The organism is Vibrio sp. 1159, assembly GCF_033340395.1.
Taxonomy (GTDB): Bacteria; Pseudomonadota; Gammaproteobacteria; order Enterobacterales; family Vibrionaceae; genus Vibrio; species Vibrio alginolyticus.
In genome coordinates, this window is the sequence record NZ_JAWOWL010000006.1 from 1 (window position 1) to 183,358 (window position 183,358).

Annotated in this window: 148 protein-coding genes, 1 tRNA gene and 3 pseudogenes; 79 read left to right on the forward strand and 73 right to left on the reverse strand. The window is 44.8% G+C overall.

Translation table 11 applies throughout. From position 1 onward, the window contains the following. Positions 1–114: 114 nt before the first annotated feature. Positions 115–2,046 (reverse strand): DEAD/DEAH box helicase, encoded by a 1,932-nt coding sequence (locus tag R7127_RS06830; protein WP_104976537.1) that lies wholly within the window; start codon positions 2,044–2,046, stop codon positions 115–117. 413 nt (positions 2,047–2,459) lie between these two features. Here R7127_RS06830 and rnb point away from each other — a divergent pair, with 413 nt between their 5' ends. Further along, positions 2,460–4,463: an exoribonuclease II gene (rnb, locus tag R7127_RS06835; RefSeq protein ID WP_017635749.1), complete on the forward strand. Its 2,004-nt coding sequence runs from the start codon at positions 2,460–2,462 to the stop codon at positions 4,461–4,463. Between the two features lie 71 nt (positions 4,464–4,534). Beyond that, positions 4,535–5,344 carry a helix-turn-helix transcriptional regulator gene (locus R7127_RS06840; protein WP_262584447.1) on the forward strand — a complete coding sequence of 270 codons (810 nt, stop codon included), beginning with the start codon at positions 4,535–4,537 and terminating at the stop codon, positions 5,342–5,344. A 33-nt stretch (positions 5,345–5,377) separates the two neighbouring features. Here R7127_RS06840 and R7127_RS06845 read toward each other — a convergent pair whose 3' ends face one another. Then, a complete protein-coding gene (locus tag R7127_RS06845) occupies positions 5,378–5,731 on the reverse strand; it encodes a DUF3024 domain-containing protein (protein WP_017635751.1) in 354 nt (117 codons plus the stop codon). 266 nt (positions 5,732–5,997) lie between these two features. Between R7127_RS06845 and R7127_RS06850 the strand changes: the two genes are divergently transcribed. Further along, a complete protein-coding gene (locus tag R7127_RS06850; RefSeq protein ID WP_017635752.1) occupies positions 5,998–6,822 on the forward strand; it encodes a phosphate ABC transporter substrate-binding protein in 825 nt (274 codons plus the stop codon). Between the two features lie 63 nt (positions 6,823–6,885). Here the strand turns inward: R7127_RS06850 and R7127_RS06855 are convergent, their stop codons facing one another. Beyond that, a complete protein-coding gene (locus tag R7127_RS06855; RefSeq protein ID WP_005375670.1) occupies positions 6,886–7,566 on the reverse strand; it encodes a MaoC family dehydratase in 681 nt (226 codons plus the stop codon). Positions 7,567–7,895: 329 nt separating this feature from the next. Here R7127_RS06855 and R7127_RS06860 point away from each other — a divergent pair. Continuing rightward, a tRNA-Ser gene (locus R7127_RS06860) sits at positions 7,896–7,986 on the forward strand. A 160-nt stretch (positions 7,987–8,146) separates the two neighbouring features. Here R7127_RS06860 and R7127_RS06865 read toward each other — a convergent pair. Then, positions 8,147–9,697, reverse strand: coding sequence for a PAS domain-containing methyl-accepting chemotaxis protein (locus R7127_RS06865; protein ID WP_033907145.1), 1,551 nt, complete (start codon positions 9,695–9,697; stop codon positions 8,147–8,149). A 285-nt stretch (positions 9,698–9,982) separates the two neighbouring features. Between R7127_RS06865 and modF the strand changes: the two genes are divergently transcribed. Further along, on the forward strand, positions 9,983–11,437 hold the full coding sequence (gene modF / locus R7127_RS06870) for a molybdate ABC transporter ATP-binding protein ModF (RefSeq protein ID WP_318141916.1): 1,455 nt from the start codon (positions 9,983–9,985) through the stop codon (positions 11,435–11,437). Here the strand turns inward: modF and R7127_RS06875 are convergent. Beyond that, positions 11,425–12,898: pseudogene (locus tag R7127_RS06875) on the reverse strand (EAL domain-containing protein). The gene modF and the pseudogene R7127_RS06875 overlap by 13 nt on opposite strands. Positions 12,899–13,246: 348 nt before the next feature. On the opposite strand from R7127_RS06875, the gene R7127_RS06880 reads away from it, so the two are divergent. The 3 genes from R7127_RS06880 (at position 13,247) to R7127_RS06890 (ending at position 18,160) form a co-directional block, all read left to right on the forward strand. Then, positions 13,247–13,981 carry an IclR family transcriptional regulator gene (locus R7127_RS06880; protein ID WP_005386192.1) on the forward strand — a complete coding sequence of 245 codons (735 nt, stop codon included), beginning with the start codon at positions 13,247–13,249 and terminating at the stop codon, positions 13,979–13,981. 6 nt (positions 13,982–13,987) lie between these two features. Next, entirely contained in the window at positions 13,988–14,827 is an 840-nt protein-coding gene (locus R7127_RS06885) for an arginase (RefSeq protein ID WP_005375657.1), read from the forward strand. Between the two features lie 306 nt (positions 14,828–15,133). After that, positions 15,134–18,160, forward strand: coding sequence for a DUF6701 domain-containing protein (locus tag R7127_RS06890; RefSeq protein ID WP_172563870.1), 3,027 nt, complete (start codon positions 15,134–15,136; stop codon positions 18,158–18,160). Positions 18,161–18,224: 64 nt separating this feature from the next. Here R7127_RS06890 and R7127_RS06895 read toward each other — a convergent pair whose 3' ends face one another. From R7127_RS06895 to pcp, 4 genes are all read right to left on the reverse strand, one after another. Then, positions 18,225–19,517: a DEAD/DEAH box helicase gene (locus R7127_RS06895; RefSeq protein ID WP_025768979.1), complete on the reverse strand. Its 1,293-nt coding sequence runs from the start codon at positions 19,515–19,517 to the stop codon at positions 18,225–18,227. Between the two features lie 170 nt (positions 19,518–19,687). Continuing rightward, positions 19,688–20,674 carry a CobW family GTP-binding protein gene (locus tag R7127_RS06900; RefSeq protein ID WP_262584446.1) on the reverse strand — a complete coding sequence of 329 codons (987 nt, stop codon included), beginning with the start codon at positions 20,672–20,674 and terminating at the stop codon, positions 19,688–19,690. A 63-nt stretch (positions 20,675–20,737) separates the two neighbouring features. Continuing rightward, positions 20,738–21,001, reverse strand: coding sequence for a hypothetical protein (locus R7127_RS06905; protein ID WP_005375648.1), 264 nt, complete (start codon positions 20,999–21,001; stop codon positions 20,738–20,740). Between the two features lie 198 nt (positions 21,002–21,199). Beyond that, positions 21,200–21,838 carry a pyroglutamyl-peptidase I gene (gene pcp, locus R7127_RS06910; protein ID WP_238852879.1) on the reverse strand — a complete coding sequence of 213 codons (639 nt, stop codon included), beginning with the start codon at positions 21,836–21,838 and terminating at the stop codon, positions 21,200–21,202. Between the two features lie 289 nt (positions 21,839–22,127). On the opposite strand from pcp, the gene R7127_RS06915 reads away from it, so the two are divergent. From R7127_RS06915 to trpB, 4 genes and pseudogenes are all read left to right on the forward strand, one after another. Continuing rightward, positions 22,128–22,376, forward strand: coding sequence for a hypothetical protein (locus R7127_RS06915; protein WP_005375646.1), 249 nt, complete (start codon positions 22,128–22,130; stop codon positions 22,374–22,376). Between the two features lie 306 nt (positions 22,377–22,682). Continuing rightward, positions 22,683–22,895, forward strand: a complete 213-nt coding sequence (locus tag R7127_RS06920) for a cold-shock protein (RefSeq protein WP_005375644.1) — start codon at positions 22,683–22,685, stop codon at positions 22,893–22,895. Positions 22,896–23,254: 359 nt separating this feature from the next. Continuing rightward, positions 23,255–23,561: pseudogene (locus R7127_RS06925) on the forward strand (S1 RNA-binding domain-containing protein); the annotation flags it as partial. A gap of 400 nt (positions 23,562–23,961) precedes the next feature. Further along, on the forward strand, positions 23,962–25,185 hold the full coding sequence (trpB, locus tag R7127_RS06930) for a tryptophan synthase subunit beta (RefSeq protein ID WP_238852878.1): 1,224 nt from the start codon (positions 23,962–23,964) through the stop codon (positions 25,183–25,185). A gap of 131 nt (positions 25,186–25,316) precedes the next feature. Here the strand turns inward: trpB and R7127_RS06935 are convergent, their stop codons facing one another. Next, the gene (locus R7127_RS06935; protein WP_005375642.1) at positions 25,317–26,774 is read right to left on the reverse strand and encodes a DUF3360 domain-containing protein; all 1,458 of its coding nucleotides are present in this window, start codon (positions 26,772–26,774) and stop codon (positions 25,317–25,319) included. 418 nt (positions 26,775–27,192) lie between these two features. Here R7127_RS06935 and R7127_RS06940 point away from each other — a divergent pair, with 418 nt between their 5' ends. Continuing rightward, positions 27,193–27,609 (forward strand): VF530 family DNA-binding protein, encoded by a 417-nt coding sequence (locus R7127_RS06940; protein WP_005375544.1) that lies wholly within the window; start codon positions 27,193–27,195, stop codon positions 27,607–27,609. 151 nt (positions 27,610–27,760) lie between these two features. Here R7127_RS06940 and R7127_RS06945 read toward each other — a convergent pair whose 3' ends face one another. Further along, the gene (locus R7127_RS06945) at positions 27,761–29,011 is read right to left on the reverse strand and encodes a DEAD/DEAH box helicase (RefSeq protein ID WP_005375545.1); all 1,251 of its coding nucleotides are present in this window, start codon (positions 29,009–29,011) and stop codon (positions 27,761–27,763) included. Positions 29,012–29,587: 576 nt separating this feature from the next. On the opposite strand from R7127_RS06945, the gene R7127_RS06950 reads away from it, so the two are divergent. After that, on the forward strand, positions 29,588–30,793 hold the full coding sequence (locus R7127_RS06950; RefSeq protein ID WP_053307823.1) for an MFS transporter: 1,206 nt from the start codon (positions 29,588–29,590) through the stop codon (positions 30,791–30,793). Continuing rightward, positions 30,768–31,724 carry an HTH-type transcriptional regulator YidZ gene (yidZ, locus tag R7127_RS06955; RefSeq protein ID WP_033907131.1) on the forward strand — a complete coding sequence of 319 codons (957 nt, stop codon included), beginning with the start codon at positions 30,768–30,770 and terminating at the stop codon, positions 31,722–31,724. Before R7127_RS06950 ends, yidZ begins: the two co-directional genes overlap by 26 nt. A 251-nt stretch (positions 31,725–31,975) precedes the next feature. Here yidZ and R7127_RS06960 read toward each other — a convergent pair whose 3' ends face one another. Both R7127_RS06960 and R7127_RS06965 read right to left on the reverse strand, forming a co-directional pair. Next, positions 31,976–32,221, reverse strand: a complete 246-nt coding sequence (locus R7127_RS06960; RefSeq protein ID WP_017821096.1) for a hypothetical protein — start codon at positions 32,219–32,221, stop codon at positions 31,976–31,978. A gap of 40 nt (positions 32,222–32,261) precedes the next feature. After that, positions 32,262–32,477, reverse strand: coding sequence for a DUF3820 family protein (locus R7127_RS06965; RefSeq protein ID WP_005375557.1), 216 nt, complete (start codon positions 32,475–32,477; stop codon positions 32,262–32,264). Between the two features lie 143 nt (positions 32,478–32,620). Here R7127_RS06965 and R7127_RS06970 point away from each other — a divergent pair, with 143 nt between their 5' ends. Continuing rightward, positions 32,621–32,929, forward strand: coding sequence for a cysteine-rich CWC family protein (locus R7127_RS06970; RefSeq protein WP_171342533.1), 309 nt, complete (start codon positions 32,621–32,623; stop codon positions 32,927–32,929). 38 nt (positions 32,930–32,967) lie between these two features. Here the strand turns inward: R7127_RS06970 and R7127_RS06975 are convergent, their stop codons facing one another. Continuing rightward, positions 32,968–33,312, reverse strand: coding sequence for a HopJ type III effector protein (locus tag R7127_RS06975; RefSeq protein ID WP_213872391.1), 345 nt, complete (start codon positions 33,310–33,312; stop codon positions 32,968–32,970). A gap of 199 nt (positions 33,313–33,511) precedes the next feature. Here R7127_RS06975 and R7127_RS06980 point away from each other — a divergent pair, with 199 nt between their 5' ends. Next, positions 33,512–35,281, forward strand: a complete 1,770-nt coding sequence (locus R7127_RS06980; RefSeq protein WP_213872390.1) for a choice-of-anchor I family protein — start codon at positions 33,512–33,514, stop codon at positions 35,279–35,281. 71 nt (positions 35,282–35,352) lie between these two features. Here R7127_RS06980 and R7127_RS06985 read toward each other — a convergent pair whose 3' ends face one another. After that, positions 35,353–35,691, reverse strand: a complete 339-nt coding sequence (locus R7127_RS06985) for a 4a-hydroxytetrahydrobiopterin dehydratase (RefSeq protein WP_005375563.1) — start codon at positions 35,689–35,691, stop codon at positions 35,353–35,355. Then, positions 35,681–36,475, reverse strand: coding sequence for a phenylalanine 4-monooxygenase (gene phhA / locus R7127_RS06990; protein ID WP_053350625.1), 795 nt, complete (start codon positions 36,473–36,475; stop codon positions 35,681–35,683). The genes R7127_RS06985 and phhA overlap by 11 nt, the downstream gene beginning before the upstream one ends. Before the next feature lie 222 nt (positions 36,476–36,697). Here phhA and R7127_RS06995 point away from each other — a divergent pair, with 222 nt between their 5' ends. Further along, positions 36,698–38,665 carry an acetoacetate--CoA ligase gene (locus tag R7127_RS06995; RefSeq protein ID WP_213872389.1) on the forward strand — a complete coding sequence of 656 codons (1,968 nt, stop codon included), beginning with the start codon at positions 36,698–36,700 and terminating at the stop codon, positions 38,663–38,665. A gap of 155 nt (positions 38,666–38,820) precedes the next feature. Here the strand turns inward: R7127_RS06995 and R7127_RS07000 are convergent, their stop codons facing one another. Next, positions 38,821–39,396: a class I SAM-dependent DNA methyltransferase gene (locus R7127_RS07000; protein ID WP_054728907.1), complete on the reverse strand. Its 576-nt coding sequence runs from the start codon at positions 39,394–39,396 to the stop codon at positions 38,821–38,823. Between the two features lie 171 nt (positions 39,397–39,567). On the opposite strand from R7127_RS07000, the gene R7127_RS07005 reads away from it, so the two are divergent. Together R7127_RS07005 and R7127_RS07010 are read left to right on the forward strand one after the other, a co-directional pair. Then, the gene (locus R7127_RS07005) at positions 39,568–40,446 is read left to right on the forward strand and encodes a LysR family transcriptional regulator (RefSeq protein WP_115386719.1); all 879 of its coding nucleotides are present in this window, start codon (positions 39,568–39,570) and stop codon (positions 40,444–40,446) included. A gap of 176 nt (positions 40,447–40,622) precedes the next feature. Further along, complete coding sequence (locus tag R7127_RS07010; RefSeq protein ID WP_115386720.1) at positions 40,623–41,516, forward strand: cation diffusion facilitator family transporter; 894 nt, start codon at positions 40,623–40,625, stop codon at positions 41,514–41,516. A 151-nt stretch (positions 41,517–41,667) separates the two neighbouring features. Here the strand turns inward: R7127_RS07010 and yddG are convergent, their stop codons facing one another. Then, the gene (gene yddG, locus R7127_RS07015; RefSeq protein ID WP_042521459.1) at positions 41,668–42,570 is read right to left on the reverse strand and encodes an aromatic amino acid DMT transporter YddG; all 903 of its coding nucleotides are present in this window, start codon (positions 42,568–42,570) and stop codon (positions 41,668–41,670) included. Between the two features lie 120 nt (positions 42,571–42,690). Between yddG and R7127_RS07020 the strand changes: the two genes are divergently transcribed. From R7127_RS07020 to R7127_RS07040, 5 genes are all read left to right on the forward strand, one after another. Beyond that, on the forward strand, positions 42,691–42,840 hold the full coding sequence (locus tag R7127_RS07020; RefSeq protein ID WP_017634379.1) for a hypothetical protein: 150 nt from the start codon (positions 42,691–42,693) through the stop codon (positions 42,838–42,840). Between the two features lie 12 nt (positions 42,841–42,852). Beyond that, positions 42,853–43,503, forward strand: coding sequence for an isoprenoid biosynthesis glyoxalase ElbB (gene elbB, locus R7127_RS07025; RefSeq protein WP_172563876.1), 651 nt, complete (start codon positions 42,853–42,855; stop codon positions 43,501–43,503). A gap of 332 nt (positions 43,504–43,835) precedes the next feature. Further along, positions 43,836–44,984, forward strand: coding sequence for an L-threonine dehydrogenase (gene yiaY / locus R7127_RS07030; protein WP_042521463.1), 1,149 nt, complete (start codon positions 43,836–43,838; stop codon positions 44,982–44,984). A gap of 149 nt (positions 44,985–45,133) precedes the next feature. Then, the gene (locus R7127_RS07035; protein WP_172563877.1) at positions 45,134–46,210 is read left to right on the forward strand and encodes a PQQ-dependent sugar dehydrogenase; all 1,077 of its coding nucleotides are present in this window, start codon (positions 45,134–45,136) and stop codon (positions 46,208–46,210) included. A gap of 142 nt (positions 46,211–46,352) precedes the next feature. Further along, entirely contained in the window at positions 46,353–46,967 is a 615-nt protein-coding gene (locus R7127_RS07040; RefSeq protein ID WP_021707668.1) for an HAD family hydrolase, read from the forward strand. A 108-nt stretch (positions 46,968–47,075) separates the two neighbouring features. Here the strand turns inward: R7127_RS07040 and R7127_RS07045 are convergent, their stop codons facing one another. The 4 genes from R7127_RS07045 to R7127_RS07060 form a co-directional block, all read right to left on the reverse strand. After that, positions 47,076–47,555, reverse strand: a complete 480-nt coding sequence (locus R7127_RS07045) for a Dps family protein (RefSeq protein WP_033906834.1) — start codon at positions 47,553–47,555, stop codon at positions 47,076–47,078. A gap of 300 nt (positions 47,556–47,855) precedes the next feature. Next, positions 47,856–49,856, reverse strand: coding sequence for a methyl-accepting chemotaxis protein (locus R7127_RS07050; protein ID WP_203345654.1), 2,001 nt, complete (start codon positions 49,854–49,856; stop codon positions 47,856–47,858). 121 nt (positions 49,857–49,977) lie between these two features. Continuing rightward, complete coding sequence (locus R7127_RS07055; RefSeq protein WP_262584444.1) at positions 49,978–50,331, reverse strand: hypothetical protein; 354 nt, start codon at positions 50,329–50,331, stop codon at positions 49,978–49,980. Between the two features lie 431 nt (positions 50,332–50,762). Further along, entirely contained in the window at positions 50,763–67,712 is a 16,950-nt protein-coding gene (locus R7127_RS07060; RefSeq protein ID WP_318142771.1) for a tandem-95 repeat protein, read from the reverse strand. Between the two features lie 182 nt (positions 67,713–67,894). On the opposite strand from R7127_RS07060, the gene R7127_RS07065 reads away from it, so the two are divergent. From R7127_RS07065 to R7127_RS07095, 7 genes are all read left to right on the forward strand, one after another. After that, positions 67,895–68,263, forward strand: a complete 369-nt coding sequence (locus R7127_RS07065) for a hypothetical protein (RefSeq protein ID WP_031777210.1) — start codon at positions 67,895–67,897, stop codon at positions 68,261–68,263. Positions 68,264–68,272: 9 nt separating this feature from the next. Beyond that, positions 68,273–69,622, forward strand: coding sequence for an HlyD family type I secretion periplasmic adaptor subunit (locus tag R7127_RS07070; RefSeq protein WP_033906830.1), 1,350 nt, complete (start codon positions 68,273–68,275; stop codon positions 69,620–69,622). Positions 69,623–69,625: 3 nt separating this feature from the next. After that, the gene (locus R7127_RS07075; protein ID WP_033906828.1) at positions 69,626–71,857 is read left to right on the forward strand and encodes a response regulator; all 2,232 of its coding nucleotides are present in this window, start codon (positions 69,626–69,628) and stop codon (positions 71,855–71,857) included. Beyond that, the gene (locus R7127_RS07080) at positions 71,832–73,256 is read left to right on the forward strand and encodes a TolC family protein (protein WP_033906827.1); all 1,425 of its coding nucleotides are present in this window, start codon (positions 71,832–71,834) and stop codon (positions 73,254–73,256) included. The genes R7127_RS07075 and R7127_RS07080 overlap by 26 nt, the downstream gene beginning before the upstream one ends. Further along, the gene (locus tag R7127_RS07085; protein ID WP_033906826.1) at positions 73,246–74,832 is read left to right on the forward strand and encodes an ATP-binding cassette domain-containing protein; all 1,587 of its coding nucleotides are present in this window, start codon (positions 73,246–73,248) and stop codon (positions 74,830–74,832) included. Before R7127_RS07080 ends, R7127_RS07085 begins: the two co-directional genes overlap by 11 nt. Further along, entirely contained in the window at positions 74,829–76,967 is a 2,139-nt protein-coding gene (locus R7127_RS07090) for an ATP-binding cassette domain-containing protein (protein ID WP_064376788.1), read from the forward strand. The genes R7127_RS07085 and R7127_RS07090 overlap by 4 nt, the downstream gene beginning before the upstream one ends. A gap of 105 nt (positions 76,968–77,072) precedes the next feature. Continuing rightward, entirely contained in the window at positions 77,073–77,447 is a 375-nt protein-coding gene (locus tag R7127_RS07095) for a hypothetical protein (RefSeq protein WP_005375619.1), read from the forward strand. 26 nt (positions 77,448–77,473) lie between these two features. On the opposite strand, the gene R7127_RS07100 is transcribed toward R7127_RS07095, so the two are convergent. From R7127_RS07100 to R7127_RS07110, 3 genes are all read right to left on the reverse strand, one after another. Beyond that, positions 77,474–78,364, reverse strand: coding sequence for an RNA polymerase sigma factor RpoD/SigA (locus tag R7127_RS07100; protein WP_017635872.1), 891 nt, complete (start codon positions 78,362–78,364; stop codon positions 77,474–77,476). A 333-nt stretch (positions 78,365–78,697) separates the two neighbouring features. Then, positions 78,698–80,140: a diguanylate cyclase domain-containing protein gene (locus R7127_RS07105; RefSeq protein WP_017635871.1), complete on the reverse strand. Its 1,443-nt coding sequence runs from the start codon at positions 80,138–80,140 to the stop codon at positions 78,698–78,700. Between the two features lie 249 nt (positions 80,141–80,389). Beyond that, on the reverse strand, positions 80,390–80,677 hold the full coding sequence (locus R7127_RS07110; RefSeq protein ID WP_017821594.1) for an alternative ribosome-rescue factor A: 288 nt from the start codon (positions 80,675–80,677) through the stop codon (positions 80,390–80,392). A gap of 365 nt (positions 80,678–81,042) precedes the next feature. Between R7127_RS07110 and R7127_RS07115 the strand changes: the two genes are divergently transcribed. The 4 genes from R7127_RS07115 (at position 81,043) to R7127_RS07130 (ending at position 82,887) form a co-directional block, all read left to right on the forward strand. Continuing rightward, positions 81,043–81,252: a cold-shock protein gene (locus R7127_RS07115; protein ID WP_005375625.1), complete on the forward strand. Its 210-nt coding sequence runs from the start codon at positions 81,043–81,045 to the stop codon at positions 81,250–81,252. An 89-nt stretch (positions 81,253–81,341) separates the two neighbouring features. Continuing rightward, positions 81,342–81,887, forward strand: coding sequence for a YaeQ family protein (locus R7127_RS07120; RefSeq protein ID WP_064376786.1), 546 nt, complete (start codon positions 81,342–81,344; stop codon positions 81,885–81,887). Next, on the forward strand, positions 81,874–82,416 hold the full coding sequence (locus tag R7127_RS07125) for a hypothetical protein (protein WP_064376785.1): 543 nt from the start codon (positions 81,874–81,876) through the stop codon (positions 82,414–82,416). The genes R7127_RS07120 and R7127_RS07125 overlap by 14 nt, the downstream gene beginning before the upstream one ends. A gap of 111 nt (positions 82,417–82,527) precedes the next feature. Then, on the forward strand, positions 82,528–82,887 hold the full coding sequence (locus R7127_RS07130; RefSeq protein WP_005375631.1) for a glutaredoxin family protein: 360 nt from the start codon (positions 82,528–82,530) through the stop codon (positions 82,885–82,887). A 191-nt stretch (positions 82,888–83,078) separates the two neighbouring features. On the opposite strand, the gene R7127_RS07135 is transcribed toward R7127_RS07130, so the two are convergent. Continuing rightward, on the reverse strand, positions 83,079–83,705 hold the full coding sequence (locus tag R7127_RS07135) for an OmpA family protein (protein ID WP_031780954.1): 627 nt from the start codon (positions 83,703–83,705) through the stop codon (positions 83,079–83,081). Positions 83,706–83,987: 282 nt separating this feature from the next. On the opposite strand from R7127_RS07135, the gene R7127_RS07140 reads away from it, so the two are divergent. Both R7127_RS07140 and R7127_RS07145 read left to right on the forward strand, forming a co-directional pair. Continuing rightward, entirely contained in the window at positions 83,988–84,620 is a 633-nt protein-coding gene (locus tag R7127_RS07140; protein ID WP_005375635.1) for a thiol:disulfide interchange protein DsbA/DsbL, read from the forward strand. Positions 84,621–84,633: 13 nt separating this feature from the next. After that, the gene (locus R7127_RS07145) at positions 84,634–85,107 is read left to right on the forward strand and encodes an FKBP-type peptidyl-prolyl cis-trans isomerase (RefSeq protein ID WP_005375638.1); all 474 of its coding nucleotides are present in this window, start codon (positions 84,634–84,636) and stop codon (positions 85,105–85,107) included. Positions 85,108–85,189: 82 nt separating this feature from the next. Here R7127_RS07145 and cyoE read toward each other — a convergent pair whose 3' ends face one another. From cyoE to R7127_RS07165, 4 genes are read right to left on the reverse strand one after another with little or no spacing between them, the layout of a single operon-like run. After that, a complete protein-coding gene (gene cyoE / locus R7127_RS07150; protein ID WP_172563879.1) occupies positions 85,190–86,089 on the reverse strand; it encodes a heme o synthase in 900 nt (299 codons plus the stop codon). Beyond that, positions 86,082–87,101 carry a COX15/CtaA family protein gene (locus R7127_RS07155; RefSeq protein WP_158173149.1) on the reverse strand — a complete coding sequence of 340 codons (1,020 nt, stop codon included), beginning with the start codon at positions 87,099–87,101 and terminating at the stop codon, positions 86,082–86,084. Before R7127_RS07155 ends, cyoE begins: the two co-directional genes overlap by 8 nt. Before the next feature lie 11 nt (positions 87,102–87,112). Then, positions 87,113–87,649: a hypothetical protein gene (locus tag R7127_RS07160; RefSeq protein ID WP_017635864.1), complete on the reverse strand. Its 537-nt coding sequence runs from the start codon at positions 87,647–87,649 to the stop codon at positions 87,113–87,115. Continuing rightward, positions 87,639–88,430, reverse strand: a complete 792-nt coding sequence (locus tag R7127_RS07165) for an SURF1 family protein (protein ID WP_172563880.1) — start codon at positions 88,428–88,430, stop codon at positions 87,639–87,641. The genes R7127_RS07160 and R7127_RS07165 overlap by 11 nt, the downstream gene beginning before the upstream one ends. Between R7127_RS07165 and R7127_RS07170 the strand changes: the two genes are divergently transcribed. Further along, positions 88,429–88,665 (forward strand): DUF2909 domain-containing protein, encoded by a 237-nt coding sequence (locus R7127_RS07170; RefSeq protein ID WP_005375504.1) that lies wholly within the window; start codon positions 88,429–88,431, stop codon positions 88,663–88,665. The genes R7127_RS07165 and R7127_RS07170 overlap by 2 nt on opposite strands. A gap of 24 nt (positions 88,666–88,689) precedes the next feature. Here the strand turns inward: R7127_RS07170 and R7127_RS07175 are convergent, their stop codons facing one another. Genes R7127_RS07175 through coxB form a run of 4 tightly spaced genes read right to left on the reverse strand, consistent with a single transcriptional unit; the run spans position 88,690 to position 92,977 of the window. Beyond that, positions 88,690–89,574, reverse strand: a complete 885-nt coding sequence (locus R7127_RS07175) for a cytochrome c oxidase subunit 3 (protein WP_005385214.1) — start codon at positions 89,572–89,574, stop codon at positions 88,690–88,692. Between the two features lie 51 nt (positions 89,575–89,625). Beyond that, positions 89,626–90,165: a cytochrome c oxidase assembly protein gene (locus R7127_RS07180; RefSeq protein ID WP_005385211.1), complete on the reverse strand. Its 540-nt coding sequence runs from the start codon at positions 90,163–90,165 to the stop codon at positions 89,626–89,628. 20 nt (positions 90,166–90,185) lie between these two features. After that, positions 90,186–91,817: a cytochrome c oxidase subunit I gene (ctaD, locus tag R7127_RS07185; RefSeq protein ID WP_318141918.1), complete on the reverse strand. Its 1,632-nt coding sequence runs from the start codon at positions 91,815–91,817 to the stop codon at positions 90,186–90,188. Next, complete coding sequence (gene coxB, locus R7127_RS07190) at positions 91,814–92,977, reverse strand: cytochrome c oxidase subunit II (RefSeq protein ID WP_172563882.1); 1,164 nt, start codon at positions 92,975–92,977, stop codon at positions 91,814–91,816. Before coxB ends, ctaD begins: the two co-directional genes overlap by 4 nt. Positions 92,978–93,307: 330 nt before the next feature. Between coxB and R7127_RS07195 the strand changes: the two genes are divergently transcribed. Continuing rightward, complete coding sequence (locus R7127_RS07195; protein ID WP_017821603.1) at positions 93,308–95,002, forward strand: phospho-sugar mutase; 1,695 nt, start codon at positions 93,308–93,310, stop codon at positions 95,000–95,002. A 98-nt stretch (positions 95,003–95,100) separates the two neighbouring features. Here R7127_RS07195 and R7127_RS07200 read toward each other — a convergent pair whose 3' ends face one another. Together R7127_RS07200 and R7127_RS07205 are read right to left on the reverse strand one after the other, a co-directional pair. After that, positions 95,101–95,523: a GNAT family N-acetyltransferase gene (locus tag R7127_RS07200; protein ID WP_005375519.1), complete on the reverse strand. Its 423-nt coding sequence runs from the start codon at positions 95,521–95,523 to the stop codon at positions 95,101–95,103. 79 nt (positions 95,524–95,602) lie between these two features. Next, positions 95,603–96,235 (reverse strand): LysE family translocator, encoded by a 633-nt coding sequence (locus R7127_RS07205; RefSeq protein ID WP_017635859.1) that lies wholly within the window; start codon positions 96,233–96,235, stop codon positions 95,603–95,605. Between the two features lie 229 nt (positions 96,236–96,464). On the opposite strand from R7127_RS07205, the gene R7127_RS07210 reads away from it, so the two are divergent. From R7127_RS07210 to R7127_RS07220, 3 genes are all read left to right on the forward strand, one after another. Beyond that, entirely contained in the window at positions 96,465–97,292 is an 828-nt protein-coding gene (locus R7127_RS07210; protein WP_062730936.1) for an AraC family transcriptional regulator, read from the forward strand. A gap of 79 nt (positions 97,293–97,371) precedes the next feature. Beyond that, positions 97,372–98,082 carry an AzlC family ABC transporter permease gene (locus R7127_RS07215; RefSeq protein ID WP_062730935.1) on the forward strand — a complete coding sequence of 237 codons (711 nt, stop codon included), beginning with the start codon at positions 97,372–97,374 and terminating at the stop codon, positions 98,080–98,082. Then, the gene (locus R7127_RS07220; RefSeq protein WP_062730934.1) at positions 98,082–98,393 is read left to right on the forward strand and encodes an AzlD domain-containing protein; all 312 of its coding nucleotides are present in this window, start codon (positions 98,082–98,084) and stop codon (positions 98,391–98,393) included. Before R7127_RS07215 ends, R7127_RS07220 begins: the two co-directional genes overlap by 1 nt. On the opposite strand, the gene R7127_RS07225 is transcribed toward R7127_RS07220, so the two are convergent. Together R7127_RS07225 and R7127_RS07230 are read right to left on the reverse strand one after the other, a co-directional pair. Next, positions 98,390–99,004, reverse strand: a complete 615-nt coding sequence (locus R7127_RS07225) for a fumarylacetoacetate hydrolase family protein (protein ID WP_017635857.1) — start codon at positions 99,002–99,004, stop codon at positions 98,390–98,392. The two genes, R7127_RS07220 and R7127_RS07225, sit on opposite strands and share 4 nt — an antisense overlap. Positions 99,005–99,225: 221 nt before the next feature. Continuing rightward, positions 99,226–100,284: a porin gene (locus tag R7127_RS07230; protein WP_062730933.1), complete on the reverse strand. Its 1,059-nt coding sequence runs from the start codon at positions 100,282–100,284 to the stop codon at positions 99,226–99,228. Positions 100,285–100,893: 609 nt separating this feature from the next. Between R7127_RS07230 and R7127_RS07235 the strand changes: the two genes are divergently transcribed. The 3 genes from R7127_RS07235 to R7127_RS07245 all read left to right on the forward strand — a co-directional run bounded on the left by R7127_RS07235 (position 100,894) and on the right by R7127_RS07245 (position 103,845). After that, a complete protein-coding gene (locus tag R7127_RS07235; protein ID WP_005375535.1) occupies positions 100,894–101,865 on the forward strand; it encodes a porin in 972 nt (323 codons plus the stop codon). Positions 101,866–102,329: 464 nt separating this feature from the next. Continuing rightward, positions 102,330–103,187: a DMT family transporter gene (locus R7127_RS07240; RefSeq protein WP_005375542.1), complete on the forward strand. Its 858-nt coding sequence runs from the start codon at positions 102,330–102,332 to the stop codon at positions 103,185–103,187. Between the two features lie 43 nt (positions 103,188–103,230). Further along, on the forward strand, positions 103,231–103,845 hold the full coding sequence (locus tag R7127_RS07245; RefSeq protein ID WP_005375543.1) for a glutaredoxin domain-containing protein: 615 nt from the start codon (positions 103,231–103,233) through the stop codon (positions 103,843–103,845). A 127-nt stretch (positions 103,846–103,972) separates the two neighbouring features. Here R7127_RS07245 and R7127_RS07250 read toward each other — a convergent pair whose 3' ends face one another. From R7127_RS07250 to R7127_RS07260, 3 genes are all read right to left on the reverse strand, one after another. Next, entirely contained in the window at positions 103,973–104,107 is a 135-nt protein-coding gene (locus tag R7127_RS07250) for a hypothetical protein (protein WP_017635854.1), read from the reverse strand. A 133-nt stretch (positions 104,108–104,240) separates the two neighbouring features. Continuing rightward, positions 104,241–104,588, reverse strand: a complete 348-nt coding sequence (locus R7127_RS07255; protein WP_005375501.1) for a hypothetical protein — start codon at positions 104,586–104,588, stop codon at positions 104,241–104,243. A 175-nt stretch (positions 104,589–104,763) separates the two neighbouring features. Further along, entirely contained in the window at positions 104,764–105,957 is a 1,194-nt protein-coding gene (locus R7127_RS07260; RefSeq protein WP_017821607.1) for a multidrug effflux MFS transporter, read from the reverse strand. Positions 105,958–106,062: 105 nt separating this feature from the next. Between R7127_RS07260 and R7127_RS07265 the strand changes: the two genes are divergently transcribed. Together R7127_RS07265 and R7127_RS07270 are read left to right on the forward strand one after the other, a co-directional pair. Further along, the gene (locus R7127_RS07265) at positions 106,063–106,950 is read left to right on the forward strand and encodes a LysR family transcriptional regulator (protein WP_053350492.1); all 888 of its coding nucleotides are present in this window, start codon (positions 106,063–106,065) and stop codon (positions 106,948–106,950) included. Positions 106,951–107,133: 183 nt separating this feature from the next. Then, complete coding sequence (locus R7127_RS07270; RefSeq protein WP_318148308.1) at positions 107,134–108,954, forward strand: putative bifunctional diguanylate cyclase/phosphodiesterase; 1,821 nt, start codon at positions 107,134–107,136, stop codon at positions 108,952–108,954. A gap of 106 nt (positions 108,955–109,060) precedes the next feature. Here the strand turns inward: R7127_RS07270 and R7127_RS07275 are convergent, their stop codons facing one another. Together R7127_RS07275 and R7127_RS07280 are read right to left on the reverse strand one after the other, a co-directional pair. Next, positions 109,061–110,344, reverse strand: coding sequence for a peptidoglycan DD-metalloendopeptidase family protein (locus tag R7127_RS07275; RefSeq protein ID WP_025768471.1), 1,284 nt, complete (start codon positions 110,342–110,344; stop codon positions 109,061–109,063). Between the two features lie 124 nt (positions 110,345–110,468). Beyond that, a complete protein-coding gene (locus R7127_RS07280; protein ID WP_017635850.1) occupies positions 110,469–111,098 on the reverse strand; it encodes a hypothetical protein in 630 nt (209 codons plus the stop codon). Positions 111,099–111,298: 200 nt separating this feature from the next. Between R7127_RS07280 and R7127_RS07285 the strand changes: the two genes are divergently transcribed. From R7127_RS07285 to R7127_RS07300, 4 genes are all read left to right on the forward strand, one after another. Further along, the gene (locus R7127_RS07285; RefSeq protein WP_017635849.1) at positions 111,299–111,700 is read left to right on the forward strand and encodes a GFA family protein; all 402 of its coding nucleotides are present in this window, start codon (positions 111,299–111,301) and stop codon (positions 111,698–111,700) included. Between the two features lie 153 nt (positions 111,701–111,853). After that, the gene (locus tag R7127_RS07290) at positions 111,854–112,525 is read left to right on the forward strand and encodes a YoaK family protein (RefSeq protein ID WP_005375484.1); all 672 of its coding nucleotides are present in this window, start codon (positions 111,854–111,856) and stop codon (positions 112,523–112,525) included. A gap of 455 nt (positions 112,526–112,980) precedes the next feature. After that, complete coding sequence (locus R7127_RS07295; RefSeq protein ID WP_017635848.1) at positions 112,981–114,345, forward strand: YjiH family protein; 1,365 nt, start codon at positions 112,981–112,983, stop codon at positions 114,343–114,345. 436 nt (positions 114,346–114,781) lie between these two features. Beyond that, positions 114,782–116,653: a methyl-accepting chemotaxis protein gene (locus tag R7127_RS07300; RefSeq protein WP_017821611.1), complete on the forward strand. Its 1,872-nt coding sequence runs from the start codon at positions 114,782–114,784 to the stop codon at positions 116,651–116,653. A 144-nt stretch (positions 116,654–116,797) separates the two neighbouring features. Here the strand turns inward: R7127_RS07300 and R7127_RS07305 are convergent, their stop codons facing one another. The 3 genes from R7127_RS07305 to R7127_RS07315 all read right to left on the reverse strand — a co-directional run bounded on the left by R7127_RS07305 (position 116,798) and on the right by R7127_RS07315 (position 119,564). Continuing rightward, a complete protein-coding gene (locus R7127_RS07305) occupies positions 116,798–117,139 on the reverse strand; it encodes a hypothetical protein (protein ID WP_080276968.1) in 342 nt (113 codons plus the stop codon). Between the two features lie 232 nt (positions 117,140–117,371). Continuing rightward, on the reverse strand, positions 117,372–118,529 hold the full coding sequence (locus R7127_RS07310) for an amino acid permease (RefSeq protein ID WP_005375474.1): 1,158 nt from the start codon (positions 118,527–118,529) through the stop codon (positions 117,372–117,374). A gap of 723 nt (positions 118,530–119,252) precedes the next feature. Continuing rightward, on the reverse strand, positions 119,253–119,564 hold the full coding sequence (locus tag R7127_RS07315; protein ID WP_005375472.1) for a hypothetical protein: 312 nt from the start codon (positions 119,562–119,564) through the stop codon (positions 119,253–119,255). Between the two features lie 141 nt (positions 119,565–119,705). On the opposite strand from R7127_RS07315, the gene R7127_RS07320 reads away from it, so the two are divergent. Then, the gene (locus R7127_RS07320) at positions 119,706–120,038 is read left to right on the forward strand and encodes a helix-turn-helix transcriptional regulator (protein ID WP_005375470.1); all 333 of its coding nucleotides are present in this window, start codon (positions 119,706–119,708) and stop codon (positions 120,036–120,038) included. Positions 120,039–120,148: 110 nt separating this feature from the next. On the opposite strand, the gene R7127_RS07325 is transcribed toward R7127_RS07320, so the two are convergent. The 3 genes from R7127_RS07325 to R7127_RS07335 all read right to left on the reverse strand — a co-directional run bounded on the left by R7127_RS07325 (position 120,149) and on the right by R7127_RS07335 (position 122,061). After that, on the reverse strand, positions 120,149–120,529 hold the full coding sequence (locus tag R7127_RS07325; RefSeq protein ID WP_005375467.1) for a hypothetical protein: 381 nt from the start codon (positions 120,527–120,529) through the stop codon (positions 120,149–120,151). A gap of 167 nt (positions 120,530–120,696) precedes the next feature. Then, a complete protein-coding gene (locus R7127_RS07330) occupies positions 120,697–121,083 on the reverse strand; it encodes a GlcG/HbpS family heme-binding protein (protein ID WP_005375465.1) in 387 nt (128 codons plus the stop codon). Between the two features lie 9 nt (positions 121,084–121,092). Next, complete coding sequence (locus R7127_RS07335) at positions 121,093–122,061, reverse strand: aldo/keto reductase (RefSeq protein ID WP_033906813.1); 969 nt, start codon at positions 122,059–122,061, stop codon at positions 121,093–121,095. A gap of 141 nt (positions 122,062–122,202) precedes the next feature. On the opposite strand from R7127_RS07335, the gene R7127_RS07340 reads away from it, so the two are divergent. Beyond that, positions 122,203–123,078 carry a LysR family transcriptional regulator gene (locus tag R7127_RS07340; protein ID WP_017635840.1) on the forward strand — a complete coding sequence of 292 codons (876 nt, stop codon included), beginning with the start codon at positions 122,203–122,205 and terminating at the stop codon, positions 123,076–123,078. A gap of 9 nt (positions 123,079–123,087) precedes the next feature. On the opposite strand, the gene R7127_RS07345 is transcribed toward R7127_RS07340, so the two are convergent. Then, on the reverse strand, positions 123,088–124,845 hold the full coding sequence (locus tag R7127_RS07345) for an SgrR family transcriptional regulator (protein WP_033906812.1): 1,758 nt from the start codon (positions 124,843–124,845) through the stop codon (positions 123,088–123,090). A 564-nt stretch (positions 124,846–125,409) separates the two neighbouring features. Here R7127_RS07345 and R7127_RS07350 point away from each other — a divergent pair. Beyond that, the gene (locus R7127_RS07350; RefSeq protein WP_005385152.1) at positions 125,410–125,949 is read left to right on the forward strand and encodes a redoxin domain-containing protein; all 540 of its coding nucleotides are present in this window, start codon (positions 125,410–125,412) and stop codon (positions 125,947–125,949) included. 512 nt (positions 125,950–126,461) lie between these two features. Then, complete coding sequence (locus R7127_RS07355) at positions 126,462–127,145, forward strand: hypothetical protein (RefSeq protein ID WP_017635227.1); 684 nt, start codon at positions 126,462–126,464, stop codon at positions 127,143–127,145. Between the two features lie 195 nt (positions 127,146–127,340). On the opposite strand, the gene R7127_RS07360 is transcribed toward R7127_RS07355, so the two are convergent. Together R7127_RS07360 and R7127_RS07365 are read right to left on the reverse strand one after the other, a co-directional pair. After that, complete coding sequence (locus R7127_RS07360) at positions 127,341–127,706, reverse strand: winged helix-turn-helix transcriptional regulator (RefSeq protein ID WP_172563884.1); 366 nt, start codon at positions 127,704–127,706, stop codon at positions 127,341–127,343. A gap of 167 nt (positions 127,707–127,873) precedes the next feature. After that, entirely contained in the window at positions 127,874–128,458 is a 585-nt protein-coding gene (locus R7127_RS07365; protein ID WP_017635228.1) for an NAD(P)H-dependent oxidoreductase, read from the reverse strand. 270 nt (positions 128,459–128,728) lie between these two features. On the opposite strand from R7127_RS07365, the gene R7127_RS07370 reads away from it, so the two are divergent. Continuing rightward, positions 128,729–129,070: an ArsR/SmtB family transcription factor gene (locus tag R7127_RS07370; protein ID WP_005375451.1), complete on the forward strand. Its 342-nt coding sequence runs from the start codon at positions 128,729–128,731 to the stop codon at positions 129,068–129,070. An 85-nt stretch (positions 129,071–129,155) separates the two neighbouring features. Then, on the forward strand, positions 129,156–130,211 hold the full coding sequence (arsB, locus tag R7127_RS07375) for an ACR3 family arsenite efflux transporter (RefSeq protein ID WP_053303785.1): 1,056 nt from the start codon (positions 129,156–129,158) through the stop codon (positions 130,209–130,211). A 36-nt stretch (positions 130,212–130,247) separates the two neighbouring features. On the opposite strand, the gene R7127_RS07380 is transcribed toward arsB, so the two are convergent. Both R7127_RS07380 and R7127_RS07385 read right to left on the reverse strand, forming a co-directional pair. Then, the gene (locus tag R7127_RS07380; protein ID WP_053303786.1) at positions 130,248–131,027 is read right to left on the reverse strand and encodes an AraC family transcriptional regulator; all 780 of its coding nucleotides are present in this window, start codon (positions 131,025–131,027) and stop codon (positions 130,248–130,250) included. A 19-nt stretch (positions 131,028–131,046) separates the two neighbouring features. After that, the gene (locus R7127_RS07385; RefSeq protein ID WP_053303787.1) at positions 131,047–131,580 is read right to left on the reverse strand and encodes a YbhB/YbcL family Raf kinase inhibitor-like protein; all 534 of its coding nucleotides are present in this window, start codon (positions 131,578–131,580) and stop codon (positions 131,047–131,049) included. A gap of 187 nt (positions 131,581–131,767) precedes the next feature. Between R7127_RS07385 and R7127_RS07390 the strand changes: the two genes are divergently transcribed. The 4 genes from R7127_RS07390 to R7127_RS07405 all read left to right on the forward strand — a co-directional run bounded on the left by R7127_RS07390 (position 131,768) and on the right by R7127_RS07405 (position 135,745). Continuing rightward, positions 131,768–132,559 carry a PhzF family phenazine biosynthesis protein gene (locus R7127_RS07390; RefSeq protein WP_172563885.1) on the forward strand — a complete coding sequence of 264 codons (792 nt, stop codon included), beginning with the start codon at positions 131,768–131,770 and terminating at the stop codon, positions 132,557–132,559. A gap of 207 nt (positions 132,560–132,766) precedes the next feature. After that, positions 132,767–133,717 (forward strand): HlyD family secretion protein, encoded by a 951-nt coding sequence (locus tag R7127_RS07395; protein ID WP_005385136.1) that lies wholly within the window; start codon positions 132,767–132,769, stop codon positions 133,715–133,717. A 4-nt stretch (positions 133,718–133,721) separates the two neighbouring features. Next, on the forward strand, positions 133,722–134,648 hold the full coding sequence (locus R7127_RS07400) for an ABC transporter ATP-binding protein (protein ID WP_172563886.1): 927 nt from the start codon (positions 133,722–133,724) through the stop codon (positions 134,646–134,648). Further along, a complete protein-coding gene (locus R7127_RS07405) occupies positions 134,648–135,745 on the forward strand; it encodes an ABC transporter permease (protein WP_009706212.1) in 1,098 nt (365 codons plus the stop codon). Before R7127_RS07400 ends, R7127_RS07405 begins: the two co-directional genes overlap by 1 nt. A 74-nt stretch (positions 135,746–135,819) precedes the next feature. Here R7127_RS07405 and R7127_RS07410 read toward each other — a convergent pair whose 3' ends face one another. The 3 genes from R7127_RS07410 to fdhF form a co-directional block, all read right to left on the reverse strand. Beyond that, positions 135,820–136,191 carry a hypothetical protein gene (locus R7127_RS07410; protein WP_027726579.1) on the reverse strand — a complete coding sequence of 124 codons (372 nt, stop codon included), beginning with the start codon at positions 136,189–136,191 and terminating at the stop codon, positions 135,820–135,822. A gap of 192 nt (positions 136,192–136,383) precedes the next feature. Further along, positions 136,384–137,310 (reverse strand): endonuclease/exonuclease/phosphatase family protein, encoded by a 927-nt coding sequence (locus R7127_RS07415; protein WP_172563887.1) that lies wholly within the window; start codon positions 137,308–137,310, stop codon positions 136,384–136,386. Between the two features lie 93 nt (positions 137,311–137,403). Further along, entirely contained in the window at positions 137,404–141,642 is a 4,239-nt protein-coding gene (gene fdhF, locus R7127_RS07420) for a formate dehydrogenase subunit alpha (RefSeq protein ID WP_042605700.1), read from the reverse strand. 315 nt (positions 141,643–141,957) lie between these two features. Between fdhF and R7127_RS07425 the strand changes: the two genes are divergently transcribed. The 7 genes from R7127_RS07425 to R7127_RS07455 all read left to right on the forward strand — a co-directional run bounded on the left by R7127_RS07425 (position 141,958) and on the right by R7127_RS07455 (position 151,970). Beyond that, positions 141,958–142,380 (forward strand): hypothetical protein, encoded by a 423-nt coding sequence (locus R7127_RS07425; RefSeq protein WP_038882094.1) that lies wholly within the window; start codon positions 141,958–141,960, stop codon positions 142,378–142,380. Positions 142,381–142,515: 135 nt separating this feature from the next. Then, positions 142,516–143,904, forward strand: a complete 1,389-nt coding sequence (locus R7127_RS07430; protein ID WP_172563889.1) for a TolC family protein — start codon at positions 142,516–142,518, stop codon at positions 143,902–143,904. 12 nt (positions 143,905–143,916) lie between these two features. Next, entirely contained in the window at positions 143,917–145,635 is a 1,719-nt protein-coding gene (locus tag R7127_RS07435; protein ID WP_206971219.1) for an efflux RND transporter periplasmic adaptor subunit, read from the forward strand. 2 nt (positions 145,636–145,637) lie between these two features. Beyond that, entirely contained in the window at positions 145,638–148,817 is a 3,180-nt protein-coding gene (locus tag R7127_RS07440; RefSeq protein WP_318142076.1) for an efflux RND transporter permease subunit, read from the forward strand. Positions 148,818–148,893: 76 nt separating this feature from the next. Next, positions 148,894–149,460, forward strand: coding sequence for a copper-resistant cuproprotein CopI (copI, locus tag R7127_RS07445; RefSeq protein ID WP_064376773.1), 567 nt, complete (start codon positions 148,894–148,896; stop codon positions 149,458–149,460). A 326-nt stretch (positions 149,461–149,786) separates the two neighbouring features. After that, on the forward strand, positions 149,787–150,638 hold the full coding sequence (locus tag R7127_RS07450) for a carbenicillin-hydrolyzing class A beta-lactamase CARB-42 (protein WP_005375420.1): 852 nt from the start codon (positions 149,787–149,789) through the stop codon (positions 150,636–150,638). Positions 150,639–150,920: 282 nt separating this feature from the next. Then, entirely contained in the window at positions 150,921–151,970 is a 1,050-nt protein-coding gene (locus R7127_RS07455; protein ID WP_064376772.1) for a sensor domain-containing diguanylate cyclase, read from the forward strand. A gap of 112 nt (positions 151,971–152,082) precedes the next feature. Here the strand turns inward: R7127_RS07455 and R7127_RS07460 are convergent, their stop codons facing one another. Next, on the reverse strand, positions 152,083–152,235 hold the full coding sequence (locus R7127_RS07460) for a hypothetical protein (protein WP_005375418.1): 153 nt from the start codon (positions 152,233–152,235) through the stop codon (positions 152,083–152,085). Between the two features lie 246 nt (positions 152,236–152,481). On the opposite strand from R7127_RS07460, the gene speG reads away from it, so the two are divergent. After that, a complete protein-coding gene (gene speG / locus R7127_RS07465; RefSeq protein ID WP_005375417.1) occupies positions 152,482–153,021 on the forward strand; it encodes a spermidine N1-acetyltransferase in 540 nt (179 codons plus the stop codon). Positions 153,022–153,068: 47 nt separating this feature from the next. Here the strand turns inward: speG and R7127_RS07470 are convergent, their stop codons facing one another. The 7 genes from R7127_RS07470 to R7127_RS07500 all read right to left on the reverse strand — a co-directional run bounded on the left by R7127_RS07470 (position 153,069) and on the right by R7127_RS07500 (position 164,887). Further along, the gene (locus tag R7127_RS07470; protein ID WP_017821522.1) at positions 153,069–153,866 is read right to left on the reverse strand and encodes a hypothetical protein; all 798 of its coding nucleotides are present in this window, start codon (positions 153,864–153,866) and stop codon (positions 153,069–153,071) included. Between the two features lie 176 nt (positions 153,867–154,042). After that, positions 154,043–155,128, reverse strand: coding sequence for an OmpP1/FadL family transporter (locus tag R7127_RS07475; protein WP_064376771.1), 1,086 nt, complete (start codon positions 155,126–155,128; stop codon positions 154,043–154,045). A 117-nt stretch (positions 155,129–155,245) separates the two neighbouring features. Beyond that, a complete protein-coding gene (vmeQ, locus tag R7127_RS07480) occupies positions 155,246–158,386 on the reverse strand; it encodes an efflux RND transporter permease subunit VmeQ (protein WP_005459706.1) in 3,141 nt (1,046 codons plus the stop codon). A gap of 10 nt (positions 158,387–158,396) precedes the next feature. Then, positions 158,397–159,539 (reverse strand): efflux RND transporter periplasmic adaptor subunit VmeP, encoded by a 1,143-nt coding sequence (vmeP, locus tag R7127_RS07485; protein WP_318148309.1) that lies wholly within the window; start codon positions 159,537–159,539, stop codon positions 158,397–158,399. Positions 159,540–159,629: 90 nt separating this feature from the next. Next, positions 159,630–160,421: a hypothetical protein gene (locus tag R7127_RS07490; protein WP_047101690.1), complete on the reverse strand. Its 792-nt coding sequence runs from the start codon at positions 160,419–160,421 to the stop codon at positions 159,630–159,632. A gap of 528 nt (positions 160,422–160,949) precedes the next feature. Next, positions 160,950–163,109: a prolyl oligopeptidase family serine peptidase gene (locus tag R7127_RS07495; protein ID WP_047101691.1), complete on the reverse strand. Its 2,160-nt coding sequence runs from the start codon at positions 163,107–163,109 to the stop codon at positions 160,950–160,952. Between the two features lie 206 nt (positions 163,110–163,315). Continuing rightward, on the reverse strand, positions 163,316–164,887 hold the full coding sequence (locus R7127_RS07500; RefSeq protein ID WP_172563896.1) for an ATP-binding cassette domain-containing protein: 1,572 nt from the start codon (positions 164,885–164,887) through the stop codon (positions 163,316–163,318). Positions 164,888–165,332: 445 nt separating this feature from the next. On the opposite strand from R7127_RS07500, the gene R7127_RS07505 reads away from it, so the two are divergent. The 3 genes from R7127_RS07505 to R7127_RS07515 all read left to right on the forward strand — a co-directional run bounded on the left by R7127_RS07505 (position 165,333) and on the right by R7127_RS07515 (position 168,503). Beyond that, positions 165,333–165,758 carry a universal stress protein gene (locus tag R7127_RS07505; protein ID WP_005375398.1) on the forward strand — a complete coding sequence of 142 codons (426 nt, stop codon included), beginning with the start codon at positions 165,333–165,335 and terminating at the stop codon, positions 165,756–165,758. A gap of 166 nt (positions 165,759–165,924) precedes the next feature. Further along, positions 165,925–166,542: an NAD(P)H-dependent oxidoreductase gene (locus R7127_RS07510; protein ID WP_005375391.1), complete on the forward strand. Its 618-nt coding sequence runs from the start codon at positions 165,925–165,927 to the stop codon at positions 166,540–166,542. Continuing rightward, positions 166,539–168,503 carry a monovalent cation:proton antiporter-2 (CPA2) family protein gene (locus R7127_RS07515; RefSeq protein WP_005385095.1) on the forward strand — a complete coding sequence of 655 codons (1,965 nt, stop codon included), beginning with the start codon at positions 166,539–166,541 and terminating at the stop codon, positions 168,501–168,503. Before R7127_RS07510 ends, R7127_RS07515 begins: the two co-directional genes overlap by 4 nt. 92 nt (positions 168,504–168,595) lie before the next feature. Here the strand turns inward: R7127_RS07515 and R7127_RS07520 are convergent, their stop codons facing one another. Beyond that, the gene (locus tag R7127_RS07520) at positions 168,596–168,889 is read right to left on the reverse strand and encodes a hypothetical protein (RefSeq protein WP_005375389.1); all 294 of its coding nucleotides are present in this window, start codon (positions 168,887–168,889) and stop codon (positions 168,596–168,598) included. Positions 168,890–169,134: 245 nt separating this feature from the next. Here R7127_RS07520 and R7127_RS07525 point away from each other — a divergent pair, with 245 nt between their 5' ends. Beyond that, positions 169,135–169,428, forward strand: coding sequence for an ArsR/SmtB family transcription factor (locus R7127_RS07525; protein WP_047101698.1), 294 nt, complete (start codon positions 169,135–169,137; stop codon positions 169,426–169,428). Between the two features lie 108 nt (positions 169,429–169,536). On the opposite strand, the gene R7127_RS07530 is transcribed toward R7127_RS07525, so the two are convergent. Further along, positions 169,537–170,886 (reverse strand): alpha-amylase family protein, encoded by a 1,350-nt coding sequence (locus R7127_RS07530; RefSeq protein WP_047101701.1) that lies wholly within the window; start codon positions 170,884–170,886, stop codon positions 169,537–169,539. Positions 170,887–171,406: 520 nt separating this feature from the next. On the opposite strand from R7127_RS07530, the gene R7127_RS07535 reads away from it, so the two are divergent. Then, complete coding sequence (locus tag R7127_RS07535) at positions 171,407–171,763, forward strand: MerR family transcriptional regulator (protein WP_047101703.1); 357 nt, start codon at positions 171,407–171,409, stop codon at positions 171,761–171,763. A gap of 58 nt (positions 171,764–171,821) precedes the next feature. After that, positions 171,822–172,202 carry a carboxymuconolactone decarboxylase family protein gene (locus R7127_RS07540; RefSeq protein ID WP_054728771.1) on the forward strand — a complete coding sequence of 127 codons (381 nt, stop codon included), beginning with the start codon at positions 171,822–171,824 and terminating at the stop codon, positions 172,200–172,202. 74 nt (positions 172,203–172,276) lie between these two features. Here R7127_RS07540 and R7127_RS07545 read toward each other — a convergent pair whose 3' ends face one another. Next, positions 172,277–172,507, reverse strand: coding sequence for a PAS factor family protein (locus tag R7127_RS07545; protein WP_005375384.1), 231 nt, complete (start codon positions 172,505–172,507; stop codon positions 172,277–172,279). A 282-nt stretch (positions 172,508–172,789) separates the two neighbouring features. Beyond that, positions 172,790–175,216 (reverse strand): M9 family metallopeptidase, encoded by a 2,427-nt coding sequence (locus tag R7127_RS07550; protein WP_318142078.1) that lies wholly within the window; start codon positions 175,214–175,216, stop codon positions 172,790–172,792. A gap of 447 nt (positions 175,217–175,663) precedes the next feature. Here R7127_RS07550 and R7127_RS07555 point away from each other — a divergent pair, with 447 nt between their 5' ends. Continuing rightward, positions 175,664–176,641 (forward strand): hypothetical protein, encoded by a 978-nt coding sequence (locus tag R7127_RS07555; protein WP_172563897.1) that lies wholly within the window; start codon positions 175,664–175,666, stop codon positions 176,639–176,641. 31 nt (positions 176,642–176,672) lie between these two features. On the opposite strand, the gene accD is transcribed toward R7127_RS07555, so the two are convergent. Then, positions 176,673–177,536, reverse strand: a complete 864-nt coding sequence (gene accD, locus R7127_RS07560; RefSeq protein ID WP_064354563.1) for an acetyl-CoA carboxylase, carboxyltransferase subunit beta — start codon at positions 177,534–177,536, stop codon at positions 176,673–176,675. Positions 177,537–177,677: 141 nt separating this feature from the next. Between accD and R7127_RS07565 the strand changes: the two genes are divergently transcribed. Further along, positions 177,678–178,577, forward strand: coding sequence for a LysR family transcriptional regulator (locus R7127_RS07565; protein ID WP_172563898.1), 900 nt, complete (start codon positions 177,678–177,680; stop codon positions 178,575–178,577). Positions 178,578–178,725: 148 nt separating this feature from the next. On the opposite strand, the gene R7127_RS07570 is transcribed toward R7127_RS07565, so the two are convergent. Continuing rightward, positions 178,726–180,285, reverse strand: coding sequence for a methyl-accepting chemotaxis protein (locus tag R7127_RS07570; protein WP_031778895.1), 1,560 nt, complete (start codon positions 180,283–180,285; stop codon positions 178,726–178,728). Between the two features lie 549 nt (positions 180,286–180,834). Beyond that, positions 180,835–181,911, reverse strand: a complete 1,077-nt coding sequence (locus R7127_RS07575) for a nickel/cobalt efflux protein RcnA (RefSeq protein WP_042521547.1) — start codon at positions 181,909–181,911, stop codon at positions 180,835–180,837. Positions 181,912–182,046: 135 nt separating this feature from the next. Here R7127_RS07575 and rcnR point away from each other — a divergent pair, with 135 nt between their 5' ends. Continuing rightward, a complete protein-coding gene (rcnR, locus tag R7127_RS07580; RefSeq protein WP_005375370.1) occupies positions 182,047–182,319 on the forward strand; it encodes a Ni(II)/Co(II)-binding transcriptional repressor RcnR in 273 nt (90 codons plus the stop codon). Between the two features lie 266 nt (positions 182,320–182,585). On the opposite strand, the pseudogene R7127_RS07585 reads toward rcnR, so the two are convergent. After that, positions 182,586–183,275: pseudogene (locus tag R7127_RS07585) on the reverse strand (GntP family permease); the annotation flags it as partial. Between the last annotated feature and the right edge of the window lie 83 nt (positions 183,276–183,358).

The window sequence follows — 183,358 nt, forward strand, 5'->3', positions numbered from 1 at the left end:
CTTTAAAATACAAAACGCCCGATGAAGTACATCGAGCGTTTTAGTTAAAAAGTGTCAACCCATATCAGGACGGGTCATTGTAGCAACTTAAACCGTCGCTTTAATCACTCGTGATTATGCGTCTGTACGACGGCCACGACCGTGACCACGTTCACCACGATGTGCACCACGGTGATCACCACCACGGTTGCGATCGAAACGACGTTCGCCACCTTCACGATTACCATCGCGGTTGCCGTCACGGTTACCACGGAAACCACCTTCGCGACGACCGCCTTCACGACGATCACCACCACGATTGCCGCCTTCGCGGTTGCCACGGTAACCACCGCCATCACGACGACCACCTTCGCGACGACCACCGTCACGGCGACCACCACGAGACTCGCGGAAATCATCGAAATCACATACTACAGCACCAACATCTTGTTGACGGATACGTAGTTTGCTTAGCTTGTTCGCCGCGTCTGAAGTCATTGCTTTAGGTAGCTGTACGAATGTGTGGCCTTGAGCTAGCTTGATCGCACCGATAGAACCTTTACCTAGACCTAGTTCGTTTGCTAGAGCGCCAACGATGTCTTTAACTTGAACGCCTTGCTCACGACCAACTTGAAGCTGGTAAGTATCCCAGTCTTGGTTGTTGAAGTTACGACCGCCATCGCGACCACCTTCACGACGCTCTTTACGACGTTGCTTGTCACGCTCAATTGCTTCAACCATTGGGTCTTCGCCAATGTAGAACAGAGGACGTTTGCCTTGCTGACGCTTAAGAAGCATAGCAGCAAGTGTTGCTGGGTCGATGTCTAGAGAAGTTTGTAGTTTCTCTACCAACTCAGCAAATTTGTCTAGTGCTTTGTGCTCTTTCTCTGCTTCAAGCTCAGCGCCTAGCTTAGCTAGACGAGCTTCAGCAACTTGGTCACGTAGAGGAAGTTGGATTTCTTCCATAGATGACTTAGTTACACGCTCGATAGTGCGAAGCATACGAATTTGGTTAGTGCGAACTAGAAGGATCGCTTTACCCTTACGTCCAGCACGGCCAGTACGACCGATACGGTGGATGTATGACTCAACATCAAATGGGATGTCGTAGTTGAATACGTGCGTAATACGTGGAACGTCAAGACCACGAGCTACAACATCAGTTGCAACTAGGATGTCAATAACACCTTGTTTGATGTGATCAACAGTACGCTCACGTAGAGACTGAGGAATGTCACCGTGCAGTGCAGCTGCTTTGAAGCCACGTGCAGATAGCCAGTCAGCCAGACGCTCAGTATCTTGACGAGTACGTACGAATACGATTGACGCGTCAGTTTCTTCAGTTTCAAGAAGACGAGACATTGCTTCATCTTTCTCTACACCTTTCACTACCCAGAACTGTTGTTGAACTTTGTCTACAGTGTGGTTTTTACCAGCAACGTCAACCGTTACAGGGTCACGAAGGAAACGTTCAACGATCTTCTTCAGCATTGGAGGCATAGTTGCAGAAAACAGAACGCGTTGTGCTGACTCTGGAGCGTGCTCCATGATCGCAGTTACGTCATCTACGAAACCCATGTTTAGCATTTCGTCTGCTTCATCAAGAACGAAAGTACTAACTTCGTCTAGGTGTAGACGTTCGCGATTGATAAGATCTTGAACACGGCCTGGAGTACCGACAACTACATGAGCGCCACTTTTAAGAGCACGCATTTGGTCGACAATAGATGCGCCACCGTAAATCTCTAGAACTTTCAAACCTTTGATGTTTTTACCAAGGTTTTTCATTTCCGCTGCAACCTGAATTGCCAGCTCACGAGTCGGAGCAAGTACAATCGCTTGCGGTTTGCGTTGGTTTAGATCGAGTTTGTTGAGAAGAGGCAGAGAGAACGCTGCTGTTTTACCTGTACCTGTTTGAGCTTTACCCAGCGCGTCAGCACCTTCCAATAGGTGTGGGATTGCCGCAGCCTGAATTGGAGTTGGTGACACGAAACCCATTCCGTCTAGAGCAGAAAGGATAGAATCATTCAGAGATAAATCACTGAATTGAATAACAGAATCTTGCATTGGGATCCTACTTAATTAAACAAAAAAACAGTCCCATATGCTCTTCCAATTCGATACTGATCCATCCAGATACTGATTCCATTCAGACGGGAACACAGCACAGTACACAACCGCGATAAGCCATTAGGGACGACTAAGGGAGGCGGATTATTCCTTAAAAGCATAAAAAAATCCAGAAAAAATTGAATTACATCACAATTTATTCTCAACAATGGTATTTTTAGCATATTTTTCCACCAACCCTACCATTCCCCGTAGATTCGCGTAACTCACAGATGAGAATTTCATCAATATTTAAGCCAATTTCTCGTGGTTAAATTGGCAAAATTCACGGCGAAATTACGCTCCACAGGTAGTAATAATAGCTCGCAATGATTATAGTGTGCCCAACTCCATAGGTAATTTAAGAAAAGATGTTTCAAGATAACCCACTACTCGCTCAGCTTAAGCAGCAAATCCAAGAAAACCTGCCTAAAAAAGAAGGCTCAATAAAAGCCACAGATAAAGGCTTTGGCTTTTTGGAAGTGGATAGTAAGACGAGCTTCTTCATCCCGCCTGCGTACATGAAAAAGTGCATGCACGGTGACAAAGTCATCGCCATTATCCGCACCGAAAATGAACGCGAAGTTGCAGAGCCACAAGAGCTGCTGGAACAAGCCGTGACTCGCTTTATTGGTCGAGTAAAAATGTTCAAAGGCAAGCTCAACGTAGCACCTGATCACCCACAGCTTAAAAAGCTATCTCTTAAAGCGAAACTAAAGAAAGGTCTAAAACCTGACGAGTTCGCCGAAGGTGATTGGGTTGTCGCACATCTTATTCGCCACCCTCTAAAAGGCGATAACTCTTTCTTCGTAGAAATTTCTGAAAAAATCACTGACGCGAATGATAAAATTGCGCCTTGGTGGGTAACGCTTGCTCAAAACGATCTACCAAACTCTGAGCCAGCAGGCATCGATAACTGGGAACTGAAAGACGACGCGGAGCTAGAACGCGTAGACATGACTCATGTTCCATTCGTCACTATCGACGGTGAATCGACTAAAGATATGGACGATGCGCTGTACGCGAAGAAAACCGTATCTGGCGATTTCGAACTCACCATCGCTATTGCGGACCCAACCGCTTACATCACACCTGAAGATGAAATGGATAAAGTAGCGCGTGAGCGTGGCTATACTATCTATCTTCCAGGACGCAACATCCCGATGCTACCTCGCGATTTAGCGGACAACCTATGTTCTCTGATTGAAGGTGAAACCCGCCCTGCTATTTGCTGTACCGTAACGGTAAGTAAAGATGGTGTGATTGGCGACGATATTAAATTCTTCGCGGCAAACATCAAATCACATGCACGCCTAGCATACGATCACGTGTCTGATTGGTTAGAAAACGGCAGCTCTGAAGCATGGACGCCATCTGAAGAGATCGCGACCATCGTTCGTGATCTTTATGAGTTCTCTCTTGCTCGCGCTGAATGGCGTGAGAAAAACGCAGTGGTCTTCCCTGATCGTCCTGACTACCGTTTTGAGCTCAGTGAAGATAACGATGTAATCGCTATCCACGCAGACATGCGCCGCAGTGCAAACCGTCTTGTTGAAGAATCCATGATTACCGCAAACATCTGTGCAGGTCGTACATTACGCGATAAATTTGAAACAGGTGTCTTCAATACGCATGCAGGTATCAAGAACGAGAAGATTGAAGAAGTGGTTCAACTTGTCAATCCAGAAGGCCAGTTGGAGTTCACAGCGGAGTCTATTGCTACGCTAGAAGGCTTTGCTGCGTTGCGCCGCTGGTTGGCAGCTCAAGAAACGTCTTATCTAGATAACCGCATTCGTAAGTTCCAAGCATACAGTGAGGTGGGTAATCAGCCTCTGCCTCATTACGCAATGGGTTTAGACATCTATGCAACTTGGACATCACCAATTCGTAAATACGGTGATATGATCAACCACCGTATGTTGAAGGCCGTCATCCTTGGTAAAGAACCCGTACAAAAACCAGATGACCAAGTAGGCGAAGAGCTAGCTCTACATCGTAAACATCATAAAATCGCTGAGCGAAATGTCTCAGATTGGCTATATGCACGCACGCTTGCTGATGAGCCGAGTAAGAAAACTTGTTTCACAGGTGAGATTTTCGATATTAATCGTGCAGGCGCACGTGTCCGACTTCTCGAAAATGGCGCAGCAGCCTTTATTCCTGGTGCACTAATTCTCGATAATAAAGAAAGAATTGAGTGCAATGGCGACAACGGTACCATCTCTATCGATAAAGAGGTCGTATACAAACTTGGGGATACATTGGAAATTGTCCTTACGGACGTAAACCAAGAAAACCGCAGTTTAGTTGCAAAGCCAACCCAGGTATTCGCTGAACAACCAGCAGCACAAACAGAACAGACTGTAAGTGAGTAATACCGAATGAAGTTAAAAGGCGCTCTATTGAGCGCCTTTTTTATTTGTTATGTAAAACGATAAGAAAGAGTATGCCGAACATTGAGATCATTCGCTTTAATCACTTCACTGCGCGCAAAAGTGAGCGTTACACTGCAACACATAATGGGTTATATATTGTTGAAGAAGGTGCCCTATTAGTTCATCAACCTAATGGCGAGCAATTTGAACTTAAAGCCGGAGATTTCACACTCTATAACTCCGCAGATCTGAGCAGTGCAGAAGCCGTCTCTAGTGACGGAGGCTTTAAAGCACTGGCTTTAGTCTTCAATCCAAATATATTCTGTGACTTTAAGAAAGCGCACCCGATGCTACGTTCCAAAACGGAAGAAAGGCGCTTCTATCCTTTTTCAACGCAACCCAGTGGCGAAGTAGCACAATTGAAGGACATGTTGGTTAAGTTAGCGAGTCGCAACGCTCCAGACTACACACAAAGCCATATCGCAATGGCATTGCTGTCGTTGATGGTTGAGGTAGAGCCAAACATCCTATCTATCATAGATGACGCAAGTAGCCTGAGCGACTCTCAAAAAGCCATTAAGTACATTGAGGGTAATATTGAAAAAGACATCACGCTAGAAGGCTTAGCGGCTCATATGAGCATGTCCATCGCAACCTTAAAACGTCGCCTCGCCGCAGATGATCTTTCGTTTTCTCAGATATTAAAGGTGAAACGGATAAACTTCGCAGCAACCCAACTGCGCAAGTCAGAAAAATCAATAACAGAAATAGCGTTTGAGTCTGGTTTTAAAAGTGCAGCGCATTTCAGTACAGCATTTAAATCCGTTTACAACATGACCCCCAAAGACTTTAGAAACCAAGTCGTTAAGCCTAAAGTATAAATCATGTCGGCATTCGCATCCGTTGGGCTCACCCTATTCCCAAAAACACGCTTGAGGATCACGCTCCAATTCGTTGAGTAAGTCCTCAAGCATTCGGCTAAATGGAAGTGGCTTATAAGGCACCCACCTTAACAGCTCGTTGTGATATGTGGGAACATAGAAATACCAAAGTTGGTTGTCCTCATCAAACATGATCTTCGCGACGGGAGAAGTATACTCGCTATGCTGGGAGTCGAGGAGAAAATGCGCCCGATGAAGCTCAACGCCATTTTCTACTAGCTCATAGAGGCACTTGCCCTGTTCGACAGGCAAGTTAGCATTACGCGCAGAGCAGAGCGATTGAACTGATTTGTATAAACGACTTGTCGCCATTTGGGACACTGACATCAACGTTCTCCCGATGGATGATAGTTAGAGCTGTCGATCCTAGTATATAACCTTTACATCATCACCGATGGTAGTTATCTACCTAACTCAAGTATAAGATAGCTATATTATCATTTGCCCAGATTATCATCTCAATCCACTTGGAAACGCTAGCTCCATCACCTCTTGACTAGAAACAATTCCCCTGTTTAGCGCTAACAGTTCACAAAAGTGTAACCTGAACGCAATATCATAAACTCTGCTTTATCCCGTATATGGAGTTTAATATGTTACGTTTTACTGTGGCGACGTTATTGGCCATAGCAGTCTCCCTCCCTACCATTGCAAAAGAAATCAACATCTCGGGTTCAACTTCGGTTGCTCGTGTGATGGATGTACTTGCTGAGGAATACAACAAAACACACCCAGACGATTACGTTGCTGTTCAGGGCATTGGTTCGAGTGCTGGTATCACCATGGTCAATAAAGGAGTAGCCGAAATAGGCATGAGCTCTCGCTATCTGACTGAAAGCGAAAAAGGTGAAGATCTCAATGTATACCCTATCGCTTATGATGGCCTCGCTGTTGTTGTAAACCGTACCAACTCTGTAGAAAACCTTTCTCAGCAACAGCTGTTTGATATTTACAAAGGTAAGATTAAGAATTGGAAAGAGGTCGGGGGCGCAGATCAGCCTATCGCGGTGGTTACTAGAGAAGCGTCTTCAGGTTCACGTTACAGCTTCGAAAGCTTGCTGGGACTGACCAAAATCGTTAATGATCGCCTTGTCTCGGATATCAGCCCAAACAACTTGGTTGTAAACAGCAACAGCATGGTAAAAACCATTGTTAACCATAACACTCGCGCCATTGGTTTTATCTCTGTAGGGTCAGTAGATCGCTCGATCAAGGCGATTCAGTTAGATGGTATTGACCCAACCTCGACAAACATTAGCAATCATAAGTACAAGTTGGCGCGACCATTCCTAGTGCTATACAAAGTAGATAAGATTAGCGATGCAGGTAAAGGTTTTATCGCTTTCCTTCGTTCAGAGCAGGGACAAAAAGCGATTGCAGATTACGGTTATACGCCAGTAAAAAACTTTAATCAGTAAAAATGAAAAAGAGAGCACCCTGATGCTCTCTTTTACTATGTCGTGTTCTATCCGGTTTCGGAATTAGAAATGCAGTTGAATTACAGAGACCACAACCGCACCAGGTCGACGAATACCTTCAATTTCCACTTTAATTTCGCGCTCAATCTCCAAACCTTTTTTGATTGGCGTTACTTTTGTTAACGTGCTGACTGCACGAACATTATTGCCTGCTTTGACAGGGTAAGGGAAACGGACTTGGTTTAAACCCAAGTTAACTACCATTTTAGCTGTTGGGAACATTGGCTTGTCTGGATCGACTGAATCCGTCAGTTTAGGCAGCAATGCTAATGTTAAAAAGCCATGAGCGATAGTTGTCTTAAATGGAGATTCAGTTGAAGCACGCTCTGGATCGGTATGAATCCATTGCATGTCTTCCGTTACCGCACCAAATTGGTTAATACGTTCTTGAGACACATGAACCCAATCACCAGTGTGAATAACTTCGCCAATTTTTTCACTTAACTCGTCATAAAGCTTTTGAGCCTCAGGTGCCATTACGATCGGTGCAGGTTGAGGTGCAACTTCTTCGTTGACGGCAGGCTGCTGGTGATCACGAACTTTTGAGAAAAGAAAGCTATTTTGAGCTTTCCCCAAAAAGTCACTCCAATAATCGCGTAACGTTGGAGACATCCAATTCATAAACTCGGATTGATGAGCAGAAATCGCATCAACTTTGTCTTTAAATAGATTTGTGACCTTCATAAACACCCTTAAGAATTCTAAGCACAACTGGCTATACCAGTTAATTTTGAATTAGTTCACAAAGTCTTGCAAATACTTTCGGGCGAACACATGTACCCTAAAAGCATGTTATGTCTTATATATCAGCAAGATAACAATAAAACACCATTTTATTGACGTGCGCCAATATAAAGTAAAAACTCTATAAATTGGTACTTTTTGTCCCTTTTTCACTCCGTTTTCAAACTGTCCAACATCACATCAGTGATCATAAAACAAGCAAACAGTACTTCTATTATAATTCAGCACTTTACAAGTCGGACTATGCTCCTTATTATACCGCCCACAACGGAGAGATGGCTGAGTGGTTGAAAGCACCGGTCTTGAAAACCGGCATACGTTAATAGCGTATCTAGGGTTCAAATCCCTATCTCTCCGCCACTTATTTAGAGAGCTCGCATTTATTGCGAGCTTTCGTCGTTTTAGCTCTTAAAAAACGAGATTTAGAAATCCTCGCTCGTAAACGAATCCGGCACTTCACTATATTCCAGTTAAAAGCCCGCTAATGTTTAGCGGGCTTTTAACTTCGATTTTCTAAAGTTTAAGCAAACTTCTTAATCATTTCAGACAGGTCATTGGTGCAATTTTGCACTTTGGTGTTCATATGATTCGTTTCAGTCATCAGTTCATACGATTCACTGTACTTTAAATTAAGCGACTGGATGTTTTCATTTATTTCATCCGTTACATAAACCTGCTCTTCTATCGCGACCGCAATTTGTTGGTTTCGTTCGACGACGTCCTGAACAAGGGATTCCAATTGTTGAATGCTATCCAAAGCAGTACCTAACAATGTTACCGTTCCGGTCGACATTTCATTACCTTTCTCTAACGCAGAAACCGCTGATTTGCTCCCATTTTGAATCCCTTCAATGGCCGATTTAATCTCTGTTGTCGATTCCTGAGTTCTTTTAGCTAAGGTTCTCACTTCATCTGCTACAACGGCAAACCCTCTGCCTTGTTCGCCTGCCCTCGCGGCTTCAATTGCAGCGTTCAACGCTAATAAATTAGTTTGTTCGGCAATACCATTGATGACTTCAACAACGGTTCCAATTTGCTCGGTTTGTTGGTTCAAACGTATGACCACTTTAGATATTTCGCCGAGCTCACCCACCAACTCTAAAACCGATTGGTTAACATTATCGATAACGCTACGGCTGTCTATCATCGTATTTTGCGCTTCTAACGTAGCCTCGGCGGTCGCTTGAGCATTATTTGATATCTCAGATGAAGAGGCTTGCATCTCGTTGACCGCTGTTGCGACCGAGTCAATCTCCACTTTCTGTGCGCTTAAGTTCTCCGTCACTTGCTGGCTATTTGTCGCAGCACTGTTAGCACTTGCGCGCGTTTCTTCGCAAGAGTCTTTTACAGACACGCCAACGCGCCCCAATAGCGCATTGGCAAATTGCTTACGCATCTTCATACCCAGCTCAATCTCAGCCAGATCGTTGATTCTTCCGCAATAAATATATTCCATGAGTGGATTGTTGAAGTCTTGCCTAGCCTGTTTAGCGAGCTTCTCAACTGGTCTGGTTAATACATAAATAGAGAAAACGGAAAGTAACGCAACAACGCCAAACGCTATCACTGGTGATTGATTCATTTGTAGAATGAGTAAGCCAAGAAGGTTTGAAATTAAAAGGAAGAAGGCCGATCTCATCCACAAACGTGTACGAGGAAGATACATTTTCCACGGCTTACGATTATTTCGAAGCTTCGAATACGCTTTTTCCGCTCGCTGGATGTGTATACGCTCAGGTTTAAATCTCACTGATTGGTATTCCACAACTTCACCATTAGATTTTATAGGAGAAGCAAACGCGTCAACCCAATAATAGCCGCCGTTTTTACGTCGATTTTTGACCATTCCCATCCAGTGTTTGCCAGTTTTCAGGTGAGTCCATAAATCTTTAAAAGCCTGTTTTGGCATATCAGGATGACGCACAACATTGTGGGGTTTACCGATAAGCTCCCCTTCATCAAACCCCGCTACTTCATTAAAGTTTTCACTGGCATATTTGATGTAACTGGAGGTATCGGTAATGGAAACTAGGCTGTAACTCGAAGGGTAATCGTATTCCGTTTCACTCATAAACATGTGTCCTTACATTGATTAATTAACAAACGGCAAATATGAATTTATCAGCATAACATTTACATGCATAATGATAGGTTGATTCAAAAATAAAACAAAATTATTGACAAGTTTACTTGTTACTTAATGACTCTAGTCGCATTTTTATCCTCTAATACAAGGCTTCGTTAATATGCACAAGACTGAGTACTGTTCAAAATTAATACACAAAAGCGCTTCCGTACTGAGTTCGTAAATTGTTATAAGTAATCCACTAAAACGAAAACAAGGAAGACAAACACAATGACTATTCACTTTCGTCAGCTTGCAGCTAAGAGAAATACGACACACTTGTTTATTGACGATTGGAAAATTAACACTCAGCAGTCTTGGGGGATATTCAGCGCGGATGGAGATATTGGCTCTCTGCTTGGAGACCTTATTTGTGATGAAATGTCACCAAATAGTGGGGAAATTGAGCTAAATGGGCTGTCCGTTGCGCAAGTGTCGTTATCAGAGCAACAGCGATTACTGGAAAGAGAATTAGAAAAGGATGATACGGATTTTCTTGATCGTATCGACCGAGGAAGCACTGTTTATTCATTAATCCTAGAGCAGAGCCAAGACACTAACTTAACTGAACAGCTAATTAATGATCTCGACCTAAGTCATCTTAAAGATAGTGGCTTCCGCGTTCTCTCTACCGGAGAAACCAGAAGAGTAATGCTCGCCCGAGCTTTAGCCACACAACCTGACTTAGTATTACTTGATAATCCATTTACTGGCTTAGATATTGAGCACCGAGCTGCTCTCGCTCGCTATTTACACTCGCTTTCTCAAAATGTGCAACTACTCATAACCTTCTCTCGCGAATCTGACATGCCTGAGTGGATCAATAGCATCGCGCTTTTCAGTGCAGGAAAACTTGATAGTACAATGGATAAGTCCAGTTGGGATAATCATCCAATCATTGGACAAATTAAATCTCAGTCAGAACAACAGAGTGAAGAAATGATGAGCTTGATACGTCAGCATCAGCACTCGACGCCATTCAACAACCCAATATTTGAACTAAAGAATGGGGCTGTTGAATACACCGATAAGAAGATTTTTACTGACTTGAACTGGCGCATAGACAAGGGCCAACATTGGCAGGTCAAAGGTCCAAATGGTTGTGGAAAGAGTACCTTACTTGGATTGATCTTTGGCGATCATCCGCAATGCTACAGCAATGACATTGATATTTTTGGTAAAAAGCGTGGTACTGGCGAGACAATCTGGGAAATTAAGCAGCATATCGGCATGGTGTCTTCAGCGCTACACCTCCAATATCGAGTCAATTGCAGCGCATTAGAAGTCATTTTGTCAGGATTTTACGATTCGATCGGGTTGTATAACCAGCCAACTCGCAAAGAGATAGATATTGCAAACGAGTGGCTCGATATCTTACATATGAGCCAGTACAAAAAAACCTCATTTAAGCAATTAGAGTACGGCCAGCAGCGACTATTACTGATTGCAAGAGCCATCGTGAAACAACCCACATTATTGATTTTGGACGAGCCGTATCAAGGGTTAGATTTTTTGGGTAGACGGTTAGTTAAGAACACACTTGAACTCATCGCTAGAGAGAATTTAAGCCAACTATTGTATGTGTCTCACTACCAAGAAGATCGCTTAGATAGCATCAAAAATGAGTTAGAGTTTGTGTTTGATGAAAATGCTCAGTGTTATAGAGCTAACGTCTACCAATCATAATGACTTCGCTGCGCAAGCTGCTCATAAGGTAATGGTTTGGAGTACAGGTATCCCTGATGATATCTCACTCCCATCTGCTTTAAGTGTTCAGCTTGCGCTATGGTTTCCACGCCTTCAGCGATCAATTGTACTTGTAATTCTTCCGCGAAGTGAACCATCGCTTTTAAGACAGAAGCACTAAGGCTAGGAATACCAATGGTTTCGACAAAGCACTTATCGATTTTTAAGTAATCTATGCGCATGTGCTGTAGAAATGCTAACGAGGTTTGGCCAGTTCCAAAATCATCGATCAGCACATCAATACCATGCACTCGCAGTGCTGCAATGCATTTTCTCGCCTCTGAATCAATGAGCTGACGCTCCGTTATCTCTACCCCTAATGAGACTTTGTTTCGGCTCAACTGTCTGTCGAGCAATTGAATTTTTCTGATCGCGTTTGGTCCGACTAAATAACCAGGCGGCACGTTAATACCAAGGTGGACAGGCTGATCAAAGCCTAATTTACTGAAGTCCTCTGCCGCTTTATCCAGAACGAAATCGGTAAGTAAAAAAAACCAATCCACTTTGCTCTGCCGCAGGGACAAACTCATCCGGAGAAATGAACCCCTTACTTTGATGCTCCCATCGCACTAGCGCTTCAAACCCGAATAACTGGCCGGTATCAACGTTAACTTGCGGTTGGTAATACAGGGTCAACTCTCCTCTTTTTATCGCTCTTTTAAGATCCAGTATCAAATTGCGATGAGGATCAATAAACTTATTCAACGCATACAAGCAAAGGTAGATCACGAAAATAATTGGAATTGAGTACAAAAAATAGGAAAGTGTTCTCTGTTTGACGAAAAGATCGCTGGCTTCGCTCAAAGCTTCATACTCAAACATTTGCGACGATTTGATACCGATAGGATTACTTCCCGCTCTTAATGCTCCTTCAGGTGAAACTTGCTCATGGATAAACAGCGCAGAGCGTTTTAGGCGTAAATCGTTGTTAAACCCTATTGTCGCATTAAAGTAGTCATGATCGATAATCGTTACGGCTTGATTACCCCGCTCTCCTTCCGTTACCACTAGCAAGAACTGATCGTACAAGCTATCAACACTACCAAGCGCTAGCGTTTGTCCCTTGGGAAAGGCGATGTGCTCAGCTAACGGTTTAGAGATACTTCCCAATTTCGAAGAACAAGTAATGACTCCCTCTTTCACAATGAGCATTTCTTCAATATCTCGTTCAAACATTAAGCTTTGCTGGAGCTCTTCACATCGTTCAGGGTGTAGCAGCGCCGTGCGGTTTTCTGTCTCTATTTGGAATAAAATTTCATCTGCAATTTGCACATTTTTTTCTAATAAATGATTGAGATTGTTTTGCACGCTTTCACGAGCTAAATACAAAACCTCTCCAATAACCAAGGGAATAGGCAGAAGGAAAATGATGGCTTTTTTAAAAATCGCCTTATTCAGCATATAAAAGTAACCTTTTATAAAACCGATTTACTGAGATGGTACCTCGATTCCGATACCCGCTAGCAACTCACGTTTTTTAACATTATTTGTTTGGATTAACTCAGTATGCGAAACGCTGAGTAATACCGCAAACTAAACAATGTCTTAATCACTCCTGTTCCAATTTAGTATCAAGCGCCTCAAACCTGAGACTTTAATTCGACACCATGTTATGTCTATCGGTACTTGCGAAAGTCTTTACCTGTCTGTTTCTCATCATGTAAGAATTACCCATTAAAATTATTTTTCTTTTCTCATTGATTAAGAATTATATTTGTCGTAACTCCGACAACACGTTACAACACTCTCATGACGACAAACAAAGCTAATGCTAACCAGGTAAACGAAAAATCACTGCAGTTGTTAATGCAAGTTGCAGTTAGTCCGTTCCCAGTTTCTGCGAAAACGCTAAGCGAGCAATTGAACGTTCCTTTAAGCAGCCTTTACCGACACTTAAAACTGCTTAAAGAGTGGAACTTGATCGAAGAAAGCGTTCACGACAAGACATTTGTCGTTGGTCCAGCGGCATTATTACTCATGCACAGCTATGAGACCGCGCAACATGGGCTCGACATGGTCGAAACCATACTGGCTAGGTTGGTACAACAAACCGGGGAAATGGCCGCTTATATGGTACCAGCTGGTTATCGTGCGCTTTGTGTCAGACAGAAAGAAAGTATGCAGGCGCTGCGTTGCAGCTTCGTCCAGGGTCAAAGTCAACCTCTGCTGCGCGGTGCCTCATCTAAAGTGATGCTCGCTTTTATGCCTCAAAGTCGATGCGAGAAAATCTTGAGATATTTTAATCAAGATCACCGACGCGACGAGTGGGAAAAAGAGCTCACAACCATCCGTAAACACGGATATGCCGTCAGTACTTCTGAGATTGACCCTGGTGTGTCAGGTATTAGCGCACCGGTAATGAAAGGAAGCAAACTGATTGGCGCAGTCTCGGTGATGGCTCCGGCCCACCGAGTCGAAAAGGATAAGCAGCGCATTATTTTACATGTACTGCAAGCGGCAAGGGCACTACCACCAGAAAGGTAATTCATCATGTTAAGCTTTTTCAAACGCTATAAACTCCATCACACAGTGAAACAGCCGCAACATTACCCTTTTTCTTTTATGACAGTGTGCGAGTATTTACCTCCTATGTCGAAGGGTGCGTTTGAATTAGCTGATCAAAGTTTGGAAAATGCTAGTGATTGGCTTTACCAACAACATGATCATGAAACCGCTGAGAACTATGGGCACTTCAACCACGACAAACTGGAGAATGGCGAGTTTCAGGAAGCGTTAAGCCTTTCGCTTTCTCGCCACTCAATTCCTGTTTTAGTAACTAACTGTACCGAGGCAATCTTGTCCATGTTACCTGTGGTCGTATCCTATCGAGACGAAGTGGGTGTCGTAAATATCGGGCATAACATGAACTTGAAACCGACACTTGAGCCACGCTTAGGCTCTGCATTCCATTTTGCTCTTTCTCGCTATCAAAACGTACGATTGTTTTTTGCTGGCGTCAGTGAGCAAGAGACGAAGCAGGAAACGTGGGAATACGCGGAAGATCAAGGTTGTGATTGGGTGACCGAGAAAGAGTTTTCTTTTCGTCATCGCAATAACGTTAAGCAACAGATCGGCAATTACCTAGACCACTGCGACCAAATAATCATTAGTATCGACCTTGGATCTCTAAAAACCAAAAACAGCCTTGATGGCGCGTCAGAAATTGATATCCAAATGGTTCTACGCACGATTAGGCAATGTCTGGTTGCAGGTAAAGTGAGAGCAATTCAGCTCGTTGGCGATCGAGATTGCCTGGTCTATTCGAGACAAACGAAAGCCATACTAGAAGAGTTATATCAGATGGCTCCACTCATCGTTCACGCTGCCTAGCGTTATAAACATTCAGAATCAGGATCGCTTCCTTCCTGATTCTGAATCAACATGCTTACTTATTATCCTTAACTAACAAATGGTTACACATATAAATCGACACACATCACACTTGCCTCTTGAACTAACCTGGCACTTACGTTGTAATAAGGCCGCTAAACTTTGGTATGACATACGAAATAAAAAATAACCAAAGTTCAATAACTAAGCGGCTTCAAAACAAAAAGTACCGCAGCTATTCCAATTTCAGTGAGCATTTGCTCACGCTCGCTTGATGCCATCTTGTTCCACTCATTAGGACATTTGATGATGCGTCTTTGCAGTATTTTCGCTGCGGTTCTTGTTTTACCGCTAGCCTCACACGCCAACACCTATGACGTAAAAGATCTATCTGAGTTAGGTCAACTTTGCTCACACAAGAGTTTTAGTATCGAAAGCGATGGCACGACTTATCGCTGTACAGGGAAACTAGTCCTACCCGCTGGTGATAAAATTGTCTCCTCATTACCGGAAAAAGAGATAACATTAAAAGCAGATTATGGCATTGTGTTAGAGGGGAATAATACAATTGGTGAACCCAATAAACGTATCTCTCTACACGCCCTCGCTACCGGATTAACGGTTAACAATGAGAAAGCATCAAACCTCGACGATTACCAAAACAAACACACTGTCATTTATGGTGATCTTCTATCGGCATACCCAACAAAGCTTCATAACATTCTCATAGACGGGAATATTAAGCTAACAGGTTCGACACTTAACATTGATGGAACGTACAACACCATTATTGGTGATATTTCGACACACAGCACGACCAATATACTTAATACAAACATCTGTGGTAAGGTCGAATCACAAGGCGAAACACTACACCTAAAAACAAACCATCCTTTACAAGACCATTTTGTCGTCGGTAATGTTTCTGCGCACAACTCTCTGATTATAAAAGATATGTCGATCTATGGTACAGCTGAATCTGTAGGATCGTCAGCTACATTAAGTGGCTCATTCTATAGTTCCATCGCAGCAATTAAATACTTCCAAACATTGAACTTCAACAACGCTCCAAATCAGCCTAGTCAAGTTTGTGGTGAAATCCAACAAACGCCAGGAAGTGCACAAACGAAAGCACAAGACAACAAATACACGCAATACTGTGGATTGGGCGAGGCTGATTGTCACTACTCTTCCCAAGTCTGTCCAATCACCCCTCAAGATGTTCCGAATTGCAGCATGCAGCCACCATCAGAGAACGACTTCGACCTAAGCGTCACACCATCGGACGACATGGCACTGATGTGCGGCGACGATCTTCCGCAATTTACAGCAATGACAACCAATAATGGAGAAGTTGTAAGCGCAGAAGTCAGTGCAGCCCTATCACACCCTGACTTGTTCACTTTAGAGGTGATCAAAGGTCAGCAGACATTAAAAGCAAACCAATTTATGTCTGACGACAATGGTGAGCTCGTTGTTCGAGTGGTCCCGAACGATATTGATACCATCGCGTTAGGTACTAACTACACGCTGACTTTCACTATGGCAGAAGACACCAGCAAGCATCAAACGGTTAGCTTTATGTTTACGCCATTTATGTTTGAGGCCTACTCAAAGACGAAAAGCGCCACTTTAAATGAAATACGCGTTATTGCAGGTAAACCAGAAAACGTGCATACGCGATTGCTGGCTTGTGCCTCCACAGGCGAACCTGTAGTGGCAAGCAACTACAATGGTACTCCTAAGGTTTTTCATCCATTGGTTCGGCCATTAGGAGGAAGTGAAGGAAGCTTTAGCTATTCAGCGGAATTTAAAGACGGCTTGTCTGAACATGGTCTTATCACGAACGAGTCCGGCATATTTGAAGTGACATTGTCCGATCATTTTGAATGTGAGGGATTTGAAGAATGTCCAGAAGAAGGCAAAGTGGAAGTGAAAGGGACATTTAATGTGCACTCGCGACCATGGACACTCGCTATTTGTGACAACCAACGTGCTTTGCCTTCTGGCACCTCTGAACAAGGAGAAGGGTTTCTTGCTGCCGGAGAACTTTTCTCTCTAACGGTGAAACCAATCATTTGGCAACCTGACGGCTCTGTAAGTGGGTCTGTTGAATCAGCACGATATTGTGATGCTTCTATCACCCGTAATTTTACGCTTGATGACGCTCCAGCAGCATCGGTTGTCTTGTCGAGTGAGCAACATACGCCATCAGAGACAGCGAACCAAACCTCAAAATTGCTAAAAAGTAGTGACTCACTGGCTCAGGCGCATAATTCAGCCAAGAATGATCAATTCGTCTTTAATGGATTATATTGGGAAGAAGTCGGGAGCTTGAGAGTAAAAGCAAACCTAGAAAGTAAATATCTAGGTATGACTGTGAACGAAGGCTATCGTTACGTTGGTCGTTTTTACCCAAAATATTTTCAAGTGCAAGACCAAGAATGGCACTACCCACATGGCCAAACTTTTGCTTACATGAATCAACCTTTTGAGAAAGTCACTTACGATGTTGTCGCACTCAATGCGAATAAGGAAAACGTGAAGAATTACGTCCACTTTTCGTCTAACCTTCAACAACATTTCGATTTAGGCGAGCTAAGCTCATACTCCGATCGGTTTTTGCCGCCTAAGCCTAAGAAGGTAGACTGGAAACTACTGGGTAGCGCGAGTGTTGGAACGTTTGTTATAGAGAAGCCCTCGACCAATGCGACTTGTAACAATAGCCCATGCTGGAGAAAGAACACGACAGATAAGCAATATCCTGATGGCCCATTTAATAAAGGGACTAACAGTGACAGCAGCAAAATAGGTATAGTCACGACTAAAGCCGTTGATGAGGTAAATTTCTTTGATAACAGCGAAATGCTCACTCAACAACCGGACATTCGATTCGGTCGTTTGAACTTTCAAGATGTAGGTGGCAACCAAGGCATGGTGTTCAAAGTGCCACTTGCTGTAGAAACTTGGCAAAACGGTCGATTTACGACTAACTTCGATGACAGTTCAACGACGGCGAATGGTGAATATTACTTCAGCACGCCAATTTGGTCGAATGCGCCTGCAAACAACGCCATGCTTTCTGGAGTTGGGACAATGCATGTTGGCAGGATGACCGATATCGTTGCAAGCCAAATTGACTCAGCACGCGAGCAAATACAATTCCACCTGGATTTAGACGGCTCAGGTAATCGCATCCCTTGGCTGAAATACGATTGGGATAACACGACAAGTGAAGAGGAAAATCCACCTGTTACAGTTACGTTTGGTATTCACCGAGGAAACGATCGCATTATTTATCGTGGTGAGCCAAATATGCTTGGCCTAAATTAACGCGAAACGACAAAACAAAAAAAGCCCCTCAATTGAGGGGCTCTTTTCACACAGACTGTGTAATTTACTTTGCGCCACGACGCGCTTTCAGGCGCTTCACCATAGCAAGACGACGCTCTGCCGACCCTTGGTCTGTTGCTGACTGGTTCGGATTATTACGACGACCTTGACGATTCTTAAACGCTGGTTTTGAGTGCAGCTTTTCAATGTAAGATTCACGCTGTTTTGGTTCATAGCCTGCAAGCTCAATACGGCGAATGCGTTGCTGGATTAGATTTTCAACCTGAACAACCGTGAGCTCTTCATCTCGATTTACAAATGAAACGGCATGACCTTGTTTACCTGCACGGCCTGTACGACCAATTCGGTGAACGTAATCTTCCGCTAGGAAAGGCATGTCATAGTTCACAACGTGAGGTAAATCTTCAATATCTAGACCTCGAGCAGCGACATCGGTAGCCACCATGACACGTGCTTTACCGGACTTGAACTCTTCTAACGCACGACGACGAGCACTTTGAGCACGGTCACCATGACAAACCACCGCTTTGATACCATCAAGTTTCAACTCTTTTACAACGTCGTTTGCGGTCTCTTTGTAGTTCACAAATACCAACACTTGTTTCCAGTTCTTACGACCAATCAGCTCCGAAAGCAGTTCCGTTTTTCGCTCTTGATCAACTGGATATAACACGTGAGCAACTGTCTGTGCTGTCGTATTCGCTCGCTCAACTTCAATACGCTTAGGCTTACGCAGGATATCTTTTGCTAACAGATTTAGTTGGCTCGAAGTCGTTGCAGAAAACATCATAATTTGCGGATCAGTATCCACATCTAGCATGATCTTACGTACTGCGTGAATAAAGCCCATGTCCAAGATACGGTCTGCTTCATCAAACACTAAAAACTCTAAGTGTGCGACCGAGACATTACCTTGTTCAATGTGCTCTTCCAATCGACCAGGTGTAGCCACTAGGATATCTACACCGTTTTCTAATGCCGTTACTTGAGAAGACATTTTACGGCCACCGAAAATCGCAGCCACCGACAGGTTCGTGTACTTCGTGTAAGCTTTGATGTTGTCAGCAATTTGTTCAGCAAGCTCACGAGTTGGAGCCAAGATAAGTGCGCGAGCAGTCTTACGAGAAGCGCTACGGTTACTGTCTAGCAACTGCTGAATCATAGGCAGAGAAAACGCAGCCGTTTTACCAGTACCTGTTTGTGCTGTAGCGAAAATATCATGGCCTTTGCGAGCCATTGGAATCGCCTTCTGTTGAATTGGCGTTAACTTTTCATAACCGCATTCTGCCAGTGCTTTAACCACTTCTGGCGCAAAACCTTGAGATGAAAATGACATTGAGCGTATTCCTTAAACAAACCACTAAAAATAGCTTTAAAAATTTAGCCGTGCACTATACCCGAATTTGAGTGATTTATCTCACTTTTCTCATTGAAATCCTACAAAAGAAAAAACGGTGAGCACAGATATATTAGTGGTTCACCGTTTTCGTTTAACCTTTGCGCGATTTAATGTTTGATGCCAGATAACTGAAGGAGAATTCGCTCAAGCTCATCCCATGGCAACAGCTGAGAATCTATCACTTCTAATCGTGATTCAAAGCCTTCTAAGCTGATTTCATTCACCGACACGACTCGGTTGGCAACATTAAACGCGTAACAACCTTGATCCGTATTGACCACTGCTTTAACACGCTCTGCGGTCAAGTCCGAAAGCATAGAGAAAAGCTTTTCAAAATCAAACTTATACTCTGCCCCAACCACCCACCCACAACTAAAATAACCCTGCCCTTTGTTCTCTTTGCGCACAAAGGCTTCACCAGGCGCCAATTGGAATTGAGGCTCTTGATGAGCGTGGTCATGATGATGTGACTCGATATGGGAAGAAGCGCTGCCGTAAACCCGCTCAATATCCAAGACTTCTATCGGCAACTCACCGTCATGAATAAGCTTACTGAATACTTTTGAAGGGGATTGGTCCGTCACCCAGTCATTAAACACATCAAGGTCGTGGCTGGAACATAGGTCAACCTTACTACCAATAACCACATCTGCACTGTCTAACTGGTCCACGAAGTTTTGGTTAGAAAGATACTTTTCATCACTTAAGTTACGCGGATCAACCAGAGCGATCGTCGCTTTTAGATCAACGTAAGGTTCATACTGTTCTGAGGTAAGCGTCGCGATAACCTGTTTTGGATGACCAAGGCCTGTCGGCTCAATCAATAAACGGTCCGGTTTTTGGCGCAGTAACGCGGTAATACCGACCGACATTGGCACGCCCGCCGTACAGCACATACAACCACCCGGCACTTCTTTAATCAGCGCGCCTTGGTCGGTCATCAATGCACCGTCGATGCCAATCTCACCAAATTCATTGACCAAAACCGCCCAGTTTTCTTTTTCCGGTTTGTTCTTCAGTAGATTTAAAATCGTGGTCGTTTTACCGACACCCAAAAATCCGGTCAGTATGTTGGTTGGTACTCGATTTGACATGCTTATCTCCGACACGTTAGTGCATTAATGCTCCAGCAAAGTATACGGAGAATGTGACTCGCTTCAACGCTTTTTATCGCACGCATCAAGCTCATTGCGTGATGCGTTGGAACACATTTTTCGAGCTTGTTTGGGTTGACTTATCAACTCTGAACGCTTCATATCAGACAGGTATCTACTGGTATAAATAACGCAAGTAAAAAACGCGATAATAGCGACTACGATGGGAAGAACTCCGAGCGTGTTTTCGAATTTAAGCGCAGCAATAGCCAACGCGAAAACAACGACAGAGATAAGTGCGATTGACTTACTTTTGTTGCTTTTCATAATAACTCGCCTTTCGTAAAGTTAGCCCCCTAACACCTCCTGTACTAGAAGAATGTCAGTTTGAACAACATCCAACCTGACTATTCAATGCTACTCCTTTCGCTACTTGTGAAATTTGACAAAGCTAACATTTACTACAACATCAAACGACGAGCTTATTATTATCTTTCATATACTTACTGGATTTTAAAACACTTACTAGCAAATCGACCCGCCGCTGACCAATATGTCGTTTTCATTGGCAATACAAACTTGCGCCACCAGCCTTAGCCCTTCGACTATCATCTCCAGAGACATAGAAGGCTGACTGCCATCTGCTGCTTGTACTGGCAATAATGGAATATGAACAAACCCGTGACGAATCGGATTGTCTTTCAAGTAATGTTGGATGCCATAAAAAAGGTGGTTACATACAAATGTTCCGGCACTGTTGGAAATCTGGCTAGGTATACCCTGCGTTTGCAATGTTTGCACAACACGCTTTATCGGTAGTGTCGAGAAGTAAGCATCAGGACCATCAGCCACCACGGGTTCATCAATCGGTTGATGACCAGCGTTATCTGGAATACGAAAATCATCGACATTGATTGCGACACGCTCTGGGGTTATCGCGCTACGCCCGGCCGCTTGCCCTACAGTAATCACACAGTCTGGCTGGTGCGCTTCTATTGCTTCAATAACGACTTTCACCGAGTCATATCGAACTACGGGGACTGGGCAAGTAACTATCACACCTCCTTTTATGGCCGCGGCCTCTAATTGCTTGACCGCTTCTAAGGCGGGGTTAATGGCGTCACCACCAAAAGGTTCAAAACCGGTAATCAGGACTTTCTTCATAACAGCCTTTAGGAAAAGAGTTTCACAAATTATTGCACTCCCCTTCACCCCATCCAATAGCAAAAGTATTGATGAGATAAACCAGACAACATTATGTGACTCATGTCTAACCAGAGAGTGTTTTCTGCCTCATTGAATCTAGGCAAGTTCCGGACTATCGAGACTAACTTATTGATGATTAGTGGCAGGGCAAGGTTCTCTCATTACATGACGCACGTAGAAGCTTGGTTTCCACGCTTAACTTAGGTAGAGTACGCGACCGCAATGCAATTCGAAGAGATTGAATACAATGAATATTGATAACCATGTAATCGAAACGATTGAAGAGTTAGAGGCATTTCTGCATTTAGTAGAAAGCGGCGCTCTTGGCCTTGAAGGTGTCACTGGCGTTGCGCTAGCCACCTCTAATACCGATGGTCGTCCATTTGTTGCCGTATTAGGAGAAAAGCACCAATTGCTCCTTGGCCGCTGGGTTTCGCAGCACGTATATGACAATGGTAAAGACATCGTTCGTAACGGCCCAACCAGAAAACACTAAGCGCTCGACGCCACCTATAACATCACGCCGTCTTATACACCAAGCGTATGCTTTGAAAGCAATGCGCTTGGTGTACTCAAAAAATAAAAAAGAAAAGGCTAGCCTTTATTAATTTTGTCGGTATATTGCACATCAGCTCTTACGGAAAGAGCTATTAATGTAATTAAAGATCAAAGTTTCTCTCAGTTCCACATCGAATTCCTCGTTTACGTTCCTGCGACAAAATAGTTATCTCTAAAATCATATAGTAGCACTTGATATTAGCTAAAAATTCAATATTTAAAACAATCAAATATAGAGGTATCTATGTCTAATAAATTAACTGGTTCAGTAAAATGGTTCAACGAAACTAAAGGTTTTGGTTTTATTTCTCAAGACAATGGCGGTGATGACGTATTCGTTCACTTCCGTTCTATTGTTTCTGAAGGCTTCAAAACTCTTACTGAAGGCCAAAAAGTATCGTTCGTTGTTGAACAAGGTAACAAAGGTTTACAAGCTGCTGAAGTAACTGCTCTGTAATTCTTTGTGTGGCATCAATGTTGTTGGTGCCACAATCCCCTTCCACTTATTACTGCCCTTACTATTCTCTATCTAAGTTTATATACCCAAATCACTTACCTCTCCCACACCATCATTAATCACTTTCAATAAAGTCACTTTGGTATACATCTTTAGGTAATCACACAACCTACCTTGCAATTCCAGTTTGGAATTAAATTAATCTCATTCATATCTGAATCACTTCGCCTCATGCTTTGCTCATAAAAATAAAGTTTATAAAATAAAAGCGATTGGCGAATATAAGAGAAAAAATGAAATTAAATATATCTGCTCAATCAATAAATTCTAATAACTACGAGCACATAATCCCTAGCTGAGAGGTTGAGTCAGCACTGAAATGTCATTACATGAAGCCATTTATCGGACAACACTTCATAGGGACAGCGTCTGGAGTCACATACTTCGCGGGATTTGTTGAGTTAGAGGAACCGAATCGAAGGTCTCATTCCTTTATCAAGTTTCCAAAATGGTGAGTTCGAATTTGATGTAGTCAAACAAAAAATTTCCAGCCAGAGCGCCACGTTTACTTTAGGGACCAAAGTGCACGTGTTGGTTAAAGACGCCGATTCGAGACAAAGAAAGATCATGTTCAACTTAAAAGACGCGGAACACGCGGTAGGTTAGCCTGTTTTAGGTTACTTTCTAATCCATTAATCAAAAATAAAAAATAAGCTTTTAATACCGCAATTAACTTGTGACATTTCGCTGACATCGACTCATTCTAAAACCCTAACATCTGACAAAGGAAACGAATCTAATTTTTGTTTCCAGACACCATCGCAGAGTGTATTTCCAGCACTCTGTTTGCCTCGAGAGGTTCTTATGACAGCCTAGGATCTCTCGAGGCTTTTTTGCACCTATTCAAACCACCTGATTCTACATCACAACTATTATCCCCTACACAAACTGTACTTTTTAACTAGTGCACTAGATCGCGAACTCTGATTTAAGCAACTGATCACACAACCACTTCTAAATTTTGGGTATAAAAGTATCAATACTTTCGTTAACTAGGATGTAAATAATGAAAAACTCGTTTGATCTCACTATGCCCAACGAAGAAGGATACTTTGGTGAATACGGTGGTAGCTTTGTTCCACCTGAGCTTGAACAAATCATGCATGACATCAACGCAGCTTATGAGGAATGCAGCAAAGATCCTGAATTTAAAGCGGAACTCGCTCGCCTATATAAGCACTTTGTTGGACGACCTAGCCCAACCTTCCATGCGGAAAACTTGTCTAAAAAATACGGAGCAGACATCTACCTAAAGCGCGAAGACTTAAACCATACAGGCGCACATAAAATTAACCACTGCTTAGGGGAAGCCATTCTCGCTAAAAAGATGGGTAAGAAGAAACTGATTGCTGAAACTGGCGCAGGGCAACACGGTGTTGCGCTTGCTACAGCCGCGGCATTGGTTGGCTTGAAATGCGATATTTACATGGGTGAAGTTGATATCGCCAAAGAGCATCCGAATGTCGTCCGCATGAGAATCCTTGGTGCTAATGTCATTCCTGCCACTCATGGGCGCAAGACTCTCAAAGAAGCGGTAGATTCTGCATTCGAAGCTTATCTGAAAGATCCTGATACACAACTTTATGCGATAGGCTCTGTCGTTGGCCCTCACCCATTCCCTAAAATGGTGAGAGATTTCCAATCAATTATCGGTAACGAAGCACGAGTTCAATTCAAAGAAATGACCGGCAAGTTACCCAATAATCTCGTCGCATGCGTTGGAGGTGGTTCTAACGCGATGGGGCTATTTACTGCTTTCTTAGAGGATGAACAAGTCGCCATTCACGGCGTTGAACCTGCGGGCCGCTCTTTGCAAAAGGTTGGCGAGCATGCTGCAACACTCACACTCGGTGAGCCAGGTATCATGCACGGATTTAAGTCTTACATGCTTAAAGATGCACAAGGTGAACCTCAGGAAGTGTACTCTGTAGCAAGTGGCTTGGATTACCCATCGGTTGGACCTCAGCATAGTTACTTAAAAGACATTGGCCGTGTCAATTACGGCTCAATCACCGATGACGAAGCGATTGATGCCTTCTTTGAGCTGTCTCGTGAAGAGGGAATAATCCCTGCTATTGAATCCTCACACGCTGTCGCTTACGCAATTAAACTCGCGCAGCAAGGAGAAACCGGCTCGATTTTGATCAACTTATCAGGCCGTGGTGACAAAGACATTGATTTTGTCGTTGAACACTACGGCGCAAAATACGGCATTGAATCACTCATATAGCCTAACTCCGTAGCCTAACCCTATATACAAAAAGCTACCTGGTACTAGGTAGCTTTTTGTTTTTGTCTACTATTTTAAGAAGCAAGTCCCTTTACTCACTGCTCTCACTATACCTTTAGAGCATAATTCGATTAACCGATAAGAGCTGGAATGCCTGGAAGCTGACCAACAATAGCAAGGGAGCCTGCACAAACGATAAACGCAGTGCCAGGAATCAGATATTTATCTTTGCGCGATAGTTCGTTAGCACGCTCATGGTCGCCGATAAGCCCGAGGTTATCCAACAGCATCGTGATTGCCCAACCGAAGACTGGATTAACGAATGCACAGGCAAAAATACAGATACCTGCACTGAGTGAATCTTTATGCTTATGGATCATCTGCATACCCGCTTCTAAAAGTGGTAAGAATACACCCACAATCAAAGCAACGCGCAGAACAGGTTCCCACATTGCTAGATCCATTGGGTAGCCAATTACCGCCGCCGCAATACACATGAAACCCGTCAACAGAGCGCCACCTGGAATAGGACGCTTGGCAATTGCGGCAGGAATCATGTACGTTCCCCAAGAAGAAGCTAGGTTTCCGCCCCCTAAGAGTGAACCAACCCCCTGACGAACAGATGCTCCGACCATCGTGTCGTCGACATCCATGAGTACACCTTTCGCTTCTTTTGGGTAGTTAAGTTCTTGAAACACACGATGGCCGAGATAATCAGGGGACCACATAGCGACTGCCAGTAGAGCAAATGGAGTCACGGCAATAAAGTGCTCTAGGGTTGGCCAGCCTAGCTGCCAGCCTGTATCTTCACCCCACCAGTAGAATGGACTGAAATTAGGCAGGCCCGGTTCTGTGGTAAAGGCAAACTCAGCGCCCATCAAATAAGCAACAATACCCGCGAGTGCAGAGCACAATGGGATAGCGAGCCAACGTTTATTGATCTTGGCTAAGTAAGCGTAAACCATAACGGTTAGGCCTATGACCACAAACGAAATGTAACCTTGGTCCGTACTTGCAGCCCACGCTTCCGTCTTATTAATTTGCCCGAGCAACCCAACGGCACCAAGGTAGATCAACAACCCTCCTCGAACCCCGATACCAGTCAGAGTCATGAGTTTAGAGCCACCTTTGGTTAAGGCGAGAATTAACCCAAAAACACATACCATCAAACCTAGCGCGAGAGGGTGCCCTCCTGCAGCTGCAATCATAGGAATCAGCGGTATCATTGGGCCATGGGTTCCCGCTAAGTTTGCATTCGGGTTTAGGATGGCAGAAAACAGGATGACGAACAGGGCTCCAGCGATAAGTAATTCGTAACGCACGTTTTCTGCAATGAATTCCGGAGATAAACCAAACTGAGCAGCAAAAGCGGAAACCATGGCAGTGACCATAACCACTTTACCAATGGTTGCTGCTAATGCCGGTACCCAGTCTTCGATTTCAATACTGTAATCACGTGAGGGCAAATGAATTCCCCAGCGACGGAAACTCATGACGGTTAAATCATGATTTAGAAAGTCTTCTCGGTTTTCAAATTCATGCGGTTTTTTGCGCACATCCCTGTAAAAAGTCTTACTTTTGTCAGACATTGAGTCATCCTTTTATGTTTCAACGTTGAACTACGTCAACTAGAGTTTCGCTTGGTAGACAGGCCTTCGACCAATACGAGACAACACCCACATCAAACTTCTAGGCCATACTAAGAAAGCGGCATGAACCAATTTTGATTTTGAGCTTATTAAGCATGTGTTGCTATGGGTAGGAATATTAGACATTAGTAAAAGAACAACAAAAATCTCACTTATTACACAATAATTTAACATCGAGCTGGGACGCTTGAACTTTTAAGAGTCATTTTTGAGCAGAGAGCCAAGTAGAGCGGCCAATTCCGATTTATACTTTCAAGGTAGAGAGCACTGTGCTCGCATCCATCGCAAAGTAACTATCGATATCTCTACATTGTATACTTTGTTAAACTCCGCCCTTTAATGAGTAAGGCCCTTAAAAATGATGACTGACGAAGAGAGAATCGAGCTGCAACAGAACAATCCACTGCACGGATTAAAGCTAGAGACTATGTTGCAAGAGTTAGTGGATTTTTACGGCTGGGACATTCTAGATACAGCAATGCGTTTTAATTGCTTTAACACTAAGCCTTCGATTGCAAGTAGCGTGAAGTATTTAAAGAAAACCGAATGGGCGAGAGAAAAATTAGAAAACTTTTACCTTTATCGCTTTAAGCGCATGCCACGCGCGAGCGAAGAAGAATACAACTTACCACCAAGAGCTCGTACCTTCCCTCATGGCCTTGAACCTAAAGAGCCAATGCCGCTAACCGTTGACTCTATTCTTAAGTCACAAGCCAAAGCAGCGTCTGCATTTAAAAAGCGTTCACCTCGCGGACGCCCTGCTCGTCGCCAATAACACTATCTTGAAAAGCAATAGAGCCCTACTGGTAGCTCCAGCAGGGCTCTATTGTTCTTTAAAGGAATGGCTAGAAGCGAAGACTCAAGCTAGTGAGCATTCCATTTCTCCAACAACTCCCGTAATTAAACTCACATGTAGTTTACGTTTTCTATTGATTACGCTTTTTCTTCTTTTTACCCGTACCTGCAGGCTTCGCTCGCGGCTTCATTGGTAAAAAGTAGGCTTCACTCTGATCGTCTTCCACTTCAAAACCGACTACCTGCTCGCGTTCAAGTTGAAACTTATTTTTCTTTTCTATCACTTTGAAATGGTGGTAGTCGTCGTAATCGATAAGAGATAACCCTAAACCTACTTCACCAGCACGACCACTACGACCGATTCGATGCATATAATCAGCAGGGCTACGCGGAAGATCGAAGTTAATCACCACTGGAAGTTTTTCTATATCAAGGCCGCGTGCTGCGATATCGGTGGCAATAAGAACTTGAATCTCGCCAGACTTAAAACCGTCAAGGACACGAGTACGAGCGCCCTGCCCTTTATCACCATGGAAAACTTCAGCGGTAATACCGCGTTTTGACAACTTTTGAGCTAAATGATTACAGGCATTCTTAGCATTCACAAAAATCAAAGTCTGTCGCCACTGATGCTGTTTGATTAAGTGCGCGAGTACCGCCGTCTTCTCACCTTTATTTACACTAAACACGCGCTGCACCAAAGTGCTGGCTTCTGCGCTCTGCAACTGAACTTCAACAGGGTCGCGGAGCAACTGCTGAGCCAGCGTCGTGACTTTATCAGGGAAAGTAGCAGAAAATAACAGCGTCTGTTTCTTCTCTGGTAGTAACGCAAGAATCTTATTCAGTTCTTCGGTAAATCCGAGGCTCAACATACGGTCGGCTTCGTCAAGAACAAGCGTTTTTACTTGGTCCAACTTAATCGCGTTACTGGATACCAGATCAAGTAATCGACCCGGCGTTGCAACAATGATGTCACAGCCACCACGAAGCGCCAGCATTTGTGGGTTCACCGATACACCACCAAATACGGCAACCGTTTTGATCTTATCTCTGAGATGGTATGAGTAAGATTTGACGTTATATGCCACCTGTGATGCCAACTCACGAGTTGGTACTAAAATCAGGTGGGAAACGAAGTTGCCACGGCGATTGTTTGATTCGTCTTGCTGAACAATTTTTTGCAAGATTGGCAGCGAAAAAGCAGCGGTTTTACCAGACCCCGTATTGGCACCACCAATAATATCTTTCCCTTCAAGGATATCAGGAATAGAACGGGATTGAATGGGCGTCGGTTGGCTGTATTCCAACGCTTCTAATCGCTCGACTAATGTTGGAATCAGGCCAAGATCGGCAAATGTCGCTTGCTGTGTTTTATCTGTCATTACAATGAGTGGCTCAGTGCTAGTAAAGGCCGTGTATCTTATGCTATTTCGCGTCTGGATGTTAGAGATAATGGCCCAAACAGAAGATTGGTGAAAGAAGCACTATAGGGTTCAGGAACTTCCTTTCACTAACATGAGTTAATGGTTTCGATAACCAATACTCTACGACCAAGATGGTAAAGCTCACGACAAGCAAAGTGAAAAGGAGTCAGGCATTCTGACTCCTGTAAAACAAAACACATTGTATTTTGGGGAAAGAGATTACAAAGGCAGGCCACACCCGAATCAAAGGCTTAACCACACTATTTAAGCTCTGCGGTTTTGAGAGCTTAATATAGCTTGAGAAAACTCCAGGTCACTAATGTCCATCGTTGTCTATTTAACTAATGTAGTGGACTCGGTTGTATAGATTACTTTCTCCCAATACCACGGTTCTTCTTAGGGCAAATTTGACTGCTATAGCCACAATCGTTACTGATGTCGTATATGGAAATACCTGTTGTCAGAAAGGTAACGCGCCAAGATGAGTAATGTTGCATATCATCCTCGTAAGCCCAATTCCTTCACGAGGTAGTAATGGAAAAAATTAATTTATCCCGATATCTGATATGTAGCTTCGCCTTTGTGTTGCTTTATCCTACGGCAATAGATCTCTACTTGGTTGCTTTACCACAAATCGCCCATGACCTGTCTGCCAGCGAATCACAACTTCATATTGCTTTTTCTATTTACCTCGCTGGTCTAGCATCGACTATGGTTTTTGTTGGGCGAACTGCTGATTGTTTAGGACGCAAACCTGTTGCCATTTGCGGTGCAGTGATTTTTACCCTTGCATCAATGTTCGCGGGCTCTGCTGAGACCAGTAATAGCTTCCTAATAATGCGCTTTTTCCAAGGCGTAGGTGCCGCATGTTGCTATGTAGTGGCCTTTGCCATTTTGCGTGACACTCTAGGGGACCCAGAGCGAGCTAAGGTTCTATCGATGCTTAATGGAATTATCTGCTCTATTCCAGTACTTGCCCCCGTGATCGGCAATCTGATTATGATCAAGTTTCCGTGGCCCGTGTTATTCACTGCCATGGCGATAATGGGTGTTGTGATAGGTTTAATTGCTTGCTTTGTCTTGAAAGAAACCTTGCCTAAAACCAAGCGCACAACTTTAAAGGTGAGTGAAGCTTCGAACGAATCACTATCTAACCGCTTTTTCATATCGCGCGTTATTTATACATCTTTAGGCGTCACAGCTATTCTCTCTTATGTAAATACGTCACCAATGATAATAATGGATTCAATTGGTTTTACTCGAGGCGAATATTCAACAACGATGGCACTACTCGCGATGGTAGGTATGACGACATCGTTTTCAGTTCCATTTGCTCTTTCTTGCTTCAAACAAACCACATTGATGTTCGCTGCACAAATGACCAATTTTCTGTCGGCTATCGTTATTCTCGCGGCTCACTTGAATAGCGATAGTCCGACACTTTATATGGTAGGATTCACTCTGCTCAGCATGAGTTTTCCAATGGGGTTTGGTGTGGCGATGAGCCAAGCGTTAAGCCAGTTCTCACGCAAAGCTGGACTTGCAAGCTCTATGCTTGGCATAGGTCAGGTTTCTTGGTCTGCACTTTACATTTGGTTGATGGCGACGCTAGGTGTGTCGGCCGTGATGATGTTAATGATAGCGTTGGTTGCTAGTGGCGTTATTGGACTCTCCGTAATATTATTATTTCCAAATCATAACGTTAGTGAGCCTCATGAAGAAATCTCTTGCCCGACTTGATCTTAATTTACTGCTCACTCTGCAACTGCTACTGCAAGAGCAGAGTGTTACTAAAACGGCGAAAAAACTTAATGTAACTCCCTCAACCGTGAGTAAGTCTCTAGGCAAACTACGCGCTTGGTTTGATGACCCGCTTTTTGTGAATACGCCGCAAGGCCTAAAACCAACAAATCTCGCGACAAACGTGCAAGTGCTTTTGTCAGACTGGATGCAGATCGGTAACCAGATTGTTTCACTCAGAGGTGATGATGTTCCAAGCGGAGTTAAATTTCATCTTGGAGTAGAGTCGCCATTGTCACTCATCATGGTCGACGAACTGACCAAACGAATCCATGACTTTTACCCAGACTCAACGGTAAAGTACCATAACTGGGATGAGGACTCATTAGATGCCATCACTAGCGGTGAAGTGGATATTGGTTTTACTGGCCGCGAAAGCCATCCTCGCTCCAAAGAGTCGTTAGAACTGCTACCGTATTTCATTAACTTCGAAGTGTTGTTCTCAGATTTACCTATGGTGTATGTCCGCAAAGATCATCCTGCGCTCAAGCAAGAGTGGAATTTGGATACTTTCTTAAGCTATGCCCATATCAATGTAGCATGGGAGAAAAATGACAGTTGGGTGTTGGATGAGATCTTGGCTGAGCAGGGACACACTCGAAACGTTAGCCTAACGATGGCGAGTTTCGAGCAAGCTTTATTTGTTGCAGAAAAGCCCGACCATCAAATGTTAACCACAGCACCAAAATATTGTCAGCGATACTGCGAACAGCTTCACCCCAACTTAATAGCGTTGCCTATCCCCGTTGCTGAAGATTATCAGCACAAGCTACTGATTCCATTTACTATGATTTGGCACAAGCGCAATAACCAGAACCCTAAAATCGTGTGGTTGAGGGAGACGATAAAGAGCCTGTATGGCACAAGTTGAACAGTTAATGTTTAAGTACATTTAAAGTAAAGGAATAGACATTCTCCCCCTTTATGTTGTCAATAAGCGTAGGAGTGTGATCTTGCCTTCTATTAGATTAAATACTTGAAAATCTTGAACTCTATTATCCACTTCGAAATTGATTTCAGCTCATTTGGGGACAAAAAAGAGTCAGCCTAACGGTCTGGCTCTTTTGAATGAAAAAATAGTCTGGTGGGAGAACTTGTAAGGCTGTGGCAGGTTACACTCACTTACTCCTTAGGCAGGTGACCAGTTTCCTTCGCAAGCTTTTGCATCGCCTCGGCAAACGTTGTTGTCCCGCCTTTAGCTTTAACCTGTATTACCTTATATCCCAACTTTTCCAACGCTTGGCGCTCTGCCAAAACAGCTTTGTCATCTTGCTGGCTACCTTGAGCTGGCTGATGAATGTAACATCCCTCTAATTTACCATCTTCGACCAATTGGTGGTGTTTCAGTGCATCGATATCAAAATTCATAATAAGTCTTTTCATCAAGAGTGGGCGTTTCTGTAGCTAATTACATGCGCTTCAAAGGCTTCACGACACTATCTAAGCCTTCAATTTTGAGCGCTAAACATAGCTTGAGCAAATCCCCTAGCTCGCCGCTTGGCCAGCCCTTTTTATCAAACCACAGTAAGTATTCTTCAGGCAGGTCGATTAACACTCGCCCTGCATATTTCCCAAATGGCATTTGCATTCTAGCGAGTTTAATGAGGTTTTCTTTTTCTAACATAAGTGACAGAGAGTTAAGGTAACTCGCCCAAGGGTAACACTGGTTCTCCCTCCTCACCAGCAAATCGCAGTCACGTTTATTTTGGCGGCCTTGACTCGCTTTGTGCTAGAGTACGCGGCATAAAAAATGAGAACGAGAAAGCAATGAAGTCACCTTGTCGAGCAGCATGTAAAAATAACGCCGGAATATGCTCTGGTTGTCACCGGACGATGGATGAAATCATCCAATGGAAAGACAAAACCGATCTCCAACGAGATGTGATTATCGAACAAATCGCAGGAGAAGATTCAACGCACAGTTGTCCTGAGTGCGGGACTCAAGCCCATTGTGATATCGCCGCAGGCAAAGAGACATGCTGGTGCTTTACTATTGAAACCCGTGATTTACCCAAGCCAAGCGCCAACCAACTGTGTTTGTGCCGAAAATGTCTAGAAAAAAAGCCAGTCGCGTAATACGACTGGCTTACTGATCATCGTTTTCTGACTGGTGTTTATTTAGCGGTTAAAGCGGACGCTTCAAACTTAATGCCTTCCCACCCTGTCACCATAAAATTACGAATATTCTGGTGATCGCTGTTCTCTGGATGCTGCAATACATCTTCACGATAAAAACGGCCAAAGCAGGCTAGCGTCGCTTCTTTGTCTAGGTTGTTTAGCAAACCGAAAGCGAAGATCTTACACGAACCGTTGTTCTCGCCTGCATTGTTTTGTGTCCCACCATTTACAAAAGCGGTTGGCTCAAACGTATAGTTATCTTCGATCACCGCCATCGTTGCTTCAAATTCGACCTGCTCTGGTGACGCTGCCAATAAATCTAAAAACGATTTTAATTCCATTATTCCTCTATCCCTACTTCATCATATTGATGACACATTAGTTTCATAAAAAGCCAATATAAGAGTCATCAATCATACATATATTCAGAGCCTTACCAAATCAAACGTCATTCAGCGCTCTATCATTCCAGTTGCGGAAATGGACAGCAGCATAAAACCCGTGCTGATTGACAACCTATCGGATTGATAAGGAGATATCATGATCACCCCTTTAAAGGCAATCGGTGTACTCGCATTGTCATCACTTGCCATCGCGTGTTCATCACAACCCGAAGATACCGTGGCTTCATTCGCTACACAATGCAAACCTACCACTGCCCCCGTTACTGGGGAAACGTCAATTCAAGGTTTAACGTTTATCGGAACATCCGTTGCTGATGCTCCATTCGACACATCGGCAGCTGAAATCGTCAGTTATGACGCTTGTACGGATAAGCTCTATGTGGTTAATGCTCAAGCAAAACGTGTCGATGTAATGTCTATGGATGACAACGGCGTACCAACGCAAAGCGCATTCATCGATCTCAACAGCGCTGGCGAAGCAGCGGGCATTGAAATTGGCGCAGCAAACAGTGTCGCTGTATTCAATGGTTTGGTAGCAGTTGCGATTGAAAACAGTAATAAACAAGCGAATGGTATTGTTGGCTTGTACCGCTCCGACGATTTGTCATTAGTCATGACGTTTCCAACAGGCGCATTGCCAGACATGGTTGGCTTCTCAAAAGATGGCCGATACATCGCAACCGCTAATGAAGGAGAACCAAACAGCGATTACAGCATTGACCCTGAAGGTAGTATCACTTTGATCGATCTGAGCCTTGGTGTTACTCAAGCAGAAGTGACACAAATTGGCTTTAACGAATTTGATGGTTCACGAAAAGCAGAGCTCCCAATGAATGTGCGTATTTCGGGGCCAAACGCCACCATCGCACAAGATCTAGAGCCGGAATACCTCACTTTTGCAGATAACGGTAAAATCTATGTCGCGCTACAAGAAAATAGCGCCATGGCAATCGTCAATCCAGAGAGCAAATCGGTAGAAAAAATTGTTGGCTTAGGTGAGAAGTCTTGGTCGGGCGCTAAACTCGATGCATCCAACAAAGACAAAATCATTGGGAACTTGAAAAGCTACCCACAACTGGTTGGCTTATTTATGCCTGACACTATCGACAGCTACTCAGTGAATGGGAGTACTTACATCGTATCTGCAAATGAAGGCGACGGGCGTGAGTACGGATTCACAACCACTCAAGAACTGTGCGACAAAGCTGGCTTTATGTGGGATGAAGACGATTACCTTGGTACAGATGAATACACATCTGAGCAAGGGAGCTGTTTAAGCCATATTGATGAAGTGCGCGGTAAGAAGCTGAAAGTAGCAGCAGAACACCCATTGGCAGAGGCACTAAAAGACAACAAACAACTCGCGCGTTTAAAAGTGATTAAGCCGGAACAAACGCTTTCTGCACAAGAGAATGTTCAATCATTTGGCGCGCGTTCATTCTCGATTTGGGATGAAAACGGCAAGTTGGTCTTCGATAGTGGTGACGATTTCGCGACTATCGCGCTGCTGAATGAAGGCAAGAACTTCAACAGCACCAACGATAACAATAATAGTGGCGATGACCGAAGTGATGATAAAGGTATTGAGCCAGAGGCGATTGAAGTAGCACAAATCAATGGTCGTCATTACGCGTTCATCGGCTTGGAGCGTCAAGGCGGCATCATGATTTATGACATCACAGACCCGAAACAAGCGCAGTTCCTGCATTACGTAAACCGTCGTGATTACAGCCAACCAGTTTGTACAGAAGTCGAAGATGGCGAATGCATGAACGACACATACAATCCAAAAGCAGGCGATTTAGGTCCAGAATCCATTAATTACTTTACCCGTAATGGTGGTCATTTTATCGCCGTTGGCAATGAGGTATCGGGCACGACATCCGTCTTCCGAATCAATCTATAAAGTAATGTAAAAGTCATTTAGAACCAAAACGCCCGACGTAAGCCGGGCGTTTTTTTGTATGAGGTAATGTCCTACTCTGCCGATGCTAGCGCGTCACACTTTGATGCGCAGATAAAATCGTTTTTATGCAGACCTTTGATAGAGTGACTCCACCACGTTACGGTAACCTTACCCCATTCCAACAAAATAGAAGGATGGTGGAACTCATCTTCTGCCAGTTCCGCGATTTTGTTACTGAAAGCCCATGCTTGTTTGAAGTTCTTAAATTTATACACCTTTTCTAGTTGAGGTATATCTTCTCTTTCAATGATCTGCCAATCAGACAATTGCAGAAGCAGAGACTGTTGCTCTTCTTTGCTTAGTGCAATGGCATCGATACTACAAGCTTCGCATTTTTGTTCATTCAACATGAGCAGGTTCCTTTGGTTCAAAAAGTGGAGGAAGCAGTCCAGCTTCAATCGCTAGATCGGCTTGTTTCAATAAATTTAACTGACTGATTTTAAAAAGTTGAGAAAAGTCGTCAATCACGTAGTACTTCGGTTGCATGATGTCGATACGATAAGGCGTTCTCAGCACTGTTTGTAATTCAAATGGGTCGCGAATTGCTACATCACTCTCTAATGCGTAGAGGGTTTCGCCAGGAGATGAAAGAATACCACCACCGTAAATTTTGGTTTTGTCCCCTTCTTTCACCAAGCCAAACTCTACGGTAAACCAGTAGAGGCGAGCGAGATAGGCTCTTTGTTTTGGGGTAGCGGCTTGCCCTAGTTGACCATAATGCTCGGTAAATGCAGCAAAGTCTGGGTTGGTTAACATCGCGCAATGACCAAATATTTCGTGGAAGAAATCTGGCTCCTGTAAGTAATCGAACTCATCTCTTGTACGCAAGAATGTGGCGACTGGAAAGCGCTTATTACCGAGTAGATTAAAAAATCGGTCGAAATCAATAAGTGCGGGAACGGGCTCCACTTGCCAACCTGTTGTCTCCATCAAGACACGATTAATTTCTGGTAACTGAGGAACGCGGTCTTGAGGTAAATCAAGCAGCGTCAAACCGTGTAAATAAGCCTCACAAGCTCTGTTTTGGATCACACCCATTTGTCGTGTTACCAAATCTCGCCAAATGGCGTCTTCTTCACGGCTCCATTCAACCCTGCCTTCCTGGTTTACGGGTTTAGAACGATACTGGGTCATGGCTCATCTCCATTAACAAATCCTTTACATTAAGCCTATCTGTAGTCTTAAGAGCTTCCAATCCCTGCGCGATTTTCTCAGCATCATGCCGATGTAACATATTGTTTACAACTCATCGTAACTGCATGATTTTTATGACACGATATAATATCTGGCTTGTTTGACTTTATCGTGTATTCCTCTCAAACTAAAACCTGTTATCACTTTGTTATAGAGGGACCTATGCGCGAGAGCAGCAAAGTATGGCAACCGAGCGAAAGTCGTATCGAAGAAGCCAACATTACACAGTTTATTGAACACATTAATCGACAAGGAAATACCCTTGAAAGCTTCGCTGATCTGCATCAATGGTCACTCGATCATGTAGAAAAATTTTGGCAGGAAGTTTGGCTATTCTGCGACGTCATTGGCACTCAGGGAGAGACCATAAAAGAGCGAGCAGAAAGTCGCTGGCAGCAACCTGTTGAAAATAGGGATATAAAATGGTTCCCAAACGCGCAAATTAACTACGCCGAAAATTTGTTAACCTACGCGTGTCACCAACCCGATGATCTCGCGATTTGGTTTGAAAATGAACGTGAAGAAAAACAGACCTACACCTGGAAACAATTGTGCGAAGAAGTTTCGAGTGTGCAGCAATGGTTGAAAGAATGTGGAATTAAGCAAGGTGATGTCGTCGCTGGGTATTTACCTCACCTACCTCAAACGGTGGTAGTCATGCTAGCAACCAGTAGTTTGGGGGCGATCTGGACTTCCACCTCACCTGATTTTGGCGTCGAAAGCGTTTTGGAACGCTTTGGTCAAGTGAAACCCAAAATCCTGTTTACTTGTGATGGCTATACATTCAATGGCAAAACTTTCGATATGTCTGAGAAAAACCAGCATATTGCGGATCATCTTGATGGTCTTAAACAAGTTTGCCAAATTAGCTACCTTAAACCACACATTTTTGAATGCGATGTCTGCACCCAAGATTGGCAAAACGTCCTGAATCAATACACACCCGAAGCGCTGACTTTTACTCGTGTGAATTTTAACGATCCGCTATTTGTGCTCTATTCTTCAGGCACAACAGGCAAACCGAAATGCATCGTCCATTCCGTCGGCGGAACGGTGCTTAATCACTTGAAAGAGCATCAACTGCATTGCGATATTCAACCGAACGACCGAGTGTTTTACTACACAACCTGCGGCTGGATGATGTGGAACTGGCACGTTTCTTCACTCGCGAGCGGTGCATGTTTGGTGATTTTTGATGGTAGCCCTGTTTACCCTACTCATAATGTGCTCTGGGACCTCGCAGAACAAGCCGAAGTGACGCTATTTGGAACCTCAGCAAAATACCTAGAGGCGCTGGAAAAAGCATCTTTTTCTCCGCAGAAAAGTGATGCATTTCCAAGTCTGAAAACCATTTGCTCAACGGGCTCTGTTCTGTATCCAGAACAGTTTGATTATGTCTATCAGCACATTAAAGAAGATGTACACCTCGCCTCGATTTCTGGCGGAACAGACATTTGTGGCTGCTTTGTATTAGGCAACCCTATTTCTCCCGTTTATCGGGGAGAGTGCCAATCAGCAGGGTTAGGGGTCGATGTCCGAGTCTTTAACCCACAAGGTAATAGCGTAATGGGAGAGCGCGGTGAGTTGGTTTGCGCCAATTCATTACCCAACTTCCCTGCTGGCTTTTGGAACGACACCGGTGAGAGATATCATCGCGCTTATTGGGATAAATTCGACAATATTTGGCACCACGGCGATGATGTTGAACAGACCAGCGTTGGGGGATACGTGTTTTATGGTCGAAGTGATACCACGTTGAATCCCGGTGGCGTAAGAATCGGCACGGCCGAAATCTATCAGCAAGTGAACTGTATAGACGGTATTCTAGATTCGATCGCAGTAGGAAAAGAAGTCGATCGCAACGAACAAATATGGCTGTTTGTCCAATTAGTCAAAGGGGTAGAGCTCAATGACGAGATGATCGCTTCCATCAAAGCACAGCTAAAGTCTGCATGTTCTCCAAGGCATGTACCTAGTGCGATTTACGCAATAAGCGATATACCTAAGACACGCTCAGGAAAGCTGGTCGAGTTAGCCGTTAAGCAAGTCGTTAACAACCGAAACGTCGAAAATTTAGGCGCAATAGCCAACCCTGAAGTGCTGGAGGAGATACGCAGGATAATCGTCTAAAAATTACCTCCGAAGACTTAGTTGTTCGAGTATATCCTTGCCTGCACCACGACGACTTGTTTAGAGCAAGTGAAGTTACACATACCCTCAGCAGATAAGAAAAAAGCGAGCTTGTTAGCTCGCTTTTGTCAATTTTTGTTCTTTATTCAGCGGTATTAGCGACGACCAAGCCCCATTAATACCGACATTGTTTTACCATCAGATGTAATGTCAAAAACGTGTCGCGATTCAACTTCAGTAAAACCCGCTTCTTTCAGTGCACGCTCAGACTTCGCAAGGGTAAAACCGTCTTGTTCACATTCTGCAATCCAATCAAAATGAACAAAATAGCCGCCGTGGTTAAGTAGAGAATGCGAGATCGTTAATGACGCGTCTAAGTCTTCCACGAACGCTAAAACTGATGATGCAACCACCAAGTCGAACTGTCCACGAAACGCAGGGTGCTGAGCGACCAAGCCGCGAGATAATGCATCTACCACAGGTTCTACATTGACGAGCTCTTTTTTATCGAGTTCCTCAATCATGGCTTCCGATGCGTCTAATGCTACGATGTCTTTAACCATCGGTGACAATCGTTGACTTAACTGCCCTGTTCCGCATCCAAAATCTAGTACTTTAATGCCATCAAGCTGAGTTAGCTGTTGTAACTGCTCAAACACCGACTGCGCAAATTGCTCTGTTGCTGGATTTGATTCCCAGTTTTTTGCTAAGCCGTCCCAATCTTGTGCCATCGTGGCCTCCATGTTCACTTTTTGTAACCCACATAGATTACCGCAAAACCGTTAAAAGACCATAGACTTATCTAGCGGATTCGCGTTTTTTTCGATAATCTTTCATGGCTTTGGGAGCGCATCTGCATAATACCCAAATTATTTGAATTCATTTATTGGTTGTGTCAAATCATGAACTTAACTCAAGTAGAAGCCTTCTGCACCATCGCTGAGTGTGGTTCTGTTTCTGAAGCGGCAAGGCAACTCGACTGCAATCGTACCAAACTCAGTATGTCGATTAAGGCATTAGAGAAAGATCTCGACGTTGAATTGTTTAACCGAACTGGCAACCAGCTCACCCTCTCTGAAGCTGGGAAAGCCATTTACAAAGATTGCGAACACCTACTTATCATCGCACAACGGGTCAGAAAGACCTGCGCTCAAATCTCGGAAGGGTTTAACGCGGAAGTTTGGGTAGCACGTGACGACTCCTTACCTGATGATCTCTGGCAAGAATTATCTCATACATTGAATAACCGCTTTCCTTCAACAACCTTCAACTTAATCTTGGCATCCAGTGGCGACTTAGCCAACTTGGTCAGTACCCACCAAGTAGATTTTGCTTTCGGCGTTGATTATGAGCGAGTAGACGATCCTCGTATCGTATATAACCCATTAGGCAAGATACGTATGATGTCAGTATGCAGTGTAGCACACCGCCTAAGTAAGATGCGCCGTGTCTCAGACGAAGATCTACGTAGTCAAATGCAAGCATTAATGGTGTACCTAAATGAGAAAGACAACCCTGAACTGCAACCTTTCTCGACTCGATATATTGGTTTTTCGAGTTTTGACTACATGCTGAACACCATCTTAGAAGAAGACGCTTGGGGCGTGCTTCCAGAACCATTAATCCGCCATTACCTTCGTCAGCAGAAGCTCGCCGTTATCAAACACACATACGGATTGACGCAAGAAGACTACTGTATGTTTTCACCTAACGGCCATGCTGAGCATCCTGCAATGACGTGGTTAGCAGATAAATTGAGCGAGTATTTATTTGACTTCTAAACATTTTATCAGTGAGCGTCAATTTTACTGACACCAAAAAGCCACAGTAAGTCGTTGTTTTATAAGAACATAAATAAAAGCGCAATTTTTTAGATTAGTTACTGGTCACTTTGTGGTTGCCTAAATTACCTTATGAGCGAAGAATAGCAAGGTATTAAAATTCAAAGGCATCTTTTATGTGTGACAGGACAAGCAAAAACGAAAACCGTATTCTAACCATTTCAGCCCTTTTGGCATCTGGGTTCGCTGCTGGTGGTATGGTACTTGGCTTGCTTGTAGGCTCAATTGTCATCGTTTTTGACGGTGTTTACTCTTTGGTCAGCTTACTGTTAACTTTATTGTCACTGGCCGCTTCTTACTATATTAACAAGCCTTCAAAATCTGTATTCCCATTTGGAAAAGCGGTCTTAGAACCAATCGTTATTGCGATAAAAGCAGCCGTCATTTTAGTGGTTGTAAGCTTCTCTCTCTACTCTGCGATATCAGCATTGATGTCTGGAGGTCGCGAGGTCGATGCTTCTATTGCGACCTTATTCGGCATCGTGAATGTTATTGGCTGTGGTTACGCTTGGTGGTTTATGGCGAAACGCAGCCGCCGCTTCTCATCAGGCTTGATTGAAGCGGAGAAAAAACAGTGGCAAATGGATACTCTGCTAAGTGTGGCGGTGACCGTAGGATTTATCTCGGCTTGGGCTGTTTCACTAACGCCATTCTCTGAGTATGCGGTATATGCCGACCCCATGATGATGGTTTTAATGGGCTTTTACTTCCTCAAAGTACCGTTCGATATGCTAGTAGGTGCCTTACGTGAACTACTAATGATGACACCAAGCAAAGAGCTGTGTCAGAGCGTTGGCAAAGATGTTCTTGAGATTGAAAAAGTGACTGAGCATCAATTGAAACTGGCTGGCGTAACGAAGGTGGGCCAAGAGCTACGAGTAAATGTGGACGTACATATTGATGACGACACATTGGAGCTTAATACACTAGAGCACACTCGTAAGCAGCTTATCAAGCGACTGTCAAAGCACAGATTCAAGCTTCAACTACACTTGAACGTCGCTTATTAGAGCGCCACCAAAGAGCCGTTAAAACTCCATAAAAAGCTCCCAATCTCGGGAGCTTTTTTAATTTTTTCGATTTAGTTGCTTCGTATTCGAATACAGCTCGCAAGGGAGATCTGTTCGTTGCTCACTTAAATTCTCTGATCTCGTTGGTAACTTACCCAGCCGCTTCGCGCTTCTCTTTGGTGACTAACCAACACATCAGCGAGCCCACCGTTACCATCACAACGCCCTGCCAAAAGCTATGGCTCAGAGTTACGCCAAGAATAATGGAAGAAAATAAAGCGGAAAAAATGGGCGTGAAGTAAGACAAGGTGGCGAGAAAAACCATATTGCCGCCAACGATCGCGATATTCCATAAACCATAACCACCAGCCATTAAAGCCGCAGAAGCCACTAAGTACCCCATCGCTTCCCAACTGAATGTCATTGGTGGCTCATCCGTAAACGCGTATTTGACCCAAAGCGAAACAGCTGTTGCAATGAAAAACAGGGTAATCGCATTATGTTTAGATTGCTGCCTTTGGGTTAAGTTGCAATAAAAGGCCCATATAACCGCCCCAGCGAAAGCCATAAAATACACCAGAGGGTTACTACTAACATTGGACATGATCTGAGTTATGGATAAGCCATTCTCACCGCTCACAGTCCAAGCAACCCCAACAAACGCCAGCGTAACTGCTGGATAAAGCAACCAGTTTGTTTTTTTATTGCTGCCAAGGACCGCAAATAAAACCGTCAGTGCGGGCCAAAGGTAGTTGACAATCGACACCTCAATTGCCTGCGCGCGCGAGTTGGAATATCCCAAAGATAGAGCGAGAAATATTTCATAGCAGACGAACATCGCACCACCAAGCACAAGATACTTGGGAGAAAAGTAAGACAACTTTGGAATACCGACCACGATAAGAAGGAAAACAGAGCTGAGAGAGTACAACATGGCTGCCCCACCTACAGGACCTAAACTCTCCGTAACCAACCTCGCGATGCCAAGCAGACAACTCCAAGAGAGAATTGCGATACAACCATAAAGTGTGAAACGAAATTGCACTGATTTCATGTGACCTACCACTCACGAATGCCAAAGGAAACGTCAGCTTAACTCAAAAATGATCAGGTTCAACGTACTGTTTTATAAAAATCAGTATAAAAATCATTCTATTAAGCCGTTGGAGTCGATATGAAACATTTTCTGCCCTCTAGTGTTATGCTTACACCCTTTGTTGTGCGCTACTATGATGAAGATGACAACGAGAGTGAAAACGTTAAAACACATTCGGAAACGCATGGTCTAGATAGCGAAGAGCAATCTAAGGAACGTTCAGAGTAAAGGAATCCAAACATGAAAAAAGTCGCAGTCATTTTAAGTGGTTCAGGCGTTTACGACGGTTCTGAGATCCACGAAGCAGTGTTGGCGCTCTACGCCATCGAGAAGGCAGGTGCAACTTGGCACTGCTTTGCACCTAACATTGACCAACTCCACGTCATCAATCACCTAACTGGTGACGAAATGGATGAAACACGTAACGTATTGATCGAATCAGCTCGTATTGCACGCGGAAATATTGACGATGTCGCCAAACTTAACGTCGATGAATACGATGCCCTACTGCTTCCAGGTGGGTTTGGTGCTGCGAAAAACTTAACCGACTTCGCCGTTTCAGGTGCAGAGTGCTCCATTAACACACACGTAGCTCAAGCTTGTCGCGCGTTTGCTAATTCGAAAAAACCAGCTGGCTATCTGTGTATTTCTCCTGTCATTATTCCGATGATTTATGAGCAAGGCGTGAAAGGAACGGTAGGCAACGATGAGGCAGTCTCAATAGCATTTAATCAAATGGGCGGTGAACACACCACGTGCCCTGTCGAAGACATCATTTTTGATGAAAAACACCTCGTACTTTCAACCCCTGCTTACATGTTGGCAGAGAATATCTCTCAAGCGGCTTCAGGTATCGAAAAGTTAGTATCAAAACTGATTAAAATAGCTTAATTATTAGTAGTTAGCTTATAAAACACTTCCCTATCCCCATTGATAATTAAGTTATTAATGGGGATTTTTATACTTTAGTCGAATTTAGAGATATATCCGCGTCAGAAGTCAATTTCTACCAATCGTTTGCGTCCATAGTTTCATATTTGTTCTACTTTATATCAGTGTTGCACTTATATGCAGTGCAACAAGATCGCTGTCACAGTTTTTCTCTTGCAAGTACCTCTAAGTAGGTAAACTTGCTTCAGATCAACTTCAATCTGGAAACGAATGTGCGACAGTAAATGGCAAATTAAGAAAGATTATTAAAAATAACGACGGAGCTATCCAATATGACAAGTGCATTTTTTATCCCTACGGTAAACCTAATGGGCGCTGGTTGTTTGAAAGACGCAGCAGACAGCATCCAATCTCAAGGCTTTAAAAAAGGTTTGATCGTTACGGATAAGATCCTTAACCAAATCGGTGTAGTCAAACAAGTTCAAGACCTTCTCACTGAGCGCGATGTAGCAACCGTTGTGTTTGATGGCACTCAGCCAAATCCAACTATCAGCAACGTTAACGACGGCTTAGCACTTCTTACTGATAACGAATGTGACTTCGTTGTCTCTCTAGGTGGTGGTTCACCACACGACTGTGCGAAAGGTATCGCGCTTGTTGCTTCTAACGGCGGCAAAATCGCAGATTACGAAGGCGTAGACCAATCTGCAAAACCAATGATGCCACTTATCGCGATCAACACGACGGCGGGTACTGCATCTGAAATGACGCGTTTCTGCATCATCACTGACGAAGAGCGTCACATTAAGATGGCTATCGTTGATAAGCACACAACACCGCTTATCTCGGTAAACGATCCAGAGCTAATGTTAGCTAAACCTGCTTCGCTAACTGCGGCAACAGGTATGGATGCCCTAACTCACGCGATTGAAGCTTACGTATCTATCGCGGCAACACCAATCACTGATGCGGTAGCAATCAAAGCGATTGAGCTTATCCAAGCGTACCTACGCACAGCAGTGAAAAACGGTGAAGATCTAGAAGCTCGTGAACAAATGGCATACGCACAGTTCATGGCAGGTATGGCGTTCAACAACGCGTCTCTAGGTTACGTACACGCAATGGCACACCAGCTAGGTGGTTTCTATGACCTTCCACACGGTGTTTGTAACGCGATTCTTCTACCTCACGTACAGCGTTACAACGCGCAAGTATGTCCTGAGCGTCTACGTGACGTAGCAAAAGCAATGGGCGTAAATGTAGAAGGCATGTCTGCTGAAGCAGGTGCAGCGGCAGCAATCGACGCTATCGTTACTCTAGCGAAAGATGTGGGTATCCCAGCAGGTATCAAAGAGCTTGGTGCGAAACTAGAAGACATCCCAACACTAGCAGACAACGCACTGAAAGACGCTTGTGGTTTCACTAACCCTAAACAAGCAACTCACGAAGAAATTTCTAAGATCTTCGAAGAAGCGATGTAATCTCGCTAACTAAACAATTCTCTAGCCTTAATTCAATCCCCGATCTCGTATCGGGGATTTTTTACATTCATATACAAGTGAATCTCTGCCAAACATAGTCTTTTAGTGTTAGCTTTTAAGTATTAACACGATTCATATTGGAAGGAACCATGAGAACGATTGCTGCTGCCCTACTCACTTGTTTATCCTTTTCTGCCAACGCTGCCGAATACCGCGCCAACGAAGTGGCGAATGGATTTCAGATCCCTTGGGGGATCGAGTTTTTAGATAACCAACGCGTTATTGTCAATGAAAAGAACGGTACGGTTTCGTTGCTGGATATCACCACAGGCAAACCTCAAAAGCTGTTTAACGTCCCCAATGTGAACACCAGTGGACAAGCCGGCTTATTGGATGTCGCGCGCGCACCGAATGCCGATACGCAAAACCCGCAACTCTTCTTTACCTACAGCAAGCGCACGAGTAAAGGCAATACGGTGGCGTTAGCGACGGCGCTATTGCAAAACAATCAACTTGTGGGTTGGAACGATCTCTTTGTTGCTGATGCCATCACCGACACAGGGCGTCACTACGGCAGTCGACTTTCATTTGTTGGCGACAAAGTTTATTTCTCAATCGGTGACCGTGGCGAACGTGATAATGGGCAAGACACTCAAACCCATGCTGGCAGTATTCTGCGCCTTAACCTTGATGGTTCGGTTCCGCAAGACAACCCATTCAAACCTTCCCAAGCTCGTCCTGAGATATGGAGTTACGGGCACCGTAACCCACAAGGTATGTTTTACGACGAAGCAACAAAACAGCTGTGGTCTATTGAACATGGACCACGGGGTGGCGATGAAATTAATCTAATCAAGAAAGGCGCGAACTACGGCTGGGCAAAAGTCTCTCATGGTAAAGAGTATTGGGGTCCGTTGGACGTCGGGGAAGCTAAGTCGTTACCGGGAATGGAAGATCCAAAACTGGTATACATCCCTTCTATCGCACCAAGTAACATGATTTTGTACCGTGGCGATAAGTACCCTGAATTGGACGGAAAAATCCTCGCCGGTGCATTGAAACTGGCGCACATCAACGTAGCTTCTATTGAGAATGGCAAGCTCACCGAATCAAAAAGATTGATGGAGAATCTTGGTGAGCGAGTAAGAGATATAACCATCAGCCCCGATGGTTATATCTACTTTTCTACCGACAGCGGCAAAATCTTTCGTCTTGAGGAAAGGTAATCAAACACTAAAATCGTTAAGACTATTTAATTTGTGACGTACTAGTGATTTATTTTCGTACAATCCAAGCAGAAGAATCTAAACTTAACAATAACCTTTTGTTTTTTAAAACGATAGTTCGGTTAAGTTGTACGAGGTCATTATGATTCCATTCCCTTTACAGCTCGATAAAATTAAAGCCGTGGTGTTTGATTTAGACAACACCTTGGTGAGTTCTGATATGAACTTCGGCGAATTGCGACAACAGCTTGGCTGTCCGCAGAGTGAAGATCTATTGGATTTTGTCGACGCACTTGAGCACCCTCATCATCGAGAGCACGCTCATAACGTGATATTTGATTACGAGATTTCTGATGCTGAGCAGTCTGCTCCAATGATTGGCTGCCATGAATTACTCGCCCACTTGCATCAAAATGAAATCAAAACCGCTATCGTGACGCGCAACTGCCAAATCGCCACGCAGCGCAAACTAGAGCACAACCAAATCTCAGTGGAACGAGTCATCACTCGTGAATGCTTCCCGCCCAAGCCAGACCCATTGTCTTTGCAGGTGTTGGCGAAAGAGTGGCGTTTGATGCCTAATGAAGTGCTTTATGTCGGCGATTACCTTTACGACTTGCAGGCAGCGTATAACGCGCAGATGCCCTCTTGCCTTGTTCATCACGGTAATCAAGAAACCTTCAATGATTCAGCCTCATTGGCGCTTAATGAACTCAGTGATTTATTGAGCCGTTTTGAATCCTTACCACGCAAATAAAGCACACATATAAAATACGCAAACAAAAAAAGGGGCACCAACGTGCCCCTTATGACTTATTCCCGATTGTTTCATGCGTTCCCAAGGATTGCTTGGGTGATGCGCTGCTTAGCCTTGTAGGTAAGCGTTAAGCATCCACATTAATTTTTCTTGCTCACGGATGTAGTCACCCATCAATGCCGCTGTACCTTCGTCATCTGCTTCACCCGCGTTTTGTAGAATCTCACGCTGTTTTAGAAGTAGAACGCTAAAGCCTTGAACCAGACCTTGTACACACTCCTCACCAGAAGTCGCGTTTTGATGTTCTTTAATTTCACTTGCTTCCAAGTAGTTGCTGAATGAGTGCGCTGGCGTATGACCCAAAGTTAGAATACGCTCTGCAAGCTCATCGATTTTTGTTTGTAGATCAGTGTAAATCTCTTCAAATTTTACGTGCAGTTCGAAGAATTGCGCACCTTTAATGTTCCAGTGGTAACCGCGAGAGTTCATGTACAACACTTGGTAATGCGCTAGCAGTTGATTTAACTGTTGAGCTAGTTGTGCTGATTGTTCGCTGTCTAGACCAATTAGGCTTACTTGTTTGTTCATAATCTTGCTCCTAGAAGGATGATACCAATCGTAGTAACGAACGATTCTCTTACCGGGATTGGTATAAAGTTTAAAAATTCTTTTGCAGTATTTGCTGCCGATGGAGTCATATTACGACTCCGGCTCGGTAAAGAAAATTTGGTTTTAGCTATGATTTAAATAGCTAAATCCAATGAGCAAGTAGACGAATATCGGCGTATCATCCAACAAAAAGCCCCAACCCTTTTTGTGTAAAAAGGATTGGGGCTTTTTTACTATTTGGTTAACGTTCAAAAGTAGATGAACAGACGTAAACCTTAACTACGCCGTTTTAAAAGTTGCCATCTGTTGATTCAGCTCGGTAACTTGCTCTTTTACTTGCAATGATGTCTCTGATGCGCGTTGGCTGTTATTCGAAACCTCATCCACTGATTGAGTAATACCGGACATCAATCCAGTGATCGAATTGGTCGCATGAGATTGCTGCTCTGCCGCTGCCGCAAGTTCTGCCATTTGTTCATTCAAAGAACCAATTTGCTCGGTCGTGACAAGCAAACGAGTTACCGCTTTTTCAATGTGCTCAGCGCCCTGCCCCGCAAGTGATTGGCTGTGTTCTATCTCCTCAACCACCGAATTGGTCGAGCGTTGAATCGCATTGATAATGCCGTTTATTTCTGTCGTCGATTGAGTAGTGCGCGTCGCTAACATGCGTACTTCGTCCGCCACAACCGCAAAGCCTCGTCCTTGGTCACCCGCACGCGCTGCTTCTATCGCGGCATTCAATGCCAGTAAGTTAGTTTGTTCTGCTAAGCCTTCAATCACTTCCGTCACTCGACCAATGGCTTCGCTCTCTTTGCTTAACTGCGTCACTTGCGTGCTCGCGGCTTCAATGCTGCCATGTAAGCTTTCCATGGTGACTTTGTTTTGCTCTAGTGCATCGCGACCTTGTTCAATCTCGCCTTTTGAATCAGAAAGCTTCTGCACCGATTGATTGGCTTGATCTAGGGTGTTACGCGCGGCTAAAGCGATTTCATCCAATTGGCTTCCCATTTCAACAATGCTGGTCTGTTGCTGTTCAACATTCGATGAAGTGACTTGCGCCGATTCCAATAAAGCCCCCATGCTGGTATCCACTTGGTGCGCTTTCTCACTCACCCCTGCCACGATGCTCGCTAACGATTGGTTCATGCGGTTAATCGAATCGGTAAGGTCTGCCAATTCATCTTTCCCAACAACGGTGAGCGGAGGCTGAGAAACGTCCCCTGAAGCGATCGTCTTTGCACGCTCCGATAAGTTTTTCACTCGGCGACCAATGGTGTTGCCCATGTATTTTGAAATCGCTACTGCGGCAAACAAAACTAATGCTGCTGCAATCAACATAGTGGTCAGTACGTTCTTGATCGACTGATTAATACCCTGTCCACTTTGATCAGCACGACTTTGCTGAGCCAATACAATCGTTTCTAAACTTTGGTCTAGTGCATCCGCTGCTGGCAACAGTTCATTCGCCATTAACAAGTTTGATTCGTTCCATTCTGGCGATTGACGCAATGCAATCACCTGCTCTGCTAAAGGAAAGTACAGTTGCTGCATTTCTTTAAACAGTGACCACAGTGATTGGTCGTTATCGGTAAGTCTGTCGAGTTTGCTGTCGATTTCCGCCACGGACTGATTGTGGTACTTAATCAAGTCGTGGTATTTGTCCAAATGCTCTTGCTGCCCGTACAACAGGAAATCTCGCAAAGCAGACAGTGCATTGGCAAGGGAGGTATAACTGTCGGCGTAGACTTTAAACAAACGCTTTCTGTCTCCACCAAATGGATTTCCCGACTCTTCATTGATTAAGCTTTGAAGCTGGTCAAGTGCCACTTCTGCAATGGGTGCCGCTTCGTTAATAAAGAGGTTGTGTGCGGGTAAGTTCTCATCACTGTGGCTAAGTTCAATCAGCTTGTTCAAAGAGACTTTTACCGCGTCCCACTGGCTTTGGATCGCTTGAAAATCCTGTTCAGAGATCAACACCTGCAACGTCGGAAGTGACTCGTCTGTAGATGCCATGATATTGCGTACGTCCTCACTCAGACGTGCACTCGCCTCTTCATCGCCACCTAGCAACATGTAGGCTCGAATCGAGGACAGCGACGCTTGAACGGACTGTTGGATACCGCGACTGGTGTCGACGGTCGGTAAATCGGATTTAAGTAACGAAGAGGCGTATTGCTCTACGGTAGTGACGTTGCGATACGTGAATACCGCTGATGCCATAAAAAGTACGGCTAGCAGCACAAAACTGAGCTGCAACTTCCCTGATATCGTAAGGTTCATCCATAAACTCCTGACAACGATGAGCCTTAAATATAACGATGTTTACAAAAATGTTAAATACGGGTATCAAAAGTTACTAAGAAAACCATGTAAACCACTATTTCAAGCCAAGAAATGGGACTTATTCGAAGTATGGTATGCGCTCACTACGTAAAATCAGATAATTAACGTAAGTGGTTTCTAAGCAGTCTTGCTCCCACAACGAGAGAATCCGCTTGGTGGCAAAGTAGTAATCTTTATTACGCAGTAGCACGCCCACCGTACGGCTGAGCTGCTCAAAGCGCTGTTGCTCATTAGCAGAGATGTAATTGTCTTCATTCTGAATGATGGGCGCCAATCCATCAGCAAACCAATTGTTCAGAATTTCACGCATCTCAAGCTCTGACTCCGGCACATCGATACTCGACAACTCTCGATGCTGTGGTGGTTGCACTATGTACTTCGATGCTTTTGGCGAACTGACATAACGGTACATGTCGCTCCTCCTTGTAAATGACTCTTATACCCAAGTGACTTCAAGATGCAGGATTCAGAGCGTTGTCATTGATTCGGGGTCAAGGAAAACAACGCAGCGTAATAGTCAGCTCTTTCCAAGTTGTTTGACACAGAAACCGAGTCAATGACACGCTCCCGAAGGGCGAGCTGTCTTGGTTTGTATACTTTGTTGTCGATTCTTGATTTAGACCCACTAGACCTTTAAATCGCCGCCGCGTCTACAAACCAAGCCATTCTCGCTGAACCTAACATCTCGAGGTTACTTGGGTATAAACTAGCTAAGAATACTTTTTTCAATTTCCAAGTTTTTTTCTAGAGCTCATAGAAAGAAGACCAACAAAAAAGCCATGCAAGTAGAACCTGCATGGCTTTGGTCCGGGCTGCAATGACACTGCCCTCGTCTAGGACTGGTTACATTGAGCTTTGATCGAAATCGTTGCCTTGGTCAGTACCCGTTTGAGTATCCGAGTCGAAGCTGCCAGAGTCATCCGTGAAGTCAACACCTTGATCTTGACTTCCCGCACTTGTCCAGTCGCTGCCGCCAGATTCCATACCCGCCATGTCTGGTTGCTGATCTTGAGCAGAACCTTGCATGGTGTATTGATCATCGACTTCAACTTCAACTGTGCCACTCGCACCTTCTACTGCGCTGCCCAATTCGTCGTAACCTTGGAATTGGATTTCGCTCGTACCTTCGTAACCTTCTGGTAAGTCAACCGATACTGGTTGGTTCAGGTTGCCACTTAATGTGAAGCTGCCATCGCCATTATCCAGTGCGTTGCTTACTGATGCACCATCAGGTAGACCGGACATTTCTGCATAATCCACCGATTCGTTACCACTGACCTCATCTGGAACCGAGATAGAAATGGTATCGCCTGGTGCTGCAGTCACATCAGCTGCGCTCTCCTCTTCACTGTCTGCACCGTTTGCTGCTTGCTCTTCAGGCTGTTGCGCTTCGCCAACTTGCTGCTCTGATGATGCTTGAGCAGTTTGAATTTGTGGCTCGTCACTTTGCGCTGAATCGTCCGCAACTTGGATGCTCAGATTCTGAGTCGATACTTCACCATTGTCGTTGACCTGAACATCCATAGCCAAATTGCCATCGAAGTCATCGTTCGGCCAGTATGTCCACTCTTCATCACCTGATTTCGCGAAGAAACCTGCATCGTTTGCATCGGCGACATCCAACACTTCTGCTGAAGGGCTAATGCCAAGCTCATCAATCAACTGTGCTTCCGTTAGTGTTAGTGAACCATCATCAGCCAGTGCGTAGCCTTCACTGGTTGTGGTTTCACCTTCACCTTGGATGTCGACATTAAAGAAGCTCTCAATGCGGTTTTCACCGTCAGTTGCAATAAAGCCAACTTGAACATCTCCGGTGTACCCTTCTGCTGGTGTGAATTGGTAGTTACCTTGGTTATCGGCCTCTATCACACCTTGACCTTCCATTAGGCTCACTGACTCAATGCTCAAGCTATCGCCTTCTGCATCGCTCAAGGTAGATAGCATGTCATCATTGGTGAACGACAAGGTGCCATCCGCAGCCATTTCTGTGGTAGAAATGCTGTCGATTTCTGGAGAAACATTATCTTGTGGTGCGTCTTCTTTCACGACCACACCCGTTTGCTCATCATGAAGCACACCGTCTTTATCAATCACGTAAGCGATATCCGCTTCACCCGTAAAGCCTGGTGCTGGATTGAATGTCCATGTGCCATCACCGTTATCGACAATTTCACCTTGGCTGCGATCAGCTAGGTGCACGAATTTCACTTCATCACCCGCGTCAGCGTCTACGTTCTCTGCCAATCCGATTAGGTCATCTGCGGTTAGGATAACAGGTTCACCCGCTAGGGTTTCGAAGTCACCTGAATCGATGCCATCTTCGAACTCTTCTGGCTCGTCACCATAATCCACCGTTGTTGCGGTCACGGTTACGAAGAACTCGCCATTAAAGTCAGCCGGAGGCGTCATTTGCAGGTCTGAAATATCCCACTCGTTCAAGTCGATGTATTGACCCGGTTCCGTAATGGTAATGGTATTCACACCATCCGTAACTTCGAAGCCAACAGGGAAACCAGTCATCACTAGGTTACTTAGCGTTTCTGAATCGTCGATTAGACCGACATTCAAGCCTAGGTGACCCGTTTCGTCCTCACCGAAGACTAACGGACCATCATGGTCGGTTGTAATGACCGCGCCATCCGCAACAGGGCGAACAAACACTGGTACATCAAGTACTGTTTCAAACTCACCGTCACTTACCACAACTTGCAAGTCAGAAACCCCTGCAAAATCGCCAGTCGGTGTGAACGTCCAAGTACCGTCACCGTTGTCTGTTACCTCACCACCATCTTCACCTTCTGCGGTGATAATGCGTGATACGACTAGGTTTTCAGTATCGATATCGCCGAACAAGTTCATCAGGTCGCCAGCGTCGAAGGTGAATGCGCCATCTTCGTCGGTTGCCATAAAGGCATTACCCACATTGAATGGAGCATCGTTGACAGGGATAACATCCACATTCAACGAGCCTTCAACCACTTCTTCACCATCCGTCGCGGTGTAGCCCAGTTCCACCAAACCATTGAAGTCTTGAGTGGTTACCAAGTGGTACATACCATCTGGCTGCTGAGTTAATGTCGCGTTTGCAGGAGCACGAACCGTGATGCTTTCTACGCTGATTTCGTCACCATCAAGATCCGTAACTTGATCAGCGATGTAAGCTGGGTCAATCACCATGACCACATCTTCTTCGCCTTGCATCTGGATGGTTGGCGCTTCTGGTGCATCGTTAACCGCTTCGATGTTTAGATTGCCTTCAACCGGCGTCACTAAATCACCATCGCTAACACCGAACGACATTGGCACATCACCATTGAAGTTCTCAGCTGGAGTGAATGACCAAGTGCCATCACCGTTGTCTAGCAAGTCACCGTATTGCTCATCAATCACTAGGTCGACAGCAGACAGTTCGTCGTAGGTGTTGTCGATATCTGTCGCGTTAGCAAGCAACATGTCCTGCGTGATAAGAATGGTGGTATCTTCGGTGCCAGCAATATTCACTGGCGTTGATTGCGGCGCATCGTTAATTGGGTTCACCGTTAGGTCGACGCCCACTTCCACGCTCGCACCATCGTTATCAATCAAGTCGAAGCTTAGGTCGATATCGCCATTGAAGTTCGCATCAGGCGTAATCGTAAAGCTACCATCTTGGTTCTCAACAACGGTTGCATTGGCAACCGCGGTTAAGTTCACTGCTTCTAGATTATCGCTGTCTACGTCACCCGCTTGAGCCAGTAACTGCTCTTGACTCAATGTGATTGAACCGTCTTCATCGACGCTGTAAGCCAAGTCGCCAGATACCGGAGCATCGTTGACTGGCAATACATCAATGTTCGCGTTGGTTGTCGCAGTTGCACCGTCTTCATCAGCGACGACTACGTCTAGGCTTACGCCACCGTTGAAGTTTTCATTTGGTGCGAAGCTATAAGTGCCATCGTCATTCGCCGTTAGAATGCCGTCGCTACCACTGTAAGAGACGCTTTCTAGGCTCACGTCGCCTTCCACATCGCTTGACTGCGCTAGCAGTTGCTCTTCCGTGAAGATAATGACTTCGTCTTCATTGACAGAGTAACTTGTCGCACCTGCGATTGGTGGATCGTTCACCTCAAGTACTGTGATACCCGCAGTGGTTGAGTCTGTCGCACCCTCTTCATCGACAACTACAACGTCTAGGCTAACCTCGCCATTGAAGTTCTCGTTTGGCGAGAAGGTGTACGTACCATCGCCATTGTCTTGGAACACACCATCGTTACCACTGTAAGTCACACTACTGATGTCTACGTCGCCTTCGATATCCGACGAATTAGCCAATAGTTGCTCGTCACTAATGGTGATCGAGTTGTCTTCATGTACTGTGTAAGACGTGCTGCCCGCAACCGGAGGATCGTTCTCTGGCGTCACACTCACATCAATGTTGGCAGAGGTCGTATCCGTACCGTCTGATACATCAAACGTGAAGTTCACGTCACCGTTGAAGTTCTCGTTCGGTGCAAAGCTGTAAGTGCCATCACCATTATCGGTTAGGACACCGTCTGCACCTGTGTAGGTCACGCCTTCAACTGTTAGGTTGTCACCTTCTACATCCGTCGCGCCTGTTAATAGGTCAGCATCGGTGAAGGTAAGAAGACCGTCCTCACCCACGGTGAACGCTTGATCTTGTGGCTCTGGCGCATCATTGACTGGTGTTACTGTTAAGTCGAGACCAGCCGCAACCACTTCTTCGCCATCCGTGACATCGTAACTAAACTCGATGTCACCGTAGAAGTTCTCGCTCGGAGTAATGGTGAAGCTGCCATCCTCGTTCATTTCAACCGTTGCATTTTCATCATTGGTGCTTAAGTTGATTGCGCTCAGATCGTCACCATCGATATCAACGGCATGCTCAAGTAACTGCTCTTGAGTCAGCGTGATGCTGTTGTCTTCGGCAGTGACTGCAGTGATATCACCCGTCACTTCTGGTGCATCATTGGTTGGCGAGATATGAATCGTCACATCTTGCGTCGCTGTCGCCGTTGTACCTGTATCCACATCTGTAGAGGTTGCGTTCACGGTTAGCGTCACATCGCCGTTGAAGTCCGCAGAAGGGATAAACTCTAGTCCTTCTAGCTCGCCTGGTTGTAGTGACCAAGTGCCGTCGCCATTATCAACACCTGCTGATAGCGAGCTGCCTTCTGGCACATCTTCAATCAAGATAGCGAGGTTTTCTGAACCATCGGTATCTGTTAACGCGGCATCGATATCAAGCGGCACTGGCGTATCTTCGGTACCAATGATTTGGTAATCCGCGTCCGCTACCGTGATTTCGATGTTGTCGATACCAAACGACTCATCCCAAACGTCTTGATTCAAGGTTGAACCGAAGCCAAGTTGCAATTCACCATCCTCGACAGGAACCGTCAGATTGATTTGGTGAGCTTGGTCGTTCCAACCACTGAAGCCTTCACGTTGAGAGGCTCCGTGGATCACTTCACCTACTTCGTTACCGTCAGAGTCGTAAAGCGTTGTCGTACCATCTTGAGTACGGAACGCGGAGTTCTCCAAGGTGGTTAGCTGTTCGCCGCCGACAAAGATTTGGAACGACTCGCCATCCCAAGAATCGATTTCGTAGAAGCTAAACGAGATATTCACTTCATTGACATCGCTTGGGATATCGTAGGTTTTGCTGACCGCTTCATCACCGCCAGTGCCACCAATACGACCCAGCATGTCGCCTGTTTCGAAACCTTGTGAACTTTCAGTATTCGCGTTCCAACCGTTCGAGCCAGACTCGAAGTTATCAGAGGCAATTACCAAGTCCGAAGCAATCGACAACTCTGGCATATCAACCACAGATTGAACATCAATGTTCGCTTCTGCAGGAACCGTTACGGTGCCATCGTTGACATCAAACGTCACGTTGACGTTGCCATCGAAGTTTTCATTCGGAGCGAAGGTGTACGTGCCGTCACCGTTATCAACCAAAGTACCGCTGTCAGAAGCAACGTTTTCAACCGTTAGGTTATCACCATCGATATCACCTGCATTTTGCAGCAGTTGCTCTTCGGTGAAGGTGAAGCTGGTGTCTTCTTGCGTAACAAACTGTGGCTGACCAACCGTTGGCAAGTCATTCACTGGGTTCACAGTCAGATCGGCAGTGGCTTGAATGGTCGCATCGCCGTCTGTAATGTCGAAGCTCAGATCAATGTCGCCATTGAAGTCCGCATCCGGTGTGATAGTGAAGCTGCCGTCATTATTCGCAACAACGGTCGCATTGCCGTCAACAGTGAGGTTGGATGCAGTTAGGTCATCGCCATCCACGTCGCCGGCTTGAGCAAGAAGCTGCTCTTGGCTTAGCGTGATAGAACCGTCTTCATCCACGCTGTATGCCAAATCACCTGATACTGGCGCATCATTGATTGGCAATACATCGATGCTTGCATTGGTTGACGCAGTTGCACCGTCTTCATCAACAACGACAACATTTAGGCTAACATCACCGTTGAAGTTTTCGTTTGGTGCGAAGCTGAATGTACCGTCGCCGTTGTCAGTAAAGATACCGTCGGAGCCGCTGTAGCTGACGCTATCAATCGCGACATCACCTTCAACGTCAGAAGCATTCGCCAATAGCTGCTCAGAGCTAATGGTGATGACTTCATCTTCGTTAACGGAGTAGCTGGTCGCGCCTGCGATTGGTGGGTCGTTCACCTCAAGAACAGTAATGTCAGCGGTGGTTGAGTCCGTCGCACCGTCTTCATCTACCACGACAACATCTAGGCTCACTTCACCATTGAAGTTCTCGTTTGGCGAGAAGGTGTACGTACCGTCACCATTGTCTTGGAACACACCATCTGTGCCGCTGTAGCTAACGCTATCAACTGCGACATCTCCTTCGACGTCTGATGAATTCGCCAGTAACTGCTCGTCACTAATGGTGATCGAGTTGTCTTCATGCACTGTGTAAGAGGTGCTGCCCGCAACCGGTGGATCGTTCTCAGGTGTGACTGTCACATCGATATTCGCGGTCACGGTATCCGTACCATCGGAAACATCGAAGGTAAAACTCACGTCGCCATTGAAGTTTTCGTTTGGAGCGAAGCTGTAAGTGCCGTCACCGTTGTCGGTTAGGACACCATCTGCGCCAGTGTAGCTCACACCTTCAACCGATAGGTCATCACCATCGATGTCCGTTGCACCATCCAACAGGTCTTGATCCGTGAAGGTCAACACGCCATCTTCACCAATGGTGAACGCTTGATCTTCTGGCTGCGGCAAATCATTAACTGGGTTAACAGTAAGGTCCGCCGTTGCAACAATAGTGTCGCTGCCATCATTGATGTCGAACGTGATATCAATGTCGCCATTGAAGTTCGCATCTGGCGTGATAGTGAAGCTACCATCGTCGTTTGCCGTAACCGTTGCATCACCGTCAACCACTAAGTTAGTCGCGGTTAGCGCGTCCCCTTCTACATCCGATGCTTGAGCAAGAAGCTGCTCTTGGCTAAGCGTAATTGAATTGTCTTCATCGACACTGTAAGCCAAGTTGCCCGATACTGGCGCATCGTTGATTGGCAATACATCGATGTTTGCATTAGTTGACGCAGTTGCACCGTCTTCATCAACAACCACAACATCTAGGCTAACATCGCCATCAAAGTTGGCGTTTGGTGCGAAGCTGAATGTGCCGTCACCGTTATCGGTAAAGATACCGTCGGAGCCGCTGTAGCTGACGCTATCAATCGCAACTTCACCTTCAACGTCAGAAGCATTTGCCAATAGCTGTTCAGAGCTAATGGTGATAACTTCGTCTTCGTTCACTGAGTAGCTGGTCGCGCCTGCAATTGGTGGATCGTTCACCTCAAGTACTGTAATACCTGCGGTAGTCGAATCCGTCGCACCATCTTCATCGACCACGACAACATCTAGGCTCACTTCGCCATTGAAGTTCTCGTTTGGCGAGAAGGTGTACGTACCGTCACCATTGTCTTGGAACACACCATCTGTGCCGCTGTAGCTAACGCTATCAACCGCGACATCTCCTTCGACGTCTGATGAATTCGCCAGTAACTGCTCGTCACTGATGGTGATCGAGTTGTCTTCATGCACTGTGTAAGACGTGCTGCCTGCCACCGGTGGATCGTTCTCTGGAGTGACTGTCACATCGATATTCGCGGTCACGGTATCCGTGCCGTCAGAAACATCGAAGGTAAAGTTCACGTCGCCATTGAAGTTCTCGTTTGGCGCGAAGCTGTAAGTGCCATCGCCATTGTCAGTTAGGACACCATCTGCGCCTGTGTAAGTGACGCCTTCAATCGAGAGGTCATCGCCATCGATGTCCGTTGCACCATCCAATAGGTCTTGATCAGTGAAGGTCAACACGCCATCTTCACCAATGGTGAACGCTTGATCTTCTGGCTGCGGCAAATCATTAACTGGGTTAACGGTTAGGTCCGCTGTTGCAACAATAGTATCGCTGCCGTCGTTGATATCGAACGTGATATCAATGTCGCCATTAAAGTTCGCATCTGGCGTGATAGTGAAGCTACCATCGTCGTTTGCCGTAACCGTTGCATCGCCATCAACCACTAGATTAGATGCGGTTAATGCGTCGCCTTCTACATCCGATGCTTGAGCAAGAAGCTGCTCTTGACTCAACGTGATTGAGTTGTCTTCGTCGACGCTGTAAGCCAAGTTGCCCGATACTGGTGCATCATTGATTGGTAAGACATCGACTGTGATGTAAGTATCGACCTCTGCACCGTCTTCATCACGAATGGTCACATCCAACTGCACTTGACCATTGAAGTTTTCATTCGGTGCAAAGCTACAAGTACCATCGCCGTTTACTGAGAAGATACCATCTGGACCGTCGTAGCTGATGCCTACTAGCTCAACATCCCCTTCAACATCCGAAGCATTCAGTAGCACTTGCGATTCACTAAAGGTTAGAACTTGGTCTTCATCGATAGTGTATGCAGTAGGACCTGCGATTGGTGGGTCATTTACCTCAATCACAGTAATGCCAGCAGTGGTAGAGTCCGTTGCACCTTCTTCATCGACAACGACAACATCTAGGCTCACCTCGCCACTGAAGTTCTCGTTTGGTGAGAAGGTGTAAGTACCATCACCGTTGATTTCCAGGACACCATCGTTACCGCTGTAGCTCACGCTATCAATCAACACATCGCCTTCAATATCCGATGAGTTCGCTAATAGCTGCTCGTCACTGATGGTAATCGAATTGTCTTCATGAACGGTGTAAGCCGTACTGCCTGCCACCGGTGGATCGTTCTCTGGCGTAACTGTTACATCGATATTTGCCGTCACGGTATCCGTGCCATCGGAAACATCGAAAGTGAAGTTCACGTCGCCATTGAAGTTCTCGTTTGGTGCGAAACTGTAGGTGCCATCACCATTGTCAGTAAGAACACCGTCTGCGCCTGTGTAAGTGACGCCCTCAACAGATAGGTCATCCCCTTCAATGTCGGTAGCGCCTGTTAGCAGATCCGCATCAGTAAAGGTCAGCACACCATCTTCACCAACAGTGAACGCTTGATCTTGTGGTTCAGGCGCATCATTAACTGGTGACACCAATAACTCAAGGTTGGTTGAGACAACATCATCGCCGTCAGACACATCGAACGTAAAGGTGATATAACCATTAAAGTCCGCATCTGGCGTTAAGGTGTAAGTACCGTCGCCATTGTCTGTAATGGTGATGTTTTCATCATCCGTTGCCAAGTTCAGTGCTGTCAGTTGGTCTCCATCCAAGTCACGCGCATTAGCGAGTAAATCTTCTTGCGTAATTAGGATCGAACCATCTTCTTCAACCATCGCTGAAACAGGCAATGCTTCAGGCGCATGTTCAATGTGGGCACCTGTTGCATTGACGTAGATGGTTTGAGAAACGGTTTCAGAATCATTATTTGATAGCTCTGTTGCCGTTGCCGTTACATTGATTTCTAGCTGTTGGTTAAAGTCTTCTGGCAATTGAATCTGTAGCTCTTGTTCAATTGCTGTGGTTGGAAGCGTTACAGAACCATCTGGACCGACTGTCACTTCACCGCTGTAGATCTGGCTGTTCACTTCACCGACATCAATGGTGAAGTTGAAGTCGGTGTAATCGGCATCGCCGCCACCGTAGAGATCTTCAAAGCCGTAAACCAGTTCACCGTCTTCGTTCACAGTAGTTCGGGTATGTTCAATACCATCTTGGTTCAGCTCTGAGCTTGAACCACCATGGAAGACAGCATCACCGAATTGGCTTTGAATCACGGTTTCAGAACCATCAGCGCCAACAAACACGAGTTGTGGGTCAACTGTATCCATGTTCGCAGGAGAGCCATCTGCTGCACGGAACTCGTACTGACCATCTTGCATGGACGCAAAGTCATTGAAGTTATGACCGTTAGGAATCAAGAATAGGTTGAAGCTTTCCCCTTCCGAGATTTGGAAGCTGAACTGATCTTGTCCCGGAACGAGGTCACCGCCGCCGCCAACTTGAGAGGCGTTTTCGTACACCACTTCAACGCCCGTGATGTTGCCATCTTCATCGACTTTGTAGTAACCCGCTGTATTTTGGTAACCCGCGGTTTCACCTTCAAACGTAACCGTGATTTCAGTATCGTTGAAACTGGTGATACCGTTGTCTTGATCGTTAAGTACCCCTTCGTTGTCGTAGCTGATCACCGAACCTTCAGGAACACCATCAACGGTCACAGTCAGCGTTTCTGACAAGTCTTGGTCAACCAATGCTGCGGCGATGTTCACTTCAACAATACCGCCTGGCTCAACCAAGATCGCTTGGTCATCCACGTTTCGACCATCGCCATCAGTGATGACTAGGTCTGGCGCATCTGCCACGGCTTCGATATGGACATTAATGTCTTGCTCAACTTCATCAGTACCGTCAGAAACCGTAAAGCTGAACTGCAAGTCACCACTGAAGTGCTCTTCTGGTACGAAGCTAAATGTACCGTCACCGTTGTCCGTTACAGTACCTTCATCACCCGAGTAGTTAATGCTGGTAACGGTGAGGTCATCACCATCAATATCAATCGCGCCACTTAGAAGATCTTCTTGCGTGAACAGGATGCTGCCATCCTCTTCAATGTGGTACATGCCAGGCGCAACAATTGGAATGTCATTGACTGGGTTCACCGTCAACGTCATTTCATTGGCAACACTCAATTCACCGTCGCTTACTTCATAAGTAAACTCTATGTCTCCATTGAAGTGCTGTGAAGGCGTAACGGTAAAGGTGCCGTCACCGTTATCCACGATAGAGGCATTCGGATCATTGGTTTCTAGTGCCGTTGCGTATAGGTCATCACCATCTTGATCGCTGGCGTTTTCAAGCAGCATTTCTTGTGTCACGAGGATAGAACCATCCTCGTCCACGTCTGCCACGATTGGTGCTGCTTCTGGTGCGTCGTTGACGAACTCAACTTTCAAGTCGATGTTTGCCGCCACCACATCGGTGCCATCGCTCACATCAAACGTGAGGTCAACATTACCAAAGAAGCCTTGCTCTGGCGTTAACGTGTAAGTGCCATCACCATTGTCTGTCACTTGAACCGTATCGCTTAAGCTCGTCACGTTCACAACAGATAAGTCATCGCCTTCGATGTCCGTCGCTTGAGCCAGCAGCTCTGCTTCAGTAATCGTGATGGCTTCGCCGTCTTCTGTGGTGAAGGACAAATCAGGTACATCTGGCAGGTCGTTCACTGGGTTAACGGTGAGGTTTAGATCCGCAGCGACGGTTTCAATCGCGTCAGTTACGTCATAAGTAAATTCGATTTCACCAAAGAAGTTTTCGCTCGGTGTAATCGTGAAGCTACCATCAGCGTTCTCAACGATGGTTGCATTAGGATCGTTGGTCGACAGGTTCACCGCTTCAAGGTTGTCACCATCCACGTCCGTCGCGTTCGCCAACAAGTCTTCTTGAGTGATGGTAATTGAGCCATCTTCATCGACGACCGCATCAACAGGCCCGCTTACCTCTGGACCTTCGTTGACGATCTCAACATCGATCTTCGCAGTGCTTGGTGCGCTTGCTTGACCATCGCTGATGTCGAAGGTCAGGTTCACTTCACCGTAGAAGTTCGAAGTTGGCTCGAAGGTAAAGGTGTTGTCGCCGTTGTCTGTCAACGTACCTTGTGACTGGTCAACAAGCAGTAGATTCTCGATATGAAGAATGTCGCCATCCACATCGGTCGCACCTGATAACAGGTCTTTTGCTTCGATGATGATGGTGCCGTTTTCTAGCATTTGAGTATGCAGCGGTGCACCAGGAACTGGCACATCGTTGACCGGAATAACGGTCAGGTCTAGATGAGTATCGACTTCATCGGTGCCATCGAAGACTTTGTAATCGATATCGACTTCACCATTGAAGTTTTCATTCGGCATAAAGGTGTAAGTGCCGTCGCCATTATCGACAAGCTCACCGTTATCACCGCTGTAAGAGATATCAGAGATAGACAGCGCATCACCTTCCACATCACTTGCATTCGCAAGCAGATCGTCCGCGCTAAACGTAATGCCCACATCCTCATCAGTCGACAATACAATCGGACCAGAAACGATTGGCGCATCGTTTACTGCTTCGAAGTTGATGTTGATGATGTTGTCGTCAGTGAGTTCACCATCCGTAACTTGGTAGCCAAGCTCAATCTCACCGTAGAAGTTCTCATCTGGTGTGACTGTCCACGTACCATCGCCGTTGTCGGTTAACGTAGCGTGCTCCGCGTTATCCCCCACCAGCTCTAGGTTTTGAATATCAAGGACGTCACTATCGATATCACTCGCTTGTGCGAGAAGCTGCTCTTCTGTGATTACCACAGAGGCAAACTGCGTAGAACCTTCGGTATCGATGGTCACATTTGGCAGATCAGCCGTCAGTTCGATTTCACTGTCACCTTCACGGATATTCAGTTCTACCGTTTCAGTGATTTCCGTGCCATCCACACCAATAGATGTGAACACCGCTTCATCATGACAAGTTTGCGAAACCGTCATGTTTTGAACCACGTATGTACCGTTACCTTGAATCGTACCTAACTCAAAGTAAGACACCGGCTCGTTCACCGTTAGGGTGTAATCCGTCTCATAGCTACCACGATCTTCTTTGTGGTAAGTCATCGAGTCGATCAAGTCACCATCAGAGTTGAATGCGCGAATTTCGACTTCGGTAAAGTGGCGAGACTCTTCCATAAACCAGCCGCCTAGACCATCTAGGTGGAAGCTGATTTCGTTGATGTCTTGACCTTCAACAGTCACAGTCAGTTTTTCATCACCGCTCAAGCCTTGGCGGTCAGTATCACCAATACCGTGACCGATGTGTGTTTTACCATTCCACGCACCGAGTGGGTCATCATTACTTTGAACGGTAACTTTCAAATCACCATCAACAAACTCACGTGTGTAAGGGTCAACAGCAGTACCCCAATCATCAAGGCTGGCGTTGTCGTCAAAGGTACCAATTTGACTCGTATGCGTACCGTTTGCCAATGCATCATCATTTGGAATGAAGCGCACTTCCGTGTCTGCAGGAACCTCCTGCCCGACTTCTAGCTGTACCCATTCGTCATTTAGATTTGCTTCAATGATGCCGTTTTCAGGGGCTTGGTCGAGACGTAACGCAGGCTCTTCACGCAGAGAAACACCCACTGTTTGGTCTTCTTCTGCTTGAATAAAGATCTCGTCACCCGCTTCTGGCGCATCGTTGACAGGATTAACGGTCAGATCCAACGTGGTCAGAACATCATTTTCGCCATCGCTGATGTTGTAAGTGAAGTCCAACTCACCATTGAAGTTTTCCGTATGTGTAATGGTGAATGAACCATCGTCGTTGGCTACGATCGTCGCATCTGGGTCATTGGTTTGTAAGTTGCTAGCAACAAGGTCATCACCTTCAATGTCTGTCGCATTCGCAAGCAACTGTTCTTGCGTGATGGTGATGGCATTATCTTCATCCACCTCAGCTTGAATGCCTGACGTTTCTGGTGCGTCGTTCACCGCGATAACATCGATGCCTGCGGTTGTTGTATCCGTTGCACCATCTTGGTCGATGACCGTAACGTCGAGCGAAATGTTACCGTCAAAGTTCTCATTTGGCGTGAAGGTATATGTGCCGTCGCCATTGTCTTGGAATACGCCATCGGTGCCTGAATAAGTCACGCTATCGATAGACACTGCGCCTTCCACATCCGAAGAGTTAGCCAGAAGCTGCTCGTCGGAAATGGTAATCGCGTTGTCTTCATCAACCGTGTAAGACGTAGAACCCGCAACCGGAGGATCGTTCACTGGAGTGACGCTGACGTCCACATTTGCTGGTACGGTTTCAGTACCGTCAGAAACACCAAAACTAAAGCTGACGTCTCCGTTGAAGTTTTCATTTGGTGCAAAGGTGTAAGTACCATCACCGTGGTCAGTCAGCACACCATCGCTGCCTGTGTAGCTAATGCCATCAACCGTTAAGTTATCGCCATCGATATCGGTCGCGCCAGCAAGCAAGTCTGCATCGGTAAACTGAAGCGTGCCATCTTCTTCAACACTGAACTGCTGGTCTTGAGGAACAGGAAGATCGTTAACTGGATTAACCGTTAGATCCGCCGTTGCTTTGATAGTGTCTGTGCCATCTGTAATGTTGAATTGGATATCAATGTCACCATTAAAGTCCGCATCTGGCGTAATCGTGAAGCTGCCATCGTCGTTCGCTGTGACGGTTGCGTTTCCATCTACAGTCAAATCGCTAGCAGTCAGACCATCTCCCTCAATATCAGACGCTTGAGAAAGAAGCTGTTCTTGGCTGAGTGTAATCGCACCGTCTTCATCAACACTGTAAGCCAAATCACCCGATACTGGCGCATCATTGATTGGCAATACATTCACATTAATGACGGTATCAACTTCTGCTCCATCTTCATCTCGAATGGTCACATCAAGTTGAACTTGCCCGTTAAAGTTCTCGTTTGGCGCGAAGCTGCACGTGCCATCATCGTTAACGGTGAAAATGCCATCCGGACCATCGTAACTAATGCCAACAAGCTCTACATCGCCTTCCACATCAGAGGCATTCAGCAGCACTTGCGATTCACTGAAGGTCAGAACTGAATCTTCATCAATGGTGTAAGAAGTTGGTCCTGCGACTGGTGGATCGTTCACTTCCAGCACCGTAATGCCAGCAGTGGTGGCATCCGTTGCGCCTTCTTCATCAGCGACGACAACATCAAGCGTCACTTCACCATTAAAGTTTTCATTTGGAGAGAAGGTGTACGTGCCGTCACCATTGATTTGCAACACACCATCGCTACCAGAGTAGCTCACGCTATCAATCGAGACATCCCCTTCTAAATCCGAAGAATTTGCCAACAGCTGCGCGTCAGAAATGGTAATAGAGTTATCTTCGTGAACCGTGTAAGACGTTGAACCAGCCACCGGAGGATCATTCACCGGCGTAACGCTCACATCCACATTCGCTGAAACTGTATCTGTGCCATCAGATACGTCGAAGCTGAAGTTTACATCACCGTTGAAGTTCTCATTTGGCGCAAAGCTATACGTGCCATCGCCATTGTCAGTTAGAACGCCGTCGGTTCCTTCGTAGCTGATTCCCGTTACAGAAAGGTCATCGCCTTCAATGTCGGTCGCACCTGCAAGCAGATCCGCATCGGTAAATTGTAGCGTGCCGTCCTCTTCCACACTGAATTGTTGGTCTTGAGGAACAGGCAGATCGTTGATTGGATTAACGGTTAGGTCAGCGGTTGCTTGAACGGTATTCGTGCCATCTGAAATATCAAAGCTAATGTCGATATCACCGTTGAAATCTGCGTCCGGCGTGATGGTGAAGCTACCATCGTCATTTTGAGTCACCGTCGCGTTGCCATCTACCGAAAGGTTAGAAGCCGTCAGTGCATCGCCTTCCACGTCAGAAGCTTGCGACAACAACTGTTCTTGGCTCAAACGAATCGAGCCATCTTCATCCACTGAGTAAGCAAGATTGCCAGATACTGGCGCATCATCAACTGGCGTAACGTTAACATCAATGTTGGCAGAAACCGTATCTGTGCCATCGGACACATCAAAGCTAAAGTTCACATCGCCATTGAAGTTTTCATTTGGCGCAAAAGTGTAGGTCCCATTACCGTTGTCGGTCAGGATGCCGTCACCACCGTCGTAGCTTACGCCCTCAACCGTTAGGTTATCGCCTTCAATATCCGTTGCACCACTGAGCAGGTCTGCGTCCGTAAAGATCAGCGTGCCATCTTCTTCCACGCTGAACTGTTGGTCTTGAGGAACAGGCAGATCGTTGATTGGATTAACGGTTAGGTCAGCGGTTGCTTGAACGGTATTCGTGCCATCTGAGATATCAAAGCTGATGTCGATATCACCATTAAAATCTGCGTCCGGCGTGATGGTGAAGCTACCATCGTCATTTTGAGTTACCGTCGCGTTGCCATCTACCGAAAGATTAGATGCCGTCAGTGCATCGCCTTCCACATCGGAAGCTTGCGACAACAACTGCTCTTGGCTCAAACGAATCGAGCCATCTTCATCCACCGAGTATGCAAGATTGCCAGATACTGGTGCGTCGTCGACTGGCGTAACGCTTACATCAATGTTGGCAGAAACCGTATCCGTGCCGTCGGACACATCAAAGCTAAAGTTCACATCGCCATTGAAGTTTTCATTTGGCGCAAAAGTGTAAGTCCCATTACCGTTGTCGGTCAGGATGCCGTCGCCACCGTCGTAGCTTACGCCCTCAACTGTTAGGTTATCGCCTTCAATATCCGTTGCACCAGCAAGCAGGTCAGCATCGGTGAAGATCAGCGTGCCGTCTTCTTCCACCTCAAAGGTTTTATCTTCCGGCACTGGTGCGTCATTGATTGGACGAACAGTTAAATCAATCGAACTAGAAATGGTTTCTTGACCATCACTGATATCAAACGTTAAGTCGAGTTCACCATTAAAATCAGCTTCAGGTGTGACGGTATAAGTGCCATCACCATTATCCACAACGGATGCATTAGCACCCACTTGCACGTTAAATGCGGCAAGATCATCGCCATCAACATCACTCGCGTACCCGAGAAGTTGTTCTTGAGTGAAGGTAATAGTGCCATCTTCATCCATGATGTATGCCAGATCTTGCCCTACTTCTGGCGCGTCATTTTCACCTTCGACTTTAATTTGGAACGTCTCGCTCGTAGTTTCGGAGTCGAAATCGTCTTCTACTTGCGTCGTGGTTTCTTCGCTAGTGTCTTGTACATCCACCGCGAAGCTCTCTTCAGTGGTTTCTGAATCTAGCTCGTCACCACCTTGAGAACCTTCAGAGTCTGAAGAAGCACTTGGCGCAGATGAAGTTTGTACCGCTTGTCCTTGCGCTTCATTGCCTTCTGCGTCCAAACCACCTTCAGAGCCAGAGGCATCACCACCACCGACCGCTTGGGCACCCGCCCCAGAATCCGAACCACCGCTGCCCAGAGCCTCGTCACCTGATTCTCCGCTAGAAGCTACACTATCAACAATATTGGATTGTGCAGCGTCAGAGTCGCTGCTACTCTCAGTATCCTCTTCTTGAACTGCGCCACCCGAGCTCACTGCTTCTTCTTCCGTACCCGCGCCACTAGGATTTTCTTCCATCGCACGATTGGCTTCATCAACAGCATCTGCACTTTCAGCACCGGTCGCTACAGTCGAAGAGACGGTCGACTGCTGTTTTTCTTCTTTTGTCCCCGTATCCTTCGTTTCTGTTTGCTCTACCGCATCGTTAAGCTTTTCATTGTCTTTTTCTTGATTAGTGTCGCCTGCCATTACAGCCTCCGTTGCTTTTAGCTAACTGATCGTACTTAGAGGCAGTAAAGGACACCATTTTTAGAAACCAACTTTTTTATACAACTTTTTTCATACCTTTCGAGTTCTATAAAAACAAAAAAATTTGAAAACCCAGTATAAAGATCCTTACTTGTTGTCATTAAAGCAATTAGTGCGGTGGGATAATGATAAATATGACAAATCTGTTGCGCTCAGTCGACAACAGCCATAAAGGGCTGCAATTGCTATTAGGCGATTTTTACCAAGATTTCAGTGACGCAGGGATTGATATTGAGATGCTGCATAAACAAAACCGTTTTGAAGCACTCAGATGTTATTCAAAAAGACTAAAGACCATTCTCGTCTTGTTATGTGATGACGACTTACCACCAAAATTGGCAAAGCTTGAACACTTAAACAAACACCATTTCCCTGCTCCTAATGAATTGATTGAGGACGTTAAAACCGAGCTTAACAACGTAAACAAACAAATTAGCCAGCTGTTAAAAATCGAAAATTCAATCGATAGCCGCACAGGTAGTGAATCGTAGGGGTGGCTCATGAGTAATAAGCAAATAGAACATCACCTCAAAAAGGCGCTCGTTTCGAACAACGAAGCTTCGAAGGTAACAGCAGACGATACAATCGTGCTAGCCAGTGCAATGACCAGCGTACACAAAACCTTGCTGGTTATCTTTTTGCTTTCCATGGTGGCTATCGCCGTGGCATCTCAGGCTCGTATCGACATTGTGGTGTCGGTGCGCGGTGAGCTATTGCTCGAATCTGACATCGAAAAAGTGCAACACCTTGAAGGCGGTATTCTAGAAGAAATGCTAGTGCGCAAAGGCGAAGTGGTTTATGAAGGTCAGCCTATTGCACGCCTTCGCTCTCTGGATAGAAACACTCAACTTGATACGGTAAACACAGAGATCATTCAGCTTGAGCTAGACAAGATTCGTTACGAAAGCCTGCGCGATATGGTGGAACCCGATTTTTCTGCCTACATCGAAAAGTACCCAGAATTAGTGCAAGTCAACATGAATACCTGGCAGCAAGAGTTTTCTAAAAACCGTTCCAATGAAGAGTTGATCACTCACGATATCCAACATAAGAATTCGCTTATTGATTCAATGCTCAAGCGCCGTAAAAGCTCCGAGAACCAGCTCTCCTTGATACGCAAGCAGCTCAATATTAAGAACACCTTGTACAAAGAGGAAATGGCGTCTTACGTCGATGTTCTGAATATGCAGGTTCAAGAGTCAAACATGGTGCGTGAGATAGAAAACCTTGATGAGTCGGTCATGAATGAGCGCTTCCAACTCGACAAACTAGAGAAGCAGTACCGAGACTTGGTGGAGAATCGTAATGCCGAGTATCAAGCACAAATCATTCAAGCAAACAAGGACTTAAAGTTGAAACGTATATTACGTCCTCAACACTCAGATAAAGTGGATCGCCTCGTGGTTTACGCCCCTATTGACGGTGTAGTAGATAAAGTGCACTTCAACTTCCGCTCCGCTGTGATACCGCCAGGTGAAAGCATCGCGGACATTGCACCGATCAATAACGCCCTTCATGGAGAGGCGAAGATCCCGCGTAAAGACATGGGTTTTGTAGAAATCGGACAAGCGGTCAAAGTGAAGATGGATACCTACAACTTTGCCAAATACGGATTTTTGGAAGGTCGAATTGCATCGATCAGCCGTTCTTCTTATGAAGAAGAAGACGCTGAATTCTACCTCGCGGAAATCCAAATCAGTCAAAACTATCTAGAGCGCGGAGGCACACAATACAAGCTGTCCCCTTATATGGAGTTTACCGCAGACGTGAAAACAGGTTCACGCCGGGTTATCGAATACGCAGCGAAGCCGGTTATGTCGGCTATCGAAGACGCATTCGATGAGAGGTGATGGATGAGTAGCAAACCTTCTTACAATATTTCCGTTCCTGTTATGCGCCTAAGCATTGCTTTCAGCTTGATGCTGGCTGCCCTCGCCTTTTATTTGTATATCTCTTGGGACAAAGTGGATTCAGTCGAGAAAGTGCAAAACGCGCCTCTGTTGGTTCAAGCTCAACAGCTCAACCAAACTATCGAGTTTGATATTCAAACGCTTCAACGCTGTTTAAGCGCACGTTATTGCAGTGCAACAGAGCTTGATTTTGATGTTCTGAAAGACGAAATTGACCAATTTAAGTCGCTCGCGTCACTCAACAAAACCGAGTTTAGCTTGGTGGGCGCGACCGAATACACGCAGCTTGAACTGGCAATCAATCGGTTCTCAGACAGCCAAAAAACACGCGACGATGTGTTGGCACTGTACCTCTCGCTCACCAATAACTACCTACAAATGGACGACAACTACCGGACCATATTTAACAACCATGCGAGCGACCTAATGATGGAGAAAAACGAGTTCTTCATTTGGTTGTTTGTGGTCGTTGTCGTACTGGTTGGTATCGCAGTGCTATCGAACTTGGTGGCAATCCTTAAGCTGAAAAAATCCAGCTCGAATGAGCGTGACATTGACCAAGAATTCGATGAGCTTTATCAAGAGCTCAAACAACTGGATTTACAAAGGTTGGAAGAGTTGCTGAATGAAGTGAGCATCAATCCGAAGCAGCGTCAGATCTACTCTCACCTAAAACTGATTTTCAGCAAACTCGAAGAACAAAAACGCAATAACGATCTCTACAAGCAGCTCTATGCTCTGATTGGTTACGAGATTCGTGGCATCACCAACACCATTAACGGCGGCGTGCAATATCTCGTTCAAGAGACCGATGAGAGCGGCGTGTTGATGGCGCAAGATATAACCTCGGCTGCCAATACCCTGTCTGAATTGGCAGAGAACTACAACCGACTCATTTCACAAGGGACCGAGAGCAAATCTAAAGAGTTTTCACTGCTGAATGTGCTGTCTGAATTGATGATTCACATCAGTTCCAAAGTGCAGCGAAATGAAGGTGAGCTAGACTGCTTTATCTCAGATAACTTACCAAACCGTGTTGAAGGACAATCCACCAGCTTATTCTGGGTGTTGTTCCTACAGTTATCGAATGCCATCCAACTCAAAGCCGATAAGAAACTGTTTGTCACCATTGAGTCAGGCGCGGCGTCAGACATTGAAAACACCCGCTTGACCATCAATCTAAACTTCTTAACCACACTGGATGTGCCGTTTGCCAAGCTCAATACCCTACACTGGAGCGACCATAAGCAGCACACTGCAACCAAAGACGATTTGGCGAAAAGCGTACTGAAAGATTATGGCTATTACGAGAGCCATTGGTATCAATCGGGCAATCAGGAACGTTTTCAAATTCAGCTCGATTTGAAAGCCAAAAGCTTCCACACCGAGAAAACTCGCTTCGACAATAAGCGTTTGTTGCTGTGTGCCAACTCTCAGCTGCGCATTGATGTAATGAACAAAATGTTAGTCAACTTGGGCTTGGAGATCACGCCAATTCGAACGCCGAACGAACTCTTCTCTGCTGCAAAAACCTTTGGCGAATACGATGCCATCATGCTGACCGACACGTTCGAGCCAAACAAGCTGCCCTCACTGAGCAAAACGGTGAAATCGCAACTGCGCAATCACCCGAACACCAAGTTGTTGCTTTCAGTCACTAGCACTCAGCAAGCACAAGAGAGCCATACCTTTGTCGACAAGATTCTGAACTCCCCTGCGATTCCGTATGAGTTCATCCCTAACCTATTAGCAATCATGGAAGCGGAAGCCTCTGAAGAACAGATGGAGAACAGCTCATTCCTGATTGTGGAGGATGACCGTGTTCAACAGATTCTACTCAAACGTATTTTGAGCAAGCAAGAATACGAAGCCGACACCGTTGGCGATGGCGCAGACGCCGTTCAGCATTTCATGAATCAGCGCTCAGACATCATTTTTATGGACTGCATCATGCCGGGCATGGGCGGCATTGAAGCGACCAAACGCATTCGACAATACGAACAAGAGAGCGGACAGAACCCTTGCACCATTATAGGTGCGACAGCATTGACCAGCAGTAATGAACACCAAGCTTGTATCGAAGCTGGAATGGATTACGTGATCAGCAAACCTTATAAAAACGACGAAATCATCAAGGTGATCAACAAGTATGTGGCGGTACAGAAACTTAACTAGCTGTATATTGGCAGCGCTTACATTGAGCAACGCTCCTTCGGCAATGGCGACCACCTTGCTTGAGGCGGTCAAACTCGGCTTGGAAAACAATTTATCTCTGCGCGCTAGTGACAAAGGCGTGGAAGAAAACGAATACAACATCGACATTAGCCGTTCTAAGTTTCTACCCTCTTTAAACGGTGCTGCTGATACCACATGGAATGAAAACGAAACCATATTAACGGGAACACCGGATACACGTTCTAGCTACAACTCGAACAGCTACAGCGTGTCTTTATCCCAATCGGTGTTTAACCTTGGTGACATCTTTAAATACGGCACCGCGAAGCTTGATTTCAACATTGAAGAAATCAAACACGAGAACAAAATCCAGAGCACCATTTCTGAAATCGCGACGCAATATTTCGAATACCTCAAAAACAACGCGCAAATCAAAGCCACCCAAGTAGAACTTAAATCGTCTGAAACACGTGAGCGCCAAATGCGTCGCAACGTGGAACTTGGCAACACTGCGGCGAGCGAGTTGTATGAGGTAATTGCCCAGAAAGAAGGCATTGCCAATCGCTTAAGAACCTTAGAGAAAGACCGGCGCGTAATTTTGAACGGTTTAGAGATTCAAGTTCAATACCCAGTCACCCCATCACAAGACATCTACGAAAGTGTTCCCTTGGAGGAAATCAGCGAATCCGAACAACGTGAGATTCTTGAACAAGCTTTGAAGCTCAATAACGACTTATTGGTTGCGAAGAAAACCGTCGAGCGCAGCCGAAGAGGCTTGAAAGAAAGCGGTTCAAACTTTGTGCCGACCGTATCGCTCTCTGCCAGTTACCGTTACGACGATGCGAACAACTATGACCGAACCGACCCAACCGCAACAGGGGACAGTAACTCGACGAGCGTCGGGTTGAACTTGAATGTGCCAATTTTCTCCGGCGGTTCGGATTACTACGGTTATCAAAAATCGTCGACTGCCATCGAGCGAACCGAGCTGCTGTACCAAGATTCATTGTTCGCGACGCGCAATAGCGTTAACACCTCAGTACTCAACATTAACGACTTCTCCCGAGCTATTAGCAGTTACGAGAACATCATCCGTGCCAACTACGCTTCCTACAAAGGCATTCAACGCGCCTATCAGCTTGGTACGCGAACCATTACCGACTTACTGGCAGCGGAAAGTAAACTGTTTAGCGCGCTACGTGATTACGAGAGCGCGCGTTATGACTACATCATTGAATCGATCAATCTTGAGCAAATCAAAGGCATGCTGTCGGTGCAATCCATCGAAAGCATCATGCAGTTGATGGGCGATATCGAAGGCAGAAGCAATCAAGACTTAGTTCCAAAACACCTTCTCTCCAAACCATCGATTAAGAAAGGAGGTCGCAATGCAAACTGAGCACTTTTCCCAGAAGATTAACTTTGCTGACAAGTGTTATCTGACTTTCTCAACGGTCATCTCCACGCTGTTTGGTTTAGTGCTGCCCTTTTCGATACTGATTATTTTTGACCGAGTTTTACCTAACCAAGCCAAAGACACGCTGTTTCTTCTGTTTGCCATTATCTTAATAACCATCCTCCTCGACTATCACTTAAAAAATCAGGAAGAGAAGATTTCGTCGGTGATCATGAAGCAGTTCGAAACCAACTTAACCAACAAGGTGTTTCAATCCATCTGTTTGGCTGAGATTTCGAAGTTTCGTCGTCTAGAACCCGGTGAATATCTAGAGCGTATTGCCACCATTCCAGAGATTAAATCCTTCTTTGGCGGAGAATCTGTACGGGCATTGATCAACCTTGCCGTCAGTATACTGACCATTCTGATTATCGGTGTGATCAACATTTGGGCGGGAGTGACCATCTTGCTCGCCTCCATCATTTTGGCGGTGTTCGCACTCAGTCTTTCAAAGCAGAAAATCAACAGCTTAGAAAACAAATCCGACATCGAAGGCTTAACTACTTCTAAAATCATCGAGATCATCTCTAGCCCACTCGATATCAAAGCGCGCAATATGGAATATCGCGTTGAGAGCTTGATGACACAAATGGTGGAAGAACGTGAAGTCGAGAACATCAAATACGAGCAAATTGAATCAAACTTCAACCTTATCTTGTCGCTCATACAACAGCTCTCCATCGCTTGTGTGGTGGTGGTTTTGGCAACGGCAGTTATCAACATGCAATCGAGCCAAGGCATCATGGCTGCCATCATCATGCTTACCAACCGCTACTTCGCGCCATACCAGCAAGTAATGCGCACGGTGAGCCGCTGGGAGTTGAACAAGCTTCATATTCAACGTATCGCCGAGCTGCTTGAGCTTGCTGCATCTATAGAACAACAAAACGACACGACGGAAGTCGAGCGCATCTCGGTGAAGTATTCGGAAAAACAACGCATCGAGTTTGAACGCGGTCAGGCTTACTTGCTGACGGGGAAAAGCGGCGCGGGCAAAACCCACCTCGCCAATTGCATTACGCGGCAAAACACCGACAGCAAGCTCGATATCCAAATCAACGAGACACCGCTCGATGACGTCAACTACAACGTCTGGCGTAATAGCGTGCTCATGGTCGACAAAACCAGTTCGTTCGTCGAAGGCACCATCATCGACAACTTGACTTGTTTCCGCCCAAGCTTAAATAACACGGCATTTGCGCTTTGCGAAACCATGAACATCAAGGCACAAATCGATGCCCTTCCCGCTGGTTTTTACACCGAGCTTAAAGGACATTTACGCAACCCATTCTCGCGCCAAGTCGCTTATGCCTTGTTGTTAGTGCGTGCCTTACTCGCGAACAAACGTGTGTTGATCTTCGACGACATCGACTGTGTTTATGATGACGACTTTGCTCGATTGGTTTTGACCAGCACCGCCTATCGCGCCAACGACAAAATCCTCATCATCGTCAGCAACAAGATGGACAAACTCAATCATCGCCTCAAACGCGTCAAACTTACCGGAGGTGACCAATGAGTATTTTGGTTGATTTTAATAATGTCCCTCAACGCTTGTTGGACTTTGAGGCTCGCAGTTATGACGAGCGATACAATCAGTCACCTTTGATTCATGGCTTAGCTTACACACTCATTGCGCTTGAATGGGAAGGCACACCTTCTATCCTCAGCGACGCTTTTATCCCTAAGCCAAAAGACAGCGACAGTTTTATCGCCACGATTGAACGCCTTGGTTACCGTTGTGACGTCACCAAACTAAAAACGTTGGAGCACATCGAGGGGCATCCTCACCCTTGTTTTATCGAGATAGAAAACCTCACTGCGATTTTCTTGGGCACCAAAGACGGCAAGCTGATCCTGTTTGATTACACCAATAACAACACCATTGAATACCCGCTCTGCAAAAAGCCATGCTTGTTGGTCTCGATCAGCGAATACTCGCGCTTGTTCCGAGAGCCACCACCTGAATCTCAAGACCGCACCAACTGGATTAAATACGCGTTTTATCGCTACAACAATGAACTCAAAAGCCTGATTATTCTCAGCTTCGTGGTCAGCATTCTCGGCGCACTCCAGCCTTTTTTTATTATGAGTGTGTACAACTTCGCCTTAACCTCTAGCTCGCAAGCCACGCTCTATTGGCTCACGTTATTTGCTGTGATTGTTGGGTTCTCGGAATACTTTTTCAAGAAAATGCGGGTCAACATCATCGCCACATCAGGGAAGGATTTGGCGGTGCATATTTCTCAAAACGTAATATCCAAACTGTTGTGGCTTCCTTATTCGATGACATCTACCGCTGGTGTCTCTTCTCAGTTAGCACGTTTGAAAGACATCGACACTTTCCGCCGTTTGGTAACCGCAGAGTCAACATTAAGCTACTTCGACATGCCGTTTGTTATCGTATTCATTATTGCCATTGCTCTTATGTCTGGTACCGCAGCGCTAGTCGTTATGGCGGGGTTGATTCTAATGTTGGTGTTCTGTGTTTATTCTCGTTACATCTACTCGCAAGCCACGTCCAAGAGCTCTCGCGCCAACGCCATGGTTTCTTACCAATGGAATGAGATTCTTCGTGGTATAAAAACCATCCAAGGCTTGCCATTGTTGCGTGTTATCCAGTCCCGCTTTAGCGCATCACATTTACAAAGCACAAACGATGCAGAACATGTTTCAGTGACTAATAGCAGGGTTCAGGCAGCAGGCGGGAGTTTGATTCAGGTTATTGGTACCGCAAGTATCGTCGCGGCCGTTATCGGCGTGATGGACGGCACCTCCGATACAGGTGCAATGCTTGCTACCGTAATTTTAGTCTGGAAGGCGTTGGGGCCTATTATGGGCATCTACAACTCTATTTCTAAGTTCCAATCCATTAAGGCGTCTTCTGCGCAAATCAACAACCTTATGGCGATGAATGACGATAAGCTAACGTTAGAGAAAAGCCCCCCTATTCGCCTCTTTCAAGGTAGTATCGTCGGCTCTGGTGTGAGCCATCGTTATAGTGGTGCGGCAACAGGCTTAACTAATCTTGGTTTTAAAATTCCACCGGGCGCAAAAGTTGTGATTTGTGGACCAACAGGTTGCGGTAAAACGACGCTCATTTCTATTATCGCTGGGCTAGAGGAACGCTATCAAGGCTCAGTTTCGGTGGACGGTTATAACATCAAACAATTCAACAGTTACCGCTATCGAACCTCGATTAACTACATCCCGTTTAACCTGCATATTTTTGAAGGCTCCTTGGAGACTAACTTCATCTTGCATAATGGGTTAATCCCAACAGAAAAAATGCGTGAAATGGTGAGTTTCTTTGAGCTCGATACATGGTTGCCACAAGGCCTGGACACTCAATTGAGCGTTGATATCTGTAAAAGTTTACCAAATGGTATTCAACAAAGACTGCGGCTCGCATTAGGGCTAGGCAACTGCGAACAATCTTTGATTATCATTGACGAGCCATTTAATGGTGCAGAGCAAGAAAATTCCCACTACTTCAAGCGGTTATTTAGCGACAAACTACTCAATAAGACCGTTATTTTCTCAACGAATGATCCGGGCATGATCTCTACATCCAATATGAGCTTAGTCTTGGAGCCAGATGGCAACCTGAAGTATTTCGGGTTAACCGATAAGTACTTAAAAAGTCTAAGTTAAGTTCGGAATGTGGTGTGGTTCATCATTCATACTTGAGCACGGTCATTGACAAAAATGTAAACGATGAGACTATTTACTCTGTAAGCGCGTACACTAAGGAATCCGATGTATACATTTGTTGCAGACAAATTGGATGTGGTTTATTTATCAACGATACCAGAAAACTACCAGTTACAAGACTTCGACGTGCCTGAAGAAGAACTCGAAATTCGTGAAATTGTAGAGGTATGGTATGAGTGTGCGTTTCTTCCTGACTTTAACCTTCAACACATCGACATCGAAAACAAAACTGCTTTGGTCGAGACACAAGCGCAAGTCGTAAACAACTACACAAGTACGCTCGCTTTTTTACTCAAAAGTCGTACTTATCGCGCAGCACTTAACCGATTATTGAGTGTATGGAGATTGGAGGCAGCAGCTAAAGCACAGCTTGAGCTGCTGTTACTTACGGAAGAACAGAGTAGCAAGCCAGTAAATTAATCAGCTAGGATAAGGGGCTAAAAATCTCAAACCCAACCATCGAATCGGAGACGTTTCTGCACGCGTTCAACCGCCTCTATCTGCATCTGACGAACACGCTCGTTAGATACGTTTAATAACAGGCCTATTTCCGACAAGGTTTTCACTCTCTGGTCAAATAATCCGAATCGATGGATCAAGACTTTCTGCAACTTAGTTGGCAAAGTTTTAATAATATTTTCAATGGCTTGAGTAAAGCACTGGTTTTCACAGTCTTGTTGTGGATCTGGCGTGTACTCACTTTCACACAGTTCAAGAACAAATGGAACACGATGTAGGTCCGCAGTGGTCGATACATCAATAAAACCACTTAGAGCAACAAGTTCATCTATACGTTCTGCTTTCACCCCTGAGCAGCGTGAGAGTTCAGAAATAGACAACTCCTTGCTCTCACTTTTTGACGCATCTAGCTTTTTTAAAGCCAGGCTATTTATCTCTTTGCACACATGAGCAGGTAAACGTACCGTGCGGCCATTGTTCATTAATGCCGCTTCTATATTCTCGCGAATCCACCATACCGCATAAGTAGAAAAACGGTAGCCTGGCTCAGGATCGAACTTATCGACCGCTTTTATCAAACCAATGTTACCTTCTTCTATTAAATCGAGCAGAGTAAAGTTATTACCTGGCCGTTTGAGGTAACCTTTTGCGATTTTCACAACAAGTCGAAGATTAGACTCAATCAACATTTCGCGCGCTTCTTCATCACCAGCTCGATTAAGTTTGGCGTAATGCAACTCCTCTTCACGAGACAACAAATCAATCCCCACAATATCTTTGAGATAGTGAGCATAAGGGTCTTTCCCAACTGACAACGATTCTTTCATTGACAGTTCATCCGTGACAGCTCGGAACCTAGCAAAGCATTCGTTGTTCATTCCCCGTCCTTCTCAAGCCAACTTATTTCTTATCTTCTTTAATTGTTTTTGTACAACACTGTATGCATCATGCTTTATATGCATTACTTTACACTGAGTGTAGACAGGGGTTCTGATCTTTACCAAGAAATCACTTATCACTTTAAAACAATTACTGCTTCTATGATAAAAACGTGAGCAGGCGGGGGTTTATATATATGAAAGTGATAGTATTTGTACGCAAATTGGCCTCAAAGAAAACAACGCAACGTGGTCGTCAACGCTTACCACGTTACTCTGACTAAACCTTTGAGGCTTGAGGATGCTTTGAAGTATCAGTTGAATTAGCGAGACCTAATTCACTTGACGAAGCGCAGGTTGAAGCTGACAGTCTGTTATGACTTGGAAAACTGCACGATTCTTTCCTTCAGACTTACCTTGATACATCAACTCGTCAGCATCTTGCAAGCTCACGATGTGGGTAAACTCAGGATAGTAAGCACAGCCCAAACTGATACTCAAATGAATTGCTTGTCCGCCCAGTATAACAGGCTGATCGTAAACGGCTTTACAAAGCATATTCGCAAAATTGAGTGCTTCTCGCTCTGACAGAGACGACGTAACGAGTGCGAACTCTTCTCCTCCAATTCTCGCCAATGTCATTCGGTCATCAGTCATCGACTTAGCGGCTTCTGCGATGGCAACTATTGCTCGGTCTCCAGCAAGGTGGCCATATCGATCATTGATTGATTTAAAATCATCAATATCAAACACCATCACCGTTAAGTTTCGCTTCAAATGATTCAGTAGCGCCAATTGCTCAATCAGGTGTCTACGGTTGTATAGCTTTGTGAGAGAATCCGTCAACGTCATCTCTAGCAATTGCTGATTGGCAATCGTTAATTGCCTTGTCCGAAGAGCAACCATACGTTTGAGGGCAAAAATATGATAAAGCGTTGCAACCGCCATAATGAAAATAGCAATAGGGAAAAGATAAAGTGGATAAACCGTTTTCACCACACTCCAACGGGTGAGGATCCGCTCACGGTCCGTATCGATGACTTTTTCAAACGCTCTTGATACCTCTAAAATGGAAGTTGCACTGTGCATTCCTGCTGCAATCCGAAGATCTTTACTATATAAGCTAATTGTCGGGACAAACATACCCGCTCCCGGCGTGGTTGCCATATAAAAGTTAGCAACTTGCAGGTCTGCAACAAAGTACAGCACCTTTTTATCGACGGCGGCTTGTATCATCGAATCATTGTTAATGTATTCTGCGATAGGTGCATTCGGATAATTCGTCTGAACAAACTCAGACTCGTAACTTCCTTTAACAACGCCAATTGGCAGCGTCATTTCGCCAGTTAAAACACTCCTGATATCAACCGAAAGTACATCTTTATTTACGTACAATTTGGTTTGGATAGGCATTATGACGGCGCCAAAGTCCATATACTTCGCTCTTTCGGGCGAGTAGACAAGTCCTCCGTGAAAGTCAGCCTTACCCTCTTTTACGGCTTGCAAAGAAGCATCCCAATCCAAAAGGAGAAACTGAACGTCAATTTGGTTGTTCGCCGCGTACTCTTTCCAAAAGTCGATTAAAATACCTTTAGGTTCACCATCTGGGCTAAGGTAAGAGAACGGCTTCCACGCTTTGGAGTTAGCAACAATTAAAGAATGAGACTCTGATTTGTGCGCATGCGCCATCGGACAAATGGACAGCCACAGTAGTAATAAAGAAGCACACGCTTTTTTACATTTGCAACCATAAGTACCATAACTCGTCGATGACATACCTACTTCTCACCAGTCTTTTTAAACCATAATCTCGGCTGTTTGATTAGACTAAAGATATAGTAGAGTTGCATAAGACAGGAAGTGACGCTTATTGATATGAATCTAACTTAGTAAGTTTTAGTACTTAATTGGTACTTTCAACGCCTGGTTCGCTGAAGCAGTTGAAGCAGTTGAAGCAGTTGAAGCAGTTGAAGCAGTTGAAGCAGTTGAAGCAGTTGAAGCAGTACATGATAAATTAGGAATAACTTATCTGGTACTAAAAAATTGAATATCATCAGTTTTGCAAACACCTAGTACCAATAAAAAAGCCCTATTCAAAATCCACCTTGGGGAGAACTTTGAATAGGGCTCTTTGCCTCTATGCTTCATTTTACGGCTGAAGCTACCTTTACCTTTTTTCGCTTTAACGACTCGTGTTTGGAACAGCTGACTGGTAACAACCGCTTTTAACGCGTTGTCTTTGATTTCACCTCTGCCGAAGTCGGTCTCATGTTGTGAGCCACTCGGTTGAGGACTGATTTTACGCTTTGCCATAAATCCTCCTTAATGGTCGAACCAGATTGGACAATAATTATATAAATAAGTCAAATTTATAGATTTAGTTGAATTTTATGCTAAAAAACTTCACATCACCGTCATTTATTTGAAATTTAATCAAAAACATGCTGGTTAAATAGTGACTAAATACAAATATTTGTCCATAAAGCACTAATATATGTTGACTCTTCGTGGAATTAACCTAGACTCAAACACGGCTAGAAAGAAAGTTCTTTGTTTTCACATTTCGTTGGATTACTTGTAACCCGTCGTCCTGTGGTACGCAATAGCAATTTATTTTTCCACGCTATAAGCGCCGTTGAGGCGAAAGATTACATTATTTAGATATTTAGGAAATAGACATGTCTAACACAGCTACTGGCACAGTTAAGTGGTTCAACGAAACTAAAGGCTTCGGTTTCATTCAACAAGAAAACGGTCCTGACGTATTTGCTCACTTCTCTGCAATCACTGGTGACGGCTTCCGTACTCTAGTTGAAGGCCAGAAAGTAGAATTTGTTATCTCTCAAGGCCAAAAAGGCCCTCAAGCAGAGCAAATCAAAGTACTTTAATTCTTAAAGAATTTGATACGATAGCCAGCTTTTAAAGCTGGCTATTTTTTTGCCTAAAACTTATTTTGCCAACAAAACGATATAAATCTATGGCTCTTAAACCAACCATTTACAAATTTCGTATCGCCATTTCCGATATGAATAATGACTATTACGATTCTAAAAATCTAACTATCGCCCTTCACCCTTCTGAAAAGCCGCAACGAATGTTGGCTCGCATTCTAGCTTACTGTTTAAATGCTCAAAGCAATCTAGAGTTTACAAAAGGACTCTCTACGATTGAAGAGCCTGATTTATGGCATGTTGGCGATGATCAAAGCATTACTCACTGGATTGAAATTGGCGAACCAGAACCAGACAGAATTAAGAAAGCTTCTCGCCTCGCAAAGCATGTAAAAGTTTACACTTATAACACCAAAGCGGCTGTCTGGTGGGACAAAATGTCAGGAAAGTTCTCAATGCTTCCCGTCAACGTAGAGAGCTTTGACTATGACGCTATCGACTTGATTTGTCAGCATCTTGACCGAGGTACTAACCTTTCTGTTATGATTACTGGCAGCTCAATTTTTGTTGATATCAATGATCAACATATCGAAGTAACGGTGAAGGAACTAAAAAACCATGACGTCTCTTAGTGAACTGAGTCAAGAGATGGGATTTGAAGAAATCCCCTTTGTTAAAGAACATAAAGCAGCAAAGCGACGTTGGTTAAAAGAACAGTCACAACTATTTACAAAAGTTTGTGAGAACAAACCCTCAACAGCACCTACTCTTCACCTGCTTGGCCTTTTGACCAAATCACATATTGAAGCAAGTGCTAACTACGAGCAAAATGCTCACTCTACCCAGCGTATGCAGCAAGTTCTGACTGACTCCTTGGGTAATGAGCACGCGGATAAGTTTACAAACCAATCTGCTGAAGACCTAATCTTAGTCACCCACCTTTGGTTATACACGCAAGGCTATTTAAATATGGATTTCAGCTTGGCGCACGATCATGCCGAGCAGACTCAAAATACATTGCAGCACGAACTTGTCATGAAACGCATGGACGTTGATGCATTCAGAACCGAACTCATGCAAAGTTTTTATCAAGGTAAAGAAGCCCGTCCGGCTTCAGCAAGTGGCTTTTGGGGTTGGTTTAAACGTCTATTTTCCGCATAAAATACATGGTTTTATCCATTTCAAACAACTGATAGACTTCACGTTCAGTGCAACAAGCATCATGATTGCATTCTTAAAGGACAATTACCCAATGAACATCAAGGGATCATTATGAAGTTTATCCGTTGGATTTTAGGCAAGGTTATCTTATTGCTGAACGCGGTGTTCTCACCTCGCGGTATTAAGCGCACCGCAGAAGAACAGCAACGTATTGATGAAAAAGCGAAACAATACGCACTTTACCAATTTGAAGCCTGCCCTTTTTGCGTAAAGGTCCGCCGTGCAATGAAGCGTCAATCGGTGAACATTGAGCTACGTGATGCAAAAAATAACCCGACTCATCGAGCTGAACTAGAGCAAGGTGGTGGGCGAGTTAAAGTCCCTTGTCTTCGTATCGAAAAAGATGGCGAGACACAGTGGTTATACGAGTCATCTGACATCGTCGCTTACGTTGAAAAAGAATTTGCCTAAGTTCCCCCTATGAACATTGGCGGATGTAAAAGAGGCACCTAACGGTGCCTCTTTTCTATTTTTTCTAGCTAAATGTTGCCGTGCGAGCTTTCCTTATTCAGTCTTCTTACTCAACTCCGAACTTAAACTCCACTAAGCAAATAACGGGTATGCGAGAACAACACAACGAAGATTACCGCCCAACGTCTGCGTTATTCATCCACGATCAATGTTAGCTCTACGCGCCGATTGCAAGCTTTACCACTTGCTGTCGCATTGCTGCACTTCGGTACATACTCTCCGAAGCCTCTAGAAAACACTCGTTGACGTGGAATACTCGTCGCCAATAGTTGTTTTTCTACTTCACGAGCTCGCTTTTCAGATAGCGTGTCGTTGAAACTTTCAGCTCCCGTACTATCCGCATGACCATCAATCACGACATCAACATCAGTTCTTCCAGCCAGATAGTGACCAATGTTTCGAATCCAATCTTGAGATTGAGCAGATAACCGTGCAGAGCCCGTTTGAAAATGCACATGCTCTTTCAAACGTATCATCAGGTGACCACCACTGAGCGTCTCGTGAGGAATGTTATGCCTGCTCAGGAACATTTCCAGAGAGGTCACGTTTTGCGACTTTTTTACTGACGCCCTCGCCGTTTGATATGAACGAGGGGAAGAAGCCACATTGGATGCGCTCGGGTATCCCCATTCTGGGTGTCTCAGCTCAGTGTTTGATTTAGGAGCTGTATCTAAAATGTTCCCACCTGGGACCATATCTTGATCGAGGCTACTGCACCCGGCCAGAATGCCACAAACAATTAAAAACCAATGCTTCATACCATTACCAACGTAGAAAAACTCTTGTTCATTGTGTCGACAAAACACGCCGAATCTTTAGCGCTTTTGTCCACCGATTGGTTTGTCTATGCAGCGTTCATGCCACTGGAGTCAATGCAAAATCATCTCTCAAATAAAAAGCAACACTAAAATACCCTACCCTTACAGCCCATACGTCAGGCAAAGTCTGTTACCAATGGTCTCACTTTATTGTTATTTAATGGTTTTAGTCACTATCGTTAACCGATAAACTAACGCAAATTTCTCATTTAGAGCACTACTATGTTAAAAACCATATCGAAAGGCTTTGCTGTTGTTGTTGCCGTAATGGCTTTGTCGGCATGCGATAGCGGCAAGAGTCAGCCTCAGCAAGGCAAACAATACGAAGTTTTGCCAGTATCCCTTGAAGAATATGATTTAGCTCCCCTGACTGAAGCATTCTCTTTAACTTGTGGCCACTGCCGCTCAATGGAAGAGTTTGTCCCTCAAATTGAATCATTGACCGATCAAAGCGTTGAAAAAATGCATGTAACGTTCAATGAAAGTGCACAAGTGAGCGCCATCATCTTCTATACTGCCGTAATGCAGCTTGAATCAACACCAGATAAAGCGTTTATGGCAGATCTTTTTACTGCTGTGCAAATGGGTGCCGATGCAACGGCTGAGGAACGCCAAATCGCTGTTGAGAAAGCCTTTGAGTCTCGCAACCTTATCAGCCCTTACCATTTAGATGAAGCACAGCAAAAAACGCTGTTTGAGTACATCACTAAGGCAGAAGCGATCACGACTCGCGGCCAAATTAACTCCGTTCCAGCCTTTATCGTAAACGGAAAATATCAAGTGATTACTGGTGGTCATGACAGCGTTGAAGCCATGGCAGAAACCATCAACTTTTTGCTAAAACAACCTAAATAGACAAGGAGATTACGTGTCTAAATTTTTGTTTCCTCTTATTATTTTTATTTTGGCGGGCTTTTTCATTTACCGTACTTGGACAAACCATAAAGTAGCAGATGAAAACTTTGCCAAAGGCCAAGCATTCTTACTAGAAAATGCGAAAAAAGAAGGCGTCATCACAACAGAAAGTGGCCTTCAATACATGGTTCTTGAAAAAGGCGAAGGTGAGGTTCACCCAACGGCAACAAGTAAAGTAAAAGTACACTACCACGGCACCTTGATTGATGGCACGGTATTCGATAGCTCTGTTAATCGTGGTGAGCCTATTTCATTTGGTCTTAACCAAGTCATTAAAGGCTGGCAAGAAGGTCTACAATACATGGTAGAAGGTGAGAAAATCCGCCTTTTCGTACCAAGCACGCTTGGCTATGGTAAGAGTGGCTCTGGCCCAATTCCACCAGCAAGTGTTTTGATCTTTGATGTTGAACTGCTAGAAATTCAATAAATCTAGAAAGCTTTGTCTTAAAGCCAAAGTATCAAAACCAAAAACGCCGCGAACCACGCGGCGTTTTCTGTTTTAAGAGAGGTTAAAAACCAATATAGTGATCCGAAAGCAATGCAATGAACAACGCCAAAAGATGATAGATAGAGAATTTAAACGTCTCCATCGCGGTATTTGGCTCTGGTGCATATTTTAGCTTCCATGCATGGTACATAAAGCCAGCATTGAGTAGTAGGGAGGCAAAAAGATACACCACGCCGACCATGCCAACCAAAACCGGTAGAACACAAACCAAAGTCAATAGCACCGTATACAACAGAATAGAAGTTTTGGTGTACTCAATGCCGTGTGTCACTGGCAGCATGGGAATATCTACCTTGCGGTAATCCTCGACACGATGAATAGCGAGAGCCCAAAAATGTGGTGGCGTCCAGATAAAAATGATCATCACGAGCAGCCAAGCATTCGCATGTAATTGCCCTGTTACAGCAGTCCAACCGAGAAGAGGCGGCATCGCACCGGCAATCCCTGCAATGACGATATTTTGGGGCGTAGCACGTTTGAGGTACATTGTGTATACCATCGCATAGCCGAGCAAACTCATCAAAGTCAACCATGCCGTCAGCGGGTTGACCATCGCATAGAGAAGTACAAACCCTAAGACACCTAAAACTGTAGCGAAGGCTATCACCGATGATGGCTTTGTCTCACCCGATGGCAATGGTCGTTTGTGTGTGCGTGCCATTCTCGCATCAATTCGGCGGTCAATTAGATGATTAAACGCTGCCGCAGACCCTGCCATCAGACCAATCCCCGTTAGGCCAACTACCGCATGAAACCAGGGGAAATCATCAACTGGGGCTAAGCTCATCCCTACTACTGCCGTCACCAACATTAACGCCACCACTTTAGGTTTCGTTAACTTCAAATAAACGGAACTTAGTCGCTTTCGCCCATTTAACGACAGCGCGATTTCTTTACTCATAGCGAACTCCTTTCGCGGTGTAATTCCAAGCCGTTTTACCCTGCCACAAGTAAAACTGGCTAACACAAACGAGACTCAACATAACAGCGGCACCAAGGTTGTGTGCCACCGCGACATAAATAGGAAGTTGAAATACTACGTTGCTTACACCCAGCATAATTTGGCACACCAGCGTGAATAACAACCACCCTCCGATTCTCTGTGAATGATGAGAATCTTGCCTCATAAGCCCAATACTATAAGCCAATACCACGGTGGCGGTAACAATAGCGCCTATACGATGAGTGACGTGTATAGTCATTCTTGCCGGATACTCCAAGACACCAAATTCATAATTCTCGAATCCAGTTTGCCAGAAAGAAAACGCTTCTTTCCATGAGAGATGGCTCATCCAGTCTCCCTCACAAATCGGCAGTGTGGTACACATCAGCGCAGCATAATTTGACGAAGTCCATCCTCCAAGGAGCACTTGCACCAAAACGACCAGAAAAACCAACAATGAAAAGCCTCTCAGAGAGCGAGAAGATGGAGAGAAATAGAGATTGTTTTGCGCTTTTAATTGGCAGTAAAAAATCGCCTGTAACGCCAATAAAACAAAACCACCGAGCAAGTGAAGCATCACGATGACGGGCATTAATTTAAGAGTAACTGTCCACATTCCCAAAAGTGCCTGCCCAATCACCAATACGCTTAGCAACATCGGAATGGTTGAATTTACACGCTCAGACCTTACTGATATCGCTGCCATCGCAAAAATGACTAAACCTAACGTTCCTGCAAAATAGCGATGAATCATCTCAAGCCATGCTTTCTCATGCTCTACTGCCCGCTCGGGGAAGTTCAGGTTAGCACGTATGACGTCTTCTTCTTGATGCGGCACAGAAAAGTGCCCATAACAACCAGGCCAATCCGGGCAACCTAACCCTGCATCTGAAAGGCGAGTATATGCCCCTAACATGATCACCACGAGAGTTAGCAGCAAACTGAATCTAACCAACTGAATTAATTTCATATGCACTTCCTCTAACCGACTCGTGACAGTTTTAAGAGCTTGCGTAAGTCCGCCAACATACCTTTATTCAATAGGACTAAGTCCTCATTTGGTTTCGGCGAGTAAGACATCACCAGTTGCCCAAGAGGATCAACGATCAACATTTGCCCAGGTTTCACTTTTGCGGTAACCAATTCATTCATTTGCATCGCTAACATCGATACTTCCATGGGATCTGAATGCTCAGTCTGCCAAACGACTGGCACTACTCGCTCTTGATACTTACCTAAAGCAACATGACTTTGCTGAAGCAGGTAAAGCTGCTGTTTACACTGTTCAGTGCATTCGTTAGGCAATACATAAGCGAGTTGCCAACCATGGTCTTTGAGAGGTGACTCTTGACCAAGCTGCTCTAACGTCGTGTATGGTTCGACTAACTCGCCTCTATTGGTCACTCCGCTTTGATACCACCCTTGTGTGAGAATGACTTTTGCAATGACAGCGGGAAGCGCGAACGTACAAACCAGCGCAATCAACATTAGTCGCCCTTTGGTTACTTTAGATGTCATGCTTCACCTCCATGTGACGCAACTTTTTTTGCCAACGAACAAAAACAATTAAAGTCAGTATTAAGAAAACACCTGCCATCGAAAACCATTGAATCGAATAGCCAAAATGTTTGGCACTATTGAGTGGTAATGGATTCCAAGGAAAGTCATAGGGCCAACGAGTTAAATTGTCTGGCTGCAAGACTGCGGGCATAAGTTCAATATTCAGTAGCTGATTCAATTGCGCGATGTTTAGGTTTTGCACGCGAATAACATCGCCAACTTCCGGCATTAACTCTGAGCTCAGTGGATTAGTAGATTTTCGGTACAGGCGTCCTGTGATGAAAATCGAATTATCGAGTTTGGTGACCGTTGGTAACATTGAGCGATCTGCTCTTCCCTCGACAAAACCAAGCTCCAATAACGCATAGGTACTAGGCTCATCGCTCGTCAATACAATCTGAAATGCTAAATATCCCACACTGCCTTGATTCGTTTGGTTGTCTAACAAAATTACGGGAAACGCCTGAGGAACAACATTAACTTCCACTTTTTTCCCGAGGATACTTTCCTCTCGCCAGTCGTTGTCTTCAAGAACGACGCTTAGTGCTTGGTACGCACTATCCGCACGCGCGAGAATGGCTTGTTCCAATGCTTGTTTTTCTTGCCCTCTCTCAAACTGCCAAAAACCCAGTTTGACCAAAAGAGAAAACACAACCACAGTTAAACCAACTGCAACCCAAAACCGTTTCGATAGCCATAATTGTCTTGATAACAACAATGATGAAACCGGAGGTGCCATGTCCACCGTATTTCTATTCAAACTGACGCTTGTCCTTTTGCTGCTTTTCATTATCTTCAACCTCGCAAAAGCGCTTATCGAAATGGTTCGTGAAGACCCAGATAATCCTGAAAAAAGAGACAAACCCATGAGTCATTACTTAGGCCGTCGAGTCATGTTCTCCGCTTTGGTGGTCGTCCTTTTGCTTATTGCGCTCAGCTCGGGTTGGCTAGCACCAAACCCTCGCCCTTATTAGTCGAACCAAGAGTTCACACTGAGCCTAAAGTACGTAAACAAACACAAACAGACATAACCAAACCACATCCACGAAATGCCAATACCAGCTGCCCGCTTGAAAGGCAAAATGGTTCTTTGGCGAAAAGTGATCTTTAGCGATTCTAAACAGCAGCACGATTAAGAAGATAGTCCCAAGACAAACGTGTAAACCGTGGAATCCCGTCAACATGAAGAACGTGTTACCGTAAATACCGGACTGCAACGTGAGCCCTATGTCTTGATAAGCATGAACATACTCAACCGCTTGGTAATATAGGAAAAAGCCAGCAAGTACGATGGTTATCTCTAACCAAACAATCAGTGCCGTTCTTTTGTCTTGTTCAAGGCTTATATGCGCCATATGTAGCGTAATAGACGACAATAGCAGCAAGATAGTGTTGGTAAGGGGTATGCCCTGCCACGGCATAGCTTGTGTTGTTTCTCCTCCCGGCGTCAGTGTGAGTGGCCACATCGCTTCGAAGGTTGGCCACAGGACTTCGTTAGTCATGAAGTTATTATCTGCCCCACCTAACCAAGGCACAGAAATCATTCTGGCGTAGAACAAGGCACCAAAAAAGGCACCAAAAAACATCACTTCAGAAAAGATAAACCAGCTCATTCCTTGGCGAAAAGAACGAGTAATTTGCGAGCTGTATTTTCCACTCAGTGATTCAGTAATCACATTACTAAACCAACCAGCCAACATGTAAAGCAAGAACAAGAAGCCCACCGCTAGCACAATGCCACCAATGGTTCCCACTGCACCGTCACTTTGTGTCCCCTGGACGGTCATGCCTGCGCCAACAGCAACCAAAAACAGAGCAAATGCACCGATGATCGGCCAGCTACTTTGAGCGGGAACATAATATGTTCCTGGCTTGTTACTCATAATTTCTCTCCTTACTGACCAACCTTGGTCTGTATCTCTCTCCCTGAGTGGCTAAGAGCCTGTAGGAGGGGGAAGTTTATAGAGTGTGTAAGACAGCGTTAACGTGTGTATAGACTCCGGCAAGTCCGGTTCGATATAAAAAATCAACGGCATTTGAGCTTGCTGTTTACCATCCAGAGGCTGCTGGTTAAAGCAAAAACACTCAATCTTATTGAAGTAAGCAGCTCCAGTCCCGGGAGAAACAGAAGGAACGGCTTGCCCCACCAACTTCTGCCCGCTTTCATTAAATGCAAGGTATTCGGTTTGTACGACTTCACCTGGGTGAACATCCATCGAAATCACTTTGGGTCTAAACTCCCAAGGCATATCTGGGCTGACATGCGCCATAAACTCCACGCGAACAGTTCTGCTCATGTCCGGTTGCATACCTGTCGGTTGAATGGCGGCTACTTCACTTGTCTTTCCATTGATTCCCAGTGCGTCGCACATCACGTCATAAAGTGGGACCAGTGCATAGCCGAAGCCAAACATTAACAGGGTCGCCAAAAGCAACTTCACGGTGAGCTTCTTGTTTGATGGATTCGGTTTCATGTCACTCACCCCACTCTTTGCTAGTCAATCTTAGGCGGTGTAGTAAACGTATGATGCGGCGCAGGGCTTGGCACTGTCCACTCTAAGCCTTCCGCACGTTCCCACGGTTTTGCAGAAGCCTTCTCCCCGCCACGAATACACTTGATCACCAACCATAAGAAGATCAGTTGTGACAACCCAAATGCAAACCCACCAATTGATACTATTTGATTAACATCAGCAAACTGAATGGCGTAATCCGGTATGCGCCTTGGCATGCCTGCTAAGCCTAGGAAGTGCATTGGGAAAAACAGGACATTGACGGAAATAACTGAGCACCAGAAATGCCATAAACTCAGCTTGTGGTCGTACATATTGCCCGTCCACTTAGGTAGCCAGTAGTATGCCGCTGCCATGATCGAGAATACCGCACCAGATACCAACACATAATGAAAATGGGCAACCACGAAGTAAGTGTCATGATATTGGAAATCCGCCGGCACAATCGCCAACATCAGTCCCGAGAAGCCGCCAATAGTAAAAAGCACAATAAAGGCAATGGCAAACAACATTGGCGTTTCAAATGTCAGAGCTCCACGCCACATGGTGGCAACCCAGTTAAAGACTTTAACCCCCGTTGGTACCGCAATCAGCATAGTGCAATACATAAAGAAGAGCTCAGCAAAAACTGGCATCCCCGTGGTAAACATGTGGTGCGCCCACACAAGGAAAGATAACAATGCAATGCTGCACGTCGCGTAAACCATCGAATGATAACCAAACAGCTTCTTACCACTGAAAGCAGGCAGAATAGCGGAGATGATTCCAAACGACGGTAAAATCATGATGTACACTTCTGGGTGACCAAAGAACCAAAAGATGTGTTGGAACATTACCGGGTCACCACCACCAGCTGCGTCAAAGAAGCTAGTCCCGAAATATTTGTCAGTAAGAACCATGGTCACCGCACCCGCTAGTACCGGCATAACCGCGATCAACAAGAAAGCGGTGATTAGCCAAGTCCAAACAAACATTGGTAACTTGAACCAAGTCATTCCCGGAGCTCGCATATTTACGATCGTCACGATAACGTTGATCGCGCCCATAATGGAGCTGATACCCATGATATGCACAGAGAATACAAACAGCGCAGTGCTATCCGGGCCATAAGTCGTGGACAGCGGAGCATAAAACGTCCAACCAAAATCAGGACCGCCACCAGGTAAAAACAACGAGCTCAACAAAATAAGAAATGCAAAAGGTAAGATCCAAAAGCTCAAGTTGTTCATACGCGGCAGCGCCATATCTGGAGCGCCGATCATCATCGGGATCATCCAGTTAGCAAGACCCGTAAATGCTGGCATCACCGCACCAAATACCATTACTAAACCGTGTACCGTGGTCATTTGATTAATAAACTGCGGATCGACTAGCTGTAGCCCTGGCTGGAACAGTTCGGCACGAATGATCATAGCCATCGCACCACCTGTTAGAAACATCGCAAAGCTAAACCAAAGGTAGAGGGTGCCTATGTCTTTATGGCTTGTAGAATACAACCAACGAGTGATGCCCTGGGGTGCATGATGCTCGTGATCATCATCAATCGCAATCGTACTGTTCGCACTGGCTTCTGCTGGCGCAGACTTCACTGCCTTATCTATTGGCTTACTCATATTTCCTCCTTAGCACTGCCTTGTGCCTTAAAGGCATTCACATCGGATGCTTGCACTGTATCGCCAGTATCGTTGCCCCATGCATTTCGTTGATATGTGATAACCGCGCCAATTTCTTTGTCACTTAACTGATTAGAAAAAGCCTGCATTGCGGTGCCCGGGCGACCGTTGACAATAATATCTATGTGCTCTGTAACGTCTCCGGTTGCAATAGGACTGCCTTTAATCGCGGGAAATGCACCCGGAATCCCCTCACCATTTGCCTGATGACACACAGCGCAACGCGCCGTATATATCGATTCGCCTTGCAACATCAATTCGTCCATAGATAAGTCTTGAGAGAGCGCTTCTTGTGCCGCCGCTTTTTGAAGTGCGAGTTCTTCCTTCTTACTCGCTAGCCATTCATCGAACTTCTCTTCTTCCATCGCATGCACCACCACCGGCATAAATCCGTGTGCACGACCACATAGCTCCGCACATTGGCCGCGATATACGCCTGGCTCATCAATTCTTGTCCATGCTTCATTAATAAAACCTGGAATGGTGTCTTTCTTGACGGCAAAGTCCGGTACCCACCAAGAGTGAATAACATCATCAGAAGTCATCAAAAAACGCACTTTACGATTCACAGGCAACACCAAAGGGTTGTCTACTTCCAGTAAGTAATGCGCGCCTTTAGCTTCGATTCCATCAATTTGTTTTTGGCTGGTGGCAAGCAAACTAAAAAACTCAACATCTTCGCCAAAATAGCTGTAATGCCATTTCCATTGCGAGCCTGTGATCTTGACCGTGATATCTGATTGGGTTGTGTCTTCCATTGCGACTAGAGTTTTTGTTGCGGGAATCGCCATAGCGACAAGAATGATGATGGGTATGACCGTCCAAACAATTTCCACTTTTGTGCTTTCATGGAAATGTGCGGCAACTGCTCCTTTTGACTTGCGATGACGGAAGATGGAATAGAACATCACACCAAAAACAATCAAAGCAATTACACAGCAGATATAGAAAATCAGCATATGTAATTCATACACTTGCCCACTTATCTCTGTGACCCCTTTTGTCATGTTGTAGTCATTTTCCTTTGACCAACCAAAAGAGGAAAATGTGATTAAAATCACATTCAGTGATAAGGCTAGAGTAGTCGTTAATCTTTTCAAAAGATCTCTCCTCTGCTCAGCCGCTACGCCTACGCGAGCTTCCTTGCGTCCCGATGCAAATATCGAACAACTTTACGAAAAATCACAAAAACTACGATTTCGACACGGTTTGTTATATTTATGTTAAAAGGCTAGTTATAGTTCCAAGGTTCTTCAAGAAATTAAATATGATTAAATTTTGTTCGGATAAGAAAAATTAATTCGGTTTATCGATTGCCCTCTTTGAAATGTAATTGAGAACCATTTACATTGATTTAAAAGAAAACATTGAGATACTTACCAAACGAAGTGTCCAAGAAAGTAGGCTCCCCCTACTAAGGAATGACTGATATGACAGCACTAATTACGCAATGGCTAGAACGAGACCCTGATCCTAAGACTCGTGAAGAGCTACAACACCTAGTCGATACGAACAATGAACAAGAACTTACTGATCGCTTTGGCTCACGCCTTGCCTTTGGTACTGCAGGCTTACGTGGCAAAGTGGGCGCAGGTCCAAACCGAATGAACCGCTTGGTGATTCAAGAGACCGCCACTGGTTTAGGGCACTATTTGCTTGAGCAAGTCAAAGATGCCGCGAGTCGTGGTGTCGTTATTGGCTACGACGGTCGTCCCGATTCAAAACAATTCGCGCATGATACCGCATCCGTACTGACGGCCCTTGGTATCAAGGTTTACCTAACGTATGACGTTGCAGCAACCCCAATTGTTGCGTTTGGTGTCCGTACATTGAATGCTGCGGCCGCTGTTGTTGTTACTGCCAGCCACAATCCACCAGAATACAATGGCTTCAAAGTATATTGGGAAAATGGCGCACAGATTATTCCTCCACACGACTCTGGAATCGCAGCGAAAATTGATGACGCAACAACGAAGCCATTACCTTTAATGTCTCTCGATGATGCAAAACAGCACGGTTTGTTAGTTTGGTTGGAAGACGACTACTACCAAACTTACCGTAAGACAATGAATGAAAACGCGCTGCTTACTCCTGACAACAACACCGATATTTCTATCGCTTACACTGCGATGCATGGCGTTGGCGCGAATATGGCGGAAACGCTACTTGCCGACGCAGGCTTCCAAAAAGTGGCAAGTGTTAAGGAACAGCGCGAACCTGATGGAAGCTTCCCAACCGTCAACTTCCCAAACCCTGAAGAAGCCGGTGCAATGGACATGGTGATGGCATTAGGTAAGTCCGTAGATGCCGATATCGCTTGCGCGAACGATCCAGATGCAGACCGTTTTGCCGTGGCAGTTAAACGCCCAGATGGCGAGTATCAGATGTTAACCGGCGACCAAGTGGGTTCACTGTTTGGCGATTACTTGCTGGAACAGCAACCTAACGCTTTGGTTGGCAACACCATCGTATCCTCAAGAATGCTGAGCAGCATCGCTAAGGCACATGGCGCACAATACTATCAAACATTAACTGGCTTTAAATGGCTTACTAACGTTGCCATGGAACAAGAGACAGAAACCAACCCATTCTTGTTTGCTTATGAGGAAGCGCTCGGTTATACCGTGGGTAACAAGGTGTGGGATAAAGATGGTTTATCTGCAATCGTCGCGTTTTCACAGCTAACAGGCAAGCTTAAAGCGCAAGGCAAAACACTGTGGGATAAACTGGAAGAGCTGTACCGCGAGCACGGTTTCTACTTCAACGCACAACGCAGCATCGCTCTCGACCCGAACTCTCCACCAATCGGCGACAAACTCCGAGCCAATCCACCAACAGAGATTGCTGGTAAAAAAGTTGCAGTAACCGAAGATCTTAAAACATCGGTTCGCATGTTTGACGACGGCTCTGAAGAATCCATTGACTTACCAGCAAGTGACGTATTGATTTATCACCTAGAAGATCAATCACGCGTGATTGTTCGTCCTTCTGGTACTGAGCCAAAACTAAAATGTTACTACGAAGTCATCAACCTCTTCCCTGCGGATATGAGCTATGAACAAGCACAGCAAGCAGCAGAAGCGAAGATGAACGAACTTATCGACGCGCACCAGCAAAGTTTGTAAGTCAAAGAGAAACATAGATATTTGATACAACAAGAGGCGCAAATTCGCGCCTCTTTTTTGATTTTCACTAGAACAAGTCAAGCTAACCCGTGCTTTCCCTAGCCTACAATTTCCTTTTGTAGAAAGTACTTGTGGATGCCCTCTGCAGGATAGCCTGAGTACTGCCCCACTTTCTCAAAACCCAATTTGAGATAGAACTCAAGAGCTTGAAAGCTGTAGGTATCCAAATAAACATGGGTAACCCCATGAGGCTTTACTTTTTGTTCTAGCATCGACATTAATTGGCTACCGAGACCAGAGGTTCGACTTTCAGCGTCTACCCACAAAAACTCAACAAACACCGTATTTTTAAACATTTCGCCAGTCAAGCCACCCATGATCTTGCCATTCTCATCTTTTGCGAAACAGCCTACAGCATGCACTTCCCCTTCAGGTAAATGCAGTCGGTTATAAGATCGAATACCTTCACGAACAAAATCAAGGTCTGTTTGATCTGGATTTAAACAAAATTCAAGCTTCATATATCCTCTCCTTAGGAAACACCAATATCCTAAAACAAAAAGCCAGCAATTGCTGGCTTTCTGATGGAATATGATAACTTTACAAGGCGAAACTACTCAGCATCCACAACGCCAGAATAACAAACACTAACCCCATTAGTTTATGCTGATACGTGCGGAATTTTTCGTTCTCGAGCAGCCCTTTGCCCAATGTGCCTGCTAACCCAACAAGTAATAAATTGAATGACAAGCCAAGAACGTTCAACAATAACCCTAGCGCTAGCATCTGCTCACCGGAAGATGCCGTGATATTGCTTGAGACAAACTGCGGCAAAAACATCACAAAAAAGACCAAGGCTTTAGGGTTGAGCAAATTACTCATCAAAGCACGTTGATAATAAGTTGATGCTATTTTGTTTTGACCATCAAGCTCTGGAGCCGAAGATGCCTCAGCTCGTAAGCAGTCCCAACCCATTTTTAACAAGTAAGCGCCACCTAGTAGATGAAGGACTTTAAGGGCTATTGGGCTCATGGCAATCAGGGTAGATACGCCCATCGCAGCAAGCAAAGTAAGAATAACACCAGACGTCGCATTGCCTAAGCTAGCAAAAAGACCGACCTTCTTACCGTAACTCATACTAGAGCTCGCTATCAGCAACATATCGGGCCCTGGTAACAGTAACAAAGCCACTACTGCGGTGAGATAAACAGGAAGTACAGATAAATCAATCATGATGGAACCGCTTTTCTACAACAAGGCGGCGAATGTTATACCAACAAAATGACATCATCCAGCCCAAAATAGCCAAGATAATTCAAAAAATAAAAATCATAGTTTGCCCAGCTGAAAAATTGCAATCAATTCGCCTGTTTATCAAAATCGAATAGCAATTTTGTACAAAAATAAGCACGATGGATCCGTTACACTTCTAAAATGATTTTCTTGAGCAGACCGGATAAAGATGAAAGAAAAGAATAAGGAAATCGCTACCTTCAAGATAGCTCAAGAGCTCGGCGGTTTAGAACTTCTCGATGCAAAGTATGAGAAGCAGAATTTTTCACGCCATAGCCACGAAGGTTACACTATTGGTGTCATCGAAAAAGGGGCACAACAATTTTTTAGGACGGGCGGGAATCATATCGCGCCACAGGACAGCATCATCCTTGTTAATGCAGATGAAGTACACAACGGGCATTCAGCCTCGGAAGGCGGCTGGGAATACAAAGCAATGTACCCCGTACCTCAGCAGTTTCAAACTTTAGGACAAGAGCTTGGCTCACCAAATGTAGCTCTGCCCTATTTCCCTCAACCTGTGGTTTACGATCCTGAGCTGGCTAGTCAGTTACGACTGGTATTTGAAACACTAGAAAAATCAGACAACCGTTTATTGAGAGAAACTTTGGTTTACGGCACGTTGATCAAGCTAGCCAGTAAACACAGCACTCATCGGGCACCACTGAAAGAGTCAACCAGAGCTCAGCGACAAGTGCAGCTCGTCAGAGAATTTTTGGAAGACTTTCCACAAATGGACGTCTCACTAGAAGAACTCGCGAAACTGTCTGGATTAAGCCCTTTTCATCTGCTGAGAGAGTTTCAAAAGCAATTTGGCTTTCCGCCTCATGCCTATCAAATTCAGCAACGTTTACGTATGGCGAAGAAGCTACTAAAAATGGGACAAAAAATTTCAGACGTGGCACAAGAATGTGGCTTCCATGATCAGAGCCATCTGCATCGACACTTTAAAAAAGCCATGGGCGTCACTCCCGGCCAATACGTCCGTCACAGCTAAAGCAGCAATATTGTACAAGGCGTTATGCGACTACCGAGCTATCTTGGTAATCTGATTTAGGAATAAATAAGAAGAAACTATGGACCACACTTTGCCGTTACAAAAAGAATCAAAAGCCACGCTATTTTGGCAAGGTACACTTGCGATGATGCCTCTGAGTATCGCAGTGCTCCCTTGGGGCTTACTCGCAGGCTCATTCGCAATTGATACTGGGCTTCACCCTTTGGAAGGACAAGCACTATCCGCCATTTTGTTCGCAGGTTCTGCACAGCTCGTCGCGATGGGAATGATTAAAACGGGAGCAGGTCTAGTGACCATGTTACTGACAACGTTTTTTATCACCTCTCGACACTTCCTCTACAGTGTATCGATGCGCAGTAAAATTGCACCGCTCCCTCTACAATGGCGATTATCACTCGGCTTCTTACTTACTGACGAGCTGTTTGCGATTGTAGGCCACCATTCCGATAAACAATTTAATCGCTGGTATGCACTTGGGGCTGGACTGAGTTTTTACCTGTTTTGGAATGTCGCGACATTGACGGGCATTATTGCGGGAAGTCTAATCCCTGAACTGAACGAAATGGGTTTGGAATTTGCTGTAGCCGCTACTTTTATCGCGATAGTAGTACCCACCATTAAAAATGCAGCGGTGCTCGCGAGTGTTATTGTGGCTTTGGTGAGCTCAGTTGCCCTAACCTATTATCAAATTGAGGGAAGTTTGATGATTTCGAGCATTTTAGCCATGCTTACTGGTTACTTTGTGGAACAAGTAAAGGAGAAACGCTAATGATCATGTTGGCTATTTTGCTGATGACGGTACTTGTTTTCACCAGCCGCTACTTGTTTTTAGAACCCAAGCTACCATTGCGATTAGGGACGCGCACTCAAAAAGTACTCAATTACGCTAGCCCCGCAGTACTGACTGCGATCTGGGCACCGATCGTTTTCCTTCCCGATGGGGAGCTCAGCGTCAATGTGCAAAACCCATTTTTACTGGCTGCCGTACTGGCTGCTTTAATCGCGTATTTTACTAAAAATGTTCTTTTAACGACGGTTATCAGTATGGTGGTATTTCTCGTTCTACGAATTTGGCTTTAATCCGCCAACCACTCAATCTCCAACAAGGTGACATCGCCACACTTTAATCGACCAAGGAAGATGTCACCTTCATGTACCTCACCAACGCCCTTTGGTGTACCAGTCATCACTACATCGCCATCTTGAAGTGTTGTGTAACTGGTTAATTCATCCAGGATAGTTAGCGGCGGATAGAGCATTTGGTTAACGTGACCTTTTTGTACACGAACACAGTTGATTAAGAGCTCAAGGTTAAGATCATTGATATCAATGTTATCCAAAGAGACAAACCGACTAAACACAGCAGAGCCATCAAATGCCTTAGCTCGCTCCCACGGCAACCCCTGATTTTTAAGCGAGGATTGCAAACCACGCTTGGTCAGATCCAATCCCAAACCAACCGCTGAATAACGTCCATCCTTGATCAAAAAGCAGATTTCAGCCTCATAATGAAGGGGCTCTTGATGGAATGAACGCAGAGTTGTTGATACGGAAGTTGCGGGTTTATTAAATACCACCATTTGCTCAGGCATTGCATTATTAAGCTCATGAATATGTTCAACGTAATTTCGTCCAACACAAAGCACTTTACCCACTTCTACTTTCTTTTCTTCAACTTGAATAACACTCATCATTCTTCCCTGCAAAACAAAAATCCCATCATAATCTAACCTATTGACTTAACGACACTAAATAGCAACCTCTAGTGTAAAAAATAAGACATTCACCCCGTTTTGAGTTTTGTATCATCTAATTGAAACAGCAAAGTATTTGTAAAACAAATAGACAAAAAAGCCAGCACGAGGCTGGCTTTAGATCAATGGGCTTGAATAATAGTTCTCGCTAAACCCTATTATAGGTAGTAACGAGCACCTAACGCCCATTTGTCATCAGTTTCACGACCATTGTCGTCATTTAGGTCAAACTGGTAACCCGCGTAACCAACAAATTTAGGCGTGAAGTTGTATTCTGCTTGTAGTGCCATTTCTTCACGAGCAGTTTCTGTTTTAGAGTTCTTAAACTCTTTACCTTCCACCATCTCATAGTTAACACTCAAGTTTAGGCTGTTCGCCAGAGCGTATGCGATGATCGCCTCGTACGCATCACTTTCTTCTAAACGGTCACCTTTTACACTGAAGTTCATGTTTTCGTTTGAACCATAAACTGCAGCAAGGAATAGGCCTTGGCCGTACGCACCGTAAGATGCTGATACAACGTGTGATTCCGCCGTGTGCTTACCTGCATATGCAGGGTGCTGGAAATCGCCGCCATTGTAAGAGTAACCGATTTTAGCGCCCATGATTGAGTAAGAAAGCGCAGCTTGCACACGGTCATCGTATTTAGCACCGCCAGTTATAACTCCAGCATCGTTGCGCGTGTAATCATCGTTTGCACCCTGCCAACCAAGACCAAAGTTGATCACACCCGCTTCACCCAGCTCGATGGCATTACGGTAAGAAAGCATTTTATCCGCACGGCCAGTGCCAAGGTTTCCATGATCGTCATAGATGAAGTCGTTGGCAAACGCGATTGGCATATCTGCAATACCTGCGACATCGTAGTAAGGTGACCATTGCGTACCACCTACTGCACGACCATAAACCTCATGCGTTATACCTAAGTAACCTAGACGAGTTTTAAACGACTCTTCACCACCGTCTAAGTAGTTTAGCGCCCATTCACCACGTGCGTCTGCGGTGAAGCCATTACCCAAATCCTGTGTCGCAGAGATATTGATACGAGGAGAGTTAGTACCCACATCCGTGTCACCTTGCTCTGATCCATTTAAATTAACAGAAACGTGGCCGCCCATCGAAAATGTTGTGCCATCGTTATTATATAGTTCCACTGCAACTGCTTGAGTACCGAAGGTTGCTGCCGCGATTGCCGCTGCTAATAATTTTTTATTCATTTCTAAATCCATTACTTATTAGTTGGTTAGTCAGTTTTAGACCCGGCTTTGGTTCACTTTCGCAAAAACGAAATGATGAACAAAGAGAGGAATACAAAGGCTATCCGAGGCATCGTTTCCACCAGATTACTTTTACCTTTGTGTAACAACTGCCGACACTTTATTTGATTAGTTCCTGACAACCGAGTGAAAAGATCTCAGACAAAACCTAAAAAGCAATCGTTTACTTAGTCTTTAAGAAATCGAGAAATAAAAACCTTACAATAAGAAATGCTTTAGAGAGAGTTAGCTCACAAATAGCTGATGATTCGCTATTTTTAGGCCAAACTTCCCTGCCAAATTGAAATGTTTACTTACATTTAGGGTCAAGAAACAATTCAGGAACTTTTTGAAAAAAGCACAGTCTTCAACGGAGAGGAAAAAACCTCAAAAAAGATAAACCTTTCTTTTTATAAGTGGTATGAGAAGGGGCACTTATTCTCGCCAGCAATAAAAGTGCAATCAAATCATAACTTAACAGAAATCTATCTTTCATTTTCAGCCTTTACCTTAGCGTCATCAACACATCGGGCAAGAAAGCCCATCGATTACAACTAGGGTAATAAGAAAATGAAAAAGGCAGCACTAACTACTGCAATTCTTACAGCATTGGTATCAGCACCATCATTCGCAGCAACTGTATACAAAAACGACGGTACTGAATTAAAGGTTGGCGGCCGCGTTGAGTTTCGTGGTGACTTCATCGGTTCAGACGGTGCTGAAGTTGAAGGTTCTATGGAAGATAAAAGCCGTGCTCGTCTTAACCTAAAAGGTAAAACAGACATCGGCAACGGCCTTTCTGCTTTCGGTGTTTACGAAGCCGAACAAAAAACGGGCAAGAGTGAATTCAAAAACCGCTACATGTATGCAGGCGTCGACTCTGATATCGGTGCTTTCTCTGTAGGTCGTCAAGACATGGCTGCAGTTATCATCTCTGACATGACGGATATCACAGAATTCTCTGGTGTTCAGCAAGTTATTGATTCGTCGTCTGATAAGCAAGACAGCGTTTTCGCATACCGTGGTGCGTTTGATGCACTACAACTTCAAGCAACCTACCAAGCAAACTCTAGCGATAACGAAGATAAATACGGCATCTCTGGAATGTACTCACTACCAATGGGCCTCGACTTTGGTCTTGCATACTCTGGTGGCGATGTAGATAAAGATAACTCTGAAGATCAAATTCTAGGTGGTATCGCTTACTCGATGGATAACCTATACCTAGCAGGTACTTATTCTCAAGGTTCCCTGACTGACTCTGAAGACTTTACGGCTTACGAGCTAGTCGCAAGCTACAAAGTAGCAAGTAAAGTGACACTTGCAGCTCTATACACAGCTCAAGAGAATGATCCAGACAACGGTTCAAAGTACGACACCGTTGAAGGTATCGAGCTTGTTGGTTACTACAAACTAAACAGCAACTTCCGTACTTACCTCTCTTACTACATCAACCAACTTGATGAAGCAAAAGATGCAACAACAGGTCTAGTAACAGAAGGCGAAGATACACTGCGCCTAGGCGTACGTTACGATTTCTAATTCACTCTTGTCCTAAGAGCGAGTCCACTTGGCCAGCACCTTTGCTGGCCATTTTTTATTTAACCCAACACAACTCGATAAGTTTTCACACTATCCAAGCATCGCTCAGCAATGAAAAACGAGCGTAACGACGCCTACTTCTGCCCTCTTTTAATGCGATTGATCACTAAGTTAGTGCATTTCATCTAATCGACAACATAGAAAAACCAAAAAACCATTTAAAATCAAATGTATAAAAGTTGGCACGTGTTCTGCAATATTATTTATGCAAATGCATGGCAGCGTTTGTGCTTCTCGTTCTTTGTACCTGTTATAACAGGCACGTCCTTTGAATTGGTAATGTCGCCTCCCTCTGGGAGGCATTTTTTTATTGGCGCGAAAAACAATAGGACGTATGATCCCGCCACCTCTATCAAACTGGAATTTTTCAATTGAATCATCATCCTGTTCAAGGTGCGTCCTGGATGCTAACAGCTGGCTTGGCATTCGCCATAGTGAACAGCTTCGCCCAAATTGCTAGCATCAACTTTGGTGTCTCTTCCACCACATTTGCGTTATTCCAATATGCAATCGCCTTATTTGTTATTCTGCCCTACCTACGTACACTTGGGATTAGACGTTCTTTAAGAACCCAACACTTTGGCTGGCATGCATTCCGCATTTTTCTCTCTGTTATCGGGATTCAACTTTGGTTATGGGCTCTCGCTTACCCAGTTCCAATTTGGCAAGGCATTGCACTTCTCATGACCTCTCCGTTATTTGCCACAGTTGGTTCTGGCTTGTTACTCAAAGAGAAAGTAGGTACTGCACGCTGGCTCGCTACATTGACGGGGTTTGTTGGTGCCATGATCATTCTTGAGCCTTGGGCAGACTCATTTACATGGGCGACCCTGCTACCTGTTGGCGCCGCATTTTTCTGGGCAGCGTATTCATTAATGGTTAAAAAAATGTCGGTAAACGATCCGCCTTCAACCATGGTCGTCTATTTGTTACTGCTGATAACGCCATTTAATATCTTGTTAGCGATACCGACGTTTACTATGCCAGATACGTGGACGATATGGGGTGTGCTTTTAGCCGCAGGTGCACTTACAGCACTCGCTCAATGGGCTATCGTTAAAGCATATGCAGTAGCAGACGCCTCATTTGTGCAACCATTTGATCACGCCAAACTGCCTTTGAATGTTGTTGCTGGTTGGTTGGTGTTTGGTTGGGTGCCACCTGGTCGTTTATGGTTAGGTGCTGCGATTATTATTGCATCTATTGCGTTTATTACGCATTGGGAAGCGAAAAAGACAAAGTTAGTTGAAAGAAAAATCTAATTTAAAAGTTCTATATTTTCAGGAAAGGAAATGAGGAACCCATATGAGTCAACCAATCAAAATTACACTGTATCGCTGGGCTGGTAGTTGGGGCCCATTCAAAGTCAATATTCCTTGTGGTGAATGTACATTAACCAAGGATATTTTAAAGGATACTTTTGAAAACGAACTAGCCGATGTGCCCGTTGAACTTGAAGTAAAAGATTGGTTATCGCACTGGTGGGAACCATTAAAAGCGGGGGCTTGGCATGCACCCATTCTTCTTGTCGAAGGGAAAGTTATCAGCCAAGGAGAAGCATTGAATCGGGGTGTGCTTGTACAGTCTGTTATTGCTGAGTGGGTAAAACGCGATGAGCTAAAAGGCAACATTGTTTATGGTAAAGCAACTTGCCCTTACTGTGTCAAAACCAAACAATTACTTGACGAGGCTGGCGTTCAGTATGAGTACCATGATGTAGTTAAAGACAGCGCCGCCTTATACCGCATGATTCCTGAAGTAAAAGCCATCATTGGCGAAAAAACACCGGTAACAGTGCCGCAAATCTGGTTAGATGGAAAATATATTGGAGGCGCTGACGATTTAGAAAAGTGGTTATCAGCAAAGGGGCTAGATAAAGTGCCTAACAATGTTGTGGAGATACCAAGCCAATCCGCGTAATTCTAGATTTAAATGTCATCAGTCTTTGAGTAGCGTTTTGCCAATGTTGTGCAATATGTTGGCTACTTACTAACAACAAAACAGAGAAAAGCAAAAAGCCCTGATTTTTCAATCAGGGCTTTTTAAATTATTTCGCCAGTTTTTTAATAACACGAGCAAAAACAGAAGCTTTTTTCTTCTTCGCTTTACCGTAAAGCGCTTTGTGCATCGCGTCTTTTGCAATCATCTGGCCAATATAAGCACCACCAAGTTCGTTACCCATGACCTTCTCCTGAATGTATTGACTTAACTATGTTGTAATTTTACACCACAATTAGATAAAAACAAGACTCAAGTCACATTTATTTTGTAATTAACTTTCAGTTTGATTTTCGTGGATTTCTTGAAATGAGCGTCTATCGCTTAGGTTGCTGGTATGTTTTACCCGCTGCGACGTACGTATCTTTCTGTTTGATTTCAAAGAATGTTTCAAAGAACCACGCAGCAAATTTGATCAAGTGATCGCCTTCATTCATGACGTGCTCCACGTATTCTTGCTCTTCTCCGGACTCGTCTTCTTGAGTGGTAATATGGTAAATACGTTTCTCACCATCAACTTCTGCAAGGCCAAACTGACCCGTTAGGGATTGCGCCGCTTGTGCAACTTCTTCTTCCTCACACGCCTTCAAGATTTCAAGTGCCTTTGGCATGCTTTCTTGCTGAGTAATTTCTTTTACCAGTGTTTCAAATTCGTTTTGTTGCATTCTTTCACCTAACGATTAGAGATCGGATAGCCATTGGGCAGAAATGTATTCCAAGCTTGAGAGAGTATCAAGGTTCGCCCTCTTCCTTTCAAACCAAGTCATTCAGTATACACAACAGGCCAGACTTAATTTAGCTGCGCATTTTAGAAAGCCGACCTTCTGGTTGCAAGTATATTCAGATGGAAGTTTCTGCTTGAACCGTCCCTTCTGGCACTTTACGAAATTGGCTTAGTACAAGAACAAAGCAAGAAAGTAACGCAATAAACAAATAAAACACCCCAAGCTGCTGCTGATTCGTAACCCATGAGTCTACTAAGTACCCACCAAACAAACCTGCTAAACACATTTGAATAGAACCAGATAGCGCAGAAACCGCGCCTGCCTGTTGCTTATGTGGTGAAAGTAGCAAACTGATCGAGACCGGGAATGACATTCCTTGAGCAAAACTTAAACACGTGAATGCCGTCAGCAATGAAAATACACTGAAGGGGGTAACCAACAACATGAAGCCTGCAACAGCAACAATCGCGAAACTCATCAGCAAGATTTGCTGAGCTTTGTAACGAGCATTGATCAAGTTCAGCACTAAGCTACCCGTCAGCAAACCAACTGATGGTATGATCATCAAAGAGCCGTAATCTGCCGCCGTTAATCCTAACTCTTGTTGCATTAAAAATGGATACAAGGAGAGCGTAACCAGAGCCGATAAATAACTAAGCCAGTTGTAGCTCGCACTACCAATCACTTGTGTATTCGTTAACAGACGCAAATAGTTCGCGCTTACTTCGCCTACTTTAAATTTTCTCTTCGGATAAGGCAGCGTTTCTGGCAGCACCAATAAACCAAGTGTAAAAATTGCCATTAAATAAATCAGCACAAACACGAAGACAGCATGCCAACTCAGGTGAAAAGCGATCCAGCCACCAAACAGCGGAGCAATAATTGGCATCACAGATGCCGTGACTGAAATATAAGATAGCGCTTTGGTTAATTGCATACCGTCATAACTATCACGCAGTACTGACCGACCAAGTACCGAAGCGCTGCCCGCTCCTAGGCCTTGCAGTAACCGTCCCGCTTCAAGGGCAACAATGTTGTCCGAAAACGCGATGCAAATAACCGTACCAACTAGATATACACTTTGCCCCAGAATAAACACCGGCCGACGACCAATCGCATCAGACAATGGGCCGTAAAAAAGCTGAGAGATACCGAAGCCAACGAGAAATAGCGTGACGAGATTCTGAATCGAATGTTGCGGCAAATTCAAGTCATGACCAATCAATGGCAAAGAAGGAAGATAAATACTAACGCCAACTTGGCCTGTGGCAATGATCATCATCGCTAATAACAATGGTGTTTTACGCAAACGTTCCTCCTACTTTGTGACAGATTGATGGCAAACAGTGTATATTTGATACTCAAAGATGATAATCAGCTAAGTTGGAAAGTAATTAATTCCCAAGGAGATACAATGGACTGGATTCAAAGCGTGAAGAGTTATATTCGTGTGGTCGAAGAAGGTAGCTTTAATGCAGCAGCGCGGAAACTCAATACCACCAGCTCAGCTATCAGTAAGCGAGTTCAATGGCTAGAAGATAAAATTGGCGTTCAACTACTCAAACGTACGACCCGCTCAATTAGCCAAACTGAAGCTGGTGCTCTGTTTTATCAACGAGCAAAAAGTCAGCTTGATTCATGGCAATCGGTATTAGATGAGACTCGCTCAGTCAATCAATCACCAGCAGGGCTATTAAAAATTGGGGCAACGCTGGCCGTTGGTTCCAAGTTTCTAGTTCATTATCTTGATGATTTTCTTGAGAAATATCCAGACATCACACTTCAATTAACAACAACGCTACCAGGCCAATTGCCAGAGCTAAGCTTAGACCTGTTTATTAGCCGGGAATTAGAGCAACTTAATTCGCTAAGTTTCAAAGCCACTGCACTTTTCGAACATAAAGCACAGTTTTACGCCGCGCCTAGTTACCTAAAAAAATATGGCACACCACAATGCGTTGAGGATCTGACAGAGCATAATGTCCTGATTTGGGGTGAAAAACCCTCACGAGAAATCAAAACAAATCGAGGTAAGCGTATCAACTTGTCCGGTAACTTTGCCACGACCAACCCAGAAGCGCTGTTTCATGGTGCCAAAAGAGGCATGGGTATTTTGATGACGAACAACGTCATGATCAAAGATGATCTCAAATCCGGCGCGTTAGTCCCTATCCTGCCCGATATCACAGCGGATAAAGCCACTGTATATGCCTACTATCCAAAGCTGGATTATCAGCATACCCGGACTAAGCTGTTCCTCGATTATCTCAAATCACGATTAGAAGAGGAGAAGCGCGCCTAGCTTAGCGTTTTTATCGCTATACCTTTAAAAGGTTCAAGCATAAAAACATGAAAATAATGATTTGTTCGTTCACAAAATTTGAAAAATCTGCCTTAGTAACCGATAGTTTATTTGATGCATATCAAATAATAATTCGTCGTGTCTTACACGATATGTTAATAACAACGCTAGGTGAAATGCTCGATGGGTCAGGTACAAATCAGTTTCCACAAAATTGATGAGATATTGAAGCTAAACGGCACGGCTCAGCTAAACCGAGTCACGTTAGATATTCATCAACACTTGCAGAGCCATTGCACTTGCGTTGTAGAAGTTGCGCATCTTCAGCATTCGGCTCATACCATTTCCTTCGCCAGCAATGGAAAAATTACAGACAACCTAAGCTACCACCTTTCAGGCACCCCCTGTGAAAAAGTGGCGAAAGACATTGGCGAACATATTTTCTATCAAGACCAGGTATACAAGCGTTTTCCTGAAGATCAGATGTTTCAAGAAGATGGCATTCAAGCTTACATTGGCCTGCCATTGAAGACACAAAATGGCGAAGTTCTGGGAATTTTACTGTCTACCTTTACCCGAAGCATCCACGCGAAAGAAGCGCAAGATATCCTCGACTTCCACCGATTTTATGCCAATGTCATTATTCATAGCTTACGTGAAAAGTGGGTCAGTGAACGTTCAGATAAGCTTCTTAATCAGCTTAGCTATGAGGTATCGCATGATAACCTAACTGGACTGCTCAACCGTAGCTGTTTAGCAGATACCTTGGAGACATTAACGCAGCAGGCGACTCGCCCATTCAGTTTGGCGTATCTTGATATCGATAATTTCAAATCGATCAATGATATCAACGGAAACTATATCGGCGACCAAATCATTAAGTTCACAGCTAACGCCATTCAACAGAGCTTGTCGTCGCCAAACAATGCGTTCCGTGTTGCAGGAGATGAATTCGCCTTCATCACGTACGACGAAGATCCTGTCGCCGTGTGTCAGGAAGTACTCGACAAAATTGAAAGCGGCTACAGCGACAAATCTAACCGGATTTCTTTCACCGTTAGTATTGGTATTGCACGTGCCCCAGTACATATGTTGAACAGCGATGAGCTGATTTTGAATGCCAGTCTCGCTCTCAAAGATTGTAAAAAACACCGCGATACACGGATTCAGCATTACGACACACACCTTAGTGCGTTATACCACCGTAGGACGCAGCTTATTGAGGCAATGCGAATCCAGCTAAGTACTGATATACAAGACAGCGATGAGTTGTATGTAGTGGTTCAACCGATCGTCGATATCACGAGCGACCGCTGGAATTACTTTGAAATTTTGACTCGTTGGAATAGCAATATCTATGGAAATATCTCTCCAGCAGAGTTCATTGAAGCTGCCGAACAATCAGGCCTGATTATCGAGTTAGGTGAACGGATTATTGAACTCGCGTGTATCGCAAAGCAAGAACTCGAAGCGAACCTAGGCTATAAAGTCAAACTCTCCATCAATTGCTCAGCGTATGAGCTGGTTGATTCCAACCGTTATATTAATCACTTAACCAACATGGTTGAAAAGTATCAGCACGAAGCAAAAGACTTTGTTATAGAGCTCACCGAGACCGTCTTACTCTCACAAAGTGGCCGTGAACAGATGGTACTTAACTCGTTGCGATACTTGGGTTTTAAAGTCGCACTGGATGATTTTGGTACGGGATACTCAAGCTTGAACTATATACACAATTATCCGATTGATAGCATCAAAATCGATGCTACCTTTGTGCAGAACATGCTCTCAAATACAACCTCTGAACAAGTAGTGTTTTTGATAGCGCAATTGGCAGAGCTGCTTGATGTGGATTTGATGGCCGAAGGCGTAGAAGACGATAGAGCACTACAAAAGTTAATTGAAATGGGCTGCCACTACATCCAAGGTTATTTTTACTCTCGTCCACACAGTGTTGAAGAAATCGTACACCTGATAAATGAACATGAAGTGCGGAGTGCCTAACGTAATGAACAGACTGCTGTCATAGAATTCAAATCTAGTTAATGTACAAAGTAAAAGAGACCAAGCTATGCTTAGTCTCTTTTTGTTTTTTAAGCGAAGTACTTTATTACAGCACTGCTTTCTCTTTATCGCGTAATAGTCTATCCATTTCATCTCTGTTCGCGACAAAAGTAGCCATCTCTTTCTTAGGAACAGAACTCGCCATTGGGATATTTGCTCGCATAGCGTTAACTGGACGGCCGTATTCAATCAACTCATAGTGAAGGTGTGGCCCAGTCACTCGACCTGTTTTACCAGAAAGACCGATACGCTGGCCTCGAGAAACCTTTTGCCCTTTCTTCACCAAAATCTTACTTAGGTGTAAGTAACGGGTTTTGTATTTGCTGCCGTGCTCAACAACCACGTAGTTACCCGCATAGGGGTGTTTACGAGTCATGATCACTGTACCATCACCAGTAGAAACGACTGGTGTACCGGTTGGTACAGCAAAGTCAGTGCCGTTGTGCGGCGCAACACGCCCCGTTACTGGATGTAAACGATTAGGGTTGAAGCCAGAACTGATACGCCAACGACTACTTACAGGGTAACGCTGGAATGCGCGCTGTAAGCTTTCACCTTTGGCATTGTAGAATTGACCATCAGTATGAAGGTAAGCGGTGATCTCGCGGCCGCGATTATAAATCTTAATCGCCTCAATTTCGTTCTTACCTGTTGGTACACCATTGATGCTTTGTGAGCGGCGAACAACTTCAAATCGATCACCTGCACGAAGATCACGTCCAAAGTTAAGTTGTTCTTTGAGTAAGCTTACGACTTGACTCACTTCCGCCGACGTTAAACCTAAACGACTCGCAGAAGAAGAAAAACTGCCTTGAATAACGCCAACTAAAGGTTCTTGGCTCCACACGCCAGGAATGGAAATATCAGTAAAGTCATAGCTACCATCACTATTCAGCTTGTAGACCACTTTATCTGCAATAGAAAATTGCAGTTCCATTTTCGCTAACTCGCCTGTCGCATCATCACGCCAGAAACGGAGCGTATTGCCCGGCTTAAGTGTATCAAGTGCCAAGTAGTTCAAATCCGTTTCCATTACTTTCATTAACGAGCTGTAACCGAAACCGAGCTGACTAAAAATAGTGCTTAGGTTGTCACCTGCTTGGATTTGATATTCGAAGTTCGGGGGAGTGACAACTTCGGCAGTTGTCGCATCAAGAATTTTTTCAACGACCTGAGATTCAGGTAGGTTCAATGCGATGGTTTTGGTTAAAGATGACTCTTTGAGAGAGTGAGAAACACCAATCGCAACTAAAACTGGCAAGGAGTATAACAGCAGCGCTCTACGACTTGTCAGATTCGGCAACCGTCTTGTAATTTCATTTGTAGACACGGGAATTACTATCTCCTTTCAAACAAGGCTCATAGCTTATGCATTCCCGAATAAGAAATCACTAGGAAATTTCGAGATCTAGCGCAGAAAATACTGAATTTTTACAGAACTCAAAAAAAATTCATCACTGTTGCATATGTAAGTTATTCCCTACACGCTGTAATGTGGATGAATTGAATTGATTTGGCGTGTCTGCCATTGCTTGATCGTCACCGTGCGCTAAATATGAAAGAGTGATAGTTGTATCACTTTTCCATTCGAGCTGAGTAAATTTCACGCGGTCACCAACAAAAATACTGTCTAAAAGTACAACTCGGCTCGGCACGGGGTCAAACTTGAACAAGCCAACATAGTTAAACGAACCGCTACCTTGTGTCGTTACAATCATCGGTGCAACAACCCATGAAACACCTTCAATCTCACGCTGACTAATCGACGCAGTTGGAACAAGTACCTGACCTTTTGTCGCACCTGCATCATAGTCACCGATCAAATAGCCGTTTTCTTTATCCCACTCATCAAGAAAAGTGACCGCACCCTGCTCGGGTACTTGGATCGTCCAAGGGTTACGTGCAGTGATGCCAAGCGTCTCTTGCACAATAACGTTCGTTTCTACTTCTGTTTGAGGAAACTTAGCCATGATCTCGTCATCAGACAAACTAAAACGATAAACACCTGCGATCACAACCACAACCAATAAAACGATTGGAATAAGTAGAATAAGTGGTATCGGCAGGATTTTTTTGTGAGTCATGAAGAGTTCCTTGTTTCAAGGTATAAACGAAAAGCGAGTATACCATTGTATACCCAAATGATTTCACCTCTTCAAGTGTTTCAAAATTAAACTAAACTGATTGTATCCAAATAGTTTCAAGTCCAGAGCTCATAACGAGCTAGTGACACAAGCTCTGTGCTCTAGGTCTATTGGTGTATTGGGACAAATAGGTAATCACGATGACAAAAACCATTCATACATGCGAGTGCGCCTGCGGTTTAGTTGAGATCCGTTGTAAGGGAGAGCCCACCCACACGTCTGTCTGCCATTGCTTCGAATGCCAAAAACGAACTGGCAGTGTTTTTGGGGTACAAGCTCGCTTTGAAAAAGAGCACGTCACTTTAAACGGTGAAGTCACTAGCTATACCCGAATTGGCGATGATGGCAGTGAGGTTCAGTATGACTTTTGTCCATCCTGCGGCACGACAATGAGGTTGTTCGTTTCTGCATACCCGGAAATCATGATCATTCCCGTCGGTCTATTTACCGATAAAGAGTTCCACCAACCTACCGTTTCAGTCTATGAACAAATGAAACACGGGTGGGTGAGTTTCGAATGCACAACGGAACACATCTGCTAGCGAGCAATCCGCGTTCACGTATTTACTTTGGCTCGGACAAACGACCTATAAGTGAGATTTTTTTGAGAATGATCAATCGAGTTTTACTGTAAAGGGTTTCGTAACTCGGTGTGAGCGTTATAATCGGCTCCTAATATTTGGTTGGGGTTTATTGTGATTTCCAGACTTCCTCGTTGGGTGGAATATGGCGCGTTTCTACTAGCTCTTCTCGCGGGCTGCGTCAACGCCGTTGGTCTTCTCGGCTTTCAACACCAAGCGATAACTCATCTTTCGGGAACCGTAACTCAGCTAGGGAACAGCTTGCTAACAGGTGTGGATAGCTCCATTCACCTGCTCTTCATCGTATTTAGCTTTTTGATTGGCGCTGCCTTTAGCGGCTTTTTTATTGAAAGCAGTGCGTTAAAACTAGGGCGAAGATATGGTGTTGCACTGTGCATAGAAGGGAGCTTGCTCTTACTCAGCTTGGGCTTTTTGGTGCAAGGGGATTTGTACGGCCAATATCTAGCATCAGCAGCATGTGGATTACAAAACGCAATGATCACCACGTTTAGCGGCGCAGTAGTCAGAACCACACATATGACCGGAATCATCACCGATCTAGGGATTATGATTGGAGAGAGCTTGAGAGGTCGTCAATTTGACCGACGTAAAGCAAAATTATTCCTATTCATTTTCTTTGGCTTTTTGTTTGGCGGCGTCGCGGGAGCGGCTCTATTTACGGTATATGGTTTATATACGCTAGTTTTCCCAGCAATATTGGCTTTTTCTACAGCTCTGATTTACTGGAGTTACCTATACATACTTAGCCGTCAACAAAAAGCATAAAATTTCGATCCGATTGAAGTGACATGCTTCAATCGGATTTAGCTCAACAGGTTCACACTACCACGGTACAAGAAACGCTGAACGGTATTTTGACATCACTAAAAACCTTAAAATAGATAAGGCTAACTGAATTTCTGGCAAAGAAGTTAGTTAGATCAAAATCACATTTGTTTACCATTTTATTATTCCAGTCACAATGCGCCCCATAATTCACTGCGCAATTCGCCTCTCGTGCTACAATTTTCTAACACAAGCAACATATTCGCATACACTTAGACGTTATTTGACCAATTACCCGACAAATCGGCTGAATAACTAGATGTATTTAATGAATAGTATTGCAATGGATGCAGTTTGCGGGTACCCTCCGCAAAACTGTGATTAAATACGGATGTTTAGTGAATATTTATGTCATGGAAATGGCAAGTATTGACTAGTAGTAACACGAGACAACTATGCATAACACCACTAATGCTACTGAAGCTCCTAAGGGCAACTTTTGGATGTTTTTCATCCCTTCCCTAATTGGTCTTCTACTCTTTATGGCTCCGATCTCTTACGATGGTGGCCTAACCATTCCCGTTGCCGTGATGGCAAAAGTCATCCCAGCGGTGTTAGGCGATACCTTGATTGCTATCGTCACCAGTATCATCGCTTTCATGGCCGTTGCTTCTGTTCTTTGCAAAATTTTTAAGCCAGCTGCAATTTTACGTAATGGTTTTTTAAACGGTCTCTTCAACCCATCTCCACTTTGGCTCGTTGTTCGTTTAATCGGCGGCGCTGCCGTGTTAATGACGTTCTTCCAAGTGGGTCCAAAAGCAATTTGGGAAGAGAACACTGGCGGGCTTGTTCTTACTGGTCTTCTACCTACTCTGTTTGCCGTTTTCATTTTCGCGGGTTTACTGCTTCCGCTTCTTTTGAACTTCGGTCTTCTGGAGCTATTTGGTGCGTTACTCAGTAAAATAATGCGTCCGGTATTCAACCTACCTGGCCGCAGTGCAATTGACTGTATGGCATCTTGGTTAGGCGACGGAAGTGTTGGTATCTTGCTAACCAGCAAGCAATACGAAAATAAGTTTTATACTCAGCGTGAAGCGGCTGTTGTCGGGACCACTTTCTCAGCAGTATCGATCACGTTTAGCTTAGTTGTTATCGCTCAGGTAAAACTAGAGCACTTATTTTTGCCTTTCTACGGCGCTATCTGTCTAGCTGGTATCGTAGCTGCGATTATCATTCCTCGCCTGCCTCCGCTTAGTCTGAAGAAAGATCGCTACATTGACGGCAGCAACCCAGATAAAGACGCAGATGCAGTGCCAGAAGGCCACACCACATTCTCTTGGGGTATGGATCTAGCTCTTAAGCGTGCTGGTCAAGTCACATCAGTTCAGTCTGTATTTAAAGAAGGCGTACACAACGCAGTCGACATGGTATTTGGCGTACTACCTGTAGTTATGGGTCTTGGTACCGTTGCATTGGTGATTGCAGAATACACGCCTGTATTTGCAATTCTGGGTCAACCGTTTATCCCATACCTAGAGCTACTGCAAGTCCCTGAAGCTGTTGCAGCATCACAGACAATCGTTGTTGGCTTTGCAGATATGTTTATTCCAGCAATTTTAGCGGCCTCAATCGATAACGAAATGACACGTTTTGTTATTGCGGCAATGTCAGTAACTCAGCTTATCTACATGTCGGAAGTAGGTGCCCTACTGTTAGGCAGCAAAATTCCAGTAAACATTGTAGAGCTCTTCGTAATCTTCATTTTACGTACGTTAATCACGTTACCCGTGATTGCTGGCGTTGCTCATCTTATTTTCTAAAATCGAGACGTCAATTAACAAAGGCTCCGCATCGTCGGGGCCTTTTTTATACCTAAAACTCCGTCCACATTAGGCTTTTAGTAAAAAGCTCATAATTTACAAAGACAAAACTTAAACAAAACACCTGTCAGCACCAACAAAATTTTCATCACCTCACCTGTAAAACCAGTTGATACCACTGTTTGTTAAGCAATTCTTTTCATTATGACGATTTCATTAATCGAGCTCGCAAACATGATCACACTCACAAGTTTTAACGTAAACTATCGTTTTGTTTAAATTTAGTTAAAAAAGGCGACAAATGAGTTCATGTTTTTGACAAAGATGTCGATAAAAATATAACCAAACACAATAGGTTTCTCTTTATGCCCAATTCGCTCGGTTTAAAAGAGGCGAAAGCAAAGTGGAACCAACCGGGAGAATCAGAGGAAAGCTCATGAAATTCAGACATAAGGTTGTCACAGCCTCTTCATTTTTGCTGCTAATTACCGTGTCGTTATTGTCGACACAACAAGTTATGACCATCCGCTCCCAAACTCAGGAGCAAATCGACTCAAGTGTCAACGAGATATTGACCAGTGTTGGTAACACTGTGCAATCAGAAATGAATGCAAAGAAGGATCTCGCTCGCTCCATTACTGAAGTGATTGAGCTTGATCCCAGTTCACATAGCTATGTTCAAAACATACTTGAAAGACCGACGCCAAAAAGCAGCTTCCTTGCCATCGGTTTTGGTTATGAAAGTAATGGCTTTGTGATTGAAAATGACGACGGCTGGGATGCGGGTCCAGACTACGACCCACGTCAGCGTCCTTGGTTTATTGCAGCTAAGAGCAAAGGCGATTTGGTCGTAACCGATCCGTACGTCGATGCGTCTTCGAAAAACGTTATCATCTCTGTTGGTACGCCAGTAAAAGAAAATGGCCAGTTTTTAGCCGGTATGTTTTATGACCTCGAATTAACTACCCTTTCAGATCTGGTCAACCAAGTGAATCTGTTTGATGCTGGTTACTTATTTCTGGTCACCGCTGATGGCACAACCATTGCTCACCCTCAAAGTAAATACAACGGTGAGAAAGTCGGTAGCTACCTCCCACAAATCGAACTTACGCAATCAGCACAACATGTTGAGATTGATGGCAACCGCTACATGGTTAACCTGACTCACATTCCTGGCGAGAACTGGTACGTAGGTTCGGTGATCGATGAAGCTGTTGCCTATTCTGCCGTAGGAGAGCTCCGTAACAACGCTATTATTTATTCAATCATTGCCGTGATTGCATCTATTATCGCCCTAACTCTGTTGATTCGCACTCTCATGCGTCCTTTGGACACGCTAAACAATGCGATTAAAGATGTAGCATCAGGGAAAGGCGACCTCACACAACGCCTCGAAACAGATACTGACCAAGAGTTTTCTGAGCTTGCCACAAACTTCAATACGTTCATGGAGAACTTACAACAGCAAATCATTGAGTCGAAACGTATTTCTGATCAAATTTTAAACGGAACTCAAATCACCGCTGAGGGCGCAAAAGACTCGGCAGGCGCAATTCACACGCAGCTGCAAGAGCTAGAACAACTTGCTACCGCGATGCATGAGATGTCTGTCACCGCGACAGAGGTTGCTAATAATGCGCAAGGTGCGGCAAGTGCAGCCAAAGAAGCCGACCAAGCAACGGTTGAGGGGTCTTCTATCGTTGGTGAATCGACACAAACGATAAACATGCTTTCCGATAGCATTGACCTTGCAGTCGAAGAAGTACAAGTGTTGGAATCTGCTACCGCCAATATCGAAACGATTCTAAAAGTCATCAACGATATTGCGGACCAAACAAACTTACTCGCGTTGAATGCCGCAATCGAGGCTGCACGTGCGGGAGAATCTGGCCGAGGCTTCGCCGTTGTTGCAGATGAAGTACGTACACTGGCACAACGTACTCAAGAGTCGACAACAGAGATTCGTACTATGATTGAGCAACTACAATCTGGCGCTTCATCTGTGGCAAATGCCATGCATCAAAGCAAAGGTAGTGCTATAGAGGCCGTTGAAAAAGCGGGTTTAGCAAATAGTGCGTTACAACGCATTCGTGATGCGATTCAGCGTATTTCCGATATGAACTTGCAAATTGCCTCAGCAGCGGAAGAGCAAAGCCTCGTCGCTGAAGAGATCAACAACAATACGGTGAATATTAAAGACCTATCGACTCAAGTCGCCGAATCGGCAAATCGAACCAACGACGCGATGCAGGCGCAACAAGAAGATGTACATAAACAAGATCAAATCTTAAATAGATTTACTGTCTAACACTCATTTAAGCAAAAACAGCGAGCACCGGCTCGCTGTTTTTGTTTTTAACCCTCTACCCTAGTATTGGTCGATGTTACATGTGCCATGTTGTTGCTATTAAGCTCAACATTACAAGAACACCGACTATATGTCCTTTCAAGTTTAATTGAACTCGACATGGATATAGCGATCATTAGAACGACGATAATAGCGGTCGTCCACTTTTAGATAAGTGAAATCTCCAATCTTTATGTAGGTACTATTCCGAGGAATTCGGTCATGGTAATAGTAACTGCGCCTTGGTCGTCGGGTCTCCACATAAATAACGTCACGATGTTTGTGTTTATGCTTGTGCTTGCGCTTGTGTTTATGATGGTGGTGATGCGCATGATGGTGATCGTACCGATGTCCATGCTTATGCTTCGGGTCAGCCACCGCTTCTGTACTCAACACACCTAAAGACAACATAACGCCAACCATGGCAAAAGATAATTGCTTTGACACAACAGAGCCTCTTATTCATATCAACATCGATATAATAGAAGGGTGAATCACTGTACATGTCAGCCTTTCGCTAAGGAGTTTTACTAAAAAGTCAGCACTAACCGTGATTATCAGAGAAACGTCAAACATCACAAATGCTGATGACTTTGAGTGGCCTAGGTTCGGCTATGAATACAAAAAAGCCGCCCGTTTGAATACGAGCGGCTCAGTTTTTAAATAAGCTAGCGTGATTTTATACTGCTTGGGCAAACAGCAAGAAACAGCCGAATAGGAAGATCATGCTCATTCCCATTGCGCCGCCACCAGCTTCATAAATATTGTCATCTTCTACCGGCACTCGGCGCACTTTCATGGTCATTGATAATGGGACAAAGACCGCGAGAAACACAAGAATAATCCCCGCGTAGCTGAGAATAGCTAGGAAGTGTTCTGGCGCAAATACAGCACCTAATAGTGGTAGCACAAAAGTAGTAACAAAAATCACTGGCTTACTTGCTTTCAGTAGGTCTGCATTTTGATCGTATAGCGCCATTGCAACACCTAAGAACGACGTTAGCAGTGCCAAACCAGTAAACATGGATAGGATGAACTCTAAGCCCTCGTATTGCTGACCTAGTACCGAGATCAACTCTGTTACGTTGGAGTATTGAACAAGCTCATGAGGTGGTAGGTTGCCGACAACCGCTAACAACCATAACAGGTAACAAACAAGCGGAATAGTTGAACCCACGATAATCATATTACGCAGTTGTGTTTTACTCGCTTCTTTGTTGTAAGTTACAAGCGATGGGATCACGACCATAAAACCGAAACTGGTGAAAAGCACCGAACTGGTTTTGATAAGTGCCATTTTATCGTCGCTCACAACCTCATCAAGTCCTTCAAACGAGACGCTTGGTGCAAGCGCAAAAAGTGTCAGGATCAGCGCTACGATCATGCCTAGGAACAAACCGCGATTCAGCTTATCTACTACCCCTGTACCTGCCGAAACAATGATACCAACTAAAAGAGTAAAACCGACTTGGCTTGAGATCGTAGATGTTGGAAGCCCAATTGAGGCTGTTACTTTTTGTACGAGATCACCCGCACCAATGATGTAAGCCATTAATAGACAAACTAACAGGGCGTAAAGCAAGCTGTTGGTTACCAACTGGCCTCCTTTACCAAGCGTTTCGCGAGCAATTGCATTCATGCTCACACCACCACCTACTTTGCAACTGGCTTCAAGAAGGAGCAGCGCAGCATAAGTCGTTCCAGCCCAGATGAACAACATAAGAAGAGTGCCCCAAAGGAGGCCAAATTGAGCAAGCACCATTGGTATAGCAAGCATACCAGCGCCAAGAGCAGTACCTGCAACGATCAGGGAGCTACCGACAAGTTTTAGGTTCACGGTTAATACCTCTAAATTCAATCCGTTAATTTCTCGCCAGTTGTGCTTTATCTAAAGCACACAGCAAAACGCTCCGACTTAGTCAAAATTTGGTTACAAGAGCACTATGTTACAAGAGCCCTGTATGGCTAAGAAAACATGCAACAAAAGGTGGTTAATCATTTGCACATGAACACTTGAGAGTCATTTTTGGCGATGTCATCGTTGATGAAATGTGCGCAACTTTGGGTTCGAAGCAAAATTGTTCATCTTAATTCATCAACCCCATTCGTTATGAATGGATTTGGTTCGAAAAGATTGTAAGGCATAAGCAGGACGATTGAAAAGCAAAAGGTCAATCTTATAGCGATATATTTTAACAACTCTTATCTTTTACCTAAGATGTGTTGTTTTTTTCGTCACTAATTAGTCTTTTATCGCTTAAAGAGAAGGAAGAACGTGCTCAATGGCTCAATTTGGCTGGGTGTACAGATTAATTTACAGTTTAAGTGAAGGTGTTAGATTCCAAGGACGTAGCCTAGATCGGACAATATCGCTATTATTCGCTGCGTACCGACACTGTTCGGTTCACATACCTCTAAACACTGATTTACGGTTCGAAAATATAGGTAAATGAGTGTCCGAATGCTGGGTGTGGTTCCCCAGCATTTGCATCCTTTCTTTTAGATGTCATCAATTGATCGAAATTGCGTAAATCTTGTATCGCCCGACTTTACGACTGTGTTAATACGCTTTATCTAGCGCGCCAATGATATAAGTTAACACTGGAATACCCATATCGGCGACCTGCTTCTCAGTCTCACTCATGTTTTCATGCGCCATCCGCAGCTCTACTTCACTTATCGATTCTTTGTGAAGGTAAAGCTCTTTGTAGTTCATCAATCGCTGTTGTGACTGTTGAATCAGTGTCACAACATTCTCTTTAGTCTCACGATGTTGCTGATCAATTTCACTAAATAAATGATCTAAAATGCGTTGCATTTTGCGAATAGAAGCTTTCGTTTCTATTGATTTGTATGATTGATACTTTTCCATTGAGTTAATAACTGACTAAAATATTTACGTTTTTATAAGACAGTTATTTTTATACTGATTGCAAAGCAGGTAAATATGTGGTGGTTAAACTGGTCCACTTCTTGCTCCGTTTAGGTCAAAACTGTCCTTTCAGGAGAGCACATGCAGGTAGACCCTATAATTCAAGCACTGATCGCAAGACGAAAATCGAATGGCCTCTCCCGTGAGCAAATGGCAAACATCGCTGGAATGAGCGTAAAAACATATCAAAGAATCGAGCGCGGAGAGTCCGATCTTAAACTCTCACAATATCGTGCCATATTGCGTTCGCTTCATTTGACTGACCTAGATATTGCCTTAGATGTACGTGATGTTCAGCATGTCACAGCAAATGACTTAACGGCCGTGGCGCGATTGCTCTCACCGGAAGCTCAGTCCCTGCTCGTTCGCCTGTTATCGTTAATCCTTGAACAAAAGAACAAGAAAGGTGATTAACCACATTACTCATACCCAAACGTGAATGTCCTGTTGAGCGTTGAAACATGAATCGTTTAGACAAAAATAAAACTCGTCAAATGACGAGTTTTATTCTTTATATCAGTCCGTTACTCTAGGCTTTTTAATTCCGATGTATCAACGCCTTTTATTGCATCTTTCGCCACTTTATCAGGATCAAAGACATCACGTTCTTCATACGAATTATCAATCATGCCTTGTCCTATCGCGGTCGCCTGCTTTTGTAACTTGTTACCCTCTACCTCACCAGCATCCCAGCCTTGTCGATAATCTGAGTCGGTTTGATACCTTGTTTCGTCCTTAATATAGTGTTCAAAATCATTCCCTGCCTCTTGCATACCACTATGCCGACCGTCATGAAAGCCTTGGATATAAGCTTCATCATAACCGCTCTCTTTTAACGCGCTGTCACTCGTACCACAGCCTGAGAGGAGAACAAAAAATAGCGAAACGAATACCTTATGAAACATATTTAGGCCTCAAAGCTTTCAAATAAATTAATCATAGTTCGCGATTTCAACTTCTGCTTACTTCAGGCTATTAGATAGCACTGTGACTCGACGAAGCCTGTGAACTTGAGTCCCTACAGTGAGTACAAAGCGGGACAAAGCATCACACCTACTGATAAACATTATACTCAACGCGCGTTTAATACTTCCATCGCAAGTGCTTCATCATCTTGCTCAGCCAAACCACTGATACCAATTGCACCGACGACTTTCCCCTCTTGTTCTACAGGTACACCACCCATAAAGCCTGTGATCTTCGGGTCAGTCCAATAACTCAACTGCTTACCCGTCTCACGAGCCCAAGCACCCAGATTGCCGCTAGGCTGACGGTCTCTAGCCGAGGTGTAAGCTTTGTTATGTGCCAACAAACCTGCTTGCACACTCACATCATCCATTCGGGCAAAACCGAGCAATTCTCCATGTGTATCAACCACGGCAACCGCAATGTTCTGCTTGCGAGCAGTCGCAATTTCCAATGCCGTTTGAATCAGAGTTTGAACTTGTACGTATTTCATTTTTCTCTCCTACGGGATCTCATGACCAAGGGTTTTCTCGAACAAGCCATACCAATGGCTACGTGATAGCGTGACATTCTCTACTTGAGCACAAGCGCGAATACGCTGTGGGTTTGCAGTACCAATAACAGGCTGAATTTGGTTTGGGTGACGCGTTAGGAAGGCTAAAACAATCGCCTCAGACGACACGCCATATTCAGCTGCTAGCGCCATCACCATCTCCGCCGTCTGTCTGGTGTTGTGATCATCAGAATGTAAACCACGCTCTGAGAATCTTCCTTGCGCCATACTGCCCCACGCTTGCAGTTGGATATTATGCTTACGGGCATGTTCCAGTGTTCCCGCAACGTAGTCAGATTCCGACGAAGGAAGCCCCATGCCTTGCTTAATAAAGTCAGACTTAGCCAGACTCATTTCCAACTGGTTCGCCACAACAACTTCGCCCGTTGCTTGTTGAAGAAGGTCAATTTGAGCACTGTTCATGTTAGAAACACCGAAGTGGTTAACTTTGCCAGCTTGTTTCAGGGCTTTTAGCGTTGTGCCCAGTTCTTCAAATTCAACCAAAGGATCAGGACGATGCAGCATCAAAACATCAAGATTTTCCACGCCAAGGCGTTCAAGAATGCCCTCAACAGAAGCCGTCACCCATTTGGCAGAGAAGTCATACTGCTTAACACCTTGCTCATCTCCTAGACGGATGCCGCACTTTGATTGCAGATACATTCGTTCTCGTAAGGTTGAGTCATTGGCTAAGATGCGCCCAAACACTTCTTCAGCCTTACCGAATTTGTAGATATCCGCATGATCAAAGAGATTGATGCCAACCTCTAATGCTGCCTCTACAGCGGCATAAGCTTGGTTTTCATCTTGGGCGGTTAATGGGTTGCGATTCCACTCCCCTCCAAGTCCCATACAGCCGAAGACCAAGCGGCTAACGTTAGGTAAGGTTTTGGCGAGCGGTAGTGTTGGATTGTTCATCGTTATTCTCACTTTTCCGATTTCTGCATCTTCAATTTCTTAAATTAACTCGAACCATCTTACCGTTCGTAAAAATTAGTTTAATACCGTAAAATCGAATTCATTATCCTCGTTACCGAACAATTAAAGCGAGCAATAAAGATGGCAGATTATAAGAGAATCGAAAAACTGATGCTGTTTGCTGAAGTGGCTCAAACACTCAACTTTTCTAGAGCAGCAGAGCAACTTGGTATCTCTAAAAGTTACCTGTCGGAACAAATCAAGCGATTGGAATCGGAACTCGCAACGCCTTTGATTGTTCGAACCACACGCAGCGTGAGATTGACGGCAGAAGGTGAATCGATCTTTGCACAAGCGGAAGATCTCAAACGCCGCGTAATGGAAATGGAAAAGAGTTTAAGTCAGCGATCTGAACAAATAGACGGCCTGATTCGTCTTACCGCTCCCAAGATGTTTGCTGAAGCGGTGCTGCATGATTTGTGCGTAGCGTTTCGCGCTTTACATCCAAACGTAGAGTTCGAGATCCTTTCTAGCTATCAAGCGTTTAATCTGACAGAAACCAGCGTTGATTTTGCGTTTCGAGCGACAAGAACGCCGCCAGAGAATATGATTGCGCATCACCTTTTGGACTACCACCACTGGCTGGTTGCCTCTCCTCAGTATCTGCAAGAAGAAGGTACGCCGGAGACATTAGATGATTTACAAGAGCATCAATGCTTAACCACATTGCATCAAAAAGAGTGGCCGTTAAAAACGGGAACAGTTCAAACCCAAGGTTGGCTTTCAAGCAATGAAAACCGCTTACTCAAAGAATCAGCCCTGTCTGGCAATGGCATTGCTCGGTTAGCAAGTTACTTTGTCGAACAAGACGTTGAGCACGGCCGTCTAGTGCAGGTTTTATCGGAAGAAACCGACCACCAGCACAACGCGGTGTACTTGGTGTATCCGCAGCTCATCTATCAATCGGCGAAAACCAGAGCCTTCATTGAATTCGTGAAGCAGCACTTTGCTATATAACTAAGGCAGTTAATCCGCAGACCACACCGAGCGAATATCTGGCCAACCCCAGTTAGTAAGAGCGACGTCTTCTAAAACACCTTGGAAACGCAAAGTTTGTGTATGGTGGAACATGGGTGCAATCCAATACTCGCTGATCAACGTCGATGCAATTGGCTCCAATGCATTAAGGTAGTCCTCAAGTGGAACGAAAGATCTGACTCTCTGTAGTTGTTCATCTAACCATTGTGCGTTCTTTTCTCCCAAAGTGTGGAATAGCACAGCGTTGCTGAAGAAGTTCGTGAACGCAGAGGCATGACGATTATCATCTAGGTTTATGTTCGTTACGACCATTGTCTCATTTAGCTCACCGTTCTTAGCCTTCTCGTTCAGCTCACGGTAGGAATACATAACAATTTCTACTTTACTGCCAACACTCGCCAAACGATTAGAAATAGCCCGCGCACAGCGACGCAACGCGGTATAGTTATATCCTGCTATGGTAATGTGTTTAGGTAACTTAAGCGGCTCACTAAACGGACGGAGCACTGGCTTCCAACCTGGTAGCAGGTTATAAGCGGGTATACTCCCAAATACAATATTCTCGCGGCGCATCACTTCGGCCAAGTGCTCAGGTTGAATTAGCTCACTAATATAACGGCGCTGCGCTAAAGAGAGTTTGTGCTTAGCGTGCTGATTAAATAAGGCGAATAAGCAACCATCTTCTATTCGACTACGCTTGCTCGCCGATGAGTTTTCTCGGTTTTGCGTCGACATATAGTGTCCACACAAATCCTCCTCGGGCGAAGTATCCCTTTGCAACGTATTTGCTGCCAATGACGGGTTCTCCATTTGCTCGTCATTAACAATCCAGATAGTCACCAAATCCGTTAGAACTCTACATGCATAGTAACCATTAAATGCTTGCAGTTTTAAACGACTTTCATTGTGCTCGACAACAGAGAATGGGCCACTTCCGACCACCAGCTTGTTATTCGCTACGTTAACTTGGCTTACTGGTTGAATGCCGTATTTCACTCCAGAAATAAGTCCAGCAAAGCCCAAGTCAGCTCGATTAAGCTTAAAAACAACTTTCAATGGCGTTGGCGCAGTAATGTTAGCAACATGTGCCAACTCTTTTTCGTAGTACTGTAGTGAACTCAACTTTGCAAACAAGCTAACCACTGTTTCTGCATCAATGGAATTACCATTATGAAAAGTCAGACCTGGACGAAGGTAGAAAGTCCATTCGTAGGTGTCTTCGTCATAACGCCAGTGATGTGCGAGTTCTGGTTGCACTTTCCCATTGTTATCACTCGAAACTAAGCAACAATAGATTTGCCTTAATAAGAAACGTTCGCTGCTACGCTGAAGTTGATGTGGAACGACGCGCTCAAACATTCGCTTATAGGTTAATTGAATATTGAGCTGTCCTTCTTGCACAGAAGCACCAGACGTTGTTTTTAACAAACGGCCAAATGCCAGTTCGTCTTCATCTAATATCGCCAGCGCTTTTTCATACTTGCCTAACTTGATACGTTCAAGAGCCAAGCTCTCTTTTAAAACGTCTAACTCCATATTCAGAATGAGAGTCGATCGTTGGTTCCGCCCAGCTTTCGGATGCCAGCTCAACCACGCCTTCTGCTGCATTTGCGTTAGCAGGCTACGAGCATGCCGAGAAGAAGTGAACATGATGTCGGCAATGTCCTGTAACGTGGTTTTTGTTTCATCACCAACGCTAAACGAGAGTAATCGTTGGTAATAGCGAAACAAATTGAGATCAGACACTGAATCAACCTTAGATCTGTGAAGTTTGTGGATAGGAATAGTTTACTTAAGTTGGCGGTAATAAAATAAGAAAACTTCCTAATTATCTGTTCCCCTTTTCCACAATTAACCTCCAAATTCGGCTTTAAAGCCCCATATATTTACGTTATTAGGAAAAAAGCCAACAAAAGCACTCTCTTTTTTATATCCCCTTTTATACACATAATTTACTCGTCAGCTAAAGGAGGAAAAAATGAAGAAGCCAATGATGGCGTACTTTTTTCAGCAACGCCTAGCTCAATCGAGTAATAAAATAGAAGTGATGACTCTGGTTTATCTTAACGATATGTTCCAGTGGTCATAGCCTAACCTCAAGCAGAACTTAGCTCCTGATACTACACCCCCACTTCGTTGTATCTTAAGTTCTGCTTTTTCATCTTTTGCACTCTACTACCTTATTGCAGGTTACTAAAAGTTAACTAGTTGAAACACCGCAAAACAGAGTCTACATTGAAGTCTCATCCCCCAATCGCTTTGTTGAGAAAGGGGCATTCATGGATATACACCACCAATTCGGGAGTCAATATGGCAACTTCAGTGAAACTTAAAGCGGGCGACAGCTTCCCTCATCTTCAAGCCACTTTGCTAGATGGTTCAAGCGTAACGTTGGGTCAGCCGCAAGGTGATGCGACTTGGCAAGCAGTATTCGTTTATCGTGGTAAACACTGCCCTCTTTGTACTAAGTACCTCAACGAGCTTGAGAGTTACAAACAGGCTTTCGCTGATGCTGGCGTCGATATTCTTGCCGTTTCTGGCGATTCAAAAGCACAGCTAGAGGGGCATCTAGAGAAACTCGAAATCAGCTTCCCTATCGCTTACGGCCTGACCGAAGAACAAATGAAAACGCTAGGCTTGTATGTATCTATTCCTCGATCTGAACAGGAAACCGATCATAATTTCGCAGAACCAGGTCTGTTTGTGGTGAATGAACACGGCGACTTACACGTGGTGGATATTTCAAACAACCCGTTTGTTCGCCCTGAGCTTGGCGCGCTATCACGCGGATTGGCATGGATTCGCGATCCAAACAATAACTACCCTATCCGTGGCACATTGGATTACTAATATCTTCTACACCCAAGTAAACTTTCTATCCTTAAATAAGCTAGGATTCTTGCCTTAGTGAGAATAACTTGGAATGCATATCAGATCCGTGAGATCTGATATGTATAAACAAGTTGGAAATAAAGTCCTTGTTCATTATACAACGTCTTGATGAAAAACAAGATCAGTGAAGCCCAGACTCCCCTCAAACAACGTTAAGTATTTACTTCTAAGTCACTTTCACGATAAACACATGAAATTAAGACTAAAAACTTAGACTTAACGGATATATAAATCATAACGGTACCTACACAAGTAGTTGGCTAGCGATTATTATCCTATTGCAACTCACAATTGTGCAAATCTAATAATTCATACCATAAATGAAAACATAGATACCGTAAGAGACAAAATAAAAGCAAACGATTAAATTACCAATAAAACACCGTTCAATTAAAATAAAAAACATTTCACTTTATAAAAATGTAATTAATCGTTATTTGCAATCACACATCTTAATTGAGAAATACAGTATGAATAAAATCTCTTTGTTTTATATGGCCGTTTGTATCGGATTAGTTGGATGCGGTTCAGGAGGAAGCGACAACGATCCAGCAAAAGATATACATCCCACCATTTCAAATCCGGAACAAGTCAACGCAATGACGGTGGACAAAGGTCATTTCTATTGTTCTGTAAACCAACAAAAACTGGAACACGGAGGGACATCTGCAACTATGTCCTACCTGATTGAAAAGAAAAGAAATTCTACGGTTGTCGACGATTATGAATGTACCGAATACGGTTTAAAGAAAGGTGAGTCAATTATCGTCACTAAAAGTGCAATTGAAAACTTTTCATACTCAAAACATTATAAAAGCACGAAGAAGAATGACATTAATAGGTTTAAAATCATCTACCCTACAGGGCTTACGACTCCGATTAATAAAGATTATGAAAAAATTACGATCACGTATAATACGGAGAGACCTGACGTTAACATTAAGATAATTCAATATTTTGACGAAAAGTCTAAATTATATACCATCAAAAAATATAAAAGCCACGTTAACGACAACTCACCAATAGGTTTAGTTGAGAAAGAGGAATTCGATAAATATTCCGATTTTGAAAAGAAACTGGAATTAAATAGTGCTTTTTTAAATTCAACTGAAGTGAGTGATTTATTCTACAACTTATTAAGCATGATAAAATAATAACTAAAAATCAAAAACTTAAAAAGTACGATTATGCTCAAGTAGCTTCGATATGCCTGACTAGAAAGAGTACGTTGTTTTACGAAACAAATTACGATTTGAATAAAGCACATCTAAGTTACTTGGGTATAAACGGCGATGTATTGTTAATCAGCTTTCAAAAGAGAGTGACGTTTGCGATTAACTACTTTGGTCTTAACGAAACTCAATTTGATGCTTTTCAGACCAAATTCGCAAATCATCAAGAATCTTAAGTGCGGTACGGCCGAACTCTGTTAGTTCATAGCTGACTGCAATTGGGCGGTCGCTGATCACTTTACGCACCACCATACCTTCCGCTTCTAGCTCTTTAAGACGTTGGTCGATCATCTTTTTACTTGCACCGCCTAGCATGCGTGCTAAGTCATTGAAACGAACTGGGCCGTCTTTCAAATGATAAATCAGAGAACCTTTCCATTTACCACCAATTAAACGCATCCCTTTCTCGATAGCACATGGCTCCGCACATACGTTCGCCACTGACTTACGACCTTTGCTATCTACACTGATTCTGCTTTCCACAATACACCTCAAGATACGCACCTAATCTAGGTAACGAAAAGTAAGCTAGATACATTTAGTGCTTTAGAGTAATAAAAACGTCACCTCGCCGCAAACAAATAAAAATGGACCGCGTACAGCAGTCCATCTCAATTCATCATTCAGTTCGCACTATCTTTCTAAAAGGATTAGAAGTTTTCGTTAATGTGAGCTTCGAAACGAACAAAATCGTTTTCGATATCTGCGTTCTTCATCACATCATAACAAGCGAATGTAGGTAATGCTGACATACCAAAGAAGCGGAAGTTAGCGTGCATGTGGAACATCAAATCATCCACGCCTTTACCTTGGAATAGGTATTCGCTCTCATCATCAAACGATTCTTCTGGCGCGTTGAATGTCAGTGAAAGCATGTATTTGCTGTTGGTTTGAGTACCGCCTGTACCATAGTTTTTCTTTGGTTCTTCTGCGCTACGGCCATCAAATGCACACAGTGCGCCGCCCATACCCGCAGTAAACACGTCGTCCATGTATTTTTTGAATGACCAAGGCACAGACATCCAGTTGATTGGGCTTTGGATGATCACGCGATCAGCCCATTCAAAGTGTGCGAGTTGCTCATCTACGTTGATCTCATCTTGCATTGTCACAACGCGAACTTCATGGCCTTTTGCTTGCAGAAGCGTCTGTGCTTTGTCGACAAGAGAAGCATTTAGACGACCTTCTGAATATGGTGATGGTTCGTGTGCATTGATGATCAGTACGTTGCTCATGGGATTACCTTTAAATAAGTTCACAAGATGACGCAGTAACCATTGTGCGTCGGATGTGGTTTATTATGGTAACCTAGAAATATAGTGCAATTAGTTAACTTTTAGTAACCTACTTAGTTTTTAATTATATCACTGTTTTTAAAAGATATATTTTTTCAACTTTTTATCCATCGTTATTTCACGATTAATTTTTTCATCGTTTTGTTGCATCTTCCACAGAGCAGGCGTACACTTTATCGCAATTCGACGATTAACTATTAAGGCCAGCGAATGAGTGATAAGTGCAAGGACACGTGCGAAGTCGTTTTTCAGACAACGCAACAACAGCTCGAGAAAGAACAAACTCTAGCAGCGCAAGCAAAAGCTTTGTCGCATCCAGCACGTTTGCGCATTCTGCATATCCTGCACACGCTCGATACCATGGGCGGTTGTTTGAACAGTGATTTGGTTTCTGAACTGGGTCTTGCGCAATCTACTGTTTCCGAGCACTTGCGTATTCTAAAGCAAGCAGGCTTTATCAGCGCCGAGCCAAACCCACCTAAGGTGTGTTACCGCATTCAACGCGACGCGTTTGATCAGTTCAATCTAGGATTTTCCAAGTTATTTGATTAATGCCCTTTGCACGCTGTTCAGGCGTGCAGAGATAAACTATACCTTTAACTATCGCCTTTCGACGATAAACGAATAAGAGAACACTATGACTACTCAAGTTTTAAATAGTGCCAGCGACAAAATGAGCTTCTTGGACCGTTACCTAACGGTGTGGATTTTTGTGGCAATGGCAATCGGTGTAGGTATTGGCGCAGTATTCCCTCAAGTTGCTGAGTGGAACGAGTCAATGTCAGTTGGTAGCACAAACGTACCGCTAGCGATTGGTTTGATTTTGATGATGTACCCGCCACTCGCAAAGGTGAACTACAACTTGCTAGGCACAGTGACGAAAGATAAAAAAGCGATCACGCTGTCTTTGGTCATGAACTGGATTGTCGGCCCTATTTTGATGTTCATCCTTGCATTGACTTTCCTAGGTGATCATCCGGGTTACATGGTTGGTATCATTCTGATTGGTCTTGCTCGTTGTATTGCCATGGTATTGGTATGGAACGATATCGGTGGCGGTAACAAAGAATACGGTGCAGCCCTAGTTGCACTAAACAGCGCTTTCCAAATCGTGACTTACAGTGTGATGGCATGGTTATTCATCACTGTGTTGCCACCAGTCTTTGGTTACGAAGGTTTCGTGGTTGATATCTCGATGATGGACATCGCGGAAAGCGTTCTGATTTACCTTGGTATCCCATTCCTAGCGGGCTTTCTAAGCCGTAAATGGCTGGTCGCTGCGAAAGGTGAGCAATGGTACAACGACGTGTTCATCCCACGCATTTCACCAATTACCCTTATCGCCCTACTTGCGACCATCGTACTGATGTTCAGCTTAAAAGGTGAGATGATTCTTGAACTGCCAATGGATGTATTCCGTGTAGCAATTCCACTGGCTATTTACTTTGTGTTGATGTTCTTTGTCAGCTTCTTCGTTGGTAAGAAAATGGGCATTGACTACGACAAAAACGCGTCGATTGCTTTCACGGCAACAGGCAACAACTTTGAATTGGCTATTGCGGTTTCTATCGCGGTGTTTGGACTAAACTCAGACCAAGCTTTTGCTGGTGTCATTGGCCCGCTGATCGAAGTGCCTGTGTTGATTGCTTTGGTGAATGTAGCATTGCGAATGAAAGCCAAATATTATGGCTAACCTAAAAAGCACAAAAAATACAAAAGCGGTAAAACATTAACTCACTACCGTTTTAATATACTCGCTGGGCGTTAGGCCGAACTTACTTTTAAAGCGTTGGCTAAAACGCCCCTCTGACTGATAACCACACAACTGTGCGAGCATAGCAACGTTATACGAGCCATTTTGCATCAAGTAAAGTGCGTGATTTAAGCGCACTTCCGCCAATACTTCACGATACTGGGTACCTTCTTGTTTCAGTTTGCGTATCAATGTTGCTCGGCTCATAGCAAAGTGCCCCGCGACCATGTCTAATGGATGCTCCTCCCCTGGAGAGCGCGATAAGTAACGACTAAGTTTCTGACTAAAAGAGATATGTGAACTCGAGAATAACCGATGCAATAACCCTCTCTCAGCTAGCTGCTGATATAGGCCCATAATCCAATAGCGTTGTGTCGCTTCACTTAAGCTTTCCCGCTCAAACGAAAACAAAGCATTTAACGTCGCTTGCAATGCTTTATCTGTCTCAACAACGGGTACATAGTTTCCTAATGCGTTGCTCATGCTTAGCTCCAACATTTCATCGCTAGGCACACAGTAAAAACTGAACATTCGAGAAAGAAATCGCCCTTGTAGAGGAAGATTTTCAAAATTTAGGGATGCATTTGCTTCACAAAGCATGATATTTGGATGATGGATGTCGAGTACTTCATCTTTCCAGAAAAGATGTTTACTCCCCTTAACAATCTGAATAAGGCTTGGGGAGTGAATCCTGACATTACGAAGCTTCTGCTGCTGCTCCGCACGAAACAGCGTAACCTGATATTGGTGACCCATTCTCTCCCCTTATATTCAATTATCGCGTGTAAGTCGTGGTTAATGTCGCTTTACCCAAAGCAACACTATTCAAAGTAAACCCTACAATGGCTGGTGGCGTGTTTTCATCCAATTTCAGTTCTTCAGTTGGCAATGCCCACACCGTAAACTGGTAACGATGCATCCCATCATTCTTTGGAGGACACGCGCCGCCGAACCCCGTTGTGCCGTAGTCAATACGAGATTCTTTGCCGCCTAACTTGTTCATATCAATGCCTCGAGGCAGTTCGCTAACGGTGGATGGAATATTAAACGCTATCCAATGCCAAAAACCACTGCCTGTTGGCGCGTCGGGGTCATACACGGTGATCGCAAAACTTTTTGTGCCCTTTGGAGCTTCTTTCCACATCAATTGTGGTGATTGATTCCCGCCATCACATCCCCAACCAGAGTATTCAAATGTCTTCGCCATCGGGTGGCCTTCTTGAATATCTCTACTCACGAGTTCAAATGCATGGGCAGAACCGACCGCAAAAACACTCAATGCCAAAACTGATTTGTAGATCGCTTTCATGTTTTTCTTCCTTTCAATGAATTCAACACTAGTGTAAGTACCCAGCAGTCCGAATTCTTGTCAGTAAGTATCAAAAAACACAAAATAATCTATAATTTTGACACTTTAAGATTCTAACACAAATTTCTTACTCTCTTAATTGCACTTGGTTTATGCTAATTAATCGCTCACGGAACAAGGAAGGAAAATGGAATTGGATATCAACGTGGTGGACGCCTTCACCGATACGCAATTCAAAGGCAACTCAGCAGCGGTGATACCGTTAGAGGAATGGCTAGCCCCAGAATTGATGCAAAATATCGCGACAGAAAACAACTTGTCGGAAACGGCTTTTCTAAAATCCATTGGCGCAAACCGATATGAGATTCGTTGGTTCTCTCCTATAACTGAAATCGACTTTTGTGGACACGCCACACTGGCCTCTTCGTTAGTGCTGTTTGATGAGCTTGGCATTAATGGCACGATTGAATTTCATACTCTGGAAGTAGGAACCCTCACCGTGGAGAAGAATGCGCAAGGTAAGATCGAGATGACGTTTCCTGCTCGTCCTCCAAAAGCCGTTTCTGAGATTCCCCTAGCATTAATTGAAGGCTTAAGTTGCGATGTGGAACGCGTACTGCTTAGCCCTCAAGCGTATTTCGTGGTGGTCGACAGCCAACAGGAGGTACTTGAGGTTCAATACCGTTCAGAGCACCTCAAGACACTCGCTCCTTACGATGTGGTCGTTACCGCAAAAGGCGATCAACAAGACTTTGTATCTCGTTACTTTTGGCCTGCAAATGGTGGTGACGAAGACCCAGTAACCGGCTCGATTCACGCTGGATTAGCACCATTCTGGGCAGAAGAATTAGGCAAAACATCACTGGTTGCTTATCAAGCTTCTCAGCGCGGAGGAATTTTGCATTGTGAAGTTACTGGCGAACAAGTAAGAGTATCTGGCGACGGCGTGCTCTACATGAAAGGCAAGATTTTTGTTTAAATGATATTCATGTAATCAACTTAAAAGAGCCAAGTAAAGCACGGCTTCAGCAGGATAAAGCCAGTTTCAATAATTAATCAATTGATGAATATTGAAGGAATTAACTTCCTAGCCGGACAAAACTGACTCACGTTACACTGAATGCAGTCCCACACTCTTCTATAGCTTGATACGAGTTCGAGCTCACCTTCTTAGAGGAAGCGTCGCATGATGAAGCGAATCATTCTTGGCACCCTAGCCCTGACTCTTTTAACTGCCTGTTCCAAAGATGACGGACAGCAAGCCCTTGGCACACTAGAGCGTGACCGTGTAACTTTTACTGCAACCTCTAGCGAGATAATTCGTGCTCTACCCATCAAGGAAGGCAGCCAAGTCACCGAAGGAGAAGTGCTGGTTCAGCTCGATACAAAGAACCAAGAAGCCGTTTTAGCTCACGCCGTAGCCGAACAAGCCAAGGCTGACGCCTATCTTTTAAAATTGACCAATGGTGAGCGACCAGAAGACATTGCCGCAGCGCAAGCTCGCGTTGCCAGAGCGGAAGCTCAATTGGTTGAAGCGCAAAAGAACTACCAACGTAAAGCAGAGTTAGTTCGTAAGAAACTCATCAGCCAATCAGAAAAAGACACCGCTTTAGCGGCCAGAGATTCTGCTCGTGCGGAGCTAGACTCCTCACAAGAAGAGTTCAGCAAACTAACAGCAGGCTCTCGCCCTGAAGATATTGAACAAGCGAAAGCCGCACTCATGGCAGCAAAAGCCGATGTGGCACTGCAAGAACAGAAACTAGCAGAACTCACCATCACCGCCACGAGAGATGGCTTGTTAGATAACCTACCGTTTAACCTTGGCGAACGCGTCCCTGTGAATGGCGTGGTTGCTGTAATACAAGCCAGCCGCGTCCCATACGCTCGCGTTTATGTTCCTGCTAACTATCGAGTCGACTTTGTGCCGGGTAAAACGGTTAACGTGCATGTAGATGGCGTTGAGCAACCATATAGTGGCACCGTTCGTTGGGTTGCGACTGAGCCTTCATTTACGCCTTATTTCGCGCTTACCGAGGAAGAACGCTCGCGTTTGATGTACCTTGCAGAAGTCGACCTCCAAGACTCAGCACAATCCTTGCCTTCAGGTATACCAGCGCAAGTGGATTTGGTGGAGTAAGCCAATGACCGAATACGCGATTCAAGCTGAAAATGTAGTGAAAAAGTTTGGTGAGTTCACCGCCATCAACAACATCACGCTTAATGTGCCCAAAGGCAGTATTTATGGTTTTCTTGGCCCCAACGGCTGCGGTAAATCAACAACCATTCGTGTGTTGACTGGCTTACTTAGCCCAAGCGAAGGCAATGTCGATGTACTCGGGCTAGAGATACCAAAACAATCTGAGCTTCTGCGCCTCAAGATTGGCTACATGACGCAAAAGTTCTCGCTTTATGATGATCTGACGGTTCAAGAGAATCTTGAGTTTATTGGACAAATCTTTGGTATGGAAACCAAGGCGCTGAAAGCTCGCATCGAAGAACAACTATCCACCTACGGCCTCGACCAACTGCGTAAACAGCGCGTGGGCGGAATGAGTGGCGGCCAGAAACAACGCTTGTCTCTCGCCGCAGCGACCATGCATAAACCAGAACTGTTGTTTCTTGATGAACCCACGTCTGCGGTTGACCCAGAGAACCGACGCGATTTCTGGGAGCAGTTGTTTGATCTCTCTGACCAAGGCACGACGATTTTGGTCACAACGCACTACATGGATGAAGCGGAGCGTTGCCATCGTCTGGCTATTATGGAGGCTGGGGAAATCCGCGCCGATGGTGAGCCAGAAGAGCTTATGGCGCAAATGGGCGTTAACATCGTCGAAGTCAAAGCGGATAACTTACGCGAGCTCAAAGAGAAAGTCATTCAGCGTGAAGAGGTACGCTCAGCCGCACAGCTCGGCATTCGCTTACGCATTTTGATCCACCAGCACATCGAACAACCGATCGAGTGGTTAACCCAAACCTTTCCAGAGCTTGATGGCTGCGAGATGAACATTGCTCGCCCGAGCTTGGAAGATGTGTTTGTCAGCGTTACGGGAGAAGGTCGCCAATGATGAAATCTATTGCCCGTATGAAAGCGGTGATGATCAAAGAGATCCGTCAGCTTTCACGTGACCGAATTACCTTTGGCATGGTCGTGATGATCCCGTTGATTCAGCTTTTGCTGTTCGGCTTTGCCATTAATACCGATATTCGCAACATTCCCGTTGGTGTCGTCGATCAAAGTGGCAGTACTGCTGGGCGTGTGATCACCGAGTCCGTCAAAGTCACGCAAGTGGTCGATGTGGTTGAAACCTTTGCTACCGCTTCAGAAGCCGAGCAAGCCATTCAAGACGGCTTGGTACGAGCAGCTTTAATTCTACCTAGCGACTTAACCCAACGTATGGTGCAAGGTCGAGAGCTTGGCCAGTGGATAGTAGATGGTTCAGACACCATGATCAGCTCTGCGATTCTCTCGCTACAAACCATGCCGTTAACGGATTTTGATTTTGAGATACGCCCTGCCCCAACCAAAACCTTTGAAGTTGCGCTGTATTACAACCCGAGTCGGCGCTCGGCGGTGAACATTGTCCCCGGTTTATTGGGCGTGATTCTGACTATGACGATGATCTTGTTCACCAGTGCAGCCATTGTTCGTGAGCGGGAACGCGGTAATTTAGAGTTACTGATTACTACGCCAATCCACTCCATCGAACTCATGGTAGCGAAGATCATTCCCTACATCTTTGTTGGTCTGATACAGGTGTTTATCATTTTAGGCTTGGGTCATTGGATATTTGGTGTGCCGATAAACGGCGCCATTAGTCAGATACTGTTTGGCACGCTGCTGTTTATCGCCGCGAGTTTAACCTTAGGTTTGGTGATATCCACCATTGCGACGACACAGCTTCAGGCCATGCAGATGACGGTATTCATTCTATTGCCGTCGATTCTTCTGTCCGGATTTATGTTCCCTTATGAAGGAATGCCCGTCGCGGCACAATGGATATCAGAAGCCCTCCCTGCCACTCACTTTATGCGCATTATTCGTGGTGTGGTACTGCGCGGTGCAGACTTAATGGAGCTATGGCGAGATACTGTCTGGCTACTGGGCTTTACGGTAATAGGTTTAGTTGTTGCGTCATTGCGCTTCAAAAAATCACTCGATTAATCCATCAGATTTCAAACAAAAACGCCTCCGGATTTGGAGGCGTTTTTATTGAATCATCAATTATCGTAGCGATATCAGTAGTACTCACCCAAAGAGCAATCGTGCAGGTCTGAAATGCTATAACTTCTTAGCGAATTGATTTTGAAGTTGAAAACCACTTGTTTGCATACATTTCGACTGCGGTCGCTATAGGTAATGTAACCTTCGCTGTATGCACGTTTGCCGCTGGTTGAGGTAATGTCTGCGTTCAACTCCAGATGCGCCTTGTGCGCTTCTACACGTTCCATCATCTCATGTACGTCAAGCCACTCTTCACGGTTGGCCATTTGGATCAGCATCGATTCCGCCTGTGTTTCTAGCTTTTGCGGATAAACGTAAAAACGGTTATAGGCAAAATAGGCGCTCATTAAAATAAGTATTAACACTGCTGAGGTAGTTCTTGTCATACAAGTTGCCTCTTATCATTATGAATTTCTGCTTTTCTCTATATTCTCAGTATAGGAAGCGGATGGAGTTTAGGTTAAAGAATTCACCCAAATAACAACTTAAGGTCAGAGTCCGTCAATTCCATGACAAGCCACACCGCGATTTAACCTAATTCTAAATAACTAGACACTTTGCCAATAGAAAGTACTAACTCATTGCCCTATGAGCGTCGTCACCAACCTGTGATCAGAGCCATTCGGTTGATCTGTCGATGCTCTTGAACAGATTCTCCGACTTGAGTTTTCTGACTTAAGCCAGAGATGATCAATCCCTATCATGGCGAAAGCAGGAACCGGCAAGCCTTTCACTGATGTTGGCCAACTGGCAACGGATTGAGTTTGGAAACGAGAAAACAGCCCATTAAACCTTGGGCTTGCAGCAGAAAGATTGAAATCCCCTATCACGATCATTTCCGGTGTTGGATACAAATCAGTAAGGGTTTCTATGGTTCGAATCAGGGCATTGCGGCGTTGCCATAACGGCTCTGTTCTTGGCGAGGGAGGATGCGCCGTCATTAGGGTAATAGGGTTGTCCACTTGCCATGTTGCTCGAATCACCTCTTGACCATCTGGGGTGTGATAAATCGAAACTGGCTCCAAAGGATAGCGGCTCAAAATCATCTGATTTGACGGGTAACCAACACCGCGCTGGCCGCCATAATAGAAAGGATAAATGTCGTTGAGAAGATGAAGCTTCTCCCCCACTTGAGGCGAGAGCTCTTGCATCACCACCAAATCTGCAGGGTGTTTAAGCAAGTAATTAATGAACTGATTGATGTCTGGATTTTCGTAGAACAGGTTGAATTGGACTATCGCCAGCGGATTCTCGCAGGTGTGGTTGTTTGTGATTTGAGTGGGTAAGAAAAACGTAATCGAAGCGAAGCCGATTAAAGCAGAGAAAATGGCTTTCGCCCAGTGACAACAAACCAAAAGTACCAGAGCAAAACCTAGGTAGACGAATAAAAGGAGAGCGGGAATCGAGGTTAGATTCTCCGCCCACCAAGTATCATGATATTGCCTTGTCACCAGCCAAATTAAAGCGGGTAGAAACAACACAATCCATTTAACGACTCTTAGCACACGCACGGCTCATTTAGCGATTACATATCATAAGCTTATATGTAATCGCCCAACTCGCCAGTGCGCTGCTAACCTGTATCTAAACAGATTGGCCTAAATGGAATGAACCGCTTCCGTTGCAGGCTCCGTAAGTAGCGCCTTTTCGCTCACTTCCACTTTAACCGCAGCGACCTTGAACTCAGGGATCTTCGCATGCGGATCAGTCGCTGTTGTCGTTAGACGGTTGACTGGCGATTCAACAAAGTGGAATGGAATGAACACCACTCCTTTTTGAATACGCTTAGTCACAAAGGCATCAATCTCAATGCTGCCGCGACGTGTAGACACCGTCAGACGCTGACCATTACTGATGCCTAACGCTTCTGCGTCTTCCACGCTCACCATCGCGCGAGGGCCAGCAAGGTTATCCAACCCTTTGGTTTTGCGCGTCATAGTACCGGTATGGAACTGCTCAAGTACGCGACCCGTCGTTAACACAAGTGGGTACTCTTCATCTGGCAACTCAGCCGCATAACGGAACGGTACACCCACCATTTGCCCTTTACCACGAGTAAACTGGGTTTGGTGCATGATGCGAGTACCCGCAGGGTTGTTCTTGTTGCTCGGCCATTGCACACCGTTTGGCGTAATGGCATCCCAACGAAGACCCGCGTATTGAGGTGTCACTCGTGCGATTTCATTAGTGATATCAGACACGCAGTGGTAATCCCAATCACTACCCATGGCATTGGCGATTTCTTGAATAATCCACCAATCTTCTTTCGCTTCACCCGGCGCCGTGACAACCGGATTCACGCGCTGAACACGACGCTCCGTATTGGTGAAGTGACCCGCTTTCTCTGCAAACGAGCAAGAAGGCAGAACCACATCCGCGTATTGTGCAGTCTCCGTTAGGAAGATGTCTTGAACCACCAAGAAGTCGAGTGCTTCTAAACCTTCAATCACATGCGCTTGGTTCGGGTCACTCAATACTGGGTTCTCACCCATGATGTACATACCACGAACGTCACGATGGCAAGCCGCATCAATGATTTCTGTCAGGGTTAGACCTTGCTCAGAAGGCAGATTTGGCGCGTTCCATTCAATCGCAAACTTCTGACGCACAATTGGGTTGTATACCTTTTGATAGCCCGGGAAGCTATTTGGCAAAGCGCCCATATCACACGCGCCTTGCACGTTTGATTGACCACGCAGCGGGTTAATACCACCACCTTCAATACCGATGTTGCCACACAGCAATTGCAAGTTAGCGATAGAACGCACGTTGTCATGACCTGTCGTATGCTGAGTGATACCCATCGAGTAGTAAACAGCCGTACGATCTGCCGTACCGATCATGCGCGCCATTGCTTGAATGTCTTCGGCTTTTACGCCCGTCACCAATTCCACTTTATCGAGGTTGTAAGCTGGCGACATCACCTCTTGCAACAAGGTATCAAAGCCGTCGACACGTTCTTCGATGTACTCTTGATCGTACCAACCGTTCTTGATGATCTGTTGCATGACGCCGTTCAGGAGCATCACATCCGTACCCGGACGGTGCGCCATATACAGCTCTGCATGCTCTGCCATATCGACACGTTTCGGGTCAGCCACAATCAAACGAGCGCCGTGGTGACGAATTGCTTGTTTGATATGTGAAGCGATAATCGGGTGCGCCGATGTGGTATCCGAACCAATAATAAAGATCACATCAGAGTGCTTAATGCTTGGAATGTCGTTGGTCATTGCACCACTACCCAGTGACGCCTCAAGACCGGTTACACTCGATGCGTGACACAAACGCGCACAGTGGTCGACGTTGTTAGTGCCCAGTTCACGACGGACAAATTTTTGGAACGCGTAGTTGTCTTCGTTGGTGGTTTTCGCTGAAGAGAAACCCGCTAATGCGTTGCTGCCAAAATCTTGCTTAATGCCAGAGAACTTGCTCGCAATCAGTTGAATCGCCTCTTCCCAGCTTGCTGGCTGCAACCAACCGTCTTTGCGGATCAATGGCGTGGTAAGACGCTCTTCACTGCCAATGAAATCAAAACCAAAGCGCCCTTTCACACACAGCATGCCTTGGTTCACCGGCGAGTCACCGCCTTTCACGTAACGAATCGTATTGGTTGCTTCGTCCACGAACATAGTCAACTTACAACCCACACCACAGTATGTACAAATGGTGTCGACCGCTTTCAGATCTTCAGTACGGCCTTGCGAACGGTCACGACTATCGACCATTGCGCCCGTTGGACACACTTGAACGCACGCGCCACATTGCACGCAGTTCGAATCGCCCATTAGGGTTAAGCCATTCTTGTTACTTCCAAAGTGTGGACGGTCGTCAGGACGTAATGCAGGACGACCTTGTTTGTCGCACACAAAGTTCAGTACGCCGTGCACGGCTTTGTCACGACACGCTTGGATACACTGACCACAGCTAATACAGCGGTTGGCATCAAACTCAATAAACTCAGAGCTGCGGTCAACTTCGTACTTATGACGCAAGTCTTTCGCACGAAGATCTAACCAATCTTGATGCGATTTAATCTGTAAGGAGAAGTCAAAGCTTTGCTCAGCTTCATATTCGGTGGAGTAATCACGCAGCGCACAATCGGTATTTGCCTGACAGCCACATTCAAGGCAGCGCGCCGCTTCCTTCATCGCTTCTTCGTTATCAAAACCCAACTCCACTTCAGCGAAGCTTTGCTCGCGTTGTGCTGGAGTCAGCTCAGGCATGATAGATCGAGCGACTTTCTGGATGTTCTCGAAGTGAAGCGGATCGACTTGAGAGAGTTTCTTCTCTTTGCGCGAGTTGAACGCCGCCTTTGGCATATCCGCCATATCGCCATTCAAAAACAGATCAATGGCTTTTGCCGCAACGCGACCATCACCCACGGCTTCAACTGCCGTTGCAGGACCACGGCGGAAATCACCAATACTGAAGATGTTGCCCGTGCCTGTGTGCATGGTCTTTTCATCTGCATCAGAGGTGTTCCAGCGCGTTAGCGGAATAGATAAGTCTTCACCTTCTAGGAAGCTCAGGTCTGGCTTTTGCGATACTGCCGCAATTACGGTGTCGAACTCTTCGGTGAAGAACTCGCCGGTTGGTTTAGGGCTTCGACGACCAGATGCATCCGGCTCACCCAACGCCATGCGTTCTAGGCGAATCGCATTCACGCGTCCGGTTTCATCGGCAAGGTTTTCTGCCGGGTTAGTTAAGAAGTGGAATTTCACCCCTTCGTGTTCCGCTTCGACAATCTCGTAGTCTTCTGCCGGCATTTCGTCACGGGTACGACGATAAATCAACGTGGTGTCTGCACCAGCACGACGCGCAGTACGAGCACAGTCAATTGCTGTGTTACCACCACCGATCACCGCGACTTTCTGACCCGTTACATAGTTTTGCTCGGTAACGTAATCTTTGAGGTAATCAACGCCTAAATAGCAACCTTCAAGTTCGCTGCCTGTGTAATGCATTTCGACCGCTTGAGACGCGCCGACCGCCAAACACACTGCGTCGTATTCTTCGCTCAATTGAGAAAGCGTGAAATCCACACCCAGCTTTTGATTGGTGTGAACTTGCATGCCATTACGGCACATCAGTTCGATTTCTTTATCGAGAATGTCTTTTGGCAAACGGTATTCAGGAATACCGTAACGCAACCAACCGCCCGCTTTTGGCATGGATTCAAAGACCGTAACGTCGTAGCCTTCATTCGATAAGTAGTAGCCAGCCGTTAGACCACCAGGGCCACTGCCGACGACGGCAATGTTCAAACCTTTGCTCGGTTTCTTTTCTGGTACGTAGGCTTCATGCGCAGACAAATCCGCATCCGCGGCATGACGTTTTAGCTGACGAATTGCAATAGGCTCATCGACTAACGAGCGGCGACATTCACTCTCACAAAATGCCGGGCACACACGACCAATCGATAGCGGCATAGGAAGCGTACGCTTAATCACTTCAATCGCTTTTTGATGATCGTTCTGTGCGATGTGATAAAGGTACGATTGGATATCAACGCCCGCTGGACACGCGGTTTTACATGGCGCTTCACAATCGGCGTAATGGTCCGTCATGATGCGGTTGAGTGCTTTTCTGCGGTGCTCGCTTAATTGTTCTGATTGCGTGACCACATTAAGGCCGCGGTAAACTTCGAGTTCACACGCACGCTTAGTACCGCCACTTTCGACTTCAACTACACACAAGTCACACGGTACTTTTTCATTACTTTTGTTCATTCCGCACAGCGATGGGATCTCGACCCCACACACTTTTGCTGCTTCTAAAAGGGTTAGACCCTCTTCTACAATTCTATATTTTCCATCGATGACAATTTCTATCATGCAACCCCCGCAGCAAAGCAAATCCAAATCTGCACAAGTAAAACCATGCATTCTATAAGGATAATCATTTGTAAGACAAGTTAGTGTGATGTAAAACTTATAAACCACATTTTTCACGTGTCATAAAAAGCGAGGGCTTCTTTCGCTAACTTTCAACACTCGGTGTTTAACAAACGTTTTACTCCCTCGAAAGTGCGAAAACTGAAGGGGTGGACTATTTTGATAATAAGAGTAATAAATGATTGACCTTACCCTTAGGTTAACCTTTAGAATCGAAGGGTTTTCATCATTTTCATCAAACACATGGGAAAGGGTATGCACTTAAAATCGCTGCATACAATCTGGTTAACTCTCTTCACGACGCTAGTGCTATTGGTATCTAGTGTGGCGAACAGTGAGCCGTTGATGAATATTCAAATGATGTCTACTGGCATGGCTCACCATCCTTCTATGATGAGTGACAGCGAACACTGCGGTATGCCTGGCATGATGGACGTCTCCATGACTGACGGTTCTATGTCCGAAGATGGCGATGCAAGAGAAACCAGCATGAACTGTGGTGGAGGCTCCGGCATGGTTCATACCTGCTGTACTGCCGCGTGTACGATAGTTTTCGTCCCCCTACCGAATCCTATCAATAGCCCAATGCCCGTCGTCTATCGCGCAACTATTACTCCTGAAGTTGCTTCCCCAGTCGTACACGTCAGCCGCGACCTCTACCGACCTCCAATAGCCTAAATCCGTCCTAGCATTCGACCCTGCGCGTGTATCGCAGGTTGTTTTAATGCGCCTGAACGATGAGGTAACAAGGCTTTACTGTTCCCGCAATAAAATCCGCACCTCCATCGATCCGGCGAACACTGGATTTAGATTATGGATATCAAACCATACCGCTTAGCTGCACCTATTTTTATGGTGGCTCTGGTCGCTGCACCAACCTTGGTTAACGCCGCTGGTAAAGAGACGCACGCAGCACAACATTCCGAATCAAGTGAGCGAGCTTCAACGACCAAGCTTGCCCAACTGATCAACGTCGCTTTGAGTAACGATGGCAATCGTAAGCAATACTCAGCGCAATCTGCTGCCATGCGTGAAACGGGCGTCGCGAGTGCGACCTTGATGGACCCAAAACTAAAAGTAGGTTTTGGTGGCTTGCCTGTCGACAGCTTCAAATTCGATGAAGACCCAATGACCAACATCTCCGTTGGTTTAATGCAACAGTTTGAGCGTGGCTCTACGCTTGATTTACAGCATAAGAAAGCCAATCAACAAGCCGACGGCCTTGGGCTTCAAGTGCATGCTCGTGAGCTTGAGGTAGCCAACAGCATGACTCAACTTTGGTTAGAGCTTGGTTACCAGCAACGCGCTGAGCAAATCATGCTTGAGAATCGCAAGTTGATGAAGGAGATGGAAAGCTATATTCAAACCAACTATTCGATTGGTAAGAGTGAAGCGCAAGATCTGCTCAACGCCCAACTTCAAGTCAGCAAGTTGGATGAGAAATTGCAAGCCAACGCACAAATGCAAAATCGTCTTATCTCTCAACTCTCCGAATGGTTGGGATCAGACTGGCTGGCAAACGAACAGGCTCTGCACGCGAGCAATCAACTTAATTGGGACACACTGAACAGCAAACTTGCTGCCAGTCAGAATTCCACCAAGCATTATCAGCAACTCAGCCAACACCCGATGGTTAAGATGGCAGACGTTAGCATTTCTGCCAATAAAACTCAGGTGGAGATTGCTGAGCAAGCCTACAACCCACAATTTGGTGTCGAAGTAATGTACGCCTACCGCCAAGCCGACAACATGATGGGCGAACCCGCTTCTGACTTGGTTAGCGCTTACCTCACCATGGACATTCCATTGTTTACGGGTGACCGCCAAGATCGCAATCTCGCGGCCGCTCAATACCAAGTTGGCGCGGCACAATCACAAAAGGACACCTTACTAACGCAGATGAATGCCAAGGTGAACACTCTTTTGGTTGATCGCGGCAACTTAACCCAACGCTTAGAACGTTATCAATCCACCTTATTGCCTCAAGCGAAAGCGCGCATTCAAGCCGTCGAGCGGGGTTATCAAAACAACACAGCGCAGTTTAACGATGTGATTTCTGCCACGACTGATGAGTTGGCTCTGCGATTGGAGCAACAACGTCTGCTGACCGATCTCAACATCGCAAACAGCAATTTAGCCACCCTGCTCGGTGGTTTCGACTATCAAGTCGAGCAACCAGAACTGTCTGAATTTAAAAAATAATAAGGTAAAACAATGAAAACATTTAAGATTGCAACCATCGCGCTGATTGTTGGTGGTGCTTTAGGGTTTGGTGCTAATCATTTTCTTACGGGCTCGGCTCACGACATGAGTGCGATGGGTGGCGAATCTGCTGCAAGCTCTAATGATCCCCTTTACTGGGTTGCCCCAATGGATCCGAATTACAAACGCGACAAGCCGGGTAAGTCCCCAATGGGCATGGATTTGATTCCGGTTTACGCAGAAGACCTATCCGGTGAACAAGACGCACCGGGTACAGTGACTATTGACCCTTCAGTAGAAAACAACCTCGGGGTTAAAACCGCAAACGCGACACTACAACAGCTATCACCACGCATCGAAACGGTTGGCTATATTGCCTTTGATGAAAGTCTGTTATGGCAAACCAACGTTCGTGTGGCGGGTTGGGTAGAAAAACTCTACATCAATGCCGTGGGTGAGAAAGTGAAGAAAGGCGATGTGCTGTTCACGCTCTACTCTCCAGAACTGGTTAAAGCACAAGAAGAATTGCTGAATGCGTACCGCACTGGCCGCAAAGGTCTTGTAAAAGGGGCAACCGAACGCTTGGTAACGCTTGGTGTTGACCGCGCTCAAATCAAATCCATTACTCGTAGTGGTAAAGCATCGCAAACCATTGAAATCAAAGCACCTGCTGATGGCGTTATCGCGAGCTTAAACGTACGTGAAGGTGGCTATTTGTCCCCTGCTCAAGCGGTGATCAGTGCAGGACCTTTGGACAATGTTTGGGTTGATGCTGAAGTCTTTGAGCGTCAAGCACACTGGATGAAAGCGGGTTCTCAAGCCACGATGACCCTTGATGCGATTCCGGGCAATGAATGGCAAGGTGTTGTCGATTACGTGTACCCAATCCTCGATCCGAAAACACGTACGTTGCGCGTGCGTCTTAAATTCCCTAATCCAGATGGCGCATTGAAGCCAAACATGTTCGCCAATATTGCCCTGCAGCCTGTCACTGACGACGCAGTGTTAACGATTCCTAAATCATCTGTTATCCGCTCCGGCGGTATGACTCGCGTTGTTCTGGCTGAGGGGGAAGGCAAATACCGCTCAGCTCGAATTGAAGTTGGCCGTGAGGCTGGCGAACAAATCGAAGTATTACAAGGGCTTAAGCAAGGCGACAAGATCGTTACTTCATCTCACTTCATGCTCGACTCTGAATCAAGCCAGTCGGCGGATCTGTCTCGCATCAATGGTGTAGAAGCAGCGGCAGAAACAGCATGGGCCAAAGGTGAGGTCACAGACGTAATGAAAGATCACCGCATGCTGACCATCAACCACCAGCCTGTACCAGAATGGGATTGGCCGGGCATGGTAATGAACTTCACTTTCGCAGATGGCGTTGAGATGGGTGACTTGAAAAAAGGTCAGGCTATCGAATTTGAAATGCAAAAGACGGAGTCCGGTCAGTACCAAATCATCGACTACAAGGCAGACAACAGCGTCATTGCCGCAGAGGTTTGGCTAACTGGTGACATTAGCATGCTGATGACTGATTTTGGCATGATCACCTTAAACCACCTACCGGTTGCAGAATGGAACTGGGATGCAGGCGAGATGAACTTCTCTGTGGGTGAAGACGTTGATCTATCGGGTTTTGAAGAAGGACAGAAAGTTCGGTTTCTAGTTGAAAAACAAGGATCTGACTACGTTCTTAAACAGCTAGTTCCTGCAACAACAGCCGTCGAGGGTTAATTATGATCAATGCTATTATTCGTTGGTCACTGAGCAACCGATTCCTAGTGTTGGTCGCGACCTTAGCCCTTGTATTAGGCGGACTTTACAGTGTAAAGAATACGCCTGTTGATGCGATTCCGGATCTTTCTGATGTGCAAGTGATCATCAAGACAAGCTATCCGGGTCAAGCTCCTCAAGTCGTTGAGGATCAAGTTACTTACCCACTCACCACCGCCATGCTTGCCGTGCCGGGTGCTGAGACAGTTCGTGGCTACTCCTTCTTTGGTGACTCTTACGTTTATATCATTTTCAACGATGATACCGACATGTACTGGGCACGTTCACGCGTGTTGGAGTACTTAAGCCAAGTAGCACCAAAGTTACCACCAAACGCAAAACCAACCCTAGGTCCTGATGCAACGGGCGTGGGCTGGGTTTACAGCTACGTATTACAAGACAAAACCGGCAAGCATGATTTGGCGGATCTCCGCAGCCTGCAAGACTGGTTCTTGAAGTACGAATTGCAAACCGTTGATGGCGTTTCTGAAGTCGCGACCGTGGGCGGTATGGTGAAGCAGTATCAAGTGCAGATTGATCCTGCCAAACTGCGTGCTTACAACCTCACTCTGCAACAAGTGAACATGGCAATCCAAAACGGCAACCAAGAAACCGGCGCGTCCGTTATCGAAGTGGCCGAAGCGGAACACATGGTTCGTACCACGGGTTACCTAACCAGCATTGAAGACATTAAATCACTGCCTCTCAAAGTCACTGAGAAAGGCATACCGTTGCTATTAGGTGATATCGCAGACATTAACCTTGGTCCACAAATGCGCCGTGGTATCTCAGAGCTGAATGGCGAAGGTGAAGCGGTCGGTGGCGTTATCGTGATGCGCTTTGGTGAGAACGCCAGTGAAGTGATTGCGAAAGTCAAAAACAAACTCGCAGACCTACAACGCAGCCTGCCAGAAGGCGTGGAAATTATTGCTACCTACGACCGCTCTACCCTTATCGATTCAGCGGTAGAAAACCTATGGAAGAAGCTTGCAGAAGAGTTCATCGTCGTTGCGATTGTGTGTGCGTTGTTCCTGTTCCACATTCGTTCTTCGTTGGTTATCGCTCTGAGCCTACCAGTTGGCATTCTCACTGCGTTTATCGTGATGCATTGGCAAGGCATCAACGCCAACATCATGTCCTTGGGTGGTATTGCGATAGCCATCGGAGCCATGGTAGATGGTGCGATCGTGATGATTGAAAACGTTCACAAGCACATTGAACGAACGCCACTGACCGATAAAAACCGCTGGCAAGTGATTGGCAAAGCCGCAGAAGAGGTTGGCGCACCGCTGTTCTTCTCGTTGCTGATCATTACTCTTAGCTTCGTACCAGTGTTCGCCTTGGAAGGCCAAGAAGGCAAGATGTTCTCGCCGCTTGCGTTCACTAAGACGTACGCCATGGCAGCGGCAGCAGGTTTGGCAATCACGCTCGTGCCTGTACTTATGGGCTACTTCATTCGCGGTAAGGTGTTACCGGAACATAAAAACCCGGTTAACCGTGGCTTGGTCGCATTGTACCGTCCGCTGTTGAACACCAGCTTAAAATACCCTAAGACCATGATTGTTATCGCATTAGGTCTAATGGCATCGGCTTACTACCCTACCAGTAAACTGGGTAGCGAGTTCATCCCGCCACTGGATGAAGGCGACTTGATGTACATGCCAACGACCTACCCAGGTATCTCGATTGGTAAAGCACGCGAGCTTCTACAACAAACCAACAAGCTGATCAAAACCGTTCCAGAAGTGAAAACCGTATGGGGCAAAATTGGGCGAGCTGAGACCGCAACCGATCCAGCGCCACTCACCATGATTGAAACCGTGATTCAGTTGAAGCCACGCGATCAATGGCGTGAAGGCGTAACAACCGAGTCACTGCGCAAAGAGTTCGACAAGCTGGTTCAGTTCCCTGGTCTTACTAACGCTTGGGTAATGCCGATCAAAACGCGTATCGACATGCTGGCAACGGGCATCAAAACCCCTATCGGCATTAAGATCGCCGGACCCGATCTGAAAGTGATTGAGAAGATTGGCTCTCAGTTGGAGCCAATTCTTAATGGCGTACAAGGCACGGCATCGGTTTATGCGGAACGTGTAGCAGGTGGTCGTTATGTCACGATCGACATTAAACGTCGTGCCGCAGCGCGTTATGGCCTGAGCATCAAAGACGTTCAGCAAGTGATCTCTACTGCGGTGGGCGGCATGAATGTGGGTGAAACCATTGAAGGCTTGGAGCGTTACCCAATCAACGTTCGTTACCCACAAGACTACCGTGACTCGGTAGTAAAACTGCAAAACCTGCCGTTAGTGACTCCAAATGGCGCTCGTATCGCACTGGCTGATGTCGCGGACATTCGTTATGAAGACGGCCCTCCAATGATCAAGACAGAGAACGCACGCCCGAACGGCTGGGTGTTTGTCGACATCGATGGTCGTGACCTTGGCTCTTACGTCGTAGAAGCACAACAGGTTGTTGCTGATCAATTGGAACTTCCTGCGGGTTACTCGCTGGCTTGGTCTGGTCAATACGAATACATGGAACGTGCGAAAGATCGCTTGAGTGTCGTGGTACCAATCACCATCGCCATCATTATGCTACTGCTTTACTTCAGCTTCCGTCGTGTCGGCGAAGTAATGATCATCATGCTTACGCTACCACTCGCTATGGTCGGTGGTTTGTGGCTCATGCATATCCTCAACTACAACTTCTCGATTGCCGTCGGGGTCGGCTTTATTGCCCTAGCAGGCGTCGCGGTTGAAATTGGGGTCATCATGCTCGTCTACCTCAACCAAGCATGGCACTACAAAAAGCTGGATGCGGAAGAGAGCCAACAGAAGCTTGAGACGAAAGACCTAACCGATGCCATTCGTGAAGGTGCAGGCCTGCGTGTTCGCCCAGTAATGATGACGGTACTGACGGTCATTATTGGTCTGATTCCGATCATGTACGGCGAAGGTACAGGATCAGAAGTAATGCAACGTATCGCCGCACCAATGATTGGTGGTATGGCATCGGCACTGCTGCTGACGCTGTTGGTGCTTCCAGCCATCTTCAAGCTGTGGAAACAACGTGAGTTGCGTCATAGCAATGCGACTAATCACCAAGCTAGCACACAAGCTAGTGATGTAAACAACAAGGCTTAACCCCTACCTTCCTCTCAAACATGCCGTTTGAGGGGAAGCAACCAAGTTAATAATGAATTAAAACAAGGATATAAAAATGAAAAAGACACTAATCACTCTTGCTCTAGCCCTAACAACAACGACTGCGTTTGCCCAAGTGGATCATTCAAACATGGACCACGCGAACATGGATCATAGCAACATGAAGCATGAAAATATGGACCACGGCAGCATGAAGATGGACCACAGTAAAATGGACCATTCAAACATGATGGATATGCCGGGCATGTCGGCAGTTGGTATGCCAGCAAAAGGGGCAAAGCCAGACAAGGTGGTACACGTTATCTTGGGTGATGACATGACCATCAAGTTCAAAAAAGACGTTAAAATTGAGCCAAACGATGTGGTGCAATTTGTGGTCATGAACACCGGTAAGATCAACCACGAGTTTACGATTGGTTCGGCTAAAGAGCAGCTAGAACATCGCGAAATGATGAAGACAATGAGCGGCGATCACATGCATGACTCAGGCAACGCAGTTACGGTAGAACCAGGTAAAGCGAAGCAATTACTGTGGCACTTCCACGGTGACAACAAGGTTGAGTTCGCGTGCAACATTCCGGGCCATGCAGAATCGGGCATGGTTAAAAAGATTGAACTGTAAGTAATTATCCAACTAGACAAAGGAGCTGATGATTCAGCTCCTTTTATTTCTCTGGATCAAACTATTCGTTAGCTCATGATAAGAAATTCTGAGCCAGTGTCTCACGCTAAGATATTTTTATGACCGAATCACCGACGTAATATATAAGCCAAACTACGGGCCTTGATAGCAACACTCTTCTCCTCATATTGAGACCGTATTAGCGTATTGCAAAGAATCCTACATAAAATAGACATAGATTTAACAGTGTTTAGAGTATTGGCTCGTTATAGTTTACGTGACATCGCTACGGTGCGAACTAAAACTAAAATTGAAGAACACGATCCATGAAAAAGTTATTTTTGTTGGCTGGGCTAATGGTTTGCTCAACCCTAAGTTACGCGTCCCAACTGAATGAGGACATTTCTCTCCTCGAGCAACAAACCTCAAGCAGAATTGGGGTGTCAGTTTGGGATACCCAAGCAGACGAGCGTTGGGACTACCGTGGCGATGAACGCTTCCCACTCATGAGCACATTCAAAACCCTAGCTTGTGCCAAAATGCTAAGTGATATGGACAGCGGTAAGCTAAGTAAGAATGCGACCGCAAAAGTCGATGAGCGCAGTATCGTTGTATGGTCTCCAGTGATGGATAAGCTCGCAGGCCAAAACACACGCATAGAGCACGCGTGTGAAGCCGCTATGTTAATGAGTGATAATACTGCAGCCAACTTGGTATTAAATGAAATTGGCGGCCCTAAAGCCGTAACAATGTTTCTGCGAACAATTGGAGATAAAGCAACGCGCCTAGACAGAATAGAACCTCGCTTGAACGAAGCCACACCAGGCGACAGCCGCGACACAACCACACCTAACGCCATACTAAACACTCTTCGAACTTTGGTCGAAGGCGAAACGTTGTCTTATGAGTCTCGTGTACAATTAAAAATCTGGATGCAGGACAACAAAGTTTCAGACTCGTTAATGCGTTCTGTATTACCAACAGGTTGGTCTATTGCAGACCGTTCTGGTGCGGGTGGTCATGGTTCGCGTGGCATTAACGCGATTATATGGAAGGAAAATCATCGACCTGTTTACATTAGTATTTATGTCACAGAAACCGAGCTCTCACTTCAAGCTAGGGACCAACTCGTTGCGCAGATAAGTCAGTTGATTTTACAAAAGTACAAAGACAATTAAGTCACCACTCACCTGACCCTATTTGTATCCTTTTCTAGCCCTTCTCTTCCAGAAGGGCTCATTCTGTACTTCCATCTTAAAAACACCACTTATTGAGTAATGACTTACTTATAAATAGGTATAAGATTTACTTATTTAGGGTAAGTTAACGCTCACATTAAGCAACCAAATGCACACAAACGGCGATAATTAAACCATACTCTTACCAAGAAGCACATTTTCTACAAAATAGCTTCACGTAATTTATTGTTGGTATTTGCAACATTGCCAAGGAGATGTCTATTGAGACTTGAAAGAACTTTTAACCCTGATGACTTATCGATGCAAAACATGGAAAGTCCGATATGTATGCCGATAGGGTTTGTTCACTTTTTAGCTCAATCGGAAACACTACAGCAAGTACTTGATACGGTGGCAGAATGGATAAATCGTATATTTAATTCTGACCGTGCGAGTATCACACTTTATGAAAACAATGATCATCTAAAGGTCTACTCTTTCTCTGGTAGTAAAGCGATTCCCGCTGAATTTTTAGTGCCCATTCATCAAGCGTTTGTTGGCCGAGTGTTCAAAAAGCAACAACTGATGATCTGCGATGATGTTACGCAATCTGATGAGATCGATTGTATGATGCTCGCATCCAATGGTATGGGTACGTGTATGGACGCGCCTTTAATGCACGGTAAAGTCTGCCTAGGAACGCTTAATGTTGCGCATCATCAAACGCACATTTACACAAACGAACAAGCGGCACAGCTTCAGTGCATCGCTAATTGGATTGCTTTAAACATTGCCCTTCATATACAGATTATGAAGATGGAGCACCTCGCCACGACGGATGATCTAACAGGTATTCCAAACCGCAGAGAGTTCATGCAACAAATCGAAAGCCGCCTAAATGAATACCGAACCCAGGGCATTGACTTCCATGTTGCTATTTTAGATCTCGACAATTTTAAAAGCCTCAATGACCGATTTGGTCATGACGCAGGCGATAAATCACTGATCCATGCAGTTAATACTATTAAAAGTCATCTACTTGATTGTGACTTACTTGCCAGAGTTGGCGGTGAAGAGTTTGCCATCGTATTAAGAAGTCGCTCATCACAGCAAGCTCTAGACACATTAGAAACGATTCGTAATGCACTAGAAACGACGACCGTTCAACATTCAGGTTGTGATATGAGCTTCACCGCGAGTATTGGGGTAACTCAAGTCTGTCGTCTCGACGACTCATTTGAACCATTAGTTAAACGCGCCGACTTAGCACTTTACAAGGCAAAAGAAACTGGAAGAAATCGCGTTGAGTTTCATATTGGTGAAGAAAGGTAGAAAAAATAAAAAAAGGTAGCGACTCATTGCGCTACCTTTTATCGATTCTAACCCGCTTAAAATAACTAATACGAACTTTAAGCCAGTTAAAAATAAGAATGAGCAAATTTAATTATGCTTTCTTAAGATCTTTAGCTGGGTAAGTTAGTGTTTTTTCGCCTGCTTTTACATGTGTGTAAAAACCGCCACTGCTTAAACCTGTAACAACCATTTCGCCAAGATCGATACCTTTAGTCGCTACTACTACGTCACCGATTGAAAACATATTGAATACCTTGTTTGTTTAGATTAAGACACTAAGTCGTTGCGCGGTATTTAATACGATATTAGGCAAAGCACCTAATCGAGTTTTTTATCGTAAAGATTAATTTATATTTGTCGTGAACTCTAAGTTTCCACATTGAAAATCACAGGATATTTTCCAAAAAAAGATGCGCTATTCTTGTGAAATACGGTAATATTTTCTAGCATCAAGTGCGGAGGTATTCTCCGCCCTCATTGGAGAAAAATGATGAAGAAAGGCCTAAAAATGCGTGCATTAGAGCGTTCTGATTTGCGCTTTATTCATGAACTGAATAACAACCGAAATATCATGGCCTACTGGTTCGAAGAACCTTACGAGTCTTATGACGAGCTCGAAGAACTTTATCGAAAACATATACATGATGACGCTGAAAGGCGTTTTGTCGTCGAAGATGAAGACGGCATCGTAATTGGCTTAGTTGAGCTGATCGAGATTAACTACATTCACCGCAGCGCGGAATTTCAGATAATCATCGCCCCAGAGCATCAAGGCCGAGGTTATGCGACAGAGATGATTAATCGTGCGTTAGATTACTCATTCTCAATTCTTAATCTACGTAAAATCTACTTATTAGTCGCAGTGGATAACGAAGTCGCTATTCACTTATACAAAAAGTGCGGCTTTATCGAAGAAGGTCACCTTGTAGAAGAATACTTTATTAACGGCGCTTACAGCGATGTTAAGCGCATGTATATATTAAAACACCAGTACCAGAAAAAGATCGAAGAAAACAACTCAATTCACTAGTTCATTCTATCAAAGTAAAAACGCAGCTATTTGGGCTGCGTTTTTATTTATTCAAATTGATATTGATATGATAACACGATGCGCTTGTCTGCTTCATCCAAATAGGTGTTGTTGTCCATGACAAACGTCATTACGTTAAAAGAGTGGCGTTTGCTCACGAGGTAACCAAGACCAATACCACCAAAGAAGCCTTTGTAGTTCTCTCCTTCACTGTTTTCTGAGCCGTAAGTGCCTGCTGCGAAGCTGATTAACGTCAGCTCTTTGGTAAACAATTTCAGCGCAAATGCACCAACGTAACCGCTACTGCCTGAAGAGCTCATCATGTTGAAGCCATTCTCTGCACTTGGCGTCCCCGTAAAGTTAGGCTCGCTACAGAGACTACTTTCTGCACCGTCACAAACAGGAACATCACCAGTGTTGTACGTATAGCCTGCCATTGGGAAAATTTGGAAGCCTGCTGGCTCAATCCCGAAATAACTTAGCGGCATAAAGGTACCAACGCTGTAGTTGGTTTGATCCGCGCCGTTTACGTATTCATTTTTACCGAAGTTGAAGTTCACGATACCGACCGGAAACAACCACGAGCCACCAATACGCCACTCGCTCGCATCATCATTGATACGCAGGTTAATTTTGCGCGCTTGGTCAAGCGCAAGTGAGCCCGAGAATGAGATGTTTTGATCATCAAAATCGTAGTTGTTTGCGTACGACGCGCCAAATTTCGTGATGACTTTTGTTGGGTCATCCGCCAACTTGTTTTTATTGTCTTTTACTCGATGCTCGGCACCATGAGCCAGCGTACTAACCAACAAAGTCGTACACACTAACGCTAGTTTATTTTTCATTTTTTAGTCCTTTGAGATGTTGAATACCCGCACTTAGCTGCGCAGATACTTTTTGAATCATCACTCACTGGATGTGACAGAAGCGCCCTAACTACCTTAGATGGTGTGACAGCATCCAGTGCAGGTAGTTAGGGTAGAATGGCCTGTAAGGAAGGCGTTTTAGCGATTAGGAATGATTAGTTTTTCCAGTTGTAGCTCATGCTCATGAAGTACAGCGCAGGCTCATCAAAACCAGCTTGTAAGCGTGGCGTTTTTGAAGACTCCATCAAGACCGCTTCAAACGCGAAACCAATTGAGTTTTCTGAATCCAATTTGTAATCAATGCCTGTACCAATGCGGTACGCCTTGCCAGTAGGAACGGTAATGTCACCGTTTGATTGACTTTCATACATGCTGGTATCGAATGCAAAACCTGCATTCCACATCATTTTTTCATTCAGTTTGTACTGAGTACCCAATGCGATTTGGTAAGTGTCTTGTGTCTCTACGTTCAGCGTGGTTGTGTATTCGCTCCAGTCTTGCCAGTTCACGTTCCACATCACCGCTAGGTCATCATTCACTTCGTGGTAAGCACTGAAGATCAGTTGTTGCGGAGCAATGGAGTTACTATTGTCGAATTCAAATTCGGTTTCAGAAGAGTAAGACAGACCAAGACGCGTGCCTGGTGTTGCTTCATAAAGCACACCTACTCGGCCGTTGAGCTGAGTATCTTGGTCTTCGTCATTGAAGTTCAAGGCTCCCTTCGTTTCCACTTCATACATACCGTACTGAATGCCAAGCGCCGCACCCACAGACCAGTGATCATTGATGCGGTAAGAAGCGGAAGGTTGAATGGTCAACGCTTGTATCGTTGCTGTAGGAATATCTAAATGATTATCCAAAAGACCTTCGTACTCTAGGCCAAGACCGTAGTTGCCATACAGACCAATACCCAGCGTCCATTTGTCGTTCACTTGTTGGCTGTAAAATGCCGACGCCATAGGAACAAAACCAATCACGTTGCCCGCATCGCCAGTCATCGTGTCTAGTTGCGCGTCACCGTAAAGGCCAATCAGGTTACCAGAGAAAGATTTACCAGAAACATTCGCCAGACCAGCCGGGTTTGCTGCCATTACTGAGGCATCTTGCGCACGAGCCGCCATACCAGCGGATGCCAAACCAATATCCGATGCTGTTGTTTCGTAAAGGTATAACCCACCCGCTTGCGCAGCAGCACAAGTCAGTAGAGAACTCGCTACGACGATTTTTGAAAGATTTTTCATGTTAAAACCTATTATTGTTTGGGGGAACCCACGCTGCGACGGTGGTTGTATATCAATGAAAGGCATTGGCCAATCGCACACAGCGTGGGGGTGTTGTGGAGTCAGTTGAAATCAGCGTTATTGCTCGCTCACCTCAAGTTCAGTGGGTTTCTTTCGCTTAAACTTCTCGCGCAGAGATTGCATCATCACGAAGAACACCGGCGTCAGCAACGTGCCTACAAACGTAGAGAGAATCATGCCGCCGAATACCGCAAAGCCTAGTGAGTGACGAGATGCCGCACCGGCACCCGATGCAATCACCAACGGGAATACCCCCCAGATGAAGGCGAACGCAGTCATCTGTACTGCACGGAAACGGATTCGAGCAGCTTCTTTGGCAGCATCAATGATGGATAAGCCCTTTTCTTCTCGCAGAACTTTGGCAAATTCCACGATAAGAATCGCCACTTTGGCGGACATACCAATCAAGATGACCACACCAATCTGCACGTACAAATCGAACGGTTGCCCCACCAGCAGTAGCGTGCCCATTGCGCCGAGAATAGCGACTGGAACCGCCATCATTACCGCAGCAGGAATAGTCCAACTTTCGTACTGAGCCACCAAGAACAAGTAGGTGAACAGCAAAGACAATGCGAACGCGATTGGCGCCATGTTGCCTGCTTTCATCTCTTGGTAAGTCATGCCTGACCACTCGTACGAGTAACCACTTGGCAAAGATTCCGCAGCCAGTTTTTCAATGGCTTTTACAACATCACCCGAGCTGTAACCTGGCGCTGGCGCACCGTTCACGGTTGCAGAACTGAACATGTTGTAGTTCGACAAGGTATCAGGGCCGAAGATCGGCTTCACTTTCACTAGCGTCGCCAGTGACACCATTTTTCCAGAGCTAGAACGAACAAACAGATGGTCGATGTCGTCGATGTTGTCACGATATTGCTCTTCTGCTTGCACTTTCACTTGGTACGAACGACCAAACAAGTTGAAGTCAGAAATGTAGGCACCGCCCAACTGCGCTTGCAGTGTGCTGAAGATTTCATTCAACGGTACGCCCATCGAAATCGCTTTATCGCGGTCAATATCGATGTAACGTTGCGGAATGTTCGCACGGAAAATCGAGAACGCACGCGCCACTTCAGGCAGTTGATTGATTTGGGCAACAAAATCAGCGGTTGTTTTTGCCAACTCTTGTGGAGAACGGCCCAAGTTGTCTTGCAGCACAAGGTTGAAACCATCCACCGCCCCCATGCCTTTGATTGCCGGCGTCGCGAAAACGAACGAAGCGGCATCTGGCGTTGAGTTCAGCATTTGGTTAACTTTGTTCATCAACGCACGTTGGTGTAGCTCAGGGTCTTTACGTTTGCTCCAGTTATCCAGTTTGATGATCAACATGCCCGAGTTTGGAATCGACGCCATGTTAATTACCGAGAAGCCCGCAACCGAAACCACGTTCTCCACACCTTCCATCTGTTTTAGCTCATCAACGTACTTCTTCATTAATGGTGCAGTACGCTGCAATGCTGCTGCGTCTGGCAAACGCATTTCGACCATGAACACGCCTTTATCTTCGTTCGGTACGAAAGAAGAAGGTACGGTCATGAACGCAAATGCCAGCACCGCAATAAGCGCGCCATAAACACCGATACTCAGCACAATACGACGGCTCAAGAAGCCAACTAAACCTTGGTATTTGCGCGTTATTGCTTCAAAACCTCGGTTAAACGCACGCAAAGGCGCAATAGGTTGCGAGTGAGTAGATTTCAACATCAACGCACAAAGCGCTGGCGTTAACGTCAATGCGTTGATCGCAGAGATCAGCACCGATACACAGATGGTGACCGCGAACTGGTTGAACATTCGACCAGAAATACCCGGCAATAGCGCAACCGGTACGAATACCGCCAACAAAATAAGCGTTGTTGCCAATACTGGCCCCGTCACTTCTTTCATAGCTTGGATAGTGGCCGGAATCGGGTCTAAATGCTCTTCATGAATAACCCGCTCCACGTTCTCTACCACGATGATCGCATCGTCCACCACGATACCGATGGCGAGGATCAAGCCAAACAACGAGATCGTGTTAATGGTCATGCCCATCACGCCCATGATTGCGAAAGTCGCAATGATGGAAACCGGAATCGCTAAGGTTGGAATAATGGTCGCTCGCCAGTTCTGCAAGAAAACGTACACAACGAAGGTGACAAGAAGTACCGCAATCACCAGCGTCTCATACACTTCATCAATCGATGTCTCTACGTATTCGGTAGAGTCATACGCGATGTCATAGACCAAATCATCTGGGAACGATTTCTCGTACTCTTTCATGGCCTCTTTCACGCGTTCCATCACGTCTAGCGCGTTCGCGGTCGGCAACTGGTACAAGGCCAGAACGGCGGCTGGTTCGTTATTCATACGACCATCAGCTTCGTAACCTTGTGCGCCAACTTCGACACGAGCCACATCTTTCAAGCGAATCAAAGAACCTTTCTTGCTCGCACGAATGATGATGTTCTCGAACTCTTCCGCAGAAGTGAGGCGGCCTTTGGTTTGCAAAACATATTGATATTGCTGGTCACCCGGAGCTGGCATACCACCGATCTTACCCGCCGCCACTTGGATGTTTTGCGTTTTAATTGCGCCAATAACATCGCTAGCAGAAAGCTTCAAGGTAGCCAGTTTATTTGGGTTCAACCAAATACGCATTGAGTAGTCTTTCTTACCCAGCAGCGTAATGTCACTCATACCTTCGATACGTTTTAGACGCTCAACGATATTGAGATCCGCGTAGTTAGAAAGGTAGATACTGTCGTAAGACTGTTTCGGAGAACGCAGTGTGATAACGCCCAGCATGTCGGAAGATTTCTTCTTAACCGTCACACCGATTTGGTTTACTTCTTGTGGTAGAGACGACGTCGCCTGTGCCACCAAGTTGTTCACACGAACCTGCGCCATATCGCCATCTGCGCCCACTCGGAAGTAAATACGCAATGTGTATGAGCCATCGTTACCAATCACAGAAGACATGTAAATCATGTCTTCAACGCCGTTGACTTTGGCTTCTATCGGTTGTGCTACGGTCTTTTTAACCACGTCCGCATTTGCACCCGGATACATGGTGCTCACCGTAATTACCGTTGGAGAGATTTGAGGATACTCAGAAATTGGCAAGACTTTCAGGGCGATCATACCCATCAATGTCATCGCCAGTGAGATCACCAAAGCAAATTTCGGCCGGTGAATGAAAAATTTACTTAACATCAGTACTCACTCAGCCTTGTTCACTCTGTAGCTCAACGTCTTTCACCGTTGCACTCGGACGCACTTTTTGTAGACCATGGACGATGACTTTTTCGTTAGCCGCCAAACCAGTCAGCACAGCACGTTTCACACCGTAGGTCTGACCGAGTTCAACGTTACGACGAGACACCACGTGATCATCACCAACCACCATGACGTAGTCACCCGCTTGGTCTTGTTGAACAGCCGCCGATGGGATAAGCAAACCATCAATGGTTTTGTTGCGCAGCTTGATGGTCAAGTTGCCATATTCACCCGGCATAAGCGCGTAAGTTGGATTATCGAATTGTGCTTCTGCTCGAATTGAGCCTGTTTCTAAATCGATCTTATTGCCAACGGCGTAGATCTTGCCTTCAAGCGGGTACAATGAACCGTCTGAAAGCGTCAGTGTTAAATCAACATCCAGTTTGTCATCGTTACGATGAGCCACATCAATGGCACTTCTTACTCGGCGGTAGAGCTTCTCATCCACATCAAAGCCAAAGCGAATTGGGTCTACTTGAGTGATCGAAACAAGAGGAACGATTTGAATTTTCGAAATACGGTCACCCACTCGGAAGTTGCTGAAACCCACGCGGCCAGAGAAAGGAGCGCGCACAGAGCTAAATTCAAGATCGAGCCTTGCTGAAACCAGCGTCGCTTTCGCCTCTTCTACCGAAGCAATCGCTGCGGCGTGCGCTGCAATGGCGTCATCGTATTGCTGCTCACTGATGCTTTTATCTTTGATGAGTTTCTTCACACGTTCTGCATCACGCGTAGTTTGAACGAGTTGTGCTTTTGCTTTTTGCAACGACGCTTTTGCATACGCCAGTGCCGCTTTGTAAGGACGGTCGTCGATTTCAAACAACAATTGGCCTTTTTCGACCATATAGCCATCTTTAAAATGAATCGCGGTTAATTCGCCACCGACTCGCGGCATAATATCAACGTCATTTACCGCTTCAGTTCGACCGATAAAAGTATGATAAGGAGTGATTTTTGTTTCGGTTAGGGTAACGGTTTCAACAGAGGGTGCTTGGGCTGTTTTCGTTGCGATATCGCCAGTTTTGCATCCTGATAGTAATGCAGAAGATATAGCAATAGATACCAACGCAAATTTATATTTGGCTTTCATGATAAACCTACTTTATTTAGAAAGTGCCCTAGCCTAAATATTTAAATATATGGATAAACACACTTTATATTCTGGAAATAAACGAGGGAGTTAGAATTGGTAGTTAAATTCGATACGGTGATCACCATCACAGAAATTAACGTGCTCATTCCAGTTTGCAAAGTAACGAATATTTGCGCGAGGATTAATTTGATAAGACAACGCAAACTCATGAGTCAAGATATTATCTTCACCCGCGTAATAAGTATCTTTATATTGACTAGACCCTGACAACGTATGCATATACATTGGGTTGTAGTTAATCCAGATTTTATCGGTTAATTCAATTTTTGAGTACATACCCACAACAGTGAAAGTACCTGGAATTTCATAACCTTTGTCATCACCACTAAAATCATTAGCAATAGTGACACCCGCACCAGCTAAAGGAAATAGCTGCAACATACCAAACTTAGGTAGACCTTGAATAAAGCTATAAGATGCATCTAATTTATCGTTATCAACGTCGTAGTTTACATCTAATTGACGGCCTAGACCTTTTGCGACTTCTACTTGGAAATTACGTAGTCGGAAAGAGTCAATGCTGTCATCAACGTTGGCATATATTGGATCGTCATTGTCGCGAATGCCAAATAGCTCACCACCAATGCCTTTCATTTCAATGATGTTCATCGCCATGGTACCAGGCTGGCTAGATTGGTAAGTTTGACCGATTTTGATGTTCGCGCCTTTATCAGTAATACCAAAGCCAGCTTGGGTGTATACCGCAAGTGGGTCAGACATATCTTGTAGTTCTTCGTTATTGTTTGTCTGCGCATAGGCAGAAGACGCGAGTTGTAGGGCTGCAACCATAATGGCAACAGACGGTTTCACTAAATTCATAAAACTGTATCCATTTTAATGATTATAAAATTATTCACGTCATGAGGTCATCATAAATAGCAAGCAACACAACTCGCTTTGGATAACATAAATTATCAAAGCAAATTCAATAATGACGAAACATTCGACGTTTTAATTAAAATAAAATAAAGCATCGTAAAAGTTCAATCACCGCTACTTATATCTTATATAACTTGAAATTTGGTAATACCAATGAAGAAGGAAATATTAAAACTTATGAAAATTCAATTATCATTAGAACAAATGATTAATTAATTTTACCATATAAATAGAGAGTGCAATGGATTTAGGTGATCGCGATCAATGTTTCATTTCGATCGTACAACACTCTTCAGATTAATTAGAACATTATAATAATTTAAAAAACCTTAGTTTGATTAGCCTAGCATCAGATTAGAATAGTAGGCCTATAATAAATAAAAAGGGAGTCACTCTCTGTGATTCCCTTTTATTATCGAGCGATAAAGCGCCGATGCGTTTCGATAACTAAAACGCAAACAATTCGCACTATTGCAGTTTCTCTATTCCCATATTGAACAGTGCAAAACTATAAATATCTGCATTTGTCTCAATTATTTTACGCGTTGGTGTGCCTGCACCATGTCCTGCATTGGTTTCGATGCGAATTAAGGTCGGATTTGAACCCGCTTGCTTCGATTGCAACTCAGCAGCAAATTTGTATGAGTGAGCAGGAACAACACGGTCATCATGATCACCCGTTGTAATCAATGTTGCTGGATATTCCACCCCCGCTTTTACATTGTGCACTGGCGAATAACCTTTCAGATATTGGAACATCTCTTTACTTTGCTCTGCCGTACCGTAGTCATACGCCCAACCAGCACCTGCGGTAAAAGTATGGTAACGCAGCATATCCAGTACGCCGACTGCTGGCAGCGCCACTTTAAATAGCTCTGGACGTTGCGTCATAACGGCCCCCACTAACAAGCCACCATTCGATCCACCGTTAATGGCTAACTTGTTTGATGACGTTACCTTTTCATCAATTAGGTATTCAGCCGCCGCAATAAAGTCATCAAACACATTTTGCTTTTGCATTTGAATGCCAGCGTTGTGCCATTCTTTGCCATATTCCCCACCACCACGAATGTTCGCTACCGCGTAAACACCACCAAGCTCTAACCAAGCCGCACGTGTCGGGCTAAAAGATGGCGTGAGGCTAATGTTGAAACCGCCATAACCATATAGGATGGTTGGTGCACTGCCGTCCATCAGTGTCCCTTTTTTATAGGTGATGATCATCGGCACTTTTGTTCCGTCTTTTGAGGTGTAAAACACCTGGCGAGATTCATACAAAACAGGGTCAAATGGCGCTTTAGATTTGTAGTACACCTCGCTATCACCATCTTTGATGTTCAGACGATAGGTAGTGCTTGGCATCTTGTAGTTGGTGAAAGAGTAGTAGACTTCGGTTTCTTCTTTTTTCCCCGAGAAACCGTATGCGCTGCCAATATCAGGCAATTTAATTTCTCGGATGAGTTTGCCGTTCATGTCGTATTGCTTCACCATCGAGATCGCATCAACAATATAGCTCGCAAACAAATTGCCACCCGCGGTAGAAACACGTAACACGTTCTTTGTTTCAGGAATCAAATCTTTCCAGTTTTTGGGCTGCGGCTGACTTGCATCCACCGTCACGACGCGTTTGTTCGGCGCATTAAGGTTCGTAACCAAGTACAGTTTCGTGCCTTGGTTGTCTATCACCCAAGTATCAGAACTGGTGTTATCTAAAATGGTTTTCAGCGGGCTATTTGGCTTACTCAGGTCTTTAAAGAACAGTTTGTTGCCCGACGTCGATACGCTGGCTGAGATAAACAAGTAGCGTTCATCTTCCGACGTGTAACCCCCAACGTAGCGATACTTTTCGTCCTTTACACCACCGAAAATTAATTGGTCTTCACTTTGTTTCGTCCCTAGTTTATGAAAGTAGAGCTTGTGTTGGTCTGTCTTCGCGGAAAGTTCACTCCCTTTTGGCTTGTCATAACTTGAGTAATAGAAGCCTTGATTGCCGAGCCAACTGATGCCACTGAACTTAATATCCACCAGCGTTTCACCGACGGGCTTTTTGGTTTCTGTGTCTAACACAATGACTTTGCGCCAATCGCTACCGCCTTCCGAAATGCTGTATGCAACCAAAGATCCATCTCGTGAAAAGCTCACTCCCGCTAACGATGTGGTGCCATCTTCACTAAAAGTATTTGGATCGAGGAAAATTTCTGCTTCACCATCACCTAGCTGCCGATAAAGCACGTCTTGGTTTTGTAACCCGTCATTTTTGTAGAAGTAAGTGAACTTACCCTCTTTGAACGGCTGGCTTTGTTTTTCGTAATCCATGAGCTTAGTAATGCGCTCTTCAATCTGCTCGCGGTAAGGGATTTTCGCCAGATAATCAAACGTCACTGCATTTTGCGCCTTCACCCATTCTGCGGTTTCTGGGCTGAGATCGTCTTCCAACCAGCGATAAGGATCACTCACTTTTGTACCAAAGTAGTCATCGACAATATCCACTTTTTGTGTGGTTGGATACGTGATGGCTTTCGGGCTTACCTGTTCAACCGACGATTGCGCCGCTTCATTGGCATGCGCCACAGACAACACACTTCCGAGTGCGAGAGCTGTTGTGAGTGCTAGGGTGTTCTTTTTCATGAAATTCCTTTTTATTTTTCTGTTGTCTTTTTGTGCAATACATCAGAACTCTACTATATATCGACAAAATGAATCTAATTTCATTAAACGAGTTGTGAAAGCCATCCTAACTCCCTCATTTCCTTCCAGTTCTACAAACTAGTAAGTGGAAGTGTAGAACTTGGGAACAATACTGAAGAGCCACGATGGCGTTTACTCTCTTTCGTCTAAGTCAGCTCGATTTGGCGCAAAACCCCAGACTCAGAAGCGAAATCTTGGTCGTGACTAATCAGAACAAATCCACCTTTGTATACATTTAACGCCTGACTAAGCATTATTTTTGACTCGAGGTCGAGATGGTTATCTGGTTCATCAAGCAGCAGCAAAGGCTGAGAATTTTGGTGGCTGACTATCAGCATCGCGAGCTTCATCTTCTCGCCACCGCTCAGTAGGCGCCCCAATCGAAACACTGCATCTCGACGAAAACCGATCCCGGCCAATAAGGTCCTCGCTTCACTTTCCGTCATCTCTTGGCAGCTCTCCATTACGTTCTCAAGTAACGAAAGATTTGGATTCACTGCACCAAAATGTTGGTCGAGATAATACAAAGGCGTATTCACTTGCAACTCACCACTCTGCAACGATAACTCGCCAAGCAACGTCTTTAACAAGGTTGATTTTCCGCAGCCATTTCTCCCTTTGAGATGGACTTTGTCGTTCGCAAAAATCTGCAACGTGATAGGCGTAGAATTCCCAAAAGGTAATATACCTTCTTGTATCGACAACACTTTTCGCGAACGGTTCGGATTATCTGTAAGATAAAGCTTTTGCGCCTTGAGTTGCTCATGTCGCGATTGCAACGCCTGTTCTTTGGCTTGTAAATGCGCTTGTCTGAGTTGCTCATTCTTATTGCGATTTGAAGCGCTGGCGGTCGCGCTATCCTTTTTTCCATCAAGCAAAATTTTGGGCTGACTGCCGTCTTTGCGCAGTTTGTTCCCTTGCGCGGCGCGTTGGTCTGCTTTTTCACGATTTTTCTGGGCTTGCTCGGCTAACCGTTTTTTCTGTTTATCGACTTGCGCTAACTGCCTCTCGACCGCTTGCAGTTCAGTGCGTTTTTTCTCGGCGTACACATCGTAATTTCCACCAAAAGCCTGTAAACCTAGGCCCGATAGCTCCCAAATTTCCTCCATCTCTCGCAGCAGCTCACGATCGTGACTGATGAGTAAAATCGCACCGCTGAAATGCGTCATAGACTCTATCAGCCATTGTTTCGCCTCGGTATCGAGGTGATTGGATGGCTCATCGAGAATCAAAAGATCCGTTTCGTTTTCAAATAACTGCCATAACTGCAAACGCGCCAACTGACCACCACTGAGCCGAGCACAAGAGAAATCAGGGTCTTGCGGCAAGCCCATCGCAGCAAGCTGCTGTTTGAGTTTCAGTTCAATATCCCACTGTTCGCCAACCAGTTCGAACCAATGCTCAGAAACATCACCTTGTTCAATCTGCTTCAAAGCATGTAAGACCGAGTCTGTTCCCAGAAACTGGGCGATCGATTGCTGACCTGAAAGCAAATCAGACGGCTGCTGGCGATACATCATGAAAGAAGAGGGAGAAGTCACAACACCGCTGGCAGGCTGAGTTTCGCCCGCCAAAATGGAAGCCAAAAGCGACTTACCGATGCCATTGCGCCCAACCAAACCAACACGTCGTTTAGTCATGGAACAAGAAATAGACTGGAATAGCGTCTCGCCATTATCAAACTGATGGCTAACATTAAAAGCTTGTAAAACTGGCATAATTTGCCTCCTGTATGACAGGGACAACAGCCGTAGCTATGATTTGAGATTGCAACAAAACGCGTGCACAAACGCATTAAGCTCTATGTAAAGCTCGACGATAAACGTCAAATCAAAAGGTCGTCTTGTTGCAAAGAAATATCGGAAAGTGAGCTACGCCTACTAACCCTGCAGATCCAAAAAATAAGTAAAAATATGGATGACAGGTTTAGTTCTTCATGTTGGCGTAATCTCCTAGAGAAATGATGCGCAGAGTGTAGCGGCTTTTTTGTTCAAAAAGCAAGCTTTCTAACCAAATGAGTACAAAGAGAAAGTTTCACAGCAAGTTGTTATATCGTATTAACTTTTTAACAAAACTTTGAACAATTTCGAGATCTTATCAACACAATTTTTGCCCAAGCCATACTATGCTTAGGGTAAAGATAATCCACATAAGGGCGTGGTTATGAAATACAAACATATCCTTGTTGCACTCGAACTGTCAGATGAAAGCACCGTGCTTATCGACAGAGCGGTATCAATGGCAAACTATCTCGACTCCGATATCTCCTTTATCCATATTGATGGTACGCACGGAGAAATCTATCGCGAGCTTGTAGACATTAAAGAGAACCCGGATCAAAGGCCGTTGAATGAGCATTCAATGGAATGTTTAAAAACATTTAGTGATTACATGGATTACCCACTTAAACATTTCTTCGTAGGTACTGGCGACTTGGCTGATAAATTAGAGGTCACCATTAAAGAGCAAGAAGTGGATCTTCTGATTTGTGGTCACCACCAAGATTTCTGGAGCAAGATTATTTCTTACTCCAGACACTTAATTAACAAGTCACCGGTGGATATTCTAGTCGTCCCTATTCATGATTAGTAAAACGTAACACTTCCCAAAACCACCAATTTATTTGGTGGTTTTTTATTGATATTGAAACAGCTTAAACAGTTTTCCAAACTAGCTTGGCGATCATTTATGAGTTACATTTTCTAACCAACCCGCGCTCCTACTGGGCATGGTTATTTAGATAGCAAGGATCCCTATGGCAAATAAAAAAGTACTCATTCTCTTTGCTCATCCTTCCCAGCATCGTTCAGAAGTGAATACTCCACTTTTCAAAGAAGCTCAAAAAATTGAAGGCGTGACATGTGTTGATCTCTATGGCGAATACCCTCGTTTCGATATTAATATCGACCGTGAGCAGCAACGCTTACGTGAGCATGACGTGGTGATTTTCCAGTTCCCACTATATTGGTATTCAACGCCTGCGATTTTAAAAGAGTGGCAAGATCTGGTTTTGGAATATGGCTTTGCTTACGGTACAGATGGCACAGCACTGCAAGGCAAGACCATGCTTTGTGTGCTGTCTGCAGGGGGCAAAGAAGAAGCTTATAAGGCAGAGGGCTACAACCACTTTACGATTCGTCAACTGCTTGCGCCCATTGAACAAATGTCCGCACTGACCGGCATGAACTACATTGCCCCTCTCGCGATGTTTGGCGCACGTACAGCAGATGAAGAAGGGCGAATCCCTCGTCATGTTGAGCGGTACAAGAGCCTGCTAACAGCTTTAGTCGAAGATAGGTTGGATGTTGAAGCTGCGGCGTCATTAATCAAGCTTAACAGCGCATTGCCAGAGCTCATTAAGGAGGCTTCATGACAGGAATATTCTTACAAGCCTTCATATATTTGATTGCTGCTGTAATTGCAGTCCCACTTGCTAAGCGTTTGGGACTTGGGTCCGTTTTAGGCTATCTCATCGCAGGTGTGGTCATTGGCCCAATTATCGGTTTAGTCGGTGAAGAAACAACAACAATCCAGCACTTTGCCGAGTTTGGCGTGGTGATGATGCTGTTTCTCGTTGGTTTAGAGCTCGAACCCAAAATGTTGTGGGCGATGCGCAATCGCTTAATGGGTTTAGGAGGTCTGCAAGTCGGCGGTACCGTCGCGGCGATTATGGGTATTGCCTTATACTTTGACCAGCCTTGGACCATAGCCTTAGCCATAGGTTTGATCTTCGCCCTCTCTTCTACTGCGATTGTTTTGCAAACTTTTAGCGAAAAAGGATTAACGAAGACGGAAGGTGGACAAAACGCTTTCTCCGTGTTGCTTTTTCAAGATATTGCAGTGATACCAATGTTGGCGTTCATTCCCCTATTGGCCTTACCTGAATTAATTGAACAGGCACAGTCCGCAGCACAAACAGCCGCAGCGCACCATGAAGAATTAAGCCTCGTTGCGGGGTTGCCAGGCTGGGCATACGGCATCGTAATCACAGCATCGATAGCAATCGTCGTCGTTGGTGGACACTTTTTAAGTCGACCTCTGCTCAATTATGTGGCTAGCTCTGGTTTGCGAGAAATCTTTACCGCAACTGCACTCATGCTTGTCATTGGTATCGCTGCACTGATGAGTTTAGTGGGCTTATCTCCTGCCTTAGGAACCTTCTTGGCTGGCGTTGTATTGGCGAACAGTGAATTCCGCCACGAGTTAGAATCCAATATCGAACCATTTAAAGGTCTATTGTTAGGTCTGTTCTTTATTACCGTTGGCGCAGGGATCAACTTCTCGGTCCTTTTTGGTGATTTCTGGTTGGTCATGGCATTGACCATTGGCGTGATGGTTTTGAAAGCCTTGGTGCTGTTTATTCTTGCACTGATATTTAGGGTGAAAGGCAGCAACCGCTGGCTGTTTACCCTAAGCTTGGCTCAAGCAGGTGAATTCGGCTTTGTGCTTCTAAGCTTTTCAGTGCAAAACCACGTCATCCCATTTGAACTTTCACAAACTCTTGCGTTAGTGGTTGCGATTTCGATGTTCCTGACACCAGGTTTGTTTATTCTGTTTGATAGAGTGATTCTGCCGCGCTTTGAAAGCCAGTCAAATGAACGCGAAAGCGATACGATTGAGGAAACAGGCACGGTGATCATCGCCGGCATCGGCCGCTTTGGACAAATAGTGAATCGCCTATTGGTATCAAACGGCGTGACTACCGTGGTACTTGACCATCAATCTGACCAAGTCGATAACATGCGCCAGATTGGCACTCGCGCCTATTTTGGCGACGCGACTCGACCAGATATGCTACATACAGCCGGCATTGAGCACGCCGCTGCGTTGGTTGTGGCGATTGATAACCAAGAATCGAGTGTAGAACTGGTGAAGTACGTTAAGCACACGTACCCAAAAGTAACAGTGATTGCACGTGCCTTTGACCGTGGACATGGCTATCTTTTGCGTCAAGCGGGGGCTGATATTATTGAATCAGAGACCTACCATTCTGCATTGGAGATGGGCGGTCACACAATGAAAGCCCTTGGCATTCACCCCTTCTTTGTTGAACAGCAGAAGGCGACATATAAGCGTGTTGAAGCACGTAAGTCAGAAATACTCTACAAAGCTTGGGAGGATGATTCTGAAGGTGAACGCTATGACAACAATTTCCGACAACTGTTTATTCAGTTAGAGGAGAAAATGGCGGAAGAGATGCAAAAAGATCGTCATGACAAACTATCGCGGTCAGAACGTGGTTGGACACCGCCACCTAAAGGTTACGCCGATGACTTTAATGAAGATAACGTCCAAGAGCTAACACCACCAAGAGAAGAGCCTATCCAACGATAACGCACTCCATATTAAAAACCTCCCGCTTGGGAGGTTTTTATTTTTTCAGTACAGAGCCACACGCCGTGCAGGATAAAATGATCTTCTCGATATTACATAAGATCATTCATTAAAATCTCATACTCTTCGTTTGCTTCTTCCACTAAATGAGAAAGCTCTAACGCATCAGTAACTGCAAGATTGAACTGCCACGGAGTTGTGTCTTCTTTACCACAGATTCGAGTTTCACACCCACGACTCTCAAAAGACAAATCATCAAACTCTGTGGTGTGGCGCTCTTGAAGTTCAACAATCTCAACTTCTAATTTACCGACAGGATTGACTTTAACGTGGGCATGTAACTCCGAACTGTTAGACAAACAATAATCTCTATGAACCGCAATCATGGCCGCCTCCTTGGTCTGCCAACTGACAACTCAACATTGAGTGTAGACGAGGGATTTTGAACGTGGCGTGAAATAATAATGAAGATTGATCTGTCTCATTAGAACAGACAACTGTTGTCATGAAGGCATGAGCCAGTATGAATCTCATCTGATTTAAATTGTTCTGAGATCGTAATAGTTGGCATTTACTGAGACTTTCCCTATTATCGAAACAAAATTACTGTGGTCATTCTTTAGAGGTCAGTATGGAGCTTGAAGCCGTTGCTAAAGCACTAAAAGAGTTAGGGCATCCGACTCGTTTAAGTATTTACAAAGAAGTCGTCAAAGCGGGATACAAAGGTATCGCGGTAGGCGGCGTACAAGAAAAGCTTGGCATTCCAGCATCCACTCTCTCTCATCATATCTCGAGCCTTGCTTCAGCTGGTCTTCTCACCCAGCGCCGAGAGGGTAGAACCCTTTTTTGTGTTGCAGAATATCAGTGCTTAGATGACGTAATTGTTTTTTTAAAAGCAGAATGTTGCGTTAACGAGTGCTCATAAATTTCTAGCAAAAACGAGAGAGTTTGAGTTTATATTGAATTTCAGCAGAACGTGAATGACGATGATAAACATACACACCGAAATTGCTAACCTCGGTGTGTACATCTTCTAGTTCGCGACGAGTAACATCGACGACTTAGATGGTACGATTAACTTACCGTCACTTGGAATGATTTGTTCTGTCATCAAATCAACCCAATCACCATCGATTTTTAATGTCAAAGACTGTTGACGCTGTGATTTATTAAGCACCACAATACCTTTGTCACCTCGCTTAAGTACGAGCATGTCATCGTTACCTTCAAGAACACTCATCGGCTCGCCATGCGTCATATTATGGAACTGGATCATTTTTGCCATTCTCGGATCGCTCCATGCACCCTGCCATCTTGGCTGACCATTTTTACCTTTAATACCGCTAGTGTTTAAGTCGGTATAAATCAACGGCACACCACCATCTCGGCCTAGAATATAGGCATAAGCTAACCATTCGTTTTCCTCGTCCATGATGAGCTCAAGAAAGACATCATTGTTAGGAATATCATGTGTGATAGCAAATGTAATCGCACGACCGGGGGACAGAGCCTGACCAAAACAATAGGGATCAATCAGAGACTTGAAGCTACCCTTTTTAGCAAACGCCTTAAACATGGTTGAGAACAAAGGGAAATCGTACGCACCTAGGCGAGTTTCCTGTAGATACGGCTCAAGAAACAGCTGATACTCTTCTTCCGTCGCACCGCCATCGGTAATAATTTCGCCAAATATGTGCACATCCCGCGTGATGTCGTCTGTCCAAACACGCTTAAGATGCTCTAACGTCATGTGTTTCGCAGCGTCAATACGAAAACCTTTCACACCAATAGCTTTCAGCGCCGTTAGGTACGCTCGCTGCTGTTCAACGACATGGTCACAAACACGAAGAGTTGGCAAGCCAGGGTCGGTTGGCCCACCTGTGATACGTCCGTTTTGAACCTGCCACTTATCTTTCCAGTCTTTGATGCCGAATGCTTCAACAAAGTCCTCTTCATCAAAAAGTGGTTGAGATAGATCGCCAAACAACGCTAGCGACTGATATTTCTGTTTGTTGTTCTGGTATTCCTCCAAGACCTCTTGTCTTGGGTACTGAAGGTCTCTGCGAAGGTGGGCCTCATTTGCCATATGGTTAAACACTACGTCGGCATAAACCCACACACCAACTTGCTCCAGTTCACGAACCATATGAATAAAATCTTTGGTATCACCCAAGGCATTATCGATAACACGATAATCCTGTGGTTGATAACGCTGCCACCAGCGCTCATCGTGTGCGCTTTTCATTGGTGGCGAAACCAACACAGAGCCATAACCAAGCTCGCGGATTTCTTTTGCTCGTTGGGCAATGTCAGCATACTTCCAATCAAACGCATGTAAGATAACGTTTGCACCGAATGATTGTGTTTCCTGTGAGCCACTCATGTTGTTCTCCTGCTCGTTTCCACTCACGATTACTTGTTTGCATTTTTTTGTGAGTGAATTCAATAATCGAAATTATAAAAGCTATTCATCAGAGGCACTCACCCTTTTAGCACTAACTCAAGGCTGAAATCGAAGGCGTAGCGACTCATCCATTGCACAGCGATAAATCGTTCTGAGTGAATAACGGGCACACGACATACAACCCGAACAGACCAACACAAAACTAAGGCATTGTTTTGATTAACAAAAACTTAAATTCAAAAAGATAGAACATAAGACCTATGTACGCCCTAAAATAGGCCCAAAGGATAAAAATAGCCAAGCCAACCCGTTGAGTAATCAATTGTTAATAAAACGAAACTGGCAGATGGATCACGTTTGGCGCGTTTCAAAAATCCAGTAAATCACCATACCTAGCGTTAAAAGACTAAAGATTTCTGTTTGTATCTGTCCCGAAATGACTTCAAAATGCGAAACTTAGCTTATCTCTATGGGGTATGCTCTACCTTGGAGGATAATAATGAATATCAAAGAATTTTCTGACCTCGTCGGGCTATCTGCTCATACACTTCGATACTATGAAAAAATCGGTTTACTTAAACATGTCCATAGAAACGCGAGTGGACATCGAATGTATAGTTCGAAAGATCTAAACTGGATAAGCTTTGTTAAGCGTTTAAAAGAAACTGCAATGCCACTTGAAGAGATTCTAGAGTATGCCAAATTAAGGGAAGTCGGCTCTCAATCTGTACCACAACGTCAAGCCCTGTTAGAACGCCACCAAGAAAACCTCAAACGCCACATTGAACAACAGAAAAAGCACTTATCGGCTCTAGAAGAAAAAATTGCCTTGTATAAAAGCGGAAAAGTTCGTTGACTTAGAGTTAACTCTAACGATTAAGGTGTGTTTACGTTTATTCACTAGGAACATACCGATGGAACAATCACGCTTTAACAAAGGATTAGAACTACTCTCTCAAATTGATGGCGACGCTGGTCATAATGTCATCGAAAGCTTACAAGATATTTGTCCAGATTTAGCTCAGTACACCATTGAGTATCCGTTTGGCGATATTTATGCTCGCCCGGGCTTAGACCTAAAATCGAGAGAAATCGCAACCGTCGCCGCGCTAACGGCAATGGGGAATTGCGCGCCGCAACTAAAAGTGCACTTAAATGCAGCGCTGAATGTAGGCTGTAGCGAGGATGAGATTAAAGAGATCATTTTGCAGATGTCCGTCTACGCAGGGTTTCCCGCGGCATTAAACGGCATGTTTGCATTCAAAGAAGTGCTAGCGGAAAGAGCAGAGCAATAACGACGTTGAAATCAATTTAACCGCAATTAAAAACGGCCCTTGGGGTTCGGGCCGTGATTAAAACAACGAGTGAATTAGCGCTCAGGAGTTTCAAGCAGTTTAACCGCGCAATCTACCGCGTTGTTAATGCCTTGACTGCTCTCCAACTTGCCTGAACTTGCAGGACCAAGGGCACAAGAATACAAAGCCAGCTGCTTATCGAACGGCAGATCCAACTGTTCATAGAGATTTTGTCGGATTCTTGCATGTTGTTCTGGTTCTTGGTTAGCAAGGCTAATCAACGTTTCATAAATAAGCGTTTTCATGTCTTTCCCTTTTCACTTTATTGCACGGGGTGCATATATATTGTATCCATTTGGGAAACACAAATCAGAAGCTAGGTCACAGAACGCGTCGCTAAAAAAGTTTATGTGCGCGGTAAATTGCAATACAAACCTAAAGCCGTTTAGAAAAAGGGCAACTGATAACTCGATAGATCAGCCGATTAACTAGCATTCGCCGCTGTTTGTTTATAATCGTGTCCGATATAAACAAAAACGTCGCTGTATCAGCGACGTTTTATCTCGACTTTAGTTAATCGAACCTGTTTAGTTGAAGTGCACTAGCATTTCAACGTCATCGCCTTGCTCTGGAGCCTGAAGAGCGAAGTGCACGTACCCTGCTTCAGTAACAGGAATCGCAAGGTATTCATTGCTGCCTGCATAGTTGGACGCATACTCGTGCTGCTCTACTGTAGGCCAATGCTCCCTACTCGCGTATAGATCGACATTACCAGTTTGAGAGTGAGCCGTTAGCCATACACGAACCTCTTCTACACCTTCAGGCACATGAACTGCTGCATAACGCTGCTTGTGAACGGTAAGCATTTTGGCTTCACCAGACTCTAGTACCACAGGTGCTAAATCATCTTGCACTTGGGTTGGCGGTGTTTGCGCTTCCACTTCTAACGCAGCCACAAGATTTACTGAGTCATAGCTATCACGTCCAGTTAAGCTGATGTAGTAACGACCCGCTTTAACGTAACCATCTTGCTCTGGTTCAAACACAATCTCTTCATTGCTGCCATCAGCATATTGACTCATTTCGAAATCATAGTAATGCGCGACTTTGTTGTAGCTCATGTAAAGATCCGCATCACCCGCACCCTCAATAGATACATTGAAGTTAACGGTGTTGGCTGGAACATCAACGTAGAACAGTTTTTCGCTGTATGCTTCGCCACTGAGCTGAAGGCTTTGGTTCGCCGTCAATTCAGTCACTTGTGCTTCAGGGCTTGTTGGTTCTGTTGGCTCTTCTGGGTCTGTATCAGGTTGCTCAGGTTCCACTTTTAATGTGTCCAACCAACGTTCAAACTCAGCATCGTATTGTTGACCTAAAGACGTCACCTGCTGTGCCCATTGTTCGAACTGGCCAGAGCGCGACAATGCCAACAAGCTTTCGACGTCTTGTGGATGATTTTCTAACATGAATCGAACAGCTAGATAACCCCAACGATAGATACGATTGGTATCGTGAGAGTACGTGGTATCAAACACAGTGGAAAGGCTCAGTTTACCATCTGCAATCAGCTCAATCGCAGCTTGGTAACCTTGCTTGTAATGCATGTATTCAGCAAAACCTTCTAGCCACCAAACAATATGACCATGAGCCAAGTTATCGCTGAACGAACCGTATTGGTTAAATCGTGCATCTAAATAGTGCGTGTATTCATGTTCTAGGTTCAAGATAGAGAGATCTTCACCATTCGCGTAGCGATAAGCGACGAAACGCGCAGTATTGTCCGCTTTTGAAGGGTCACCTTCTAGGTACTGACCACCGTTGTCCGTTGTATTACCAAATAGGAATGAAGAGTAATCAACGTAACTAGTGTTACTCGCGAATACCGCCACTTCAACACGATCATTCAAATCATCAGCGACAGGTTGATTACCCGTATTCGCAACTCGATGGAAGTCGGCTTCTTTTGCCGCTAGCACTTCACACGCTTTCGCTGCTTGAGCATCGGTCAGATCCTCAGAGCGAATAATGGCAGGTCCCTGACATTCAAAACGATTTGGCATTACACGTGCAGCTAAATCTTGCTTGGCTTGCTCAATATTCAGACCATTTAGGCCTTCTGGTGCGTAGTAGCTCATCATTTCAACGGCAGCAAGCCATAGTTTGTCATGCTCACTACCCAGTGGATAACGCTGCATCAACTGTTGCATTACTGCCAATGCTTTGCGTTTGGTCTCCTGATCTGGGCTCGCGAGCAAACGACCAGTTTCACGTAATGCATTGAAAACGATAAAGCTTGCATCCGTATCTAATGCCCAAGCATTATCAGATGCGAATTTCACCAACGTATCAATATGGTGTGTATTGTTTGCCATGTATCGGTAGAACGCATCGTTCGCCGCATGGCCTGCCATAGAGCGGAACAAGTTGTTTAAACCATCGACCCATTGCGTGTCCTGCGCGGTTTCACGATTAAAGTGCATCAACGCGGCCATCATGCTATCCATGGTCAGCGGCAACTGCTTAACGTTATCAACCATCAAAGTCAGGCTCTTCATTGCACCAACTTGTTCACGACCTTGATCCAAAGCATGAGGGTTGTTTAGGAATAGGTTCGTCGACTGAGCAAAACGCTGACTCAACGCTTGCGAAAACTCAGGTGTACCAGTACCAGCGTTGTAGCGAACGTAGTAGGCCGCTCGAATAAATTCGCCTAGGTTCTCTAGAATACGAGCTTGATCTGCTTCACCACGATAGCGAGCGATTTCTTGATCCAGCGCGACTTGGATACGGCTTAGGCTCGCTTCACTATAGATATCATTCAGCGTTTCTGAAGGTGCTGAAAACCATGCGTGGTAGCAATCATACTCAGCACCAGAAACGGCAGTAGCCAGATCTCGCGATTGTTGTAAATCAGCAACAGCACACTGATTTTGTGCAAAAGAGAAGCCAGACACACTCGCTAGCATACAAGCAAGCGCCAAACGATGGCGCGGGAAAAAACGGATATGAGACATAACAACACTCATTGATTATTAACATATATTGAGTGGGGGTTTATATTCTTTACAGCTCAAACAGTGAAATCAGTGTCATAAAATTTATGAAACCGCTCCCAAAAATAGGTCTTTTACTCTAATTAAATGGGAGCAATCCCACTCCAAAAAACTCACAATTATCAATAAAAACATTAATTTACCTTTTTCTAAATAACGACTTTATGAGGAAAATTGCCCTTAAACGCCCCCCTTAACTCTTCCAGATAGAGTTCACGACAATCAAAGGTTCTAAATTAAATTTTGATGCTTGATACCATCTATTTTTATTTGTGACTCATTCCCAATAAGTCATAGAGTGCATATCAAAAGGTTGGCATTAATGGTAAATTCTCCGCCAAATCAAACACATTTACTCCTCCAGTCATTGATGAGTGAATAAAGCAGATATTTGGCTAGGGATAATACATGTCACTTTGGGGATTTTGGGGAGCGGGGATTGCCTACTTCATGACAACGTTTGCCTTTGTTTTTGGCGGCATTTTTTGGTTATGTTCTGAAGGTAATACATTAAGAGAAACAAAGCGCCAATCATCAATAATGTCCGGGGTTATTGCTTGTACTATTGGAACTTGGGTGCTTGCTTTTGGTGTTTACGTTTACGGTTACTTTTGGGATAACTCTTCTCACTATTATTTTTATTTGCTCGCTCCATGGGGACTTGCCATTTTTGGGGTAAAACTTCGTAACCGCTGGGTTAAGCAATACGCGCGTGTAAAACACGCAAAAGAAGAACAGTGGCAAAAGCACTGGCGAGAATTATTAGGGGAAGATACTGAAGAGCTTCCACCATATACACATGATTACGAGCTCTACTCGGGCATTTGGCAAGCCAATGAAGCGCTCCAAGAACAGTGTTTTGCAGCCCTTCCTCACGGGAAAGCAGTCTACGAGAGAGTGAAAGCCTTCCAAACGATGGCCTCCCCCGCTGGTGACATAAACAATCAAGTTTTGCTGAGTAAACTCGATCAACTAGAGGATGAAATCATTCAAGTTCTTGAGCAACACTCACAAAAGAAAGTAAGCATTGAAACTGGCGCAGGTACTTTACGCAAAGAGTCAAAACGCAATGTTTATCACCATGAGAATGGCCCAACAGAAGAGCAACTGTACGACTCAATCAACCTCCAACATGATTTGGATCGAGAGCTACGCTACATTATCTATGATCGGCTCGGTTACGATGGCGAAGATGAGTACTTTTTCCTCCAAGCGCCACTCGAAGAGCTTACCGAGAATGAAACCGCAATCAACTGGATGCTCTGGGGGTTAGTAAGCGACCATTTTGCTGTTGACCCATACCAAACGGCGTTGGATCTCAGCCTAATGAATGCGGAACCAAGATGGGGGCAAAATGAACGGTTTGTAATGATTACGGCTCAATAAACGCAAGTACTAAGTCTAACTTTAATACAACCTATTCTGAGACCACCCTCGCGTTGGTTAACTTAGCCAGTAAGCGGCCAACGCGATCGCGCATTTCACGTCTATCGACAATCATATCTAGCGCACCATGCGCTAGTAAAAATTCACTTCGCTGAAACTCGTCTGGTAGCTTTTCACGTACCGTTTGCTCAATGACCCGTCTTCCCGCAAAGCCAATACTTGCTTTAGGTTCACCAATATTGATGTCTCCTAACATGGCTAAACTCGCCGAGACGCCACCATAAGTTTGGTCCGTCAATACTGAGATATAGGGTAATCTGTGCTCAGATAAGTGGTTTAACGCGGCGCTGGTTTTTGACATTTGCATGAGTGCCACCAAAGACTCTTGCATGCGCGCCCCTCCGCAAGCGGAAAAACATACTAACCCAGATTTTGTATTAATTGCGCTTTCAACTGCTCGGACAAACTTCTCGCCAACCACTGCGCCCATCGAGCCTGCCATGAAAGAGAATTCGAATGCACACGCAACAACAGGCAGACCCAATAACTTGCCCTCCATCACCACCAACGCATCTTTTTCTCCAGTCGTTTTCTGTGCTAAAGCAATTCGCTCTTTATATCGCTTTAAGTCTTTAAAACCCAAAATATCTTGTGGCTCCAACTCACTTGCCAACTCTTGTTGTGTTCCATGGTCCAGAAAAGAGATCAACCTTTGACGCGCAGCCATTCTCATGTGATATGAGCATTTAGGGCATACTTCCAAATTTTCTTTTAACGCGGCACTATAAAGTATTTGTTCACACTCAGGACACTTTGTCCAAACGCCCTCAGGGATAGACGCTTTGCGCGAACCTATTATATTTTTATTCTCAAATAACCGTTCTAACCAGCTCATAAATTCACCACTATTGATTACGTTCTAGCGCGATATCTCGTTGTTTGTTCGCTTAAACTTGTAAATAAAATTGTATGTAACTTAGTACAGGGATAAAGTGCGATATGCTGGCTTGATAATCCAATAAAATGGGATAATGAAATGTTTGATAACGTTGACCAAATCTGGTTAAAAAGTTTTCACTGTGTTTATGAGAACAGCAGCTTTAAGCGAGCCGCTGAGTGTTTGAATATACCAACATCAAATATCAGCCGACACATTGCCCTGCTTGAAGAAAAGTTAAACATTAGGTTGTTCAATAGAACAACAAGGCGAATGACGCCTACCGAGGCTGGAGAAGAGCTCTATAGCAGCACTCGTCCGTTATTGGAGCAACTCAACGCCGCACTAGAAACGGTAACGCGCCACTCACACACGGTAACAGGGGAACTGCGAATTCTTATGCCAGACACACCTGTACTGGCCAAAGCGGTTGTCACCTTTTGCACGCAATACCCGTCAATCTCTTTGTCTTGCGATACAACGCTAAACCCTAAAGATGATGTTATTGATAGCTTTGATGTCATTTTGAGTTTTCATAGAGGGACTTTGTCAGACAGTAACTGGGTGGCGAGAGAGATAAAACGCTGGCCCAGTGCCATTTTAGCCGCGCCTCAACTAATTGAGAAATACGCCACCCCTTACAAAATTACGGATCTAAGTCATGTTCCCTGCATCACGACGCTTACCGCAGTAAATGGTGCACCATGGGTATTCAAAAACCCTGTTGGGGGCCATATTACTCAAACTGTGCAATCTTCATTCAAAGTAAACAGCGGTCATCTCGCCAGATATGGCGCGTTATCAGGGCTTGGATACGCAATATTGCCAATTGAGTCATGCCAAAATGAGATCAAAAATGGTGAGCTAGAAATCGTCACTCTAGAGTACGAACCTGAGGATTTAGTGCTTTACGCCTTTTACTCGTCTAGAAAACATGTAGCTAAGAAAATATCTATGTTTGTTGAACATTTAAAGCAAAATGCGAAACTTAACGCTTAGCTAAGCTTTACTCAACTAATTTATCATATTTTGTTTTATCGTCTAGAAAGGACAGACACCGCTAAGCGATTTGAGACTCGATTTTTTCAAATAAAAAAGCCAGCAATTAACATTTACTGGCTTTTTATTAAAGAGGGTCAGTTGGCGTTTAGATTCTAAACGCTCCCACGTGACGATCGAGTGTTCGCGATAGCTCCGCGAGTTGTTGACTTGATGCTTCTAGTTGCTCACTCGCCGTTAGCGCACTTTTCACTGAGTGGCTGACGGTATCCATGTTCATATTAATTTCGTTTGCTACCGTTGATTGCTGTTCTGTTGCGGTTGCTACTTGAGTATTGATATCTGAAATAGTCGTCACTTGTGCAGCTATTGCTTCTAAAGCCTGTCGAGCTAACTCAGTTTCTGCCGTTCCTTCTTCAATAAGAGTCTTACTATTACTCATTGAATTCACCGCACTTTGAGCTTCAGTTTGTAGCTGGTGAATCATATTGTCAATTTCATCGGTAGAATGAGCCGTTTTAGTCGCTAGGTTGCGAACTTCATCAGCTACGACTGCAAAACCTCGGCCGGCATCACCAGCGCGTGCAGCTTCGATAGCCGCATTGAGAGCCAATAGATTGGTTTGCTCCGAAATACCTCTAATCACCTCTAGAATACTACCAATCGACTGAGTATTTTCAGCAAGACTCACGATAATGTTGGAAGTGCTGTTCATCTCGTTTTCAAGATTAGTCATCGCCGTTTTGGTTCTTTCTAGCGTCGTGTAGCCATCTTGCGCTTCATTACTTGCTGCACTCGCAGCATTTGCCGCTCCAGCAGCATTGGAGGCAATTTCATTGACCGTCGCAATCATTTCGTTCATGGATGTGACAACCAGCATGGTTTGCTCGTTCTGCTCTTGCCCTCTTGTGAGCGCTTGTTGAGATTGCCCACGCAAAGCGACAGCTGAACTATTAAGCTCCACACCAGTATTTACAACTTGTGTAATAATCTCATGTACTTTCCCAACAAAAACGTTGAAAGCAGAAGAAATTTGCGCGACTTCGTCATTACCTTTCGCTGGCAAACGAACGGTTAAGTCTCCGTCTCCTTTTGAGATGTCTTGTAGAGCGTCTTTAAGCGCAGAAAGCGGTCTCATCAGTTTATTTAGCAGAAGTGACAGAATCAAAACACACATAACGAAGATCGCCACCATAGAGATCAACTGGTAAGTAATAATTCCATTCGTCGCTTGGCTCACTTCGGTAATAGGAATACCAATATCAAAAGTACCGTATAACTGACCATCCACATAAATTGGTGCCATGATGTCAAACACCCATACTTTCTGTACATCGGCATACCACTTTGAGTACTGTTGAACACCTCTCGTCGCGCCTTCAACAGTATATTCATCGTTATAGGTTTTGTTCAGCTTGTGCTTATCACTGTGGGCTACTGCCGTCACGTTACGATCAATTACAACGGCATAACTCACGTCTGAACGTTGTTTCAGCCCCTCAACAAGCGATTGTAAATCTTGCATTGGATTGGCTGAGTTCTCCAAAATATAACTCGCATTTCCCGCTAGAAACTCAGCTTGAACTTGGGATTTGTTTAAGATGATGTCATCGATTTTCTGACTCGAAATTAGGTACGTTGATGCCATACTCGCCACGACAGCAATACCAAACATGGCGCAGACTGCTAATAAGATGATTCTTTTCATTATAATTGTCTCAATACAATTCAATTGATGCTCATTAATCGAGCGCTAAGCCTTTCTTCTCCAAAACCAACCAAACTGCATTTTGGGTCTGTTTGGCAGAGCAAGACATAACTTTATAACTATGTATCTGCTTGGTTCCCGATTACTTTAGACAGAAGGAAAAAAAGTCTTCAAAACGTCACATTTCTACGAGGTTTGGCGAAGGGACGAGTACGCAAAAGGAAACGTTTGCATAGTTAAATTTAACTATGCGACCAAATTGGTATCGAACATTAAAGAAAAGAGTTCTAATTAGCGTTTTGCCGTCGGGAGCGCTGTGGTCAGTGCTCCCGTTTTATCATTTAGTATCTCAGGTTCAGATATTAGAGCCACAATTGCAGCGGTTGTAATCCGAGATGCTTGGTGAAGCGAGAATGACTTGGTTTGTAGATATGGCAGCGATGTCGGATCGAGTGATTCTCAATCAAGAATCGGCAGCAAAACATGCAAACCAAGGCATGAAGCCATTACCCATACAAAAAGAAAGGAAAAGAGTCTTTATCACAGAGTTTAACTCGTCAGCGATATGTATCCATGCATACCCATGTATAAACCAACTGCACTGATCAAGACGCCCGATAAGTAAGGAGCTCGACGTGCAACATCATTCAAACCGCTCCATTTAGATGTCGCTTTTTGCACGCCCACTGCTGCCACAACGCCAACTGCAACCAGAGTCAAGGCTAAGCCAATACTGAATGACACAACTAAAGTCGCACCAAGAGTCATTGCCTTAAGCTGCAAACAGATAAGCAAAACCGTTACCGCAGCAGGGCATGGAATCAAACCACCCGTTAATCCAAACAGCAGAATTTGCCCATTCGTCACGTCTCGATTCTCAAAGCGTTTTTGAATGTCTAAAGCGTGAGCGCGTTCGTGAGCATCTTGATATTCCTTATCTTCGCTTTCTAAATGAGAACCAGGACGAAAATGTACATCAAAGTCATGGGTATGATCATGGTGCCCGATGCTCAAAGTGACAGAAAGTCCATTAGAGACTTCAATGCAAGACGCCGATTCCAAGTATCCATCACGCTCTATAAAGTGATAAATATCAGCAGGTTGATAACCATCACTCGATACCGAAACCTTGATACCTTCAGCAGTTAAAGGTTTACCGCTGAGTGTTCGCAACTGGAAACGGTGATGTTCCCCTTCCTCTGTAATCGAAAGCGAAACATGCCCATGTCCTGTATCCACAACTTGCGTCGTCCAGTCGCGAGCATGATCCTGAGCTTTGTTCCAAGCTCGCTCATCGCTCCATGTCCGCCAAAACATCCATACGCCGGTTGTCACGATAATGACCCCAGAGATAAGTTGCATCCATGGTTCAGCCGCTTCAGCGGTGAATTTCTGGCTAATATACATCCCGCCAACAGCGATTAACCATACAATTGCAGTGTGAGAAAGTGTGGCAGCTAAACCCAGCATCACGGCTTGTTTGACCGTTCCTTTCACAGCGACAATGAACGCCGCCATCATCGTTTTAGAGTGCCCAGGTTCTAAACCATGCAAAGCGCCAAGCAAAATGGCACTGGGAATAAAGAACCACCCATTACCTTGTTGTAGTAACGCGACAAAATCCATTGTTGTTCTCTGTTGTTGATTCTAATTTATCGCAAACTATACTCCCCCCTAGTATTAAATACTACCCCCCAGTATAAATTGAGTGCTACATTATCAGTTAGAATAACTCGGCCCGTAACTTAAAGAAGATAAGACATGTCGCATACAACCAGAGATCAAAAGAAGCTCAACACTCGAGTCAGTAAAATACAGGGTCAGGTGAATGGACTTAAAAAAATGCTGGAAGAAGAGCATGAATGCCAAGATGTGTTGCAGCAGATTGCCGCTATTCGGGGAGCAGTAAATGGTTTGATGCGAGAAGTAATTAAAGGTCACTTACTTGAGCACGTTGTACTTGAGGAAGACAAAACTCAACGTGAAAAAGATATGGAAGTCGTATTAAAAGTACTGGACTCTTATATAAAGTAACCCTACTTCGCTAGAGTAAAGTCACTAGGGTTACACTCGAATATATCCTTTATATGTAATCGCTTACTAAGCGGGAAATAACAATTCCATTTCATATTGATTAAGTTGAAAATGGAACCTATATCGGTTCAAGTTAAATAGTTTATTTATAAGAACTAAAACGGCCCAAACATAGGGCCGTTCATATTATTAACAATCTCTAAACCATCTGATAAAAATACATATTGTGATAGGTTTTTACTTTATGGAAGAGTACAAGTAAACCTTTATACCTCTTGTAATTCGACGTGCTTAGCGCTGTAAGATTTTGTAAATGCAACACACCCCAAAAGTACAGCAAGTGGTAACACAGGATCAAAGATTGAACCATGAGATCCGAAGAATAAGTTAAGAATCATGACTAATGAACCACCAATAGCCCAAGCAATTGTTGTTGGAATAGTCCAAATAATGAGTTGTTTCTTAACCTCAGTCACCCCCATTAATCGATTAACAATATGGAATAGCGAGTCATTAAAGTAGCCAGCAAATAGAGATCCCATCGTAGCTGCCGTCGCTGCGAATAAAAGGTTAACGTCAGGAATATTCACTAAAACTGGGGCAGATATAGAAGCAGCGGTTATCATGGAGACTGTACCAGAGCCCTGAATAATACGAACTAACGTCGCAATGATAAATGGAATCATAACCGCAGAAATAGGAAGCCCTGCAACTTGGTTAGCAATCTCTGCGCCCGCACCCGTTTCACGCAATACGGCACCTAACGCGCCACCAGCTCCTGTTACTAACAAAATGATGCCACAAGTGGAGATTCCTTGTTCCATCTTTTCATTCGCTTCTTCTTTGGTAAGGTTATTACCCAATGTGTAAACCGCTAATAACGTCGCTATTGATAGTGCAATAGTAGGGCTGCCGATAAAAGCGATAAATTGACCAAATGTTGTTGCAGTCAGCCCTTCGAAGGCTTTGTTGCGTAATTCGATGGAACTAAATCAAGAAACTACGATCTGAGCGGCTACGCCCATCAATCGTCGTAGCC

Coding starts and splice junctions, on each gene's coding strand:
- R7127_RS06830 (WP_104976537.1), bottom strand. CDS start 2,046: ATGCAAGATTCTGTTATTCAATTCAGTGATTTATCTCTGAATGATTCT.
- rnb (WP_017635749.1), top strand. CDS start 2,460: ATGTTTCAAGATAACCCACTACTCGCTCAGCTTAAGCAGCAAATCCAA.
- R7127_RS06840 (WP_262584447.1), top strand. CDS start 4,535: ATGCCGAACATTGAGATCATTCGCTTTAATCACTTCACTGCGCGCAAA.
- R7127_RS06845 (WP_017635751.1), bottom strand. CDS start 5,731: ATGTCAGTGTCCCAAATGGCGACAAGTCGTTTATACAAATCAGTTCAA.
- R7127_RS06850 (WP_017635752.1), top strand. CDS start 5,998: ATGTTACGTTTTACTGTGGCGACGTTATTGGCCATAGCAGTCTCCCTC.
- R7127_RS06855 (WP_005375670.1), bottom strand. CDS start 7,566: ATGAAGGTCACAAATCTATTTAAAGACAAAGTTGATGCGATTTCTGCT.
- R7127_RS06865 (WP_033907145.1), bottom strand. CDS start 9,697: ATGAGTGAAACGGAATACGATTACCCTTCGAGTTACAGCCTAGTTTCC.
- modF (WP_318141916.1), top strand. CDS start 9,983: ATGACTATTCACTTTCGTCAGCTTGCAGCTAAGAGAAATACGACACAC.
- R7127_RS06880 (WP_005386192.1), top strand. CDS start 13,247: ATGACGACAAACAAAGCTAATGCTAACCAGGTAAACGAAAAATCACTG.
- R7127_RS06885 (WP_005375657.1), top strand. CDS start 13,988: ATGTTAAGCTTTTTCAAACGCTATAAACTCCATCACACAGTGAAACAG.
- R7127_RS06890 (WP_172563870.1), top strand. CDS start 15,134: ATGATGCGTCTTTGCAGTATTTTCGCTGCGGTTCTTGTTTTACCGCTA.
- R7127_RS06895 (WP_025768979.1), bottom strand. CDS start 19,517: ATGTCATTTTCATCTCAAGGTTTTGCGCCAGAAGTGGTTAAAGCACTG.
- R7127_RS06900 (WP_262584446.1), bottom strand. CDS start 20,674: ATGTCAAATCGAGTACCAACCAACATACTGACCGGATTTTTGGGTGTC.
- R7127_RS06905 (WP_005375648.1), bottom strand. CDS start 21,001: ATGAAAAGCAACAAAAGTAAGTCAATCGCACTTATCTCTGTCGTTGTT.
- pcp (WP_238852879.1), bottom strand. CDS start 21,838: ATGAAGAAAGTCCTGATTACCGGTTTTGAACCTTTTGGTGGTGACGCC.
- R7127_RS06915 (WP_005375646.1), top strand. CDS start 22,128: ATGAATATTGATAACCATGTAATCGAAACGATTGAAGAGTTAGAGGCA.
- R7127_RS06920 (WP_005375644.1), top strand. CDS start 22,683: ATGTCTAATAAATTAACTGGTTCAGTAAAATGGTTCAACGAAACTAAA.
- trpB (WP_238852878.1), top strand. CDS start 23,962: ATGAAAAACTCGTTTGATCTCACTATGCCCAACGAAGAAGGATACTTT.
- R7127_RS06935 (WP_005375642.1), bottom strand. CDS start 26,774: ATGTCTGACAAAAGTAAGACTTTTTACAGGGATGTGCGCAAAAAACCG.
- R7127_RS06940 (WP_005375544.1), top strand. CDS start 27,193: ATGATGACTGACGAAGAGAGAATCGAGCTGCAACAGAACAATCCACTG.
- R7127_RS06945 (WP_005375545.1), bottom strand. CDS start 29,011: ATGACAGATAAAACACAGCAAGCGACATTTGCCGATCTTGGCCTGATT.
- R7127_RS06950 (WP_053307823.1), top strand. CDS start 29,588: ATGGAAAAAATTAATTTATCCCGATATCTGATATGTAGCTTCGCCTTT.
- yidZ (WP_033907131.1), top strand. CDS start 30,768: ATGAAGAAATCTCTTGCCCGACTTGATCTTAATTTACTGCTCACTCTG.
- R7127_RS06960 (WP_017821096.1), bottom strand. CDS start 32,221: ATGAATTTTGATATCGATGCACTGAAACACCACCAATTGGTCGAAGAT.
- R7127_RS06965 (WP_005375557.1), bottom strand. CDS start 32,477: ATGTTAGAAAAAGAAAACCTCATTAAACTCGCTAGAATGCAAATGCCA.
- R7127_RS06970 (WP_171342533.1), top strand. CDS start 32,621: ATGAAGTCACCTTGTCGAGCAGCATGTAAAAATAACGCCGGAATATGC.
- R7127_RS06975 (WP_213872391.1), bottom strand. CDS start 33,312: ATGGAATTAAAATCGTTTTTAGATTTATTGGCAGCGTCACCAGAGCAG.
- R7127_RS06980 (WP_213872390.1), top strand. CDS start 33,512: ATGATCACCCCTTTAAAGGCAATCGGTGTACTCGCATTGTCATCACTT.
- R7127_RS06985 (WP_005375563.1), bottom strand. CDS start 35,691: ATGTTGAATGAACAAAAATGCGAAGCTTGTAGTATCGATGCCATTGCA.
- phhA (WP_053350625.1), bottom strand. CDS start 36,475: ATGACCCAGTATCGTTCTAAACCCGTAAACCAGGAAGGCAGGGTTGAA.
- R7127_RS06995 (WP_213872389.1), top strand. CDS start 36,698: ATGCGCGAGAGCAGCAAAGTATGGCAACCGAGCGAAAGTCGTATCGAA.
- R7127_RS07000 (WP_054728907.1), bottom strand. CDS start 39,396: ATGGCACAAGATTGGGACGGCTTAGCAAAAAACTGGGAATCAAATCCA.
- R7127_RS07005 (WP_115386719.1), top strand. CDS start 39,568: ATGAACTTAACTCAAGTAGAAGCCTTCTGCACCATCGCTGAGTGTGGT.
- R7127_RS07010 (WP_115386720.1), top strand. CDS start 40,623: ATGTGTGACAGGACAAGCAAAAACGAAAACCGTATTCTAACCATTTCA.
- yddG (WP_042521459.1), bottom strand. CDS start 42,570: ATGAAATCAGTGCAATTTCGTTTCACACTTTATGGTTGTATCGCAATT.
- R7127_RS07020 (WP_017634379.1), top strand. CDS start 42,691: ATGAAACATTTTCTGCCCTCTAGTGTTATGCTTACACCCTTTGTTGTG.
- elbB (WP_172563876.1), top strand. CDS start 42,853: ATGAAAAAAGTCGCAGTCATTTTAAGTGGTTCAGGCGTTTACGACGGT.
- yiaY (WP_042521463.1), top strand. CDS start 43,836: ATGACAAGTGCATTTTTTATCCCTACGGTAAACCTAATGGGCGCTGGT.
- R7127_RS07035 (WP_172563877.1), top strand. CDS start 45,134: ATGAGAACGATTGCTGCTGCCCTACTCACTTGTTTATCCTTTTCTGCC.
- R7127_RS07040 (WP_021707668.1), top strand. CDS start 46,353: ATGATTCCATTCCCTTTACAGCTCGATAAAATTAAAGCCGTGGTGTTT.
- R7127_RS07045 (WP_033906834.1), bottom strand. CDS start 47,555: ATGAACAAACAAGTAAGCCTAATTGGTCTAGACAGCGAACAATCAGCA.
- R7127_RS07050 (WP_203345654.1), bottom strand. CDS start 49,856: ATGAACCTTACGATATCAGGGAAGTTGCAGCTCAGTTTTGTGCTGCTA.
- R7127_RS07055 (WP_262584444.1), bottom strand. CDS start 50,331: ATGTACCGTTATGTCAGTTCGCCAAAAGCATCGAAGTACATAGTGCAA.
- R7127_RS07060 (WP_318142771.1), bottom strand. CDS start 67,712: ATGGCAGGCGACACTAATCAAGAAAAAGACAATGAAAAGCTTAACGAT.
- R7127_RS07070 (WP_033906830.1), top strand. CDS start 68,273: ATGAGTAATAAGCAAATAGAACATCACCTCAAAAAGGCGCTCGTTTCG.
- R7127_RS07075 (WP_033906828.1), top strand. CDS start 69,626: ATGAGTAGCAAACCTTCTTACAATATTTCCGTTCCTGTTATGCGCCTA.
- R7127_RS07080 (WP_033906827.1), top strand. CDS start 71,832: ATGTGGCGGTACAGAAACTTAACTAGCTGTATATTGGCAGCGCTTACA.
- R7127_RS07085 (WP_033906826.1), top strand. CDS start 73,246: ATGCAAACTGAGCACTTTTCCCAGAAGATTAACTTTGCTGACAAGTGT.
- R7127_RS07090 (WP_064376788.1), top strand. CDS start 74,829: ATGAGTATTTTGGTTGATTTTAATAATGTCCCTCAACGCTTGTTGGAC.
- R7127_RS07095 (WP_005375619.1), top strand. CDS start 77,073: ATGTATACATTTGTTGCAGACAAATTGGATGTGGTTTATTTATCAACG.
- R7127_RS07100 (WP_017635872.1), bottom strand. CDS start 78,364: ATGAACAACGAATGCTTTGCTAGGTTCCGAGCTGTCACGGATGAACTG.
- R7127_RS07105 (WP_017635871.1), bottom strand. CDS start 80,140: ATGTCATCGACGAGTTATGGTACTTATGGTTGCAAATGTAAAAAAGCG.
- R7127_RS07110 (WP_017821594.1), bottom strand. CDS start 80,677: ATGGCAAAGCGTAAAATCAGTCCTCAACCGAGTGGCTCACAACATGAG.
- R7127_RS07115 (WP_005375625.1), top strand. CDS start 81,043: ATGTCTAACACAGCTACTGGCACAGTTAAGTGGTTCAACGAAACTAAA.
- R7127_RS07120 (WP_064376786.1), top strand. CDS start 81,342: ATGGCTCTTAAACCAACCATTTACAAATTTCGTATCGCCATTTCCGAT.
- R7127_RS07125 (WP_064376785.1), top strand. CDS start 81,874: ATGACGTCTCTTAGTGAACTGAGTCAAGAGATGGGATTTGAAGAAATC.
- R7127_RS07130 (WP_005375631.1), top strand. CDS start 82,528: ATGAAGTTTATCCGTTGGATTTTAGGCAAGGTTATCTTATTGCTGAAC.
- R7127_RS07135 (WP_031780954.1), bottom strand. CDS start 83,705: ATGAAGCATTGGTTTTTAATTGTTTGTGGCATTCTGGCCGGGTGCAGT.
- R7127_RS07140 (WP_005375635.1), top strand. CDS start 83,988: ATGTTAAAAACCATATCGAAAGGCTTTGCTGTTGTTGTTGCCGTAATG.
- cyoE (WP_172563879.1), bottom strand. CDS start 86,089: ATGAGTAAAGAAATCGCGCTGTCGTTAAATGGGCGAAAGCGACTAAGT.
- R7127_RS07155 (WP_158173149.1), bottom strand. CDS start 87,101: ATGAAATTAATTCAGTTGGTTAGATTCAGTTTGCTGCTAACTCTCGTG.
- R7127_RS07160 (WP_017635864.1), bottom strand. CDS start 87,649: ATGACATCTAAAGTAACCAAAGGGCGACTAATGTTGATTGCGCTGGTT.
- R7127_RS07170 (WP_005375504.1), top strand. CDS start 88,429: ATGTCCACCGTATTTCTATTCAAACTGACGCTTGTCCTTTTGCTGCTT.
- R7127_RS07165 (WP_172563880.1), bottom strand. CDS start 88,430: ATGGCACCTCCGGTTTCATCATTGTTGTTATCAAGACAATTATGGCTA.
- R7127_RS07175 (WP_005385214.1), bottom strand. CDS start 89,574: ATGAGTAACAAGCCAGGAACATATTATGTTCCCGCTCAAAGTAGCTGG.
- R7127_RS07180 (WP_005385211.1), bottom strand. CDS start 90,165: ATGAAACCGAATCCATCAAACAAGAAGCTCACCGTGAAGTTGCTTTTG.
- ctaD (WP_318141918.1), bottom strand. CDS start 91,817: ATGAGTAAGCCAATAGATAAGGCAGTGAAGTCTGCGCCAGCAGAAGCC.
- R7127_RS07195 (WP_017821603.1), top strand. CDS start 93,308: ATGACAGCACTAATTACGCAATGGCTAGAACGAGACCCTGATCCTAAG.
- R7127_RS07200 (WP_005375519.1), bottom strand. CDS start 95,523: ATGAAGCTTGAATTTTGTTTAAATCCAGATCAAACAGACCTTGATTTT.
- R7127_RS07205 (WP_017635859.1), bottom strand. CDS start 96,235: ATGATTGATTTATCTGTACTTCCTGTTTATCTCACCGCAGTAGTGGCT.
- R7127_RS07210 (WP_062730936.1), top strand. CDS start 96,465: ATGAAAGAAAAGAATAAGGAAATCGCTACCTTCAAGATAGCTCAAGAG.
- R7127_RS07215 (WP_062730935.1), top strand. CDS start 97,372: ATGGACCACACTTTGCCGTTACAAAAAGAATCAAAAGCCACGCTATTT.
- R7127_RS07220 (WP_062730934.1), top strand. CDS start 98,082: ATGATCATGTTGGCTATTTTGCTGATGACGGTACTTGTTTTCACCAGC.
- R7127_RS07225 (WP_017635857.1), bottom strand. CDS start 99,004: ATGAGTGTTATTCAAGTTGAAGAAAAGAAAGTAGAAGTGGGTAAAGTG.
- R7127_RS07230 (WP_062730933.1), bottom strand. CDS start 100,284: ATGAATAAAAAATTATTAGCAGCGGCAATCGCGGCAGCAACCTTCGGT.
- R7127_RS07235 (WP_005375535.1), top strand. CDS start 100,894: ATGAAAAAGGCAGCACTAACTACTGCAATTCTTACAGCATTGGTATCA.
- R7127_RS07240 (WP_005375542.1), top strand. CDS start 102,330: ATGCTAACAGCTGGCTTGGCATTCGCCATAGTGAACAGCTTCGCCCAA.
- R7127_RS07245 (WP_005375543.1), top strand. CDS start 103,231: ATGAGTCAACCAATCAAAATTACACTGTATCGCTGGGCTGGTAGTTGG.
- R7127_RS07250 (WP_017635854.1), bottom strand. CDS start 104,107: ATGGGTAACGAACTTGGTGGTGCTTATATTGGCCAGATGATTGCAAAA.
- R7127_RS07255 (WP_005375501.1), bottom strand. CDS start 104,588: ATGCAACAAAACGAATTTGAAACACTGGTAAAAGAAATTACTCAGCAA.
- R7127_RS07265 (WP_053350492.1), top strand. CDS start 106,063: ATGGACTGGATTCAAAGCGTGAAGAGTTATATTCGTGTGGTCGAAGAA.
- R7127_RS07270 (WP_318148308.1), top strand. CDS start 107,134: ATGGGTCAGGTACAAATCAGTTTCCACAAAATTGATGAGATATTGAAG.
- R7127_RS07280 (WP_017635850.1), bottom strand. CDS start 111,098: ATGACTCACAAAAAAATCCTGCCGATACCACTTATTCTACTTATTCCA.
- R7127_RS07285 (WP_017635849.1), top strand. CDS start 111,299: ATGACAAAAACCATTCATACATGCGAGTGCGCCTGCGGTTTAGTTGAG.
- R7127_RS07295 (WP_017635848.1), top strand. CDS start 112,981: ATGCATAACACCACTAATGCTACTGAAGCTCCTAAGGGCAACTTTTGG.
- R7127_RS07300 (WP_017821611.1), top strand. CDS start 114,782: ATGAAATTCAGACATAAGGTTGTCACAGCCTCTTCATTTTTGCTGCTA.
- R7127_RS07315 (WP_005375472.1), bottom strand. CDS start 119,564: ATGGAAAAGTATCAATCATACAAATCAATAGAAACGAAAGCTTCTATT.
- R7127_RS07320 (WP_005375470.1), top strand. CDS start 119,706: ATGCAGGTAGACCCTATAATTCAAGCACTGATCGCAAGACGAAAATCG.
- R7127_RS07325 (WP_005375467.1), bottom strand. CDS start 120,529: ATGTTTCATAAGGTATTCGTTTCGCTATTTTTTGTTCTCCTCTCAGGC.
- R7127_RS07330 (WP_005375465.1), bottom strand. CDS start 121,083: ATGAAATACGTACAAGTTCAAACTCTGATTCAAACGGCATTGGAAATT.
- R7127_RS07335 (WP_033906813.1), bottom strand. CDS start 122,061: ATGAACAATCCAACACTACCGCTCGCCAAAACCTTACCTAACGTTAGC.
- R7127_RS07340 (WP_017635840.1), top strand. CDS start 122,203: ATGGCAGATTATAAGAGAATCGAAAAACTGATGCTGTTTGCTGAAGTG.
- R7127_RS07350 (WP_005385152.1), top strand. CDS start 125,410: ATGGCAACTTCAGTGAAACTTAAAGCGGGCGACAGCTTCCCTCATCTT.
- R7127_RS07355 (WP_017635227.1), top strand. CDS start 126,462: ATGAATAAAATCTCTTTGTTTTATATGGCCGTTTGTATCGGATTAGTT.
- R7127_RS07365 (WP_017635228.1), bottom strand. CDS start 128,458: ATGAGCAACGTACTGATCATCAATGCACACGAACCATCACCATATTCA.
- R7127_RS07370 (WP_005375451.1), top strand. CDS start 128,729: ATGAGTGATAAGTGCAAGGACACGTGCGAAGTCGTTTTTCAGACAACG.
- arsB (WP_053303785.1), top strand. CDS start 129,156: ATGACTACTCAAGTTTTAAATAGTGCCAGCGACAAAATGAGCTTCTTG.
- R7127_RS07380 (WP_053303786.1), bottom strand. CDS start 131,027: ATGGGTCACCAATATCAGGTTACGCTGTTTCGTGCGGAGCAGCAGCAG.
- R7127_RS07385 (WP_053303787.1), bottom strand. CDS start 131,580: ATGAAAGCGATCTACAAATCAGTTTTGGCATTGAGTGTTTTTGCGGTC.
- R7127_RS07390 (WP_172563885.1), top strand. CDS start 131,768: ATGGAATTGGATATCAACGTGGTGGACGCCTTCACCGATACGCAATTC.
- R7127_RS07395 (WP_005385136.1), top strand. CDS start 132,767: ATGATGAAGCGAATCATTCTTGGCACCCTAGCCCTGACTCTTTTAACT.
- R7127_RS07400 (WP_172563886.1), top strand. CDS start 133,722: ATGACCGAATACGCGATTCAAGCTGAAAATGTAGTGAAAAAGTTTGGT.
- R7127_RS07405 (WP_009706212.1), top strand. CDS start 134,648: ATGAAATCTATTGCCCGTATGAAAGCGGTGATGATCAAAGAGATCCGT.
- R7127_RS07410 (WP_027726579.1), bottom strand. CDS start 136,191: ATGACAAGAACTACCTCAGCAGTGTTAATACTTATTTTAATGAGCGCC.
- fdhF (WP_042605700.1), bottom strand. CDS start 141,642: ATGATAGAAATTGTCATCGATGGAAAATATAGAATTGTAGAAGAGGGT.
- R7127_RS07425 (WP_038882094.1), top strand. CDS start 141,958: ATGCACTTAAAATCGCTGCATACAATCTGGTTAACTCTCTTCACGACG.
- R7127_RS07430 (WP_172563889.1), top strand. CDS start 142,516: ATGGATATCAAACCATACCGCTTAGCTGCACCTATTTTTATGGTGGCT.
- R7127_RS07435 (WP_206971219.1), top strand. CDS start 143,917: ATGAAAACATTTAAGATTGCAACCATCGCGCTGATTGTTGGTGGTGCT.
- R7127_RS07440 (WP_318142076.1), top strand. CDS start 145,638: ATGATCAATGCTATTATTCGTTGGTCACTGAGCAACCGATTCCTAGTG.
- copI (WP_064376773.1), top strand. CDS start 148,894: ATGAAAAAGACACTAATCACTCTTGCTCTAGCCCTAACAACAACGACT.
- R7127_RS07450 (WP_005375420.1), top strand. CDS start 149,787: ATGAAAAAGTTATTTTTGTTGGCTGGGCTAATGGTTTGCTCAACCCTA.
- R7127_RS07460 (WP_005375418.1), bottom strand. CDS start 152,235: ATGTTTTCAATCGGTGACGTAGTAGTAGCGACTAAAGGTATCGATCTT.
- speG (WP_005375417.1), top strand. CDS start 152,482: ATGAAGAAAGGCCTAAAAATGCGTGCATTAGAGCGTTCTGATTTGCGC.
- R7127_RS07470 (WP_017821522.1), bottom strand. CDS start 153,866: ATGAAAAATAAACTAGCGTTAGTGTGTACGACTTTGTTGGTTAGTACG.
- R7127_RS07475 (WP_064376771.1), bottom strand. CDS start 155,128: ATGAAAAATCTTTCAAAAATCGTCGTAGCGAGTTCTCTACTGACTTGT.
- vmeQ (WP_005459706.1), bottom strand. CDS start 158,386: ATGTTAAGTAAATTTTTCATTCACCGGCCGAAATTTGCTTTGGTGATC.
- vmeP (WP_318148309.1), bottom strand. CDS start 159,539: ATGAAAGCCAAATATAAATTTGCGTTGGTATCTATTGCTATATCTTCT.
- R7127_RS07490 (WP_047101690.1), bottom strand. CDS start 160,421: ATGAATTTAGTGAAACCGTCTGTTGCCATTATGGTTGCAGCCCTACAA.
- R7127_RS07495 (WP_047101691.1), bottom strand. CDS start 163,109: ATGAAAAAGAACACCCTAGCACTCACAACAGCTCTCGCACTCGGAAGT.
- R7127_RS07500 (WP_172563896.1), bottom strand. CDS start 164,887: ATGCCAGTTTTACAAGCTTTTAATGTTAGCCATCAGTTTGATAATGGC.
- R7127_RS07505 (WP_005375398.1), top strand. CDS start 165,333: ATGAAATACAAACATATCCTTGTTGCACTCGAACTGTCAGATGAAAGC.
- R7127_RS07510 (WP_005375391.1), top strand. CDS start 165,925: ATGGCAAATAAAAAAGTACTCATTCTCTTTGCTCATCCTTCCCAGCAT.
- R7127_RS07515 (WP_005385095.1), top strand. CDS start 166,539: ATGACAGGAATATTCTTACAAGCCTTCATATATTTGATTGCTGCTGTA.
- R7127_RS07520 (WP_005375389.1), bottom strand. CDS start 168,889: ATGATTGCGGTTCATAGAGATTATTGTTTGTCTAACAGTTCGGAGTTA.
- R7127_RS07525 (WP_047101698.1), top strand. CDS start 169,135: ATGGAGCTTGAAGCCGTTGCTAAAGCACTAAAAGAGTTAGGGCATCCG.
- R7127_RS07530 (WP_047101701.1), bottom strand. CDS start 170,886: ATGAGTGGCTCACAGGAAACACAATCATTCGGTGCAAACGTTATCTTA.
- R7127_RS07535 (WP_047101703.1), top strand. CDS start 171,407: ATGAATATCAAAGAATTTTCTGACCTCGTCGGGCTATCTGCTCATACA.
- R7127_RS07540 (WP_054728771.1), top strand. CDS start 171,822: ATGGAACAATCACGCTTTAACAAAGGATTAGAACTACTCTCTCAAATT.
- R7127_RS07545 (WP_005375384.1), bottom strand. CDS start 172,507: ATGAAAACGCTTATTTATGAAACGTTGATTAGCCTTGCTAACCAAGAA.
- R7127_RS07550 (WP_318142078.1), bottom strand. CDS start 175,216: ATGTCTCATATCCGTTTTTTCCCGCGCCATCGTTTGGCGCTTGCTTGT.
- R7127_RS07555 (WP_172563897.1), top strand. CDS start 175,664: ATGTCACTTTGGGGATTTTGGGGAGCGGGGATTGCCTACTTCATGACA.
- accD (WP_064354563.1), bottom strand. CDS start 177,536: ATGAGCTGGTTAGAACGGTTATTTGAGAATAAAAATATAATAGGTTCG.
- R7127_RS07565 (WP_172563898.1), top strand. CDS start 177,678: ATGTTTGATAACGTTGACCAAATCTGGTTAAAAAGTTTTCACTGTGTT.
- R7127_RS07570 (WP_031778895.1), bottom strand. CDS start 180,285: ATGAAAAGAATCATCTTATTAGCAGTCTGCGCCATGTTTGGTATTGCT.
- R7127_RS07575 (WP_042521547.1), bottom strand. CDS start 181,911: ATGGATTTTGTCGCGTTACTACAACAAGGTAATGGGTGGTTCTTTATT.
- rcnR (WP_005375370.1), top strand. CDS start 182,047: ATGTCGCATACAACCAGAGATCAAAAGAAGCTCAACACTCGAGTCAGT.